General features: G+C 69.8%; 193 protein-coding genes and 2 pseudogenes (1 of these 195 running past the window's edge). 58 read left to right on the top strand and 137 right to left on the bottom strand.

Features of this window, described 5'->3' with window-relative positions; genetic code table 11:
* Nucleotides 1-143 precede the first annotated feature (143 nt).
* Complete coding sequence (locus tag AMS65_RS06565) at nucleotides 144-1334, bottom strand: fumarylacetoacetate hydrolase family protein (RefSeq protein ID WP_053383320.1); 1191 nt, start codon at nucleotides 1332-1334, stop codon at nucleotides 144-146.
* A gap of 192 nt (nucleotides 1335-1526) precedes the next feature.
* On the opposite strand from AMS65_RS06565, the gene AMS65_RS06560 reads away from it, so the two are divergent.
* The gene (locus AMS65_RS06560) at nucleotides 1527-2252 is read left to right on the top strand and encodes a FadR/GntR family transcriptional regulator (RefSeq protein WP_053383319.1); all 726 of its coding nucleotides are present in this window, start codon (nucleotides 1527-1529) and stop codon (nucleotides 2250-2252) included.
* A 72-nt stretch (nucleotides 2253-2324) separates the two neighbouring features.
* Here AMS65_RS06560 and AMS65_RS06555 read toward each other — a convergent pair whose 3' ends face one another.
* The 6 genes from AMS65_RS06555 to AMS65_RS06530 all read right to left on the bottom strand — a co-directional run bounded on the left by AMS65_RS06555 (nucleotide 2325) and on the right by AMS65_RS06530 (nucleotide 8873).
* Nucleotides 2325-3044: an SDR family oxidoreductase gene (locus AMS65_RS06555; protein ID WP_053383318.1), complete on the bottom strand. Its 720-nt coding sequence runs from the start codon at nucleotides 3042-3044 to the stop codon at nucleotides 2325-2327.
* Between the two features lie 11 nt (nucleotides 3045-3055).
* Entirely contained in the window at nucleotides 3056-4114 is a 1059-nt protein-coding gene (locus AMS65_RS06550) for an ABC transporter permease (protein WP_053383317.1), read from the bottom strand.
* Nucleotides 4111-5703 carry a sugar ABC transporter ATP-binding protein gene (locus AMS65_RS06545; protein WP_053383316.1) on the bottom strand — a complete coding sequence of 531 codons (1593 nt, stop codon included), beginning with the start codon at nucleotides 5701-5703 and terminating at the stop codon, nucleotides 4111-4113. The genes AMS65_RS06550 and AMS65_RS06545 overlap by 4 nt, the downstream gene beginning before the upstream one ends.
* Nucleotides 5704-5740: 37 nt before the next feature.
* Complete coding sequence (locus AMS65_RS06540; protein WP_053383315.1) at nucleotides 5741-6940, bottom strand: sugar ABC transporter substrate-binding protein; 1200 nt, start codon at nucleotides 6938-6940, stop codon at nucleotides 5741-5743.
* Nucleotides 6941-7065: 125 nt separating this feature from the next.
* Nucleotides 7066-7836: an SDR family NAD(P)-dependent oxidoreductase gene (locus AMS65_RS06535; protein ID WP_053383314.1), complete on the bottom strand. Its 771-nt coding sequence runs from the start codon at nucleotides 7834-7836 to the stop codon at nucleotides 7066-7068.
* Entirely contained in the window at nucleotides 7833-8873 is a 1041-nt protein-coding gene (locus tag AMS65_RS06530; RefSeq protein WP_053383313.1) for an NAD(P)-dependent alcohol dehydrogenase, read from the bottom strand. Before AMS65_RS06530 ends, AMS65_RS06535 begins: the two co-directional genes overlap by 4 nt.
* An 88-nt stretch (nucleotides 8874-8961) precedes the next feature.
* Between AMS65_RS06530 and AMS65_RS06525 the strand changes: the two genes are divergently transcribed.
* A complete protein-coding gene (locus AMS65_RS06525) occupies nucleotides 8962-10506 on the top strand; it encodes an aldehyde dehydrogenase (NADP(+)) (protein WP_053383312.1) in 1545 nt (514 codons plus the stop codon).
* Nucleotides 10507-10770: 264 nt separating this feature from the next.
* Here AMS65_RS06525 and AMS65_RS06520 read toward each other — a convergent pair whose 3' ends face one another.
* Together AMS65_RS06520 and AMS65_RS06515 are read right to left on the bottom strand one after the other, a co-directional pair.
* Entirely contained in the window at nucleotides 10771-11895 is a 1125-nt protein-coding gene (locus AMS65_RS06520; protein ID WP_053383311.1) for an ABC transporter permease, read from the bottom strand.
* Nucleotides 11892-12803 (bottom strand): ABC transporter ATP-binding protein, encoded by a 912-nt coding sequence (locus tag AMS65_RS06515; protein WP_053383310.1) that lies wholly within the window; start codon nucleotides 12801-12803, stop codon nucleotides 11892-11894. Before AMS65_RS06515 ends, AMS65_RS06520 begins: the two co-directional genes overlap by 4 nt.
* 265 nt (nucleotides 12804-13068) lie before the next feature.
* Here AMS65_RS06515 and AMS65_RS06510 point away from each other — a divergent pair, with 265 nt between their 5' ends.
* From AMS65_RS06510 to AMS65_RS06500, 3 genes are all read left to right on the top strand, one after another.
* Nucleotides 13069-14349: a sensor histidine kinase gene (locus tag AMS65_RS06510; protein WP_053383309.1), complete on the top strand. Its 1281-nt coding sequence runs from the start codon at nucleotides 13069-13071 to the stop codon at nucleotides 14347-14349.
* The gene (locus tag AMS65_RS20315; RefSeq protein ID WP_053383308.1) at nucleotides 14346-15200 is read left to right on the top strand and encodes a response regulator; all 855 of its coding nucleotides are present in this window, start codon (nucleotides 14346-14348) and stop codon (nucleotides 15198-15200) included. Before AMS65_RS06510 ends, AMS65_RS20315 begins: the two co-directional genes overlap by 4 nt.
* Before the next feature lie 133 nt (nucleotides 15201-15333).
* Entirely contained in the window at nucleotides 15334-19296 is a 3963-nt protein-coding gene (locus AMS65_RS06500) for a family 78 glycoside hydrolase catalytic domain (RefSeq protein ID WP_053383307.1), read from the top strand.
* A gap of 106 nt (nucleotides 19297-19402) precedes the next feature.
* On the opposite strand, the gene AMS65_RS06495 is transcribed toward AMS65_RS06500, so the two are convergent.
* Nucleotides 19403-20410 carry a LacI family DNA-binding transcriptional regulator gene (locus AMS65_RS06495; protein ID WP_053383306.1) on the bottom strand — a complete coding sequence of 336 codons (1008 nt, stop codon included), beginning with the start codon at nucleotides 20408-20410 and terminating at the stop codon, nucleotides 19403-19405.
* A gap of 232 nt (nucleotides 20411-20642) precedes the next feature.
* Between AMS65_RS06495 and AMS65_RS06490 the strand changes: the two genes are divergently transcribed.
* The 7 genes from AMS65_RS06490 to AMS65_RS06460 all read left to right on the top strand — a co-directional run bounded on the left by AMS65_RS06490 (nucleotide 20643) and on the right by AMS65_RS06460 (nucleotide 28581).
* On the top strand, nucleotides 20643-22172 hold the full coding sequence (locus AMS65_RS06490) for a sugar ABC transporter ATP-binding protein (RefSeq protein WP_053383305.1): 1530 nt from the start codon (nucleotides 20643-20645) through the stop codon (nucleotides 22170-22172).
* Complete coding sequence (locus AMS65_RS06485; protein ID WP_053383304.1) at nucleotides 22169-23212, top strand: ABC transporter permease; 1044 nt, start codon at nucleotides 22169-22171, stop codon at nucleotides 23210-23212. Before AMS65_RS06490 ends, AMS65_RS06485 begins: the two co-directional genes overlap by 4 nt.
* Nucleotides 23209-24276: an ABC transporter permease gene (locus AMS65_RS06480; protein WP_053383303.1), complete on the top strand. Its 1068-nt coding sequence runs from the start codon at nucleotides 23209-23211 to the stop codon at nucleotides 24274-24276. Before AMS65_RS06485 ends, AMS65_RS06480 begins: the two co-directional genes overlap by 4 nt.
* A 59-nt stretch (nucleotides 24277-24335) precedes the next feature.
* Complete coding sequence (gene rhaS / locus AMS65_RS06475; RefSeq protein ID WP_053383302.1) at nucleotides 24336-25379, top strand: rhamnose ABC transporter substrate-binding protein; 1044 nt, start codon at nucleotides 24336-24338, stop codon at nucleotides 25377-25379.
* A 153-nt stretch (nucleotides 25380-25532) separates the two neighbouring features.
* Nucleotides 25533-25886 carry an L-rhamnose mutarotase gene (locus AMS65_RS06470; RefSeq protein ID WP_053383301.1) on the top strand — a complete coding sequence of 118 codons (354 nt, stop codon included), beginning with the start codon at nucleotides 25533-25535 and terminating at the stop codon, nucleotides 25884-25886.
* 27 nt (nucleotides 25887-25913) lie between these two features.
* A complete protein-coding gene (gene rhaI, locus AMS65_RS06465) occupies nucleotides 25914-27083 on the top strand; it encodes an L-rhamnose isomerase (RefSeq protein ID WP_053383300.1) in 1170 nt (389 codons plus the stop codon).
* 52 nt (nucleotides 27084-27135) lie between these two features.
* Nucleotides 27136-28581 carry a rhamnulokinase gene (locus AMS65_RS06460; protein ID WP_053383299.1) on the top strand — a complete coding sequence of 482 codons (1446 nt, stop codon included), beginning with the start codon at nucleotides 27136-27138 and terminating at the stop codon, nucleotides 28579-28581.
* A 65-nt stretch (nucleotides 28582-28646) separates the two neighbouring features.
* Here the strand turns inward: AMS65_RS06460 and AMS65_RS06455 are convergent, their stop codons facing one another.
* From AMS65_RS06455 to AMS65_RS06430, 6 genes are all read right to left on the bottom strand, one after another.
* Entirely contained in the window at nucleotides 28647-30077 is a 1431-nt protein-coding gene (locus AMS65_RS06455; protein ID WP_053383298.1) for a xylulokinase, read from the bottom strand.
* A gap of 61 nt (nucleotides 30078-30138) precedes the next feature.
* Nucleotides 30139-31197 carry an NAD(P)-dependent oxidoreductase gene (locus tag AMS65_RS06450; protein WP_053383297.1) on the bottom strand — a complete coding sequence of 353 codons (1059 nt, stop codon included), beginning with the start codon at nucleotides 31195-31197 and terminating at the stop codon, nucleotides 30139-30141.
* A 121-nt stretch (nucleotides 31198-31318) separates the two neighbouring features.
* Complete coding sequence (locus AMS65_RS06445; RefSeq protein WP_053383296.1) at nucleotides 31319-32305, bottom strand: sugar ABC transporter substrate-binding protein; 987 nt, start codon at nucleotides 32303-32305, stop codon at nucleotides 31319-31321.
* Nucleotides 32306-32340: 35 nt separating this feature from the next.
* Nucleotides 32341-33360 carry an ABC transporter permease gene (locus tag AMS65_RS06440; RefSeq protein WP_075200869.1) on the bottom strand — a complete coding sequence of 340 codons (1020 nt, stop codon included), beginning with the start codon at nucleotides 33358-33360 and terminating at the stop codon, nucleotides 32341-32343.
* Nucleotides 33357-34889: a sugar ABC transporter ATP-binding protein gene (locus AMS65_RS06435; RefSeq protein ID WP_053383295.1), complete on the bottom strand. Its 1533-nt coding sequence runs from the start codon at nucleotides 34887-34889 to the stop codon at nucleotides 33357-33359. The genes AMS65_RS06440 and AMS65_RS06435 overlap by 4 nt, the downstream gene beginning before the upstream one ends.
* 285 nt (nucleotides 34890-35174) lie before the next feature.
* On the bottom strand, nucleotides 35175-35924 hold the full coding sequence (locus tag AMS65_RS06430) for a DeoR/GlpR family DNA-binding transcription regulator (protein ID WP_053383294.1): 750 nt from the start codon (nucleotides 35922-35924) through the stop codon (nucleotides 35175-35177).
* Nucleotides 35925-36027: 103 nt separating this feature from the next.
* Between AMS65_RS06430 and AMS65_RS06425 the strand changes: the two genes are divergently transcribed.
* The 3 genes from AMS65_RS06425 (at nucleotide 36028) to AMS65_RS06415 (ending at nucleotide 40288) form a co-directional block, all read left to right on the top strand.
* Nucleotides 36028-36789 (top strand): DeoR/GlpR family DNA-binding transcription regulator, encoded by a 762-nt coding sequence (locus AMS65_RS06425; protein ID WP_053383293.1) that lies wholly within the window; start codon nucleotides 36028-36030, stop codon nucleotides 36787-36789.
* A gap of 118 nt (nucleotides 36790-36907) precedes the next feature.
* On the top strand, nucleotides 36908-38968 hold the full coding sequence (locus AMS65_RS06420) for a bifunctional rhamnulose-1-phosphate aldolase/short-chain dehydrogenase (protein WP_053383292.1): 2061 nt from the start codon (nucleotides 36908-36910) through the stop codon (nucleotides 38966-38968).
* A 54-nt stretch (nucleotides 38969-39022) separates the two neighbouring features.
* Nucleotides 39023-40288 carry an alpha-hydroxy acid oxidase gene (locus AMS65_RS06415; RefSeq protein WP_053383291.1) on the top strand — a complete coding sequence of 422 codons (1266 nt, stop codon included), beginning with the start codon at nucleotides 39023-39025 and terminating at the stop codon, nucleotides 40286-40288.
* A gap of 139 nt (nucleotides 40289-40427) precedes the next feature.
* Here the strand turns inward: AMS65_RS06415 and AMS65_RS06410 are convergent, their stop codons facing one another.
* The 10 genes and pseudogenes from AMS65_RS06410 to AMS65_RS06365 all read right to left on the bottom strand — a co-directional run bounded on the left by AMS65_RS06410 (nucleotide 40428) and on the right by AMS65_RS06365 (nucleotide 51465).
* Nucleotides 40428-41048, bottom strand: a complete 621-nt coding sequence (locus AMS65_RS06410; RefSeq protein ID WP_053383290.1) for a GNAT family N-acetyltransferase — start codon at nucleotides 41046-41048, stop codon at nucleotides 40428-40430.
* Nucleotides 41049-41207: 159 nt separating this feature from the next.
* Nucleotides 41208-41555, bottom strand: a complete 348-nt coding sequence (locus tag AMS65_RS06405) for a YciI family protein (protein WP_157502115.1) — start codon at nucleotides 41553-41555, stop codon at nucleotides 41208-41210.
* Nucleotides 41556-41759: 204 nt separating this feature from the next.
* Complete coding sequence (locus AMS65_RS06400; protein WP_053383288.1) at nucleotides 41760-43751, bottom strand: FAD/NAD(P)-binding protein; 1992 nt, start codon at nucleotides 43749-43751, stop codon at nucleotides 41760-41762.
* Nucleotides 43752-43875: 124 nt separating this feature from the next.
* Nucleotides 43876-44892, bottom strand: a complete 1017-nt coding sequence (locus AMS65_RS06395) for a transporter substrate-binding domain-containing protein (protein WP_053383287.1) — start codon at nucleotides 44890-44892, stop codon at nucleotides 43876-43878.
* A gap of 117 nt (nucleotides 44893-45009) precedes the next feature.
* Nucleotides 45010-46047, bottom strand: coding sequence for an ABC transporter substrate-binding protein (locus AMS65_RS06390; protein ID WP_053383286.1), 1038 nt, complete (start codon nucleotides 46045-46047; stop codon nucleotides 45010-45012).
* A gap of 160 nt (nucleotides 46048-46207) precedes the next feature.
* Nucleotides 46208-46957, bottom strand: coding sequence for an amino acid ABC transporter ATP-binding protein (locus tag AMS65_RS06385; protein WP_053383384.1), 750 nt, complete (start codon nucleotides 46955-46957; stop codon nucleotides 46208-46210).
* Nucleotides 46958-47152: 195 nt separating this feature from the next.
* Nucleotides 47153-48169: an amino acid ABC transporter permease gene (locus tag AMS65_RS06380; protein ID WP_053383285.1), complete on the bottom strand. Its 1017-nt coding sequence runs from the start codon at nucleotides 48167-48169 to the stop codon at nucleotides 47153-47155.
* Nucleotides 48166-48753, bottom strand: a complete 588-nt coding sequence (locus AMS65_RS06375) for a GNAT family N-acetyltransferase (RefSeq protein ID WP_083451536.1) — start codon at nucleotides 48751-48753, stop codon at nucleotides 48166-48168. Before AMS65_RS06375 ends, AMS65_RS06380 begins: the two co-directional genes overlap by 4 nt.
* Nucleotides 48754-48910: 157 nt before the next feature.
* Nucleotides 48911-50155: pseudogene (locus AMS65_RS18690) on the bottom strand (NtaA/DmoA family FMN-dependent monooxygenase); the annotation flags it as partial.
* Nucleotides 50152-51465: an LLM class flavin-dependent oxidoreductase gene (locus AMS65_RS06365; RefSeq protein WP_053383283.1), complete on the bottom strand. Its 1314-nt coding sequence runs from the start codon at nucleotides 51463-51465 to the stop codon at nucleotides 50152-50154. The gene AMS65_RS06365 and the pseudogene AMS65_RS18690, both read right to left, overlap by 4 nt.
* 260 nt (nucleotides 51466-51725) lie before the next feature.
* On the opposite strand from AMS65_RS06365, the gene AMS65_RS06360 reads away from it, so the two are divergent.
* Nucleotides 51726-52247 (top strand): NADPH-dependent FMN reductase, encoded by a 522-nt coding sequence (locus AMS65_RS06360; RefSeq protein ID WP_053383282.1) that lies wholly within the window; start codon nucleotides 51726-51728, stop codon nucleotides 52245-52247.
* A complete protein-coding gene (locus tag AMS65_RS06355; protein ID WP_083451518.1) occupies nucleotides 52244-52807 on the top strand; it encodes a flavin reductase family protein in 564 nt (187 codons plus the stop codon). Before AMS65_RS06360 ends, AMS65_RS06355 begins: the two co-directional genes overlap by 4 nt.
* A gap of 47 nt (nucleotides 52808-52854) precedes the next feature.
* Here AMS65_RS06355 and AMS65_RS06350 read toward each other — a convergent pair whose 3' ends face one another.
* A complete protein-coding gene (locus AMS65_RS06350; RefSeq protein WP_241489357.1) occupies nucleotides 52855-53901 on the bottom strand; it encodes an alpha/beta hydrolase fold domain-containing protein in 1047 nt (348 codons plus the stop codon).
* A 39-nt stretch (nucleotides 53902-53940) separates the two neighbouring features.
* A complete protein-coding gene (locus tag AMS65_RS06345; RefSeq protein WP_053383381.1) occupies nucleotides 53941-54573 on the bottom strand; it encodes a TetR/AcrR family transcriptional regulator C-terminal domain-containing protein in 633 nt (210 codons plus the stop codon).
* Nucleotides 54574-54684: 111 nt separating this feature from the next.
* Between AMS65_RS06345 and AMS65_RS06340 the strand changes: the two genes are divergently transcribed.
* From AMS65_RS06340 to AMS65_RS06325, 4 genes are all read left to right on the top strand, one after another.
* Nucleotides 54685-55908: an MFS transporter gene (locus AMS65_RS06340; protein ID WP_241489356.1), complete on the top strand. Its 1224-nt coding sequence runs from the start codon at nucleotides 54685-54687 to the stop codon at nucleotides 55906-55908.
* Nucleotides 55909-55996: 88 nt separating this feature from the next.
* Nucleotides 55997-57676 (top strand): amidohydrolase, encoded by a 1680-nt coding sequence (locus AMS65_RS06335; RefSeq protein ID WP_053383280.1) that lies wholly within the window; start codon nucleotides 55997-55999, stop codon nucleotides 57674-57676.
* Nucleotides 57677-57767: 91 nt separating this feature from the next.
* Nucleotides 57768-58637: an alpha/beta fold hydrolase gene (locus AMS65_RS06330; RefSeq protein ID WP_053383279.1), complete on the top strand. Its 870-nt coding sequence runs from the start codon at nucleotides 57768-57770 to the stop codon at nucleotides 58635-58637.
* A 107-nt stretch (nucleotides 58638-58744) separates the two neighbouring features.
* Entirely contained in the window at nucleotides 58745-59794 is a 1050-nt protein-coding gene (locus AMS65_RS06325; protein ID WP_053383379.1) for a lipoyl protein ligase domain-containing protein, read from the top strand.
* Between the two features lie 39 nt (nucleotides 59795-59833).
* Here the strand turns inward: AMS65_RS06325 and AMS65_RS06320 are convergent, their stop codons facing one another.
* The 9 genes from AMS65_RS06320 to AMS65_RS06280 form a co-directional block, all read right to left on the bottom strand.
* Nucleotides 59834-60625 carry an inositol monophosphatase family protein gene (locus AMS65_RS06320; RefSeq protein ID WP_053383278.1) on the bottom strand — a complete coding sequence of 264 codons (792 nt, stop codon included), beginning with the start codon at nucleotides 60623-60625 and terminating at the stop codon, nucleotides 59834-59836.
* The gene (locus AMS65_RS06315; protein ID WP_053383277.1) at nucleotides 60622-62325 is read right to left on the bottom strand and encodes a dihydroxyacetone kinase family protein; all 1704 of its coding nucleotides are present in this window, start codon (nucleotides 62323-62325) and stop codon (nucleotides 60622-60624) included. The genes AMS65_RS06320 and AMS65_RS06315 overlap by 4 nt, the downstream gene beginning before the upstream one ends.
* A gap of 12 nt (nucleotides 62326-62337) precedes the next feature.
* A complete protein-coding gene (locus tag AMS65_RS06310) occupies nucleotides 62338-63405 on the bottom strand; it encodes an aminopeptidase (protein ID WP_162231756.1) in 1068 nt (355 codons plus the stop codon).
* Complete coding sequence (locus AMS65_RS06305; RefSeq protein ID WP_053383275.1) at nucleotides 63402-64913, bottom strand: FGGY-family carbohydrate kinase; 1512 nt, start codon at nucleotides 64911-64913, stop codon at nucleotides 63402-63404. The genes AMS65_RS06310 and AMS65_RS06305 overlap by 4 nt, the downstream gene beginning before the upstream one ends.
* Nucleotides 64914-64931: 18 nt before the next feature.
* Nucleotides 64932-66101: an ABC transporter permease gene (locus AMS65_RS06300; protein WP_075200868.1), complete on the bottom strand. Its 1170-nt coding sequence runs from the start codon at nucleotides 66099-66101 to the stop codon at nucleotides 64932-64934.
* Nucleotides 66091-67131 carry an ABC transporter permease gene (locus tag AMS65_RS06295; protein WP_053383274.1) on the bottom strand — a complete coding sequence of 347 codons (1041 nt, stop codon included), beginning with the start codon at nucleotides 67129-67131 and terminating at the stop codon, nucleotides 66091-66093. Before AMS65_RS06295 ends, AMS65_RS06300 begins: the two co-directional genes overlap by 11 nt.
* A complete protein-coding gene (locus AMS65_RS06290; protein ID WP_053383273.1) occupies nucleotides 67128-68642 on the bottom strand; it encodes a sugar ABC transporter ATP-binding protein in 1515 nt (504 codons plus the stop codon). Before AMS65_RS06290 ends, AMS65_RS06295 begins: the two co-directional genes overlap by 4 nt.
* A 115-nt stretch (nucleotides 68643-68757) precedes the next feature.
* Nucleotides 68758-69795 (bottom strand): autoinducer 2 ABC transporter substrate-binding protein, encoded by a 1038-nt coding sequence (locus tag AMS65_RS06285; protein WP_053383272.1) that lies wholly within the window; start codon nucleotides 69793-69795, stop codon nucleotides 68758-68760.
* 277 nt (nucleotides 69796-70072) lie between these two features.
* Nucleotides 70073-70846, bottom strand: a complete 774-nt coding sequence (locus AMS65_RS06280; RefSeq protein WP_053383271.1) for a DeoR/GlpR family DNA-binding transcription regulator — start codon at nucleotides 70844-70846, stop codon at nucleotides 70073-70075.
* Between the two features lie 123 nt (nucleotides 70847-70969).
* On the opposite strand from AMS65_RS06280, the gene AMS65_RS06275 reads away from it, so the two are divergent.
* Nucleotides 70970-71785 carry a BtpA/SgcQ family protein gene (locus AMS65_RS06275; protein ID WP_053383270.1) on the top strand — a complete coding sequence of 272 codons (816 nt, stop codon included), beginning with the start codon at nucleotides 70970-70972 and terminating at the stop codon, nucleotides 71783-71785.
* 43 nt (nucleotides 71786-71828) lie between these two features.
* Here AMS65_RS06275 and AMS65_RS06270 read toward each other — a convergent pair whose 3' ends face one another.
* From AMS65_RS06270 to AMS65_RS06245, 7 genes and pseudogenes are all read right to left on the bottom strand, one after another.
* Nucleotides 71829-72797 (bottom strand): quinone oxidoreductase family protein, encoded by a 969-nt coding sequence (locus AMS65_RS06270; RefSeq protein WP_394324718.1) that lies wholly within the window; start codon nucleotides 72795-72797, stop codon nucleotides 71829-71831.
* 135 nt (nucleotides 72798-72932) lie between these two features.
* The gene (locus tag AMS65_RS06265) at nucleotides 72933-73886 is read right to left on the bottom strand and encodes a sugar kinase (RefSeq protein WP_075200867.1); all 954 of its coding nucleotides are present in this window, start codon (nucleotides 73884-73886) and stop codon (nucleotides 72933-72935) included.
* Nucleotides 73883-74539, bottom strand: a complete 657-nt coding sequence (locus tag AMS65_RS06260) for a bifunctional 4-hydroxy-2-oxoglutarate aldolase/2-dehydro-3-deoxy-phosphogluconate aldolase (RefSeq protein WP_053383268.1) — start codon at nucleotides 74537-74539, stop codon at nucleotides 73883-73885. Before AMS65_RS06260 ends, AMS65_RS06265 begins: the two co-directional genes overlap by 4 nt.
* Nucleotides 74536-75282, bottom strand: coding sequence for an SDR family oxidoreductase (locus AMS65_RS06255; RefSeq protein WP_053383267.1), 747 nt, complete (start codon nucleotides 75280-75282; stop codon nucleotides 74536-74538). Before AMS65_RS06255 ends, AMS65_RS06260 begins: the two co-directional genes overlap by 4 nt.
* Nucleotides 75279-75980: an NAD(P)-dependent oxidoreductase gene (locus AMS65_RS06250; protein ID WP_277620059.1), complete on the bottom strand. Its 702-nt coding sequence runs from the start codon at nucleotides 75978-75980 to the stop codon at nucleotides 75279-75281. The genes AMS65_RS06255 and AMS65_RS06250 overlap by 4 nt, the downstream gene beginning before the upstream one ends.
* 67 nt (nucleotides 75981-76047) lie before the next feature.
* Nucleotides 76048-76149: pseudogene (locus tag AMS65_RS20630) on the bottom strand (hypothetical protein); the annotation flags it as partial.
* Between the two features lie 206 nt (nucleotides 76150-76355).
* On the bottom strand, nucleotides 76356-77174 hold the full coding sequence (locus AMS65_RS06245) for an IclR family transcriptional regulator (RefSeq protein WP_053383266.1): 819 nt from the start codon (nucleotides 77172-77174) through the stop codon (nucleotides 76356-76358).
* Nucleotides 77175-77367: 193 nt separating this feature from the next.
* On the opposite strand from AMS65_RS06245, the gene AMS65_RS06240 reads away from it, so the two are divergent.
* The 6 genes from AMS65_RS06240 to kduI all read left to right on the top strand — a co-directional run bounded on the left by AMS65_RS06240 (nucleotide 77368) and on the right by kduI (nucleotide 83688).
* Entirely contained in the window at nucleotides 77368-77733 is a 366-nt protein-coding gene (locus AMS65_RS06240) for a cupin domain-containing protein (protein ID WP_053383265.1), read from the top strand.
* Nucleotides 77734-77761: 28 nt separating this feature from the next.
* Complete coding sequence (locus tag AMS65_RS06235) at nucleotides 77762-79501, top strand: ABC transporter permease (protein ID WP_053383264.1); 1740 nt, start codon at nucleotides 77762-77764, stop codon at nucleotides 79499-79501.
* An 8-nt stretch (nucleotides 79502-79509) separates the two neighbouring features.
* On the top strand, nucleotides 79510-80619 hold the full coding sequence (locus AMS65_RS06230; RefSeq protein ID WP_053383263.1) for an ABC transporter ATP-binding protein: 1110 nt from the start codon (nucleotides 79510-79512) through the stop codon (nucleotides 80617-80619).
* Between the two features lie 46 nt (nucleotides 80620-80665).
* Nucleotides 80666-81772: an extracellular solute-binding protein gene (locus AMS65_RS06225; protein WP_053383262.1), complete on the top strand. Its 1107-nt coding sequence runs from the start codon at nucleotides 80666-80668 to the stop codon at nucleotides 81770-81772.
* Between the two features lie 88 nt (nucleotides 81773-81860).
* A complete protein-coding gene (locus tag AMS65_RS06220; RefSeq protein WP_206541970.1) occupies nucleotides 81861-82832 on the top strand; it encodes a 2-hydroxyacid dehydrogenase in 972 nt (323 codons plus the stop codon).
* A 28-nt stretch (nucleotides 82833-82860) separates the two neighbouring features.
* A complete protein-coding gene (gene kduI, locus AMS65_RS06215; protein ID WP_053383261.1) occupies nucleotides 82861-83688 on the top strand; it encodes a 5-dehydro-4-deoxy-D-glucuronate isomerase in 828 nt (275 codons plus the stop codon).
* 75 nt (nucleotides 83689-83763) lie between these two features.
* Here the strand turns inward: kduI and AMS65_RS06210 are convergent, their stop codons facing one another.
* From AMS65_RS06210 to AMS65_RS19030, 6 genes are all read right to left on the bottom strand, one after another.
* On the bottom strand, nucleotides 83764-84843 hold the full coding sequence (locus AMS65_RS06210) for an alcohol dehydrogenase catalytic domain-containing protein (RefSeq protein ID WP_241489355.1): 1080 nt from the start codon (nucleotides 84841-84843) through the stop codon (nucleotides 83764-83766).
* Between the two features lie 59 nt (nucleotides 84844-84902).
* Nucleotides 84903-86609, bottom strand: coding sequence for a PhnE/PtxC family ABC transporter permease (locus AMS65_RS06205; RefSeq protein WP_053383259.1), 1707 nt, complete (start codon nucleotides 86607-86609; stop codon nucleotides 84903-84905).
* Nucleotides 86606-87481 (bottom strand): phosphonate ABC transporter ATP-binding protein, encoded by an 876-nt coding sequence (gene phnC / locus AMS65_RS06200; protein ID WP_053383258.1) that lies wholly within the window; start codon nucleotides 87479-87481, stop codon nucleotides 86606-86608. Before phnC ends, AMS65_RS06205 begins: the two co-directional genes overlap by 4 nt.
* A gap of 46 nt (nucleotides 87482-87527) precedes the next feature.
* Nucleotides 87528-88457 (bottom strand): phosphate/phosphite/phosphonate ABC transporter substrate-binding protein, encoded by a 930-nt coding sequence (phnD, locus tag AMS65_RS06195; protein WP_053383257.1) that lies wholly within the window; start codon nucleotides 88455-88457, stop codon nucleotides 87528-87530.
* A 477-nt stretch (nucleotides 88458-88934) separates the two neighbouring features.
* Nucleotides 88935-91133 (bottom strand): YhgE/Pip domain-containing protein, encoded by a 2199-nt coding sequence (locus AMS65_RS06190; RefSeq protein ID WP_053383256.1) that lies wholly within the window; start codon nucleotides 91131-91133, stop codon nucleotides 88935-88937.
* The gene (locus AMS65_RS19030; protein ID WP_053383255.1) at nucleotides 91130-94087 is read right to left on the bottom strand and encodes an MMPL family transporter; all 2958 of its coding nucleotides are present in this window, start codon (nucleotides 94085-94087) and stop codon (nucleotides 91130-91132) included. Before AMS65_RS19030 ends, AMS65_RS06190 begins: the two co-directional genes overlap by 4 nt.
* A gap of 112 nt (nucleotides 94088-94199) precedes the next feature.
* Between AMS65_RS19030 and AMS65_RS06180 the strand changes: the two genes are divergently transcribed.
* Nucleotides 94200-94946 (top strand): TetR/AcrR family transcriptional regulator, encoded by a 747-nt coding sequence (locus AMS65_RS06180; protein WP_083451514.1) that lies wholly within the window; start codon nucleotides 94200-94202, stop codon nucleotides 94944-94946.
* 55 nt (nucleotides 94947-95001) lie between these two features.
* Here the strand turns inward: AMS65_RS06180 and AMS65_RS06175 are convergent, their stop codons facing one another.
* From AMS65_RS06175 to AMS65_RS06165, 3 genes are read right to left on the bottom strand one after another with little or no spacing between them, the layout of a single operon-like run.
* A complete protein-coding gene (locus tag AMS65_RS06175) occupies nucleotides 95002-95619 on the bottom strand; it encodes an FMN-dependent NADH-azoreductase (protein WP_053383254.1) in 618 nt (205 codons plus the stop codon).
* A 39-nt stretch (nucleotides 95620-95658) separates the two neighbouring features.
* Nucleotides 95659-97014: a pyruvate dehydrogenase complex dihydrolipoamide acetyltransferase gene (locus AMS65_RS06170; RefSeq protein WP_053383253.1), complete on the bottom strand. Its 1356-nt coding sequence runs from the start codon at nucleotides 97012-97014 to the stop codon at nucleotides 95659-95661.
* On the bottom strand, nucleotides 97014-99206 hold the full coding sequence (locus AMS65_RS06165) for an alpha-ketoacid dehydrogenase subunit alpha/beta (protein ID WP_053383252.1): 2193 nt from the start codon (nucleotides 99204-99206) through the stop codon (nucleotides 97014-97016). The genes AMS65_RS06170 and AMS65_RS06165 overlap by 1 nt, the downstream gene beginning before the upstream one ends.
* A 155-nt stretch (nucleotides 99207-99361) precedes the next feature.
* On the opposite strand from AMS65_RS06165, the gene AMS65_RS06160 reads away from it, so the two are divergent.
* Nucleotides 99362-99889, top strand: a complete 528-nt coding sequence (locus AMS65_RS06160; protein WP_053383251.1) for a VOC family protein — start codon at nucleotides 99362-99364, stop codon at nucleotides 99887-99889.
* A 38-nt stretch (nucleotides 99890-99927) separates the two neighbouring features.
* Nucleotides 99928-100620 carry a GntR family transcriptional regulator gene (locus tag AMS65_RS06155; protein ID WP_053383250.1) on the top strand — a complete coding sequence of 231 codons (693 nt, stop codon included), beginning with the start codon at nucleotides 99928-99930 and terminating at the stop codon, nucleotides 100618-100620.
* Here AMS65_RS06155 and AMS65_RS06150 read toward each other — a convergent pair.
* The 3 genes from AMS65_RS06150 to AMS65_RS06140 form a co-directional block, all read right to left on the bottom strand.
* Nucleotides 100617-101915 carry a M24 family metallopeptidase gene (locus AMS65_RS06150; RefSeq protein ID WP_053383249.1) on the bottom strand — a complete coding sequence of 433 codons (1299 nt, stop codon included), beginning with the start codon at nucleotides 101913-101915 and terminating at the stop codon, nucleotides 100617-100619. The genes AMS65_RS06155 and AMS65_RS06150 overlap by 4 nt on opposite strands.
* Before the next feature lie 72 nt (nucleotides 101916-101987).
* A complete protein-coding gene (locus AMS65_RS06145) occupies nucleotides 101988-102710 on the bottom strand; it encodes an SDR family NAD(P)-dependent oxidoreductase (protein WP_053383248.1) in 723 nt (240 codons plus the stop codon).
* Nucleotides 102711-102749: 39 nt separating this feature from the next.
* Nucleotides 102750-103724 (bottom strand): zinc-dependent alcohol dehydrogenase, encoded by a 975-nt coding sequence (locus AMS65_RS06140; RefSeq protein WP_053383247.1) that lies wholly within the window; start codon nucleotides 103722-103724, stop codon nucleotides 102750-102752.
* 195 nt (nucleotides 103725-103919) lie between these two features.
* Between AMS65_RS06140 and AMS65_RS06135 the strand changes: the two genes are divergently transcribed.
* Nucleotides 103920-104999 carry an SDR family oxidoreductase gene (locus tag AMS65_RS06135; protein WP_206541969.1) on the top strand — a complete coding sequence of 360 codons (1080 nt, stop codon included), beginning with the start codon at nucleotides 103920-103922 and terminating at the stop codon, nucleotides 104997-104999.
* A gap of 76 nt (nucleotides 105000-105075) precedes the next feature.
* On the opposite strand, the gene AMS65_RS06130 is transcribed toward AMS65_RS06135, so the two are convergent.
* From AMS65_RS06130 to AMS65_RS06115, 4 genes are all read right to left on the bottom strand, one after another.
* The gene (locus tag AMS65_RS06130) at nucleotides 105076-107580 is read right to left on the bottom strand and encodes an ATP-binding cassette domain-containing protein (protein WP_206541968.1); all 2505 of its coding nucleotides are present in this window, start codon (nucleotides 107578-107580) and stop codon (nucleotides 105076-105078) included.
* A gap of 76 nt (nucleotides 107581-107656) precedes the next feature.
* Nucleotides 107657-108766, bottom strand: coding sequence for a substrate-binding domain-containing protein (locus AMS65_RS06125; protein ID WP_053383245.1), 1110 nt, complete (start codon nucleotides 108764-108766; stop codon nucleotides 107657-107659).
* 55 nt (nucleotides 108767-108821) lie between these two features.
* Nucleotides 108822-109841 carry an ABC transporter permease gene (locus tag AMS65_RS06120; protein ID WP_053383244.1) on the bottom strand — a complete coding sequence of 340 codons (1020 nt, stop codon included), beginning with the start codon at nucleotides 109839-109841 and terminating at the stop codon, nucleotides 108822-108824.
* Between the two features lie 311 nt (nucleotides 109842-110152).
* Entirely contained in the window at nucleotides 110153-111217 is a 1065-nt protein-coding gene (locus AMS65_RS06115) for a 2,3-butanediol dehydrogenase (RefSeq protein ID WP_053383243.1), read from the bottom strand.
* A 283-nt stretch (nucleotides 111218-111500) separates the two neighbouring features.
* Between AMS65_RS06115 and AMS65_RS06110 the strand changes: the two genes are divergently transcribed.
* Nucleotides 111501-111950: a VOC family protein gene (locus AMS65_RS06110; protein WP_053383242.1), complete on the top strand. Its 450-nt coding sequence runs from the start codon at nucleotides 111501-111503 to the stop codon at nucleotides 111948-111950.
* 40 nt (nucleotides 111951-111990) lie between these two features.
* On the opposite strand, the gene AMS65_RS06105 is transcribed toward AMS65_RS06110, so the two are convergent.
* The 10 genes from AMS65_RS06105 to AMS65_RS06060 form a co-directional block, all read right to left on the bottom strand.
* Nucleotides 111991-112764: an SDR family NAD(P)-dependent oxidoreductase gene (locus AMS65_RS06105; RefSeq protein ID WP_053383241.1), complete on the bottom strand. Its 774-nt coding sequence runs from the start codon at nucleotides 112762-112764 to the stop codon at nucleotides 111991-111993.
* A 66-nt stretch (nucleotides 112765-112830) separates the two neighbouring features.
* The gene (locus AMS65_RS06100; RefSeq protein ID WP_075200865.1) at nucleotides 112831-113841 is read right to left on the bottom strand and encodes a Gfo/Idh/MocA family protein; all 1011 of its coding nucleotides are present in this window, start codon (nucleotides 113839-113841) and stop codon (nucleotides 112831-112833) included.
* Nucleotides 113842-113944: 103 nt separating this feature from the next.
* Nucleotides 113945-114985: a phosphotransferase family protein gene (locus AMS65_RS06095; RefSeq protein WP_053383239.1), complete on the bottom strand. Its 1041-nt coding sequence runs from the start codon at nucleotides 114983-114985 to the stop codon at nucleotides 113945-113947.
* Nucleotides 114978-116228: an acyl-CoA dehydrogenase family protein gene (locus AMS65_RS06090; protein WP_053383238.1), complete on the bottom strand. Its 1251-nt coding sequence runs from the start codon at nucleotides 116226-116228 to the stop codon at nucleotides 114978-114980. The genes AMS65_RS06095 and AMS65_RS06090 overlap by 8 nt, the downstream gene beginning before the upstream one ends.
* A gap of 14 nt (nucleotides 116229-116242) precedes the next feature.
* Entirely contained in the window at nucleotides 116243-117034 is a 792-nt protein-coding gene (locus AMS65_RS06085) for an SDR family oxidoreductase (RefSeq protein WP_053383237.1), read from the bottom strand.
* A gap of 29 nt (nucleotides 117035-117063) precedes the next feature.
* Nucleotides 117064-117990, bottom strand: a complete 927-nt coding sequence (locus tag AMS65_RS06080) for an alpha/beta hydrolase (RefSeq protein ID WP_053383236.1) — start codon at nucleotides 117988-117990, stop codon at nucleotides 117064-117066.
* 52 nt (nucleotides 117991-118042) lie between these two features.
* Nucleotides 118043-119680 carry an AMP-binding protein gene (locus tag AMS65_RS06075; protein WP_053383235.1) on the bottom strand — a complete coding sequence of 546 codons (1638 nt, stop codon included), beginning with the start codon at nucleotides 119678-119680 and terminating at the stop codon, nucleotides 118043-118045.
* A gap of 31 nt (nucleotides 119681-119711) precedes the next feature.
* Nucleotides 119712-121712 (bottom strand): alpha-ketoacid dehydrogenase subunit alpha/beta, encoded by a 2001-nt coding sequence (locus AMS65_RS06070; protein WP_206541967.1) that lies wholly within the window; start codon nucleotides 121710-121712, stop codon nucleotides 119712-119714.
* Nucleotides 121713-121840: 128 nt separating this feature from the next.
* A complete protein-coding gene (locus AMS65_RS06065) occupies nucleotides 121841-122623 on the bottom strand; it encodes an SDR family NAD(P)-dependent oxidoreductase (protein ID WP_075200864.1) in 783 nt (260 codons plus the stop codon).
* On the bottom strand, nucleotides 122620-123399 hold the full coding sequence (locus AMS65_RS06060; protein ID WP_053383233.1) for an SDR family NAD(P)-dependent oxidoreductase: 780 nt from the start codon (nucleotides 123397-123399) through the stop codon (nucleotides 122620-122622). Before AMS65_RS06060 ends, AMS65_RS06065 begins: the two co-directional genes overlap by 4 nt.
* Before the next feature lie 368 nt (nucleotides 123400-123767).
* Between AMS65_RS06060 and AMS65_RS06055 the strand changes: the two genes are divergently transcribed.
* Entirely contained in the window at nucleotides 123768-124382 is a 615-nt protein-coding gene (locus AMS65_RS06055) for a TetR/AcrR family transcriptional regulator (protein WP_053383232.1), read from the top strand.
* Here AMS65_RS06055 and AMS65_RS06050 read toward each other — a convergent pair.
* The 11 genes from AMS65_RS06050 to AMS65_RS06000 all read right to left on the bottom strand — a co-directional run bounded on the left by AMS65_RS06050 (nucleotide 124379) and on the right by AMS65_RS06000 (nucleotide 136399).
* On the bottom strand, nucleotides 124379-125530 hold the full coding sequence (locus AMS65_RS06050; protein ID WP_277620057.1) for an MFS transporter: 1152 nt from the start codon (nucleotides 125528-125530) through the stop codon (nucleotides 124379-124381). The genes AMS65_RS06055 and AMS65_RS06050 overlap by 4 nt on opposite strands.
* A 70-nt stretch (nucleotides 125531-125600) precedes the next feature.
* Nucleotides 125601-126560, bottom strand: a complete 960-nt coding sequence (locus AMS65_RS06045) for an aldo/keto reductase (RefSeq protein ID WP_053383231.1) — start codon at nucleotides 126558-126560, stop codon at nucleotides 125601-125603.
* Between the two features lie 27 nt (nucleotides 126561-126587).
* Nucleotides 126588-128117, bottom strand: a complete 1530-nt coding sequence (locus AMS65_RS06040) for a sugar ABC transporter ATP-binding protein (RefSeq protein ID WP_053383230.1) — start codon at nucleotides 128115-128117, stop codon at nucleotides 126588-126590.
* Between the two features lie 24 nt (nucleotides 128118-128141).
* Nucleotides 128142-129119 (bottom strand): ABC transporter permease, encoded by a 978-nt coding sequence (locus AMS65_RS06035; protein WP_053383229.1) that lies wholly within the window; start codon nucleotides 129117-129119, stop codon nucleotides 128142-128144.
* Between the two features lie 129 nt (nucleotides 129120-129248).
* Nucleotides 129249-130478, bottom strand: a complete 1230-nt coding sequence (locus AMS65_RS06030) for a sugar ABC transporter substrate-binding protein (protein ID WP_053383228.1) — start codon at nucleotides 130476-130478, stop codon at nucleotides 129249-129251.
* 168 nt (nucleotides 130479-130646) lie between these two features.
* Complete coding sequence (locus AMS65_RS06025; protein ID WP_053383227.1) at nucleotides 130647-131531, bottom strand: sugar phosphate isomerase/epimerase family protein; 885 nt, start codon at nucleotides 131529-131531, stop codon at nucleotides 130647-130649.
* Nucleotides 131532-131546: 15 nt separating this feature from the next.
* Nucleotides 131547-131972, bottom strand: coding sequence for a cupin domain-containing protein (locus AMS65_RS06020; RefSeq protein ID WP_053383226.1), 426 nt, complete (start codon nucleotides 131970-131972; stop codon nucleotides 131547-131549).
* A gap of 19 nt (nucleotides 131973-131991) precedes the next feature.
* Complete coding sequence (locus AMS65_RS06015; RefSeq protein WP_053383225.1) at nucleotides 131992-132798, bottom strand: SDR family NAD(P)-dependent oxidoreductase; 807 nt, start codon at nucleotides 132796-132798, stop codon at nucleotides 131992-131994.
* Nucleotides 132799-132867: 69 nt separating this feature from the next.
* Nucleotides 132868-133656, bottom strand: coding sequence for an SDR family NAD(P)-dependent oxidoreductase (locus AMS65_RS06010; RefSeq protein ID WP_053383224.1), 789 nt, complete (start codon nucleotides 133654-133656; stop codon nucleotides 132868-132870).
* 296 nt (nucleotides 133657-133952) lie between these two features.
* Nucleotides 133953-135008 carry a zinc-dependent alcohol dehydrogenase gene (locus tag AMS65_RS06005; RefSeq protein ID WP_053383223.1) on the bottom strand — a complete coding sequence of 352 codons (1056 nt, stop codon included), beginning with the start codon at nucleotides 135006-135008 and terminating at the stop codon, nucleotides 133953-133955.
* Between the two features lie 11 nt (nucleotides 135009-135019).
* Nucleotides 135020-136399 carry a M24 family metallopeptidase gene (locus AMS65_RS06000; protein WP_053383222.1) on the bottom strand — a complete coding sequence of 460 codons (1380 nt, stop codon included), beginning with the start codon at nucleotides 136397-136399 and terminating at the stop codon, nucleotides 135020-135022.
* A gap of 125 nt (nucleotides 136400-136524) precedes the next feature.
* Here AMS65_RS06000 and AMS65_RS05995 point away from each other — a divergent pair, with 125 nt between their 5' ends.
* Entirely contained in the window at nucleotides 136525-137409 is an 885-nt protein-coding gene (locus AMS65_RS05995) for an NAD(P)-dependent oxidoreductase (RefSeq protein ID WP_053383221.1), read from the top strand.
* 43 nt (nucleotides 137410-137452) lie between these two features.
* On the opposite strand, the gene AMS65_RS05990 is transcribed toward AMS65_RS05995, so the two are convergent.
* Nucleotides 137453-138562 (bottom strand): ketopantoate reductase family protein, encoded by a 1110-nt coding sequence (locus tag AMS65_RS05990; RefSeq protein WP_075200861.1) that lies wholly within the window; start codon nucleotides 138560-138562, stop codon nucleotides 137453-137455.
* 77 nt (nucleotides 138563-138639) lie between these two features.
* On the opposite strand from AMS65_RS05990, the gene AMS65_RS05985 reads away from it, so the two are divergent.
* The 5 genes from AMS65_RS05985 (at nucleotide 138640) to dcd (ending at nucleotide 142531) form a co-directional block, all read left to right on the top strand.
* Nucleotides 138640-139731 carry a ketopantoate reductase family protein gene (locus AMS65_RS05985; protein ID WP_053383220.1) on the top strand — a complete coding sequence of 364 codons (1092 nt, stop codon included), beginning with the start codon at nucleotides 138640-138642 and terminating at the stop codon, nucleotides 139729-139731.
* Nucleotides 139728-140054, top strand: a complete 327-nt coding sequence (locus tag AMS65_RS05980; protein WP_053383219.1) for a Dabb family protein — start codon at nucleotides 139728-139730, stop codon at nucleotides 140052-140054. Before AMS65_RS05985 ends, AMS65_RS05980 begins: the two co-directional genes overlap by 4 nt.
* Entirely contained in the window at nucleotides 140051-141061 is a 1011-nt protein-coding gene (locus AMS65_RS05975) for a ketopantoate reductase family protein (RefSeq protein WP_053383218.1), read from the top strand. Before AMS65_RS05980 ends, AMS65_RS05975 begins: the two co-directional genes overlap by 4 nt.
* A gap of 86 nt (nucleotides 141062-141147) precedes the next feature.
* Nucleotides 141148-141855: a helix-turn-helix domain-containing protein gene (locus tag AMS65_RS05970; RefSeq protein ID WP_053383217.1), complete on the top strand. Its 708-nt coding sequence runs from the start codon at nucleotides 141148-141150 to the stop codon at nucleotides 141853-141855.
* A 70-nt stretch (nucleotides 141856-141925) separates the two neighbouring features.
* On the top strand, nucleotides 141926-142531 hold the full coding sequence (gene dcd / locus AMS65_RS05965) for a dCTP deaminase (RefSeq protein WP_053383216.1): 606 nt from the start codon (nucleotides 141926-141928) through the stop codon (nucleotides 142529-142531).
* Between the two features lie 238 nt (nucleotides 142532-142769).
* Here dcd and AMS65_RS05960 read toward each other — a convergent pair whose 3' ends face one another.
* On the bottom strand, nucleotides 142770-144758 hold the full coding sequence (locus tag AMS65_RS05960; RefSeq protein ID WP_053383215.1) for a cytochrome c oxidase assembly protein: 1989 nt from the start codon (nucleotides 144756-144758) through the stop codon (nucleotides 142770-142772).
* Between the two features lie 159 nt (nucleotides 144759-144917).
* Nucleotides 144918-145196: an HU family DNA-binding protein gene (locus AMS65_RS05955; protein ID WP_053383214.1), complete on the bottom strand. Its 279-nt coding sequence runs from the start codon at nucleotides 145194-145196 to the stop codon at nucleotides 144918-144920.
* 295 nt (nucleotides 145197-145491) lie between these two features.
* On the opposite strand from AMS65_RS05955, the gene AMS65_RS05950 reads away from it, so the two are divergent.
* On the top strand, nucleotides 145492-146181 hold the full coding sequence (locus AMS65_RS05950; RefSeq protein WP_083451510.1) for a GntR family transcriptional regulator: 690 nt from the start codon (nucleotides 145492-145494) through the stop codon (nucleotides 146179-146181).
* 98 nt (nucleotides 146182-146279) lie between these two features.
* Here AMS65_RS05950 and AMS65_RS05945 read toward each other — a convergent pair whose 3' ends face one another.
* The 6 genes from AMS65_RS05945 to AMS65_RS05920 form a co-directional block, all read right to left on the bottom strand.
* Nucleotides 146280-147602 carry an aminotransferase class III-fold pyridoxal phosphate-dependent enzyme gene (locus tag AMS65_RS05945; protein ID WP_053383212.1) on the bottom strand — a complete coding sequence of 441 codons (1323 nt, stop codon included), beginning with the start codon at nucleotides 147600-147602 and terminating at the stop codon, nucleotides 146280-146282.
* 107 nt (nucleotides 147603-147709) lie between these two features.
* Complete coding sequence (locus AMS65_RS05940; protein ID WP_053383211.1) at nucleotides 147710-149191, bottom strand: NAD-dependent succinate-semialdehyde dehydrogenase; 1482 nt, start codon at nucleotides 149189-149191, stop codon at nucleotides 147710-147712.
* Nucleotides 149192-149552: 361 nt separating this feature from the next.
* On the bottom strand, nucleotides 149553-150305 hold the full coding sequence (locus AMS65_RS05935) for an SDR family NAD(P)-dependent oxidoreductase (protein WP_053383210.1): 753 nt from the start codon (nucleotides 150303-150305) through the stop codon (nucleotides 149553-149555).
* The gene (locus AMS65_RS05930) at nucleotides 150302-151603 is read right to left on the bottom strand and encodes a M20 family metallopeptidase (protein WP_075200860.1); all 1302 of its coding nucleotides are present in this window, start codon (nucleotides 151601-151603) and stop codon (nucleotides 150302-150304) included. Before AMS65_RS05930 ends, AMS65_RS05935 begins: the two co-directional genes overlap by 4 nt.
* Nucleotides 151600-152835 carry an aminotransferase-like domain-containing protein gene (locus tag AMS65_RS05925; protein ID WP_053383209.1) on the bottom strand — a complete coding sequence of 412 codons (1236 nt, stop codon included), beginning with the start codon at nucleotides 152833-152835 and terminating at the stop codon, nucleotides 151600-151602. The genes AMS65_RS05930 and AMS65_RS05925 overlap by 4 nt, the downstream gene beginning before the upstream one ends.
* A 2-nt stretch (nucleotides 152836-152837) precedes the next feature.
* A complete protein-coding gene (locus tag AMS65_RS05920) occupies nucleotides 152838-154058 on the bottom strand; it encodes a M24 family metallopeptidase (RefSeq protein ID WP_053383208.1) in 1221 nt (406 codons plus the stop codon).
* Between the two features lie 133 nt (nucleotides 154059-154191).
* Between AMS65_RS05920 and AMS65_RS05915 the strand changes: the two genes are divergently transcribed.
* Nucleotides 154192-155142, top strand: coding sequence for a LysR family transcriptional regulator (locus AMS65_RS05915; RefSeq protein WP_053383207.1), 951 nt, complete (start codon nucleotides 154192-154194; stop codon nucleotides 155140-155142).
* On the opposite strand, the gene AMS65_RS05910 is transcribed toward AMS65_RS05915, so the two are convergent.
* The 4 genes from AMS65_RS05910 to AMS65_RS05895 all read right to left on the bottom strand — a co-directional run bounded on the left by AMS65_RS05910 (nucleotide 155127) and on the right by AMS65_RS05895 (nucleotide 159875).
* Nucleotides 155127-156026, bottom strand: coding sequence for an SDR family NAD(P)-dependent oxidoreductase (locus tag AMS65_RS05910; RefSeq protein ID WP_053383206.1), 900 nt, complete (start codon nucleotides 156024-156026; stop codon nucleotides 155127-155129). The two genes, AMS65_RS05915 and AMS65_RS05910, sit on opposite strands and share 16 nt — an antisense overlap.
* The gene (locus AMS65_RS05905) at nucleotides 156023-157675 is read right to left on the bottom strand and encodes an amidohydrolase (RefSeq protein WP_053383205.1); all 1653 of its coding nucleotides are present in this window, start codon (nucleotides 157673-157675) and stop codon (nucleotides 156023-156025) included. Before AMS65_RS05905 ends, AMS65_RS05910 begins: the two co-directional genes overlap by 4 nt.
* 82 nt (nucleotides 157676-157757) lie before the next feature.
* A complete protein-coding gene (locus tag AMS65_RS05900) occupies nucleotides 157758-159122 on the bottom strand; it encodes an MFS transporter (RefSeq protein WP_053383204.1) in 1365 nt (454 codons plus the stop codon).
* A 30-nt stretch (nucleotides 159123-159152) separates the two neighbouring features.
* A complete protein-coding gene (locus AMS65_RS05895) occupies nucleotides 159153-159875 on the bottom strand; it encodes a maleate cis-trans isomerase family protein (protein ID WP_053383203.1) in 723 nt (240 codons plus the stop codon).
* Between the two features lie 165 nt (nucleotides 159876-160040).
* Here AMS65_RS05895 and AMS65_RS05890 point away from each other — a divergent pair, with 165 nt between their 5' ends.
* The gene (locus tag AMS65_RS05890) at nucleotides 160041-160538 is read left to right on the top strand and encodes a DUF3830 family protein (RefSeq protein ID WP_053383202.1); all 498 of its coding nucleotides are present in this window, start codon (nucleotides 160041-160043) and stop codon (nucleotides 160536-160538) included.
* A gap of 109 nt (nucleotides 160539-160647) precedes the next feature.
* Here the strand turns inward: AMS65_RS05890 and ehuA are convergent, their stop codons facing one another.
* From ehuA to AMS65_RS05860, 6 genes are all read right to left on the bottom strand, one after another.
* A complete protein-coding gene (ehuA, locus tag AMS65_RS05885) occupies nucleotides 160648-161463 on the bottom strand; it encodes an ectoine/hydroxyectoine ABC transporter ATP-binding protein EhuA (protein ID WP_083451509.1) in 816 nt (271 codons plus the stop codon).
* Entirely contained in the window at nucleotides 161447-162103 is a 657-nt protein-coding gene (gene ehuD, locus AMS65_RS05880) for an ectoine/hydroxyectoine ABC transporter permease subunit EhuD (RefSeq protein WP_053383200.1), read from the bottom strand. Before ehuD ends, ehuA begins: the two co-directional genes overlap by 17 nt.
* Complete coding sequence (ehuC, locus tag AMS65_RS05875; protein WP_053383199.1) at nucleotides 162100-162795, bottom strand: ectoine/hydroxyectoine ABC transporter permease subunit EhuC; 696 nt, start codon at nucleotides 162793-162795, stop codon at nucleotides 162100-162102. Before ehuC ends, ehuD begins: the two co-directional genes overlap by 4 nt.
* A 33-nt stretch (nucleotides 162796-162828) precedes the next feature.
* On the bottom strand, nucleotides 162829-163734 hold the full coding sequence (ehuB, locus tag AMS65_RS05870; protein ID WP_053383198.1) for an ectoine/hydroxyectoine ABC transporter substrate-binding protein EhuB: 906 nt from the start codon (nucleotides 163732-163734) through the stop codon (nucleotides 162829-162831).
* Nucleotides 163735-163882: 148 nt separating this feature from the next.
* Nucleotides 163883-165073, bottom strand: coding sequence for an MFS transporter (locus tag AMS65_RS05865; protein ID WP_053383197.1), 1191 nt, complete (start codon nucleotides 165071-165073; stop codon nucleotides 163883-163885).
* Nucleotides 165074-165101: 28 nt separating this feature from the next.
* Nucleotides 165102-165839, bottom strand: coding sequence for a maleate cis-trans isomerase family protein (locus tag AMS65_RS05860; RefSeq protein WP_053383373.1), 738 nt, complete (start codon nucleotides 165837-165839; stop codon nucleotides 165102-165104).
* An 82-nt stretch (nucleotides 165840-165921) separates the two neighbouring features.
* Between AMS65_RS05860 and AMS65_RS05855 the strand changes: the two genes are divergently transcribed.
* The gene (locus AMS65_RS05855) at nucleotides 165922-166404 is read left to right on the top strand and encodes a RidA family protein (RefSeq protein WP_206541966.1); all 483 of its coding nucleotides are present in this window, start codon (nucleotides 165922-165924) and stop codon (nucleotides 166402-166404) included.
* A 78-nt stretch (nucleotides 166405-166482) separates the two neighbouring features.
* On the opposite strand, the gene AMS65_RS05850 is transcribed toward AMS65_RS05855, so the two are convergent.
* The 5 genes from AMS65_RS05850 to rpmB form a co-directional block, all read right to left on the bottom strand.
* Nucleotides 166483-167175 (bottom strand): GntR family transcriptional regulator, encoded by a 693-nt coding sequence (locus AMS65_RS05850; RefSeq protein ID WP_241489353.1) that lies wholly within the window; start codon nucleotides 167173-167175, stop codon nucleotides 166483-166485.
* 120 nt (nucleotides 167176-167295) lie between these two features.
* Nucleotides 167296-167982, bottom strand: a complete 687-nt coding sequence (locus AMS65_RS05845; protein WP_053383195.1) for a GntR family transcriptional regulator — start codon at nucleotides 167980-167982, stop codon at nucleotides 167296-167298.
* A gap of 157 nt (nucleotides 167983-168139) precedes the next feature.
* Nucleotides 168140-168445, bottom strand: coding sequence for a 30S ribosomal protein S14 (gene rpsN, locus AMS65_RS05840; RefSeq protein WP_053383194.1), 306 nt, complete (start codon nucleotides 168443-168445; stop codon nucleotides 168140-168142).
* Nucleotides 168446-168447: 2 nt separating this feature from the next.
* A complete protein-coding gene (rpmG, locus tag AMS65_RS05835) occupies nucleotides 168448-168615 on the bottom strand; it encodes a 50S ribosomal protein L33 (RefSeq protein WP_017884003.1) in 168 nt (55 codons plus the stop codon).
* Nucleotides 168615-168851 (bottom strand): 50S ribosomal protein L28, encoded by a 237-nt coding sequence (gene rpmB / locus AMS65_RS05830; protein WP_053383193.1) that lies wholly within the window; start codon nucleotides 168849-168851, stop codon nucleotides 168615-168617. Before rpmB ends, rpmG begins: the two co-directional genes overlap by 1 nt.
* A 527-nt stretch (nucleotides 168852-169378) precedes the next feature.
* Here rpmB and AMS65_RS05825 point away from each other — a divergent pair.
* Complete coding sequence (locus tag AMS65_RS05825; RefSeq protein ID WP_053383371.1) at nucleotides 169379-170149, top strand: SGNH/GDSL hydrolase family protein; 771 nt, start codon at nucleotides 169379-169381, stop codon at nucleotides 170147-170149.
* Between the two features lie 123 nt (nucleotides 170150-170272).
* Nucleotides 170273-171286, top strand: a complete 1014-nt coding sequence (locus AMS65_RS05820) for an aldo/keto reductase family protein (RefSeq protein WP_053383192.1) — start codon at nucleotides 170273-170275, stop codon at nucleotides 171284-171286.
* A 261-nt stretch (nucleotides 171287-171547) separates the two neighbouring features.
* On the opposite strand, the gene AMS65_RS05815 is transcribed toward AMS65_RS05820, so the two are convergent.
* Nucleotides 171548-172237 carry a fasciclin domain-containing protein gene (locus tag AMS65_RS05815; protein WP_053383191.1) on the bottom strand — a complete coding sequence of 230 codons (690 nt, stop codon included), beginning with the start codon at nucleotides 172235-172237 and terminating at the stop codon, nucleotides 171548-171550.
* Nucleotides 172238-172430: 193 nt separating this feature from the next.
* Between AMS65_RS05815 and AMS65_RS05810 the strand changes: the two genes are divergently transcribed.
* From AMS65_RS05810 to AMS65_RS05800, 3 genes are all read left to right on the top strand, one after another.
* A complete protein-coding gene (locus AMS65_RS05810) occupies nucleotides 172431-174152 on the top strand; it encodes a cytochrome c biogenesis protein CcdA (protein WP_053383190.1) in 1722 nt (573 codons plus the stop codon).
* A gap of 69 nt (nucleotides 174153-174221) precedes the next feature.
* Nucleotides 174222-174821, top strand: a complete 600-nt coding sequence (gene sigK, locus AMS65_RS05805; protein WP_241489352.1) for an ECF RNA polymerase sigma factor SigK — start codon at nucleotides 174222-174224, stop codon at nucleotides 174819-174821.
* Nucleotides 174818-175636 carry an anti-sigma factor gene (locus tag AMS65_RS05800; RefSeq protein WP_053383189.1) on the top strand — a complete coding sequence of 273 codons (819 nt, stop codon included), beginning with the start codon at nucleotides 174818-174820 and terminating at the stop codon, nucleotides 175634-175636. The genes sigK and AMS65_RS05800 overlap by 4 nt, the downstream gene beginning before the upstream one ends.
* A 30-nt stretch (nucleotides 175637-175666) precedes the next feature.
* Here the strand turns inward: AMS65_RS05800 and AMS65_RS05795 are convergent, their stop codons facing one another.
* The 5 genes from AMS65_RS05795 to AMS65_RS05775 are packed head-to-tail and all read right to left on the bottom strand — an operon-like array spanning nucleotide 175667 to nucleotide 179948.
* Complete coding sequence (locus AMS65_RS05795) at nucleotides 175667-176071, bottom strand: Fur family transcriptional regulator (protein WP_053383188.1); 405 nt, start codon at nucleotides 176069-176071, stop codon at nucleotides 175667-175669.
* A 25-nt stretch (nucleotides 176072-176096) separates the two neighbouring features.
* Nucleotides 176097-176924 carry a metal ABC transporter permease gene (locus AMS65_RS05790; RefSeq protein ID WP_053383187.1) on the bottom strand — a complete coding sequence of 276 codons (828 nt, stop codon included), beginning with the start codon at nucleotides 176922-176924 and terminating at the stop codon, nucleotides 176097-176099.
* Nucleotides 176921-177979 (bottom strand): metal ABC transporter permease, encoded by a 1059-nt coding sequence (locus AMS65_RS05785; RefSeq protein ID WP_241489351.1) that lies wholly within the window; start codon nucleotides 177977-177979, stop codon nucleotides 176921-176923. Before AMS65_RS05785 ends, AMS65_RS05790 begins: the two co-directional genes overlap by 4 nt.
* Nucleotides 177979-178785, bottom strand: coding sequence for a metal ABC transporter ATP-binding protein (locus AMS65_RS05780; RefSeq protein WP_053383186.1), 807 nt, complete (start codon nucleotides 178783-178785; stop codon nucleotides 177979-177981). The genes AMS65_RS05785 and AMS65_RS05780 overlap by 1 nt, the downstream gene beginning before the upstream one ends.
* A complete protein-coding gene (locus tag AMS65_RS05775) occupies nucleotides 178782-179948 on the bottom strand; it encodes a metal ABC transporter solute-binding protein, Zn/Mn family (RefSeq protein WP_053383185.1) in 1167 nt (388 codons plus the stop codon). Before AMS65_RS05775 ends, AMS65_RS05780 begins: the two co-directional genes overlap by 4 nt.
* 92 nt (nucleotides 179949-180040) lie before the next feature.
* On the opposite strand from AMS65_RS05775, the gene AMS65_RS05770 reads away from it, so the two are divergent.
* Nucleotides 180041-180496, top strand: a complete 456-nt coding sequence (locus AMS65_RS05770; protein WP_053383184.1) for a hypothetical protein — start codon at nucleotides 180041-180043, stop codon at nucleotides 180494-180496.
* Between the two features lie 382 nt (nucleotides 180497-180878).
* Nucleotides 180879-182093 carry an amidase gene (locus AMS65_RS05765; protein ID WP_306455222.1) on the top strand — a complete coding sequence of 405 codons (1215 nt, stop codon included), beginning with the start codon at nucleotides 180879-180881 and terminating at the stop codon, nucleotides 182091-182093.
* A 72-nt stretch (nucleotides 182094-182165) separates the two neighbouring features.
* Here the strand turns inward: AMS65_RS05765 and AMS65_RS05760 are convergent, their stop codons facing one another.
* Nucleotides 182166-183044, bottom strand: coding sequence for an inositol monophosphatase family protein (locus AMS65_RS05760; RefSeq protein ID WP_053383183.1), 879 nt, complete (start codon nucleotides 183042-183044; stop codon nucleotides 182166-182168).
* A 329-nt stretch (nucleotides 183045-183373) separates the two neighbouring features.
* Here AMS65_RS05760 and AMS65_RS05755 point away from each other — a divergent pair, with 329 nt between their 5' ends.
* A complete protein-coding gene (locus AMS65_RS05755) occupies nucleotides 183374-184441 on the top strand; it encodes an inositol-3-phosphate synthase (protein ID WP_053383182.1) in 1068 nt (355 codons plus the stop codon).
* A 9-nt stretch (nucleotides 184442-184450) separates the two neighbouring features.
* Here the strand turns inward: AMS65_RS05755 and AMS65_RS05750 are convergent, their stop codons facing one another.
* From AMS65_RS05750 to AMS65_RS05705, 10 genes are all read right to left on the bottom strand, one after another.
* Entirely contained in the window at nucleotides 184451-185485 is a 1035-nt protein-coding gene (locus tag AMS65_RS05750) for a Gfo/Idh/MocA family protein (protein ID WP_053383181.1), read from the bottom strand.
* Nucleotides 185482-186480, bottom strand: a complete 999-nt coding sequence (locus tag AMS65_RS05745; protein ID WP_053383180.1) for a Gfo/Idh/MocA family protein — start codon at nucleotides 186478-186480, stop codon at nucleotides 185482-185484. The genes AMS65_RS05750 and AMS65_RS05745 overlap by 4 nt, the downstream gene beginning before the upstream one ends.
* 39 nt (nucleotides 186481-186519) lie before the next feature.
* The gene (locus AMS65_RS05740) at nucleotides 186520-187317 is read right to left on the bottom strand and encodes an SDR family oxidoreductase (RefSeq protein WP_053383179.1); all 798 of its coding nucleotides are present in this window, start codon (nucleotides 187315-187317) and stop codon (nucleotides 186520-186522) included.
* 183 nt (nucleotides 187318-187500) lie between these two features.
* Entirely contained in the window at nucleotides 187501-188517 is a 1017-nt protein-coding gene (locus AMS65_RS05735) for a Gfo/Idh/MocA family protein (RefSeq protein WP_053383178.1), read from the bottom strand.
* On the bottom strand, nucleotides 188514-189425 hold the full coding sequence (locus AMS65_RS05730; RefSeq protein WP_053383177.1) for a sugar phosphate isomerase/epimerase family protein: 912 nt from the start codon (nucleotides 189423-189425) through the stop codon (nucleotides 188514-188516). The genes AMS65_RS05735 and AMS65_RS05730 overlap by 4 nt, the downstream gene beginning before the upstream one ends.
* Nucleotides 189426-189563: 138 nt before the next feature.
* Entirely contained in the window at nucleotides 189564-190811 is a 1248-nt protein-coding gene (locus tag AMS65_RS05725; RefSeq protein ID WP_053383369.1) for a Gfo/Idh/MocA family protein, read from the bottom strand.
* A gap of 175 nt (nucleotides 190812-190986) precedes the next feature.
* Complete coding sequence (locus AMS65_RS05720; RefSeq protein WP_053383176.1) at nucleotides 190987-191802, bottom strand: SDR family NAD(P)-dependent oxidoreductase; 816 nt, start codon at nucleotides 191800-191802, stop codon at nucleotides 190987-190989.
* A gap of 166 nt (nucleotides 191803-191968) precedes the next feature.
* A complete protein-coding gene (locus tag AMS65_RS05715) occupies nucleotides 191969-192904 on the bottom strand; it encodes an ATP-binding cassette domain-containing protein (protein ID WP_053383175.1) in 936 nt (311 codons plus the stop codon).
* On the bottom strand, nucleotides 192901-193947 hold the full coding sequence (locus AMS65_RS05710; protein ID WP_053383174.1) for an ABC transporter permease: 1047 nt from the start codon (nucleotides 193945-193947) through the stop codon (nucleotides 192901-192903). Before AMS65_RS05710 ends, AMS65_RS05715 begins: the two co-directional genes overlap by 4 nt.
* A gap of 23 nt (nucleotides 193948-193970) precedes the next feature.
* Nucleotides 193971-194990 (bottom strand): substrate-binding domain-containing protein, encoded by a 1020-nt coding sequence (locus AMS65_RS05705; RefSeq protein WP_053383173.1) that lies wholly within the window; start codon nucleotides 194988-194990, stop codon nucleotides 193971-193973.
* A 293-nt stretch (nucleotides 194991-195283) separates the two neighbouring features.
* Between AMS65_RS05705 and AMS65_RS05700 the strand changes: the two genes are divergently transcribed.
* On the top strand, nucleotides 195284-196162 hold the full coding sequence (locus AMS65_RS05700) for a sugar phosphate isomerase/epimerase family protein (RefSeq protein ID WP_053383172.1): 879 nt from the start codon (nucleotides 195284-195286) through the stop codon (nucleotides 196160-196162).
* Nucleotides 196163-196197: 35 nt separating this feature from the next.
* Here the strand turns inward: AMS65_RS05700 and AMS65_RS05695 are convergent, their stop codons facing one another.
* Complete coding sequence (locus AMS65_RS05695; RefSeq protein WP_053383171.1) at nucleotides 196198-196644, bottom strand: MarR family winged helix-turn-helix transcriptional regulator; 447 nt, start codon at nucleotides 196642-196644, stop codon at nucleotides 196198-196200.
* A 52-nt stretch (nucleotides 196645-196696) separates the two neighbouring features.
* On the opposite strand from AMS65_RS05695, the gene AMS65_RS05690 reads away from it, so the two are divergent.
* On the top strand, nucleotides 196697-196954 hold the full coding sequence (locus AMS65_RS05690; protein ID WP_053383170.1) for a hypothetical protein: 258 nt from the start codon (nucleotides 196697-196699) through the stop codon (nucleotides 196952-196954).
* Nucleotides 196955-197061: 107 nt separating this feature from the next.
* Here AMS65_RS05690 and AMS65_RS05685 read toward each other — a convergent pair whose 3' ends face one another.
* From AMS65_RS05685 to AMS65_RS05645, 10 genes are all read right to left on the bottom strand, one after another.
* Nucleotides 197062-198096 (bottom strand): NAD(P)-dependent oxidoreductase, encoded by a 1035-nt coding sequence (locus tag AMS65_RS05685; RefSeq protein ID WP_083451507.1) that lies wholly within the window; start codon nucleotides 198094-198096, stop codon nucleotides 197062-197064.
* The gene (locus AMS65_RS05680) at nucleotides 198083-198844 is read right to left on the bottom strand and encodes an HpcH/HpaI aldolase family protein (protein WP_277620060.1); all 762 of its coding nucleotides are present in this window, start codon (nucleotides 198842-198844) and stop codon (nucleotides 198083-198085) included. The genes AMS65_RS05685 and AMS65_RS05680 overlap by 14 nt, the downstream gene beginning before the upstream one ends.
* Nucleotides 198845-198975: 131 nt before the next feature.
* Nucleotides 198976-200925 carry a 3D-(3,5/4)-trihydroxycyclohexane-1,2-dione acylhydrolase (decyclizing) gene (gene iolD / locus AMS65_RS05675; protein WP_053383169.1) on the bottom strand — a complete coding sequence of 650 codons (1950 nt, stop codon included), beginning with the start codon at nucleotides 200923-200925 and terminating at the stop codon, nucleotides 198976-198978.
* A gap of 349 nt (nucleotides 200926-201274) precedes the next feature.
* Nucleotides 201275-202729, bottom strand: coding sequence for an aldehyde dehydrogenase family protein (locus AMS65_RS05670; protein ID WP_053383168.1), 1455 nt, complete (start codon nucleotides 202727-202729; stop codon nucleotides 201275-201277).
* A 231-nt stretch (nucleotides 202730-202960) separates the two neighbouring features.
* Nucleotides 202961-204046 (bottom strand): LacI family DNA-binding transcriptional regulator, encoded by a 1086-nt coding sequence (locus AMS65_RS05665; protein ID WP_083451505.1) that lies wholly within the window; start codon nucleotides 204044-204046, stop codon nucleotides 202961-202963.
* A 26-nt stretch (nucleotides 204047-204072) separates the two neighbouring features.
* Nucleotides 204073-204249 (bottom strand): hypothetical protein, encoded by a 177-nt coding sequence (locus AMS65_RS19360; RefSeq protein ID WP_157502109.1) that lies wholly within the window; start codon nucleotides 204247-204249, stop codon nucleotides 204073-204075.
* Between the two features lie 20 nt (nucleotides 204250-204269).
* The gene (locus tag AMS65_RS05660) at nucleotides 204270-205046 is read right to left on the bottom strand and encodes a TIM barrel protein (protein WP_053383167.1); all 777 of its coding nucleotides are present in this window, start codon (nucleotides 205044-205046) and stop codon (nucleotides 204270-204272) included.
* 52 nt (nucleotides 205047-205098) lie between these two features.
* A complete protein-coding gene (iolG, locus tag AMS65_RS05655) occupies nucleotides 205099-206106 on the bottom strand; it encodes an inositol 2-dehydrogenase (RefSeq protein WP_053383166.1) in 1008 nt (335 codons plus the stop codon).
* Nucleotides 206107-206266: 160 nt separating this feature from the next.
* On the bottom strand, nucleotides 206267-206761 hold the full coding sequence (locus AMS65_RS05650) for an FBP domain-containing protein (RefSeq protein WP_053383165.1): 495 nt from the start codon (nucleotides 206759-206761) through the stop codon (nucleotides 206267-206269).
* Nucleotides 206762-207039: 278 nt separating this feature from the next.
* The gene (locus tag AMS65_RS05645) at nucleotides 207040-208107 is read right to left on the bottom strand and encodes a LacI family DNA-binding transcriptional regulator (RefSeq protein ID WP_053383164.1); all 1068 of its coding nucleotides are present in this window, start codon (nucleotides 208105-208107) and stop codon (nucleotides 207040-207042) included.
* 224 nt (nucleotides 208108-208331) lie between these two features.
* On the opposite strand from AMS65_RS05645, the gene AMS65_RS05640 reads away from it, so the two are divergent.
* The 3 genes from AMS65_RS05640 to AMS65_RS05630 all read left to right on the top strand — a co-directional run bounded on the left by AMS65_RS05640 (nucleotide 208332) and on the right by AMS65_RS05630 (nucleotide 211486).
* Entirely contained in the window at nucleotides 208332-209528 is a 1197-nt protein-coding gene (locus AMS65_RS05640; RefSeq protein WP_053383163.1) for a Gfo/Idh/MocA family protein, read from the top strand.
* A gap of 3 nt (nucleotides 209529-209531) precedes the next feature.
* Nucleotides 209532-210533 (top strand): sugar phosphate isomerase/epimerase family protein, encoded by a 1002-nt coding sequence (locus tag AMS65_RS05635; RefSeq protein WP_053383162.1) that lies wholly within the window; start codon nucleotides 209532-209534, stop codon nucleotides 210531-210533.
* 83 nt (nucleotides 210534-210616) lie between these two features.
* On the top strand, nucleotides 210617-211486 hold the full coding sequence (locus AMS65_RS05630) for a siderophore-interacting protein (protein WP_053383161.1): 870 nt from the start codon (nucleotides 210617-210619) through the stop codon (nucleotides 211484-211486).
* A 68-nt stretch (nucleotides 211487-211554) separates the two neighbouring features.
* On the opposite strand, the gene AMS65_RS05625 is transcribed toward AMS65_RS05630, so the two are convergent.
* The gene (locus AMS65_RS05625) at nucleotides 211555-212991 is read right to left on the bottom strand and encodes a sugar porter family MFS transporter (protein ID WP_053383160.1); all 1437 of its coding nucleotides are present in this window, start codon (nucleotides 212989-212991) and stop codon (nucleotides 211555-211557) included.
* 108 nt (nucleotides 212992-213099) lie between these two features.
* Here AMS65_RS05625 and AMS65_RS05620 point away from each other — a divergent pair, with 108 nt between their 5' ends.
* Complete coding sequence (locus tag AMS65_RS05620; protein ID WP_241489349.1) at nucleotides 213100-213855, top strand: sulfite exporter TauE/SafE family protein; 756 nt, start codon at nucleotides 213100-213102, stop codon at nucleotides 213853-213855.
* Nucleotides 213856-213917: 62 nt separating this feature from the next.
* Here AMS65_RS05620 and AMS65_RS05615 read toward each other — a convergent pair whose 3' ends face one another.
* The 3 genes from AMS65_RS05615 to AMS65_RS05605 form a co-directional block, all read right to left on the bottom strand.
* Entirely contained in the window at nucleotides 213918-214790 is an 873-nt protein-coding gene (locus AMS65_RS05615; protein ID WP_053383159.1) for a sugar phosphate isomerase/epimerase family protein, read from the bottom strand.
* Nucleotides 214791-214893: 103 nt separating this feature from the next.
* Nucleotides 214894-215910 carry a Gfo/Idh/MocA family protein gene (locus tag AMS65_RS05610; RefSeq protein WP_053383158.1) on the bottom strand — a complete coding sequence of 339 codons (1017 nt, stop codon included), beginning with the start codon at nucleotides 215908-215910 and terminating at the stop codon, nucleotides 214894-214896.
* Between the two features lie 158 nt (nucleotides 215911-216068).
* A protein-coding gene (locus AMS65_RS05605; RefSeq protein ID WP_053383157.1) for a sugar phosphate isomerase/epimerase family protein crosses the window boundary here: on the bottom strand, nucleotides 216069-216307 show its 3' portion. 688 nt of this gene lie beyond the right edge of the window; only the last 239 of its 927 coding nucleotides appear in the window; its start codon lies beyond the right edge, outside the window; its stop codon occupies nucleotides 216069-216071.

Raw genomic sequence — 216307 nt, 5'->3', positions numbered from 1 at the left:
TCGCGCACCGCCTCGATCGTCTCGCTCTCGGTGGTGCACTGCGCGGACCGGAACTCTGCTCCGATGCCCTCCGCAAAAGCCTCTTCCCGGTCGAGCCCCGCGAAGATGTGGTCGGTGACGACAACAACGGTCATGTGGGTCCCCTATCGACCGACGCGCTCGAGGAGACCTCGATCACGCAGATTGGCAATGAGTGCGCGTAGGCCGAAGGTCCAGGGCTCCGCCTGCTCGGACGTGTTGACGCGGTTGGCGAGAGTGCCGAGCTTCGGGCTCGAGATGCGCACCACGTCTCCCAGCGAGTGCGTGAAGCCCTTGCCCGCGGCGCCGCGATCCTTCGTGGGCGCGAAGAGCGTGCCCGTGTAGAGCACCAGTCCGTCCGGGTACTGGTGGCTGTCGCTCACGGTGTACCCGGCAAGGAACTCCACATCCCTGCTGATCTGATCCATGCTGCTGATCTCATCGAGCACGAAGCCGTCCTCACCCAGCACCTTGAGGTTGACCTCGGCGGCGCGAACGTCGTCGATGGTGAAGTGCTCATCGAACAGCCGCAGGAACGGACCGAGGGACGCCGAGGCGTTGTTGTCCTTCGCTTTGGGCAGCAGCAGAGCCGAACGCCCCTCGACGTCGCGCAGATTGACGTCGTTGCCGAGCGTAGCTCCGAGGAGGCGTCCGGTGGAACTCAGCAGGAGCACGACCTCGGGCTCGGGGTTGTTCCAGTCCGAGACCTCGGCGACGCCGATCTCCTGACCGAACCCCATGGCGGACAGCGGCTGGGCCTTGGTGAAGACCTCGGGATCGGGGCCGAGGCCGACCTCGAGGTACTGCGACCAGAGGCCCTGAGCCACCATGGTGCGCTTGAGCTCGGCGGCCTCGTCGCTCCCGGGGGTGATGTCGGCGAGATCGGCGCCCACGGTCTGCTCGAAGCTCGCCCGGATCTCGGCGGCCTTCTCGAAGTCGCCGCCCGCGCGCTCCTCGATGAGGCGCTCCACGAGCGAGGCCGCGAAGGTCACGCCGGCGGCCTTGACCGCCGCGAGATCGATCGGCGCGAGCAGGTGCACGGCATCGTGCCGCTGCTCGAGCGAGTTCTCCAGCACCTCGGACAGCGACCAGCTCGCGCCACCCTCGGCGGCGCGCACTGCAGCGAGAACGTCCTCCTGCTCGGTGAGATCCGTCACCGTGGGATAGGAGCCGCTGATGTCGACCAGCCGATCTCCGCGGACGGCGACCACCGCCGGCCCTCCGAACTCGGGGACGTAGACCCTGCCGACGAGGGTTGCCCGTTCGAGGTCCTCGGGAAGCGCGTCTTGTGTTGTCTCGATGAGAGATATGGACATCGGTGGGTCACTCCTTGACGGTCCTGCTGCACCCCGTCGGGCAGCTCCGATTGTTACGGCATCGATTCTCGATAATTACGATCATAATATGATCTTGATGATGACTACAAGCTACTCTGTATGAAAGGGCGTCGATATCTCGGGTCTCTCCCGAGAATCTCGCCCGCCATTCTCGAGGAATTGCAGGACACGATGTCATCGACCACCCCCGCGCACGAGGCCGCTCAGCGCCCGAAACGGCTCCCCGAGATCGTCGCGGACCAGCTCCAGGAGTACATCCTGAGCAACGGCCTCAAAGCCGGCGACCGTCTCCCCACCGAGCCCGCGCTCACCGAGATGTACGAGGTGAGCCGGCAGGTCGTCCGCGAGGCGGCCCGACTCCTCGAGCAGCGCGGCGTCGTCGAGATCAGAGCCGGTCGCGGCATGAGCGTCGCCGATGTCTCCGTGGACGGTGTCCACGACATCTACCGGCTCTTCCTGCGCTTCAAGCCCGAGAACTTCGAAGACCTGCTCGCCACGCGCCTCATCCTCGAGCCTGGCACGGCCGCGCTCGCGGCCACGCAGCGCAGCGACGAGGATCTCACGCGCATGCGGGAGACGCTCACGGCCAGCAAGAATCTGGCCGCGGACGCGTTCGCGGAGCACCTCGCACTCGATCTCGAATTCCACCGACACGTCACCGACGCCTGCAACAACCCGTTCCTCATCGCACTCTCGACTCCCATCAACGAATCCCTCCGGGAGGTCTACGCCGAGCCGATCGCATACCTCTCCTCGCTCCCGCAGACCCACACGGAGCACGAGACGATCCTGGAAGCCATCGCGGCCCGGGATCCCGAGGCGGCGCGCACGGCGACCCTCGCCCACCTCGGCCGAGTGCGAGACGAGGCGCAGAAGCTCATCCCCGACGCGGGGTGACGGACGATCGGCGAGGCCGGAGCACCGCTCCGGGCCGCACCGACCGTCCGACACCGCGACCATCCGCTGCGACTAGCGCAGCGAATACCCGCCGTCGACGAGCAGCTCGGATCCGCAGTAGTAGGTCGAGTCGTCACTCAGCAGGAAGGCCACCGTTCCCGCGATCTCCTCCGGCCGCGCGAAGCGCCCCGCGGGGGTGTATCCGAGCCACTCGTCGAACTGATGCTGCTTCTTCGAGAGCAGCGGGGTGTCGACGTAGCCCGGGGCCACGGCGTTCACTCGCACGCCGCGGCTCGCCCACTCCGAAGCCAGCGATCTGGCCAGAGCCGAGACGCCGGCCTTCGAGGCGTTGTAGGCGCACTGCTTCTGAGGAACGTTCACCACATGCGTGCCGCTCATCGATGAGATAAGCACGATGCTGCCTCCGCCGCGCGCCAGGAATTCGCGTCCGAAGGCCTGAGCCGAGAAGAAGAGCCCGCGCAGGTTCACTCCGAGGGTGAAGTCGAAGACCTCCGGGCTCATATCCTCGGCCGCGACGTCGTTCTCGACGACGCCCGCAGCGGCGACCAGCCCGTCGACCCGGCCTTCGCGGGCCGCGATCTCCGCGACCGCGGCGCGCGACGACTCGGGATCGGTGACGTCGACGGCGATCGCGTAGCGATCATGGTCGTCGACTCGCAGATCGAGAGCGTAGACGACGGCACCCTCCTCGCGCAGCCGCTCGCAAATCGCGAGCCCGATCCCGCCCGTTGCTCCGGTCACCGCGATGACCTGTCCGGTGATTCCGCGCATGATCGCCTTCCCTATGCCTCTGCGTGCTCTCTGGCCGCGCTGCGACGCCGCAGCACTCCTCGCCAGTAACTCAGGAACTTCTCCCGGTTGGCCTTCGTGGTGCCCAGCTTCGCGGCCAGCACCGCGCCGACCAGCACGACGCCGTTGAAGACCGGCTGCACCCAGGCGTCGGCGCCCAGCATGAAGAGACCGGTCGTGCCAGCTGCGACGAGGAACACTGCGACGAAGGTGCCCCATACGTTGTAGAAGCCCCGGCGGATCGAGGTCTCGCCCAGGAAGCACGCGGCGATGGCGGGCATCAGGAACTCCGAGCCGTTCGTGGGTGCGGCCGAACCCACCTGGGCGACCTGCACGACGCCGCCGAGGCCGGCGAGGATCGCCCCGAACACGAAGGAGCCGATGACGGTGCGCTCGACGCGGATGCCGGTGAGGCGCGCCGCCTCCTCGTTGCCGCCGATCGCGTAGAGGCGGCGCCCGACGGGCCTGAAGTACAGCACGAACCAGAGGATCAGGCCGATGACGAGGGCGTAGATGAAAGGCATGGGGATCCCACCGGGGCGGCTCTGCCCGAGCGCTTTGAAGTCGTCGGAGATCCCGTTGTAGATGACCTGACCCTTCGAATAGAGCAGGATCGCGCCAAACAGGATCGTCTGGGTGCCCAGCGTGACCACGAGTGATTGCAGTTTGAACAGCGCGACCAGCACGCCGTTGATCAGCCCGACCAGCGCGCTCGCCGCGATCACGATCAGCACGGCGAGCGACCAGTGCGACACGGTCCCGTTGGACATGAGGCCCGCCGCGAGCACCCCTCCGAACCCGGCCATGGTCGCGACACTCAGGTCGAAGTGGCCGGTGAGCAGAGGGAGCATCAGCCCGAAGGAGACGAGCACGATCGAGGAGTTCGCCTGCAGGATCGAGCCGAAGTTGCCGAGCGTCGGATAGGTCTCCGGACGGAGCGCAGTGAACAGCAGCACCACGATGATCAGCGCGATCACGATGCCGTACTTGCTGAGCTGCTGTCCGACCACGCGGAAACCCCGCGGTGAGGTAGCGATTTCTTGGGTGGTCATGATTCTCCGTGTGTCGCAGTGTTCTGGTCTGTGGCGTAGCTGGCCGCCGCGATGGCGTCGACGGTGATCTCCTCGCCGATGAGTTCGGAGACGAACCGGCCGCTGCGCATGATCAGCACGCGGTCGGCGTACTCCGAGATGAGGTCGATGTCCGAGTCAAGCAGCAGCACGGCGAGCCCGCTGTCCGCGATCCGATCGGTGATGGTGTGCATGATGCTGCGCCGGGCGCCGACATCGACGCCATAGGTGCACTCATCGAGGATGAGCACGTTCAGATCGAGCTCGAGCCATTTGCCGAGGATCACCTTCTGCTGGTTCCCTCCGGAGAGCTCGGCGATCTTTCGCGTCGCATCGGCCGGCCGGACGTCCAGCGCTCCGATGGCCGCATCGGTCGCGGTGCGCTGACTGCGCTTCGAGAGAGCGACCCCCCGCATGTGCTGCTCGAGCGTGGCGAGCGTCAGATTCTCAGTGAGATCGAATGCGCCGATCGCCGCCTGCTTGCGATCTTGCGGTACGTAGCCGATCCCGCGACGCACGCTCGCGTGCGGATTGATGCCGGAGATCGGCCTGCCCAGATACTCGATCGACCCCTCGCTCAGCGGTTGCGCCCCGAAGAGCAGGCGGCCGACCTCGCTGCGACCCGAGCCCGCAAGGCCCGTGATCGCCAGCACCTCGCCCGGGTAGAGGCGCAGGCTGGCGTCCTGCACCCGGGACCCTGAGATGCCGATGGCCTCGAGCACCGGAGGCACCGTGCGCAACTGGTGGGTCTTCGTGTCGTCGAACGCCGCCTCCGGGCGCCGAGCGGGCGCCGCGTCTTCTCCGCTCAGGCCGGTGATGACCGCGGTGAGCTCGTCCTCGTTCGTCTCCTCGATCGAGGCCGAGAGCACGAGGTTGCCGTCGCGGAGCACGGACACCGTATCGGCCATCGCGAAGACCTCGTCGAGCCGGTGCGAGACGTAGATCAGGGCCACGCCCCGATCCCGAAGCGCACGACAGCGGGTGAGCAGCTCGTCGACCTGGTCGTTGGGCAGTCGGGCGGTCGGCTCGTCGAGCACGAGGATCCCGCCGTTGCCGACGATGCCCTTGGTCGCGCGCGCGAGCGCCACCAGCGTCTGCTGGATCGGCCCCAGGTCGCGGACCATGGTGTCGGGATCGATGTCGTGGATGCCGACCGCGGCCAGATCCTCGCGCACCTGATCCCGGTGCTTCTTCCAGCTGATCCGCGAGCCGACCGTCACGTATCCGAGAGAGAGGCCGAAGTTGTCGGCGATCGAGAGATCGCCGACAAGCCCCAGATCCTGGTGCACGAAGCGCACACCGCGCTCCTGCACCAGGATCGGGGTGAGCTGCTGACCGACTTCTTCTCCGTGCAGGAGGATCTCCCCGGAGGTAAGCGGATGGTAGCCGGCCAGGATCTTGATCAGCGTGGACTTACCCGATCCGTTCGCGCCGAGAAGCGCGTGGATCGACCCCGGATAGAAATCCAAATTCACCTGATTCAGAACACGGTTCTCACCGAACTCCTTGACCAGATTCACGAACGACACCGCTGGAGCGCCCCCGTGATCGGGTAAGTCCACACTGTTCATCGTTGGTTCCTTACTTGCTTCCGCGTATCGGCCGCTGCTACTTCAGGCCCCAGAGCTCTTCGAACTTCGCACGGAAGTCGTAGTTGCCCTGCCAGCCGAGTTCCTCGAGTTCGGTCGCCTTGTCCTCGGGAAGCGAGTCGAGCGTGTCCTTGTCGAAGAGCGCCACCGGAATCGCCGGGGTGTAGTCGAACGCGTCATCACCGTTGGTCATGCGGTTCACGTTGTCGACGGTGGCGTAGGCGAGCCACTCGCGAGGATCGGCGAAGCAGACCTTCTGGCTGCCGCCAGCGCGGATGATGTCGATGTTCTCGGGGTTGCAGTCGAAGCCGGCACCCGAGACCTTGTCGGTGAGACCCGCGCGATCGATCGCCTGGCTCACCCGGAAGAGGCAGGAGTCGAAGCAGGAGACCCAGTTCAGCGACGGGTTGGCCTGCAGCGCCGCAACAGCCTGCGCAGCGGGGCCGGTGTTGGGGTCTTCGAAGTTGGCGAGGCTCCACTCCTTGGTCTCGATGGTGCAGCCGGGGCAGTTCTCCTCGTTCTCCAGGTACTCCTGACTGCCCTTGTACTGGCCCTCGACGGTGATGTAGAGGTCGGTGTTCTTCATCTGGAGCAGGCGGAGATCCCCCTCGCTCTTCCACACCATGTACTGCGCAAGGGCCTCGCCCGAGCGCACCCAGTCGAAGCTCACGTCGGGCACCGTCTCGGGGGTGTTCTTGAGCGATCCCAGAGTGATCACCGGAATGTCGGCCGCGATGGCGCGTTCGATGCCCGACTGCACGCGAGTCGTGTCGACGAAGATCAGGATGATGGCGTCGGCCTTCTCATCGACCGCGGTGTTCACCGCGCTCAGCTGCACATCGGGCTGTCCCTGACCATCGGAGATCTTGGCGTTCCAGCCGAGCTGGTCCCCGATCGCCTTGATCGCGTTAGCAGGACGGCTCGACCCGGTCGAGGCCATCTGCTCGGGGATCACCGTGACCTTGAGCCCTTCGATGGGCGTCGGGCTCGAGTCGGGCCCCGTCCACTCGTTCTCCTGGGTGGCGGCGGTGATGAGCTCCATCGCCCCCTCCTCAGCCCGGACGACCGCCGCTTCTCGAGCAGCGGCGTCGACCTCGGACGAACCGCCGTTGGACGCTCCCGCGCCTCCGGCGCAAGCCGTGAGCAGCAGACCCGCCGCCGCCATCGCCCCGATGGCAGCCAAGACGCGGCCGCGCAATTTGGCACTCCCGATTCTCATACTTCACTCCTTTGTGCGTGCTTCCAGATCAGGCATCTGAAACGCTCCGTTCATACGGGCGTCGCATCAGCGTATCATTTTTTCAGATTATCAGCAGACCATATGATGAATTTGTTATCAAGCGATCACCACAGCGTGTAGCCGCCGTCGACCGGCAGGACCGCTCCGGTGATGTAGCTCGAGGCGTCGGCGGCCAGGAACCGCACCGCGTGCGCGATCTCCTGAGGGGTGCCGGTGCGCTCCATCACCGTGTCCTCCACCCAGTAGCGGCGGATCTCCGGATCCTCCAGCGCCTGATCGAGCAGGTCGGTGGCGACATAACCCGGAGCCACGGCATTCACCCTGATTCCGTATCGGCTCCACTCCGCCGCGAGTGAACGGGTGAGATGGTGCACCGCGGCCTTCGAGGTGTTGTAGGCCGTCTGCCACTGCGGTCGATTCACGATGAGCCCCGACATGGAGCCGACGTTCACGATCGCACCGCACCCCCGCTCGCGCATGATGGGGGCCACGCCGACCGAGCAGCGCCAGACCCCGTCGAGGTTCACCGACATCACCCGTCGCCATGCGTCGGCACCCTCCGGTGAGAGCGTCTCGTCCCAAGAGGTGATGCCGGAGTTATTCACCAGCACGTCCAGCCCCTCCGCGAGACCGGCGAAGAACTCGGCGCAGCTCTCGTCGTCGGCAACGTCGAGAAACCGGTACTCGATGGCCAGCCCCTCGCCCTGCATCCGCGAGGCTTCCCGCGCGCCCTTCGCCCGATCGCGCGAGGCCACGATCACCTCCGCCCCCGCCAGCGCGCAGTCCACCGCGATCGCCTGCCCGATCCCGGTCAAGCCGCCGGTGACCACCACTCGCTTTCCGCGCAGCTCGAAGGGCTCCCGGGCCGCATTCACGATGCGCCTCCGTTCCGCTCGGGCACCACGACGACCTTGACCTGGTCCCGCGCGCCGACGCTCGCGAGAGCCTCCGCCACGTCCTCGAGGCCGAATCGGCTCGTCACGAGCCCAGCGAGATCGACCTGGCCCGCGAGCACCAGGGCCGTCGGCCAGGCGTTCGCGTATCTGAAGACGCCGCGCACCTCAAGCTCGCGCACCTGCACGATCGACAGCGGGATCTCAAGAGTGTCGGCCCCCATGCCGACGAGCAGCGCGCGACCGGCCGGCTTGAGCGACTCGAGACCGGCGCGCACCGCGGCCGGCACGCCGCTCGCGTCGATGAAGACCTCGTACGACTGCTGCGGGAAGGCGGTCTCTCTCGGATCGAACGTCGCGGTCGCACCGTATCCGAGCGCCCGCTCCCGCGCCTCGGGGAGCGGGTCGCTCACCGCGACCTCCACAGCACCCGCCAGGCGGGCGAGCTGCGCGATCAGCAGGCCGATCGGCCCGGCACCGGCGACGGCCACACGGTCCCCCAGCCCGACGCGGGCGTGACGCAGCGTCGCGACCGCGACCGCCAGCGGCTCGATCAGGGCGGCCTCCTCAGCGGTCATGCCCGTGGGAACCCGGAACGCGAGCGGCGATGGAATGGTGACGTACTCGCAGAAGGCTCCGTCGTAGGGCGGCGTCGCGAAGAACTCCACCTCGGGGTCGAGGTTGTACCGGCCCGTGCGGGACTGCTCGCTCCACGGATCCGTGCGCTGCGGTTCCAGGGACACGAGCTCACCGATCCTCGTCTCGCTGACGCCGGCGCCGACCTCGACGATATCTCCGCTCACCTCGTGCCCGAGCACCAGCGGGCCCTCGACGACGAAATCGCCGATCCGACCGTGCTCGAAGTAGTGCGCATCCGAGCCACACACACCGACCGCCCGCACCCGGACGAGCACTTCGCCCGGCCCCGGCCGCGGTATGGGCCGCCGCTCCTCCCGAATTGTCCTCGGCTCGACGAGCACGCTGACGCGCTGCTCACCCGGGCGATCCGCTTCAACCATTGCAGCTCCCTCGCTGTAGAAAATAGTGACAGAATCGATACGATCATATTACTATTTAAAATCTCGCGTTCATAGAAGAGAGGCAACGATGGTTCAGACTCCCCTGCTCACCGCCGACACCCCCGAGGATCTCGAGCCGGTCCTCGCGGCCGCAGCCGCAGCCGCAGCACCTCTCGCCGCGCTCGCCCCGACAGCGCGGGCTGCCGGCCTCTGCACCGTGGCCGACCGACTCGAAGCGAACGCAGACTCCCTCATCGCCATCGCGCAACGCGAGACAGGCCTGACCCAGGCGCGCCTCGCGGGGGAGCTGAAGCGCACCGCGGTGCAGCTCCGCCTGTTCGCCGAGACAACCACGGACGGGAGCCACCTCGACGCGCGGATCGACGAGGCCGATTCCGGGTTCGCGCTCGGGCCGCGTCCCGACCTGCGCCGCTCACTGCGCCCGGTGGGCCCGGTGGTGAACTTCTCGGCGAGCAACTTTCCCTTCGCCTTCTCGGTGGCGGGCGGAGACAGCGCCGCGATCCTCGCGGCCGGCTGCCCCCTCATCGTCAAGGGGCACTCCGGTCATGAGGAGCTCTCGATCGCCACCGCACGAGTCGTCGCCGAGGCCCTCGCGGACGCGGGTTACCCCGAGGGGTCGTTCTCCCACATCCTGGGCCAGCAGACCGGCGTCGAAGCGTTGAAGGATCCCCGAGTCAAGGCCGGATCCTTCACCGGCTCGATCCACGCCGGTCGCCTGCTCGCCGACATCGCCGCAGCCCGCCCGCAGCCGATCCCGTTCTTCGGGGAACTCGGCAGCGTCAACCCGGTTGTCGTCACCCCGGCGGCACTCGCCGAGCGCAGCGCTGAGATCGCGACGGGACTGGTGACGAGCGTCTCGGGCTCGGCAGGCCAGCTGTGCACCAAGCCCGGCTTCGTCTTCCTGCCCGCCGTTCACAAGCTCGACGGAGCAGTGATCGAGGCGCTCGCGGAGATCGCACCGCACCGCCTCCTGAATCCCAGAATCGCGAACTCCTACGAGGCGAGCCTCGCGGCCGCGCTCTCCCAACCGGGGGTCCGCATCGTCGCGCAGGGTTCGTTCGACTATCTCGACGACGGAAACGCGATGGTCACCCCGACCATCGCGGCTGTGTCCCTGGCAGAGTTCATCGCGGCCGACTCGACCCTGCATGAAGAGGTCTTCGGACCGTTCACCCTGCTCGTGGAGTACGACGAGCTCGGTGCGGTTCCTACCGCACTCGTCGCGAGCTTCGAGGGCAACCTCACCGGCACGCTGCACGTGAGCGACGCGGAGTACGCCGGCTCCGCCGACGAGGCCGAGCTGCAGGATCTGCGCGAGCTCACCGCGGTGCTCACCGGCATGGTGGGTCGCGTACTCTTCAACGGCTGGCCGACCGGCGTCGCCGTCACTCCGGCGCAGCAGCACGGCGGCCCCTGGCCCGCGACGACCAACGATTCCAGCACCTCGGTGGGGAGCGCCGCGATCCAGCGCTTCCTCCGCCCAGTCGCCTATCAGAACGCTCCGCAGCACCTGCTTCCGGTCGAGTTGCAGACCGCGAACCCGAGGGGCGTGCGCCAGAGCATCGACCCCGCCGGCTCCTCGTCGACGTGGGGGCGGAGCCTCACTGCCTGAACGACCAGCTGCACCTAGGATCCGCCCGACTTTCTCCGAGCTGCACGCAGCAGAACACGGAGAAAGGCGGGCGGATTCGATATGGATGGGGGTGCCGGGGAGGATGAATGCGGGCGCCTCCCGTTCCCCGCCGAAGATATGGGATCTGCAGAAGATATGCCCGATCCCTCGCAGAATCGCATATCTTCCGCAGATCCCATACCCAAGCCGGGGAGAAGCTCGCCGAACGCCGAGCCCCGAGCCCGGAACACCGAGCCCGGAACCCTACCCCTTGATCGCCTCGCCCAGCTTGACGCGCGTGCCCGTGCGCAGGATGGAGTTGCTGTAGATGCGGGCGCCGATCCAGAGCACCACGGCGATCGCGATCGCGAGCACGCCGAGCGACAGGAACGGCTCCCACCACTCCGCGGTCCCGAGATACATCCGCATCGGCATGCCGATGGGCGCGGAGAACGGGATGTAGCTCATGATCGCGAGCGCCTGGGGGTTGTCGTTGAAGAAGATGATGGCGATATAGGGCAGCATGACCAGCCACATGACCGGGCTCACCGCGGAGGCCACGTCCTCCTGCCGCGACACCAGCGTAGCCAGCGAGGCGTACATCGTCGCCAGGAGCACGAAGCCGAAGGCGAAGAGCACGCCGAACCAGATGAGCGAGGTGCCGAGTTCGCCGAGCAGCAGATCCTGCCCCGTCGCGAGCATGCCGACCGACGCGACCGCCACGATGGCCACCACCTGAGCGAGTGCCAGAATGCTGTTGCCGAGGATCTTGCCCGCGAGCATGGTGCGCGCCGAGACCGTGGCCAGCAGGATCTCGACGATGCGGGTCTGCTTCTCCTCCACGACGCTCTGGGCGATCGTGGTGCCGAAGGTGATCGCGCTCATCATGTAGAGCACGCCGAAGGCGATCGCGATGATGTAGGCGAGCGCGGGATTGTCGGTGGTGGGTGCGAGCAGTTCGACGGAGGGCATCGCCGAGAGCGCCTGCATCACATCGCTCGGCGGGCTGTCCTTCGCGAGCACCGTGAGGTCGACCGGGGTGTCGCCGCCCGGCACCACGGCCGCATCGACCTCGCCGTCGAGCACGAGCTGCTCGGCCGCGGCGCGGTCGGGCGCATCGGTCACCTCGAAGCCGAGGTTCGCGAGTCCCGGCGAGACCTGATCGACGGTGGCGACCTTCGTCGGCCCGCCGAAGCCCCCCGACTGCGCCAGGAAGCCGCTGAACAGCACGCCGGCGAGCACGAACAGCAGCAGCACACCGCTCGAGACGACGAACGCCTTGCTGCGCAGTTTGGTGGTGATCTCGCGCTCGGCGACGAGCCACGCGCCCTGCGGCCCGCTCATGGGCTGGGCGCCGGCGCTCCTGCGGGTGATGGATTGGGCGGTCATTTCACGACCTCCTTGAAGATCTGTGCCAGCGTGGGTGTGACCGGTCCGAACCTGCGCACGGCGGTTCCGGATCCGGGAGCCTGCGAGGAGCTCACCGCGCGGGCGAGCACCGCCTGGGCGGCCTCCTCGGAGGCGTCGAAGCGCGCGAAGCCGCCGTCGAGGTGCGTGACCTCGACGCCCGGCTGATCCCGCACCCATCCGGCATCGCCGGCCGGGCCGGCGAGCTCGATCTCGAATGCGCTGCCGGAGTGCTCGGCCCGCAGATTCTCGCGCGATCCCGAGGCGAGGATCCTGCCGCCGCCGATCACCACGACGTCGTCGCAGAGCCGTTCCACGATGTCGAGCTGGTGCGAGGAGAAGAGCACGGGCGCGCCCTGCGCCGCGTAGTCGCGCAGCACGCCGAGCACCACCTCGACGGCGATGGGATCGAGGCCGGAGAAGGGCTCGTCCAGAACGAGCGCGGTCGGCTCGTGCACGAGCGCTGCGGCGATCTGCGCGCGCTGCTGGTTGCCGAGCGAGAGGCTCTCGAGCGTATCGTTCGCCCGCTCGGCGAGACCGAGGCGCTCGACGAGACCGCTCGCGGAGGCCTTCGCCGCCGCCGTGCTCATGCCGTGCAGGCGCCCGAGGTAGACGAGCTGCTCGAGCACCTTCATCTTGGGGTAGAGCCCGCGCTCCTCCGGCATGTAGCCGAACCCCGCGCGATCGGCCGCCGTGAGCGGCCGGCCGTCGAGGCTCACGGTGCCGGCATCGGCCGAGAGCACCCCGAGGATGATGCGCATGGTCGTGGTCTTGCCCGCGCCGTTGCCCCCCACGAAGCCGGTCATGCGCCCGCTCTCGACCCGGAAGCCGACGTCGTCGAGCACTCTGCGATCCCCGAAGCTGCGGGAGATACCTGCGATGTCGATCATCTCGCTCCTTTCGTCTCCTCCAGACTGCCCGCCGCGCGGCCGGGGCACCTCCCCCGCGCGGCGGATTCTGGGGCGGCGGGTGGGGGCCCGGCGGCCCCCGCTCCAAGTAGGCGATTCACGCCCAGGCGGGCGAAACCTACGGATTTTGTCTTCCTGGGCGTCGATCTCCTACCTGGAGCGGTGGGGGAGGGGCGACGGGGAAAGGGGGCCGGACTCCCCCTCCCGACGGAGGCGCACCCGCCCGCCACGCCCTACGCTGGTCTGCATGATGGAGATCGCGGGCACGGGGTGGAGCAGGCAGGCCCCCGACGCCGGCGGACTGCGCGCCGATCTCGGCCTCGCGATCCTGCTCGCCTTCGCGGCCGCGCTCACCTCCCTGCTCTACGCGCGCGCGGGCCTCTTCGAGGAGCCGGCGGCGCCCTGGGTGTGGGTGCTCGGCCTCGGACTCTGCACCCTGCCGCTCGCGCTGCGTCGCCGCCACCCGGTGCCGGTCGCCCTGCTGGTCTCGGTCGGGTTCTTCATCTGCGGCGAGTTCGGCGTGCCCGAGGTGCTCATCATCAACATCTGCCTGTTCATCGCGCTGTACACGGTGGGGGCCTGGGAGTATCACCGCGTGCTCGCGTTCTGGAGCCGGTTCGGGATCGGCATCGGCATGATCGCGTGGCTGGTGCTCTCGCTCATCATCGCCTCGTCGGAGGAGGACTCCTTCCCGGGGTTCTCGCGCTCGGGCATCTTCTCGGCCTACGCCACCTTCGCGGTGATCCAGATCGTTACGAACCTGCTCTACTTCAGCGGGGCGTTCTACTTCGGCGAGCGCTCCTGGCGCGCCGCGCGCACCCAGGCACTGCTGGAGGCGCGGGGCCGTGAGCTGGATCTCGAGCGGCAGACGGGCGCCGCGCAGGCCGTGGCGCTGGATCGGCTCTCCATCGCACGCGAACTGCACGACGTGGTCGCGCACCACGTCTCGGTGATGGGCATCCAGGCGGCCGCGGCCCGGCGCAGCATCGCTACGGACCCCGAGCGGGCCGAGGCCTCGCTCGAGGTGGTCGAGGAGAGCGCCCGCACCGCCGTGGAGGAACTGCGGCAGCTCGTGCACACGCTGCGCACCCCGGAGGCCGAGGGAGCCGCGAGCACCGTCGGCATCGCCCAGCTGCCCGCCCTGATCGCGGAATCACAGGGCTCCGGCTCGCCGGCCACCCTCATCGTGGCCGGCGAGCCCCGCCCGCTGCCGCTGCTCATCGACGTGGCGCTCTACCGCGTGGTGCAGGAGGCGCTGACGAATGTGCGCAAGCACGCGGGGCGCGGGGCATCGGCGGAGGTGCGGCTGCGGTTCGGGATCGACGCCGTCGAGGTCGAGGTCAGCGACGACGGGGTGCGGCAGACCCTCGAGCGCAGCGGCATGCCGGGCAGCGGGCTCGGACTGCGTGGCATGCGCGAACGCGTCGGAGCCGTCGGCGGAGAGGTGAGCGCCGGGCGGCGGGAGCGCGGCGGGTTCATGGTGCGCGCCCGCGTGCCGTTCGATCAGCGAGAGGCGGTGCGCGCGTGATCCGGGTGGCACTCGTCGACGACCAGGAGCTGGTGCGCTCGGGCTTCCGCATCATCCTGGAGTCGGAGCCCGACATCGAGGTGGTCGGCGAGGCCGCGAACGGCGCCGAGGCCGTGGAGCTCGCGGCGCGTGCGCACCCCGATGTGATCTGCATGGACGTCGAGATGCCGACGATGGACGGGATCGAGGCGTCGCGACGGATCCTCGCCGGCCCGTCGTTCCGCACTCAGTCGCCGTCATTCCGCGGGCAGTCCCCGTCGTTCCGCACTCAGTCGCCGTCATTCCGCGGGCAGTCCCCGTCATTCTGCGCGCAGTCGCAGAATCTCACCGACACCGAGGCACACACCGACGCCGACAGCTCCGGCCGGACGCCGGCGATCCTCATCCTCACGACCTTCGGCCACGAGGCCTATCTCTTCGACGCACTCGCGGCAGGGGTGAGCGGCTTCCTGCTCAAGACCTCGCGCGCGGAGCAGCTGATCGATGCCGTGCGCTCGCTCGCGGCGGGCAACGCCCTGCTGGGACCCGACGTCACCCGGGCGGTGATCGAACGCGTCGCGGCCGTGAAGACGGACCCCGCCCCCGCGAGGGATGGCAGCGGAGAGCCCGGCGTCCGGAGCGATCCGGGGTCTCTCATCTCCTCGGAGGCCCTGGATCGCGCGGGCCTCACCGAGCGGGAGCGCGAGGTGCTCGCGCTGCTCGCCGAGGGCCGATCCAACGCGGAGATCGCCGCCGAACTGTTCCTGGGCGAGGCGACGGTGAAGACGCACGTCTCGAACGTGCTGCAGAAGTTGGGCGTGCGGGATCGCATCCAGGCCGTCGTCTGGGCCCACACCCGCGGCGGGGCGTAGTCGGGCGACGCCGACGCGCTCCTGACGGTGAGCGTCATCTCGCGAGGGGCTTGTCTTGATTGAAACGATTCATTACACTGACGTTTCACGCTTGTTCCGGCGCAAAGTCGCGCCCCGACGTAGAAAGGCAACGATGCCTGCACTCCATCGCACCCGAGCACCGCTCGGCGTCTTCATCGCGATCACCCTCTCCGCCCTGCTGGCGTTGAGTCTGGTCCTCGTTCCCAGCGGCTCCCCGGCGCGAGCCGATGCTCCCTCCCCCGACGGGCTGCGGGTCAACGGGCTCCAGCAACCGGCCGATCTCGAGGATCTCGAGTCTCCGAGCTTCTCCTGGTACGTCGCCTCCGAGCAGCAGACCGCCTCCCGCGTGATCGTCGCGTCGACCGCGGCGAACGCCGCCGCGGGCAACGGCGACGTCTGGGATTCGGGCAAGGTCGATTCAGCCCAGCAGACCGGCGTCGCCTACGGCGGCGAACCGCTCGCCCCGAGCCACCGGTACCACTGGACGGTGCAGACCTGGGACGAGAACGACACGGCCTCGGCGCTCGCGACTCCCACCTGGTTCGGCACCTCGCCCGGCGGCGAGTGGACCGGCAGCACACCGATCTGGGCCGACACCGCGCTCCCGGGCCATGAGGAGCAGGTCTGGGGCGACTACACGATCACCACGAGCTTCACGATCACCCAGACGGCCCTGGGCCTCCTCTTCCGCGCACCCGACGGCGACAACGCCTTCATGTACCAGTTCCGCGCGGACAACAATCGCATCGTGCCGCACACCCTGACCGGCGGCGCCTACGCGGCGCTCCCGCACATCGATCTCCCCGGCGGCACCCTCGCGCAGAACCAGCGGATCTTCCTCGAGCTGACCGTCTCGGGCAACACCGTCACGACGAAGCTCGGCCCCTCGGCCGACGCGCTCGTCGAGGTCGACTCGCGGGAGCTGACCCCTCAGCAGCTCCCGGCCACCGGCACCGTCGGCTTCCGCTCGGGGCGCACCGAGGCCGGCTACGTGCACGAGCTGGAGGTGCGCGCCGCAGACGACACCGAACTCTTCAACAACGACTTCTCGAACGACCACGGATTCCCCTGCGGCAGCGTCAGCAACGGCGCGTACAACGTCGGCAACAACCACGCCTGCGTCTACGGCGCCGGCGTCGTCAATGCCGACTGGGCCTTCCTGCGCACGGAGATCACGCCGGCCGACAAGGAGATCGTCGGAGCCACGCTCTCCGCCACCGCCGGAGACTTCCGCGCGCACAAGCAGTACACCTACAAGGCCTACGTGAACGGCGAGTTCGTCGGCCTCGGCCCGACCAACCGCATCCACTCCGAGAATCGTTTCGACGGCTTCGACGTGACCGGGCTGCTGCGCGCCGGGGAGCCCAACGCGATCGGCGTGGTCGCCTACACGACCGGCTCGGGCAACCAGCGCTTCATCGGCCAGCTCCGCGTCGACTACGCCGACGGCACTGCTGACACCTTCGGCTCGGGTGAGAGCTGGAAGGCGCTTCCCGGATCCCTCGCCTACCCGGCAGCGGGCAGCATCGGCACGGGCTTCTACAACGCCCCCAAGGAGAACCTCGACCTGCGCGAGTTCCCCAGCGGCTTCGACCAGCCCGGCTTCGACGACAGCGGGTGGGCCGGCGCCGTGACGAAGCCGGCGTTCGCAGACCTTCGGGCGACGCCGATGGCGAAGGTGCAGGAGCAGCTGCACGAGCCGGTGAGCATCGTCGACAAGGGCGACGGCACCTACTTCGTCGACTTCGGCCGCACGTGGATCGGCGGCGTGAAGTACACGGTCGCCGGCGGCACTGCGGGCGACCGGATCGACCTGCGCTTCGGCGAGGTCGAGACCGCCCCGGGGAGCCAGACGGTCAAGTACCAGCTGAACACCGGGAACACCTACCAGGACATCATCACGCTCCGCGACGGTGAGCAGACCGCCGAGACCTGGGGCATGCGCGTCTTCCGCTACCTGGAGATCGTCGGTGCGCCGGAACCGGTCACCGTCGACAACCTGCAGGCGCTGGCACTCGTCTACCCCTTCGACCAGGATGCCTCGTTCTTCACCTCCTCGAACGAGAACCTGAATCAGGTCTACCAGCTGTCGAAGAACAGCATCGAGTCGCTCAACGTGAACTTCTTCACCGACTCCTGGTCGCGCGAGCGCATCAACTACGAGGCCGACGGCTACCTGCAGCAGATGTCGTCGCTCTACCTCATGGAGGATCTCTCGCTGGCCCGCTATTCGATGAACTACTTCGAGGGCAATCGCACCTGGCCGACCGAGTGGCCCGTCTACGTGGTGCTCGCGGTGCACGATGCCTGGCGCCAGACGGGCGACCTCGAGCAGGTGGCGCAGTATTACGACAACCTCGCCGCCAAGGCGCCGACGCGGTGGATCGATCCCGGCACCGGTCTCGTGGGCAAGGCGAACGGCTCGAACGGCTGCAACAGCTCGACCGACTGCGACATCGTGGACTGGCCGACGAGCCAGCGCGACGGCTACCAGTTCCGCCACTACAACACCGTGCTGAACGCGCTCTCGTACCGTGCCCTGCGCGACATGGCCGCGATGGCGGAAGCGCTGGGCAAGGATGATGACGCGACGAGCTACACGGCTCAGGCCGACCGGCTGCGCTCAGCGATGAATGAGCTGTTGTACAACGAGGAGCTGGGCGCCTACGACGACGGAATGACCGCCACCGGGCAGACGACCGGCCACCACGCGCTGCATGCCAGCGCTTTCGCACTCGCATTCGGGGTGCCGGAGGACGGTCAGGTGCCGCGCGTCGCCGATTTCGTGGCGGACAAGGGCATGGCCTGCAGCGTCTACTGCGCAGGATTCTCGATCACGGGACTGATCGACGGCGGCCGTGCCGATGCCGCGATCGATCAGCTCTCCGCCGAGGGCACCTCCAGCTGGATGAACATGATCCGGCGCGGCGCGGGCGCCACCGCCGAGGCCTGGGACGAGTCGCAGAAGAGCAATCTGACCTACTCGCACCCCTGGGCGGCCTCTCCGGCCTTCCATGTCCCATCGGGCCTGTTCGGCATCCGCCCCATCGAAGCCGGCTACGCGACCTTCCAGGTGAAGCCGCAGCCCGGCAGCCTGGAGCACGCAGCGGTCGCGGTGCCCACGGTGAAGGGACGGATCGGCGTCGCGTTCGACCACGACGATGAGGATCGCATCCAGCTCGTGGCGAGCGTTCCCGGCAACACGAGCGCCGACATCTCGGTCCCGGTCCCCGCGGGTACCGAAACCGTGTATCTCGACGGAGTCGCTCGGGAAGTCTCGGAGGAGGGCGGATTCGCCACCCTCGAGTCGGTTCCCGCCGGCTGCCGCCTGGTGACCCTCGATGACGGAGCGAGCGCGGTCTCGAACCCCGTCCTCACCGCGGTGTGCACCCCTGCCCTCGACGACTCGGAGCCCGGCGGCGGCGATGACGACGATGACAACGGCACCGACCCCGACCCGAAGCCCGAGGTGTGCACGACCCCGCGCTCGAAGCCGGTGTTCGCGGACACACCGCGCTCGCACCAGTTCTACCGCGAGATCGACTGGCTGCACTGCGTGGGCTACACCACCGGCATCACGCGGGGCGACCGGATCGTGTACGCGCCGAAGGATCGGCTGTCGCGCGAGGCGATGGCGGCGTTCATCTACCGTATGGAGGCCCCGAAGGGATTCACCGCTCCGCGGGTGTCGCCGTTCGCCGACGTGAAGCCGACGGACAAGTTCTACCGGCAGATCACCTGGATGCACGCGGAGGGCCTGACCACCGGCGTGAAGAATCCGGCGGGCGGGAAGCCGCTGTTCCAGCCCAAGCGCGCCCTGACGCGCGAGGCGATGGCGGCGTTCATGTACCGGTTGGAGTCCCCGAAGGGCTACCGGGCTCCGGCGGTGTCGCCCGTGGCCGATGTGCGCCGCGGCGACAAGTTCTACACGGAGGTGTCGTGGATGGTGAGCGAGGGCCTGTCGACCGGGATCAAGGCGGGTAACGGCAAGCGCGAGTATCGCCCGAAGTCGACCTTGACGCGGGAGGCCACCGCCGCATTCATCTACCGGCTCGAGAACAGCTACCGCAAGTAGTCGTCTCCCTTCCGCTTGCGCCTTTTCGGGGCCTCCTGCGCGATGCAGGCCCGGAAAGGCGCAAGCGGTTCCGGGGATGCAGCGGCACTCCGCACCGCAGCAGACGTCACCCCGCAGTCGAGGCCCGCACCACCAGCCGAGGCTGGAACACGACCTGCTCGCGGTCGGCGTCGACTCCGGCCTCCGCCTCCTTCAGCAGCAGATCGACGGCGGTCTCGCCGATCTCGGTCGCGGGCTGCCGCACCGAGCTGATGGGCACCACAGCGGCGCTCGCGAAGTCGATGTCGTCGTAGCCGATGAGGGCGACGTCCTCGGGCACACGCAGCGAACCGGTCATCACCAGGGCCTGCAGCACGCCCATCGCGAGGAGGTCGTTCGCGGCGAAGACGGCGTCGGGGCGCCGATCCGCGTCCATCTGCGCCAGCTGCGCGCCGATGCGCCGGCCCTCGAGCACGCTGAGCGCCTCGGTGGGGAACATCTCGAGCGAGACTCCCGCGTGCTCGGCCACGACGGATCGCGCACCGGCCAATCGGTCGTCGACCTGCTCGAGCCCCTCCGGACCGCCCACGAAGGCGATGCGGCGGCGTCCCACCTCGATGAGGTGCCGGGCGGCGATGCGTCCGCCCTCGACATCGTCGACCGCCACCGAGGAGAAGGTGCGGTCGCTGGTGCCGCGGTCGACGAGCACGACCGGGATTCCGACGTCGCGCAGCTTGCGCAGCTGGGTGAGCTCAGTGAGCACCGGCGAGATGAGCACACCGGCGACGCGGTGCTCCTCGAACATGTCGAGCAGGCTCTGCTCGCGCTCCCGCGACTCGTCGCTGCCGCCCATGAGCACGGTGTACCCGTCGTCCAGGGCCCGGCGCTGGGCTCCGTGCGCCACGTCCATGAAGAACGGGTTTCGGGTGTCGAGCACCACGAGGCCGAGGCTGCGGCTGCGTCCCGCGCGCAGCTGCCTGGCGGCGTCGTTGCGCACGAAGCCGAGACTCTCGATCGTGGCGGTGACCCGCGAGACCGTGGCCGGTGCGACGATCTCCGGGCGGTTCAGCACGTTCGACACGGTGCCGACCGAGACGCCGGCCGCACGGGCGACGTCACGGATACTGATCGCCATCGCCGTTCCTCTCCCCGTCGCGTGATGACGGAGGCGCACCAGAATAATGCGGCAATTCTACTCGGGGCGGCAACCGTTATGAAACGCTTCAATAACGACGCGGCGAAATTCGGCAACCCCGACTTGACGTGCTCGAAACGCGTGTGGTTCAATGCTCATTGAAACGATTCATTTACGCCGCGGAAACACGCTCGACACCCGACATCCTCCGCGGCAGGAAGCCGTGAGTTCAATGAAGAGATCACCCGCCAACGCGCCGCTGCTCGAGCTGCGCGGCGTCACGAAGGCCTTCGGCCCCGTGATCGCGCTGCGAGACGGCAGGATCGCCCTCGAGCCCGGATCGATCCACGCGCTCGTGGGCGAGAACGGCGCAGGCAAGTCTACACTCGTGAAGATCATCGCCGGCCTCTACCGGCGCGACCAGGGCGACCTCACCCTCGCCGGAGAATCCGTCGACTTCACCACGACCGCCGAGGCCAAGAACGCCGGCATCGCAGTCATCTACCAGGAGCCCACGCTCTTCCCCGATCTCTCGGTCACCGAGAACATCTTCATGGGGCGCCAGCCCCGCGGCCGCTTCGGACGCATCGACCGAACCCGCATGCGCGCGGAGGTCGAGGCGCTGTTCACCCGCCTGGGTGTGACGATGGATCCGGATCGCACCGCCGATGGCCTCTCGATCGCCGACCAGCAGATGATCGAGATCGCCAAGGCCATCTCGCTCGACGCGCGCGTGCTCATCATGGACGAGCCGACGGCGGCGCTCTCCGGCGTCGAGGTGGAACGCCTCTTCCAGGTCGCCCGAGCGCTGCGCGACGAGGGCCGCGCGCTGGTGTTCATCTCGCACCGCTTCGACGAGGTCTTCGCGCTCTGCGACACCATCACCGTGATGCGCGACGGCAGTTACGTGTCGACGCGGCCGATCTCGGAGACCGACCCCGACAGCGTCGTCGCCGAGATGGTCGGCCGCGAGATCACCGAGCTGTTCCCGAAGCTCGAGACCGAGATCGGCGAACCGCTGCTCGAGGTCGAGGGCCTCACCAGCCCGGGTGTCTTCAACGACATCAGCTTCACGGTGCGCGCGGGTGAGATCGTGGGCCTGGCGGGACTCGTCGGGGCCGGCCGCAGCGAGGTGGCCCGCGCGGTGTTCGGCGTCGACGGCTACCGCAGCGGCAGCGTCAGGGTCGCGGGCCGAACGGTGCCCAAGGGACGGCCGACCGCCGCGATGCGGGCGGGTCTGGCACTGGTCCCCGAGGATCGACGCAAGCAGGGCCTCGTGCTCGAGGAGAGCGTCGCCCGCAACACGGCGGCGGTGATCCTCGATTCGATCGCGAAGCTCGGGATCGTGACGACCACGGCCGAGCACCGGGCCGCCCGGCCGTGGTCGGAGCAGCTCGAGGTCAAGGCGAACGCCATGAGCACTCTGGCCGGCACGCTGTCGGGCGGCAACCAGCAGAAGGTCGTGCTGGGCAAGTGGCTCGCCACCGATCCGCGCGTGCTGATCATCGACGAGCCGACCCGCGGGATCGATGTCGGCACCAAGTCGGAGGTGCACCGCCTGCTGTCGACGCTCGCCAGCCGCGGCATGGGCGTGCTCATGATCTCGAGCGAGCTGCCCGAGGTGCTCGGCATGGCCGACCGCGTCGTCGTGATGCGCGAGGGCCGGGTCACCGCGACGATCGCTCGGGAAGCGGCCACCCAGGAGAACGTGATGCGCGCTGCGACGCAGAGCGCGAGTGACGAGACGGAGTCCCAGGCATGAGCGCCACCACCGCCCCGAAGCCCACGGCTCCGAAGCCCAGCGCACTCGGAACGGCCTTCGGCAGGCTGACGCGGGCCCGCGAGGCGAGCATCGTGCTGGCCGTGATCCTCGTGATCGCCGCGGCCACGATCAAGAACCCCAACTTCCTCTTCTCCCCCGACGGCTACCGCGATCTCTGGCTCACGCCGTCACTGCTCATGCTCGTCGCCATCGGCCAGGCGGTCGTGCTGATCACGCGCAACGTCGACCTCTCGGTCGGCTCCGTGCTCGGCCTCAGCGCGTACCTCACCGGGCGCCTGTTCATCGACGTCCCCGGCATCCCGATGCTCGCGGTGATCCTCATCGCCATCGTCTTCGGCGGGCTGCTCGGCCTCATCAACGGAGCCCTCGTGGCCTTCGCGAAGGTGCCGGCCCTCGTCATCACGCTCGGCACGATGTACGCCTTCAGAGGGGTCAACGTGCTGTGGACGGGCTCCGACCGCATCAACGCCTCGGACATGCCGCGCGAGTTCCTGCGCCTCGGCACCGCGCAGGTGCTCAGCATTCCGGTGCTCACCATCGTCGCCGTGATCGTACTCATCGCCGTCGCCTGGTGGATGCGCAACACCCGCGCGGGCCGCGAGTGCTACGCGATCGGGTCGGATCCCGCAGCCGCGGACCTCTACGGTCTCCCCGTCACCCGCCGCGTGCTCACGGCCTTCGTGCTGTCGGGTGCTCTCGCAGGCTTCGCCGGTGTGCTCTACGCCGCTCGCTACGGCACCATCAACTCACAAGCCGGATCGGGCTGGGAGCTCGAGGCGGTCGGCGCCGCGGTGATCGGCGGCGTGGCCATCTTCGGCGGCGTGGGAACGGTCTGGGGGGCCGCGATCGGAGCCGTGCTGCTCATGACCATCAACCGGGCCCTGCCCGTGCTCGGGGTTCCCGACTTCTGGCAGCGCGCCGTCGTCGGCGCACTCATCATCGGCGCGATCGTGCTCGATCGGGTGATCGCCGTCAGACAACACCGCAAACTCATCGAGGGACGGGAGACGGGGCGATGAGCGCCACCACGACTGCACCGACCACCACGGCGGGCCTGCGGCCGATCGCCGAGTACGATCGCCCGCTCTGGCAGCGGCTGCTGCTGACGCGCGAGGCCACGATGATCGCACTGTTCGTGCTCGTCGTGCTCGCCGCCGCCGCCATCGTGCCGAACTTCGGCAGCAAGATCACCATGACCTACCTGCTGCTCGACATGTTCCCGATCCTCATCATCGCGCTGCCGATGACCGCGATCATCGTCACCGGGGAGATCGATCTCTCCGTGGCCAGCGTGGTCGGATTCTCGAGCGTGCTCACCGGTGTGCTCACCCAGGCCGGCGTGCCGTTCGGCCTCACGATCGTGCTCGCGATCATCGCCGGCGTGCTCTGCGGGGCGCTGAACGGCTTCCTCGTCACGGTCGTCGGGCTGCCGTCTCTCGCCGTCACGATCGGCACGCTCGCGCTCTACCGCGGCCTGGCAGTCGGCCTGCTGGGCACGACGGCCGTCACCGACTTCCCCGAGTTCTGGACCTCCCTCGCGAAGGAGAAGATCGGCAGCACCGGGGTTCCGGTCGTCGTGATCCTCTTCGCGCTGCTCGCCGTGGCATTCACCATCATGCTGCACTTCACCCGTTTCGGCCGGGGCGTCTTCGCGATCGGACTCTCGTCCGAGGCGGCCCGCTTCTCGGGCGTCGACGTGGGGCGCACCAAGCTGATCCTCTTCGTGCTCAGCGGTGCCGTGGCGGCACTCGCCGGCATCTACTACACACTGCGCTACGGCAGTGCCCGCGGCGACAACGCCACCGGCATGGAGATGCAGGTGATCGCCGCGGTGCTGCTGGGCGGCGTCTCGATCTTCGGGGGCCGCGGCGCACTGCACGGCGTCATCGCCGGCGTGCTGCTGATCGGGGTGCTCGCGAGCGCGCTGCGCCTCGCGAACGTCACCTCCGACGTGATCAACATCATCACCGGCGTGCTGCTCATCGCCGCCGTCGTCTCCTCGAGCGTGTTCGCTGCGATGCGCAACCGCGGCAGACCGGGCCGCAGACTGCGCCTGGCGGGAACCCCCGCGAGCGAGAAGTAACCCCGTACCCCTCCAACGAACACCCCACCGCCCCACCGGGCACGAAAGGAAAACGAACGATGTGGTTCCAGAAGAACAAGAAGGCCGGAGCGCTCATCGCGCTGGCCGCAAGCGCCGCACTGCTGCTCTCGGGCTGCTCGGGCGGCAGTGACGCCGGCGGATCCGATTCGGGATCCGGCGACGCCGGCGACGCCGTGAGCGTCACCTTCCTGCCGAAGAACCTCGGTAACCCCTACTTCGACACCTCGAGCAAGGGCGGCAAGGCCGCCGTCGAGGAGTTCGGCGGCACCTTCAACGAGGTCGGCCCCTCGGAGGCCACCCCGGACGCGCAGGTGAGCTTCATCAACACCGCCACCCAGCAGGGCGTCGACGCGCTCGCCGTCTCGGCCAACGACCCGCAGGCCATCTGCGATGCGCTGAACGAGGCTCGCGACAACGACATCAAGGTGGTCACCTTCGACTCCGACACCAACACCGATTGCCGCGACCTGTTCATCAACCAGGCCGACGCCGCCGGCATCGCCCAGGTGCAGGTCGACATGATCGCCGAGCAGATCGGCGGGTCCGGCCAGGTCGCCGTGCTCTCGGCCGCGGCCAACGCGACCAACCAGAACGCCTGGATCGACCTCATGAAGGAAGAGCTCGAGGCCAACCACCCCGACATCGAGCTCGTCGAGGTCGTGTACGGCGACGACGACGACCAGACCTCGTTCGACAAGACCGCGGCCCTGCTGCAGACCTACCCCGAGCTGAAGGGCATCGTCTCGCCCACCACGGTCGGCATCGCTGCCGCGGCGCGCTACCTGTCCACCTCCGATGCCAAGGGCAAGGTGTCGCTGACCGGTCTCGGCACGCCGAACCAGATGCGCGAGTACGTCGAGGACGGCACCGTCGCGGAGTTCGCCCTGTGGAACCCCGAGGATCTCGGCTACCTGACCGCTTTCGCGGCGCAGGCGCTCGTCTCCGGTGAGATCACCGGCGCCGAGGGCGACAGCTTCGAGGCCGGCAAGCTCGGCAGCTACACGGTCGGCGCCGACGGAGTCGTGCTGCTGGGCGACCCGTACCGCTTCAACGCGGACAACATCGGCGACTTCGACTTCTAGGAGCCGCCGGGCAGTCGAGCGAGCGTGGATCCTGCGACTCGCTCCGCTCGCGCAGGATGACCGGTTGCAGCCCGTCATCCTGCGCGAAGCGCCCTCCCATCAGCCTGCGCGCAGTCGCAGGATCCCACCCCGCCCCGACAGAAAGCCCCCACCATGCGAGTCTGCTTCCAGATGCAGGTCGATCCCGACCGCCTCTCCGAGTACGCCGAGCACCACGCGGCCGTCTGGCCCGACATGCTCGAGGCGATCGCGGACGCGGGGCGCCGCAACTACTCGCTCTTCCTCCGCGCCGACGGCCTGCTCATCGGCTACTACGAGACCGACGACGACGCGGCCTCGCAGCGCGCGCTCGAGGCTGACCCGCGCACCGCCGCGTGGGAGGCCGAGACGGCCGGCTACTTCATCGCGTCGGCCGGCCGGCCGGACCAGGAAGCCCCCCGGATTCCCGAGGTGTTCAACCTCGAGGACCAGCTCGCGCGCCACCGCGCGGATTCGAATCGCGCATAGCGCAGGACACAGGAGAAAGAGCAGATCATGAGCTCCCAGCTGACCCCGGACATCCTCTCAGCCCTCGAGCAGCAGGCCATCGAGGTCCCGTCCTGGGCGTACGGCAACTCGGGCACCCGTTTCAAGGTCTTCACGACCGCCGGCACCCCGCGCGATCCCTTCGAGAAGATCTCGGACGCGGCCCAGGTGCACCGGCACACCGGTCTGGCACCGGTCGTGGCGCTGCATATCCCGTGGGATCAGGTCGACGACTTCGACGCGCTGCGCGACTTCGCCACCGAACAGGGCGTCGCCATCGGCACCATCAACTCCAACACCTTCCAGGACGACGACTACAAGTTCGGCGCACTGACCCACGAGGACGAGCGGATCCGCCGCAAGGCGATCGACCACCACCTCGCCTGCATCGACGTCATGGATCGCACCGGATCGCGCGATCTGAAGATCTGGCTGGCAGAGGGATCGAACTACCCCGGTCAGGCCGACCTGCGCGCACGGCAGGATCGCCTGCAGGACTCGCTGCAGACGATCTACGCACGCCTCTCGGACGAGCAGCGCCTGGTGCTCGAGTACAAGTTCTTCGAGCCCGCTTTCTACCACACCGACGTGCCCGACTGGGGCACCTCGTACGCCCAGGTGGCCGCGCTCGGCGACCGCGCGATGGTCTGCCTCGACACCGGCCACCACGCGCCGGGAACCAACATCGAGTTCATCGTCATGCAGCTGCTGCGCCTCGGCAAGCTCGGCTCGTTCGACTTCAACTCCCGCTTCTACGCCGACGACGATCTCATCGTGGGGGCGGCCGACCCGTTCCAGCTGTTCCGCATCCTCGTCGAGGTGATCCGGGGCGGCGGCCTGAACCACCCCGACGTCACCTTCATGCTCGACCAGTGCCACAACATCGAGGCGAAGATCCCGGGCCAGATCCGCTCCGTGCTGAACGTGCAGGAGATGACCGCCCGTGCTCTGCTGCTCGACGGCGACGCACTCGCGGCCGCGCGAACGGCGAACGACGTGCTCGCGGCGAACGAGATCTTTATGGACGCCTTCTACACCGACGTGCGCCCCGCGCTCGCCGCGTGGCGCGAATCCCGCGGACTGCCGGCCGACCCCATGCGCGCCTACGCCGAGTCCGGCTATCAGCAGCGGATCGAGGCCGATCGCGTCGGTGGCACCCAGGCCAGCTGGGGGGCTTAGCCCACGCCCCCGGCTGAACTCCCCCGCCCGTCCCTTCTCCGAGGAGCTCCGCATGACCACCCGCAACGCACAGGCCGCATCCGCCGCGGTCGCCGCCGTCGATCTGGGCGCCACGAGCGGCCGCGTGATCCTCGGCCGCGTCGACGGGGGCGTGCTGCGCACGCAGCACGTGGCGCGCTTCGCGAACGATCCCGTGCGCACGCGGGACGGCCTGCACTGGAACCTGCTCGAGCTCTATCGCCAGGCGCTCGCCGGCCTCGCGCTCGCCGAGCGCGAGTCGCCCGGCGAGATCGCCTCCGTGGGCATCGACTCCTGGGCGGTGGACTACGGCCTGCTGCGCGGCGGGCGCCTGCTGGGCGTTCCCCACCACTACCGCGACGCGCGGTGCGAGACCGGCGTAGCTGCGGTACACGCGCGCGTGCCCGCCGAGCAGCTCTACGCCCGCAACGGTCTGCAGCACCTGCCCTTCAACACGATCTTCCAGTTCGCGGCGGAGGGCGAGCTGCTGGATCTCGCCGACCGCGTGCTGCTGATCCCCGATCTGCTGAACTACTGGCTCACCGGCGTCGAAGCGGCAGAGCTCAGCAACGCGTCGACCACCGGGCTGCTGGATCCGCGCAGTCGCGCGTGGGATCTCGAACTCGCCTCCGGGCTCGGGATCCCATCCCGGATCCTGCCGCCGCTCATCGAGGCCGGCAGCCGGCTGGGCTCGCTCGCGCCCGAGGCCGCGGCGGTCGTCGGACGCACGATCGACGTCGTGGCCGTCGCGTCGCACGACACGGCCTCCGCCGTCGCCGCGGTGCCTGCGGAGCGGCCCGACTTCGCCTACATCTCCTGCGGCACCTGGGGCCTGGTCGGCCTCGAGCTCGACGCGCCCGTGCTGAGCGACGAGGCCTACCTCGCCAACTTCACGAACGAGGGCGGGATCGGGGGCACCACCCGCTTCCTGCACAACGTCATGGGGCTGTGGCTGCTCTCGGAGTCGCTGCGCCACTGGGAGCCGGGCGCCACGGACGCGCAGCGATCCAGTCGCCTGAGCGAACTGCTCGACGAGGCCGCGCGGGTGGGATCCGCGTCTCCGATCTTCGACGTCAACGACCCCGTCTTCCTCCCCCCGGGCGATGTTCCCGACCGCATCCGGTCCTGGTTCGCGACGCGCGGGGAGCGCGCCCCGCAGACCCCGGCGGAGATCGTGCGGTCGATCGTCGAGAGCCTCGCGGCGGCCTTCGCCGAGGCGGTGCGCGAGGGCTCCCGCCTCGCCGATCGTGAGGTCTCCGTCATCCACATCGTCGGCGGCGGCTCGCAGAACACCCTGCTCTGCCAGGCTCTCGCCGACCGCTCCGGTCTGCCGGTGCTGGCCGGCCCCATCGAGGCGACCGCCATGGGCAACCTGCTCGTGCAGGCGCAGACCCTCGGTTTGATCGAGCCCGGACTCGAGTCGCTCCGCGCGGTGGTCGCCCGCTCGACGCGGGTCGTCGCCTACGCGCCCCGCGGGTAGCGCTGCGCCGAGCCGCGCGCCGCGGGGGCGGAGCAGCGCAGCGCGCCCGCCCGCCGCGGGGAGGATCAGCCCCGGCGGGTCTCGTTGAGCGCGCTCACCTGGGCGAACCGGTCGAGCCGATCGGCGTACGCCGCGGTGCGCTCGGCGTCGGGCGTGTAGCTCGCCCGGATCTCCCGGCCGAGCCCGCGGACCGTGTCGAGCGAATCGATCGCCCCGATCGCCATGCCGGCCAGCACGGCCGCTCCCTGGGCGGCCCCGTGGCCGCTCGCCGGTCGATCGACGGGCACGCCGAGCACGTCGGCCTTGATCTGGAGCCAGGCACGGGAGGACGAGCCGCCGCCGGTCGAGACGACGCGCTCGACCGGGAACCCCGCGGCCGCGATCGTCGCCACGTCGCGGGCGAGCGCCATCGCGTTGCCCTCCATCGCTGCGAGCATGAGGTCGTGCCCGTCCGTGGCCAGGTCGACGCCGTCGATCACGCCGCGCGCGTGCTGGTTCCAGGTGGGGGTGCGCTCGCCGGCCAGGCTCGTCACCATCGTCAGCCGCCCGGGGCGGGCGCGCCCCAGCAGCGTCTCGTCGTCGCGCAGATCTCGCTGCGCGTCGAGGCCGTTCACCCAGTCGATCGTGGCGCCGGCGGTGACCTGCGCGGTGAAGAGCAGGTCGACCCCGGGAGTGCAATGCCGCGAGTGCAGGAATCCGGGCACGCGGGTGCCGCGCGGCACCGGCAGGATCGTGACGCTCGAGAAGCCCGTCATGTCGACGAGCGGATCCCCGGGTTCGAGGATGCCGGCCTCGAGCGCGGATCCGATGGAGTCGATACCGCCCGCGACCACCAGCGCTCCGGCGGTGATCCCCGTCGCCTCCGCGGCCGCCGCGGTCACCGCGCCGACCACCTCGGTGGCCGGCACGATGCGCGGCAGATAGCGCAGCGAGGGTTCGGCCTCGACCAGGGCGGCGTCGAACGCATCGGCCTCGTCGTCGAACCCCTGCATCAGCGCCGCGGTGGTGTCGTCGAGCACACTCGATCCGCTGAGCCTGCGCACGATGAAGCCGTTGGCCGAGAGCACGTGCTGCGCGCGGGCCAGCGCCTCCGGGCGGTGCTTCACGAGCCAGGGCAGCTTCGCGGTACCGAAGAAGGAATCCGCGCCGTTGCGCGACTGCGGCACGATCTCGGCGATGCGCTTGGCCTCGTCGTCGGCCCGGCGGTCGAGCCAGGTGAGCGCCGCGTGCGTCGGATCCCCCGCCTCGTCGACCGGCACCAGCGTCGGAGCCTGCGAGGTCACGGCGACCGCGGCGACCTCCCGCCCGTTCACCACCCGGCGGGTGACCGCGCACACGGCCTCCCACCACGCGTTCGCGTCCTGCTCCGCAGCGACCCCCTCCGTAGCGGTCGGGTAGCGCTGCGAGGCGTCGGCCACCAGCGCGCCGCTGCGGTCGGTGGCGACCACTTTGACGGAGCTCGTACCGACATCGATGCCGAGGAGTAGCTTGGTCATATCTCTGCTCTGCCTGGAGGGAACGGGCCGACGGCCCCGGACGGATCGGAAGCGGCGCGGATCAGCGCGCGGCGCCCTGCGCGAATTCTACGAGAGGGTGCAGCAGCGGCTCGCCCGCGAGGTATCGGCGGATCTCCTCCGCGACGCCGTCGGCCGCGCGATCCGTCGTCTCACGGCTCGCGCCGGCGATGTGCGGGGTGAGCACGATGTCGTGACCGGCGGCGGCGAGCGCGAAGATCCGGTGGCCGAAGTCGACGGGCTCCTCCGGGTAGACGTCGAAGGCGGCTCCCGCGAGATGGCCGCTCTCGATCGCGTCGGCCACCGCATCGTAATCGACGAGCCCGCCGCGGGCGGCGTTCACGAGGCGGGAGCCCGGCCGCATCATGGCCAACCGCTCGGCATCGACCAGGTGCTCGGTCTCCGGTGTGAGCCGCGCGTGCACCGACACCAGATCGGCCGCGCGGAACACCTCCTCGACCGTGTCGACGCGGCGCACGACGCCGTCGAGCACGCCCGCGGGCAGATAGGGGTCGAAGACGACCACGTCGGCGCCCATGGCCGCGAAGACCCTGGCGACGTGGGCGCCCACCGCACCGGCGCCGAGCAGACCGATCGTGGACCCCGCGATCTCACCGCCGACCTCGCCGTAGCGGTAGAACTCGCCGCGCCACTCGTGCGACAGCAGCGTGTTGTGCGACAGCGGGATGCGGCGCAGCAGCGCGAGCGAGAGACCGACGGTCATCTCGGCGGTGGAGACGCCGTTGCGTCCGGGCACGTTGGCCACCATGACGCCGTGAGCCCGGGCGGCCTCCAGGTTGACATTGGTGGGGCCGCCGCGAGACACCGCGATCAGCCTGAGATCCGGGCTCTCGGCGAGCACGCGCTCGGTGAGCGGCGCCAACTGCGTCGCGATGGCGGTGACGCCCTGCAGCGCCTCGATGAGCTGATCCTCGGTGCCGGAGGCCTCGTCCACCTCGGCGACACGGCCGAACGGCGCGTCCGGCCAGGGGAACTCGAGTTCGCGGATCTCGACCGCGCGGCCGTCGAGCGCCTGCTCGAGCGAGCGGCGCAGGTGAGCGGCACGGATGAAGAGGTCTCCCGCGGCGAGAATGCGTGTCATCGGTGTATGCCTCGAATCTTGATGCGTCAGGGGGCGGATCCGCACTGCCAGGGCGGGCTCCGCACCGGGGTGATGGTGCGCGGTGCGGGCCGAGGAGCCCGCACCGCGTCGGTGTCGGCGATCAGCCGCCGAAGACCTCGTCGTAGTACTCCTGCGCGTTGGTCTTGTCGATGACGGTGACCGGCATGTACTGGTCCTTCTCCACGTCCTCGCCCGCGAGCAGGTCGGCGGTGATGTCGATGAGCGTGCGGCCGTGCGCCTTGCCGCCGCCCAGGCTGACGGAGGCCTTCTGCGGATCGCCCTTGAGGATGTTGTCGATCTCGATACTCGTCGCGTCGATGCCGAAGAGGCCGAACTTCTCGAAGTCGGTGACACCGCTGGCCTTCACGCCCTCGTTGCCGCCCTGCGCGCCTCCGCCGCCGATGGTGGCGATGACCTTCATGTTCGGGTTGGCCTGCAGGAAGTTCTCGGCGTTCTTCACGCCCTCCTCGGCCGTCAGCGCCGAGTTCGTCGCGACGAGTTCGGCGTTCGGGGCGAGCTCTTCGATCGCGTCCTTGATGCCGTTGGCGCGGTCGATGATCTCGGGGAAGGTCGGGAGATCCATGAGACCCCACTCGACGACGCTCTCGTCGCCGTAGTTCTCGTTGATCCACTCCGCGGCGGCTTCGCCGTTCGCGTAGCCCGTGTTGTAGGCGTCGACGAGGTACTGGGCGTCGTAGTTGTCGAGTACCTGGGTGTAGCCGACGACCTTGATCCCGGCGTCCTGCGCCTTCTTGGTCACGTCGATGAGGGACTTCGCGTCGACGGCGCAGATGATGATCGCGTCGACCCCCTGCTGGATGAAGTTCTCGACCTGGGTGACCTGCGTCGAGGCGTCGCTCTTGGCGTCGACGTAGTTGACCGACAGATCGTTCTCGGCGCCGTAGCTCTGCGCCTCCTGCACCAGCTCCGCCCACACCGGGTTGGAGAGGTCGGAGAAGGTGACGCCGACCGAGAACTCGTCGCCCGAGGCGTCCGATGCGCCGGCGGTGCTCCCGCTCGCGGACGAGCATGCGGACATGCCGAGCAGGAGCGCTCCTGCGGCGAGGACTGCGGTGATCTTCTTCATTGAGATTTCCTTTCGATCGTTTGGAGAATGCGTGGTCAGGAGAGCGGAACGGTGGTGGTCTTGGGGCCGTACTTCTTGCCGCCGAGGGTCATGCCGCCGATCTGCCTGGTGCGGCCCTTCGAGTTCTTCGACATCGCGTCGTAGATGACGGCGATGAGCAGGATCGCGCCCTTGATCACGAGCTGCACGTACTCGCTGACGTTCAGCAGTACGAGGCCGTTGTCGAGCACGCCGACGATGAGCACACCCACGAAGGCGCCGAACATAGTGCCGCGGCCGCCCATCACGCTCACGCCGCCGAGCACGCAGGCCGTCAGCACGCTGAACTCGAAGCCGGCACCGGTCGCCGATTGCGCCGAGTTGAGTCGCGAGAGCAGCAGCACCGCGCCGACCGCGGTGAACAGGCCGCAGATCGCGTAGACGAACAGCAGGGTGCGGCGGGTGTTCACACCGGACAGGCGCGCGGCCTCGACGTTGTTGCCGATGGCGTAGAAGTAGCGGCCGATGTAGGTCTTGTTGGCGATGAAGTAGCCGATCGCCCAGACGACCACCAGCACCATCACCGATACGGGGATGCCGATGAGCGCTCCCTGGCCGAGCACCGAGAAGTCGCTCGGGAAGCCCGAGATCGGGAGGCCCTTGGAGAGCAGGTAGCTGACGCCGTTGAGGATGGTCATCATGGAGAGGGTCACGATCAGCGGCGCGACGCCCGTGAGCGTGATGATGAGACCGTTGATCAGGCCGATGACCACACCGAGCACCAGCACCAGCAGAATGGCGAGCGGCCAGGGCACGTCGAACTGGGACATCATGATGCCGCAGACCACGACGTAGAGCGAGATCTGGTAGCCGACGGAGAGATCGATGCCGCCGGTGAGCAGCACGAACGCGAACCCGACTGCGACGATCCCGAGCGTCGTCACCTGTCGCAGGATGTTGAACAGGTTGTTCGCGTCCAGGAAGTTGGGCGAGAGGATGCTGAAGCCGATGATCAGCAGCACCAGCACGAGCACGATCCCGAGCCCCTGGACCCGCGGCATGAACTTCGAGGTCATGCGATGTCTCCTTCCGAAGCCAGGGTGAGAATGGCTTCTTGCGTAATGTCTTCCTTGCCGAGCAGACCCTGCTGCCGGCCCTCCTGCAGCACGACCACCCGATCGGACATGCCGATCAGCTCCTCCATGTCGGAGGAGATCATGAGGATCGTCTTGCCCTCCGCCGCGAGGCGGTTCATGATCGCGTAGATCTCGTGACGGGCGCCGATGTCGATGCCCCGGGTCGGCTCGTCGAAGATCAGCACCTCGGGGCCGGTCGCGAGCCACTTGGCGAGCACCACCTTCTGCTGGTTGCCCCCGCTCAGGTTGCCGACGATCTCCTTGCCGCTCGGCGCCTTCACGCGCAGCTCGCGCATGTAGCGATCCGACAGCTCGGCCTCGGCGGCTCCGGAGACCACCGGTCCGCGCGAGAGCTTCTTCAGGGTCGGGAGCGAGATGTTCTGCTCGATCGAGAACTCGAGTACGAGGCCGTGCCGCTTGCGGTCCTCGGGCACCAGCGCGATGCCGTTGCGGATCGCCTCGATCGGATTGGTGGAGAGCACGGAGTCGCCGTGCAGCTCGACCGTGCCGGCTTCGGGGCGCTTCGCGCCGAAGAGCAGCTCCATGAGCTCGGTGCGGCCCGCGCCGATCAAGCCGGCGAAGCCCAGGATCTCACCGCGATGGGCGACGAAACTGATGTCGTGCACGCCGTTGCCGCTGAGCCCCTCGACGGTGAGCGACGGCTCGCCGATGGGGTGCTCCCGCTCGGGGTAGCCCTCGCTGAGCTCGCGGCCCACCATGAGGGAGATCAGCTCGTTCTTGGTGGTCTCGGCGGTGGGCACCGTGGCGACGTAGCTGCCGTCCCGCAGCACGGTGACCCGATCGGACAGGCGGAAGATCTCATCCATGCGGTGCGAGATGTAGACGATGGTCATGCCCTCGCGCTTCAGCGTCTCGACGATCGCGAACATCGCGTCGACCTCGGAGGCGGTGAGCGGAGCCGACGGCTCATCCATGATGAGCAGCTTCGCGTCCTTCGAGAGCGCCTTGGCGATCTCGACGATCTGCTGGTAGCCGGTGGTCAGCGTCTCGACGAGCGCGTTCGGGGAGATGGAAACCCCGAGACGAGAGAACAGCGCCTTCGACTTCTCGGCCATCGCCTTCCGGTCGAGCACCGGCCCCCTCCCCTTGAGGATGAACTCCCCCAGGAAGACGTTCTCGGAGGCGCTCAGATTGGGGAAGAGTGTGAACTCCTGATAGATCACGGCGATCCCGAGTTCGCGGGCGAGCTGCGGCGTGAGCCGCTCGTAGGAGTCGCCGTTCACGGTGATCGTGCCGCTCGTCGGGGCGATCGCGCCGGCGAGGGTCTTGATCAGCGTCGACTTGCCCGCCCCGTTCTCGCCGATGATGGCGTGCACCTCGCCGGCTCGCAGGTCGAGGCTGACCCCGTCGAGGGCGCGGACGCCGGGGTACTCCTTGACCAGCGAGTCGACCTGCAGGGCAAGCCCGCTGCGCTCGCTCTCGTCGGTCGGCGTGCTCGGGAATGTCATCGCCGGAGTCTCCTCACTTCGTCGTGATGTCTATGCATCGCACTCATCATGTTCTTTTTTGTTAGATATTGTCAAATAATGTTAGGTATCGAAATGGTAACGAGGCCGAAACGCCCTGTTCACGCAGAACACCGCGGCACCGCGCGAGGCCGACGCGTCGATCCCGTGCCGCCGCACCGCCGCACCTCCGGGGCAGGCCTCGCACGGCGCAGGAGGCACGGCGCGGACTCCGCAGCCCGCGATCCGACAGCTCCGCGGCGGCAGTACGCCGCCGCCCAACGGCCGTCAGCGCAGTTCGGAGACGAGCCCCCGATAGGGCGCGAGATCGCGCATCTCGGGATTCAGCTCGGTCGCCAGCACGTCGATCTGCTCGAAGCCGACCGCTGCCGCGGTCGCCGTACTGCCGAGCTTCTCGGCGTGCACGCCGATGATCACGCGCCCGGACGCCCGGGCGAAGGCCCGCTTGATCTCGGCCTCTTCGAGCGTGTTCTCGTGGCACCCCTGCTCGTCGAGCGACGCCGCCGAGGCGAAGAAGGCCGACAGCCGCACCGTCGACAGGAATCCCGTCGCGACGGGGCCGATGAGCGAATCGCTGCGCCGATCCGCCGCACCCCCCGTGAGGATCGCGGTGAGTCCGGGGCGCTCCTGCAGCGCCTGGAACGTGAGCATGCCGTTGGTCACCACGCAGAGATCGCCGCCGCCGACGATGCGCTGGGCGAGCCGGTGCATGGTGGTGGACGAGTCGAAGCCGATCATGCCTCGATCCGGCACCAACGGCAGGAGCTTCTCCGCGATCCGGATCTTCTCCTCCGCATATGAACCCTCGCGGCCCTTGAAGCTCACCGGCCCCGTGTAGAGGGCCCCGCCGCGCACGCGGCGGATCCCTCCGCCGCCCTCGAGCTGATCGAGATCCCGGCGCACGGTCATCTCGCTGACGCCGAGCTCGCCCGCGGCCTCGGCCAGGGAGACCCGTTGCGTCTCGCGCAGCTTCTGCAGGAGCCACGCGCGGCGTTGTTCAGCGGCGAGTGAGGTCATGGTGGAATCTAGCGTAGCGCTGCGGGGACACCGCGCGCCTCGAATCGCGATCAGCCCCGGAGTCGGATGCCGGAACGCCGAGGAACAGCCTAGGCTCGTTGACATGGCGGTGTACGGCAGTATCGACGGCGAACGACGGCGCAAAGACCTGGCCGATCTCATCCAGCGCAGGGGGGAGATCTCGATCGAGGAGGCGCGGGATCGATTCGAGGTCTCGGCGATGACGATCCGGCGCGATCTCGAAGTGCTCGAGCTCGAAGGGGTGGTCAAACGGGTACGGGGTGGCGCGGTCGGCGCACCAGCTCCGCGAAGCTATGACGAGCGCCTCGCCACGCGCGCGGCGGCGAAGCGGGCCGTGGCGAAGAAGGCTCTGGCGCTGGTGCCGACCCGCGGCGCGGTGGCCCTCGACGCATCGACCACGGTGAACGCCCTGGCCGAGATGCTCGCGGATCGGCACGAGCTCCTCGTCTGCACGAACTCCGTCCAGACCTTCGAGATGCTGACCCGCGCAGGGGGCCCGCAGGCCCACCTCACTGGAGGGGCGCACGAGCCAGCGACGGGCAGCCTCGTCGGACCCATCGCGAATGCGGGAGCACGACTCATCCACACCCTGACGTTCTTCACGTCGGCCGATGCTTTCAGCCCGGCCCAAGGGACTTCGGAGGCCTCGCTCGCCGAGGCCGAGGTAAAGCGCCACCTCGCCGCAGCGGCCGAGCGTACGGTGCTCTGCCTCGACTCATCGAAACTCGGCAAACGCTCCATCGGTATGGCGCTCGAAACCGGCGACATCTCGACACTGGTCACGGAACTCGCACCCGAAGACCCCCGACTGGACCCCTATCGCGAGCATCTTGACGTGCTCTGAGCGCACTCGCCGGCACTCGCTCCGGCTCCAAGCCCCGCAGCGGATCGAGGCGCCTCCTTGTCCCTGATGTTATTTCGTGTTAAATTCACATCAAATAACATCTGCCACTGGAGGCACTATGAGTCACCCCGCTCACCCCACCGTCGACGCCCTCATCACCCGCTCGAATCGGCTGGGAGCCGAAAAGAAGAACACGAACTTCGCCGGAGGCAACACCTCCGCCAAGGGCATCGCTCAGGATCCGGTGACCGGCGACGACGTCGAACTCATGTGGGTGAAGGGCTCCGGCGGCGATCTCGGCACCCTGACCCCGGGCGGACTCTCCGCCCTGCGCATCGATCGCCTGCGCGCGCTGCAGGGCGTCTACCCCGGCATCGATCGCGAGGACGAGATGGTCGCCGCACTCGACTACTGCCTGCACGGCAAGGGGGGAGCCGCCCCCTCGATCGACACCGCCATGCACGGCCTCGTCGATGCGGCGCACGTGGATCACCTGCACCCGGACTCCGGCATCGCGATCGCCACCGCCGCCGACGGCGAGGAGCTCACCGCGAAGATCTTCGGCGACGGTGCCGGCAACCAGCGTGTCGTGTGGGTGCCCTGGCGCCGCCCCGGCTTCCAGCTCGGCCTCGACATCGCCGCCATCAAGGCGGCCAACCCGCAGGCGGTGGGCTGCATCCTCGGCGGGCACGGCATCACGGCCTGGGGCGACACGAGCGAGGAGAGCGAGCGCAACTCGCTCTGGATCATCGACACCGCCGCCGCCTACATCGCAGAGCACGGCGACGCCGAGCCCTTCGGCGCGGTGGTGCCCGGCTTCGAGCCGCTGCCCGAGGCGGAGCGCCGATCCCGGGCCGCCGCCCTCGCCCCCGCGATCCGCGGCATCGCCTCGCACGACAGCGTGATGGTGGGCCACTACTCCGACGCTCCCGAGGTGCTCGACTTCCTGTCGCGCGAGAAGCTCGCGCCTCTCGCGGCGCTCGGCACCAGCTGCCCCGACCACTTCCTGCGCACCAAGGTGAAGCCCCTCGTGCTCGACCTGCCCGCCACCGCGTCCCTCGACGAGCAACTGAGCCGTCTCGCCGAGCTGCACGAGGCCTACCGCGCCGACTACCGGACCTACTACGAGGCGCACGCCGACGAGGCGAGCCCCGCCATGCGCGGCGCCGATCCGCTCATCGTTCTCGTGCCGGGCGTCGGCATGTTCTCCTACGGCAAGAACAAGCAGACGGCCCGCGTGGCCGGCGAGTTCTATCTCAACGCGATCAACGTGATGCGCGGCGCCGAGGCGCTCTCGACCTACGCCCCCATCAGCGACGCCGAGAAGTTCCGCATCGAGTACTGGGCGCTCGAGGAGGCGAAGCTGCAGCGCTTGCCGAAGCCGAAGTCGCACCAGGGCCGCATCGCGTTCGTCACCGGCGCCGCCTCGGGCATCGGCAAGGCCATCGCCACCCGGCTCGCGGCCGAGGGGGCCTGCGTGGTCATCGCCGATCTCGATCTCGAGAAGGCACGGGCCGCGGCCGCGGAGCTGGGCGATACCGATGTCGCCGTCGGCATCGCCGCCAACGTCGCCGACGCCGCCGCGGTGCAGGCCGCGATCGACGAGGCCGTGCTCGCATTCGGCGGCGTCGATCTCGTGGTCAACAACGCCGGTCTGTCGCTCTCGAAGCCGCTGCTCGAGACCACCGAGGCCGACTGGGATCTGCAGCACGACGTCATGGCGAAGGGCTCGTTCCTCGTCTCGCAGGCCGCCGCGCGCGCCATGATCTCCCAGGGTCTCGGCGGCGACATCGTCTACATTTCCTCGAAGAACAGCGTCTTCGCCGGCCCCAACAACATCGCCTACTCGGCGACCAAGGCCGACCAGGCGCACCAGGTGCGCCTGCTCGCCGTGGAGCTCGGCGAGCACGGGATCCGCGTCAACGGCATCAATCCCGACGGCGTCGTGCGCGGATCCGGCATCTTCGCCTCGGGCTGGGGCGCGAACCGGGCCGCGACCTACGGCGTCAAGGAGGAGGATCTGGGCCAGTTCTACGCGAACCGCACGATCCTGAAGCGCGAGGTCGTGCCGGAGAACGTCGCCGACGCGGTGTACGTGCTCACCGGCCCCGAGCTCAGCCGCACCACGGGCCTGCACGTGCCCGTCGACTCCGGCGTCGCCGCCGCCTTCCTGCGCTGAACCGCGCGCCGCTCCCGCTCGCGTTCCCCCTCGACTCCCGTTAGGTTCGAAAACATGGTCAAGCGTCAGCTCCCCAACCCCGTGGAACTCCTCGAACTCATGCAGTTCAAGAAGCCCGATCTCAACGGCAAGCGGCGGCGTCTCGACTCCGCGCTCACCATCGCCGATCTGCAGCGCATCGCGAAGCGCCGCACCCCGAAGGCCGCCTTCGACTACACCGACGGCGCCGCCGAGGGCGAGCTGTCGCTCGACCGCGCCCGCCGCGCCTTCGAGGACATCGAGTTCCACCCCGACATCCTCAAGCCGGCCGCACACGTCGACACCTCGACCGAGATCCTCGGCGGCCGCTCCTCGATGCCCTTCGGCATCGCGCCCACCGGCTTCACCCGGCTGATGCAGACCGAGGGCGAGATCGCCGGAGCCGGCGCGGCGGGCGCGGCGGGGATCCCGTTCACGCTCTCGACCCTCGGCACCACCTCGATCGAGAACGTGCGGGCCGCGAACCCCGAGGGCCGCAACTGGTTCCAGCTCTACGTGATGCGCGAGCGCGAGATCTCCTACGCCCTCGTCGAGCGCGCGGCGGCCGCCGGCTTCGACACGCTCATGTTCACGGTGGACACCCCCATCGCGGGCGCCCGTCTGCGCGACAAGCGCAACGGCTTCTCGATCCCGCCGCAGCTGTCGCTGTCGACGGTGATCAATGCGATCCCGCGCCCGTGGTGGTGGGTCGACTTCCTCACCACGCCCAAGCTCGAGTTCGCGTCGCTGTCGGCGACCGGCGGCACCGTCGGCGACCTGCTCAACGCGGCGATGGATCCCACGATCTCATACGAGGATCTCGAGGTGATCCGGGAGCTGTGGCCCGGCAAGCTCGTGGTCAAGGGCGTGCAGAACGTACCCGATGCGGTGCAGCTGATCGACCGCGGCGTCGACGGCATCGTGCTCTCCAACCACGGCGGACGCCAGCTCGACCGCGCGCCCGTACCCTTCCACCTGCTGCCGCAGGTGGTGCGCGAAGTGGGCCGTGACGCCACCGTGATGATCGACACCGGCATCATGAACGGCGCCGACATCGTCGCATCGGCAGCCCTGGGCGCCAAGTTCACGCTCGTCGGGCGGGCCTACCTCTACGGGCTCATGGCCGGCGGCCGCGCCGGCGTGGACCGCATGATCGCGATCCTGCGCAGCGAGATCGAGCGCACGATGACGCTGCTCGGCGTCTCCTCGCTCGAGGAGCTGGAGCCCCGGCACGTGACGCAGCTGCGGCGCCTCGTGCCGGTCGAGTCGGAGGCGGCCCGGGACTCGGAGGGCTCGCGGTAGTCGACGGGCCCGGTCCCGGATCCCGAACCCCTGAATGCGGAGTCCCGAATGGCTGCTTCCCCGCCCACGAAGCAGCCATTCGGGACTCCGCATTCAGCGAACCCGGCTCTGCGCACCCGAGCTCAGCCGCGGCGCTGCCTCACCCCAGCCGGGGCGCCCCCGGCTCGATGAGGTGCCGCGAGATGCGGTGCTCGAGGCCGAAGCGCACGCCCGGCCACTCGGGCTGCGTGATCGAGAACACCACCGTGTCGCGCACGTACCCCGCGGCGGGCCGCAGATGCGCGCGCAGGATCCCATCCTGCTTCGCTCCGAGGCGGGCGATCGCGGCGCGCGACTGGTGATTGTGGAAGTCGGTGCGGAACTCGACGGCCGAGCAGTCCCACACGTCGAAGGCGTGGCCGAGCAGCAGCAGCTTCGACTCCGGGTTCGTGCCGGTGCCCTGGGCGCTCGCGGCGTTCCACGTGGAACCGATCTCGACGCGCGGGGTCGCGGCGTCAATGTTCATGAACGTGGTCATGCCGATGACGCGGTCGGTGTCGTTGCGGCGCGCGGTGAAGGGCAGCATGCTCCCCTGCTCCTGCAGCCCGAGCCTGCGCCGGATCTCGGTGTCCATGCCCTCGGGCGTCGGCACGCTCGTGTACCAGAGCCGCCACAGCTCGCCGTCGCGCGCAGCGGCGATGAGCTCGTCGTGGTGCTCCAGGGAAAGCTGTTCGAGGGTGACGAGGCGGCCGCGCAGGGTGCCGGGGTGATCGAGTGCCATGGAGCTATTCTGCATCACGGTGCGGGTGGGGACGGGGCGAAGCGCGACCCGAGTCCGCAGCGAGATCCCGATTCTGGTCGCTCTCCGGGAAGTGGAGCGACCAGAATCGGGATCTCGGCGGGGCTCGAAGCAAGAGCGGGGTCTGCGACCCGCAGGACGTTAGGGGCGCTGCGCCCCCGGCAGGCACTCGCGCACCTCGATGGGCATGCCGATCCCCTCGGCGAGCACGCCGGCGAGCTCCCAGGCCCGGGCCTGTTCCGGCACGCGCACCACCCACACGCGCGCCAGCGGGGCGTCGGCATTCGCCGTCCCCCGCCGCACCTCGCGGTCAAGGCCGACCACCTCGGCCTGCGTCTCGGCGTCGAGCACCTCGGTCCACTCGAGCTCCGAGCGTGCGGCGAGATCGTCCTCGAAGCGCACGAGAAACCCGAGCGCCTCCTCGAGCCGCTCCGCGTCGCGCTGATGGAACTCTGCGGCCTTGCCGTGGAGCAGAAGCATGTAACGCATGGCGCCCTCCGCGTCTCCGAGGCGCCGCGCGGGCTGCACGGCCCCGATGTCTCCATCGTGGCACGATCGCGCCCGGTGGTCGAGAGCGGACCCGGCCCACGCAAGTGGGAGTCGCGTTCTGCCGCTTCGTCTCCGGAGATGCGGCGTGTTGCGACTCCCATCCGCAGATGGCGGGGCGGTGCGGGGATGGTGCTGAGGCGGTGATCAGCGAAGGGCGGCCTGCAGCGCGGGTTCGGAGCCGGCGCCCTCACCCGCCGCGAATTCGAGGATCGCGCGGGCGCACCGGTCGTGGATCCGGAACGGCAGCGCGTCGATGCCGGGGCGCGTGAACGCCCCGCCGCTCGGCCCGGCGACGAAGGGACCGAGCGCGAACTCCCCCGGGCGCCCGGGCAGGCCGCCGTCGGGCGCCGCCTCGATCTGGCCCGTGGTCGCGGTGCCGTGCTCGTCGGACACCGTGAGCTCGCGCACGCGCCCCTCGTCGACGAGTCGCCGCAGCAGCGGGTTGTCGCTCCCCGCCGCCGATGCCTCCGGCAGCCAGGCGTCGATCAGCGTGCGGGCGGTCGCCTCCGAGCGCACCGTGCCGCCGTCGGTCCCGGCGGACCCCGAGGCGGCGAAGACGCCCGCCGCCTCGTCGGTCACGAGCTCGAGGTCCCCGCCGAGAAAGCACACCGTTCCGGCCTCGGCCAGCGCGAGCAGCTCTTCGAGCCGGTGCCCGGGCGGGCCGCTCGCCAGGTAGCTGAAGTAGCTGTGCCAGCGCCTCGGCAGCTCGTGCGTGCGTGCACGCGCGTTCCACCGCTCGGGCGGCACCTCGGCCAGCGAGAAGTAGACGTGCAGCGCGGTCATGAAGAGGGCGAGTGCAGCACTGTGGCGCTGCGACGTGCGGTGCCGCAGGTCGCGCACGATGTGCCGGCGCACCCGCTCATGAACCGTGCGCGGCCCGCCCTCGACTCCGTCCACCGGATGCGCGTCGAGCGCACCGGGCTCCTCGAAGACGAGCGGGCGGTCGAAGGCGTCGAGGTCGAAGCGGTCGTCCGGGTCGGGTACGTGCGCGCGCACCAGTTCGGCGAGCTCAGCCGAGGCGATCCCCCGCCCGCCGCGCAGAACGCTCCGCAGCCGGGGAGCGAAGTCCTCCCAGCCGCCGCCGACGCGCTCCGGGTGGCCCGTGAAGAGTTCGCGATAGTAGCCCGTGACGAGCTCCGCGGAGACCAGCGGCCAGACATCGCGCTCGAAGTCGAGGAGGTCGGACCGCTGCCCGAGCGCGGCGTGGAAGCCGGGCCCGAGATACTCCAGTTCGACGGGATCCCCCACCATCCGGCTCGTGATCTTCGAACGGTACGGCACGCCGCGCCGGGACCCGAGGTGCAGCACCGGCTCCCGGCCGCTCGGCTGATAGCGCAGAGCGCCCCGGCCGTCGCGCTCGAACCGCCCGCCGCGCCCCTCGGTGAGCAGCACCACCAGGTCGACGGCCGCCAGCCCCATGCCGCGCACGATCACGTCGGCGCCGGCAGGCACCCAGTCGAGGTCGATGTCGGCGGTGAAAGCGGGGGCGACGTAGTCGAGCCCGTGACGGTCGGCGAAACCGGCGAGCCGGATCGACTCGTTCGAGGGATGCGTGCCGTTGTGCCCCAGCGCGTACACGACGACGTCGGCCTCGAGCACGGCGCCGGAGCCGAGGATCACGCGAGTCGGATCCGCGCCCTCCACCGACACCGCGACGTCCTCGTGCCACTCGACGCGCACCGCGTCCCCGCCCCGCCGCCGAACCTCCTCCAGCGCCCAGCTCAGGTAGGCGTTGTTCAGGCGGCGCGTCGGGAAGTCGCGATCCGCGATCCCGTCGATCTCCCGGTCGAGCGCGGCGTCGCTCCACTCCGGCCGCGCGATCTCCCCGCCGCGCACCGCCCGCACCCACTCCGCGAGCGAGGGGCCGGGGTCGACCGGCCCCGCGATCCGGCACGACGCATCGGTGAAGAACGCGACGTCCTCGAGCATCGAGTTGAGCTTGAGCAGCGGCGACTGATCCCGGCGCCAGATGCGCCCGCCGCCCGGCCGGTGCGGGTCCACGAGGCGCACGTCGAGGCGGGTGTCCGGCGCCAGCTGCTCGCGATTCGCGACGATGCGCTCGAGGAGCATCACGGCGGCCGGGCCGGCGCCGACGCAGACGATGCGGACTGGGCGGGCGGGAGGAGTGCTCGGCATGGTGGGGGCTTTCCGGTTCGGTGATGGTGGATCCTGCGACTGCGCTCGCTGCGCTCACTCCGCGCAGGATGACGGGGTGGCCGCTCGCTGCGCGCAGGATGAACGCGCGGAGTGCCGCGCGCGGCTACGGCCGCGGCAGCCCCGGCGGGTTGACGAGCGACTCGCCCACGGCCTCGTCCTCCTGGCCCCAGCGCGCGAGCACCTCGTCGTAGACCCCGGTGGCGATCAGCTCGTTGATCACGATGGCCACCGGCTCGGCGAGGCCGCTGCCCGTGGCCGTGGCGGCGCCGACCTGCCCGGTGACCGGGAACGCACTGTTGAACTTGCCGACCACGCGGGTCTCGCCGAGCGTGGCCTCCTGGAACTTGGCGGCCGAGTAGGGCTGGATGCTCGCGTCGACCCGGCCGGACGTGAGCGCGAGCAGGCCCGCGGCGTTGTCGTCGTAGTAGACGGCCTCACCCGGAGGGATCCCCGCCTCCTCGTTCTGCGCGAACCAGTCGAGCAGGAACTTCTCCTGGTTGGTGCCGCTGCCCACGACCACCCTGAGGCCGGACACGTCCTCGGGCTTCGAGATCTCCTGCACGTCGCTGCCATCGGCCACGATGAAGCCCATCACGGCGTCGCGGTAGGTGGCGAAGTCGAAGAGATCCTTGCGCTCCTCGGTGACGCCGATGTTCGTGAGCGCCAGATCGTACTTGCCCGACTCGACGCCGAGCGGCCAGTCGGCCCAGGCCACGTTCTCGGGCGCGTACTCGAGACCGAGCCCCTCGGCGATGAGCGAGCCGAAGTCGGGGTCGCTGCCGATGATGGTCTGCGCGTCGTCCTCGGCGAAGAAGGAGGTGGGCGGGGCGCCCGCGCCGCCCAGCGCGATCGTGAGCCTGCCCTCCTGGATCGGCTCGAATCCGCTCGCCTCGAGCGCCGCGACCGCCTCGGGAATCGGATCGATGTGCGGGCGGGTCTCGAGGTTGGCCGTCGTGAGGTCGAAGGCCGCGGCGGTCGTCTCCGGCTTCGGTTCGACGGAGCCGGCCGCTTCCGAGCCCGACCGATCGGTGACGACGGCGGAGCATGCGGCGAGAGCGAGCGCCGCGAGGGCGGCCGCCGCGGTGAGCGCGGTGCGGGTGATGGGTGTGCTGCGTGACATGGGGATGCTTTCTGGGTCGGGAGTGAGCCGGGGTCGGAGATCCGGCGTCGGTCGGCCCGCTGAGCGGACCTCCCGACGTGACCCAGATCTCCGACCGGGGCCGCGGTGCCTGATCGGCTACGGGCGGGGCAGGCCGGGCGGGTTGACGAGCGACTCGCTCACCGCCTCGTCCTGCAGATCCCAGCGCTCGAGCGCCTCGTCGTACACGCCGGTCTCGATGAGCTCGTTCAGCACGATCCCGACCGCGTCGATCAGGCCGTTGCCCTTCGCGGTCGCGACGCCGATCTGGGCGTTCGCGGGGAAGCCGCCGTTGACCGTGCCGACGACCTTCGACTCGCCGGTGAGGGCGGCGGCGAAGGCGGCGGTGGGGTTCGGCCCGAAGATGGCGTCGACCCGGCCCGAGGCGAGCGCGAGCTGCGAGGCGGCGTTGTCCTCGTAGTAGACGGGCTCCCCGGGCGGGAGTCCGTTCTTCTCGTTCTCCTCGAACCAGCCCAGCAGGATCTTCTCCTGGTTGGTGCCGCTGCCGACGACCACCTTGAGGCCCGAGACGTCCTTCGCCTCGGTGATCGAGTCGATGTCGCTGTCGGCCTTCACCGCGAAGGCGACCACGTCGTCGCGGTGGGTGGCGAAGTCGAAGAGGTCCTTGCGCTCCTCGGTGACGGTGACGTTCGAGATGACCGCGTCGTACTTGCCCGACTCGACGCCGAGCGGCCAGTCGGCCCACGCGACGTTCTCGGGCGTGTACTCGAGGCCCAGGCCGTCTGCGACGAGCTGGGCGATGTCGGGCTCGATGCCCAGAAGGGTGCGGTTGTCGTCTTCGGCGAGGAAGCCGAGCGGCGGCTCGTAGGCGGAGTGCGCGATCGTGAGCTTGCCCTCCTGGATCGGCTCGAACCCGCTCGCCTCGAGCGCCGCGACCGCCTCGGGGATCGGGTCGATGCGCGGCCGGCCCTCGGCGTTGGCCGAGCTCAGGTCGAACGGGGACTCCGCGGTGGCGGAGTCGGAGGATGACCCGTCGGAGCCTCCGGGCACCGCGCTCGAGGACGCGGTGCTGCAGGCGGTCAGCCCGGCGAGCGCGATGGCGGCGAGCGACGCGAGCGCGATCTTGGCGGCGCTGCGGGTGCCCGCGGTGCGGGTCTGATTGGGTGGCGTATTCATGGGTGGGTGTTTCCTTCTCTGGGTGTGGTGGTGTTCGTGTCGGTGGGATGGTGTTCCGCCGGTCGAGCGACGAGCCTGCGAGGAGTCGCAGCCGCGGGCCTCTGGTTTCGACTCCGCTGCGCTCCGCTCAACCGGCGGCGGACTCGGCCGGCGGCAGGGTCTAGATAACCCAGTCGAGGAACTCCTGGGTGCGGGCCTGCTCGGGAGAGCGCAGTACCTTCTCGGGAGCGCCCTCCTCGACGACGCGGCCGCCGTCGAGGAACACGACGTGGTCGGCGACCTCGGCCGCGAAGCCGATCTCGTGGGTCACGATGATGAGGGTGGTGCCGCTGTGCGCGAGGTCGCGGATCACGCTGAGCACCTCGCCCACGAGCTCGGGGTCCAGCGCGCTCGTCGGCTCGTCGAACAGCAGCACGTCGGGGTCGAGCGCGAGCGCGCGGGCGATCGCCACGCGCTGCTGCTGCCCGCCGGAGAGCTGGCGCGGGTAGTGATCGGCGTGGTCGGCGAGGCCGACGCGCGCGAGCAGTTCGCGCGCCCGCTCGATCGCCTCGGCCCGCTTCGCGCGCTTCAGCCCGATCGGCGCCTCGATGATGTTCTCGAGCGCGGTGAGGTGCGGGAACAGGTTGAAGTTCTGGAAGACCATGCCCACGCGGGTGCGCCGCTGCAGCACCCGCTTCTCGGGCAGCTCGTGGAGCCGGTCGCCCCGGCGCTCGTAACCGATGAAGTCGCCGTCGATCGTGATCGAACCGCCGTCGATGGTCTCCAGGTGGTTGATGGCGCGCAGCAGGGTCGACTTGCCCGACCCCGAGGGGCCGAGCAGCGCGACGACCTGGCCGGGCTCGACCGTGAGCGTGATGTCGTGCAGCACCTCGCGGGTGCCGTACGACTTGTGCACGCCCGAGATCTCCACGAGCCCGGTCGGATCGGAGGCGACTCGCTCGGGAGTCGACCCGGTGGCGGGAGCCGGCTCGGCAGCGGACGCCGGTTCGGTCTCGGGGACCGTCTCGGCTCCGCCTGCGGGCGCCGACTGCCCGGCGGGCGCGGGATCGATCCCGGGGTCCCGGGTCGTCGTCTCTTCGATGGTGCGAATGGTCACGTCGGCCTCCTAGTGCTGACTCGAGTTGATCGCGGCGACGGATGCCGCCGGGAGCTGCTGCTGCGAGCCGCTGCGCACCCGCTCGACGGCCCCGCGGATCGCGCGGCGCGCCTTCTGGATCGGGGTCGGCGGCAGCTCGCGGGCCGTGCCGCGGGCGAAGCGGCGCTCGATGTAGTACTGCGCGACGCTCAGCACGGTCGTGAAGATCGTGTACCAGACGGCGGCGACGAGCAGCAGCGGGATCACCTGCTGGTTGCGGTTGTAGATGACCTGCACCGTGTAGAACAGCTCGGGCAGCGCCACGATGAAGACGACCGAGGTGCCCTTCAGCAGCCCGATCACCTCGTTGAAGGCGTTCGGCAGGATCGCACGCGCCGCCTGCGGCAGCACGATGCGGAAGAAGCGGCGGGAGCGCGGGATCCCGAGCGCCTTCGCGGCCTCGATCTGCCCCTGGTCGACCGACAGCAGCCCGCCGCGGATGATCTCGGCCGAGTACGCCGCCTGGTGCAGCGAGAGTCCGAGGATCGCCGCGACCGAGGACGAGAGCAGGCGAACGGTGTCGAACTCGACGATGAAGAAGTCGTAGGTGAAGGGCCAGCCGATCCCGAGCGTGGGGAACAGGTATCCGAGGTTGTACCAGATGACGAGCTGCACGATCAGCGGCACGGAGCGGAAGAACCAGATGAACCCCCAGGCGAAGGAGTTCAGCAGCGCCGAGCCGGAGAGACGTGCGAGCGCGAGCAGCGCACCCAGCACGAAGCCGATCACCGCGGACACCGCCGTCAGCCAGAGCGTGAGCCAGAGCCCTCGGAGCACGGCGTCGTTGAAGAAGTACTCGGCGAAGATGTGCCAGCGCCACTGCTCGTTGGAGAAGAACGTCCACACGAGCTGCGCGAGCAGGAACACGGCGACGGCGCTGAGCCCCCACCGCCACCAGTGCCGCAGTGGCACGACATCGAGGGAGACGGGCCGGGCGGAGGGGGTGCTCACCGCCTCGGACTTCGGAGGATCGAGGGTGAGGGTCATGGTCGTGATTCCTGTTCGGTTTCGGCGCCGGCGCTCGCGGCCGGCGGGAGGAGTTTCTCGAAGGGGTGGACGCCGATCTCTGCGGCGGGCCGCGCGGGGTCGAAGAGCGGGGTGTAGCCGTGCGATCGGTACAGGCCGACCGCCTCCGGCTGCCGCGGCCCGGTCGTCAGGTAGATGCGCCGGTAGCCGGCCGCCGCCGCGCGGCGCTCGAGCTCGGTGAGCACGAGCTTCGCGAGCCCCCTGCCGCGCAGGTCCGAGCGGGTCCAGACGCGCTTCACCTCGGCGGTGGTGTCGTCGTAGCGCATGTACGCGCCGCCCGAGATCGGTTCGCCGTCGCGCAGCAGCAGCAGGAACAGCCCGTGCGGCGGCGCGAAGGCCTCTGCGGGGTAGCGGTTGATCTCGACGATGGCCGGCTCGCCGAAGACCTCGACGCCGTAGCGCTCGTCGTACTCGCGCTCGAGGTCGGCGAGCAGCGGGGCGCCGAGCGGATCGGAGTAGGCCACCGCCGCGAAGGTGTCGCCCGGGGCGTTCTCGACGGCGGGCGAGCGAGCATCGACCCGCGATCCGGCGGTTGCGATGCTCATGCCGCGACCTCCTCGGCGTCCTCGGAGCGGCGGGACGGGGCGGTTGCGGCAGCCCGAGCGTGCGGCGCAGCGTGACGTTGGCCCCGGTCTCCGGATCGGTCTCGTACTCGGTGCGGAACACGCCGCGCTCCTGCAGCAGCGGCACGACCCGGTCGACGAACTCGTCGAGGCCACCCGGCGTGAGGTGCGGCACGAGCACGAAGCCGTCGGACGCGCGGTGCTGCACGTGGCGATCGAGTTCGGCGGCGACGGTCTCGGGCGATCCGACGAAGCTGTGCTGCGCGGTCTCCGCCGCCACCAGCTCGCGCAGGGTGAGCCCCTCGGCCTCGGCCCGTGCGCGCAGCTGGGCGGCGCGGGCGATCCGATCGTCGACGCGCGTGGAGACCTGCCCCAGGCGCTGCTCTCCCTCGCCCGGATCCTCGGCGGGCAGCGCGCCGTCGGGATCGAGCCCCGGGAGTTCGCGACCCCAGATGGCCTCGATCCACGCGACCGCGGTCTGCGGGCTCGTCTGCGCGAGCGCGATTTCGAGGGAGCGCTCGCGCGCCTCGGCATCGGTGTCTCCGAGCGCGAAGGTGGCGCCCGGCAGGATCAGCAGCGACTCCTCGCTGCGACCGGCCGCGGGCAGCCGGCCCTTGACGTCGCGGTAGAACGTGCGCCCCTCCTCGAAGCTCGTGTGACGCGAGAAGATGATCTCGGCGTTCGCGGCGGCGAAGTCGCGCCCGGCGGGCGAGTCTCCCGCCTGCACGATCACCGGATAGCCCTGCGGGCTGCGCGGCACCGTGCTCGTCGCGGCCACCTGGAACTGCTCGCCGCGATGCAGCACGCTGCGCACCCGATCGGGGTCGACGAACCGGCCGTCCTGCGGATCGGCGACGACCGCGTCGGGCTCCCAGGAGTCCCAGAGCGCCTTCGCGAGGGCGACGAACTCCTCGGCTCGCGTGTAGCGCTCCTCGTAGGGCAGGTAGCCGCCGCGTCGGAAGTTGCCGCCGTGGAAGGCATCCGGCGAGGTGACGACGTTCCAGCCGACGCGCCCGCCCGAGAGGTGGTCGATCGTGGCGAGCTGACGCGCGAGCTCGTAGGGCTCGTTGAAGGTGCTCGACAGCGTGCCGACCACGCCGATGCTGCGGGTGACCGAGGCCAGCGCCGCGAGGATCGCGAGGGTGGCGGGGCGGCCCGCCACGTCGAGGTCGTGGATCCTGCCGCCGTGCTCGCGCAGGCGCAGGCCCTCGGCGAGGAAGATGTAGTCGAAGAGGCCGCGCTCGGCGGTCTGGGCGAAGTGCCGGAACGACGCGAAGTCGATCTGGCTGCCCGATTCCGGATCGCTCCAGACCGTCGTGCTGTTGACACCGGGGAAGTGCGCGACGAGGTGCACCTGCCGCTTGCCGCTCGCGTGGCCGCTCATGCCGCTGCCTCCACGGTCTCGCCGGCCGTCTCGGCCGCGTAGCGATTGACCGCACGCGCGAGGCCGAAGCGCTCGCGCAGCGTTCTCGGATCGTCCGGTTCCGCCGCGAGGCCCCGCTCGCGCAGTCGCGGCAACAGGGCATCGGCGATGGCCTCCAGGTCGCTCGGCAGCGCCAGCGGGCGCAGCCGCACGCCGTCGATCCCGGCATCCCGCCAGTCGTCGATCAGCGCGGCGATCTCGTCGGCCGAACCGACGGCGAGCGCGGCGTCGCTCTCGAAGCCCGTCTCCGCGAGCGCGTCGAGACGGGCCAGACGATCCTCCGCCCGCTCCTCCGCCGTGTCGAGCGCCACCACCAGGTCCGCGACGATGCGCAGCGGCTGGAGCCCGAGCGCGTCGCGATCCGCCTCCTGCTCCGCGGCGCGCACCGCCGAGACGATCTCGGCGACGGAGGATCCGCGCGAGGCGCCGGAGCGTGCCGAGCGGCTCTCCGGCGTGACGAAGACGACGTCCGCGGCGCGGGCGGCGAGCTCGTAGACGGGGGTCGAGTGCGCCAGCAGCGTCACCGGCAGCTGCCCCTGCGGCGAGCGCGGCACGATCGAGGGGCCGACGACGGAGAATCGCTCACCGGCGAAGTCGATGTGGTGCACTCTGTCACGGTCGAGGAACTTGCCGGTGGCGACATCGCGGATCACGGCGTCGTCCTCCCAGCTGTCCCACAGGCGACGCGCCACCTCGGCCGCGTCCGCGGCCTCCCCGATCAGCTCGTCCAACCCGGCGTCGGACGCTCCCGTCACGACGCGCTCGAAGTCGATCGCCGGCGCCGGCTTGCGCCCGAAGGCGGCTGCCGCCGCGGGCTCTCCCGAGAAGCGCAGCTGCCAACCGGCGCGTCCCTCGGAGACGTGGTCGAGGGTCTGCAGCGCGGTCGCGACGTGGAAGGGCTCCGTGTGGGTGGTGGTCACGGTGGGGATGAGCCCGATGCCCCGCGTGCGCGGTGCGATCCAGCTCGCGATGAGCAGGGCGTCGAGGCGGCCCTCGACGATCGCGGGCTGCGGTCGCGGCGGCAGCGCGCCCACGGACCGGCGCCCGAACGGGTGCGCGCTCTGCAGACGGAGCGCATCCTCGATCGTGGCGTAGTCGATCCCGGCAGTGTCGGCCCGGTCGATGAGATCGTGCCAGTAGCCGGCCGAGAAGATCTCGGTCGCGCGAGCGGTCGGCTCCCGCCAGGCGGCAGGGTGCCAACCGGCACCGTCGAGCGCGACACCAACGGTGAAGGGAAGCTCAGGGGTGTTCCGTTTTGTTATGGGAGACATGCTGCGAGCTTATGTTTAGCCCTCCGGGTCCTCGCAACAACGTGACGGAAAATGACCGTTACGCTCTGTTGCGGCCCACCCCCGCAGTGAGGGAGCCCCACCGCCTACACTGACTTGCAACCCCGCAGGATGAGATCCCGCGGCGACTCCGCGACATCACACCGTGGATCACCCGCCGCCCGCCGGGCGACGCAGCGCGCCGTCCGGTGGACGACCACCGGCCGCGCCCGACTGCAGCGGCCGTCCTCGAAGGGAATGCCATGTCCACCATCTCCGTCATCGTCGGAAACCCCAAGCCGCACTCGCGCACCCGCCAGATCGGCGAGGAGCTCGCGCAGCGACTCGCCGCGCTCACGGGAGCCGAGATCCTGCCCACGGTCGACCTCATCGAGCACGCCGATGAGCTCTTCCGCTGGCCCTCGGCGACGCTCGACCCGCTGAACGAGCAGCTGCGCACATCGACCTACGCCGTCATCGCCACCCCCACGTACAAGGCCAGCTACACCGGCCTGCTCAAGGCGTTCCTCGACCGCTATCCGGCGCAGGGGCTCGAGGGGGTCACCGCGATCCCGGTCTTCACGATCGCCTCGGACGAGCACGCACTGGCCGTCGAGTTCACGCTGCGGCCGCTGCTCGTCGAGCTGGGCGCGAGCGTTCCCACTCGCGGGCTCGCGTTCCCCACCCCGCGCTTCGACCGGCGAGACGAACTGCTCGACGAGTGGGTGGCGGGCCAGGGCTCGCTGCTCCCCGGAGCGGCCGAGCGCGCGGAGGTCGGCGCATGAGCCCCGACACCTCCGCCATCACCCGCCCCGAGCAGCGGCTCGACGCCCCGGCTCCCGCGGAGCCGTCGGCGCCCGTGCTCTTCGACGAGCGCGAGTACCGCAACGCCATGGGGGCGTTCGCCTCCGGCATCACCGTGATCACGACGCAGGGAGCGACGGCCCCCGTCGGCTTCACCTGCCAGTCGTTCTACAGCGTCTCGATCGACCCGCCGCTCGTCTCCTTCTCGATCGCCCGCACCTCGCAGAGCCTCGCGGCCGTGCGGGAGCACCGGCAGGTCGTGGTCAACTTCCTGAGCGCCGCGCAGCAGCACCTGAGCGCGCAGTTCGCGCGCTCAGGCACCGACAAGTGGCAGGGCGTCTCGTGGCACCCCTCCGAGGCCAACGGAGCACCCACGCTCGACGGCGTCACCGGCTGGGTGGCCGGTGAGATCGAGCGGGAGATCGAGGCGGGGGACCACCTCATCTTCCTCGTGCGCGTGCTCGGCATCTCTACCGATCCGGATCGCGCCCCGCTGCTCTTCTACCGCGGCGCCTACCGCGAGCTCGAGTACATGATCTGAGGATCGCGCGGTCGCCTTCGGATCCTGCGTACTGCGACTCGCTCCGCTCAACCGGCGGTGGGGGCCAGGATCCCCCGCAGCTCCCGCACGAATCGGTCGATCGTCTCCTGCGCGTCGGCGCGGGCCTGATCCGACTCGTCGGGCCGGTTGAGGTAGCCGTGCACCGTTCCCGGCTGCACGGCCTCGACCACCGGCACGCCCGCTGCCCGCAGCTGCTCGGCGAACTCCTCGCCCGAGGCCCGCAGGTCGTCGGCGTCGGCGTTGACGATCACCGTCGGGGGCAGCAGCGCCAGCCGCTCGGTCGGCAGCTCGCCCACCACGACGGCTCCGGCCGCCGCCAGGCCTCCCGGCTCGCCCAGGTAGAACGCGTACATCTCGGCGATGCGGTCCGCATCGAACCGCCGCTGCTCGGGCAGCCGGGCCGTCGCCGCGGCGAGCGCGGGATCGGCGCGCTGCACCCGATGCAGCGTGGGGTATTCGAGGATCAGCGCATCGGCCGCGCGCGCCGCCCCCGAGACCGCGAGGTCGGCCTGCGCCAGCGCCGCCAGGGCGGCGAGGTGGGCTCCGGCGCTCGCCCCGCCCGCTACGAGCGGTCCGTCCTGCTCGGCCGCCCAGCCCAGCACCGCAGCCACGTCGTCGCTCGGAGCCGGCGCCTTGATCGTGTCGCTCGCCAGCGCGTAGTCGACCGAGTAGACCCGCATCCCGGCCTCTGCGAAGCGGCGCGACACCCAGTCGGCCTCAGGCCAGTCGAGCGTGCCGCGCACGAATGATCCGCCGTGGGCCCACACGAGGGTCGCCCACGGGGCCTCGACCGGCAGGTACAGGCGCACGGGAACCGAGGCCGAGCCCGCTCGCTCGGGCGCTCCGGCGTCCCGATCCCTCGGCGCTCCGGCGACCTCGATCGTGCTGATCCGCATGCTCGTCCCCTCCTCGATCGACGCGTAGACCGGCTCCGCCGCCGGCGCCCCGTCCCCGCCGGGAAGCGCCACGGCGATCAGCGCCGCGCCCCCGAGCGCACCCGCGCAGAGGGCGATGCTGATCCGGGAGAGCCCGCCCCGCCGCCGGGCCGGCCTCCGACGATGCGGGCGTGGCACAGGCACAGTGTACGTCAGCGCCCGGCGCGATGCTCGCGCTCAGGCATCGGCTCCGCCGCGGGTCTCGGTCTCCCGGACCCGCGCCTCGATGCCCGCGATGATGAGGTCGAGCCCGCGCGCGAACACGCGCCGGTTGCGCTCCGCGCCGGACGGGTGGCCCGGCAGGAGCCCCGCCAGCGTCCCCGTGGCGCGGGCCGGGTCGAGGATCGTGTCGGGCGAGAGCGCGTCGAGCGTCATGCCGAAGGTGAAGGCGTCGATGACCTCGATCGTCGTGAGGATCTCGCCCTGCGGCAGCCCCGCCTCGTCCAGCGCGTCGGCGAGCACGCTGTAGATGCGCAGCACGTCCGGCTCGTCGATGACCACGGTGAGCATGAGCTGCAGCACCCGCGGGTGGTCGGCGTACATGCGCCAGGTGAGCTCCACCTCCTGGCGGATCCGCTGCTGCCAGTCGCCCGCGGCGGGCAGCGGCCTGATGTACTGCGCCACGAGCACCTGGCGCATGGCCTGGATCACGCCGTCGCGCCCCGCCACGTGGTGGTAGAGGGAGGACACGCTCACGCCGAGACGGCGAGCGAGCGGCACCAGCTGCAGCTCGTTGCCGGCCTCGACGAAGTCGATGGCGGCCCGGCCGATGATCTCTCGGCTGAGACGCGCGGTTCGGGGTCTCGCCACGGAGCCTCCCTTCGGATCGTGCTTGACAGATCCTCCCACAGGAGGCACCATGAACACGATAACCGAAATGATTTCGGTTTTACCGTCAGAGCCGTCGGAGAAGAGAATCCCTTGAGCACCCCCTCGCCCAGCACCGACCCCCGCTTCCCGCTCACCATGCGCAACGGGAGCGCGACATTCCTCATCGCCCTCGCGAGCCTGATGATGGCGAACCTCGCGCCGTTCATCATGACCGCGCTCGGAGCCCTCGGCTTCGACATCGTCGCCAGCGGCAACGTGCTCACCTGGGCGCTGCTCGCCTCGGCCGTGGTGGGCCTCGCCACCGCACGTCTCGCCTCGGGGCGCGCCCGTCGCCCACTCGCCATGGCCGGCCTCGCCCTGGCCGTGGTCGCCTTCGGCGCCGCCGCCCTCGCGCCCGCACCGGCCGTGGCCGTCGCCGGCCTCATCGTCGGCGGCGCCGGCGTGGGAGCGGCGATCTCCACGTCGGGCGCGGCGATCGCGGCGCTGCGCAACCCCAACCGCGTCTCGGCCACCAGCGGCCTCGTCAATCGTGTGCTCATCACCGTGGTTCTGGCCGTGATCCCGCTCATCGGCATCTCGCAGGGCAGCGTGTTCGGCACGCTCGCCCTCATCTCGCTCGTGGGTCTGGCGCTCACCTCGTGGCTGCCCGACTCCCCCGAGCACGCCGAGCCCGTCGACGTCACCAGCAGCCTGCAGATCGCCGAGCCCCGGCGCATCACCCTCGCCGGTATCGCCGTGCTGCTCGTCTTCCCGTTCTGGGGCACGAGCGAGGACGCGATCTGGACGATGGCCCCCGTGCTCGGCGACGCGGTCGGACTCGGCGAGCAGGCGCTCGGATTCACGCTCAGCCTCGCGGCGGCCGGCGGCATCCTCGGCATGCTGGTCGTCACGGTCTTCGGCAACCGCATCGGCCGCGCGGTGCCGCTCACCGCGGCGCTCGTGGTCGGCGGAGCGCTCAAGATCTGGGTCGGCTTCACCGACGATCCCGCGCTGCTCGCGGCGCTCATCATCGGCGTCAGCACCGTGTACGCGTTCGCCTTCACCCTGTTCATCGCGACCGCCGCCGGGCTCGACGCCCGCGGCCGGTGGTCGGGCCCGCTGCTCGGCGCCTACCTCGTCGGCTCGAGCTTCGCCCCTCTCATCGGCGGCGCGTTCATCGAGTGGTTCGGCGTGCCGGTGTTCGCCCTGATCATGGGGCTCGTGAGCTTCGTCGTCATCGTCCCCACGATCCTGATCGCACGCGTCTCCGTGGGCGCCGAGCGAGCGCTCGCCCGGTCCCGCGCCGAAGAGCCCGTCGCGCCCATCGGCGCCTGAACGCGGCAGGCGCTCCCGGCCCGGACGTCGCCGGGAGCACCGCTACCATCGACATCATCCGCACACCCTCCGGCGAAAGCGAGTCTCCATGCCCTCCACCTCCACGACGATCTACCGCAACGCCGTCGTCTTCACCGGCGACGCCTCGGTCACGCCGCGGGAGAGCTTCGCCGTGCGCGACGGGCGGATCCTCGCGGCGGGCGATCTCGACGCGGTGCGTCTCGCGGCCGGCGCGGGGGACGCGGGATCCGGCCCCGGATCCGGTCCCGTTGAGGAGGTCGACCTCGGCGGATCGCTCGTCACCCCCGCGGTCTGGGAGGGCCACGCCCACATGCTGATGCTCGGCGAGGCGCTGTCGAAGGTGCAGCTGCGCGACGCGACCACGGTCGCCGAGGTGCAGGATCGCATCGCCGCAGCCCGCGCCGCGAACCCGGACGCGCCGCGCATCACCGGCGTGAGCTGGCGCTTCGACATCTTCGAGGCCGGGGAGCGCCCCACCGCCGCCATGCTCGACGCGGCCGTGTCCGACGTTCCCGTCTTCCTCGACGCGAACGACCTGCACACCATGTGGGTGAACTCCGCGGCGCTCGAGGCGATGGGCATCACCCGCGACACCCCCGACCCGGTGGGCGGTGAGATCGAACGAGATGAGAACGGCGACGCCACCGGCTTCCTGCTCGAGACCGCCGCCATGCAGTACGGCTGGGGCTACCTCGACACCGTGTCCACCGACGAGGATCGCGACCGCTGGCTCGCCGCCGCCTTCGACGCGTACCTCGAGACCGGCGTCACCGGAGCCTCGGAGATGTCGTTCGGGCACGCGGACCTCGCGACCTATCGCCGCATCCTCGACCGCGAGGGCCGCCTGCCCTTCCCCGTGAACGCCCACTGGATCCTCACGGCCTCGGGCGATCTCGAGACCGACCTCGCAGAGGTCGCCGAGGTAGCGCGGATCCGCGACGAGGTCGCCGCGCAGTACGGCGACGAGTGGTTGCGCATCGTGGGCGTGAAGTTCATCCTCGACGGCGTGATCGACGCCTGCACGGCCGCGATGCGGGCGCCCTACGCGAACGGGGCCCTGCCCGGCCCGATCTGGGAGCGCGAGTTCGCCCTGCCCGTGGCCGTGGCCGCCGACGCCGCCGGACTGCAGCTCGCCCTGCACGCGATCGGCGACGAGGCGAGCACGATCGCGCTCGACATGGTGCAGGAGTGCATCCGCGTCAACGGACCCCGCGCCGACCGCCGCGCCCGGGTCGAGCACCTCGAGTCGGTGGCCGACGACACGATCGCGCGCATGGCCGCGCTCGGCGTCACCGCCTCGATGCAGCCCGTGCACTGCGACCCCGCGGTGCTCGACAACTGGCAGGCCGTGCTGGGCGACGAGCGCGCGCACACCGGATTCCCGTGGCACAAGTTCCGCGAGGCGGGAGTGACGCTCGCGCTCGGCACCGACGCACCCACGGCGCCCCACGAGGCGCCCGACAACCTGTTCATCGCCCTCACCGCGAAGTCAGCCCTCGAGCAGAGCCGCGAGGCCTACCAGCCCGAGCGCGTGTTCACGCCGGCGCAGGCGCTCGAAGCCCTCACGCTGGGCACCGCCTACGCCACGAAGCGCGAGCACCAGCTCGGCCGCATCGCACCCGGCTACCGGGCGAACGCGGTGGTGTGGACCGCGAACCCGCTCGCCGACGCCCCGGAGGACCTGCTCGGCACCGCCGCGGCCCTCACGCTGGTCGACGGCGAGGTCGCGCACCGCCGGGCCGAGTAGCGCAGCGCACTGGCGGCGTGCAGCACCTCGTGCTGGCGGCGTGCAGCACCTCGTGCTGGCGGCGCCCAGGCGCGCCCACCAGAATAGGGGCATGAGCGATACCGACGCCTTCGAGCGCACCGAGTTCAGCTACGTCGACGCCCACGGGGTCGAGATCTTCGTCTACGAGTGGGCGTCCGAGGATCCGGTGGGCATCGTGCAGCTCTCGCACGGCATCGGCGACCACGCCAAGCGCTACGACGCGTTCGCGCGCCGTCTCGTCGCCTCCGGCTTCACGGTGTACGCCGATGACCATCGGGGGCACGGCGAGACGGGGCGCAAGCAGCACGAGGGGGATCTGTCCAGGCTGGGGCGCCTCGGCCCGGGCGGGCTGCAGGCCACCGAGGCCGCGATCCTGCAGCTCACCGGCATCGTACGCGAGCGGCACCCCGACCTGCCGGTCGTCATGTTCGCCCACTCGTGGGGATCGCTGATGGCGCAGCGGATCCTGAACGAGCACCCGCGGGCGTGGGACGCGCTGGTGCTCTCCGGCACGGCCTTCCGCACCTTCAAGCACATGGAGAGCGGAGAGCTCAACGCGAAGTGGAAGGCGGATGGTGCGAACGGCTTCGAGTGGCTGAGCCGCGACGCCTCCGTCGGCGAGTCGTTCATCGCCGATCCGCTGTGCTTCGCGGCCGACATCATCAAGCTCTTCGGCGTCGCCGACGGGCTGCGCCTCCTCGGCAAGCCGGGGCACGGGATCCCGCCCGAGCTGCCGATCCTCATCGTCTCGGGCGGCGAGGACCCGCTGAACCGCGGCGACGGCCTGCGCCTGCTGGCCGACGCCTACCGCAAGCGCGGGGTGCGGGACGTCACCGTGAAGCTGTACCCCGGCGCGCGCCACGAGACCCTCAACGAGACCAACCGGGAGGACGTCTTCGCGGACCTCTCGACCTGGATGCTGGAGCGCGTGGCGAACTGACGCCGCTCGTCGAGTTGTCGCGACGCCCCGACTCGCCGCCCTCACCCGGCGCAACGCCAGTGCACTCGCCCAATCGACGGGGAGAGGCGTACTCTAAAACCATGAGCATGCACGGCGAGTACAAGGTTCCGGGCGGCAAACTGGTCGTCGTCGACTTCGACGTGGCCGACGGTCTCATACGCGACTTCCGACTCTCGGGTGATTTCTTCCTCGAACCCGACGACGCGCTCGCCTGCATCGACTCCGCCGTGGAGGGGCTGAACCCCAACAGCACCATCGAGGAGGTGGGCGACGCCATCCGCAAGGCGCTGCCGAGCGAGGTGCACCTGCTCGGCTTCACCCCGGACTCCGTCGGCGTCGCGATCCGGCGCGCCGTGACCGGGGCAGCGCACTGGCGCGACTACGACTGGCAGATCCTGCACGAGCCGCCGATCGCCCCCGTGCTCAACGCCGCCCTCGACGAGGTGCTCACCGCCGCGGTCGGGGAGGGCCTGCGCGGCCCCACGCTGCGCATCTGGGAGTGGAACGCACCGGCCGTGATCATCGGCAGCTTCCAGTCGGTGAAGAACGAGGTCGACGAGGAGCAGGCCGCCGCGTACGGCGCTCAGCTCGTGCGGCGCATCTCGGGCGGCGGTGCGATGTACATGGAACCCGCCTCGTGCATCACCTACGCGCTCTACGTGCCCGGCGAGCTGGTGCGCGGCATGAGCTTCGCCGAGTCCTACGCCTACCTCGACGAGTGGGTGCTGGAGGCGCTGCAGGCGCTCGGGATCGACGCCCACTACAAGCCGCTCAACGACATCACGAGCCCCCACGGCAAGATCGGGGGCGCTGCGCAGAAGCGCCTCGGTTCGGGCGCGGTGCTGCACCACGTCACGATGGCCTACGACATGGATCCCGAGGCGATGACGCAGGTGCTGCGGATCGGGCGGGAGAAGCTCTCCGACAAGGGCACGGCCAGCGCGCAGAAGCGGGTGGATCCGCTGCGCAGCCAGACGGGGCTCGAGCGGGAGCAGATCATCGAGAAGATGGTCGCGGTCTTCAAGCGGCGCCACGGCGGCACCGAGGGCGAGGTCACCGAGGGCGAGTGGGACGCCGCCGAGCGCCTCGTCGAGAAGAAGTTCACCACCGACGCCTGGCTGCGCCGCGTGCCGTAGCCGGATCGTCTCCGGGCCGTTCCGCGTCGGCTTTCCCGCTCACGCTGCGAGGAACACCCGGAGCAGCCGATCGTCGGCGGTGGGCCGCAGCACGGTGAGCCCCGCCTGCTCGGCGATCACCGCGGCGCCCGCCCAGTCGTACTCCTCGAGGTCCTCTTCGATGTAGGCGTCGAGCGCCCCGTCGGCGACCGCGCAGATGTTGAGCGCGCCCGCGCCGAACGCACGCATGGTCGTGTAGCCGTCCATACGCTCCCGCAGCCGGTCGTACTGGTACTCGCGCGTCGCGGGATCGTAGGCGAGCCCCACACCGAGTACGCGGGCGGACGAGGCGCCGGAGGGGCCGGAGAGCCTGCGGCGTTCGCCGCCCTCCTGCAGCCAGGCGCCGAGATCGCGCGCGGCGGAGTAGACGCGGCGCAGCGCGGGCGCATGCACCACACCGACGAGCCACTCACCGGTCGCCGTATCCTGGGCGCCGAGCGAGGTCGCGAAGTACGGAATACGGCGGGTGTAGTTGGTGGTGCCGTCGAGCGGATCGATCGACCACCGCACTGCCGCGCCTTCCCGATCCGAATCGGGCAGCTCCTCCCCGGTCACCCGATCGCCGGGGCGCATCACCGCGAGCACTTCTCGCACCGCATGCTCCGCGGCGACATCGATCTCCGTCACGAGGTTGCCGGCCTCGGCCTTGCCGCTGATCCGCAGCGCGGCGCCGAGCCCAGCCTCGAGCACCTCCGCGCCCGCCCGAGCCGCGGCGAGCGCCGCATCCAGCAACTCGGAGATCTCGCGCTGCGTCAGCGCTCCGCCGTCGCGTGCGGCGGAGCCCCCGCTCATCGCGGCTCTGCTCTCCGCGGCTCGCCCTCGGCCACGAACTCTTCGATGAAGCGCAGCACCGCGACGGATCCGGGGTCCCGCTGCCCCCGCGAACGCTCCTGCTGCCAAGCCGCACGGCCGCGCCGGGACTGCCACGCCGCGGTCTCGGTCACGGCCCGCTCGGCGGTGTCTCGCAGTTCGGCTCCCGATGCGCCGCGGTGCAGGGCCTCGATCACGGGTCCGAGCACATCGAGCAGCGTCTTGTCCCCGCGTTCGGCCCGTCCGCGCTCGGCGATGCGGTCGTACAGCTCCTGCAGCACTCCCTCGACAGCGCCCGGTTCGAGGTGCGCACCGCGCTCGAGCGTGTCGGCAGCGCCGATCAGGCCACTGCCCACGAGAGCCGCGAACGTCGAGGGGTTGGCCGAGGAGAACGCGAGCCCCGCGGCTCGCAGAATGCTGCGCGCGTCGGCGTCATCCGGCAGCTCCCCGACGGCGACGGCCGCGGCGGTGCTGCCTGCGGAGACCGTGATACCCAGGTCGCCATCGCCGAGCGCCGCGTCGAGTTCGCGCAGTTCGTCGGCGTGCTGCACCATGCGCGGCAGCGCCGAGAGCATCGCGGCTCGCAGCGCACTGGGGCTGCCCGCGGAGGTCACATCGGCAGCGGCGGCGCCATCGACGAGGACGGCTCTCTCGCCCGCGAGCGCCGCGGGCACCGGGGCGGCGCCCTGCTGGAAGAACGGCGAGCCCGCCGGGTCGTGCAACAGCTCCTCGAGTTCATCGTCGAGCTGCATGATCGAGAGCGAGGCACCCGCCATCTCCAGGCTCGTCACGTACTCGCCGATGAGGTGGTAGGCGATTTCGACGCCCCGCGAGGCGAGTTCCCGGTGCACCCGGCGATACACGACGTAGAGCTCCTCGAGCGGTGTGGCGCCCAGGCCGTTGACGAGCACGGCGACGCGCTTGCCCTCGGTCAGCTCGAGCTCCTGCGCGAGCTCGGAGAGGAAGCGGTCGGTGATCTCATCGGCGCTCTCGAGCGCACCGCGGTGCGTGCCGCGCTCGCCGTGGATGCCGACGCCGATCTCCATCTCGCCCTCGTCGAGGGTGAAGGTCGCCTCGCCCGCGGCGGGAAGGATCGTCGGCGAGAGCCCCACGCCCATGGTGCGGGTGGCCTCGGAGGCCTTCTGCGCGACGCGGGTCACCTCGTCGAGAGACGCTCCTCGATCCGCCATCGCGCCGGCCGCCTTGTAGACGAGCACCAGGCCGGCGACACCGCGACGAGTGCTCATCTGCTCGGCGGGAGCGGACTGGATGTCGTCGGCGCCGAGCACGGTGCGCACCTCGATGCCCTGACCGCGGCACAGGTCCGCCGCGATGTCGAAGTTGTACACGTCACCGCCGTAGTTGCCGTACAGGTACAGCAGGCCGGCACCGCCGTCCACCGCGAGCGACGCCGCATGGATCTGCGCCGGACTCGGCGAGGAGAACACGTTGCCGACGGCGACGGCCGAGCACAGGCCCCGGCCCACATACCCGAGGAAGAACGGCAGGTGGCCGGATCCGCCCCCCGTGACGATGCCCACGCGCCCGGGGGCCGGAGCATCGGCGCGCACCACCGCGCGCCGATCGGCGGTCGCGGCCCGCAGCTGATCCGGGTGGGCGAGCAGGATGCCCTCGAGCACCTCGTCGACGAAGCCCTCGGCGCTGTTGATGATCTTCCGCATGTCCCGTCCTCCTCACTCGCCCGCGAGCAGCGGCGCGTACGTTCCTCGATCGATCAGCGGTTCGCCGTCGATCTCCAAGCGGCCGGACGGCCGCAGATCCTTCACGATGTCCCAGTGGATGGCCGATTCGTTCGTGCCCCCGCACTGCGGATAGGAACGGCCCAGAGCGATATGCACCGAACCGAGGATCTTCTCGTCGAGCAGCAGGTCGCCGGTCATGGTGCGCACATCGGGGTTGGTGCCGATGCCCAGCTCGCCGACCCGGCGAGCACCGGGAGCGGCGAGCACTCGATCCACGAACTCGGCGCCCTCGGCCGCCGCCGCGTGCACGACCTCACCCGCTTCGAACTCGAGCCTGAGGTCGGTGATGCGGGCCCCGCCGAACCAGAAGCTGCCCGGGAACGTGATGTGCCCCTCCACTCCGTCCTCCCGGGGAGCGGTCGCGACCTCGCCGTCGGGCAGGTTCGCCTCGCCCGCGAAGGGCACCCAGATGCGGCCCGAGCAGTCGAGCGTGAGATCGGTGTCCACGTCGAGGATGCGCACCTCCCGAGCCGAGTTCAGCGAGTCGCACAAGCGGTCGAGGCGGGCGCGATGGGCGTCCCAGTCGGCGAGCGTGCCGGCGAAGAACTCCCGCTCCAGCTGCTCGGGGGCGACGCCGATCAACTCGGCCCACTCGGGAGTCGGAATGCGCACCAGCGTCCACCTGGTGCCCTGCCACCGGGCGGTCGAGAGGATGCCCTTGCCCTCGCGCTGCAGGCTGAGCCGTGCACCGTCGATCTGGTCGGCCGGCGGCTCCATGCCGCGGAAGGACACGTGCACGTCGGCCCACTCCATCGAGGCCAGCTCGAGCGGGGCGGGCTCACGCAGCACCGCCTCGTCCGCGTGGGCGAGCGCGGAGCGGTCGTAGCGCTCCTCGGTGAGCATGACCTGCGGAACCCCGCCGAGCCGGTAGACCTCTTCGACGAACGCCGCCACGGCGTCGAGCACCGCGGGACTCGTCGCGAAGATGCCGACGCGGGTTCCCGCTGCGACCTCGTTCACCCGGGCGAGGTGGGCTGCCAATTCGGGCCAACGGCTCATCGCGGTTCTCCTTCTCCATGCTCGCGGGCGCTCCGCAGCGCCCAGTAGTTTCGCCGGTAGTCGTCGTGGGCGCGACGGATCGCGTCCGTCCCGTCGCCGTCCCCGGGCTGCACGGGATCGCCGAGCGCGGGCCATCCCGCGGCGTCGGCCTCGCTCAGCAGACCGATGCCGATGCCGGCGAGGATCGCGTCCCCGTAGGAGGCGCCGAGCGTCTCCGCGCGGGCCATGCCGTAGCCGGTGACATCGACGATGGTGCGGGCGATGATCTCGTTCTTGACCCCGCCGCCGACCGCGACGATGCGGGGGTCGCCCTGCGCCTGATCGACCAGGGTGCTCAGTGCGAGAGCGACCGAATGGCCCACCCCCTCCGACACCGCGCGCGCGAGTTCGGCGCGTCCGGAGGACAGCGATAGGCCGATGAACGCCCCGCGCGCGTCGGGATCGTGGAACGGTGTGCGCTCGCCCGCGAAGTGCGGCAGGTGCAGCACGCCGTTCGACCCCGCGGGTGCGGACCGCGCCAGTTCCATGAGACGGCCGAAGAGCGCCGCATCGCCGTCGCCGTGATCGAGTCCCAGCTGCTCGGCGATCCAGCGCGTCGCCGTACCGCCGGTCGAGGTGCCCGCCGCGAGCACGAAGCGTCCGGGCAGCACCCACGGGGCCGACCAGAGCACGTCGTTCGCGACGGGGCGATCGTTCACCTGGATCAGATACCCGGTCGAGCCCAGCTGCAGCATGAGGTCGCCCGGGGCCATGACCGACGAGCCGACCGCCTCCGCAGGCGAGTCGGTGGTGCCCACGACGACGGGAAGCCCCTCGGGCAGCCCGGTCTCGGCGGCGGCCTCGGCGGTGATGGTGCCCGCGATGTCCGACGACCAGGCCACATCGGGCAGCTTCTCGGGAGGCACCGTACCCTCGAGCCCGTCGACGTTGTAGCGCAGCTCTCCGAGTTCGTAGAAGGGATGGGCGTAGCCGGCCGTCGCGTGGTCGATCACGACACGGCCGGTGAGCTTCGCCACGAGGTAGCTCTGGCTGGTCAAGTACCACCGAGTGCGCGCGGCGACTTCGGGTTCGTTGCGCTCGACCCAGAGCATCTTCGGCCCCACCGACTGGCTCGTGAGCGCATTCCCCGAGCGGCGGAAGATCTCATCGCGGCCCAGGATCCGCTCCAGCTCGGCGATCTCGGCCGCCGCCCTGGTGTCGACGCCGTAGAGGATCGCGGGACGCAGGGGGCGCAGCTGCTCGTCCACCGGCAGCACGCACGGCCCGATCCCGCTGCAGCCGAGGCCGAGCAGTTCGTCCCCCTCGGCGAGGCTCCGCATCAGCTCGTTCGCAACGGTGACGAGGTCGCCCCACCAGACGGCATCGGCATCGTGCTCGACGTGACCGGGGCGAGGCGTGCTGATCCCGTGCCGCGCACGCGCCTCTGCGCGCACCTCGCCGCTCGTATCGACCAGCACCCCCTTCGTCTCGTAGGTGCCGATATCGATGCCGACCAGCAGCTGGGTCACGTCGCTCTCCCGATTCGCTTACTTCTTCGAGACCGCGGTCTCGTCCGCGGCGTCGCCGGTACCGCCGCCGACGACTCGATCCGTCATCGCATCCGACGGACCCTGACCTGGAACGGTGGCCACGATGGTGGTCTGGGTCGAGGGCACCGACTTGCGCCATCGTCTCAGACTGATCTGGTCGAAGACCATGACGCCGATCAGGATCACGCCCTGCGCGATCGCGTACTCGTACGCCGAGAGGCGCAGGGCGGTGAAGCCCGACTGCACGACCTGCAGCACGAGCGTTGCGAGCACCACACCCGTCACCGTCGCGTAGCCGCCCATCGGGTTGGTGCCGCCGAGCACCGCGATCACGATGACGAGCAGCACATACGAGCTGCCGTAGTCGGCGCTCGCCGTGGGGTTGCGGGCGAGGAAGATCAGCCCGGCGAAGCCGCCGAGAAGTCCGGTCAGCACGTAGGTGCCGTAGAGCACGCTCGCACTGCGGATCCCGGAGTAGTGCGCGGCGACGCCGTTGGCGCCCTGCAGCATCGTGCGACGGCCGAAGGGCGTGCGCGACAGGATCACCCCCACCAGGATCGCGAGCACGAGGAAGATGATGAACAGCACCGGCACGCCGCCCACGGTCGACTTGCCGATCGCGCCGAGCACCTCGGGAGCCCCGTACAGCGTCTTGCCGCCGGTCCACACGATCGCGAGCCCGTTGTAGATCTGCATCGTGGCGAGCGTCGCCAGGATCGGCGCGATGCCGATCGTCGAGATGAGGAAGGCGTTGATGAGGCCCCCCAGCAGCCCCACCCCCAACCCGAGCAGCACGATGAGCGGGGCCATCGCCTCCGCCTGAGCCGGATCGTTCGCCGCGATCGCCGTGTACACCGTGCTCACGGTGATCGCGGTGAAATTGGCGATCGAGACCAGGGAGAGATCGATCCCGCCCGTCATCATGGCGAAGGCCATCGCCACCGCGAGGATGCCGATCTCCGGCGAGGCCACCATGAGGTTCTGCAGGTTGATCGGGTTCAGGAAGATCGAGGGCTTGAGCAGTGCGAAGAACCCGAACGAGAGGATCAGCAGCACGATCATCCGCCCGATCCCGCGCTCCGCACGGATGCGCGAGAGCAATGCCTGGAACGAGCGGTCGACGTCGGCGTTCCACTTGGCGACTCCGTTACGAGGTTCAGCCGACATGAGCCACATCCTTATCCGTATCGAGCACGAAGGTGCGCTTCGCCGCGCGTCGCGCCATGACCGCCTGCACGCCCACGCCGAGCGCGAGCAGGATGCCGACGGCCGCGCGCTGCCAGGCGGTGGGGACGCCCATGAGCAGCAGGCTGTTGTTGATGATCTGCACGAGCAGCACGCCGAGCACGGTGCCGAGCACGGTGCCGCGGCCGCCGAAGATCGAGGCGCCGCCGAGCACGACCGCGGCGATGACGTCGAGCTCGGTGCCCACGAGATCCTGCGGGTTGGCGTTCTGGCCGAGTACCACGTGGATCAGGCCGCCGACCGCAGCGATGGCTCCCGCGAGCACGTAGAGCAGCACCTGGATCCGCATCACGGGGAAACCCGCACGACGAGCGCCCTCGATGTCGCCGCCGATCGCGAACAGGCCGCGTCCGAACATCGTCTTCCGCAGCAGCAGCGAGACCCCGATGACCAGCACGATCACCGGCACGATCATCACGGGCAGGTACGCGCGCGATCCCTCGATGGAGACGAGGTTCGCGGTCGAGAGGGAGGCCATGCTCTGCGGCAGGTCGGCGATGTAGCGCGAGCCGACGTAGGCGAGCAGCACTCCCTTGAAGATGCCCTGCGTGGCGAGCGTCACGATCAGCGTGGGCAATTTGAACCGTGCGATCACCGCGCCGTTGACCAGACCGAGCAGCGCTCCGAGCGCGACGGCGATGACGAGCACGCCGATCACCCCCGGGTCGAACGCCCCCTGCGCCGAGAGATGCACCGTCGTGTACGCGGCGAAGATCGCGATCGCCGGGAACGAGACGTCGATGCCGCCCGAGATGATGACGAGCAGCACCCCCAGGGCGAACACCATCGGCACGAGGGCGGAACGAAGGATCGAGAACAGCGTGTGCACGGTGAAGAAGGTCGGGTTCACGAGACTCATGCCGATCACCAGCACCAGGATGATGCCGACGAGCACCAGCTCGCTCGTGAAGCCGGACAGTCGCAGCGTGCCCTGACGAGACGACCCGCTCATGCCGCCATCACCTCCTGAATACGATGAGTGTCGATACTGTCGCCCTCGAAGTCGGCCACGATCTCGCCGCGGCGCACGATGAGCACGCGGTGGCAGATGGAGACGAGCTCGGGGACGTCGTCGGAGATCATGATGACGCCCATGCCCGCGGTCGCCGCCTCTCGGAGGATCTGCAGGATCTCCTCCTTCGACCCGACGTCGACACCGACGGTGGGGCCGTTCAGGATCAGCACGCGCGGGTTCGTCGCGAGCCATTTGGCGAGCACGACCCGCTGGGCGTTGCCGCCCGAGAGGGAGCGCACCGGCGCCGCGACGCTGGGCGCTTTGATGCGCAGGCGCTGGAACAGTCGCGAGATGGTCTCCGCGGTGCGCTGGGCGCTCAGGAAGAGCCGGCCTCTGGCGTGCTCGCCGAGCGAACTCGCGATGATGTTGTCCGAGATCGGCTTGTCGAGGAACAGGCCCTGCGTGAGGCGGTCCTCGGGGACGTACCCGAGTCCCGCCGCGATCGAGGCCTGGATGCTGCCCGGGGCGACGCGCCTGCCGGCGAGACGCACGCTGCCGGACTCGGCCTTGAGCACTCCGAAGAGCGCTTCGGCGATCTCGCCTCGCCCCGAGCCGAGCAGCCCGGTGAGTCCCAGCACCTCGCCGGGGCGCAGATCGAACGTGACGTCGGTGAACGCGCCGGTCAAGGTGAGCGAGTCGACCTCGAGCAGCGGTTCGGCCGCGGGATCGACGGCGACGACGACGCGCGAGTCGTCGACCTCGCGGCCGGTCATCGCTTCGGTCAGAGAGCGGACGTCGAACTCCTCGACGGCCCCGTGCGCGACGAGGCGGCCGCTGCGCAGAACGGTCACCTCCTGCGATACCGTCAGCACCTCTTCGAGCTTGTGGCTGACGAAGACGAGTGCGACGCCCCGCCCTTGCAGCCTGCGCACGAGGTCGAACAGGCGCTGCACCTCCGAGTGGGTGAGCGCGGTCGTCGGTTCGTCCATGAAGATCACACGCGCGTCCAGCACGAGAGCTCTGCAGATCGCCGTGAGCTGGCGGTCGGCGACCGAGAGCCGCCCGACCTCGGCATCGAGATCGAGGGCGAGACCGAGTTCCTGCACGATGCGCTCGGCCGAGGGCCGCAGTCGCTTCGCGCGGTACAGCCTGCTGCGCGCGGCGATGGCGGCGGGGAGCACGATGTTCTCGGCGACCGTCAGATTCGGGAACAGCGAGAAGTCCTGGTAGATCACCTGGATTCCGGCGCGGAGCGCCGTCATCGGCGTCATCCGCGACACCGGCTCCCCATCGATCAGGATCTCTCCCGCGTCGGCGGACTCCACGCCGCTGATGATCTTGATGAGTGTCGACTTGCCGCATCCGTTCTCACCGGCGAGGCAGTGGACGAATCCGGGGCGAAGCGCCATGCTCACTCCGTCGAGCGCCACCACGCCGCCGAAGGTCTTCCGGACACCCCGTACCTCGAGCACGGGCGGCGCCCCTGCTGGGCCTGGGTCAGTGGTCATCGGGTCTCCTCATATGGGGATCGGTAAACGGGGTGCCACCGGGTGGGCGGCCGACGCAGGGACTCCGCCCGCGTCACCCGCTCACCCGGTGATCATGCCGTACGGCTCGCTCGGCTCAGAAGTCGTACTCGTCCGCGTTCGTCGCGTCGACCACAACGGCAGCGTCACCGACGAAGACGTTGTCGAAACCCTCGAGCTTGGTCAGCGAGTTGTAGCCCTCGATGCCGAGATCGGTACCGTCCTCGATCGTCTCACCCTGCACGAGCAGCTCCGCGATCTTCAGCTGAGCCTTGCCCGCCATCGCCGGATCCCAGAAGAAGATCTTGTCGATCGAGCCGTCGCTCAGGTACTTCTTGGCGACCGAGGGGATGCTGGTCCCCATCACGCAGACCTGGTCGGCGAGTCCGGCCTCCTGGACCGCACGCGCCGCTCCCGCGACGTCGGTGCCGGCCGAGCCCTGGATGCCCTTGAGATCCGGGTACTTCGCGAGCAGCTCCTTAGTGCGCTGGTAGGCGACGTTCTCGTCCTCCTTGCTCTCCACCGGATCCTCGACGCGCTCCAGATCGGGGAACTCCGCCTGCTGCTGCTCGTAGGCGCCGCCGACCCAGTCCATGTGGGTCTTCGCGGTCAGGCCGCCGACGAACTGCACGTACTCGCCCTCGCCGGCCATGCACTCGCCGAGATTGTCCATGATCTGGGCACCGTAGGCCTTGTTGTCGAAGGCCTCGATGTCGACATCCGCGTTCGTGATGCCGGCGGCCTCGTGCGCGACGACCACGATCCCCTGTTCGCGTGCCTGAGCCAGTACTGTCTCAAGAGCCTCGGGCGAGTTCGGGACGACGGTGATCGCGTCGGGCGCCTGGGGGATCAGGTCCTGGATGATCTGGATCTGCTTCTCGGGGCTCGCGTCGTCCGCGCCCTCCTGGCGGGCGTCGTTCCCGCTCTCCTGCGCGTACTCGTCGACGCCGACCTCCATGCGGTCGAACCAGCCGACACCGGAGATCTTGACGACGGTCACCATCGTGAGCGGGCCTTCGGCCGAGCCGCCCTCTCCGGAGCCGCCGGTGCTCTCGCCTCCGACCTGACCGCAACCGGTCAGGGCGAGTGCTGCGATCGCTCCGATACTGAGTCCTGTTGCCAACCTGCGCCGCATCTGACACTCCTTTGTGTTAGTTTCCATCATTTTTCCCAAAAGTTGGGACGAAATTACATCGTCTGGGAAGAGTAAAACTATCGCCCTGCTGTTGTCAACACGCGGCCCGGCGGTTCCCAGACCCGCTCACGCGAGTTCCGGCGCCCCGAAGCGGCGCGACAGGGCGAACAGTCCGGACGGGGCGAGCACTCCGCCGCACCACGTCACGAGTCGCACGAATCGCGAGGCCAGGCGGCCGGCACGGCCGGCGGCGTGGAGCAATCAGGCCGGCCGCGCCTCAGAGCGCGGGCACGCACTCCACCGCCACACCGGCGGCGCGCAAGCCGACGAGCGCGGGGTGGTCCGCGGGGCCGTCCGTGATGAGCAGGTCGATCTCGCCGGGCTGCGCCACGTTCGTGAGATGCACCCGCCCGAGCTTGGAGGCATCGGCGACGACGATCACGCGCTCCGCCGCGCGCAGGGCCGCGCGCTTCACCGCCGCCTCCTCGGTGCTGTAGTCGGAGAGACCGCGCTTTCCGTCCACCCCCGAGACCCCCATGATGTAGACATCGCAGTTGTAGCGCTCGAAGGCCGCGACGGATTCGGCGCCGATCAGGCTGAGCTCCCCCGGACGCACGGTGCCGCCGGTGACGAGGACTGTGGTGTTCGGCTCATTGTGCAGCTCGGCCGCGACGAGGATGCTCGGCGTCACCACCGTGAGCGCCAGCCCGCGGCCGATGATCGTGCGCGCAACGGCGAGCGCGGTGCTGCCGCTGTCGAGCACGACCGTCTCGCCCGGGATCAAGTGCTCGACCGCCGCGATCGAGATGCCCACCTTCTCCCGCGCGCTGACGAGGGCACGGGCGTCGAAGCCGGGCTCGACCGCGGTGCCGTGCGCCGCGATCGCGCCGCCCATGATCCGACGCACGCTGCCCGATTGCTCGAGCAGCTCGAGATCGCGCCGCACCGTCATCTCGGAGACGCCGAACTCCTGCGAGAGGGTCTTGAACGACGCCTCCCCGTCGGAGAGGATCCGCCGCTCGATGAGCTCGCGTCGTTCCTGCGCTTCCATGCACGGCCTCCCAGCTTCCACGAACCAGGATAGGACACCCGATTGTGTTATTGGCTCACTTATGATTAGCTTCTCGTGAATTATTCACACAGATTTCACATCACCGATCTGGAACGAGGAACAATGGCCAACTGGCTCCCCGAGGTTTTCGGTACGCACAAGCCCGTCATCTCGATGCTGCACCTCTCAGCACTCCCCGGCGACCCGGGCTACGACTCCGCCGCGGGCCTCTCCGCGATCGTCGATCGCGCGAAGCGAGAACTCGGCAAGCTGCAGGAGGGCGGGGTCGACGGCGTCCTCATCTCCAACGAGTTCAGCCTCCCCTATCTCACCCGGACCGAGCCGATCACCGCGATCACGATGGCGCGCATCATCGGTGAGCTGCAGTCGGATCTCGAGGTGCCCTACGGCGTGAACGTGCTCTGGGACGGCCGCGCCTCGATCGACCTCGCGACCGCGACCGATGCGAAGTTCGTGCGCGAGATCTTCACGGGCGTCTACGCGAGCGACTTCGGCCTGTGGGACACGAATGTCGGCGAGGTGGCGCGCCACCGCCAGCGCATCGGGGCCGCGAGCGTCAAGCTCCTCTTCAACATCGTCCCGGAGTCCGCGAAGTACCTGGCCGACCGCGACCTCGCGTCGATCGCACGTTCCACGGTCTTCGCCTGCCAGCCCGACGCCCTCTGCGTCTCGGGCCTCACCGCGGGTGCGCCGACCGATACCCAGTCGCTCTCCATCGTCAAGGAGAACGCCGGCGACACACCCGTCTTCGTGAACACCGGCGTGCGAGCGAGCAACGTCGCCGAGCAGCTCGCCGTCGCCGACGGAGCCGTGATCGGCACCTACTTCAAGCGCGATGGCGTGTTCGAGAACGAGGCCGATCTGTCCCGTGTGCAGGAGCTCATGGGCGAGGCCCGCAGCTTCCGCGACTCGCTGTAGCTCGTGGCCCCGGGCGCATCGAAGCTCCCTCCGTCCCTCGAACTCAGGAGCCGGGCAGCAGCACGACCTTGCCGGTCGTCTCGCGGCCCTCGAGAGCGGTGTGCGCCGCCGCGGCTTCGGCGAGCGGGAAGCGCGCGCCGATCCTGATGTCGAGCGTGCCCGCCTCGATCTCGGCGAAGAGCTCGCCGTAGCGCCAGGCCCGCTCCTCCGGGGTGCGCAGGAAGTGACCGAGCGAGGGGCGGGTGACCGAGAGGGATCCGCCCGCGTTGAGGCGCTGCAGGTCGAACGGCGGCACGGGGCCGCTCGCCCCGCCGAAGAGCACGAGCTCGCCGCGCACGCGCAGCGCACGCAGAGAGTCGTCGAAGGTGTTCTTGCCCACGCCGTCGTAGACCACGGCCACGCCCTCACCGTCCGTCAGCTCGCGGGCGCGATCCGCGAAGCCGTCGTAGTCGAGCACCTCGGCCGCCCCGGCTGCCCGGCTCAATTCGTGCTTCTCGGGCGTCGACGCCGTGGTGAGCACCCGCACGCCGCGGGCGACGAGCAGCTGGGTGAGCAGCAGGCCGACGCCTCCGGCGCCCGCGTGCACGAGCACCGTGTCGCCCGGCTCGGGCCGTGCGGCCGAGGTGGCGAGGTAGTGCGCGGTGAGCCCCTGCAGGGGAAGTGCGGCCGCCGTCTCGGCGTCGATGGTCTCGGGCACCTTGACGGCCCGCTCCGCCTGCACGACGAATCGCTCGGCGTAGGTGGCCGCGGCTTCTGCAGTGGCGATGAGATCGCCCTCCGCGAAGCCCTCGACGCCGTCTCCGACCGCGAGCACCCGACCGGCGCCTTCCCCGCCCGGCGTGAACGGGAAGGGCACCGAGTAGAGGCCGGAGCGCTGGTAGGTCTCGATGAAGTTGACGCCGGTCGCAGCGGTCTGCACGAGCAGCTCGCCGGGGCCGGGTTCCGGATCCGCGACCTCGATGATCTCCAGCACTTCAGGGCCGCCGGTCTGCTTCGCCGCAATCGCACGCATCGTCATGCCTCGAGCCTACGCTCCGCTGCCCCGAGGCGCCTCAGGTCTTGCGCAGCATTACGCCCGCGACGAGACCGCCGTGGCGTCGCTCACCGTGAACGCAGCGATCCGAGGCTTCCGCCTGCGGCGTCCGAGCTAACGCTGCACCGGGTCGGTGCCGGTCAGCAGCGCGAAGTCCTCCCGCCGTGGCAGGCCTTCCCAGTCCCCGCTGGTCAGGCAGGCGAACGCACCGGCGGCGACCGCGGTCTCGAGGCGCCGGGCGAGCGAGGATCCCATCAGACGCTCAGCGAGATAGCCCGCGACGAACGCATCGCCTGCGCCCACCGTATCGACGACGTCCACCTGCACCGCCGGCACTTCGAGCCGCTCATCCCCGACCGAGGCGAAGCAGCCTCGGTCACCGAGCTTGATGATGGCCTCCTGCGGGCCGAGCGCGCGCAGGCCGGCTGCCAAGTCCGCCACGCCTCGCCACCCGAGCAGGATCGCCGCCTCGTCATCTCCCGCGAACACCACGTCCGCGAGTGCGACGAGTTCGGTCAGTCGCGCAGCGGCATCCACTCGGTTCCAGAGCGCGGATCTGTAGTTGAGGTCGATCGAGGTCGCCACACCGGAGTCGCGCGCGCGACGCAGCACCGACTCCACCGTGTCATCGGAGGACTGCGAGAGCGCGGGCGTAATCCCTGTGACGTGGACGAGCGCCGCGCCCTCGATCAGCGCGTCGGGCACGTCCGTGGGAGCGAGGCGCGATCCCGCGCTGCGACGGCGGTAGTACACCACTCGGGTGGTCCCCGCGGTCGGGCGTTCCTTGAGCATCAGGCCGGTCGGGGCTTCGGGATCGGCGATCACCCGGGCCTGCACGCCCTCGGCGCGCAGTTCTCGTTCGATCAGCTCCCCCACCCCGTCTACGCCGAGCCTGCCGCACCAGACGGCCTCGGCGCCGAGGCGGCTGAGACCGATCGCCACGTTCGACTCCGCCCCGCCGAAGCCGAACTCGAGCGAGCGCTGCGCGGCGAGCCGACCCGGGTTCGGCTGCCGCAGCAGTCCCATCGATTCGCCGATCGTGAGCACATAGGGCCGCAATCCGTTCACCGTTCCTCCTCCAGACGGGCGTCGCGAATGCGCGCCATGAGTTCGCCCGCCCGCCGCACGAGCTGCGCGGGGTCGCCGCCGCGGAAGGCATCCCGCAGCAACGGGCCGCCGAGACTGACGGCGCAGGCGCCGGCGCGCAGCCAGTCGATCGCGTCGTCGGCTGTCACTCCTCCCGACGGGATCACCTCGATGCCGGGGAATGGACCGCGCAGGTCGGCGAGGTATCCCGGTCCGAGCTGCGACGCCGGGAACACCTTGACGGCTGCTGCACCGCGGCTCCAACCGGAGTGCAGCTCCGTCGGAGTGAAGCCTCCCGGGAACACCGGGAGTCCGGCGCTGACCGCCGTATCGATGACGGCGGAGTCCGTCGTGGGCGTCACGAGGAAGTGCGCTCCGGCTTCGACCGCTCGTCTGGCCTGATCCGGGTCGGTCACCGTGCCGACCCCTATTCGGGCGTCGGCGCCGAATCTGGCCAGGAGCCCCGGAACGGCTTCGAGCGTTCCCGGAGTGCTGAGCGTGACCTCGACATGGCGTACGCCGCCGGTGAGCAGCGCCTCCACCACCGGTGCGTAGTCCTCCGCCGCCGCGGCACGCAGGACTGCGACGACCGGGGAGTCGCGCAGGGTGCTCGGCACCGCCTGACGCGCCCTCATCGGCCGAGCCATCCGCCGTCGACCGGCAACACGGTGCCGTGAATGTATGCGGCGTAGGGCGTGCAGAGGAACACCACGGCACTCGCGATATCCTCGGGAGTCGCCCAGCGGCCGGCGGGGATCCGCTCGCTCAGTTGGCGGAAGCGCTCGGGGTCGCCGAGCAGCGCCTCGTTCATCTCCGTCTCCACGTACCCCGGAGCGACGGCGTTGACGTTGACTCCTCGCCCCGCCCACTCGTTGCTGAGCGCTTTGACGATCTGCGCGACGGCGCCCTTCGAGGCCGCGTAGGCAGGCACGCGCAGACCTCCCTGAAACGACAGCAGCGAGGCGAGCGCCACGATCTTGCCGTGGCCTCGCTCGACCATGTGCGCGCCGAACCCCTGGCAGAGCTGGAAGACGGCGCTCGTGTTCACCTGCAGCACCCGGTTGAAATCTTCGAGCGGAAAATCCACCGAGTCGTGCCGGATCTGCGTGCCGGCGTTACTCACCAGAAGATCCACGGGGCCGATCATGGCGACGGCCTCACGAATCGAGACCTCCTCGGTGAAATCGACCGGCACATGCGCCAGGCTACGACCGTGCTGCGCCGCGGCGCGTCGCAGCGCCTCGGAAGGGGCGCCGCGCTGCAGCGTCGTGACATCTGCTCCGCTGCGCAGCAGTGCTGCAGCGATCGCCTCGCCGATTCCACGGGACGCGCCGGTGACGACCGCTGTCCGGCCCTCAAGGGTGCCGTCGAACATCATGCTCGAGCCCGGTTCGCCGAGAGGGCGGCAGCGTTGACCGTGTTCGCGACCGCTCGGCCCTCGCAGACGTCGAGGATGTTCTCCATCGCTCGCCGTTTGAGCTCGGCGAAGGACTCCTCGCTGTACCAGGCGGCGTGCGGACTGAGCTGCACCTGGTCGAAGCGCATGAGCGGGCTGTCGGTCGCGAGCGGCTCCTCTTCGAAGACGTCGAGACCGGCGGCGGCCACCGCACCGCTGTCGAGCGCACGCACGAGCGCGGCCGTGTCCATGACGCCGCCGCGGCAGGTGTTCACGATCTTCACCCCGCGCTTCATGCGGGCGAAGGCCGCGTCGTCCACAAGATGGCGCGTCTGCGGGATCAGCGGAAGATGCAGCGAGAGCAGATCCGATTGTGCGAGCAGCTCATCGGGCGATACGACCGCGGTGCCGTCGGCGGTGACGCTCCCCGGTTCGAAGCGCGGATCGGTGCCGACCACCCGGAACCCGAGGCCTCGGGCCTTGCGAGCGGTGGCCTCACCGATGAGCCCGAGGCCGTAGACGCCGAACGTCGAGGCCGAGAAGCGGTGCAGCGGACGCGCCGCGTCGAGCTGCGGCTCGCCGCGGCGCAGGGCGCGATCGAGCGCGGGGAGCCCTCGCATGAGCCCGACGGCGTGCGCGATGGCGTGATCGCTGACGTCCTCGGTGCCGTAGTCGGGCACGTTTGCACACCGCCACTCCGCACGCGGTGGCCGCGGCGACGTCGACCGTGTCGACCCCGACGCCGTATCTCCCGACCGCCACGAGTCCGGGCAAGCCGGCGAGCACCTGCTCGGTGACCGGCGCGTACTGGGTGAGGATCGCCGCGGCACCCTCGGCGGCCGCGATCACATCCGCCTCCGTGGTGCAGTCGGCCACCACCAGCTCATAGCCGTAGCGCTCGGCGACCCCGGCCTCGATATCCGTGCTTCCATGATCGCAATCGGCGATCACCACGCGTCGTGCTGCTTGATGCACTTGACCCTCCAACGAAACGAATTTGAAACATCATTTCATAAATGGAGACTTTCGCCAAGCGCAATACGACCGCGAAATCCTCAGGCGCCGAGCGGATCCGGCGCTCCCAGCACCTGGGAGACCCGCCGCGCAGCCCGGGTGACGAGCGCCCCGAGGCGCGCATCGTCCTCGGTATCGATGCGCGCGTTCGGTCCGGCGAGACTGAGTCCGGCGCACACCCCTCCGGAGAAGTCGAAGATGGGGGCCGCGTAGCCGCGGATGCCCTCGCGATTCTCCCCGTCGTCGATGGCGTAGCCGCGCTCCCTCGTGAGCGCGAGGTCGCGGTAGAGCGACTCGAAGGTGCTGAGCGTGCGCGGCGTGCGCTCGACCAGCGACTCCGGCAGATGAGCCTGACGCACGTCTCCCGGCAGATAGGCCAGAATCGCCTTGCCGATCGCCGTCGCATAGGCGGGAACCGAGTCCCCGACCTTGCTGAAGATCCGGATCGGCTGGGGGCTGTCGACGAGTTCGATGTACACCACGTCTCGGCCCGAGAGCACTCCGAGATGCGCGGTCTCCCCGGACTCGGCGACCATGTCGCGGAGCACCGGCAGGGCTGCCTTGCGCGTATCGAGCCGGCTCAGGTACTCGGCTCCGAGCTTGGCGGTGAGCATGCCGAGCGAATAGACCCCGAGCTCCTCATCGAAGTGGAGCAGGTTCCGCCGTGTGAGCGTGAGCAGCATCCGCTGCGTCGTCGCCTTGCTGAACCCCAGAATGCCCGTGCACTCCGCCAGGGTCACACCCGGGCGGGGCGCCGAGGCGATGTACTCGAGGATGTCGATCGCCTTCTCCAGGCTCTGCGTACCCGTCACCCGCTCCGACGACTTCAAACCGCCCGTCGATATCACGCGTTCAGCCATGGATTCTCCTGCTTCTCCTGGGTGGGATGCCGCCGCGTCATCGCGAGCCGGGCGCACCCCCTATATTACGAACCGACAATCATCGGCCCGATTCGTGTTGACAACATTTCATCACTTATGAGACAGTGTTTCAAATCTGTTCGACGCGAAGTGGCCCTCGGTCGCATCGCAGCACCGCCCGAAGGACCATCACATGACTGCACTTCGCTTCGCGCCGGTCGACCGGGACGACCTCGCAACGGCCGTGCTGGGCGACAGCCCGGATCCCGCACGGATCGTTTCCGGATCACCCCAGGCGTCGGAGCTGATCCTGCACCAGGACGAGCGCACCGAGATCGGCGTGTGGGAGATCACCCCGGGCGGGTTCCGCTCCAGCAAGATCGGCGTCTCCGAGTTCATGTACTTCCTCAGCGGCTCGGGGACCATCACCCGCGAGTCCGGCGAGGTCCTCACGATCGAAGCGGGCGCCTACGTCTCACTGCCCGACGGATCCGAGGTGGTCTGGAACGTGCACGAGACCACACGCAAGCTGTACATCATCACCCAGACCCAGGCCTGATCCAGGCCCGACGCCCCGAGGATCGACGATGACCCTGAGCACCACCGGGATACCGACCGTGCGACCGCCGAAGCGGTCGCCGTTCGACCTCGCCCGTCTCCCCAAGATCGCGCTCGCGCTGGCCGCAACCGGATTCTTCGTGATCTTCTTCTTCTGGCCCCTCCTGGATGTGGTGCTGCGCAGCATCAGCGTCGATGGCGTCATGGACTGGGGGAACCCGCAGTTCACCCTGGACAGCTACCTCGCGGTCTTCCAGGACGAGTACCTCCATCTCGTCGAGTGGCGCACGATCGTGCTCGCGGTCAACTCCACGATCCTCGCACTCCTCCTCGGCTTCCCCACCGCGTACTTCATCTCGCGACTCCCCGCCCGCCTCGCCGGCGTGGTACTGCTGCTCATCCTCATCCCGTTCCAGGTCTCCATCGTCGTGCGGCTGTTCGCCGTCACCTCGATCCTGAGCCCGAACGGATTGGTCAGTCAGGCCAGTCAGGCCCTCGGCGGGGAGCGGTTCTCGCTGCTCTACACGCAGGGCGGCACCCTCGTGGGCACCGTCATGTATCTCCTCCCGTACATGGTGCTGATCCTCTACTCCGGCATGACCGGCATCGACCACAACGTGCTCCTCGCGGCTCGCACGCTCGGCGCGTCGGGCATCCAGATCTTCGTCAAGGTCTTCCTCCCGCTCGTGCGCACGTCGATCCTGAGCGGTGCTCTGCTGTGCTTCATCCTCGCGCTGAGCTTCTTCATCGTCCCGGCGATTCTCGGAGGCCCGCAGGAGCAGACGGTCGCCGTCTATATCCAGCAGCAGATCGACCTCTTCCAGTGGGGCATCGCCTCCGCCCTCGGTGTGATCCTCCTGGTCGCGACCCTGATCCTCTACATCGCCGTGCTGCGCATCGGCGGCGGATTCCAGGCGCCGGGCGTAGGCGCCCAGGCGAAGGGCGTGAGCGCCGAGCAGCGATTCACCTGGTCGGCCGGCACGGTGTTCACCGGTGCGATCACGCTCGTGTCGCTCGCGGTGCTGCTGCTGCCGGTGCTCATCGTCTTCCCCCTCTCGGTCGGCGAGACCCAGACGGTGGTGTTCCCGCCGCGCGGATTCACACTGGACTGGTACGGACAGGTACTCACCACGACCACCTGGCTCGATCCGATCGTTCGAAGCGCCCTCGTCGCGACACTCACCGGACTGGCCTCCACCGCCCTCGCCCTGTATCTCGCGCGTGTGGTGCAGACAGCCAAGTCCGAGCGCACCAAGCTCCTGATCTCGGGGCTCGCGTTCGCCCCCATCATCACGCCGGCGATCCTTCTGGCGATCGGCATCTACGCCGTCGAGCTGCGGTTGAAGCTCGCCGGCACGATCCCGGGTCTGGTCTTCGCGCACACCCTCATCTCCTTCCCCCTCGCATTCGCGATTCTGAACACGTCGCTCGCCTCACGGGGCCTCGACCTCGAGACCGCGGCGTGGACGATGGGGGCCTCGCGCATCTCGGCCTTCTGGAAGGTGACCGTGCGCGGCATGATCCCGGCGATCCTCTCAGCGTTCGGGCTCGCATTCGTCACGTCATGGGACGAAGTCGTGCTCGCCCTCTTCCTGCAGACCGGCCCGGTGAAGACCCTGCCGGTCACCATCTACCAGTACCTGCAGAGCGGCATCGTGCCGACTGTCCCAGCGATCGCGGCGCTCCTCACCCTCGTGGTGATCGCCGTCATCGTCATCCAACGCATCACCCAGTCGCGGCGAGCCGCGGCGCAGGCAGACAAGAAATGAGGACCGGGATGTCTCCCACTCCAGCCGCCGCGGGCAGCAAGCGCGGCGAGGTCATCGTCGACCAGGTCAGCTGCGACTTCAGCGGCAATCGGGTGTTGCACGAGACCGACCTCGCCGTGCACGCCGGCGAGTTCTTCACGCTGCTCGGCCCCTCGGGCTCGGGGAAGACGACACTGCTCCGGATCATCGCGGGACTGATCGACTTCACCTCAGGCAGCGTAGCGATCGACGGGAGCGACGTCACCCGACTGCCGACCCAGCAGCGAGACATCGGCTTCGTCTTCCAGAACTACGCGCTCTTCCCCCACCTCACCGTTGCGCAGAACATCGCCTTCGGCTTGAAGATCCGCAAGGTCCGCGGCGCACAGCTCACGAAGCGGGTCGACGAGATCCTGGAGCTCACCGAGCTCGGCCAGCTGCGCGATCGCCAACCCGCCCAGCTCTCCGGGGGCCAGCAGCAGCGCGTCGCGCTCGGCCGCGCGCTCGCTCAGCGGCCCCGGGTCCTCCTGCTGGACGAGCCGCTGGGCGCCCTCGACCGCCGCCTGCGGCAGGATCTCGGATCCGAGATCCGCCGGATCCAGCAGGAGTCCGAGACCACCGCGATCTACGTCACCCATGATCAGGAAGAGGCCTACATCCTCTCCGATCGTATGGGTGTCATGGAGGCCGGCTACATCCGGCAGGTCGGAGCGCCTCGCGAGGTCTACAGCACGCCCAACAGCGGCTTCGTCGCGAGCTTCCTCGGCGAGACCAACAGCTTCAGCGCGGAGGTGCTCTCGCAGGAGGCCTCCGGTCCCGCCGTCCGAGTCGGGGAGTTCGTGCTCACCGCCGCCGCGGGCTCCGCGCTGCGCGCCGGCGCCGCCTGCACGCTGAGCGCACGACCCGAGCAGATCCGGCTGAGCCCGAACCTCGCCGCCGTGCCCGCCGGGTACGAGCCGGTCGCGAATGTCACGGTAACGGATGCGCGCTTCTTCGGCCAGACGATCCGCGTCCGCCTCGCCGACGCGAACGGAACGTACCTCGTCGATCTGGACAGCGCCGAACCCATCCCCGAGGCGGGCTCCCCCGCCGTCATGAGCATCCGCGCCCGCAGCGCCGTGCTCATCCCCACGTCTTGACCTCGCTCGACCCCACCCCAGCATGCATCCAAGGAAGGACACGCATATGAAGACAACCCTCACCCGCACCGCCTCGCTCGGTGCTCTCGCCCTCGCCGGCGCGCTCGCACTCACGAGCTGCGGCGGCGCGGATTCCGGTTCGGGATCCGGCTCCGCCGACGGCGGTGACATCTCCGGCGAGATCCTCTTCTACGACACCAGCGGCGGCGACGTCTGGGAGGGGCTGAACGACACCCTCTTCGCCGACTTCACAGAGGAGACCGGCGTCACCGTCACCGACGACTACAACGAGGCATCGACGAAGTTCTTCGCCGCAGCGCAGAACAGCGCGGTCAGCTGGAGCCTCGTCTTCCTGCCATCCGTGAGCGATGCGCAGGAGGCAGCCGACAAGGGGTACCTCGCGGAGATCGACACGGACATCGTGCCCGTCGATCAGCTCGTCGAGGGCACCTATTCCTCCACCGGCATCGAGGTCGGCACCTTCGGCATGGTGCTCGCCTGGAACTCGGAGAAGTGGCCCGAGGACGGCGAGCACCCCGCGACCTGGGAGGACCTCTACGACACCGCCAAGTTCGAGGGCCAGCGCTGCCTGTTCAACAACCCGCAGTACGGCTGGACCCTGGAATCGGCCCTGCTGGCCGACGGCGTCGCCCCCGACGAGCTGTACCCGCTCGACACGGAGCGCGCCTTCGCGAAGCTCGACACCATCAAGGACAGCGTCACCTGGTGGTCGAGCGGCGCGCAGTCGATCGAGAGCTTCGAGAACGGCTCCTGCGACCTCGGTATCGTATGGGCGAACCGCGCCTTCACGGCGAGCCAGAACGACTTCCCCATCTCCGTGGGCTGGGACCAGGCCGGCTACGCGAACAGCGTCTGGGCGATTCCCGCCGACGCGCCGAACCCCGAGGCCGCGCAGCATCTGCTGAAGAGCGTGGTCGAGAACACCGCGGGCCAGATCGCCTTCGCCTCCCGCGTGCCCACGCCCATCCCGGCGGCCAGCACCGGCGTCGCGGTGAGCGACTTTCCCGAGGACATCCAGCCCTTCCTGCCCGTCGGCGACAACGTGGCCAACGCGATCGCCCTCGACGCCGCCTACTACAAGGAGAACAACGCCGATCTGACCGACCAGTTCAACCGCTGGGTCGCGCAGTAGCCGCTCGCTTCTCACGAACCGCGGGGGCCGAGGCGACCGGCCCAGCGCCTCGGCCCCCGCACCCACCTCTCACGAAAGGGATCCACCCGTGAAGATCGTTTGCATCGACGGCGAATCGCAATACGCCGATATCGTGCGCCGGGACGTCATCGAACCGCTCCGCGCCGCCGGCCACCAGCTCGACTGGTTCGAGGAGCGCTTCTCCGACACCGAGGCGACCATCGCCCGGGCGCAGGGCTACGACGCCGTCTACATCATCGGCGACCAGGGCCCGCTTCCCGAGGCCTTCCTTTCCTCGGTGCCGGGCCTGCGGCTCGTCAGCTTCGTGGGCACGGGCGCGCACCGCTTCGTCGACGTCGCCGAGGCCGAGCGCCTCGGGATCACGGTCACCAACGTGCCCGACTTCGCGAGCCGCAGCGTCGCCGAGCACGCGATCGCATTGATCTTCGCCGTCGCCCGCCGTGTCACGGAGGGCGACGCCATCGTGCGCTCCGGCGAATGGGCGAAGCACCAGGGGATCAAACTGCGCGACCGGACCCTCGGAGTGGTCGGCACCGGCGCCATCGGTCGTGAGGTCATCCGCATCGGCCACGCCCTCGGCATGGACGTCGTCTACTGGAACCGGACCGTGCGCCCGGAGGTCGAGAGCGAACTGCCCGGCCGCCGTGTCGAACTCGATGAGCTCTTCAGCATCAGCGACGTCGTCTCACTGCACCTCACCCACACCCCCGAGACCGAGGGCATCGTGTCGGCCGAGCTGCTGGGCGCTCTGAAAACCTCGGCGATCGTCGTCAACACCGCGCGCGACGAGATCCTCGACCGCGACGCCCTGTTCGCCCTGCTGCGCGAGAACCGCATCTTCGGCGCCGGCCTCGATGTGTTCGAGAGCGAACCGCCGCAGCTGGAATCCTTGCCGCTCGAACATCCGAATCTCGTGCTGACTCCGCACATCGGCTTCCACACCGACGAGGCCGACGAGGTGTTCGCGATCGCCGGTCGCAACATCGTCGCATTCGCCGAGGGTGCTCCGAAGAACGTCGTCAGCAGCACCGACCACTGACCCTCCCCGAACGAAGTAGAAGGAATCCATGGACATCCGTCACGCCACCCATCCGCACGAGCTCGCGCACATGAGCGACGAGGAGCTGCGGGAGCGCTTTGTACTCGGCGACCTGTTCGAGCCCGGCAGGATCAACGTCGTGTACAGCCACGAGGATCGGATGGTACTCGGCGGCGCTCAGCCGGCACCGGGTACGGTGCTCGCACTCGAGAACTACGCCGCCCTGCGCGCCGACTACTTCTGCCAGAGGCGCGAACTCGCCGTCACCGGACTCAGCGGCAGCGGCACCGTGACGGTCGACGGCACCCGGTACCCCGTCGCACACCTCGACGCCCTCTACATCGGTCGCGGCGCACGGGAGATCTCCTTCGAGGCCGATACCGAGGAGACCCGGTTCTTCCTCTCCTCGGCGATCTCGCACGAGGATCATCCCACGACGCTCATCCCGGCCGCCGAGGCGCTCACCACCGAGACGGGCGAGCAGGAGCACGCCAATCGGCGCATCGTGCGCAAGCACATCCACGAAGACGGTGTGCGCAGCAGCCAGCTGGTGCTCGGCATCACCGCACCCGAGACCGGCAACGTGTGGAACAGCATGCCTCCGCACACGCACGACCGCCGCACCGAGGTCTACGTCTACTTCGATCTCGATGAGAACGAGCGGGTGTTCCACTTCATGGGTCTCCCCGGCCAGACGCGCCACGTCGTGCTGCGCAACGGGGACGTCGTGATCTCGCCCGCGTGGTCGGTGCACTTCGGCGCCGGCACGACGAACTACTCGTTCCTGTGGGTGATGGCCGGTGAGAACCAGTCCTTCGCCGACATGGACCAGATCACCGTGCCGCAGCTCGGCTGAGCGTATCGGCACGGATTCGCGAACGGCGGGCAGATCCTCCTGGCACGGCAGCGCCGGCGCGAGTCGGCGAAACCCTCAGCCCGCGTGCGGGACGATGCCGACACGCACCTCGAGGCGCCGGGCGGCGCGTTCGATCGCCCGGTCGAGCGCTTCCAGCGGCAGCGTTTCGCCGACGAGCTCCGGGAACGGGAACTCCCGCCAGTGCGCGTGCAGGAACCCGACCGCACCCTCGAGATCCGCGGGTGTGTAGTTGTGCACACCGGTCACGGTGACCAGCCCCCGAACGACGCGTTCGGGCACAACGGCGACCGGAGCCGTCGGGAAGACGCTTCCCACCCACACGGCGACCCCGCCGACGCCGAGCGCGTCGAGCCCCGCGGCAATCGCCGCCGGGGCGCCCGACGCGTCGATCACGGCGTCGAACTCGCGCCCGGGATCCTGCGCCGCGGGGGCACCCTCCGCGGGATCCACCGTCTCGGACGCGCCGAATCGGAGCGCCAAATCGCGGCGCCCCGCATCGGGATCCGAGAGGACGACGGTCGCCCCGCGCGCGGAGGCCATCGCCGACGCGGCGAGCCCGATGAGTCCACCGCCCGTGATGAGCACCGTCGCGGACCGCAGCGCCACTGCGAGCTCGGCGCCGGTGACCGCGGCCCAGGCCGTCGCGATCCCGCACCCCGCAGGAGCGAGCACCTCGGCCGGCACGTCCTCGCTCACCCGCACCAACGGGGTTCCCGCCAGCAGCTGCACGTGGCTCGCGAAGCCGCCGGCGAGCTCCCACCCGGGTTCGAGGCGCTCATGACCGTACTTGCGAAGCGACCGGCACTTCTGCGGGAGCCCGCGCGCGCAGCGGTCGCAGTCGCCGCAGTGCACCGCGACGGACCACACCACGCGATCCCCGACGGCGACGTCCTCGCCGTCGGTGTAGCGTGCTCCGCCGGCGCCCACCTCCACCACGTGCCCGACGGCCTCATGCCCCAGCACGAGCGGCGTCGGTTCGATGCGATGGCCGAGCACGGTGTGGACATCGGACCCGCACACCGTGGCGAGTTCGATCCGCACCAGCACCTCGCCGGAGCGCACCCGCACTCGCTCGACCACTCCGGGTTCGTGCGGCTCGCCGACTCCCGTGAAGAGCATCGAGGTTGCGACCACTGCTCGATTCCCCGGCGCCGATTCGGTGCGAGGCGGCGCGGGCGGGAGCGGAGCCCCGCTCATCGCAGCACGTTCCGCATCCACATGGCGAGCCCCTCGACGAGCAGCACCGTGATGAGGATCATGATCACGATCGAACCCACGAGCTGGTAGTTCGAACCCTGCCCGGCGTTCAGCAGGTAGTAGCCGACTCCGCCGCCTCCGACGATGCCGAGCAGCGTCGCCGCACGGATGTTCGTATCGAGCAGGTAGAAGGTGTGGCCGATGAGCGCGGGCGCACCCTGCGGCAGCGTGGCGCCCGCGAACTTCTGCATGCGGCTCGCGCCGGCTGCGGCGAGCGCTCGCTCGGGGCCGCGCGGCACCTCCTCGAGGGAGTCGGCGATGAGCTTGCCGAGCAGCCCGACACCGCCGACGGCGAGTGCGATGGTGCCGGCCTGGGCGCCGAGACCCGTGATGACGATGAGCACGATCGCGAGGATGAGCTCGGGGACGCCGCGGATCACGACGAGCAGGAAGCGGAAGCCGCCGCGCGTCGCCGGGTTCGGGGCGACGTTGCTCGCCGCGAGCGAACCGATCACGATCGACAGCACGAACGTGATGAGCGTCGCCGCCAGCGCGATCTCGATGGTCTCGATCATGGCGTTGAAGATCGTCTCGAAGCCGTAGTTGCCGAAGTTCGGCGGCCAGAACGAGGCCGCGACGGCCGGCACCTTCGCCCAGAAGGTGAAGAAGTCGCTCCAGGTGATGTTGCTCACGACCACCCCCGCGACGACGGCCGCGACCGCGATCCACGCGGCTCCGACGTTGCGCACCCGGGTCGGGGTCCACGGCCGATGCATCGCCGCCTCGATCGAAGCGAACACGGCCGCACCCGGAGGCGCGGACGCGATGCCGCGCGATCCTCGTCGGGAGAACAGCCGTACGAAGACGCCCTTGCCGGCCTGCTCCCCGAGCATGCTCACGCGGACCGCGCTCGAGATCATCTCCATCACGACGCACAGCGCGAAGATCACCAGCGCGATACCGAGACCGAGGCCGTAGTTGAGCGATTTGAATGCGTGCGACATCTCCAGGCCGAGGCCCGCGACCCCCACGTAACCGAGGATCACGGAGCCGCGGAGGTTGATGTCGTTGCGGTGCAGCACGGTCGCGACCCAGGAAGGGGCGACCTGCGGCAGGATCCCGACCGTGAATTCCTGCAGCCGTGTGCCGCCGGCCGCGCGGATCGCGAGCCGCGGACCCTCGTCGATCTGTTCGATCGCATCGGCGAACATCTTCGAGATCATGCCGATCGAGTGGATGCCGATCGCGAGGATGCCGGGGAGCGCGCCGAGCGAGAACAGGAGCACGAAGACCATGGCCAGCACGACATCGGGAAGTGCGCGGGTGAACACGCCGATGAACCGGGCGACACCGCGCCAGGCGGCGCTCGGCGATGTGTTGGCGGCGGCGAGGTAGGCGACCGGTACGGAGATCGCGGCCGCGAGCACCGTGCCGGTGAGCACCAGCCCGACTGTCAGCACGGTGAGCTGCAGCAGTTCGAGCGGTTCGGGGAACGAGAGTCCGCCGACCCGGGCGAAGAACCGCTGGGCGTTCCCACCGCTCTCGAACATGCCGGTGATCGAGATATCGATACGGGCGAGCGCGACCGCGGCGAGGATCGCGAGGATGCCGAGGGAGACGCCGGCCGCGATGCGTTGCGGATCGCGGGGGCGACGGGGCGCGCGCTCGCCGACGGAGGGCGCGGGGAGGGAAGTGAGCGTCACGACACGAGCTCCGCGACTCCTGCGTTCTGCGGATCGCGCAGCCCGGCGCCGGCCGGCGCGAGCCCGGCGCCGGGCGCGGCGAGCTCGTTCTCGACGGCCGAGAGCTCGGCGGTCGAGGTGGCGACGCGACCGTAGATCTCCATCACCTCGGCCTTGCTGAGACCCGATGCCGGCATGTCGAGCACGAGCTCGCCGTGGCGCAGGCCGACGATTCTGTCGGCCCACGAGATCGCGAGGTCGACTTGGTGCAGGCTGCAGACGACGGTCAGGCCGTCGTCCGCAGCGATCTCCCGGATGAGCGACATGACCTGGGTGCTCGATTCGGGGTCGAGAGAGGCCACGGGCTCATCGGCGAGGAGCACCTCAGGATCCTGCATCAGCGCGCGAGCGATCGCGACGCGCTGCTGCTGGCCTCCGGACAGGGTGTCGGCGCGCTGATAGGCGCGGTCGAGGAGGCCGACGCGATCGAGACGCTCGAGCGCGCGATGCTTGAGGTGACGCGGGTAGCTGAAGAGTCCGATGCGGGGTCCGCGCAGCGAACCCAGCGCCCCGCTCAGCACGTTCTCGAGCACCGTGAGCGGGCCGACCAGCTCGAACTGCTGAAAGATGAAGCCGACGCGGCTGCGCAGCGCGCGCAGCCCGCGTCCGTTCAGCTGCGGCACACCCCGGCCAAGCACCTCGACCGCACCCGCGGTCGGCGTCTCGAGGCCGTTGATGTGGCGCAGCAGGGTCGACTTTCCAGAACCCGAGAGGCCGAGCAGCACGACGATCTCGCCGCGGTCCACGCGCAGCGTGACATCGGAGAGCGCGGTCGTCTCGTCATAGCGCTTCGTGAGCCCGTCGACGCGGAGCACAGGAACGGTCTGAGTCATGGTGGTGGCCTCCCGGGTTCTGGTCAATCGTGCGTACGGCGAACCGCTACGCCTGGCACTGCTGGGCGTTGGTCTCCGCGCAGATGTCGCGGATGAGGTCGTAGTAAGCGTCATCGACCGGCTCGGTCGCGTAGAAGGTCGCGCGGAACGCGTCGCTATCGGCGCTCTCGACGCCCGATGCGATGATCTCGTCGATGGTCACCTGCTCCAGCGCGGCGACGAGGGTGTCCTGGATGTCCGCCGGCAGCGAGGTCGACATGACGATCGGAGCGCCCGGCACCATGGTCTGCTGGATGGACTTCACCTTGTCCGACTTGGCCACCTCGCTGTCCTCAGCGAACCCGGCCTCGCACTCGACCCCCTCGCCGACCTTCTGCACGCTCACGTCGTGCTTGCCCGCGAACACCGGGGTGACATCGGTCTCGGGATCGATGCCGACCTCGAGCAGGTTGTAGCTCGGGAAGAGGTACCCCGAGGTGGAGGAGGGATCGACGAAGCAGACCTTGAGGCCCGCGAAGCCCTCGATCGAGTCGATGCTGCTGTCGGCGGGAACGATCGCCTCCGAGAAGTAGCCCGGCTCCTGCCCCTCCTCGGTCACGATCGACGAGATCGGAGTAAGCTCCGCACCGTTGTTGGTCGCGGTGACGTACGTGAAGCCGGAGAACGACGCCACGTCGATCTTGCCCGCGATGGCGGCCTCGATGAGTGCAGCGTAGTCGGTCGACTCGTGGTACTCGACGGTCTTCCCCGTCTCCTGCGCGATGAAATCCATCAGCGGCTGGTAGTTGGTCTCGGTGTCGACGGAGTCGGGCACGACGCCGAACACCAGCGTCTCCGAATCGACGGCGAACCCGGTCGAGTCTGCCGACGCGGTCGAGTCATCGGCGGTGGCGCTGCTGGTGCAGGAGGCCAGGCCGAGTCCGAGGAGTGCGACGCCCGCGACAACCGCGGCCGTCTTGAGTGCACGAAGCTTCATGATTTCCCTCCGGAGATGTGGTGGTTCCAAACCGAAACAACGGTCTCATCTCGCGGAGCCGGAAAGGCGCCTATCCCGTGAGCGTTCAACCGCTATTCATCGGGAAGCCGCCAAGCTGAACAGCCGGTGCGCCGGGTTCCTCTTCGGTTCACGCCACCGGGGCCATCACGTGTGCGCTGCGGCGACGGCCGATGCCGTCTCGGCATCGGCCGTCGCCTGTCCGCATGCGAACGCGTCACGCGGGAACGGCGAGCGCGCCGGCGCCGGCGCGGAAGGCGGAAACGCCTGCGGCCGTAGCCGCAGGGTCCCGGGCGACGAAACGCTGGCGCGTTTCGTCCTCAGCCCGGAACCCGTTTTCTCTCAGCCTTCCCGGCGCGGTGGCGTCGGCGCGGAAGGCGGAAAACGCTTCGCGTTTTCCCTAAGCCTTCCCGACGCAGTAGCGTCGGCGCGGAAGGCGGAAAACGCTTCGCGTTTTCCCTAAGCCTTCCGCGCCCTCGCGACCGCGAACGCGGTGAGCACGAGTCCGCCGAGCCCCCACAGCACGAGCAGCACGGCGGCGACCCCCGCTCCGGACCCGCCCGTCGCGATGGCCTGGAACCCCGCGAGCGCCGAACCGAGCGGGCTCGCATCGCCCACGGCCGCGAGCGCCCCCGGCACCGTCGACACGATCCCCACCGCGAACGCGATCACCAGCAGCACGAAGGCGATGAAGCGCCCGAAGCCGCCGAGCAGCGCCGAGAGTCCCTGCACCACGAGCGCGAAGGCGATCCCGGCCAGCAGCGCCAGGCCGAAGAACGCGGCCCCCCGACCGAGGTCGTAGCCGAGCGCGATCGGCAGCACGACGCCGGCGATCGCACCCTGCGTCGCCCCGATCGCCACCGCCGGCACGGCGCTGCGCAGCGCGATCCATCCCACACCCCGCGCCGCCTCGCGCGTGCGGCGCCACAGCGGCGCGAGCACCAGGAATGAGGCGAGCGCGCCCGCCCACAGCGCGATGCCCGCGAACAGCGGCACACCGGAGGCGTTGAACAGCTCGTCGCTGCCGCCGCGGGCCTCGACCGGGGCCACGGCGGTCTCGGCGAGCTTCTCCCGCTCGGCCTCGCTGTAGTTCGGGATGCCGCTCACGGCTTCACCGAGGCCCGTGGCGAGTTCGCCCGTGCCCTCCGCCGACTGGCCGACGCCGTCGGCGAGCTGCGCGGCGCCCTCGGCGAGCTCAGGCGTACCGGCCGCGAGTTCGGCGGTGCCGGTGGCGAGCTGGGACGCCCCGTCTGCGAGCCCGGACGCACCGGTGGAGAGCGCGGCCGTTCCGCTCGCGAGCCCCGCAGAGCCGGAGGCGAGCTGCGAGGCGCCGCTCGAGAGGGCGGCGCCCTGCGCCGCGAACTCGTCGAGTCCGGTGCCGAAGTCGCCGGCTCCGGCAATGAGCTGGTCGAGCTGAGCGATCGGGTCTCCCCCCGACGGCTGCTGCCCGCTGCTGGCCGTCTCCTGGAACGTCTGCATGGCTGCCCCGAGACCCTCGATACCGGTGCCGGCGGTGGCGAGGCCGCCGCCGATCTCGGTAGCCCGCGTCTGCAGGGTGCCGAGCATGCCGTCGCAGAACTCCTGCGCGGCGCCCGACGCGAGGCACTGCACGTAGAGCGTGCCGATGTCTTCGCCGAGGGCCGCCGTTCCGGCTCCCGCCGCGGTCATACCGCTCTCGATCTGACCCTGCGGCTCCGCGCTGTCGAGCTGCAACTGGCCGAGCGCGCCGATGAGCGTCTTCAGCTGCGTCGCGGTGGCGATCGTGCCCTGCTCCAGCGTCGCGTACGACTGGGCGAGGGTCGAAGCGCCTCCGACGTACTGCGCCACACCATCGGCCAGGCCGCTCGCGCCGGCGGAGAGTTCGCCCGCGCCGGTCGAGAGTTCCGAGACGCCGGTCGCGAACTGCGAGGCGCCCGTCGACAGCTCACCCGCTCCGCTCGAGAGCTGCTGCGTGCCGTCCGAGAGCTGCTGCGTGCCGTCGGCCAGCTGGGTCGCTCCCTCGGCGAGCTGCTCCCCGCCGTCGGCGAGCTGCGAGGCGCCGTCCGCGGCGTCGCCGAGTCCGCTGTGGAGCTCGCTCATCCCGACGAACACGCCGCCCACGAACTGGGCGCCGAGCTGCTGGTTGAGCACCCCGGTCGCGGTCTGGGTGACGATGCTCGAGAGCGCGGTGTCGATGAGGCGCCCGCGATCGCTCTCGGCGATGTCGATGTGCGCGGTCTCGGCGCCGTCGGGGCCCCCGGAGAGCGAGGTCGCGGCGGCCGAGAAGTTCTCGGGGATCGTGACGACCGTGGCGTAGCGGCCGTCGTCGAGGCCCGCCTCCGCGTCATCCGCGTCCGTGAGCACCCAGGTGAAGTTGGTGTCGACGGTGCCGGATCCGGATCCGGACTCTTCGCCCGCTGCAGCGCCCCCGTCGTCGGATGAGCCCGACCCGATCAGCTCGCCCGCGAGTACACGCCCGAGCGGCACCAGCTGGCCGTCGACCTCGACCGGCTCGTCCTGGTTGACGACGGCCGCGGTGACGCTGTCGAGCCGCTCGGTCGGGTTCCAGAGCCCCCACAGCAGCACACCCGCCACCGTGAGCGGCACGAGGATCAGACCGAGAATCGTGGTCCAGTGCACGGGCTTGCTCCCCGTGCGTCGCGTCAGCGGCAGGCTCATCGGGTGGCTCCTTCCATGGTCTGCGCGGTGCCGGCGAGTACGGGGCGGGTGCCGGCCGGATCGGTGTCGGCCGGATCGGCATCCGTCACGACGAACACCGCGCCGTCGGGCAGCAGCCGTTCGGCGAGATCAGGCCCGCCGAGCACCACGATCGTCAGCGGCGGAGCCGATCCACGGCTCGTCTCGACGGTCGCGGCGGCGAGCGCCGAGCGCACGTCTTCGACGCGGTCGAGCGCCATCGGCCGCTCAGCAGCGGCCCGCAGGTCGAGCAGCAGCAGCGCGGGGCGATCCCGCAGCGCCTCCCGCAGCGATTCGGGGCCGGCCCAGGCCGAGCGCGCACGCAGCGAGGCGGACCGCTCCGGCAGCAGCAACCCGTCGACCTTCACGGTGCCGGCGACGATCGGGCCGCGGCCGGTGAGGGTCTCCGCGAGCGGCAGCGACGCGGGATCGCGCGGGTCGAGCAGCAGCACCTCGCCCGGGCCGACTCGCAGCTCGGGCACGCGCACGTGGTGCGGCAGCAGCAGGCGATCGGCCGCGATGACGGCGTCCGGACGGTCGGCGGGCCACTCGGCGTGCGCGATCTCGCGGGCGAGCCCCTCGCCCTCCACGTCGAAGGCGGGCAGCAGCTTCGCGAGCCACCGCGGCATCCACCAGGCGCGATCCCCGAGCAGCGCGAGCACTGCGGGAACGAGCGTCATGCGCACGATGAAGGCGTCGACGAACACGCCGACCGCGAGGCCCAGCGCGATCACCTTGATGCTGGGATCGCCCTCGGGCACGAAGGCTGCGAACACCGCGAACATGATGAGCGCGGCGGCGGTGACGACCTTCGCGCTGCCGACGAAACCGCGCCGGATCGCGTCGCTCGCCTTCGCGCCGTGCACGTACTCCTCGCGGATGCGCGAGACGAGGAACACCTCGTAATCCATGGCCAGGCCGAAGAGCACACCCATGAGGATGATCGGCATGAAGCTCAGCACGGGACCGGCGGAGCTCACGTGCAGCAGATCCGCGAACCAGCCCCACTGGAACACCGCGACGACCGCTCCGAACGCGACGCCCACCGAGAGCAGATAGCCGAGCGTGGCCTTGATGGGCACCCACACGGAGCGGAAGACCATGGCGAGCAGGATCAGCGAGAGCCCGACCACGAGGATGCCGAAGGGCAGCAGCGCCTGCATGAGCATCTCGGAGACGTCGATGCCGACCGCGGTGAAGCCCGTCACCGCGAGGCTCACCCCGTACTCCTGCTGCCACTCGTCGTGCATGTCGCGCAGGGTATGCACCAGTTCGGCGGTGCTCTCGGAGTGGGGGCCCTCCTCGGGCACCACCTGGATGATGCCGGTGTCGGCGCCCTGGTTCGGGGTCGCGAGGGGCACGTCGGCCACGCCGGGCACCTGGCGCACCTCGTCGGCGAGGTCCTCCATGAGCCCGAGCGGATCGTCGCTCGTGATGATCGACCCGGTGAGCAGCAGGGGGCCGTTGTGGCCCTCGCCGAAGTGCTCACCTGTCAGCTCGTAGGTGACGCGGGCCGGATCGTCGGCGGGCAGCGAGGTCGCGTTGGGGAGCGCGAGGCGCAGATCGAGCGCGGGAACGGCCGCGAGTCCCAGCGCGACGAGCACCGCCGCGATCGTGATGATCGGGCGCCGCGTGACCGCTCGCACCCACCCGGCGAAGAAGCGGTCGGCGCGGGAGGGGCGGTGTGCGGTTCCGCCCGTCGGGCGAGGCGCTTTCTCGCCGCCGCGCGAGCGGTCGGGCTCGCCCTCACCGCCGGTTGAGCGGAGCGAAGCGGAGTCGAAACCCTCGGCGTTTTCGATTTCGACTCGCTGCGCTCGCTCAATCGGCGGGGCGGGATCCACTCGCTCAATCGGCGAGGCGGGATCCACTCGCTCAATCGGCGGAACCGCCGCTGCAAGCGCCCGGCGCTGCTTCTTCGGCAGGATCCGATGCCCCGCCATCGCCATGATGGCGGGTGTGAGTGTGATCGCGATGAGCACCGCCACGGCGACTGCCGCCGCGGCCGCCACGCCGAGCGCCGTGAGGAACGGGATCCCGACGACGGCGAGACCGGCGAGGGCGATGATCACGGTGAGCCCGGCGAACACCACCGCGGACCCGCTGGTGGCCGTGGCGCGCGCGATGGACTCCTCGACGCCGAGACCCGCACGCAGCTGCTCCTGGTGCCGGCTCACGATGAAGAGCGTGTAGTCGATGCCCACGGCCAGGCCGAGCATGAGCGCGAGCATGGGGGTCGTGGAGGTGAGGTCGGCGAAGGCTGTCACGAAGAAGATGCCGGCGATCGAGACGCCGACGCCGAGGATCGCGATGAGCAGCGGCATGCCGGCGGCGATGAGCGAGCCGAGGGTGAGGATCAGCACCACGAACGCGACCAGCACGCCGACCGCCTCGGCCGGGCTGAGACCGGGAACCGACGCGGAGAACATCTCGCCGCCGTACGAGACCTGGGCGCCCTGCGGCAAGCCGTCCCGGATCTGCTCGGCGGCCTGCTCGATCCCCTCGATCGTGGCGTCGGGCACCGTCGTCATGTCGCCCTCGACCTGCACGGTGATGAGTGCGGCACTGCCGTCCTCGGCGAGCCCGCCGCTGGCCAGCTCGCTGAAGGGCGTCTGCACCGCGGCGACATCCCGCACGTCCTCGAGATCTGCCGCAGCATCGGAGATGACCTGCTCGTAGGCCGCGTCATCGACACGCTCACCGTCGGCCGCGACGACGATGATCGTCGCGCTGGTGCCGCTGACCTCGGGGAAGGTGCGCCCGAGTTCGGTGATCGCCTGCTGCGATTCGGTGCCCGGGATCGTGATGGGGGCGTTGGCGCCCTGCCCGAAGAGCCCGGCGCCGGCGCCGAGCAAGGCGAGCACCGCGATCCAGAGGATGAGGACGAGGGTCTTCGCGCGGATCGCCCACCGGCCGAGGGCGTAGAGCAGCGTGGACATGCAGGCCTTTCGGTCGCTGAGAGGGTCGCACTCGATACATTGATGCATCGGTTTCGATACACCAATGTATCCGCATCAACTTCGAACAGCCTGAACGTGCGATGATGGGGACATGTCGACTCCCAGTGCCAGACGCCAGGAGACCCGCACCCGACTGCTCGACGCTGCCATCGAGGTCTTCGCGGAGGAGGGTCTGCAGGGCGCCTCCGTCGAAGCCGTGTGCGCCCGGGCCGGGTTCACGCGCGGCGCCTTCTACTCGAACTTCTCGAGCAAGGAGCAGCTCTTCCTGGCGCTGCTGGAACGCGAGTTCGAGCACCGCGCCGCGGACCTCGCGGAGAAGGCCCGCGAACTGGAGCCCACCCTGCGCGAGCGCAGCGGCTGCATCTCACCCGCCGAGGCGGCGCGCTACATCGCGGAGTTCTTCGCCCCGGCACGCGACGCGACCGCCTGGTTCGTGCTCGAGGCCGAATTCCTACTGCTCGCCATGCGCGACCCCTCGATCGCGCCGGGCCACCACGAGTTCATGGATCGCTTCTACGCCAGCATCGCGGGGATCGTCGAGCAGGTGGTCGCGGCGGCCGGCCGCCGCTTCGTGATTCCGGTGGAGCGGGCGATGCCCGTGCTCAGCGGCGTCTACGAGCGCGCGCTGCGCGCGGCCGCGCTCGCCGGCCCGGAGGAGAACGGGGCCTTCGACGAGCTCGGCGATCGCCTCGCGGAGCTGTTCTTCGCACTCACCGAGGAGGCGAACCTCGACGGGGCCGGTTCGGAGAGCACCGGCACCGGCACCGAGGCCGCGCCCGGACCCGGAACTCCGCCCGGCACCGACTTCGTCCCCCCGACGGACCTGCGGCTCATCTGAGCACCTGCTACACCCAGCACCCGCTACACCCGGCACCCACTACACCCGGCACCCGCTACACCCGCGACCCCAGCTCTCGCGACGCCTCGATCGCCCGGATGAGCTCGTCCGCGGCCAGCTCAGCGTCGAGTTCGGGCAGCCGGTCCGCGAGCGTGCGGCTCGTCGTGACCGCGTGGACGTCCATTCCGAGCCCGCTCCCGAAGACGAGGGTCAGCTGGGCGATGAGGTGCGCGAACGCTCCGTCGTCGTCGGTGCCGCCGCGCGCACCGGCGATGACGAACGGCTTACCTGCGAGCGGCTGCGCCGGCACGTCGAACGGCGCGGTGAGGCCCGGAATGTGCACCAGATCGATCCAGACCTTCAATGAGGCGGGGAAGGCGTAGTTGTACATCGGAGCGCCGACCACCACCACGTCGGCCATGAGCAGTTCGTCGATGACGGCCGCCTGCAGCCGATCGAGCTCCGCATCGACCCCAGCCCCGCGCCGCAGGCGATCGGGCCAGTGCTGGTCCGTCGACTGCAGGTGCGGGAGCGGGTCGAGGTGCAGGTCGCGTGAGACCACCGTGTAGTCCTCGCCGCGCGCCCGCCAGGCACGGGCGAACTCCTCGGTGAGACGGCGGGTTCGGGATCGCATCCCGTCCGCGGACGAATCGATCTGGAGCAGCGTTGGCATATCGGTGACCTTACCGGTGCGGAGACGACGAGGGCGACGTCAGACGAGCAGACTCATCGGGGACTCGATGCGCTTCTTGAAGGCCGCGAGCCACTCGGCGGCGAGCGCGCCGTCGAGTACGCGGTGGTCGGCCGAGAGCGTGACCGTCATGACGGTTGCGACGCCGAGCGTGCCGTCCTCCTGCACCACCGGCCGTTTCTCCGCCGCACCCACGGCGAGAATACCTGCCTGCGGCGGGTTGAGGATCGCCGAGAACTCGCTCGTGCCGTACATGCCCAGGTTGGAGACGGAGAAGGAACCGCCCTCGAGCTCGTGCTGCTTCAGCCGGCCCGCACGCGCACGCTCGGCGTAGTCGCGGATCTCGCGGCTGAGCGCGCCGAGCGAGAGTTTCTCGACCCCGCGCACGACCGGGGTGAACAGTCCGTCGGGCACGGAGACCGCGACGGAGATGTCGACCGAGTCGAATCGGCGCGTGGCCTCGTCCGTCCAGATCGCGTTCGCGCCCGGCACGTCCTGCAACGCGACGGCGACCGCCTTCACCACGAAGTCGTTGACCGAGACCCGGGTCGCCTCCAGCGCATTGACCTGCGCACGCAGATCGAGCAGCGCGTCCATTCGGCAGTCGGCGACGAGGTAGAAGTGCGGCACCGTGCTCTTGCTCTCCGTGAGCCGGCGCGCGATCGCGCGCCGCATGCCGGTGTGCGGCACGTCGGTGTACGCTCCGGCCTCGGTCTGCGGGGCGGGAGCCGCCTGCGCGGCTGCCGCGACCCGAGGCGCGGAGGCCGCCGGTTCGGCGACGGCCTCCGGAGCAGCAGCGGTCTGCGCCGATGCGGCCTCGAGACCCTCGATGTCGCGGCGCACGATGCGCCCGTCGGGTCCGGTGCCCCGCACCCCGCTGAGGTCGAGGCCGCGCTCACGCGCGATCTTGCGCACGAGCGGGCTCACGAACCGGCGCTCGTCCGAGGAGGCCGCAGCGCTCGTGTCTGCGGGCGCCGCCCCTTCGGCGGGCTCCGGGAGCGGAACGGGCTCGCGATCCGGAGCAGACGCCGGGGACGGAACGGGCTCGGGATCCGGCTGCGCCGACCCGGAGTCATCAGCTCCAGGCCGCTCTCCCGCGGCCGCTCCGGCCTCGGCGAGCGCCTCCTCGGCCGACTGCCCCTCGGTGGCGAGCACGGCGATCGGGGTGCCGACCGCGACCGAGGTTCCGGCCTCGAGCAGCGTGCCCGCGAGCACTCCGGACCCCTCGGCCTCGTACTCGACCGTCGCCTTCTCGGTCTCGATCTCGACGATCGGCTGCCCGGCCGCGACCTCGTCGCCCACGGCCACGAGCCAGGTCGCGATTGCGGCCTCGGCGGAGCCCGTCACGAGCTCCGGCATGCGCACGATACTGGCCATCAGTTGCTCCCTCCGAGTGCGGTGCGCACCCGTTCGAGGCCGTCGACGACCTCTTCGGTGCGGGCGATCGCGGCCCGCTCGAGCACCTTCGAGATGCTCGGGCTCGCCTCGCCTCCGGTGACCCGCTCGACGGGCTGGTCGAGCCAGTCGAAGTATCGGCGCTGGATCTCATCGGCGAGCCACCCCCCGTACGAGGCGCCCCGGGCGCCCTGCTCGACGATCAGCACGGCGTTGGTCTTCCTGATGCTCTCGCCGACCGTGTCCCAGTCGAACGAGGCGCGGTCGAGCCAGCGCAGGTCGATCACCTCGGCGTCGACGCCCGTCTGCTCGACGGCCTCGAGCGCGTGATCGACCATCGTCAGGTACGTCAGCACCGTGACGTCCGAGCCCTCGCGCCGCACCGCGGCCGATCCGGGCGGAATGATGTAGTCCAGTTCGGTCTCCGGCACACGATCGGCCTTGCCGTAGAGGTCGACGTGCTCGATCACGAGCACCGGGTCCTCGAGCGCGAGTGCGGCGTTCATGAGGCCGACGTAGTCGGCCGCGTTGGAGGCGGCCACGATCCGCCACCCGGCCTGCGTGGCGAAGATCCCCGCCGGATCCATGAGGTGCTGCGAGCCGTAGCCCACCCCCATCGCCACCTTCGTGCGCAGCACGAGCGGCACATCGTTGTTGTCGCCGAACATGTGCCGAGCCTTGCCCGCCTGGTTGAACACCTGGTCCGCCGCGACCCACATGAAGTCGGGGTACATGAACTCGACGATGGGCCGGATGCGTCCGTCGAGGGCCGCACCGGTCGCGAAACCGAAGAAGGCGTTCTCGCTGATCGGCGTGCCGATCACGCGCTGCGGGCCGTACTTCTGAGCGAGTCCCTTCGTCGCCCCGTTCGTACCGCCGCCGAGCTTGTGCACGTCTTCCCCGAGCACGACGATGCGCTCGTCCTGCTCCATGCGACGATCCATCGCACCGGCGACCGCGTCCCCGAACTTCACATCGCGCCAGGCTCCGCCGATCTCGCTCGGCTCCTTCGCCTCCCAGGCGTCCAGTTCACGCGCATCGCTGCGGATGCCGGTGTCGACCACCGCGGGATCGGGCCACAGCTCGGGCTTGATCCTCCGCTTGCCCTCGCGCTCAGGATCGGCCTCGACGAGCGCGGCCACCGCCTCCGCCATCGCCTGCTTCGACTGCTCACGGACGGCTCCGACCTCGGCCTCCGACACGTGACCGAGCTCCAGCATCCGCGATGCGACCCGCTGCAGCGGATCCCGATCGCGCCAGGCCTTCTCCTCGTCCTTCGTGCGGTACCCGAACGCACTGCCGGGGAACGGGCCGTTCTGGTGGAAGAAGCGGTAGACCTCGGCCTCGATGATCGCCGGCCCCTCGCCCGCGCGCATGCGGCCGAGCGCCTCCTGGGTCGCGAGGTGCACGGCGAGCGGGTCCATGCCGTCCACCCGCCACGACGGGACCGAGAACCCCTGCCCCCTCACCGAGAACCGCGTATCGGCGCTCGCCTCGCTGGCGTGGGTGGACACGGCGTAGAGGTTGTTCTCGATGAAGAACATGACCGGGGTCTTCCACGCGGCGGCCAGATTCATCGATTCGAGCACCGAACCGATCTGACTGGAGCCGTCGCCGAAGTAGTTGATCGACACGTCGTCAGTTCCCGCGTACCGCTGCGCCCAGGCGTTGCCGCCGGCCAGCGGGGCCCCGCCCCCGACGATGGCGTTGGTGCCGAGCGCCCCTGCCTCGAGCCACTGCAGGTGCATCGATCCGCCGCGTCCTCCCGAGAAGCCCTGGGCGAGGCCGAGGATCTCGGCGAGCGTGCGCTGCAGCATCGCCTGCATGTCCGCGCCCACCAGGGCCCCGAGATCCAGCGCGCCGTTCGAGACGTGCGTGATGGCCTTGGCCAGGAACTGGTGGTGCCCGCGGTGCGAACCGTTCACTCCGTCGCTCGAGCGCAGCGTGAGGATGGAGCCGACCGCGCCGCCCTCCTGACCGATGCTCGAGTGGGCGGGGCCGTGCACGAGGCCCGCGCCGGCGAGCTCGAGCACCGACTCCTCGAAGGACCGGATCAGCTGGATCTGCCCGAGCATGTTCGCGAGCAGCTGCGGGTCGGCGTTCTTCCAGTCGGCGGCCGTGGTGCTGAGTTCGATCCAGGGCACTCCGGTTTCGAGCTTGCGGCGTCTCGGCATGTGAATCTCCGTTGAAACGAATCGTGAAATGTTAAGAGTGACTGTACGCGTAATTGGATTCAATCGCAACGCAGAATGCAGATTATGGGACGGAATCAGCCAATATAGAGCTAGATTGAATACAATCAACCCGCCTCGATCGCTTAGGAGCAGACATGCCACTGCCAGGACTGCGCGGCACCGACCACATCGGATTCACCGTTCCCGACCTCGATGAAGCCGACGACTTCTTCGTGCGGGTGCTCGGCTGCGAACGCGTCTACTCGCTCGGCCCGTTCCAGCACGACGAGGGCGACTGGATGACCCGGCAGCTCGGCGTCCACCCGCGCACGGTCATGCGCCGCCTCAACTTCTACCGCTGCGGCTTCGGATCGAACTTCGAGGTCTTCGAGTACACCCCGGCTGATGAGCAGCGGCCCCAGCCCCGCAACAGCGATCTCGGGGGGCATCATCTCGCGTTCTACGTCGACGAATTCGACGCCGCCCTCGAGTACCTGCGCATCGAGGGCGTCGAGATCATGGGCGATCCCGTTGCGAGCGCGAACGCGAGCCTGGGACAGCGCTGGGTCTACTTCCGTTCGCCCTGGGGCATGCAGTTCGAGCTCGTGAGCTATCCCGACGGCAAGGCGTACGAGCAGGATGCGAGTACGCTCCTGTGGCACCCGCTGCATCCGGAGCGGTGAATGACGGTGGGTGCGTGACGACCACTCGGAGGAGCATGATGGCAGCAACGACGGAATCACCCGGCCAGCGCGGCGGCGATGCCGGCGAGCGGATCGCAGAGCGTCTGCGCGAGGAGATCCTCCGCGGCGACCTCAACCCCGGGGCCCGGATCCGGCAGGAGGAACTCGCGGAACGCTTCGGCGCGAGCCGCGTTCCCGTTCGCGAGGCGATCCGCATCCTCGTGCACGAGGGCCTCGTGACGACCGTCGCGAACTCGGGTTCATGGGTCTCCCGGCTCACGCTCCCCGAGTGCGAGGAGGTCTATCTCATGCGCGAACGCCTCGAACCGCTGCTGCTGGGCTTCAGCGCCCCCCACCTCACGGAGGACGATTTCGCCCGCCTCGAGTCGCTCGCGACCCGGGTCTCCGAGGCCTCAGCCGCTGCGGACGTCGACGGATTCCTCCGCTTCGACCGCGAGTTCCACCTGACCACCTACGCGCACGCCAGCACCCAGCAGCTCGGCGACCTCATCTCCAAGCTGTGGAACACGACCGCACCCTACCGTCGCGCGTATGTCGCGACCTGGTCTCCCGAGCTGCGCCGCCTGGCCGATGACGAGCACAACATCCTGATCCAGACCCTGCGCGACGGGGATTTCCAGGAGGCCGAGCGCGTGCTGGCGGGGCACATCCGCCGTACGCGCCGGCAGCTTTCGAAGCATCCGGAGATCTTCGGGGCCGCGAGCGCCTAGTACTCGTTGGCGATGAACAGCTCCTGGGCCGGGAACTTCGTCAGCACCGTGGTCCCGGTCTCCGTGACGACCAGCTCCTCCTCGATGCGAGCGGCCGAGATCCCGTCCGCCGCGGGAAAATAGGTCTCCATCGCGAAGACCATGCCCGGACGGAGCTCCACCGGATCCTCGAACGAGTTGAGCCGCGAGATGATCGGCCGCTCGTGCAGTCCGAGCCCCAGGCCGTGCGCGAACTGCAGGCCGAACGCCGCCAGCTCGTTCTCGAACCCGAAGTCCTCCGCCTTGGGCAGAACCTTGGCCACATCGTCGCTCCCCACGCCCGGGCGGATCGAGTCGATGGCCGTGTCCATCCACTCGCGCGCCTGCTTGTAGGCATCCTTCTGGATCTGAGTCGCCGAACCGACGCTGAAGGTGCGGTAGTAGCACGTGCGGTACCCGTTGAACGAGTGGATGATGTCGAAGAACGCCTGGTCCCCCGGTCGGATGACCCGGTCGGTGAAGTTGTGCGGGTGCGGATTGCACCGCTCCCCCGAGATCGCGTTGACCGCCTCGACCTGCTCCGACCCCATCTCGTAGAGCCGCTGATTCGCGAGGGCGACGATGTCGTTCTCGCGGATGCCGGGCTTCAGAACGTCGACGATGTTCTGGTACACCCCGTCGACCATCGCTGCGGCCTGATTCAGCAGGGTGATCTCGTCGATCGACTTGATCACCCGCGCGTCCAGCATCGGCTGCTGCGCGTCCGCGATGCGCAGCCCCTGGTGCTCCATCTCGAACAGGAACGGCGGTTCGATGATGTCCACGCCGATCGGGGCGTCGGCGAGCCCCTCGGCCGCCAGGATCGACTTGATCTCCGCGACCGCGGTCCGCATGAGGCCCGCCCGCGGCGAGACCGCGCCGCGGAACCCGAGGAAGCCTGCCCGGTAGTGGTCTTCGGGCGTCCACTGCGAGTAGAGCTGGTGATGCTTCACCGCCGAGCCGAAGTCCCACAGGATCGGCTCCTGACCGGGCAGGAGCAGCGCGTACCGGATCATCTTGTCTCCCAGAGCGCCTCCGATCCAGGTCTGCGTCGTGTACCGGATGTTGTAGAAGTCGAAGAGGAGGAAGGCTCCGCAGCCCGAGGCCGCGAGGGCCTCATGGGCCCGGGCCAGCCGGTAGCGTCGCAGCCGGTCGAAGTCCACGCGCGACTCGTAGTCGACACCGGTATGCCCGGGGGCCGGGATCGGCCGCGACCAGTCGTAGTTCGGCGACAGCTCGGAACGCGCGTGTCTCGGGCTCGCATCGGGTACGGACATGTCTCTCCTGTCGAACGCGTGATTGGGGGCCGCGACCGGACGGCGCAGCACGGCGACCGGCCCTGGATCCGCCTACTGGGCCGTGTAGCCGCCGTCGAGCACGAGCTCGGCCGCGGTCATGTAGCTCGACTCGTCGCTCGCGAGGAACAGAGCCCCGTTGGCGATCTCGCGCGACGTCCCGAGGCGCCCGAGGGGCGTCTTCGCCAGCACGTCCGCCGTGATCCCGGCGTCCTGCGCGGCGATGAGCGGGGTGTCGATGAGGCCGGGGTGGAGGGAGTTGCACCGGATCCCGTCGCCGATGTACGACAGCGCGACGTTCTTGCTGAGCAGCCGCACGGCCCCCTTCGACGCCGTGTAGGCGGCGACCCCCGCCGCTCCCGCAATGCCCCAGATCGACGACGTGTTGATGATCGAGCCCCCGCCGGCGGCCTGCATGTGGGGGATCACGGTGCGGCACCCGAAGAACACCCCGTTGAGATTCACGTCGATGACGCTCCTCCAATCCTCGAGATCGATGGTCGCCACCGGCTCATAGGACTGCACCACCCCGGCGTTGTTGAAGAGCACATCGATGCGACCGTGCCGGGCGACGATCCCGCCGACGACCTCCGTCCACGCCTCCTCGGAGGTCACGTCGAGCTCCACCGCGGTGATCCGGTCGGAGTCGTAGGCACCGCCCGGCCGCAGGTCTGCGGCGTAGACGATCGCTCCCTCCTCGGCGAATCGCTCCGCGGTCGCGCGGCCGATCCCTCCGGCGGCCCCGGTGACGAGTGCGATCTTGTCGTTCAGCCTCATTGCTTCCTCCAGTGAATCGTGCGTGGCAGGTCGGACGGGTTACAGGGTCGCGTCGAGTTCGACGTGCACCTTGAGGTTGCGCGACGAGTCCCGGGACGCGGCGATAGCTTCGATCGCGCCGGCGATCGGGAACCGCTCCGTGACCAGCGGCGAGAGATCGATGCCGGTGCGCTCCAAGAAGCGGATCGCCTCCGGCCACACACCGGGCGAGCCGATGGTGCCGATGATGCTCAGTCCCTTCGACTGGATCAGCCCGAGCGGCGCGGATGCCTCGTTGCCGACGTTGATGCCGATGAACCCCAGCCGTGCGCCGTGCGCCGCGATCCGGATCGCGTTCGCCATGACGTTCGGGTTGCCGCTGGCTTCCATCACGACGCTCGGCCCCCGGCCGTCGGTCAGCGACGCGAGCAGCGCCTCGGACTCGGACGGATCGACGGCGTGGTCGGCACCGAGCTGGCGCGCGGCCTCGCGGCGCGCGGCGGACGGCTCGACGGTGACGACGACGGCGCCGAGGGCGTGCGCAGCCGCTGTGGTCATGAGCCCGACCGGCCCGGCACCGAGGACCGCGACGGTGTCGCTCGCGTTGATGTTCCCGACCGACATGAGTGCGTGGTAGGCGACGGTGAACGTCTCGATCAGCGCCGCGCTCGAGTAGTCGATGCTCTCGGGGATGCGGTGCAGCCACTCGGGGCGAGCCACGAAGAAGTCGGCGACCGCGCCGCTGATCGAGAAGCCGAAGTGGTCCTCGCCGATGACGCACTCCCCGACGACCCGGTCGCCGACGGAGAACTCGGTGACCCGGTCGCCGACGGCGACGATCTCCCCGGCCCACTCGTGGCCCGGGATGATCGGGTAGGTGAAGGGAATGATGTAGCGCCCCTCGAGCAGCTCGATGTCCGAGTGGCAGATCCCGACCGAGCGGGCCGCGACGAGGACCTCATCGGCTCCGATGTCGGGAACCGGAAGTTCGGAGATCTCCGGGGCGTTCTCCCCGAGGAACTGCAGCGCTTTCATCAGATAACTCCTTTGTCGACCCGGTGATCAGTGGATTCGCACCGCCTCGCTCCCCGGCGGTCTCGACCTCGAGGACACCGCATCGGAGCATGCGCACCGCGCCAATGATTCAGACACACTAAGCAAAACGTACAGTCTTAGCGTACACTGTTTCGCAGTCAGGACCTAGCTCGTACGTTCGAAGGGGAACTCTCCGTGTCAGTGAATCACAGCGCCCGGCGCGCGCTCGTCGTGGGTGCCAGCGGGATCTCGGGGCAGGCCGTCTGCCGAGAGCTCATCGCACAGGGATGGGAGGTCACCGGCCTCAATCGTTCGCCGCTTTCCCTGGACGGGGTGCTCCCGCTCCAGGCCGACCTGCTGCAGCCCGAGACCCTCGCGCCACTCGCCGATCTGGCCCCGCACGCCGTGTTCATCACGACGTGGATGCGCATGGAGACGGAGGCCGAGAACATCCGGGTGAACCGTCTCGCGATGGCCAATCTCCTCGCCGCCCTGGCGCCCGCGGGCTCGGTGTCCCACATCGCGCTCATGACCGGGCTCAAGCACTACCTCGGCCCCTTCGAGGCCTACGCGAGCGGCGCATCGGCCGACACCCCCTTCCACGAGGAGGAGCCGCGCATCGAGATCCCGAACTTCTACTACGCGCAGGAGGACGAGCTCTTCGCCGCCGCGGAGCGCTCGGGCTTCACATGGAGCACCCACCGCGCGCACACCGTCATCGGGTTCGCCACGGGCAACGCCATGAACATGGCCCTCACGCTGGGGGCCTATGCGGAGATCTGCAGGGCGACCGGCGAGCCCTTCATCTTCCCGGGCTCGGAGACGCAGTGGAACGGCGTCACCGACGTCACCGACGTCGACCTCCTCGCGGAGCAGATGGTCTGGGCTGCCACGACCCCCGCGGCCGCCGATACGGCGTTCAACATCACGAACGGCGATGTCTTCCGCTGGCGGTGGATGTGGCCGCGGATCGCCGAGCACTTCGGGGTCGCCTGGGAGGGCCACAACGGCACGGACCGGCCGCTCGAACCCCGGATGACCGGGGCGGAGGAATCGTGGGCCGGGATCGTCGCGGAGCACGGGCTCGTGGAGCCGGATCTCGCCCGCGTCGCCTCGTGGTGGCACTCGGACAGCGACCTGGGCCGGCCGATCGAGTGCTTCGCGGACATGCGGCGCAGCCGCGAACGGGGATTCGACAACACCCGGGTCTCGCTCCAGAGTTTTCTCGACGCGTTCAAGCGGTACCGCGAGGCGGGCATCCTCCCCGCGCGCTGACCTGTCGGGCGCCCGCGCAGCAGAGCCGCGGTCTGATGAACTCAGACCGCGGCTCTGCTGCGTGGGCGCCGCCGCTTCAGGACGCGGCGACCCGGTTCTTGACCCGCGCACGGACCACCGAGTACACGACGGCGGCGACCAGGATCATGAGTCCCTGCAGGTAGTACTGCCAGGACTGGTCCAGCTTCAGGAAGAACATCGCGTTGATCACCTGCGTCAGCAGGAGGGCGCCGAGCAGGCTGCCGACGAAGGTGCCGCGACCGCCGAAGAGGCTCGTGCCGCCGAGTACCACCGCCGTCACGCTCGTCAGGGTGTAGTTGACACCCTGGGAGGCGTCGCCGACTCCGAGCTGCGCCATCAGCATGACGGCGCCGCAGAAGGTCAGCAGCGACGCGAAGATATAGGCGCTGATGACCGTGCGGTTGATCTTCACGCCCACCCGGCGCGCGTTGGGCTCGTCGGAGCCGGTGGCACGGAGCCGCCATCCCCAGATGGACCGCTTGAGCGCGAACTCCAGGCCGGCGGTGCAGGCCAGGAGCACGAGGAAGGCGACCGGGATCATCCCGAAGACCTTGGACTGGATCACGTCGGCAACGGCCGTATCGATGTTGCCGCCCGGGGTGGGGCGGAGGATGAAGCTGAACCCCTGCAGGGCGAAGTACACCGCGAGCGTCGCCGCGATCGCGGTGAATTTCAGGTATCTGATCAGGACCCCGTTGACGAGCCCGGTCGCGATCGACACCAGGATCATCGCCGCGAGTCCGAGCAGCATCGAGCCGACGTGCGCGCCGCCGGAGAAGTAGAAGGAGGCGATGACCACGAGCATGCCCGCGAGGGGGCCCACCGACATGTCGATGCCCCCGAGCAGCAGCGCCATCGTCTGACCGAGCGCGATGAAGCCGAGCGCCGTGGTCAATGTCAGTACGGAGGTGACGTTGAAGGCGTTGAGGTACTTGTCGTTCAGGCCCAGGATGTAGCCGGCGAGGCCGATGATCACGATCCCGAGCAGCAGGACCGGTGCGTAATCGCCCTGAAGGAATCGCGACAGCCGGCTCGTGCCGACCGTCTTCGTGCCGACGGCGGTGAGGGTCTCGGTCCTGGAGCTCACCGCGGTGTGCACCATCCGGTCCTCCTGGATCTCGTCGCCCACGAGGTCCGCGACGACCTGGCCACGGGAGAGCACGATGACACGATCGCACAGCCCCTCCAGCTCTTTCGCGTCCGACGAGGCCACGATCACCGGGGTCCCCTGCGCGGAGATCTCCCGGATGATGCGGTAGAGCTCGGCCCGAGCCCCCACGTCGACGCCCTGAGTGGGCTCGTGGGCGAGCACGAGTTTGGGTCGTGCGAGCACGGTGCGCGCCATGACGACCTTCTGCTGATTGCCGCCGGAGAGCGCAGACACCTCGGCGTCGAGCGAGGGCGCTTTCACCGCGAGGGAGCGCAGCTGCTCGGTCACCAGGTCGAGCTCGGCCCGCCTGCTGAGTCCGGGGCCGCGCCGGAATCGCTTCAGGGCGGCGATCGCCGCGTTCTCGCGCACGGTGAGGCGCATGATCAGCCCCTCGTGGTGGCGATCCGCGGGCATGTACCCCGACGAGTCGAGCAGCTCCCGGGCGCTCAGCTCCTGTCCGTCGATCACCACCCGCCCCTGGTGGGAGGCCAGGCCCGCGAGCGCGCGCATCAGTTCTTCCTGCCCGTTGCCGACGACCCCGGCGATGCCGACGATCTCGCCGGGTTTCGCCGAGAACGACACGTCGTGCACGCCGTCGGCGCTGAGGTGCTCGATGACGAGGTTGGGTGCGAGGTCACCCGCCTGATGCTTGTCGGGGAAGGCGGAGGCCAGGCGACGACCGACGATCAGCGACAGCAGTTCGTCGTCGGTGACGTCGGCGATATCGGCATCGGATCGTGCGACGTGGCCGTCGCGCAGCACTGTCACCCGCTTGGCGAGTTGCCGCACCTCGGCCATGCGGTGCGTGATGTAGACGATGGCGGTGCCCGCAGCGGTCCACTCGGCGATGAGGTCGAAGAGCATCGTGACGGCCTCGCTGCCCAGCGGCGCGGTGGGTTCGTCGAGCACGAGCACCTTGGGATGCACGGCGAGGGCCTTCGCGATCTCGAGCAGGTGCTTCTGGGCGACGCTGAGGTTCTCCACACGATCGGAGAGGTGCACGCTGAGGCGGACCCGCGCCAGGAGCTCCCGGGCGACGTCCTTCGCAGGCCGACCGGCGAAGACGCCGGCCGGCAGCGCGACCCGGAGGTTCTCCAGGACGGTGAGGTCGGGGAGCACGGCGGGGTGCTGGTGCACGATGGCGATGCCGTGGGCGGCGGCCTGCGTCGGAGTCAGTGAGCCGAAGCTCTCGTCGCCGATGGCGATCGTGCCGTGATCGGGAACCAGCGACCCCGTGGCGACGTTCATCAGCGTCGACTTGCCGGCGCCGTTCTCGCCGAGGAGCGCGTGCACCTCGCCGGCGTGGATGGTGAGCGACACGTCGGTGAGCGCGGGCACACCCGAGAAGCTCTTGCCGATCCCGCGGAGAGACATGACCGGCCGTTGCGCAATGGCATCGCTCTGCTGCACGTTGTTTTCCTTCGCTACTGATTCCGGATCCGTTGGCGGAGGCCCGGGGACCTCCGCCAACCCACCGCTGACCTGGTTAGTTGCCGATGAGGGTGGCCTGCTCTTCGCCCGACAGCGCGGAGGAGGAGAGGTAGATGTCATCCGGCAGATCCGGCTCGCACTGCACCGGCGAGTCGTCCGTCGTGGAGTCCTCGAAGACGCCGCCGGCGTAGGCGGTCTCCGCGGGCACCTCGCCGCCGGTGGCGCGCGCGATGGCGTGCTGCACCGCGAGTGCGATGTTGTCGGTTCCGGTCTTGATGGTCATCATCTTGAAATCGGGGTTCGCCTCCTGGTGGTCGGTCCAGAAGCAGCCGAGGACGTTGCCGTCCGAGGCGGCGAGCGCCGGAATCGAACGGCCGGCCTTCTCGAACTCGGGCAGGGCGCCCACGAGCGACGGGCCGTAATCCGAGACAATGACGTCGATCTCCGGATACTTCGCGATTGCCGCGGTCAGCACCTGCTGCGTCTTCGACGGGTCCCAGTCGGTGATCTCGAAGGGCTGCTCGCCGATGAACTCGTACTTGTCGTCGCTCAGCACCTCATCCAGGCCGCTCTTCTCGTCGAGCCCCTGGGTCGTGCCCGCCGGGCCGCTCAGGAAGAGCACCTTCGCCCCGTCGGGGAACTGCTCCGTGATCCAGTTGCCGAAGGTGCGGCCGTCCTCGACGTAGTCGGAGCCGATCCAGATGTCGTAGTCCTCGCCCTCCTCGCCGCCGACACCGTCCCGGTAGGGCACGGTCACGACACCGGCGTCGTGCGCCGAGCGGAGCGCGGGCAGGATGGCCTCGCCGGACGCCGTGTGGACCACGATCGCATCGGATCCGATGGCGACCGCGCCGTTGATGTCGGAGATGGCCTTCTGGGTGTCGCCCTGGCCATCGATGATCTCGAAGGAGGTGACGCTCGGGCACTTCTCCGCTTCGAGCTTGCCGGTCTCCGCGGCGATCTTGCGCCAGCCGTTGACGATGTAGCCGTCGAGGAACGTGACGCTCGCCTCATCCGGGCCGCACCACGCGGGGGCATCGCCGCTGCCGCCTCCGGACCCGCCGCTCGCCTCCTCGGTCGAGCCGCCGCTGGAGCACGCCGTGAGGAGAAGCAGGCCGGCCGAGAGCGCCGCAGCTCCCGTCAGCAGTTTCTTGGAGATACTCATGCTGTTTCCTTTCGCTGAAAATCTGTTCGATGGGTGGGACATACTGGAGAACGGGTCAGGCCGAGGCTGGCTGGGCGGGGGATCCGCGCCGCGACACGAGCCAACGGCGCACCCGGCCCCAGTTGATCGTGTAGATCGCGACGCCGAGCACGAGCGCGGCCGCCTGCATGAGCGTGCGCGCGGCGTAGGGCACTCCGAGCGCGAGGGAGAACTGCTCCAGCTGCGTCAGGAAGAACGCGGCCACGATCGTCGCGATGGGGTAGCCGCGCCCGCCGAGCAGCGAGGTGCCGCCGAGGACAACGACGGCCACCGAGGGCAGCAGGTAGTTGTTCCCCAGGTACGCCGTCGGCTGGGCCACGACGCCGGCGAGGACGAGCCCCGCGAACGAGTAGAGCAGCTGGGCCCAGACGTAGGCGCTCACCTTGTGCGTGCGGACGCGCAGCCCCATCGCGCGAGTCGCCGCCGGGCTCGCGCCGATGCCCTCGAAGCGGCGCCCGGCGACGGTCTTCTTCAACAGGAGCGAGACCAGGAGGAGCGTCACGACGAGCATGAGGAGGGTGTTCGGGATCCCGAGGACGTTCCCGTTGGTGATGCTCGCGAGGAGTGAAGTGGTCGTGCGGGGGACACCGCCCGAGATGGCCAGGATCGCGCCGAACATGAGTCCGTTGCTGCCCAGGGTCGTGATGACGGCGTTGAGGCCCATGACCCCGACGAGGAATCCGTTGATGAGACCGCCGACCAGGGCGAACACCACGCAGAGCGCCACGGCGAGCCCGAGCCGGCTCGAGTCCCCGTTCGGCACGTGGGTCGCGAGCACGACGGCGATCGAGACGGCGCCGGGTACGGAGAGGTCGATCCCGGCCTGCTGCACCACGAGCATCTGGCCGAGGCCCACGATGGCGAGGATCGACGCGAAGGGGATCACACTCAGCAGCACCCCGGGTGCGAGACTCGACGGAGCGACGAGGAATCCCAGGACGAGGATCGCGACCAGGGCGATGACCATCGTGACCAGCCCCTGAGAGACCTGCCAGCGCGAGCCGGTGAGCGGGGTTCGCTGTGACTCCAGTGCCATTCTCTCTCCTTTGAAATCTCGCGTGGTGCGACGAAACGCGAGGACACGATGTGTTGAGTCAGACTTTACAATTAGGTGGCCAGCGTTTACAAACCCGAAACAGTAACAACTTGGTATCGACTTCGATTCGCGTCTCGAAGTCCGGCACTCCGGCGCTACGCATTGGCCCTTGCCTCACTGGGGGACCATCAGTGACGTTCGTCGGGGGCGCACATGATACGACGAAGCGCTCCCTGAGTGGCATGCTCACTGAACAGCGGGCACGGTCCGGGATCGGCGCGAGCTGCGCCCCCGGCCCCGACGGCGTACGCTCAGCTCGCCGTGGCCTGCACGAGCACCTTCACCTGGTCGCCGGCGGGATCCAGGAGCGCATCGAACCCCTGCTGGACGACGTCGTCGATGGAGATCTGCGCGCTGACGGCGCGCTCGACCGGGAGCCGCCCGCGTCCGATCAGATCGATGATCCGGGGCCAGTCGGTGACCGGGAAGCACCAGGTCCCGGCGAGGGTGATGTCCCGCTCCGAGAGGATCATCGGCTCGATGGCGGCCGGGCCGGTGTGCAGTCCCGTCTGCGAGATGTGGCCGGCGGCCCGGACGGCGGCGAGCGCGGTCTGCAGCGCCCGCTCGTTCCCCGAGCACTCGATGACCGCGTCGACACCAACACCCTCGGTGCGGTCGCGGAGCTCCCCGACGACATCGGCCTGCGAGGCGTCGAGCACCACTCCGACGTCGAGTCCCCGTGCGAGCTCGAGCCGCTTCGGGTTGACCTCGGAGATCGTCACGTTCGCGCCGAGCGACGCCGCGTAGAGGGCGGCGAGCACACCGATGGGGCCTGCCCCCGTGATGAGAACCTCGTCACCCGGACGCACGCCCGCCCGATCGACGCCGTACGCCGCGACGGCGGTGGGTTCGACGAGCGCCCCTTGCAGATCCGTCATGCTCTCGGCCAGCGGGGTGACCTGAGTGGCGGGGACAACGCACTGCTCCGCAATGCCGCCCCAGCGATAGCTGAGCCCGACGCACGCCATCGTGGCGCAGAGATGCCCCCGCCCCCGGCGGCACTGGTAGCACGTGCCGCAGAAGATGAGGGGCATCACCGAGACCTTCTGGCCCACCCGAACCTTCGTCACCGCGGACCCCACCTCGAGCACCTCGGCGGAGAACTCATGCCCCAGGATCTGCGGGGCGGCCGCGCCGGTCAAGGGGTGGGGGTGGCTCGGGATGACGATCGGCCCCTGCGCGTACTCGTGCAGATCGGTGCCGCAGATCCCGCACCAGATCGGCTTCAGCCGCACCTCGTGAGCGGCGACGTCGGTCGGCTCGGCGACCTCCTCGATCCGGATGTCCTTCGCCCCGTGGAAGACTGCTGCTTTCATGTCGTGCTCTCCTTTGAGTTCGCCGCGGCTTCGGGGCGGGCGTCCCACCCCGCGCGGCCCGTCGACCGGCACCAGCGGCGGCGGCCATCGTTCAATTGTTCACTATAACTAAACTCTACGCGTGTTGCATCAGTACGCCGCACACCCCGAACGCCTCATTTCGCGGCGAATTTTCCCGCGATTCCTGGAAATGGTGAGAATCTGGCGCGTTGACCTTGATCACTTTGAGTAAATGATGTGTAGTGTGAGTGTCTAGATTCTGGCGTCGAGCAAAGGAGCTCCCATGTCATTCACCGTCGAGGGCGTCCACCACATCGGTATCACCGTGCGGGACATGCGTCGCTCATTCGAGTGGTACACCCGGATGTTCGGCCTGGAGCCCGGGCCGGTGAACCACAATGAAGGGGCCGACCTGGAGGCGGGAGTCGAGGTACCCGGCGCCGTACTCGACTATTCGATGGTGCAGATCGGTGCAGTGCACCTCGAGTTCCTGGAGTACACGCAACCGGAGGGCGCGGAGTTCTCGCTCCGGAACTGCGATGTCGGCGCGACACACGTCTGCCTGCAGGTGGACGACATGGATGCCGCCTACCGCACGCTGCAGGAGCGGGGCGCCGTCTTCAACGCGCCCCCGGTCGCCCTGACCGAGGGCGCGTTGACAGGATCCCAGTGGGCGTACCTCCGGGATCCGGACGGCGTGCAACTGGAGCTCTGGCAGTACCCCCGCGACTGACCCGGACCACACACCCGCGACTGACCCGGACCGCGGACCGCTACTGCGCCGTATACCCGCCGTCGACCACGATCTCGGTACCGGTGACGAACTTGGATTCGTCGGAGGCGAGATAGAGCATGGCGTACGCCACGTCCTCAGGGTCCCCGATGACGCCGAGGGGGTGCTCGGCCCGCATCTTCTCGAGGTAGGCATCGACCCCGCCCGGCAGCAGTTTGCCTTTTTCCAGATTGAGCGGAGTCAGGATGGTCCCCGGCATCACCGAGTTCACGCGGATCCCCTCGGGCGCATAGGTGATGGCATCCGTCTTCGACATCATCCGGACCGCCCCCTTGGTCGTGTGGTAGATCGGCACATCGGCGTTCCCGATGAGTCCGTAGATCGACGAGGTGTTCACGATGCTCGTCATGCCGGGCGTGCGCCGCAGGTAGGGGATCGCGTGTTTGGTGCACAGGAAGGGCCCGCCGACGTTCACCGAGAAGACGGTCTTCCAGTCCTCCAGTTCGACGTCCTCGACCGCCTCGGTCGGTCCCGAGATCCCGGCGTTGTTGATCAGTACGTTGAGCGCGCCGAACCGTTCGAAGACCGCGGCGAACACTGCGGCGACCCCGAGCTCATCAGTCACGTTCATCTGCCAGAACTCGGCCGTGCCGCCGCTGTTCCGAATCTCCTCGGCCACCTCCTCCCCCCGCAAGGACATGTCCGTCAGCGCGACCGAGGCCCCCTCTGCCGCGAAGAGCCGGGAGATCGCCTCCCCCATGCCGTTGCCCGCCCCGGTGACGAGTGCCACCTTTCCTGCCAGCCGTCCGCTCATGATCAGTCTTTTCTCCTTGGATGATGGGTGTTCGATGTCTTCGGGGATGCGGTGCGCGACCCGGCCTCAGCCCGTGCCGGCGGAGATCCGCGGCGGAAGCCCCGCGAGGGCATAGGCCGCGTCGATCGTCCGCAGGTTCTCCACCGCCTCGGCCGCGGTCGTCGGATAGGGGCCGCCGTGGCGGATCGCGTCCCGGAACGCCCGCATCTGATACGTGAAGCTCCGAGTCAGGCCGAGGCGCTCCACCCGGGTCCCCGAAGCGGTCGTGATCGTGAGCCGGTCGTCCGTGTGCACGTAGCTCAGGTTGGACTGGTGGATCGAGCCGCGCGAACCGACCGCGGTGAGCGTGAAGCTGCGCGGGCCGATGAGGCTGAGCTCCGCGACGGCCTCCACGCCCCCGGGCAGCTCGAACACGAGCTCGGCCCAGGCGTCGATGCGCGGATCCGTGCCCTCCAGGCGCCCGGTCCGCGCGGAACGCAACGTCGCGGACCCGCCCAACTCCGCCGCGACGACGTCGATCGCGTTCACGCAGTAGCACCCCACGTCCATCAGCGCCCCGCCCGCGAGCGGCCAGGACCAGCGGATGTCGGTGAGGTCGGGCACATCGACGGTCATGACCACCCGCACCCGCTGCACCTCGCCGATCTCCCCGGCGCGGAGCAGCTCGAGGAACCGGAGGAACACCGGGTGATATCGGTAGTGGAACCCGTTGAACACCACGAGTTCCGGGCGCCGTGCGGCGGCCTCGCTGACGCGGATCGCCTCCGGCAGGTTGCTCGCGAACGGCTTCTCGGCGAGCAGGTGCTTCCCGGCCTCGATCGCGGCGAGGTTCCAGGGCGTGTGGAGGCCGTTGGGCAGCGGATTGTAGACCGCCTCGACCTCGGGGTCGCTCACGAGCGCGTCGTACCCCTCGACGACCCGCTCGATGCCGTGGGCGCGCGCGTAGTCCGCAGCCTTGCGCGGATCACGGGCGGCCACGGCCACGATCCGGGCCCCGATATCCTCGGCCGGGGAGAACAGCGAATCCTCGCTGATCCGGGCGGCTCCGAGCACGCCGATCCTCAACGGTTCCGTCACGCTACCACTCCTCACGCACCCGGCGCCGTTGCACGAGTGTCAACCATTACTCTACGCATTCACTCAGAGTAAACACAAGTGGCGCAGCGGAGATCGTGCCCGATCACCGGGAGACGAGTGCGTGCGCCTGCTCCAGCAGATCGAGCACGCCGGTCTCCAGCCGGGGTGCGAAGGTCGTGTCGCCGGGCCGCTCACCGGCCAGCCACCGCGAGTAGATCGCCTCGCAGAAGACGGCCGCCTTCCAGAGCGCCAGGACCTGGTACCAGTCGATCCCCGAGAGGTCGAGACCGGTGCGGGTCGCGTACCGCTCCGCGAGCTCGTGCCGTCGCAGATAGCCCGGCAGCGCGGTGACCGGGCTGAGCTGCATCACGGATCCCGGCCGCCCATGCTCCGCCGACGTCGCCATGAGATACCCGAGGTCGGCGAGCGGATCGCCGAGGGTGGCCATCTCCCAGTCGAGGACCAGCGTCACTCGCGGGTCGCCGAGCCCCGCGGGGCCGAACATCAGATTCCCCAGCCGGTAGTCGCCGTGCACGATCCCGGCCCGCTGCGGCGACGGAGTGCGCGCGGCGAGCCAGGCGCCGAGCTCGGCGACGAGCGGCACGTCGCGACGGCTGTTCACCTCCCACAGCGCCCCGAACCGACGGACCTGACGTTCGAGATATCCCTCCGGGCGTCCCAGTTCCGCGAGCGGGCCGCTCCCGACGGGGACCTCGTGCAGGCCGACGAGGGTGTCGACCACCTGCTCGCTCACCAGCCGGCGGACGGCGGGGAAGCGCCAGGGGAGCGGTTCGTCCTCGGTGAGGATCTCCCCCGCGGAGTACGGCATGACGTAGAACGGCACGCCGAGCACCGAGGGATCCTCGCAGACGGCGAGGACCTCGGGAACCGGGACCCCGCTCGGCGCGAGCGCCCGCAGAAGCCTCGCCTCTCGCACCATGTCGTGGGTCGACTTCGGCAGCGGTGGGCGCGGGCCACGTCTCAGCACGAGATCCCGACCCCCGCCCCGGACCCGGAACGTCACGTTGGACTGCCCGTCCCCGATCCGATCCGCATCGACCGGTCCGCGGCCGATCCCGTGCTCTTCCAGGAATGCCGCGACTCGGCTCCGGTGGAACAGCTCATCCGGCCCGCGTTCAGTCATCGTGCACCTCGAACTCGCGCAGCACGTCCCGCGCGGGCTCCCCCGCCGCCCGCTCCCGCGCACGCGATGCCGCGGCCCGTCGTGCGATCGCCCAGCGCTGGGTCTCGTTCGCGCCGTCGTAGATGCGGAACGGTCGCACCTCGTTGAAGAAGCTCGCGAGCGGGAGGTGCTCCGAGACGCCCTCCCCGCCGAGGAGCTGCATCGATCGATCGACGATCCGGACGATGGCCTCCGAGCAGTGGACCTTGGCGACCGACGACAGCGCGGTACCGGCGCGCGGGTCGGACGCGAGCCGCTCCGCGGTCCGCGCGATGATCGCATCGGAGGTCTCGATGTCGATCACGGAGTCCGCGAGCATGCCCTGCGCGATGCCGAGATCCCCGAGTCGCGCGCCGAACAGCTCCCGGCTCGCCGCGCGATCGAGTGCGGTGTCGTGCGCCCGACGGGCGAGCCCGAGCCAGCGCATGCAGTGCGTGAGCCGGGCCGGACCGAGACGGACCTGGGCGTACCGGAACCCCTGCCCGACCTCGCCCAGCACGGCCTCACCCGGCACCAGCACGTCGTCGAAGTGCACGTGGGGATGGCCTCCTATGATGGCCCGGTCGATGGTGTGCAGCGCCCCGCCGATCCGGACTCCGGGGGTGTCCATCGGCACCAGGAACATGGTCGCGCCCGACGTGCCGGCCTCGACCGTCTGCGCCATCACGATCGCGAAGCCGGCGCCGAACGCGCCGCTGCTGAATCGCTTCTCGCCGCTGATGCGCCAGGCGTCTCCGTCGCGGACGGCGACGGTGCGCAGAGCGGACGGATCGGATCCGGCACCGGGATGCGGCTCGGTCATCCCGAAGCACGACCGGGTGTCCCCGGCGGCGAGCGGGCGCAGGTACCGTTCCTGCTGCGCCGGCGTGGCGATCTCGCGCAGCATGTGCATGTTCCCCTCGTCCGGCGCCATGCAGTTCAGGGCGAGGGGACCGAGCGGCGAGTATCCCGCTTCCTGGAAGATCGGCGACCACTCCGCGATGGGCAGGCCCAGGCCGCCGAACTCGAGCGGGACCTGCGGGGCGAAGACCCCGGCGTCCCGCGCCTCGGCCTGCAGCAGCGCTCGCAGCTCCTCGTCGATGTGGACCCCGGGAGCGAGCTCTCGGGGGATCACCCGTTCGCGGATGAAGGCGCGGGTGCGGCGGCGGAGATCGTCCACCCGCTCGGGTGTCCAGTCCGCGGGTGTCGGTGCGGGGTTCGGCATCGGTTCGTCTCCTCCTAGGCGGTTCCACCGACGGCGGCCAGTCCGCCGTCGAGCGTGAGCACGTGCCCGCTGACCCAGTCCGCGTCGGAGGAGGCGAGGTAGGCGATGGCCGCGGCGATGTCCGCGGGCTCCCCGAGTCGACCGAGCGGGTACCGGGCCGTCACCTCGGCCTCGTTGTCGGCGTAGAGCGCCGCGGCGAACTGCGTTCGCACGACGGCCGGAGCCACGGCGTTCACCCGGATCTCGGGCGCGAGCTCCGCCGCCAAGGTGCGCGTCAGGTGACTCAGCGCGGCCTTCGCCACGCCGTAGAGACCGATCCCCGGTGATGGCGTCTCGGCGGTCGACGACGAGATGTTCACGACCCGGCCGCGCCGCGCCCGGAACCCGAGCCCGTCGTGCCGGACGGCCTCCTGCACCCAGGCGAGCGCCGCCAGCACGTTGACCTCGAGCGTCTTCCGGGCAGCCCCGTGATCGAGGTCCACGAGCGGGCCGTAGGCCGGGTTCGCCCCGGCGGCGTTCACGAGCACATCGAGCCGCCCGAATCGCGCTTGGACGGCCTCGAGCACCTCGGCCCGGTGCTCCGGGTCATCGGCCTTCCCCGAAACGGCGATCGCGCGTCCGTCGGGCAGCGCTGCGAGCGCGCGCTCCAGACCGGCCGCGCTCCTCGCGGTGATGCACACGGACGCGCCCTCCGCAGCCAGCCGCGCCGCGGTCGCGAGCCCGATGCCCCGGCTCGCTCCGGTCACCACCGCGACCTGTCCGTCGAACCGGCGGCACTCCGCTCGCCGTTCCCCTGCGTGTTCCATGCGTTCCTCTCCCGATCCCGACGGCGGCCTCACGCGGACTGGTCGAGCGGCATCAACCGCTCGAGGAACCAGTCGGTGGCCGCAGCAGCGCACTGCAGGAGCAGCGTCTGCTTGCTGTACAGCGCCAAGTGATCCGACTTGTCGATGACCACGAGCTTCTTCTTGGCGGTCGGGATCGCGTTGTAGGCGGCGATCTCTTCCTCCCAGAGCGTGATGTCGTCCTGCTCGGCGACGATCACGAGCGTCGGGGTGTTCACGATGCGGGGCAGGAACGGCTTCACGTTGTACGACATGAGGAGATCGACCGACTCGAGCGTGGCCTCGTACTGGTAGTTCGGCGCCACGGTCTTCTGGAACGTGCCGAACACCTCGTATCCCTCGGGGAACGGCCACGCGGAGATCTCACGCTCGGTGTCGAGCGTGAAGTGGGGCACCATGGTGTCCTCACCGGTGGCGAAGCGGAGCCGCCGGGCCTCGAGAATCGCCCGTTCGAGCCGACGGAAGTTCACCGTGCCGTTGTTCAGGCGCATATTGAGGTAGCCGTCCACGACCGGGATCTGGGAGACCGCGCACTTCACTCGCGAGTCGATCGCGGCGAGCACGAGCGAGTGCCCACCACTGTAGGAGAGCCCCCACACTCCGATGCGGTCGGCGTCGACCTCTTCGAGCGTCTCGGCGTAGCTGATCGCGTTGCGGTAGTCCTCGATCTGCATGTCCGGGTCGATGTGCTGGCGCCGCTGCCCGTCGCTGTCGCCGAAGTTCCGATAGTCGAACAGCACCGCGGCGAACCCGTTCTCGGCGAACATCTGGGCGTAGTGCGGCTGCACGATCTCCTTCACATAGCACCACCCGCCCGCCATGATGATGGTCGGGAACGGCCCCTCGCCGGTGTCCGGGGTGTAGAGCCACCCGCGCACGGTGTCCCCGTTGCTCTGGAATTCGATCTCCTGTCGCATTCGCGACTCCTCTCTCTCACTCATCTGCCGTCGGCCGATTCCGGCCGACGGGTCACTCGTTCGTCACGTCCGGGTGTCGGTCCGGGAACGTCGTCTGCGGCGGGATCCGCGTCTCGACCGCGCCGCTCCAGAGCTCCGCGCGCACCCGGGCGCGCACCTCGAACTTCGGCACCTTCCCGGAGGCGGTGCGCGGCAGTTCGTCGACCAGCAGCAGTGCCTCGGGGATCTTCTGCATCGCGATGCCGAGCTCCGTCAGCCCACGCAGCACCCGCGCGAGGCGGAGGTCCGGATCACTGCTCACGACCACGGCGCAGACCCGTTCGCCCATGACCTCGTCCGGGTATCCCACGACGGCCACGTCGCGCACCTCCGCGAACTGGAGCAGCAGATCCTCGACCTCCTTGGCGCTGATGTTCTCCCCGCCGCGGATGATCAGGTCCTTGACCCGGCCCACGATGGTCACCGAGCCGTCAGCCCCGAGACTCGCGAGGTCGCCGGTGCGGAACCAGCCGTCGGCCGTGAACGCGTCCTCGTTGTCGGTCGCGTCGAGGTAGCCGGCGAACATCTCCGGTCCGGCGACCTCGAGCTCGCCCGTGCCGACCGCGGCTCCGCCCGCGATCCGAGCCCGGGCCGCCCCGATGACGGTGCCGTCCGTGCGGTGCCGGATCTCCGGAGCCGCGCCCGGGTGCACCGTGCACAGGGTGGGGAACTCGGTGGACCCGTAGGTTCTCGACACCTCGGTTCCCATGGCCCGTTCCGCCTCCGCGATCAACGCCGCGGGGATCTCAGCCCCGCCGCAGAGGAAGTGCCGCAGCGCCGAGGGCGTCCCGGCCTCGCGATAGGCATCGGCGAGTCCCCGGAGGAACGGCGTGGCCGCGACGGTGATCGCGCAGCGGTCGGCCTCGATCAGCCGACGTGCGGTCTCCGGTACCCAGCGGTCGAGGAGCACCACTCCACCCGCGGTCAGCACCGGCATGATCATGCCGTACAGCAGCCCGGTCACGTGGGTGACCGGCGACGGCATGAAGACGCGTTCGCCGGAGAGGGAGAACACCTCGGCGATGGACTGCGCCTCCACGAGCAAGGAGCGGTGGGTGTGCAGGACGCCTTTGGGCCGGCCGGTCGTCCCCGAGGTGTACATCAGCAGGCACACGTCATCGGGGCTGCCCGCCGCGACCCGGTAGTCCGCCGCCGAGGCGGGGCCGGGGTCCCGGGGCTCGGCCTCGCCGGATCGCACCGCCAGCACCACGGCCTCGATCGAGCTGCGCCGCAGCACTCCGGCGATCATCGCCGCGTGATCGGTGCCGCGATGCTCGGCGGGCGCGACGACCGCGTCCGGCGGCTGCATCTCGAACAGCACCTGCAGATCCCGGTCGCGGTAGATCGGTGTGAGGAGGTTGACGGTCGCCCCGATCCCCCAGGCTGCATAGGTGACCGCGAGAGTCTCCCACCAGTTCGGGAGCTGGATCGAAACGAGGCTTCCGATCCCGATCCCTCGAGCGGAGAGCCTCTCCTGCCACCGGGCCGCTTCCACGGCCAGTCCGGCCAGCGTCAGCCGGTGGGTGCCGTCGATCACGAACTCCCGGTCGGGGTCGCTCTCGACCGCCTCGCGGAACCTCTGGGGGATGGTGCTGCCCCGCGCATCGGCGACGCGCGACGCGTGCGGCCCGTGCCACGTCGCCTCGATCATCGTTCACCGTCCTCGAACTGCGCGTCGGCCATCAGATACTCACCGTTCTCCGGATCGCCGCGGCGATGTCGTCGTGGCCGGGCAGCCACTCCTGCTCCAGGACCGGTGCGTACGGAGCCGGCTGGAACCGGGCGCCCACCCGTTCGATCGGGGCATCGAGGAACCAGAACCCGTCCTTCGCCACCGTCGCCGCGATCTCCGCGCCCACCCCGAAGTCGATGACCGCCTCGTGCACGATGACGAGCCGGCTGGTCCGCCGCACCGAATCGAGCACCGCGTCGCGATCCCAGGGCGACACCGTTCTCAGATCGACGACCTCGACGCTGATGCCCTCCTCGGCGAGCCGCTCGGCGACCTCGAGGCACTCGAGCACCACGCGCGAGTACGAGACGACGGTCACCTGAGTGCCCGGCCGCGCGATCCGGGCCACCCCGATCGGGACGAGCGCACCGGGCGCGGGCGCGGGCGAGCGACGACCGTAGAGCATGCGGTTCTCGATGAAGACCACCGGGTTCGGGTCCTGCATGGCACTGCGCAGCAGGCCGTATGCGTCGGCCGAGGTCGACGGCATGACCACGGTGAGTCCGGGGATGTGCGCGAGCAGCGCCTCGAGGCTCTGCGAATGCTGGCTGCCGGCTGAGCGCCCGGCACCGAACTGGGTCCGGATCGTGAGCCCCATCTGCGCACGGCCGGCGGTCATGAAGTGCAGCTTCGCCGCCTGGTTCAGGATCTGATCGAATGCGACGCCGATGAAGTCGAGGTACATGATCTCCACGAGCGGATTCAGACCGGCCATCGCACCGCCGATCCCGACCCCCAGGATCGCCGACTCCGAGATCGGCGTATCGAGCACCCGATCCGGGAAGGACTCCGCCAGCCCGCGCGAGACGGCGAAGACGCCGCCGCCCGCCGCCACATCGATGCCCGCGAAGACGGCGCTGGGGTCCGCGCTGAGCTCGTCGCGGATCGCGAGCCGGATGGCAGCCAGGTACTTCATCGGTTCGCCCGTCGGCTCGACCTCCTCGGAGACCTGCGTGCGGCGCGGCACGATGACATAGTCTCCGACGGTCTCGGGTGCGGGATCCGCCAGCGCGTGAGCCCGCTCCGCGGCCTCGGCAACGGCCCGCTGCTCGCCGACTTCGATCTCCTCGATCGCACTCGGCTCGACACCGAGTTCCGTCAGCTGCCGCCTGGTGATCTCCAGGCAGTCCACGTCGAGGCCCGCACGGAGGTGTCCGGGTTCGCGGTACTTCTGCTGGTCGCCCTCGTAGTGCCCGTGCCAGCGCACCGTCTGCGCCTCCACGATGACCGGCCCGCCGACACGAGCGTGGCCGGTCGCGATCTCCATGGTTGCGATCACGGCCGCGACATCGCCTCCGTCGACGCCGAGATAGGGGACGCGATACCCAGCGGCGCGCTGCTCGAGCGTGGCGGGGTGCCCGTCCTCCGCGGCGGTGAACTCCGCGTAGCCGTTGTTCTCGCAGAAGAAGACGACCGGGAGCGACCACAGCGACGCGAGGTTCACGGCTTCGTGGAACAGGCCCTGGGAGACGGCGCCGTCCCCGAAGAACGACACGACGACCCGGCCGTCGCCGAGCTGCTGCGCGGCGAGGCCCGCACCCGCCGCGATCGGCAGACCGGCGGCGACGATCCCGTTCGCGCCCAGGATGCCGAGCTCGGGATCCGCGATGTGCATCGACCCGCCCCGTCCGCCGACGGTGCCCTCGGCGCGACCGTAGAGCTCGGCGAACATCCCGAGGGGATCGAGGCCCTTGGCGAGGCAATGCCCGTGTCCCCGGTGGTTCGACGTGATCATGTCGTCCCGGTCGAGCCGGAGGCACGCCCCGACCGCGGTCGCCTCCTGCCCGAGAGAGACGTGCACGAACCCGGGAATCCTGCCTGCGGCGTACTCCCGGGAGACGATCGTCTCGAACGCGCGGATCCGCACCATGCCGCGAAAGGCTTCGAGCAGTTCCTCGGAGCTGGTCTCCGCGGCTGCCACGGCCAGCGAGGCCATCTCGTTCTTCGCCATCTTGCGGATCCTCTCTGATCCCTTCTCAGCCAACCGGCCACCCGGTCGGTTTTCTTCACCGCGCGATGCCTCGCCGATGTCTCGCCCCGAGGGGAGATCCGGGGGCGTCCCGCCCCCGGACTCCGCCGTCAGTGGAACAGCACGCCCCCGTTGACGTCGATCGACGCACCCGTGATGTAGCTCGCCTTCTCCGAGGTCAGGAACTCGACCGCGTCTGCGATCGATCCGGGGGGCCCGGCGATTCCCAGCGGGATCTTGGACCACTCGATGTCCTTCATCTCCTCGAAGGTGATCCCGCGCTCCCGAGCCTCGGCGGCGAGCGCGTCACGGTGCATCTGCGTGTCGATGTTGCCCGGGCAGACGGTGTTCACCCGGATCCCGTCCTCCGCCAACTCGTCGGCCAGGCTCTGGGTCAGGCTGATGACACCGGCCTTCGACGCGCAGTAGGCGGCGAAGTAGCCGTGCCCGGAGTGCCCGTACCACGAGGCGATCGTCGCGATGCTCGATCCCCCTCCGGTCGGCATCAGCGGCACCAGGTACTTGGCCATCAGGAACACGCCGCGGACGTTCACGTTGTTCACGCGATCCCACTCGTCGATGTCGATCTCGGTGACCTTGTTGGCCCGCTGCAGCACACCGGCGAGGAGCGCGAGCACGTCGACGCGACCCGCCCACTCCCGCACGCGCTCCGCGACCTGCCGCACCGACTCCGGGCGCGAGACATCGGCGGGCAGGAGGAGCAGGTCGGCCTCGGGCCACTCGGACCGCAGTGCCTCGGCAGCGCGGTCGAGCCCCTCCTGGGCGAGATCCACGAGCACCAGGCGGTCGCCCAGCGCCGCATAGCGGGCCGCGACCTCGCGCCCCATACCCCCGCCGGCCCCGGTAACCAGCACCACTCTCGAGCCGCTCATACGAGGATCATCCCGCCCTCGATCGGAACGATCTGACCGGTGATGTAGTCGGAGTCGGGAGCCGCGAGGAAGATCGCGGTCGGAACGATATCCGCGGGCTGCGCCGGGCGCCCGAGCAGGATGTCCCCGGCCATCGAGTCGAAGCCGGCGTCCCCCTCGCCGATGCGCTCGAGGTCCTGATCCAGCTTCTCCCAGAGCGGCGTCGCCACGACGCCCGGAGCGAACCCGTTCACGGTGATGCCGTGCTCCGCGAGTGCGCGCGCGCCCGCCTGCGTCAGCGAGATGACGGCCGCCTTGGCCGCCGAGTAGGGCGCGAAGCTCGGGAATCCGGTGCGGCCGGCGATCGACGCGGTATTGACGATCTTGCCGCCGCCGCCCTGGGCGATGAACTGCTTGGCCGCCTCCTGCGCCCCGATCAGGGTTCCGAGCGCGTTCACCTCGAGGATCTTCGAGAAGTTCGCCTCGGTCACGTCGAGGTACTTCATGGGGACGTTCATCCCCGCGTTGTTGAAGTAGGCGTCGAGCCGTCCGAAGCGTTCGACCGCTGCGGCGATGCCCGCGCGGACCTGCTCCCGGTCGGTGATGTCGACCTGCACCGCGAGCGCCGACCCGCCGGAGTCGCTGATCGACTCGGCAACGGCATTCGCCGCCTCCGCGTTGAGGTCGGCGATCACCACGTGAGCCCCCTCGTCGGCGAAGCCGCGCGCGATCGCCTCACCGATGCCGGATGCGCCGCCGGTGATGATCACGGTTCTGCCTGAAAGTCTTGACGTCATTGTCCGCATGCTCCTTCGTGGGCCACAAGTTTCCCGATCGATGAAGATCAAGCGCCCGCCACGTCGCAGCACACCCTCGACCGCACCGACATCGGCAGTCACTGAGGCTAAACGCCTCGTTCAACACTCTACACATAATTCAGCCCTTGTCCAGCACTTTTCTTCGCAGTATGGTTCTCTCATCAGGCCTTCTAAGGAGCCCAGCACCACAGAACGAGACACTCAAGCGTCAAGCCCATAGTTCATTAGAACTTTACGTTTATGAGAATCTCCGTGATGATCAGGGAAAAACAATGGACACAACCGGCCAGCCGGTCGGGAGCACGGGAAGGCCCTCTAGAATCGAGTCACCCCGAGTTAGGACCGTGATGCACCGGCGCGACAGCGATCTCACCCCCGGCGGCCAGCAGCGCCGCGCGGCCATCATCGATGCGGCAGCGCAGTTGTTCACCGAGCACGGCTACCACAACACCTCGACGGCCCAGATCGCGGACCGGGTCGGTTGCGCGAAGGCCACGGTTTACCATTACTTCCGGAAGAAGCCGGAGATCCTCTTCGAGATCCACGACCAGTGGATCGAGGAGCTGCTCGCGCGCGCGGCCGAGTCTCCTGCCGACCTCCCCCTCCCCGAGTTCCTGCGCCAGGTGTTCCGCGACATCCTCCGGCTGATGGAGACGAAGTCCGACCACGTGCGCGTCTTCTTCGAGTACTACCACGAGCTCCCGGACGACCTCCGAACGGTGGCCACCTCGAAGCGCGACACCTACGAGCGGCTCGTCGAATCGCGCATCCGCAGCGGCATCGACGCCGGCGTGCTCCGCCCCCAGCACCCGCGCATCGCGGCCTTCGCGCTGTTCGGCATGTGCAACTGGACGTATCAGTGGTACCGGCCCGGACACGAGCTGACCGACGCTGAGGTCGCCGACGAACTCTTCGAGATCTACTACGCGGGAGTACGGTCGGCGCCGGTCGCGGAGCGCTAGCCCTCCTGCGGCACCCGCGCGCCCTGCATGCGGAGCAGCTGCAGAAGCGTCGCCGCGCCGATGCACACGGCGGCGATCGCACCGACCGCCGCCGGACCGGCCGTCGCGAGCCCGGCCCCGCCGACGACAGCCCCGAGGAAGCTGCCCAGATTGATGGTGCCGGGAGCGAGCGAGGCGGCGAGGCGAGAGCCCTCTCGCGCGGTGCGCACGTAGAGCACTTGAGCCCCCGGGGTCAGCAGGCCGAGGGAGAGACCGACCGCGCACACGCCTGCGCTCACCGTGAGGCCCGAGCCCGACGGGATCACCACGGCGATCGACCCGACGATCCCGACCACGCCGCTCAGCAGCAGCGTCCCGTTCGCGGAGCGGTCGGCCGTCCAGCCACCGCCGAAGTTCCCCAGGTTCATGCCGGCGCCGAAGAGAAGCATGAGGAGCGAGATCGGTACCGGGCCGCCCGGACCCTGCGACAGGTCGGAGATCGGGGCGACGAAGGTCGTCACGGCGAAGCACCCGCTCGCCAGGACGGTGACGACGGCGATGAGACTCCAGAGTCGCCGCGACCCGATCCCGCCGCCATCCGCCGCCCGGGCCGGCACCGCCGCCGCGGGGAACGCCTGGCACCGGAGCGCCACGACCGGCACCGCGAAGAGCGCGGCGCACACCCCCAGCACCGCACGCCAGCTGCCATCAGAGCCGAGCGCGGTCAGCACGGGCACCCCGAGGAGGTTCGCGACCGACAGCCCGCCGACGACGATCGCGGCGCCCCGCCCCTGGTGGGAGCTGCCGAGCAGGCGTCCGACGAGCGCGGAGGCGATCCCGACGTACGAGGCGTGCGTCAGCGCGGAGAGGAAGCGGAGGACCACGGCGACAGCGAGGTTCGGGCTCGCCGCAGTCAGCGCAGTGCCGATCAGCATGACCGCCGCGCAGAGCAGGAGGATCCGATGCTCCGACAGCCGGCGCAGGATGAGCGGGGTCACGACCATCCCGACGACCACTCCCAGGGCGTAGCCCGAGACCAACCCGCCGGTGAGCGCCAGCGCCGCATCCGGTGACGCCGCCGTCAGCCCCGGTTCGAGGTCGACAGCGATCTGCGGCAGCAACCCCATCACCACGAACTCGCTCACCCCGATCCCGAAGGCGCCGCACACGAGCGCGGAGATCAGGAGAGTCTGACGCCGACGGTTCCAGACCGGGCGGCTCCCTCCCCCGGTCAGGACCTCACGCCGTTTCTCCGTCGCGCCAGTCCCACACGTTGTTCTCCGGGAGGCCGACGTCCCACTGCTGCGCATCGACTGGGAGCCGGGATTCCAGCAGCTCGGCGAGGAGCTCCTCGTCGATCGGAGTCGTGAGCGCCGACACGGCTGCGGTCAGGTGGTCGATGCTGGTCGAGCCGATCACGGTCGTGTCGCTCTGCACCCGCTGCAACGCGTACTGATTCGCGACGAACGCGATGTCCGCACCGTGCCGCTCGGCGGTTCGGGCCATCGATTGCGCCGCGTGCAGGGAGATGTCGGAGGCGATGTTGTGCTGCTCCATCCGCAGCACTCCAGGGGTCAGGATCCCGAGCGACACCGCCGCCGCGTTGATCAGACCGGTACCCCGTTCCCGCGCGATGGGCGCCAGCTCGTCCGACAACGAGTTGTCGAGCAGGGTGCCGTGCGAGTAGTTCAGCACGACGTCGACGTCGGTCTCGAGCAGCACCCGACGAGTCGTGGGGAGCGAGTAGCCGGTCATCCCGATGAATCGGCATTTTCCCTCCTCGCGCAGCTGCAGGAGTTCCGCGTAGGCGTCGTGCAGCACCGGTCCGAGCGGTACGAAATCGATGTCGTGCAGCTGGAAGATGTCGACGTAGTCTCGGCCCAGCCGGGCCAGGCTCGCTTCGAGGCCGGCCCGGATACCGGCGGGCGAGAAATCGAAGGTGTCCCACCCCAGGCGGCCGCCCTTGGTCGCGATGAGCACGTCGTCGGGCAGGTCCCCTATGATCCGGCCGAGACGATCCTCCGCGTCGCCGTAGTACGACGACGTGTCCACGAGGTTCATGCCGAGGTCGACCGCGGCGAAGACCGCGTCGCGCGCGCGCTCGAACGGCACCGGCCCGAACAGTTGCCCGAGCGGGGCGGTGCCGAACGAGATCGCGGAGACCTCGAGGCCGGTGTCACCCAGGGGACGGTATTCCATGTCGACTCCTTCGTCGGTTCGCGGTGGTCACACCATGTCGGCGACGAGGTCCACCTCGGTGGGCGGGACGTCGGATGCGACATCGTGCTCGGAGCGGATCTTCCCGTCCTTCATGACGAGGATCCGATCGCTCATGGTGATGAGCTCGGGCAGGTCATCGCTGATCAGGATCACGGAGATGCCTCGGGCGGTGATGTCGTCCAGGATCGAGTAGATCTCGCCCTTCGCGCCCACATCCACGCCGTTGGTGGGATTGTCGAGCACCAGGATCTTCGACTCGAGGGTGAGCCAGCGCGCGAGGATGACCTTCTGCTGGTTACCGCCGCTCAGGTTGCGGATCAGGGTGTTCGGACCGGGAGTCTTGATGCTCAGCTGCTCGATCGCGGTCACCGTCTCGCGCCGCTCGCGCGCGCCGTCGATGACCGGCGAGGCGGCGATGGCGGCCCCCACATAGGGCAGCGACAGGTTCTGGGCGACGGTCATGCCGAGCACGAGTCCCTCCCGGTGACGCTCGGTCGGGACGTAGCCGACCGACTCCCGGATCCCGAACCGGGGACCCGTGCGGGCCGGAGCGCTTCCGCGCACGGTGATCGTGCCGCTGCAGCCGGCCCCGAGCTCGAAGATGGCCCGTCCGAGATGGGATTTGCCCGATCCGACGACCCCGGCGATACCCACGATCTCCCCGGGGGCGACCCGCAAGGAGACGTCGCTGAAGGTCGAGCTCGAAAACCCATCGAGCACGAGCACCGGCTCGACCGAGGCGCGGACCTCGTCCGTGATCGTCCGCTGCCGACTGTGCATGGCGATACTCCGGCCGACCATCATCGAGTGGATCTCGCTCTCGCTCAGCTCGCGGGGCCGGTCGTTCTCCGCGACCTTCTCACCGTCCTTGAGGACGACGAGCCGGTCGCAGAGCGCCACGATCTCCTCGAGCCGGTGCGACACGAACACCTGAGCCGCCTGATCCTTGATGCGGTTCACGAAGTCGAAGAAGAAGTCGATCTGGCCGCGTGTCAGCGCGCTCGTCGGCTCGTCGAGCAAGATCACCGGGTGCGCGATCCCCAGGAGCCGGGCCTGCGCCAGGCAGCGCACGATCTCCACGACCTGGCGTTCCGCGAAGCTCAGCCGGCTGAGCTGGGCGCTCGGCTCGAGCGTGACGCCGAGGTCGTCGAAGATCTCCTGGGTGCTCCGTTCCATCGCCCGCTTGTTGAGCACGCCGAACCGAGTGAACTCCGTCTCCTGCGCCAGGTAGATGTTCTCCGCCACCGTGACGTTCGGCACGAGCGCCTGGTGCTGGTACACGCGGAATACGCCCCTGCGTGTCGCCTGGTGGTAAGTGGTGAACTTCACCGCCTCGCCGTTGAGCTCGAGGGTTCCCTCATCGGCCGCGAGCGTGCCGCTGAGCATCGAAAGCAGCGTCGACTTCCCGGCTCCGTTCTCGCCCACCAGCCCGAGGACCTCTCCGACCCGCACATCGAGGTCGACGGCCTTGTTCGCGTGCACCGGGCCGAAGCGCTTGTCCAGCCCGCGCGCGACCAGAATGGGTGTCTCGTTCATGACTGCCTCTCCAACCCCTGGGAGCTACTTGATCACGGTGAGCTTGGCGCGATCGAGCGTGAGCGCGACCGCCGCGACGACGACGAGACCCTGGATGATCGCCTGCATGTAGGGCTGCACGCCCATGGAGTTCAGCCCGACGCTGAGGATCGTGATGACCAGCACGCCGAGGACGGTGCGCTGGACTCCGCCGACGCCGCCCGTGATGGCGGTGCCGCCCATGACGACGGCTGCGATGGCGTCGAGGGTCAGGCGGTCGCCCATGCCCGGAGTGGCCGCACCGATGCGCGACGTCAGCAGAATGCCGGCCACCGCGGCGCACAGCCCGGCGATGGTGAGGGCCCACAGCTTCACGCGGCGGTTCGGGATGCCCGCGAGCGAGCTCACGGCTTCAGCGCCGCCGATGGCGAACGCATAGCGCCCGAAGCGGGTCTTCATGCCGACGAAGGAGAAGATCAGCCAGACCACGAGCGCCCAGATCACCAGCGTCGGGATTCCGAGCAGGAGCTGCGACTGCGAGATCCAGCGCAGACCGCCGTCGGACACCTGCACCGGGCGGCCGTTGACCAGCCAGGTGCCGATGCCGCCGACGACCATGGACATCCCCAGGGTCACGAGGAAGCTGGGCACCTTCCCGTAGGCGAAGATGAGGCCGTTGATGAGTCCCACGACGAGTCCGACGGCAAGCGCCGCGATCACCGCGACGAACGCGTTGCTCTCCTTCGTCACCGACGCCGCCACCAGCCCCGCGAGCGAGACCGTCGCGCCGACCGACAGGTCGATGCTGCCCTGGATGATCACCAGGGTCATGCCGACCGCGACGACCAACAGCACGGACGACTCGCGGAGGATCGTCACGAACGTGCTGGCCTGCAGGAAGGTGGGACTCAGGATCGAGAACAGCACGAGCAGGAATGCAATGGCGACGATCGGAAGGCCGACCGACTTGATCGTCTCTTTCCGCTCCGCACGCCCGATGGAGATGGCTTGGGTGAGTGTCATGGGAGTTCGGCTCCTTCAGCTGGGTAGTCGTGAGATCGGGAGTGACTGCGGCGATCGGCCGCACGGAGACGTGCGGCCGATCACCACAGCGGGAGGGGTGCGTGCGTCTAGGCCGCAGTCCGCTCGGAGCTAGTCACGACGGAGCAGCTTCCAGTGCTCGTCCCACTCAGCGTTGGTCGCGTCGAGGTCGGGCAGGGCCGCGGAGTACTCCTCGGGCAGCTCGTATCCGGACGGCTGCGGCTCCCAGGACCACATCTCCTCCATGTTGAGCGCCTCGACCTTGTTCTGCGGATCCCAGTCGTCCGGGTGCGCCACGCGGCTCATCTGCACCCAGTCGTACGGGTCGTTGTCGCCGACGTAGGTGTCGATGTACTCCTGCACGTTGTCGGCCGTGACGAAGATGCCGCCCGACCAGAGCTGACGGTTCAGCGGCGCGGGGGTCTCCCCGCTGGCGCAGGCGTCCATGGCCTGGACGAAGGAGAAGCCGGCGGACCACTGGGGCAGCGACGAGTAGGCGCCGAATATCTCACCGGACTGGATCAGCTCCATGGTGCCCTCGTTACCGTCCATGCCGGTGATCGGGACGCCCTCGACGCCGGCTTCGGTCAGCGCGTTCAGCGCGCCGATCGCCACGTCGTCGTTCTGCCCGAAGACGCCGTCGATGTCCTTGCCGCTCCGGGAGATGATGCCCGCCATCGCGTTGCGCGAGTCGTCGCGGTTCCACTCGCCCGGCTGACGATCGACGAGGGTGATGTCCGGGTACTCCTTCAGCGCGTCGTCGACGGCGAGGGTGCGCTGCGTGTCCGGGGTGGAACCGGGGTGCCCGGTGAGGTGCACGAAGTTCCCCTTGCCCCCCATCTCGTCGAAGAGCGCCGTGACGGTGTCATAGGCGGCCTGGTACGAGTGGTTGGTCCCGTAGGTGACGTACTTGTCTCCGAAGTCGAAGGGCGACTCCCACGGCACCGATTCCCAGGTGTTCGCGAAGCAGACGTCGTTCTCGTTGGCGATGCGCGCCATCTCGCCGACGCTCGAGGGATCCGGCGCCGTCACGAAGATGATCTTCACTCCGGCATCGACCTGCTGCTGGAACTGCGAGATCTGAGTGGCGGGATCGCCCTCGTTCGTCATCGCAACATACTCGCCGTTGAAGGCTTCAACCGCACGACGCGCTCCCTGGTCCCAGCTGGAGTAGTAGTCGTTGTTCAGGCTGGTGAACAGCGAGGCGACGGTCTGACCCTTGAGGTCGACGGACTCCGGCAGATCGGAAGCCGCTCCGCCGCCGTCTCCCGACGAACCAGTTCCGCTGCAGGCGCTCAACACCAGCATTCCCGCGGCCATGACGCCGACGGTTGCCGTCAAGCGTGAATATTTGTTACGCATGAATCCACTTCCTTGTGTAGGTAACGAGGCCTGTTCACTATCGCGCAAGCCTGTTCAGTAATAATACACACTCGGCTAAAATGGTGAGTGCTATTTCGTAACAGCTCGGTAAACTTTCCGAAATGTGTGCTGTTCGTTAACGAGCGTCTAGTTCTTGGTGACACGGGCAAGCCCGGCACGGATGCTCTCCTCCGCGGCTCGGGCCGATCGCTCGAGCCCGACAGACACGGGGAGGTTCCGGAGCTCCTCTGAGATGATCTCCACGCCCCAGGGGCCCGTGAACCCCGTCGCGGCGATCCAGCGGACGAACTCCGCGGTGTCCGCGTCCCCCTGCCCGGGGAGCCGTCGGTTGTCCACCGTGTCCGCCCACAGCGAGCCCACGGGCTGCGCGGCGCAGTCGTTGATCTCCACGACCGCGACGAGTTCGCTCGGGACGATCTCCGGGATGCGCTCGTACGGGGTGCCCGCGCGGAAGACGTGCCACGTGTCGATCGTGAGCCCCGCGGCAGCGTGCCCGACATCCTCGAGGAGCCGGACCCCCTCGTCCAGGGTCGCCACGTTCGACGAGAACGGCATGGGCTCGAGGGCGAGCACCACCCCGGCGTCCGCAGCCCGGCGGCTGAGTTCGCGCAGTTCGCGCACGAACACATCACGCGGGGGCGCGGACTCGTCCAGGCAGGCCATGACCTTGATGCGCTGCGCCCCGAGCTCCGCGGCGGCCTCGAAGAGGTCGTCGCGGAGGCGATCCGCACGCTCGCGCCGCTCACCGTCGGTCCACCAGTCCGCAATGATCTCCACCTCGCGGAAACGGAGCCCGGCCTGGTCGATGGCCTCCCGCAACGCCGGCAGGCCCATCTCCCGTTTCGCATACTGCAGATCCGCGTTGACGAGGCCGATGCCGCTCCACCCGGCGCGGACGAGATCTCCGATGCGTTCCACGATGGGGACGGGACTCACCTCGTCACCCCGCTGCGGCGCGGCGTCACCCGCGCTCGTCCAGGAGGTGGCGAGGAGGTCGATCCGGTCGGGCATCAGCACTCCGACCCCTCAGTCCCAGTAGTGGGTCGAGACGAAGTGCGGCTCCCGGCCATCGGTCGGGTGCGCCGTGTACCCGACCTTGTCCTCGGGCATGTAGCTCACGGCGAAGGCGATGGCCCGGATGTCCGACCCCTGATCGGCGCTGATCGAGTGCACCAGATTCGGTCGGATGCGCACGAGCTCTCCCGCGCCGAGCAGATCGCTCTCATCGCCGACGGTCATCGTTCCCTGCCCGTCCAGGATGTAGTAGAACTCGTCGGAGTCATGGGAGTGCGGCTCCAGCGCGCCCCCCGCGGCCAGGGTGAACTCGTCGATGAATTCGAGGTACCCGCCCTGCGTCTCATTGCGCAGCTCCTCCATTTTGTAGAAGAACAGGCTCTGGATGGTACCGCCGTGCTCGGAGATGAGCTCGGTATCGCGTCGTCGAATATCCATGTTGCGTCTCCCTCGATCCTTAGAACAGTGCGCGAATGCTGCCGCCGTCGACGCCGAGCGTCGCGCCGGTCGTGAAGCCGGAGACCTCCGAGGCCAGGAATGCCACTGCAGCACCGACCTCCTCCGGGGTGCCCATGCGGGCCATCGGAATGCCGCGATCCTCGATCAGCGCGTCGAGCGCGGCGGTGCCCTCCTTGCCGTACGCCCCCTCCACGGTCTTCTGCCAGCCGTACTTCTCATCCGACCAGAACGGCGTGTAGATCGGGCCGGGCGCGACGCAGTTCACGCGGATCGTGGGTGCGTAGAGCCGCGCCAGCGACTTGGCCACCGACGCGACTGCGGCCTTCGAAGCGGCATAGTCCGTGATGGAGTCTTCGGGCTGCCGCGACAGGTCGGAGGTGACGGAGACGACCGCGCCGCCGCCGGCATCCTGCATCGCCGGCAGGAAGGCCTTGCAGATACGCACCATCGCGAACAGGTTGAGCTCGAGCGTCCGGTGGAAGTCCTCATCGCTCGTTTCGATGAGGGTCCGGAGGCTGCCCGAACCGACATTGTTCACGATGACGTCGGGAGCGGACCCGAAGATCCCCGCACCCTCGGCGACCACACGCTCGACACCCTCCTGGGTGGAGAGGTCCGCGACGATGTAGGCGGACTCCGCACCCCGCTCCGCGAGCGCGGCGTGCTGCCGTTCGAGTCCGGCGGCGTTGATGTCGACCGATACCGGGACGGCGCCCTCCTCGGCGAAGGTGCGCACGATCGCGTCGCCGATGCCCGAGGCACCGCCCGTGACCAGGACGCGCTTTCCGTTGAGCTTGAGGTCCATCGTTCTGTTCTCCTTTGACACACGTGGTTGCAGCTGAGGTGGGCCCGCGGCGCGGTACCCGGGATCGCTCTACGTCATGACGACGCCGCCGTTGACGTCGAGCGTTGCACCGGTGATGTAGGAGGCCTGGTCGCTCGCGAGGAAGAAGATCGCGTCCGAGATCACGTGCGGCTCTCCCGCGTACTTCATCGGGATCGTCGACCAGTGCGTATCCCGCATCTCCTCGAAGCTGATCCCCCGCTCCTCCGCCTCATCGCGCAGGTGCTTCTGATGCATTTCAGTGTTGGTGTTGCCGGGCGCGACCCCGTTGACGCGGATGCGGTCCTCGGCGAGTTCGTTCGCGAGCACCTGGATGAGGCTGATGACGCCCGCCTTGGACGTGCAGTACGCGGCGTACAGACCGTGCGCTTCGCGGCCCCAGTACGAGGCGACCATCACGATCGAGCCGGTACCGTCCGTCGGGATGATCGGCAGGAAGAACTTCGCGAGGATGAACGGCCCCTTGAGGTTCACCGCGTGCACGCGCTCGAACTCCTCGACGGCGAGCCGCGTGACCGGCACCCCCTCCGACTGCAGTACGCCCGCGACGATCGCCAGGGTGTTGAGTCGACCGCTCCAGGCCTTCACCGCTTCGACGGCGGCCTGCACGGAGGCGACCGAGGACTGGTCCAGCTCCAGCGGCAGCAGATCAGCGCCGGGGAACTCCGCGCGGAGCTCGTCTGCAAACGCGTCGACGGCCTCCTGGCGGATATCGGCCAGCGCGACTCGGCTGCCCTCCCGCACGAAGCGGCGCACGGTCTCGCGTCCGATGCCACCGGTCGCTCCGGTGATCAGAACCGAAGGTGCTGTCTTGGTCATGTTGCTCCTTTGCATCAGCGACTCCAACAGTGAACACTAGCGTTCACTGTGATTTAACTCTTTCAATCTATTCGGCCCGTGTCAAGTGTCCTTCCGGGCCCCTCAGGCGCCTGTGCCCCCGCCACCTGATCCCTCGATATCGCCAGGGGAATCCGGCGTTCTCGCCCGCCGCCGGGCCGACCTTCCACCAGCCAGAGCGCCCAGTCCACGGCCTGCCCGCGGTGTGCACTGTCACTTGCTCCGCTGCCGCCGTACCTCCCGCCCCCGCAGGGCACGGGAGCATGCGGGCGCACGGCTCATCGTCGAGGATCGAACAGCACCTTGCCCTCGATCCGTCCCGACGCGAGCCGATCGAGCTGCGCGGGAAGCTCTTCCAGCGCCCGCACCGAATCGAGCATCTCGCGGGCGAGACCGGTCGATCCGAGAATGGTGAGGGCGTCCGGCATATCGTCCGTGCAGACGTGCGCGAGAGTGGTCCGGATCGTGATCTCCCGGAAGACCAGCTGATGGATGTCCACCTCCTGCAGCCCGGTGGGGAGCCCGACCTGCAGCACCGTGCCGCCGTCACGGGTGAGGCCGATCGCCCGGTTCAGCTGCCCGCGTGCGCCGCTCGCCTCGACCACGACGTCCAGCGTGCCGCGCAGCGCCTCCATCTCGGCTTCGAACGCGTCCCCGTCGACGGCGATGATGCGCGACGCCCCGAGGCGGAGCGCACGGTCCAGCCGACTGCCCGAGAAGTCGACGACCGTCACGTCCACGTCCGCGAGGTGGGTGAGCCCGGCGAGCACGAACGTGCCGATGGCGCCGGCTCCGATCAGGACCACCCGGTCGCCCGCCCGGGCCCCGGCCCGGCGGGCTGCGTGGAGCCCCACCGCGAGGGGCTGCGCAAGGCCGGCGGTGTCGTCATCGATCTGGTCCGGGATGCGCACCAGGGTGTCGGCGGGAACGGCGACGTACTCCGCCATACCCCCCTCGACGTTGAGGCCGTGCGTCCGGTACCGCTCGCACAGATTCGTCCGCCCCTCCCGGCACCGCGGGCAATCGCCGCACGACACACCGGCGCCGGACGCCACTCGGGCCCCGATCTCGAACCGGGCATCCCGGCTCTCGACGACTTCTCCGATGAATTCGTGGCCCAGGATCAGGGGTCCGTGGTGGCCGCTGTGCGGGTGGGTGCGCTCGACCGGGAAGATCGTCGGACCGGACTTCCACTCGGAGGCGTCCGTCCCGCACACCCCGCTTCGGGTGACTCGGATCAGCACCTCACCGTCCCGCGGCGAGGGAACGGCGACCGATTCCATCCGGACGTCGCCGGCGCCGTGGTAGACCGCGGCCTTCATCTGTGATGCCATGATGCAGAAGCCTATTCCTCGCCCCGACCCCAGGTCGTGTTCAGGTGCGACTGCGAGTCGCGCATCGTCGGAAGATCGAAGCCCACCGCGTGATACTTCGGGCCCGCTACGAGCAGCTCTTCCGCCGGGAACTTCGTGATGACCTCACAGCCGTCGGCAGTCACGACGACTTCCTCCTCGATGCGAGCCGCGCCGATCCCGTCGGCCGACGGCCAGTAGGTCTCCAGCGCGAAGACCATCCCCTCCTTCAGCTCCTCCGGGTGATCGAAGGACACGAGGCGCGAGAAGATCGGCTTCTCCCAGATCGAGAGCCCGACGCCGTGACCGTACTGCAACGCGAAGGCCGCCTCCTCGTTCGGGAATCCGAACTCCTCGGCCTTGGGCCAGACCGCCACGATGTCTGCGGTCGTGGCCCCCGGCCGCACGAGCGCGATGGCACGATCCATGTACTCGCGCGCCCGCTTGTACGCGTCGGCCTGGGCGCGGCTCGCGGAGCCCACGGCGAAGGTCCGGTAGTAGCAGGTGCGGTACCCCTGGTGGCTGTGCAGAATGTCGAAGAACGCGGGATCGCCCGGCCGGATCAGACGGTCGGAGAACACGTGCGGATGGGGCGAGCAGCGCTCTCCGGAGATCGCGTTGACGCCCTCGACGTACTCCGAACCGAGGTCGTAGAGCACCTTCGACACGAGCCCGACGGTCTCGTTCTCACGCACTCCGGGCTTCAGGAACCGGTAGAGCTCGTCATACGCGGCGTCGACCATCGAGGCGGCCTGGGTGAGGAGCTGAATCTCCTCCTTCATCTTCACCGCACGCGCGTTGAGGAACACCTGCTGGCCGTCCACGACCGAGACCCCCGCTCTCTGCAGGGCGAACAGGATGGGCAGCTCGACGATGTCGATCCCCAGCGGCTCCCCCAGCAGACCGAACTTCTCCAGCTCGCGTCGCACCTTCCGGGCGACCTCGTCGGCGATGCCCGCGTCGGGGTGGAAGGCACCGCGCAGCGTCGAGATCCCGGCGCGCGCGCCGGACTCGGCACGCGGCTTCACCGCGCCGTGGTGCGGCTGGTGCGGGTCGGCGTCCATCTCCGCCGCCGTCGTGTGCAGCCAGGGGTTGAACAGGTCGTGGTGCTTCGCCGCCGAGCCGAAGTCCCACACGATCGGATCGCTGTGGCGCGTCACGAGGGCGAATCGGATCGCCTTGTCCATCGCCCAGGTGCCGATGTGCGTTGCGGACATGTACCGGATGTTCGAGAAGTCGAAGGCGAGCAGCGCCCCCAGATCGGAACGCTCGAGTTCCGCCCGCAGTTTTGCGAGCCGGCCCTCGCGAAGCACGTCACGGTCGATGCGCTTCTCCCAGTCGACGTCATTCGTACCGAAAGTAGGAATTGCCATGACCCACCGAATCCTTCGCTCATGTTCACCGTGACGGCATTCTCCGAGTGCGCCTCTGCACTCTCTGTACAGGTAGACTAAACTTATTGGGAACACATCTGCAAGTCTCGAGAGCGAGGAACCCCATGACCACACGCGTCGGATTCATTGGCCTGGGCACGATGGGATCAGCGATGGCGCTGCGTCTCGCCAACGCGGGGTTCGACCTGCACGTCTGGAATAGAAGTCCTGGTAAGGCTGAGGAACTGATCGCCGCGGGTGCCCGCGAATGCGGGTCGGTCGCCGAGGTCTTCGCGAACTCGGACATCGTGTGCTCCATGCTCGCGAACGACGTCGCGGCCGACGCCGCGTTCAGCGCCGCGGCACTCGCCGACGCTTCAGGCAGACTGCACGTCAACCTGTCGACGGTGAGCCTGGAGATGAGCCGCGAGCTCGAGCGTCGCCACGAGACCGCCGGTGTCGGGTACATCGCAGCACCGGTGCTCGGGCGTCCGAACGTCGCAGCCTCCGGGCAGTTGAACATCGTCGCGGCTGGATCATCCGCGCTGATCGATCGCGCCGCGCCGGTACTCGACCATCTCGGCAAGCAGATCTGGCGCGTCGGCGAGGATCCCGCACAGGCCAACCTCGTCAAGATCGGCGTGAACTACAACCTCATCCACGCCCTGCAGGCGCTCGGCGAATCGCTGTCGCTCGTGGAGCACGGCGGAGTCGACTCCCAGACCTTCGTCGACATCCTCACAGACGCCGCGTTCACCGGCTCGGCCTACGTGGGCTACGGGGGCCTCATCGCCCAGCGCGACTACCGCCCGGCGGCTTTCTCCGTCGAGCTCGGGCTCAAGGACCTGACACTCGCCGAGCAGGCCGCCGCCGAGCTCGGGGCCGAGCTTCCCACTTCACCCGCGATCCGCGCCATGTTCACCGAGGCGCTCGCCGATCGGACTCTCGCCGACGGCGACTGGTCGATCATCGCAGAGGTGATCCGCCGGGGCCCCGCACCCGCAGCCTGACCGCGGGCCCCGGGGCCGCGGGGCCCGCGGGACCCCCGAGGTCTCATAGCAGCGTGCGTCTGTGCTGCGCCGGGCGCTCGGCGGTGCGGGCCGGCACGAGGACCGGCTCGCGGAGCGCCTCTCTCATGAGCGCGACGTTCGCGGGACTGGCCACGAGCGCTCCGCTCTCGACCTTGAGCCCGAGTTCCCACACCCGCTCGTTCACCGGCGCGGCGATCCCGTGCTGCGCCGCGAGGCGGACGACCTCGCCGTGCAGTTCGGAGACCTCGCTGCGCCGGTGCTTCATCCAGTCCTGCAGGACCGTCGCGCGCGAGTCGGGCTGAATGTAGTTGGCGACGAGGTTGTCCAGAATCTCCGCGACGAAGGTGTCCGGTGACGCCGCGGCGTCGCCCTCCATGCCGAAGATCGGCCGGATCCGATAGCCGTGGGCCTGCGCAACGGCGACGGCCTCGTTCCCCGCCGCGAGCATGACCTCTCGCATACCCGGGTGACGAGCGCAGTCCGAGATGGACAGGTCGAGAACCGCGGATGTCACGAGTTCGGCCACGTTGAGGATGAGCTTCATCCACTTCGCCGACTGGATGTCGTCGCTCTCCTCCACCACGCCGATGTGGCGCAGCAGCTCGGCCACGACGGGTACGTGGCGCTCCGCCGACGCATCGAGCGCCCCCACCGCGAACCAGCAGCGATCGTAGGCGGAGTGCCGTTCCGAGAGCCCCGGCGTGTACATCGCGGAGGTCACCTCGATCACGGCGGCGAGCGTCCGGTCCACGCCGACGATCTCCGCGATCACGTCACCCGTCATGCCGTTCTGCACGCCGACCACCACCGAGTCCTCGTGCAGCAGCGGGGTGATGAGCTCCGCGGCCCAGCGCGTGTCGTACGCCTTCACGAGGAGGAACACGATGTCGAACGGCTCCCGCAGTTCGGCGACCTCGCAGAGGTGATGGACCGGCACCCGGGTCGTGCGGATCGTTCCTTCGAGCTGCACACGGATCCCGTGCTCCCGGATCGCCTCGACATGGGCGGGCCACTGGTCGATGAAGGTGACGTCCACGCCCGCTTCGGCGAGGTCCGCACCGATGATCGACCCGTTGGCCCCCGTGCCCAAGACCGCGACGCGCAGGCCGTCGGGATGCCGGTTCTCACTCATAACGCTCCTCTTTGAACAGTGTTGGTGTATGGTTTTGTTAATCATAGCTGCACAAGTTACTTGGGGGTAGGCGCGGTATGGTCCAGCAGAAGATCGCGGTGCTCGGCGCCGGAGCCAACGGAGCGTCCATCGGCGCCGACCTCGTGCGGGCCGGGCTCGACATCACCTTCATCGACCAGTGGCCCGCCCATGTCGAGGCGATGCGCGCCCACGGCCTCACCGTCGAGATGCCGGATCGGACGGAGGTGACCGAGGTCACCGCTCTCCACCTGTGTCAGGTCGCCGAACTGCGCGAACCGTTCGACATCGTCTTCCTCTCGACGAAGACGTACGACACCCGCTGGTCAGTGCAGCTCATCGAGCCGCTCCTGCACCAGCGCTCCGTCGTCGTGGGCCTGCAGAACGGGATGACGATCGACGCCGTTGCCGATATCGTCGGACCGGATCGCAGCATCGGCGCCGTGCTCGGGATCGCCGCGAACGTATTCGAGCCCGGCCATGTCGTGCGCCAGGTTCCGCCGGAGGGCACCTGGTTCACCGTCGGCACCCTCGACGGATCGCGCACACCGGAACTCGAGGCCGTGGCCGCCGCGCTGAGCCACGCGGGAACGACGGAGATCTCGGACGACATCCGCTCCTCGAAGTGGATGAAGCTCATCGCCAACATCCCGGAGATGCTGCCCTCCGCGATCCTCGGGGTGCCGCTCCTCACCGCCGTGCAGGAGCGGGACATGCGCGCGGTCATGGATGCCGCCTCGCGGGAGGCCTACCAGCTCGCGATCGAGGCCGGCGTGACGATGCTGCCCATCTTCGGCAAGACCGAGGCCGACGTCCCGGACTCCGATCAGTACGCCCTCGACCTGCTCGACGCCGTCCTGGAGTCGTTCTCCCTCCCCGACACCCGGGTCGCCGTGCTGCAGGACTGGCAGAAGGGCCGACGCGCGGAGCTCGACGGCTTCAACGGCTACATCGTCGAGCTGCGGAAACGACTGGGCGGCGAAGCACCCGTCAACGAGGCGATCCTGCACATCGGCGAGCGGATCGAACGCGGTGAGCTCGTGCCGAGCCTCGCCAACGCCGAGCTCATGCGGGCGATCATCCGGGAGCCGATGCTGGTCCCCGCGCGCACGGCGACCCGCCCCGCCCTCAAGAGAATGGACCGCCCGTGATCCGCCACATCGTCACCTTCACGTTCAAAGCCTCCGACGCCGAGGGGCGGGCCGCCGCAGGGGCGCAGCTCCGGGCCGCGCTCGAGCCGCTCGGCGCGAGCATTCCGGGTGTCCGGTCCCTCGAGGTCGGGATCGACGACGGGAGCGTTGCCGGGCACTGGGACGCCGCGCTGCTCTCCGTCCACGACTCTGCCGAGGCCCTCGCCGCGTACCAGGTCCATCCCGACCACGTCGCCGCACTCGCCGTCGTCGCGGCACTCGTGGAGTCGAAGTCTGTCGTCGACTACCCCGTGGCCGACCCGGCGGGCGAGCCGGCACCGTGACCGGTCCGCGGATCGCCGTCTTCGGCGCCGGTGCGAACGGCGGGGCGATTGCAGCCTCGCTCGCCGAGGCCGGGGCCGACGTGGTCGCGATCGATCCCTGGCCCGCCCACGTCGAGGCCGTGCGTGACCGCGGCCTCACGGTCGTCACCTCCGAGACCGAGCGCACGAGTCGGGTGCCGGCGCTTCACCTGTGCCAGCTGGCGGAGAACCGGCGGATGTTCGACGTCATCGTGCTCGGGGTAAAGGCGTACGACACCCGCTGGGCGTGCCGGTTGCTCTCGCCCTATCTCGCCGAGGACGGCACCGTCATCGCCGTGCAGAACGGGGTCACCCTCGACACCGTGGCCGAGATCTTCGGCGCGGACCGCAGCGTCGGCGCCGTGATCGAGGTCGCGGCGAACCTGTTCACCCCCGCTCGTATCGTGCAGGAGGCGCCCATGTGGCTCGCACTCGGGGGTGAGACCGGTGCGGCGCAGGATCGCGCCCACCGGGCCGCCGCGCTCCTCGCTCCGGCGGCCACCACCGTCGTCGTGGAGGACATCCGATCGGCCAAGTGGATGAAGCTCGTGGCGAATGCCTGCGAGCTCGTGCCGTCCGCGATCCTCGACCTCCCGCTCGCCGAGGCGATCGCCGAACCCGGCATGCACGCGTTCATGCTGGAGTGCGGCCAGGAGGCGCTCGACGCAGCGCTCACCCAGGGGCAGCGCATCGTACCCATCTTCGGTTCGGACGGCGACGGCACCGAGTTGACGCGCGAGCGGTACGTGGGGCATCTCCTCGACATCGTGCTGAACGACTACACGTTCCCCAGTACCTTGACGACCGTGCTGCAGGACTGGCGCAAGGGCCGGCGTGCGGAGATCGACGAGCTCAACGGCCTCGTCGTCGTCGCGGCCGGTGGTCCGGAGCACGCGCCGCTGAATCATCGTGTTCACCGGCTCGCGCGCGAAATCGAATCGGGCTCACGGCCCGCCGAGCGTATGAATGCTCAGTTACTCCTCGGGTAACGCCCGAGGAACACCCGCCCACTGTAAGCTTTAACTAAACACCGACGTTGGAAATTTCACCGTGTCGGTTGACTGAAGGAGAGCCAATGTCAGACTCTATCGGTGCGAGGCTTCGCGAAGCGCGTGAAGGCAAGGGCATGAGCCTCCGCGCGCTGGCCTCGTCCATCGGCGTCTCTCCGAGCCTCCTCTCGCAGGTCGAGACGGGCAAGACCAAACCGTCGGTCAGCACGCTCTACGCCCTCGTCTCGCAGCTCGACATCTCGACCGACATGCTGCTCGGCCGTGAGGCGCACACACAGGCTCCCGCGCCCGCCGCGGCCGTCCCCTCGGTGCCGCAGCAGCTCGCGACCTCGTTCCACTATCAGGCCTCCGATGACAACCCCACGCTCGAGATGGACAACGGGGTGAAATGGGAGCGCCTCTCCGTCATCGAGGGCACCGATGTCGAAGCCCTGCGGGTGACCTATCAGCCCGGCGCTTCCAGCTCGATCGAGGGGCGCCTCATGCGTCACTTCGGGATCGAGCACGTGTACCTCATCAGCGGCGAGCTGACGCTCCGGTTGGACTTCGACGCGCACGTCATCCGCGCTGGCGACTCGATGGTGTTCGACTCGCAGCGTCCCCACCTCTTCGTGAATCGAGCCGACGTGCCCGCCATCGGGGTCTGGTACATCACGGGCCGCGCGGCTGCGGCCCGACAGGGTTCCTCGCCCGACGAGGGTTTGGTGCCCCACACCGCAGAAGGCGAGACCCTGAACTCCGCCGTCGACGTGCTGCGCTCCTTCCGGGGCTGAGCCGGCTATCGAGCCCGCACCGCCGGATCCCGGTCCCGTCTCGGGATTCCCCGCCCGATAGAATCGTCACGTGCTGCTCTCAGATCGCGATATCAACGCCGAGCTCGGTTCCGGGCGCATCAGTCTCTCCCCGAGCGACCCGTCGATGGTGCAGCCGTCGAGCGTCGACGTGCGGCTCGACCGCTACTTCCGGCTCTTCGACAACCACAAGTACCCGGTCATCGATCCGGCCGAGGAGCAGCCGGAGCTCACCCGCCTCATCGAGGTCGACCCCGGCGAGGGTTTCATCCTCCACCCGGGAGAGTTCGTGCTCGGCTCGACCTTCGAGCAGGTCGGCCTGCCCGACGACATCGCGGCCCGCCTCGAGGGCAAGAGCTCGCTCGGTCGGCTCGGCCTGCTCACCCACTCCACCGCGGGCTTCATCGACCCCGGCTTCGAGGGGCACGTCACCCTCGAGCTCTCGAACGTCGCCACCCTGCCGATCCGCCTCTGGCCCGGCATGAAGATCGGCCAGCTCTGCTTCTTCAGGCTCTCCTCGCCGGCCGAGCGGCCCTACGGATCCGGTGCGACCTTCTCGCGCTACCTCGGGCAGCGCGGCCCCACCGCCTCGCGCTCGCACCTCAACTTCCACCGCGCCGACGTGACGGTCACCGACGAGGGCGCTCCCGGGGCGTAGCCGCCGCGCGGGCTTCGACTCCGCGGGCTCGAATCCGCGGGTTTCGACTCCGCGGGTTTCGACTCCGCGCTGCGCGCTCCGCTCAACCGGCTGCGCGCCCCGCTCAACCGGCAGCGCGCCCCGCAGCAACCATAGATCTGCGATCTGCCGTAGATATGGAGTTTGCGCGCAAAACGGGCATATCCTCTGCAGATCTCAGATCTTCCGCCGCGCGGCGTGGCGCCAGCGCGTCGGGCAGTCAATCGCGATGCGATTGACTGCCCGCCCGACGCGCCAGCATCGCGTTGTAGGCCTCGAGCTCGGCCTCGCCCGAGCGATCCGCGGCCCGGTCCTTGCGCTTCTGCTCCTTGACGTCGCTGCGCGACCACTGCACGGCCACGATGAGCGCCAGCGCGAGCGTCGGCAGCTCGCCGATCCCCCAGGCGATCCCGCCGCCGGTCGCCTGATCCTCGAGCGGCGTCGCACCCCAGGTGCGCCCCATCGCGCCGTACCAGTCGGCGAGCATCAGCCCGTCACCCGTCATGAGCGTCACCCCGAAGAACGCGTGCGAGGCCATGGTGGCGAAGAGCGTGACGAGCCGCAGCGGGTACGGGAAGCGGTAGGGCACCGGATCGATCCCGATCATCGACAGGCTGAACAGGTAGCCCGAGATGAGGAAGTGGATGATCATCCACTGATGGCCGAGGTGCTCGGACGCCGCCCAGCGCGCGATCGGGGTGAAGTAGAACACCCACAGGGAGCCGGCGAACACGACCGCCGCGACCGCCGGGTGCGTGATGACCTTGGAGTACGGCGTCTGCACGGCCCACAGGATCCACTCGCGGCCGCCCCACGAGCCGTCGTCGCGCTTCTCGGTCGCCCGCAGCGCGAGGGTGATGGGGGCGCCCAGCACCAGCACGAGCGGGATCAGCATGGTGAGCATCATGTGCGCCAGCATGTGCACGCTGAAGAGGTACTGCTCGTAGGCGTTGAGCGCGCCGTTGGTCGTGTAGAAGAGCAGCAGCATGCCGAGCGTCCACGCGATCGTGCGGCCCACGGGCCAGCGGTCGCCGCGGCGGGCGAGGCGGATCACGCCGGCGAGGTACAGGCCGATGCCGAAGGCGCAGACGAGCGTCCAGGCGAGGTCGAATTTCCACTCGGTGAGGTAGCTCGCGGGTGTGAGCTCGGGCGGCAGCGGATCGCCCGTGAGCCACTCGGCCGGGCCGATCCGGTCTCCCTGGTCCCGCGCCGGCTCCAGCGCGACGGGCGTCGCCGTGCGGCCGAGCGCACCCGCGATCCCGCTCGCGATCCCCATGACGGCGAGCTCCGCGAGCACGAACCACATGAAGGCCCGATCCCCGCGCGTCGCGTCGGCGATGCGCGGGATCAGCCGAGCCCGCTGCACCGCGCCGAATCCGCCGAGCACCACGAGCGCGGCGGTCTTGAGCAGCACGAGCTGCCCGTACCCCGTGCCGAACAGCGCGTCGACGGATCCCACGCGCAGCCAGGCGCTCACCACACCCGAGGCGGCGACGCCGATGAACGCGAAGAGGGCGAGCGTGGAGTACCGGGCGGTGAGCACCGAGAGCCGCCGTCGGTCAGTCGCCCTCGCCACGAAGACGAGCGTCAGCAGGCCGCCCAGCCACACCGCCGCGCCGATGAGGTGCACGAGCAGCGAGTTGACGGCCTGGCCGTGGCCCGAGGCACCGGCTGCGTGCCCCTGCTGGGCGAGCGGCAGGGCCGTCGCCATCGCGGCGACGAGCACGAGCAGGGTGAGCCGGCGCTCGCGGATCGCGAAGGCCAGCACCGTGGTGACAGCCGCGAGCAGCAGCTGGATCAGCCACAGCTGCCCCAGCTCGACCTCCGTCACGAACTGGGCGAGGGCGGCGCCGAAGCTCGCCTCGCCGGAGAAGGCGAGACCCGAGACGTCCACGAAGGTGAGGATCAGCGTCGCCGCGCTCGCAACGGTGAGCACCGCCGCGGATCCCGCAGCCAGGTCCATCGCCACGCGGGCCTCGCGCCGCTCGCTCGAGAGCGCCCACACCGTCATCACGACGGCGCCGATGAGGCCGGCCATGGAGAGGTTCACGAGCGTGCGCGCCATCGGCATGCCGAATCGCACCAGCGCGCCCGGGTCGGCCAGGGTGCGCTCGGCGGCGGCGCCCCCGATCCCGAGCCCCACCAGGAGCGCTGCGAAGGCCGCCGCGATCAGCAGGGCGGGAGCGAGAACGCGCAGGTATCGTGGCACCCCTCAAGCCTACGCGCCGCCGGGTGGGAGGGTGCTCGGGGCCGCCTCGGCGCGCACCCGCTCCCGCGGCCCCCGCACCCCGGAACACGCAAAACCCCCGAACACGCAGAAACCCCCGGCCGGTGACGAGCACCGGCCGGGGGTTTCCGAAGAAGCGTGTTACTTCACGGCAGCCTTGAGCTTCGAGCCGACCGACACCTTCACGCGCTTGCCGGCGGGGATGTCGATGGTCTCGCCGGTGCGCGGGTTGCGGCCCGTGCGAGCAGCGGTGGTCGCGGTCTCGAAGGAGATCCAGCCGGGGATCGAAACCTTGTCGCCACCGGCGACGGTCTCGGAGACGGCGGCGAAGAAGCCGTCGACGACGCTGGAAACAGCGGCCTGGCTCTGGCCGGTCTCGGCAGCGATCTTCGCGACAAGCTCAGTCTTGTTGAGTGCCATGTTGTGTCCTTCCAGGGCGAAGACGCTATGCCCCCCAGCCCCTGATCGTGTTCAGGTATCCCTTCCGGGTTGGAAGGGTCCGATCGGTTGATCGCTACGAATCTACCCCAATTCGGCAGAATTCTGCGGATTTTCCAGCATGATTCCTCCTCCGCGTGTCGAAATTCGCGCCGGAGCCGTGCGAGACGCCGCGGCGCAGCGGATTCGAGCGTCCTTCCCGGGGCCGCCCGCAGCCGGGCGGAGCCCGCGGATCCGGCGCTCCAGAGCCGCATGCGGCTGATAAAGTTGTCGGACGATGTCAGAGATCTCCGCTATTTCTCTCCACCGGGTGAGCACCGCCGAGGCCGTGGCAGACGCCCTGGTGGGCCTCATCGTGTCCGGCACGCTGCAAGCCGGCGAACCGCTCCGCGAGAGCAGCCTCGCCGCGAAGCTCGGCGTCTCCCGCAACTCGCTCCGCGAGGCGATCCGCCTCCTCGAGCTCAGCCGCCTCGTGAAGTACGAGATCCACCGCGGCGCGATCGTGAGCACGCCCACGCTCGAGGATCTCGACGACCTCTACCGCACGCGTCGTCAGCTCGAACTCGCGGGCGTGCTGCGAACGCCGACCGAGGAGCAGATCCGGCACCTCACCGCCGCGTTCGAGACGCTGCGGCGATCCTCCGAGCAGAACGTCGCCGAACCCATCGTCGCCGCGGACCTCGCCCTGCACCAGGCCATCGTCGACCTGCTCGGAAGCGAACGCATGAGCAGCTTCTACCGCCGGATCGGCAAGGAACTGGTCTTCTACTTCACGGTCCTCTCCTACACCGACGAGGAGTACGTGAACCCCAAGGAGTCGATCATCAGCCGGCACCAGGGCATCTACGACGCGATCATCGCCGGCGAGCGCGAACTCGCCCACAGCCTGCTCGAGGGCCACATCGACGAGAACTACGAACGGCTCAAGGAGATCCTGACCGCGCGTCTCGCGGCCGCGGACCAGTAGCACCGCAGCCGCGAACCAGCACCGCAGCCGCGAACCAGCCGCACCGCGGCGGCGCACCCGCGCGGGGTGCGACGCCGCGAGCCGCGCGGCGAGTGCGCTCAGAGCGTCGCGAAGGCCTCGTCGAGAATGTGCAGCGCCTCGTCGATGAGCTCATCGGAGATGTTCACCTGCGGCAGCAGCCGCAGCACGTGCCCGTCGCTGCCGCCGGCCATCGTGAGAAGCCCCCGGGCAGCCGCCTCGCGGTGCACCTGCTTGAACGCCGCCGCGTTCGGCGCGCCCTGCTCATCGACGAGCTCGACTCCGTGCAGCGCACCCAGTCCGCGCACATCGCCGATCACCGAGTGGCGCGCCTGCAGCGCGCGCAGCCCCGCCTGGATGCGCTCGCCGATCTCGATCGTGCGCTCGAGGAAGCCGGGCTCGCGCAGCTGACGGATCACCTCGACTGCGGCCGCGCACCCCACGGGGTTGCCGCTGAAGGTGCCGCTCAGACCGCCGGCCGGGATCGCGTCCATGATCTCGGCACGACCGGTGACGGCCGACACGGGGATGCCGGCGGCGATCGCCTTCGCGGTGACGACGAGGTCGGGCACGAACCCGAAGTGCTCGCTCGCGTAGAGCTTGCCGGTGCGGCCGAGCCCGGTCTGGATCTCGTCGGCGATGATCACGATCCCGTGCTCGTCGCACCAGGCCTGCAGGGTCTCGAGATACCCCGGCGCCGGCAGCACGATGCCGCCCTCGCCCTGGATCGGCTCGATCACGAGGCACGCGAGATTCTCGGCGCCGGAGATCTTCTCGAGCGTCTTGATGCCGCGGTGAGCGGCCTCGGCGCCGTCGAGACCGTCCTGGAACGGGTAGGAGTTCGGGATCCGGTAGATCTCGCCCGGGCGCGGACCGACGTGCGCGGAGTAGGGCTGCGCCTTGTAGTTCATGCCGAGCGTGAGATTGGTGCGACCGTGGTACCCGTGCTCGACGACGGCGATCCCGTTGCGGCGGGTGTGCGCACGCGCGATCTTCACCGCGTTCTCGATCGCCTCGGCCCCCGTCGAGGACAGCACCGATTTCTTGGCGAAGTCGCCGGGCGTGATCTCGGTCAGGAGCCGCGACACCTCGACGTACAGCTCGTAGGGGGTGATGGTGAAGAGCGTGTGGGTGAACCGCTTGCTCTGGGCGAGGATCGCCGAGAGTGCGGCCTCGTTGCCGTGGCCGAGCGAGGTCACGCCGATGCCGCAGCCGAAGTCGACGAACTCGTTGCCGTCGACATCGGTGAGGATCGAGCCCTCAGCCCGGTCGATGTAGACGGGCAGGAGCGGCGCGACGGAGGCCGAGACGAACTGCTCGCGCTGCGCGTTCAGCTCCCGGGAGCGGGGGCCGGGCACCTCGGTGCGCACGCGCTGGGGGTATTCGGTGGTGGTGGTGGTCATCGGTCACTCCTCTGATGGGATCGGTTGTTCGTTTCGGGTGCTGGATCGCCTGCGGTCACGTGGCCGGGCCGTCGTCGGCCGCTCGGCTCCGGCGGTCTCAGGCCGGCTCAGGCGGTCTCGCGCCGCGAGATGTTGTAGAAGCGGATCTCCTGGTACTCCTCGAGGCCCTCGCCGGATCCCTCGCGCCCGAGACCGGACTGCTTCACTCCCCCGAACGGCGCGGCCGGGGTGGTCGGCACGCCGTTGTTGATGCCGACGAGGCCGGTCTCGAGGGCGTCGGCGACGTTGAGCGCGCGGTCGAGGTTCTCGGTGAAGACGTAGCCCGCGAGGCCGAACGGGGTGTCGTTGGCGGCCTCGAGCACCTCCGCCTGCGTGGTGAACCTGCTGATCGAGGCGATCGGCCCGAAGATCTCGGTGTTCGCGATGTCGGCCTCGGCCGGCACGCGGTCGAGCACGGTGGCCTCGAAGAAGTAGCCGGCGCCGTCGACGGCGCTGCCGCCCGCGCGGAGCTCGGCGCCGCGGCCCACGGCGTCGTCGACGAGTCGCGTGAAGTTCTGCACCGCGCGGTCATCGATCATGGGTCCGAGGCCGGCGCCCTCGGCGATGGAGTGGCCGAGCTTCACCTGCGCCATGCGCTCGCTGAACGCCTCGACGAAGGCATCGGCGATGCCGTCCTGCACGTAGATGCGGTTGGCCGCGACGCACGACTGGCCTCCGTTGCGAAGCTTCGCCGCGAGCGCTCCCTCGACCGCGCGCTCGAGATCGGCGTCGTCGAAGACGATCAGCGGCGCGTTGCCGCCGAGTTCCATGGAGCTCTTCACGATGTTCCTGGCGGCGATGCCCATGAGCTCCGAGCCCACCCCGGTCGAACCGGTGAACGAGACCTTGCGCACGCGCGGATCGGAGAGCACGGCTTCGCTGAACGCCCCGGAGTTCTTCGTGGTGACCACGCGCATGAGCTCGCGCGGAACCCCGGCCTCCGCCATGAGCTCGACCGTGAGCAGGGTCGTGAGCGGGGTGAGGCTCGCCGGCTTGATCACCGCGCCGCACCCGGCGGCGAGCGCGGGCGCGATCTTGCGGGTGATCATCGCCATCGGGAAGTTCCAGGGAGCGATGAGCAGTGCGAGGCCCACGGGTGCCCGCCGGATGAGGATGGTGGATCCGCCCGCCGGGTTCTCGCGGAACCCGCCCGCGGGGCGCAGCAGCTCGTCCGCGTACCACCGCACGTAGTCGGCGGCGTACTGCACCTCCCCGTTCGCCTCGGCGAGGGTCTTGCCCATCTCCCGGCTGATGACGTATGCGAGCCGCTCCCGGTTGGCGATGAGCACCTCGTACACGCGGTGCAGGACGTCGGAGCGGAATCGCGGCGTGGTCTTCGCCCAGGCCCTGCCGGCCGCGTCGGCGATGCCGACCTGCTCGAGCGCGAAGTCGACCGACTGGCTCGGCAGCGTCGCGATGCGCTGCTCGGTCGAGGGATCGAGTACCGCGAACTCATCGACGCCGGGCTCATGGTTCGAGAACCCGGGCAGGCTCGCGAGCGCGCTATCCGACGCGGCGAGCCGCTCGGCCGAAGGCAGCAGTACAGACATCGATGTCCCCTCTCGATAAAGCTTGGTTCGTTCGATTGTAGCGTTGTCCTACAATTTTATCCACCATCATCGCCCCCTCCCGCGCGGCACGATACGTGCGACTCGCACAGTGCCGCTTCCCCTCGACGGGAAGCGGCACTAAGAGGCTCCGCCAAGAGGCAGCCGGTTGAGCGAACGAAGTGAGTCGAAACCCTTGATTTCGACTCGCCTACGGCTCGCTCAATCGGCGGACACGAAGGCCTATTGGCGGAACCTCTCAGCGACTCGCACTTCGCACCGGGGCGAGACGAGCAGCGGCGATCGCGTGGCGGGCGCGGAGGCCGCCGGCAGGGCGGATCCGCCTCAGCCGATCCGCCACCGCCTACTTCGCGAGATACCCGCCCTCGACCGGGACCGACACCCCGGTGAGATACGCCGCCTCGTCGGAGGCCAGGAACTTCACGACGGCCGCGACGTCCTCCGGCTCGGCGATCCGCCCCATCGGGATCGCCGCGGCGACGCGCTCGGCCTCGCCTTCCGGATCGGGCAGCCCCTCGAGCCACTCCTGGTAGAGCGGCGTGCGCGTCATGCCCGGCGCCACCGCGTTCACGCGGATGTTGAACGGAGCCAGATCGATCGCCGCCGCCTTGGTGAACGCGAGGATCGCGCCCTTCGAGGCGCTGTAGATGCCCATCGTCGGCACCCCGATGCTCGCGAGGCGCGAGGTGATGTTGATGATCGCGCCCCCATCGCCGTGCTCGCGCATTCGCCGAGCCGCGGCGATGAGCAGATTCATGGTGCCGAAGGTATTGGTCTCGAACGTCGTGCGGATCTCCTCCTCGCCCACCTCGAGCAGATCGTTCGTGTGGTCGATCGCCGCGTTGTTCACCAGCACATCGATGCGGCCCATCTCGGCGACGACCCGCTCGGTCAGCTCGGCGCTCGCGCCTGGAGCGCTGAGATCCGCCGCGAAGAACCTGGCCTGCGCGCCGAGATCGGCCACGACCGCAGCACCCCGCTCCGCGGAGCGGCCGACCACGGCCACCGCGAAGCCGCTGTCGACCAGCTGCTGCGCGATCACCACGCCGATGCCCGAGGTCGCTCCGGTGACGACGGCCACCCTCTGATTCGTCATACCTGCTCCTTCTCCGTATCCGCGTCGGCAACCGCCTCTGCGATCGCACCCGGGCCGCCGCTCTCATCGCCCGCACCGCCCGCGAGCCTGAGCGCGATGAGCGCGTAGGCGCGCGCGGCGAGCACCAGGTGATCGATGCGCACGCTCTCGTCGGGCTGGTGCGCCTGATAGTTGATGTCGCCCGGGCCGAGGATGATCGTCGGTGCGCCGTGGAATGCGGCGATGAAGCCGCCCTCGCACGCCGCGGTCCACCCCGTGACGCGCCCTTCGCCGCCGAGCTCGGCGACGGCCGCGGCCGCCACGGTCACGAGCGCCGACTCCGGATCCGTGCGGAAGCCCGGCATCTCCATGTCGACCTCGCCGCGCACCTCGATGCGCTCGGCGCCCGGGATCCCGCAGCCCGCGATGTCCGCGCGCACCCGCCCGAGCAGGCCGGCGAGCACCACCCGCGGATCCTCTCCGGGCATCGTGCGACGGTCGACGGTGAGGACGGTCTGGCGCGGCACCATCGAGGTGCCGCTGCCGCCGGCGATGGTGCCGACGTTCCACGTGGGTCCGCCGAGCAGCGGGTCGCGCTCGCCCGCCGCGTCGGCGAGGTGCTCACGGCGCACGAGCTCGATGACGCGGCTCGCCGCGTAGATCGAGCTCGCGCCGTCCTCGGGGCGGCCGGCGTGCGCCGAGGCCCCGAGGCACTCGATGAGGAAGTTGCTCGCGCCGCGGCAGCCGACCACCGTGTCGAGGTCGGTGGGCTCCGCGACGACGCACGCGAGATACTCGCGCGGAGACCCCGCACGGTCGAGAGCCTCGGCTGCGCCGAGCGCCGCGAGCACGCCCTGAGCCCGGTCCTCCTCGTCGCCGGTGCACAGCAGCTCGAGTCGCAGCTCGGGCGCCACGAGGTGCACCGCGCGCATCGCCGCGAGCACGGCCGCGAGACCGCCCTTCATGTCCGTCGCGCCGCGGCCCACGATGCATCCGTCGGCGATGCGCGGCTCGAAGGGGTCGGCGGTCCACCCCTCGCCCGCGGGCACGACGTCGCTGTGACCGAGGAAGAGGATCGCGGGGCCGTCCTCCGGCCCGAGCACGGCCCGGAGGTTCTCGCGTCCGGGCTCGAACTCCTGGGTGACGACGGTCGCGCCGATCCGCTCGCACATGCCGCGCAGCCGGCGCACCGTCTCGGCCTCCGTCTCACCGGGGTTCTCACCGCGCCCCCGGATGAGTTCGCAGGTGTCGTCGACGATGCGCTGCTCGTCGATGCGCGCGAGCGCCTCCTGCTCGAGGGCCGCGCCGGCGGCGGTCATCGCGCGCCTCCCCGGGCGCGATGGCCGGGGCGGGTGCGCTGGATCGCCCGCGCGAGCCTCGCCACGCCCTCTTCGATGCGCTCGGGGCTCGACGTGGCGAAGCACAGGCGCAGCGCGTTGCGCATCGATCCGTCGACGGTGAACGCCGGGCCCGGGATGTAGGCGACGCCCTCTGCCAGCGCTTCGGGGAAGAGATCCTCGGTGTCGATCTCCGCCAGCTCGCCGGTGAAGGTCACCCAGAGGAAGAAGCCCCCCTCGGGGTCGGTCGAGACCGCGGTGTCGCCGAAGTGGCGCGCGAGCGACGCCCGCATCGCCTCCTTCCGCTCCCGGTAGATGGGCAGCATGCGGTCGATGTGGCGTTCGAGATGCCCTGCCTCGAGGAAGCTCGCCGCCGCGCGCTGCACGGGCACGCTGCTGCAGGTGTCCATGGCCTGCTTCGCGTTGATCGCGAGCTCGCGCACCGCCGGGTCGACGTCGATCCAGCCGGTGCGCAGGCCCGGTGCGATGGTCTTCGAGAAGGTGCGCACCTGGAACACCAGTGGGTGCCGCGGGGCGATCTCGGCGAATCCGGGCACGGCGTCGCCGCCGAAGCGGAGCATCCCGTAGGGATCGTCATCGATGACCACTGCGCCCCAGCGCTCGGCCAGCTCGAGCAGCAGCTCGCGTCGCTCCCGGCTGAGCGTGACCCCCGTCGGGTTCTGGAAGTTCGGGATCGTGTAGATCGCGCGCGGCGTCCGGCCCGCGGCGGCGACGAGATCGGGCAGCGCCTCGACCACCATGCCGTCGTCGTCCATCGGCACCGGCAGCATCTCGGCGCCGTAGCTCAGCGCGGTGGCGTTGCCGTTGCTGTACGTCGGCGCCTCGGCCACGACGAGATCGCCGGGATCGACGAACAGCTTGAAGGCGATGTCGAGGCCCTGCATGCCGCCGTTGGTGACGAGGATGCGCTCGTCGTCGGTCGGCACGCCGAGACGCTCGCCGAGCCGGAGGATCTGCTCGCGCAGCACCGGCTCGCCCTGGGTCTCGCCGTAGTCGTAGCGCCCCTCGGCAGCGCGCGAGAACGCCTCGTCGATCTCGGCCATCGGCATGAGGTCCTCGCTCGGCGCCCCCATCGCGAAGCGCACGATGTCGTGCTCCTGCTCGGCGAGCAGCGCCGTCGACGCGTCGATGACCGAGCCGATGAGCAGATCCGCCCGATCGGCGAACTGCGGCGCGAGTGTCTTCGCAGCCATGATCAGACCTCCTTCACGATGAGGCGGCGCGGCGCGCTCGTGAAGACGTCGGCGCCGCCGGGTGCGACGCGCGCCGACTCCGACGCCTCGAAGCCGTACCCCGTCATCCACATGCCGGCGATGAGATGGAACGTCATGTTCTCCTGCAGCTCGGTGCGGTCGTCGGCACGCAGACTCACCGTGCGCTCGCCCCAGTCGGGCGGAAACCCCACCCCGATCGAGTAGCCGAGACGCGACTTCTTCTCGAGGTCGTACCGGCGCAGCACCCGATCGAAGGCGGCGTGCACATCGGCCGAGGTGTTCCCCGGCCGGAGCGCGTCGAGCGCGGCGTTCAGGCCCTCGACGGTCGCTCCCGCGAGGCGCTCGAGCTCGGGTGTCGGCCTGCCGAGAGAGACCGTGCGCGCGAGCGGCGCGTGGTAGCGATGGTGCACCCCGGTGAGCTCGATCGAAACGGCCTCGTTCGCGGCCATGCGCTCCGCGGTCCAGGTGAGGTGCGGAGTATCGGCGCCCTCGCCGTACATGAACATCGGCACGATGGCGGGGTAGTCGCCGTCGACGGCGTCGGCGCCGTCGACCGCGGCCGCGCCGCGGGCCTGCGCGGCCATGACCTCCGCTGCGAGTTCGTTGAGCGGCCGGCCCTCGGCGATCGCGGCGACCGCGCGATCCATCGCCTCGCTCGCCACGCGGCCGGCCTTGCGCATCTGCGCGATCTCGAAGTCGGACTTCACGAGACGCACCCAGTTCACGAGCTCGCCGCTCTCGACCAGATCCCACTCCGGCAGACCGTCGCGCAGCGCGAGATACGAGCGCACGGCGAAGAAGTGCGCGTCTCCCTCGAAACCGATGCGCAGCGAAGCGCCCGCCGCTCCGCGCCCGCCGGCGTAGCCGCGCTCGCGCAGCTGCTCGGCGACCCACTTCATCGGGTGCGTGTCGGGACGGTGCACGAGCGCCTCGGGGTACCCGAGCACGTCGTCGCCGTAGCGGATCGCGGTGCGGTGGGCGCCGAGCGCGTCCATCTCGCGCATCGCGAGCACCGGGGCCCCCTCGAGCGGCACGTAGAAGACCTGCGGGGTGTAGAACGACCAGGCGTTGTACCCCGTGAGATAGAAGATGTTCGCGGGATCGGCGACCACCAGGCCGTCAAAGCCCCTCTCGCGCATCGCGTCCCGAACCGCGACGAGTCGCCGATCCAATTCGGCGACCTGCAGCACCTCTGCCGTCATCTGTCCCTCCCCGTCTCGTTGCCGTATCCACCGGGCGCGTCTCGGGCGCCCGCACCTGCCTATCTCCACCGTAGGGCACCGCAATCATTCATTCCGAGCCACCGGTATCATCAATACCGTTCATCATTCATTAATGTTCGGGGGCCGCATGCTCGACACCAACAAGCTCGTGCTGCTGCGCGAGGTCGCGCTCCGCGGCAGCCTCACCGCGGCCGCGGCCTCGCTCGAGGTGAGCCCCTCGAACATCTCCCAGCGCCTGAGCCGGCTCGAGCGCGAGTGCGGTGTGCCGCTGCTCGAGAGCGAGGGGCGCGGCGTGCGCCTCACCGCGGCGGCCGAACGCCTCGTCGCCCGCACCGAGGAGATCCTCGCGGTGCTCGAACGCGCCGAGGGCGAGCTGGCATCTCCCCGCGAGGCGCTGAGCGGCACGGTGCGCCTCGTCGCGTTCCACACCTTCGCCATCGGCATGCTCGCCGCGGTCACGCGCCACCTCCGCACCATCGCGCCGGCGTTGACGTTCGAGTTCGTGCAGCTCGACCCCGAGGCCGCCATCGACCGTCTGCTCGCGCGCCGCGCCGACATCGCCGTCGCGGACGAGTACCCGGGATACCCGCTCCCGCCCGCTCCCGGCCTGCGGCTCTCGCCCCTCGGGAGCGAGCCGATCCGGGCCTACCTGCCCGCGGGTGCCACCGATCCGGCCGAGACGCCCTGGGCGATGGAACCCCGCGCGTCCGACTCCTTCCGCTGGAGTCTCGGCATGTGCCGCGCCGCCGGGTTCGAGCCGCGGGTGCGCTTCGAGTCGCCCGACCCCTACGTGCACCGCCGCCTGCTCGAGCAGGGGGTCGCAGCGGCCTTCCTCCCGGCCAGCACCGCCGAGGGACTCGCCGGCACCATCTCGCCGGTGCCGGTCTTCCCGGCGGACATGCACCGCAAGCACATCACGCTGATCAGGCGCGGCACCGAACGCTCCCCCGCCATCTCCGCGTGCCTCAGCGCGCTCGAGGCGGCGTGGGCGCAGACGAGTCGTGCGCCCCGCGCCGGCGGCATCGAGCATCGGGGAGCGGCGGCGGATCACCCGATCGTGTAGCCGCCGTCGACGGGGAGCACGGCGCCGGTGATGTAGCTCGACTCCGGCGAGGCGAGGAACACGACCGCGCCCGCCACGTCGTCCGGTGCCGCGAGCCGCGCGAGCGGGATCCGCCCGGTCACCTCCGCCTCCGCGGCGACGGCGTCGGGCTGCTCGCCCAGCCACGCGTCGATGAGCGGGGTCCTCGTCATGCCCGGCGCGACGGCGTTCACGCGGATTCCGAGCGGCGCGAGCTCGACCGCGGCGGCCACCGTGAACGAGTTCAGCGCGCCCTTCGTCGCCGCGTATCCGCTCACCCCCGGCATGCCGACGCGCGCCAGCCGCGAGCTGATGTTCACGACGGCGCCGCCTCCGTTCCCCGCGCCGGCCGTACCTGCCCCACCGCCCGCGCCGGCCCCACCTGCGAACAGCGGCACGAGCCGCTGGGTGAGCAGCATGTGCGAGACGACGTTGAGCGACATCGTCTCGAGCAGGGTGTCGCGATCGAGGTCGCCGATGAGGTCGTTGTGCCGGCGCCCCACGCTGTTCACGAGCGCGGTGAGCGGGCCGAACCGCGCGTCGAGCTGCTCCGCGAGGCGGTCCTCGGCCCCGGGAAGCGCGTGATCCACCTCGACGCACCTGATGTGCTCGGGGAGCGGATCGTCCGGCGCCCGCCTCGCCGTCACCACGACGCCGAAGCCGCGTTCCACGAGGCCGCGGGCGATCGCGAGGCCGATCCCGGACGTGCCGCCCGTGACGACCGCGGTGCCGAGCGGCCGCGCGGCCGAGCCGCTGCCGGCCCCCGATCCAGCACCGGCACCCGATCCGGCACCGGTCTCGACTCCAGCACCGGTCTCGGCTCCGGCACGCCGCCCAGCGCCGGCACCCGATTCGTTCGCGCTCATCCGTCCTCCGATCCGCCGTCCAGCATCCCGCTCGGGTCGTGGGTCGCCTCGCCGCCGAGCACGGTGGCGAGCACTGCGACGTCCCCGATCCGCGAGGCGTCGACCCGGGTCGGGTCGTCGCCGAGCAGCACGAGATCGGCCAGATACCCCGGCGCCAACCGCCCCTTCTCGGCGCCCCAGCCGGTCACGGCGGCCGAGCCGGCCGTGTACGCGTGCAGCGCCTGCTCGGCCGTGAGCCGCTCGTCGGGCCCGTAGACCCAGTCGTGGGCGGTGAGGCGCTCCACAGCAGCCTGCATCACCGCGAGGGGCCTGCCCTCGGCGACCGGACGGTCCGAGCTCCCGGCGACCGGGAGGCCGTGCCGCAGCAGGCTGCCCAGGCGGAAGGACTGCTCCGCACGCGCGTCGCCGATGTAGTCCCGGAACCCGTCCCCGTACACGCGCATGAAGTAGGGCTGCGCGACGATCGAGGTGCCGAGCGCCGAGAGCGCCGAGAGCTGCGCGTCGGTCACGACGCCGCCGTGCTCGATGCGGTGCGGCAGCGGCGGCCGCACCCCCTCGGCGCGCAGCTGCTCGAGCACGTCGATCGCGAGCCCCACCGCCTCGTCGCCCACCGCGTGCATCGCGAGCGCCCAGCCGGCCCGGCCCGCGTCGAGCGCGCGCCGGCGCATCTCGTCGACGTCGCCCTGGAAGTACCCGTGATTCGCCGGGCAGTTGTGATAGCCCTGCGACATGCGCGCGGTATTGCCGAGGATCGAGCCATCGAGGAATATCTTCACCGGGCCGAGCTGCAGTCGCGCGTCGCCGAGGCCGCTGCGCAACCCTCCGGGCAGGCCGCGGAAGCGGCGACCGTCCGCGCTGAGCGGTACATCGCCGAGCACATCCGAGACCAGCATCGGCTGCATCCTCGTGCGCAGCGCACCCGCCTCGAGCGCCGCCTGATACGCGCCGAACTCCTGCGCGCTGTGCCCGATCCACCCGCCGCCGATGCCCGCGTCGGTGACGCTCGTCAGCCCTTCGGCGGCGTAGCGCGCGGTCGCGGCCTCCAGGGCCGCCACGATCTGCTGCTGCGGCGCCGGCAGCATGCGCTCCTGCACGAGCGCCATGGCGGTCTCCTCGAGAAGACCCGTGGGCCGCCCGGTCTCGTCGCACACCACGGAGCCGCCGTCGAAGCGCTCGGTACCGGTGATGCCGAGCGACTCGACGGCGCGTCTGCTCAGGAAGCAGGAGTGCCCCGAGGTGTGCTTGATCCACACCGGCCGTCCGCCCGCCGCGGCGTCGAGGCGGTCGGCATCCGGGTAGGCTCCGCCGGTGTCCATCTGGTTGTAGCCGGAGGCGACGAGCCACTCTCCGGCGGGGAGGCCGACGGCCGCTCGCTCGACGCGAAGATAGAGGTCGTCGAGTCCCGCGCAGGAGGCGAGATCCACCTCGAGCAGCGTGTGCCCGAACCACACCGAGTGCGCGTGCGCGTCGTTGAAGCCGGGTGCCACGATCGCGCCATCGACGTCGATGCGTCGCGCCGCGCTCAGGCCGGCGCAGTCGTCACCGACCGCGACGATGCGCCCGCCCAGCGCGGCGAGTGCGGAGGCCCTCGGCATCCGCTCGTCCTGAGTGAGCACGCGAGCGTTCTCGAGGAGCAGATCGACGATCATGAGGTCCCTCCGTTCACTGCGACAAGCGCGCGGCGGGCGCGGGCCGAGCCCGCGTCCGCCGCGTCGCCGTGTTCACGCGTCGTTACTCGCCGGGAGCCTTGATGCGCTCGCCGGCAGCGACGATCGAGACGGGCTGCGTGCGGATCGACACGCCGCTCGTCTCCTTCATCATCAGCGCCGCGATGAGACCGATCGCGCACGCCACGATCATGTAGACGGCCGGCATGAGCCGGAAGCCCGTCGACTCGATGAGCGCCTCGTTCGCCATCGGCGCGGTGCCGCCGAAGAGGGCGGTCGCGACGTTGTAGGTGATCGCGAAGCCCGCGTAGCGCACGTGCGTCGGGAAGAACGCCGGGAACGTGGCCGAGATCGTGGCGAGCTGCGGAATGTACAGGAGGCCGAGTACGACGAATGCCACGATCGCCCAGCCGAAGCCCTGCCCCATGAGCATGTACAGCGGGATCACGAGGACCATCAGGCTCACGAGCGAGAAGATCCACAGCGGTTTGCGCCCGACCCGATCCGAAAGCGAGCCGAAGAACGGCACCAGGCACATCATGCCGAGGTATCCGATCAGCACCACCATGAGCGAGGTCTCGGGCGAGAGGTTGATGGAGTGCTCGAGATAGGTCGGCATGTAGCTGAGCAGCGTGTAGTTGACCACGTTCAGGGCGATGACGAGGCCCGCCATGATGAGCATCGCCTTGCGGTAGTGGGTGAACAGCTCGCGCCAGACGCCGCGCTTGTTCTCCTTCTCGGCCTTGGCGGCGGCCTCCTCCTGCTCCTGGAACACCGGGGTGTCCTCGATCTTGCTGCGGAGGTAGAGGCCGATCAGGCCCATCGGGCCGGCGATGAGGAACGGGATCCGCCAGCCCCACTCGGCCATGGTCTCCTGGCCGAGGCCGAGCGTCGCCGCGAGCACGATCAGCGCCCCGAGCGCGAACCCGCCGAGCGTTCCGAACTCGAGGAAGCTGCCGTAGAAGCCGCGCTTCTTGTCGGGCGCGTACTCGGCCATGAAGGTCGCCGCGCCGCCGTACTCGCCGCCGGTGGAGAAGCCCTGCACCATGCGCAGGAGGATCAGCAGCGCCGGCGCGAGGACGCCGATCTGATCGAAGGTGGGGAGGATCCCGACCGCGAAGGTGGCACCCGCCATCAGGAGGATCGTGAGCGCGAGCACCTTCTTGCGGCCGAACTTATCGCCCAGCGGGCCCCAGAACATGCCGCCCAGCGGGCGCACGAGGAAGGACAGCGCGAATGTGGCGAGCGCCCACACGGTACCGGTGCCGGTCTCGGAGGGGAAGAAGTTGATCGTGATGTAGGTGACCGCGACGGCGTAGACGCCGTAGTCGAACCACTCGGTCGCGTTGCCGATGGCCGAGGCGGCGATCGCCTTGCGAAGCGTCGCCTTGTCGGGCTCGCGTCTCAGGGCCTGGGTTGTCGTACTCATAGTTCGATGCTCCTTTGCATTTCGATGAGCTTATCCGTGTCGCGTTTCGAAGAGGGCGCCCATCCCGGCGATGGGCGCGAGTGCTCCGGCGAGCCGAAGACCCTGCCAGAGCGTGACCTGGTTCGCGGTCAGCACCGGCTTGCCGAGCGTCGCCTCGAGCCTGGGGATGAGACGGGCGGTGTGCATCGCGGTATCGGGCAGCAGCACCGCTTCGGCGTCGTCGGGGTTGTTGCTGCGGGCGAGTTCCACCACTCCGTCGTCGTCGAGCTCGCCGGCGAGCGCCGCCGTCTCGATGTCGTGGCTCACGAGCGAGAGCACGGTGATCCCCGCGTTCTCGAGCAGTCCGCGGAAGTGCACCGAGACGTCCTCGGGGTAGGTCGCCGCGATCGCGACGCGCGTGATGCCGAGGTGGCGGATCGCGTCGACGAATGCGAGGGAGGTGGATGAGGCGGGAATGCCGAGCGCCGCTCCGACCTCGTCGGCCTGACGCTTCGCCCCGTCGAGCCCGAACACGAAGCTGCCGGAGGTGCAGGCCCAGATGATCGAGTCGGGCGACTTCGCACGCAGCGCCTCGGCGCCCTCGAGCAGCCGCTCGCTGCGGCCGAGATCGAGCAGCGCATCGACCTCGTGAGCATCGACTCCCACCGAGGTGTGCACGAGCTCGAGCGATACCGGATCGGGTACGAGCGTCTGCATATACGGGTAGTCGTCCTCCGCGCCGTATCCGGGGTAGAGGAAACCGATCGTGGCCATTCGCGTCCTTCCGCACATCGTCGTCGGTGATGGTGTCGGGCTTCTCGGCTCGAGAACGAGCCTCGTGGGTGAAGTCACAGTCAGCCTATCCCACATTCGGATTGTTGACAATCCTCTTGAGCGGGGCATACTGATGAGACCGACCGATCACGAAGGAGTGCCCTCATGACCCGCTACATCACCATCACTCTCGTCAAGCGAGGCGTGTCCTGCCGCGCCCGCCTGCTCGACGACGAGGCCCCCCGCACCGCCGCCGCGGTCTGGGACGCGCTGCCTCAGGAGGGCCAGGTCTACCACGGCAAGTACGCCCGCAACGAGATCTACAACCTCGTGCCGGCCTTCGCTCCGGCCGAGCCCGGACCCGAGAACACCACAATCACGCCGATCCCCCGCGACGTCTGCTACTTCAGCTTCTCCGAGACGGAGCTCGGCAACCCCGGGTACGGGTACCGCGAGGGCGAGGGGGGCGACACGGGCAAGAGCATCGTCGACCTCGCCGTCTTCTACGGCCGCAACAACCTGCTCATCAACGGCGACAAGGGCTGGGTGCCCGGCAACGTCTTCGCCGAGATCGAGGAGGGCTTCGCTGAGTTCGCCGCGGCCTGCCAGGACCTCTGGATGAACGGGGTCGCCGGCGAGACGCTGCGGTACGAGCGCGCGTAGAGCGCGCGCCGCGCGACGCCGATCAGGCGGGCGGGCAGAGCGAAGCGGGGGCGGATCGGCACTGCGCCGATCCGCCCCCGCTTGCCGCGCCCGTATCGACGCGGAGCGGTCAGTGCCCGATCACCGCGTCGAGGAACTGGCGCGTGCGCTCCGATTCCGGGTTCTCGAAGATCTGCGAGGGCGGCCCCTGCTCGACCACCTGGCCCTTGTCGAACATCACCACACGATCCGAGATCTCACGCGCGAAGCGCATCTCGTGCGTGACCATGAGCATGGTCATGTTGGTGGTGGTCGCGAGACGGCGGATCACGTTCTGCACCTCGCCGATGAGCTCCGGATCGAGCGCGCTCGTCGGCTCGTCGAGCAGCATCACCTCGGGCTGCATCGCGAGCGCGCGGGCGATCGCGGCCCGCTGCTGCTGGCCTCCCGAGAGCTGGGGCGGAATGTGCCCCATGTGGTTCTGCAGACCCACGAGCTCGAGCAGCTCGGTCGCCCGCTCGACCGCCTCGGGCTTCTTCATGCCGCGCACGTGGATCGGCGCCTCGATGACGTTCTCGAGCACCGTCATGTGCGGGAACAGGTTGAACTGCTGGAAGACCATGCCGATCTTCTTGCGCGTCTCGATCGTCTGCTTCGTCTCCCGGGGCTTATCGCCCTTGCGCACGTTCCAGAGCACGTCGCCGCCGACGGTGACGAGGCCGACATCGGGCGTCTCGAGCGTCATGAGCACCCGCAGGATCGTGGTCTTGCCCGATCCCGAGGGGCCGATGATCGACACCTTCTCCCCCGGCTTCACCTCGAAGTCGAGACTGCGCAGCACGTGGTTCTCACCCCACGACTTCGTCACGTTCTCGAAGGAGATGGCGACGTCCACATCGTCGTCCGGGTTGTTGAGGGTTTTGAGTATGTCAGTGTGAGGGGACAAGGCGGTGCTCCAGACGTCGGATGAGCATTGAACAGGAGAAGCTGACCACGAGGTACAGCAGCCCGGCGATCGTGATCGGCTCGAGATAGCGGTAGTAGTTGCTGCCGATCTGCATCGCGGTGCCCATGAGCTCGAGGAGGGTGATCGACGAGAGGATCGCCGAGTCCTTGAACATCATGATGAGGTAGTTGCCGAGTACGGGGATGATCGGGCGGATCGCCTGCGGCACGACGATGCGCAGCCACATGCGACCGCGCGGCAGCCCGAGCGCCTTGCCGGCCTCCCACTGCCCCCGCGGCAGCTGCTCGATGCCCGAGCGGTAGACCTCGGCCGTGTAGGCGCTGTAGTTGAGCCCGAGCACCACGATGCCGGTGGGCAGCGGATCGAACGCGAGACCGGCGTACGGCAGCACGAAGTAGGCGATGTAGGCCTGCACGAGCAGCGGCGTACCGCGCACGAACGACACGTAGAAGCTCGCGAGGTGCGAGATCACCGGGATGCGGAGATACCGCAGGATCGCGACGAGCAGCCCCACCGCCAGGCTGATGAGGAACCCGAAGAAGGTGATCTGGATCGTGAGCCAGAAGCCGCGCAGGAGCTGCGGCATGATGGAGACGACAAAGTCGTTGTCCCAGATCATCGCGCACCCACCCCCATCCGGGCCTCGCGCCTGGCCCGCAGCTTCGCCTTGCGGTCGAGCGCGAAGCGGTTCTCGAGCATCCGGGTGATCCTTCCGATGATGAGGGAGAGGATGTAGTACGCCACCAGGATCGTGAGGAAGATCTCGACCGTCGCTCCGGTGACGGTGCGCGCGTTGAAGGCGCGCCACGTGAGATCGCCGACGGTGACGAGCGACACCAGGGAGGTGTTCTTCAGCAGATCCACCATCACGTTGCCGAACGACGGGAGCATGGCGGGCACCGACTGCGGGATGAGGATCCGCCACAGGCGCTGCGTGCGACTCATGCCGAGCGCGATCGCGGCCTCGGTCTGGCCCTTCGGGCGCGACCGGATGGTACCGCGCACGACCTCGGCCGCGTAGGCGCCCTCGTTGAGTCCCAGCGCCAGCACACCCGCGAGCACGGGGTGCAGCTGAATGCCGAGGAACGGCAGCGCGAAGAAGAACCAGAACATCTGCACGAGCAGGCCCGATCCTCGGATGAACTCGACGAACACGAAGGAGGGCCAGCGGAGGAACCAGTGCCGGGAGAGCCCCGCCAACCCGGCGGCGAACGCCACCGCGATGGTCAGGGCTGCTCCGAGCACGGTCACCATCACGGTGACCCCGAGACCCTCCAGAAGGAGTCCCGAGTACTCGATGACTGAATCCATTGGATTACTCCGAAGTCGCGGACGAGCCGCGCATCAGCCCTCGTTCTGGCAGAGCTCTTCGGCGGTGACGCCCTCCACGGCCTCGGGATCGAAGCCCCACTCGGTCAGGATCTCGGAGAACTCGTCGGTCTGCTTGAACTCGGCGAGCGCCTCGTTGTAGGCCGCGAGCAGCTCGGTGTCCGACTTGCGGAACGCGGCGCCGGATCCGGTCCGCGGTGCGTCCTCGATCGGCTCCGTGACCTCGAGGTTGGGGTCGTTCTCATCGATGAGGTCGCGCAGCGACAGCGTCGGGAGCAGGAACGCGTCGGCGCGGTTCGCCCCGATCGCCTCGATGCCGCTGCGGGCGTCCTTGACGAGCACCTGCTGCGCGTCGGGCACACCGGCGGTCTTCAGGATGCCCTCCTCGAAGCCGCCGGTGAGCACGGCGATCTTGAGATCGGGGTTGTCGAGCACGTCCTGGATCGTGTTGATGCCGTCCGGGTTGCCGGCCGGCACGCCGAACGACTCGGTCGACACGATGACCGGCTCGGAGTAGGCGACGGCCGCGCAGCGCGACTCCTTCATGAACAGGCCGGCCGCGACGACGTCCCAGCGGTTCGCGTCGAGGCCGGGGATCATCGACTCGTACGGGGTGGTGACACCCTCGATCTCCTCGATGCCCATGCTCTGCAGCACGGCGCGCAGCACGTCCGGCTCGGCGCCCGTGACCGTGCCGTCGGCGTTCACCTGGGTGTAGGGCGGCTCGTTCGCGATCGCCACGCGCAGGTAGCCGTCGCTGAGCGCCCTCGCCAGCGTGTCCTCGCCCGCGGCGGAGCCGCCGGTGTTCGGGCCCTCGCCCGGCGTGGTCGCGGTGCAGGAGGCCAGCAGAGCCGCGGCGAAGACGCCGCCGATCACCGCGGTGGCCATTCGTCGGGTGCGCGTGAAGTGCTTGGGGGTCATATCTCGACTCCAATCGGATGTCTCGTCGTTGGGACAGGAGGAGGATCGCCGCTTCCACCGATTATTGATGAACTGTAGGACAATCCCACCCGAGGACAATATGACAGGAATGCTCGCGGGCGTCAAGAGCCTCGCCGCGGTCGTAACGTCACCGTGACGAGCCTCGAGCAGCACCGAAGGCGAGCACCGCTGCGAGCGCCAGAACAGCGACGGAGGCGCCGACCACCGCACCTCCGACGAAGCCGTAGGTGAGGGCCAGGCCCCACAGCACACCGCCGACCCAGAGCCCGCCGTCCACCGCGAGATTCCACACCACGGAGGCGCGGCCGGCCTCCACCCGACGCAGCACCGCGTGCAGCGTCACCGTCTGCACCGCGCCGGCCCCCACCCCGAGCAGCAGCGCCCAGAGCAGCCCCGCGGCGAATTCCGGCAGCAGCATGCCGAGCACGCCCCCGATCCCGGCCGGCGCCGCCGCCACGGCCCACACGCCGCCCGGTGGAATCCACCGCCCCAGATCGCCGCCGATCCCGCGCCCCGCCGCGCAGCCCAACTGCACGCAGAAGATCACCGCCGCAGCGCTGCCGAAGCTCGACGCGAGCACGGGAAGGCTCGTCAGACCGTGCGAGAGCACGAGCACGCCCACCAGCAGGAGGCAGAGCACGAGCCAGGGCACTCCGGCCAGAAGGGATCGGAGTCCGCCCGAGGCCCCGCCCGCGATCGACCGCCCGGCACGATCGGCCCCGGGCGATCCGCCCGTGCGCCCCACTGCCGCGGGAAGCCCGATCGCCAGAACCGCCGCCCCGGCGCAGGCGACGACGGCGCAGATGCCGAAGACCGCGGGCGACCGCACGAGGGCGATCTGCACCCCGAGCGGCGACCCGAAGGCCGAGGCGCTCATCGTCACGAGACCGTACACCCCGAGCGCGCGCCCGAGGCCCGACTGCGGCACCAGCAGCGCCACACCGTGCGTGCCGACGACCACCAGCACCCCGAACCCGGAGCCGCTCAGAAGCGCACCGAGCAGCAGGGACGCCGCACCCGTCGCCAGCCCCGTCACGAGGGCTCCCGCTCCGAGCAGCAGCAGCGACCCCATGAGCACGTACCGCAGCGAGAAGCGCCTCACCAGCAGCGGCGCGAAGACCTGCACACCCATGACGCAGGCCATCAGCGCGCCGACGAAGAGGCTGCCGAGTTCGGGCGACTCCGATCGCGTCACCGGCAGCAGCGAGTACAGGGAGAAGAAGACCGCGATCGCAACGGACACCGTCGCCGTGAGCAGGGCGAACGCGCGGCCCGCACCGCCGGCGCCGCGGTCTTCGCCCGACGCCGTCGACGACATGGCCATCAGCGGATGCCCGGCCGTCCGACTACGCTCCGATCAGGTGCTGGCCGGGGCCCACCGCGGCGAGGCCGAGCTCGCGCAGCACCGCCCACATGGTCGCCTGATTCGCCGAGACGATCGGCTTGCCGAGCTCGCGCTCGAGCGGGGCGATGAGATCGTAACTCGGCAGGTTCGTGCAGCTCACGACGATGGCCTCGGCGTCCGGGTGATCCACCGCCCGGATGAGCTCGGCCGTGCGCGCGTAGTCGACCTCCCATATCTCGTGATCCAGGCCGAGCGCGTCGTGCCGCAGCACCTCGACCCCGTGCTCGCCCAGGAACCCGTCGAGATACGCCGAGAGCTCGGGCAGATACGGGGTGGCCACCGAGACTCGCCTCGCGCCCAATGCGCCGAGCGCCTCGACGATCGCCCCGGATGTCGTGAGAGCCGCTCGGGCGCCCGCCCGCAGCATCGCATCGCGAAGGGCCGCCTCGCCCGCGCGTCCGCGCACGAAGCTCGCCGAGGTGCAGGCGTACACGACCGTGTCGGCGCGGCCCGCGATGACGCTGCGCACCCCGGACTGCAGATCGGCCTCATCGGAGATCTCGAGCGCGAACTCCACCGTCACCGCGTCGTCCACGTAGGGGGTTCGCGTCATCAGCAGATCCACGCCATCGGGCAGCCAGCGCCACAGCTCGGCATCGAGCTCCAGGTCGAAGGGTGCCACGACACCGACCGCGAGCCGGCGCTTCGGCCCCTCCGGTATCCCTGCGCTCGATTTCACGTCGTCCCCCTCCACCCGGCACTGCACTGTTATTGTTGGATTGTCGACATTCTAAACCTTTATGTTCTCAGGAGGAAGCACCGTGCCCCTCACCGACCAGCAGATCGAACGGATCACCGCCCTCCTGCCGCCTCCGCCGCCGCCCGCGGCGAACTACACACCGGTGCGCGAGACCACCGGCTTCCTCCACGTCGCGGGCCAGACCCCGCACGTCGGCGGGGAGCTGCGCCTGCGCGGTCGAGTCGGGAACGCCGTGCACGACGTCCGGCCCGAAGACGCCCGTGGCCTCGCGCGCGAGGCCGCGCTCAACGCGGTTTCGGCGCTCGCCCACCACCTCGGCGACCTGCGGCGACTCTCGCACATCGTCTCGGTCACGGTGTTCATCGCCTCGGACCCCGCGTTCACGCGGCACCCCTGGGTCGCGGACGGCGCATCGGACGCCCTCATCGAGCTCTTCGGCGAGGCCGGCCGGCACGCGCGCGCCGCCGTCGGCGTCGCCTCGCTGCCCGACGGCGCTCCCGTCGAGATCAGCGTGATCGCCTACACCGAGCCGGAGTCCGCGTAGCCGGAGCCGGCAGCGCCTGGCGGTGAGCCGACAGCCGCTGGCGGGCAGCGCCTGGCCGGCAGCGGATCCCGCGGCCGACTACTCGTCGAGCTCCTCCGCGAAGCGGTGCAGGATCATCTCGACCGCGTGGTCCATGTGCTCCGCGAGCAGCCGGTGCAGCAGGGGCACGTCGCGATCCCGGATCGCCTGCGCGATCGCCCGGTGCTCGACGATCCGGTCCGCCACCGGATAGGCCCGGCTCTCGAAGGCCGACAGGCACATGCGGGATTCGGTCGCGAGGGTGTCGTACATGCGGTTGAGCCGCGGGCTGTGCGCCTCGGCCACCATGCGCTCGTGGAATTCGATGTCGAGCCGCACCACCTCATCGACGTCGGATCCCGAGGCCGCGCGCTCCTCGAGCACGTCGCTGAGCCGATCGAGCGCGTCCGCCATCACGTCGGTGCGGTGGGTGACGTCGATCACCTTCAGGCACGCCGCCCGCTCGATGGCCAGTCGCGCCGTGTAGATGTCGAAGATCTCCTCGCGCCCGAGCTCCGCGACGAAGACGCCCCGGTTCGGCCGCCCCACCAGCAGGCCCTCCTGCGTCAGACGCTGCATCGCCTCGCGCAGCACCCCGCGACTCACCTGCAGCCGCTTCGAGAGCTCCGCCTCGATCAGCTGCTGTCCCTGCTTGAAGTGGCCCCGCGCGATGGCCTCGCGCAGGCGCCTGGCGATCAGGCTCGCCGTCGACTCCGCGCGGATCGGGTCGATCTCCTCAGACGCATCTCCCACGCGCATACTCCCTCATCCGTCGGCGTGTGTGCAGTCTACCGTCGCGGCGGTGCGCCTTCCGCGGCCCGGCTCGCGAGGGTGATGCACCGCCCATCGGCCCGCCGCACCGCCCGCTCGCACTCAGGCCGACGCATCCGGACCCGCGGTCAGGATGTCCCGCAATCGTGATTCGTTCTCATCGATGTGCCGCAGCACGAGCACCTCCGCTTCGGCCGTGCGACGCGCCACGATGGCGTCGACGATCTCGCGGTGGCGGGCGACGATCGGCTCCTGGGGATGCAGATACTCCTCGTCCGCGTGGGACAGCACCGCGAAGTAGAAGATGAGCTCCTTGCAGAGGGAATCGTAGAAGGCGGAGAGCCGCTCCGACTCGAGCAGGCCCACGATCGCCTGGTGCAGCGCGAGGTCGGCGGCGATGATCTGGTCCTGCGCCAGCTCCGCCGCGGACTCCTCGAGCCGGTCCCAGGCCTCGGCGAGGGCGGCGAGCTGCCTATCGCTCGCCACGACGCGCACCGCGGCGAGCTCGATGTGCCGCCGCGCCTGGAACACATCCGTGAGATCCTCGACGGACGGCGTGCTCACCACGGCGCCGCGGTGCAGCTCGTACTTCACGAGCCGGCTCTGCTCCAGCAGCCTGATGCCCTCTCGCAGCGAGTTGCGCGAGATCGCGAGGCGCTTGGCGAGCTGCGTCTCGCGCAGGGGCTCGCCGGCGGCCAGGGCTCCCGTGACGATGAGCTTGCGCAGGCGGTCTGCGACGAGCTCGGCAGCGCTGGTCATCTGAATCGGCTCCACGCTGTATTCCGTCATAGTCACAGGTTAGAGCACCGTCCGATCGTTGACAATCCGATGGCCCCACGGTCATCGGCACCGGCCCGGCGGCCGCACGGGCGCCCGGATCCTCCGGAAACGCAGAACGGGCGCGGATCCCGAAGGATCCGCGCCCGTTTGCAATCGCTGCTGGCGCTTACCAGGACGACTTCGTGATGCCGGGCAGCTCGCCGCGGTGCGCCATGTCGCGGAAACGCACACGCGAGACGCCGTACTTCGACAGCACACCGCGGGGGCGGCCGTCGATGACGTCGCGGCTGCGCACGCGCACCGGCGATGCGTTGCGGGGCAGCTTCTGCAGGCCCACGCGGGCGGCCTCGCGGCTCTCGTCGGTCCCGTTGGGGTCCACGAGGGCCTTCTTCAGCTCCAGGCGCTTCTCCGCGTAGCGGGCAACGATCGCCTGACGCTGCTTGTTCTTCGCAATCATGCTCTTCTTCGCCATGATTAACGCTCCTCTCGGAACTCGACGTGCTTGCGGATCACCGGATCGTACTTCTTGAGCACGAGGCGGTCAGGGGTGTTGCGACGGTTCTTCTTCGTCACGTAGGTGAACCCGGTGCCTGCCGTCGAGCGGAGCTTGATGATCGGACGTACGTCCTTGTCCTTCGCCATTAGAACTTCACCCCACGCTTCTGCAGATCAGCCACGACGGAGTCGATGCCGCGGGCATCGATCACCTTGATGCCCTTGGCCGACAGGGTGAGGGTCACCTTGCGGCCGAGCGACGGCACGTAGTAGGTCTTCTTCTGGATGTTCGGATCGAACCGACGCTTGGTGCGACGGTGCGAGTGCGAGATGTTGTGACCGAAGCCGGGAACGGCGCCGGTCACCTGGCACACTGCTGCCATGGTGTTTCCTCTCATACCGTGAGACCGGACGGCCTCACCCAAGATTTCTTGTCTGCAGGAACCCCGGCCTGACGAGTCATTCCGGTCTCGAGCCGAGCGGCTCCCGCGGTCTGTGCACTGGGACGGCGCACAGCCAAAGATCAACTTTACGTCAGGACTCGCGTCTGCGCAAGCCGGGCGTGTCGGGCGGGATCGCCGACACGGATCCCGAGCCGCCGTCGCACCGAGCCGCCGTCCGCTCTCCTGCCCGCCCCCGGCCCCCAGCCCCCAGCCCAGCTCCCAGTCCCGAAGTGGGAGTCGTGTTCCGCCGCATGCGGGCGCGCGAAGCGGCAGAACGCGACTCCCCTTCGGGAAGATGCCGGTGATCTCAGCGGTTGCAGCAGCGGGCGTAGGCTGGGCGGGTGAACGATGGGCAGGGCGAGCAGCGGGATCAAACGGCGGATCAGGCAGCGCATCAGACAGCGCAGGATCGGACGGTACGGGATCCGGCCGAGTGGCGGGCGCCGGATCAGGATCAACGCGCGCGGATCCGCTACGTCGCGATCGGCGACAGCTTCACGGAGGGCGTGGGCGACGAGCAGCCCGACGGCTCGGTGCGCGGCTGGGCCGATCTCGTCGCGCAGGGGATCGCCGAGGCGACGGGCGAGCCCGTGCAGTACGCGAACCTCGCCATCCGGGGCCGGCTGCTCGCCCCGATCATCGCGGAGCAGCTGGAGCCGGCACTCGCGCTCGGCCCGACGCTCATCAGTTTCAACGGCGGCGGCAACGACATGCTGCGCCCCGGCACCGATCTCGCCTGGATCAGCGCCGAGACGGAGCGGGCGCTGATCCGGATTCGCGACGCGGGTGCCGAGCCGCTGCTGCTCGCCGGCGCCAACCCCACCGCGGGGCTCCCAGGCGGCGCCCGCGTGCGGGTCAAGGGCGACGAGCTGGTGCGGCTGGCGAGCGGCATCGCCGAGCGGCTCGGGATCCGCTTCGCCGACAACTGGAGCGACCCCGAACTCGCGGGTCTGCAGTACTGGTCGCGCGATCGGCTGCACCTCGCCCCGGTGGGGCATCGCCGCGTGGCGGCGAACGTGCTGCGCGCGCTGGATCTCGCCGTGCCCGCCGATTGGGCGATCGAGGCCGCGCCGATCCCGCGACCCTCTCGCCGAGAGCAGCTGAACTACACCCGCGAGCACGTGGTGCCGTGGGTGAAGCGGCGCCTCACCGGGCGTTCGAGCGGCGACGGCCGCACGGCCAAGTTCGCGGAGTGGACGTGGATCGCGCCGACGGAGTCGCGCAGCGATTCCAGGTGATCCGCACGGCTTCCGGCTCGACGACGGGAGCGGACGGCACGGAATCCCCGGGGTTCAGCGCCGCCCTGCGCCGCTCGCGCGACACCCTGGCCACGGTCACCGCCCGCCGCTAGTGTAAACAGCATGGTCGCATACAGGTATCTCGGCAACAGCGGATTCAAGGTCTCGGAGATCACGTACGGCAACTGGATCACCCACGGCTCGCAGATCGACGACGACGCGGCGAGCGCCACCGTGCACGCCGCCCTCGACGCGGGCATCACCACCTTCGACACGGCCGACGCGTACGCCAATCTGCAGGCCGAGGAGGTGCTCGGTCGCGCGCTGAGCGGGCAGCGCCGCGAGAGCCTCGAGATCTTCACGAAGGTGTACTTCCCCACCGGCCCCAAGGGCCCGAACGACACCGGCCTCAGCCGCAAGCACATCATGGACTCCATCAACGGGTCGCTCCGCCGCCTCGGCACCGACTACGTCGACCTCTACCAGGCGCACCGCTTCGACTCCCAGACCCCGCTGGAGGAGACCTTCCGGGCCTTCGCCGACATCGTGCGCCAGGGCAAGGCCCTCTACATCGGCGTCTCGGAGTGGACGGCCGAGCAGCTGCGCGAGGGGCACGCCCTGGCGAAGGATCTCGGCGTGCAGCTCATCTCGAACCAGCCCCAGTACTCGATGCTGTGGCGCGTCATCGAGGGCAGGGTCGTTCCCGCATCGCAGGAGCTCGGGATCTCGCAGATCGTGTGGTCGCCCATGGCGCAGGGCGTGCTGTCGGGCAAGTACAACCCGGGCGGGGCGGCTCCCGCGGGGTCCCGCGCCACCGATGCGCAGGGCGGCGCCAAGTTCATCGAGTCCTTCATGCGCGACGAGGTGCTCCAGGCCGTGCAGCGGCTGCGGCCCATCGCCGAGGAGGCGGGCCTCACGATGCCGCAGCTCGCGATCGCCTGGGTGCTGCAGAATCCGAACGTGGCCTCGGCGCTCGTCGGCGCCTCGCGCCCCGAGCAGCTCGCCGAGACCGTCAAGGCCTCAGGGGTGCGGCTCGACGCCGACACGCTCGCGGCGATCGACGCCGCGCTCGGGGACGTCGTGTTCGACGATCCCGAGCACACCTCCACGATGGCGCCGAAGTCCCGGCTCAGCTGACGGCGCCGGGGCCTGCACCCCAGAGGCCCTGAGCCGGCGAGGATCACGACCGTCGTCTCATTCGGACGGATCGCCCCTCGTCGATCAGACGCCCGGCCGGGGCCGGGGCCGCGGCCACGAGTCCCGCGAGTCTCAGCAGGTGCCGGATCGCGGTGCCGGACAGGCGCACACGGCCGCTGTGCCCGTCGCTCCTGTACGAGCGACGGGCACAGCGGCCGTGCAGACCGCCGGTGCGTCGCGAGGCGCACCGGCGCGGGGTGATTACTCGGCCGGGGGCATCAGCACGCCATCGACCAGGTAGACGGTCGCGTTCGCCGTCTGCACGCCGCCGCAGATGACCTTGGCGTCGTTGACCATGAGAGCGTCGCCCGAGCCCGTCACCTCGAGGTCACGGCCCTCGACGGTGGTGTGAGTCCCGTCGATGTCAGCCGGCTCGATCTGCCCGGGGATCACGTGGTAGGTCAGGATCTCGGTGAGCAGGTCGCTATCGCTCTTCAGCGTGTCGATGGTGGCGGCGTCGATCTTGCCGAACGCATCGTCGACCGGGGCGAAGACGGTGAATTCATCGCCGTTCAGCGTGTCGACCAGGTTCACGTCGGGGTTCAGCTGACCGCTGACCGCGGCGACGAGCGTGGTGAGCATCGGGTTGTTCGAGGCCGCGACCGCGACCGGATCCTGCGACATGCCCTGAATCGAGCCGTCGCCCTCGGGCACGGCCTCGGCGTACGCCGCACACCCCGGTCCGACGAGGTTCGCTGCGGGATCAGCGGACTCCATCGACGAGTCCGACGAACCCGAGTCCTTGCCGGGTGCGCTCTCCTGGGACTGATCCGCGGTCTGGTCGCCGGCGGCGTCGTCAGTGGATGCCCCCATCGCGCAGCCGGTCAGCATCGCGCCTCCGGCCAACGTCAGCGCGAAGGCGGCGGCGAGAGTCTTCCTCTTCGTGAACATGATTCCTCCTCTGATGATGATCCGCAGATTCCCGCGGCTTGTGACTGTCTTCGGAGCCGCCGCGAGATCGGATGGGATATTCGTCGAGAAAGTTCCAAGGCCCTCTCCGGCGCCGGATCGCGCCGGCGCGATCCGGCCCTCCCATCCGATCCGCGCTCCGCTCCGAATGACTCGGCAAACAGGAGGGTCGCTCATGGATATCGTGCTCATAGGTCTGCTCGGCGGACTGATCACCGGCATCTCGCCGTGCATTCTGCCGGTGCTGCCGGTCATCTTCTTGACCGCGGGAGCACAACCGGCCGCGCCCGGCAAGGTGCCCGAAGTGATCCCGGCGAAGCGCAGCCGGCCGTACTGGATCATCGCCGGACTCGTGCTGAGCTTCTCGGTGGTGACGCTGCTCGGCTCGGTGCTGCTGGGGCTGCTGGGCATCCCCCCGAGCGCGATCCGCTGGGCGGGGGTCGCGGTGCTGCTGATCATCGGCGTCGGCATGCTGTTCCCCTGGTTCGAGCAGCTGCTCGAGAAGCCCTTCCAGCGCCTGCCCCGCCGCAAGGTCGGCGAGGGCGGCAACGGCTTCGGTATGGGCCTCGCGCTCGGTACCGTGTTCGTGCCCTGCGCCGGCCCGGTGCTCGCCGCGATCATCGTCGCGGGCGCCACGGGTCGGATCGGCCCGGAGACCGTGCTGCTCACGCTCTCCTTCGCCATCGGCGTGGCGATCCCGCTGCTCGTCTTCGCACTCGCCGGCCGCGGCGTCGCCCAGCGCATCCGCGGCTTCCGCAAGCGCGAGCGCACCATCCGCATCGTCGGCGGGGTCGCGCTCGTGGCGCTCGCCGTCGGCCTCGCCTTCAACGTGCCGCAGGCGCTGCAGCGCCTGCTCCCCGACTACACCTCGGGCATCCAGAAGGATCTGGCCGAGAGCGACGCGGGCAAGAGCGCCCTCGACCTCGGCGGTCTCGTCACCGACGAGAACCGAGATCTCGACCGGTGCGCGAACGGCGCCGAGGAGCTCGCCTCGTGCGGCAAGGCCCCCTCGATCAGGGGGATCGAGACGTGGCTGAACACCGAGAACGGCGAAGCGCTCGATCTCGACCAGCTCGAGGGGCAGGTCGTGCTCATCGACTTCTGGGCGTACTCCTGCATCAACTGCCAGCGGTCGATCCCGCACGTCGTCGCCTGGGATCAGGCCTACGGCGACCACGGACTCACCGTGATCGGCGTGCACTCGCCCGAGTACGCGTTCGAGAAGGAGCGGTCGAACGTCGAGTCCGGCATCGAGGACTTCGGGATCGAGTACCCGGTGGCGATGGACAACAGCCTTTCGACCTGGACCAACTACCGCAATCGGTACTGGCCCGCGCACTATCTCATCGACGCGGAGGGCACCGTGCGCCACATCTCTTTCGGAGAGGGGAACTACGCGACCACCGAGAAGCTCATGCGCGAGCTGCTCGAGGCGGCGAATCCCGGCGAGCAGCTGCCGACGGAGACCGACGTCATCGACGCGACGCCCGAACTCGGCAGCACGACGCCCGAGACCTTCCTCGGTTCCTCGAAGGATCGCAACTTCGCCGGCCCCGGCGAGTACCGGGCGGGCGACGGCGACTTCAGGTTCCCCGAAGGCCTGCAGCCCGACACCTTCGCGCTCGACGGCGCGTGGACCGTCGAGACGCAGTACGCGACCCCGCGGAACGACGTCGGAGGCGACATCCGCCTGCGGTACCGCGGGCAGGAGGTCCGGGCGGTGATCGCGGGGAGCGGCGCGCTCGAGGTCGCCGTCGACGGCGGCGGCACCCGCACCGTCGAGATCGACGGCACCCCGCGCTCGTACCGCCTGGTCGAGGACGACGACCCCTCCTCCGGCACCCTCGACGTGCAGGTGCCGAAGGGCGTACAGGTGTACTCATTCACCTTCGGGTAGACGCGGAGAGCAGCCGCGATGCAGAGACTCGCACGCACGAGACGGAGGCGGAACGGAGGTGGATGGGGCATGCTTGACACGATGGTCATCGATGGAGTCGAGATAGCGGATGACGGCTCGAGCGCCGATCCCGCGGACGAAGCGCTCGCGCTGTCGGCGCACGGCGACCAGCGCGCCTTCGCCGCGCTCTACGATCTGCTGTCCGCTCGGGTGTTCGGTCTGATCCTCCGCGTGCTGGTCGATCGCGCCCAGAGTGAGGAGGTCCTGCAGGAGGTCTTCCTCGAGGCCTGGCAGTCCGCGGCCTCGTTCGACCCGGATCGCGGCAGCGCCCGTACGTGGCTCCTCACGATCGCGCATCGCCGGGCCGTCGACCGGGTCCGCGCTTCTCAGGCCTCACGACGTCGGGATCTCACCGCCGGAGTGAGAGATCTGGCCCGCGCGCAGCCCGGTATCGACGACGAGGTGGAGCTCATGATCGACGGGAGTCGCGCGGTGCGCGGGCTCGATGAGCTCCCCGAGGCCCAGCGCAACGCCATCGTGCTGGCGTATTTCGGGGGCTACAGCCAGAGCGAGATCTCGGTGCTCCTCGGAGCCCCGCTCGGCACCGTCAAGACACGGATTCGAGACGGACTGACCAGACTCAGGACTGCATTGGAGGCGACGCGATGAACGAGCAGGAATTCCGCGAGCTCTCCGCCGCGCGCGCGCTGCACGCGCTCTCCCCCGAGCAGGAGCAGGCGTTCTCGACGGCGCTGGCGGATCATCCCGAGTGGCAGTCGGTGGTCGACGAGGATCGTGAGACCGCCGCAGACCTCGGAGCCGCGACCGAGGAGGCGGCGCCCCCCGCGGCGGCACGCGCCGCGATCCTCGACCTGATCTCGCGCACCCCCCAGTTCGGCGCGTCGGAGCGCGCAGCGCCGCCCGCGCCCGCTGGTCCGGAGCCGGAGGGCTCCTCATCCCCGTCCGAGCCGCAGCCGCTCGAACACGCCGAGCGTGCCGAGCGTGCCGAAGCCCCCGTCACCCGCTCGTATCGCCGTGCGGGATGGTTCGCGCTCGCCGCCTCGGCCGCCCTGGTGCTCGGCGTGGCGCTCGCGCTGCCGCTGCGCGGCATCCTCGAACCGCAGGACCCGGTGTCCGTCGCACTGCAGCAGGTGGAGTCGGCCCGCGATGCGCGCACGGCGACGGTCGCGCTCGAGGGCGGCGGCGAGGCGACGCTGCACTGGTCGGACTCGGCGCAGCAGGCGGTCCTCGTCGCCGAGGGCATGCAGGCCGCTCCCGCCGATCGCGACTACGAGCTGTGGATCGTGCGCGGCGACCGGCCCATCTCGCTCGGCGTCATGCGCACGGGCGACGACGGCGGCACCGCGGTGCTCGCGCAGGGCTTCGAGCCGGGCGACGCGCTCGCGGTCACGGTCGAGGATCGCGGCGGCTCGCCCACGGGGCTGCCGACGACCGATCCGATCGCGGTCATCGCGACGGCCTAGCTTCGCGGCGCGCGAGCGCCGCGCGGCGGCCTATGCCTTCGCAGCGGCGGTGCGGCAGCGCTCGCAGAGGCCGAACAGATCGACCACGTGCTCGATCTCGGTGAAGCCGTGCTCGGCGCCCACCTTCTTCGTCCACTCCTCGACGACGGCGGCCGAGAGCTCCCGGGTGTCGCCGCAGCTGCGGCAGATGAGGTGGTGGTGATGGCCGGGGGAGATGCAGGACCGGAACAGGTTCTCACCCTCGGGCGACTGCAGCGAATCGGCCTCACCCGACTCGGCGAGCCCGGCCAGAGCCCGGTAGACCGTCGCCAACCCGATGGTCGACCCGCCCTCGCGCAGCGCCTGGTGCAGCTGCTGCGCGCTCACGAATCCCCGGTGCTCGGCCAGTGCAGCCCGCACCGCCTCACGCTGCCATGTGTTCCGCTTTGGCTGCATCACGCACCTCCCGCGTCGCCGATCCTCACTCCACCGTAGCGAAGTTCCGCGCCGACGAGCGCCGGGTTCGCTGCAGGCATGCCCTCGCTGCGAGCGCGAGCAGGAACATCCCGGTGATCACGAGTCCCACCGAGCCACCCGCGGCGACGCCGAATTCGCGCGAGATCCACAACCCCGCAAGCCCTCCGGCGATCCCGAGTCCGGCCGAGAGCGGCGGGATCCACTCGAGCCGCGACACGAGTACACGCGCCGTCGCCGCCGGCCCGATGAGCACCGCCACGCCGAGGATCGCGCCGACCGCCGGCATCGACACCACGACGGCCGCAGCGACGACCGCGGTGACCACGAGCTCGACGGGCCACACCCGGAACCCCGCCGCGGCGTAGCCGACCGGGTCGAAGCTGTGGAACAGGATCCTGCGCCACGACAGCGCGAGAACGCCGAACGCGACGACCAGCACACCGGCCGTCGCGGAGACATCGCCGACGGTCACGCCGAGCGGCGACCCGACGAGCAGCGCCTCGACCGGCACGCCGAGCCCCGGGTTGAGGCTCGCGAGCAGGGTGCCGAGCGCGAAGCCGAACGACAGCACCACGCCGCTCGTCACCTGCCGTCCCTGCCCGGGGATGCGCGCCAGCAGCGTCATCATGAGCACGAGCAGCAGGGCGAAGAGCGCCTGGCCGAGCAGCAGGTTCCAGCCGGCGATCGCGAACACGACACCGCCGGGGAAGGTGGCGTGGCTGAGCGCGACCGCGAAGAACGAGCGACGGCGCAGCACGATCAGCGTGCCCGCCAGCCCGGAGAGCAGGCCGAGCAGGGTCAGTTCGAGCGCGGCGAGCGCGAAGTAGCTCATGCGCACGCCCCCGGGGTGCCGCGTTCCTCGGACCCGGCTGCGGTGCGGGATCCCCGTGCCGTGTCTCGGCTCTCACCGGTGTCTCGGATCGCAGCCCCCGGAATCGTCCGAGATGCGGGTGAGAGCCGAAGAACCGTCACGCGGACCAGCGCCGCCAGCACGTAGAAGCCCACGAGCAGCAGCACGACCACGGCGCCGGGCGAGACGGTCGCCCCCGCACCCACCGACCACTCGAACGAGAGCCACAGGCCGAGCACGCCGGCGAGGAGCGGCAGCAGGATCGCGATCGGGATCAGCAGCGCGAAGCCGCGGGTGAGCAGCCGCGCCGCGGCCATGGGCACGGTGAGCAGCGCGATGACCATGAGCACCCCGAGCGCCTGCACCCCCGCGACGACGAGCAGCGCCACCGCGATGCCGAGCGCGAGATCGGCGGCGAGAGGGCGGAAGCCCGCGGCCTCGGCGCCGGCTGCGTCGAAGGCGCGGAAGAGCTGGGCGCGCCAGGTGAGCGCGACGACGAGGATCGCGGCGATCGCGACGACGAGGATCTGCCACAGCTGCGCCTCGGTGACCGTGAGCAGCCGCCCGAAGAGCAGCTCCTGCAGCTGCGAGACGTATCCCTCCTGGCGCGAGACGAGCACCACGCCCAGGCTGAAGAGGCCCGTCAGCACGACGGCGATCGCCGCGTCGGCGCCGATCCCGCCCCGTCGCTCGATCACCGTGAACAGCACGGCGGCCAGCACCGCCGCGACCGCGGCCCCGGGCAGCACGGCCGCGGTGCCGCCGATCGCCGCGCCCACGACGAGCCCGGGGAACACGGCGTGCACGAGGCCGTCGCTCACGAACTCGAGCTCGCGGAAGCTGATGAAGAGGCCCACCACTCCCGCGGCGAGCGCGAGGATCGCCACGGTGAGCAGCGCTCGCGACATGAAGGGCAGCGCGAAGACCTCGAGCGGGCCGAAGGCGGCGGCGAGAGGTCCGGATCCCGCCGCGGCGGCCCCGGCGGCAGCGGATCCGGCTATGGCATCGAGCGCGGCGAGGCCGAGCCCGCCGGCCACTACTCCGTCTCCCGCGTGGTGGTCACCGTGTGCTGGTCGAGCTCGACGGTCGTGTCCTGGAACGCGTGCTGCACCGCGTCGAGGGTGAGCGCCTCGTCGAGCGGCCCGAAGGCCGCCGGATGCCCGGGCTCTCCCAGGTGGTGCCCCGAGGAGAGCAGCAGCACGTGGGTGCAGGCCTGCTGCGCGATCTCGAGGTCGTGCGTCGAGACGATCACCGTGCGGCCCTCATCGCGCAGCTCGCGCACCAGGCGCAGCAGCGTCTCGCGGTTCTCGCGATCGAGCCCGTTGAAGGGCTCGTCGAGCAGCAGCAGCCTGGGATCGGAGACGAGGGCCCGCGCCAGGATCCCGCGCTGCTGCTGGCCGCCCGACAGCTCGCCGAAGCGGCGCGCAGCGAACCCGGAGAGTCCCACGCGCTCGAGCGCCTGCGCGACGGCAGCGCGACCCTCGCGCCCGATCGGGCGCAGCGCGCCGCGGGAGCGGTACAGCCCCATGGTGACGACCTGCCGCAGCGTCACCGGGAGGGAGACGTCGCGCGTGTCGGCCTGCGGCAGCGAGCCGACGCTGCGCCTGGCGCGATCCGGCGAGGTGCCGAGCACCCGCACCGTCCCCGCGGTGAGTTCGGCGAGTCCCAGGATGCCGCGCAGCAGCGTCGACTTGCCCGAGCCGTTGGGTCCGATCAGCGCGACCGCGGAGCCCTCGGGCACCTCGAGATCGAGCGACCGCACGCGGGTCGCCCCGGAGTAGCCGAACGCGGCACCGCTCAGCGAGAGGGCGGTGCCGCGGCGGTCGGATGGTGCGAGCGTCATCCCTGCAGATTAGCGGGTAGCTGGTCGATCTCAGCGCCCCAGGCCTCGAGGATCACCCGAGTGTTGTGCTCGGTCGCCCCGAGGTAGGTGTCGCCGTCGCTGCCGGGGGCGCCGAGCGAGTCGGCGTAGAGCGACTCGGCATCGACCACCTGCACGCCCGCCTCCTTGGCGATGGTCTGCGCCAGCTTCGGGCTCATCGACGACTCCACGAAGACGGCCTTCACGCCGTGCTCCCGGATCGAGGCGACGAGGGCGTCGATGTCGGCGGCGCTCGGCTCGGCGTTGTCCTCGAAGCTCGGCAGGATGGATCCCGCGAACTCGATGCCGTAGTCGTGCAGGTAGTAGCGCAGGGAGTCGTGGCCGCTCACGAGGACGCGCTCCTCCGCGGGGACGCGCTCGAACTGGGCCGAGATCCACGCGTCGAGCTCGTCGAGCTGGGCGACGTACGCGTCGGCGCGCTCGGTGTAGGCGTCCGCGTGCGCGGGATCGATGCGGGAGAGATCGCCCGAGATCAGGGAGACCATGCCCGCGGCGTTGCGCGGCGAGGTCCAGATGTGGGGGTTGACGCTGCCGTGGTCGTGGTCGTGGTCGTGGTCGTCCTCGGCGGCGTGCTCCTCCTCGGCATGATCGTGATCCTCTTCGGCGGCGTGCTCGTCCTCGGCGTGATCGTGATCCTCTTCCGCGTGATCATGCTCATCGGCATGCTCGGCCTCGGCCTCGTGATCATGATCGTGCGCCTCGCCGCCCTCGGCCGTGATCGCCTCGGCCTCCTCGAGGTCGATGCCCTCGCTCGCGGTGATGATCTCGCCGTCGAAGCCCGATGCCTCGACCGCCGAGTCGATGAAGGTCTCGAGCCCCGCGCCGTTCACGATGAGCACGTCGGCCTCGCCGAGCGCCAGCAGGTCGGCGGGGGTGGGATCGAAGTGGTGGGCCGATCCGCCCGGCGCCAGCAACCCCGTGAGATCGATGTCGTCGCCGCCCACCTGCTGCGCGAAATCGGTGAGCTGCGTGGTGGTCGCGACCACCTTCAGGCGGTCGGATCCCGCGTCTGCGGCGCCGGATCCGCCTCCGCTGCACGAGCTCAGCACGAGCACCGCGGCGAGCGCGGCACCCCCGAGCGCGGCGAGTCGGAGCGGGTGGCGGGTGGGTGAGGTGCGTGACATACCGAACTTTCTAAATGAGAACCGATATCACTATAGCGAGTGATGAGAACCATTCGCAACACGGGCCCGAGCGCATCCTCTACGCTTCTCCCATGGACAGCCCCCCTCACCGCATCGGGCCGGCCCTCGCGATGGTGGCCGCGATCCTCGCAGCGGCGCTTCTCGCCTCGCTCGCCCCGTTCCACATGAGCGGCGACTGGAACCGGCCGACGGATGCCTGGCAGCGCACGTCCGAGCAGCTCCTCGAATTCCCGGCCGCGGCCGGTCAGCCCGGCGACGCGATCGACGCCGACACGCTCGTCGTGCTGGAGGCGCTGCCCGGCGACGAGTACGCCTTCGCGGCCAACACCGTCGCGGGCGGGCTCGCGATCGGCGTCGCCTCGCCGCTGGGCTACACCATGGCCAACTCGATCGGGCAGGCCGAGGAACTCGCGGGCGAGTTCGGGAGCGACGAGGAGGGCACCCTGCACACGCTCTGGGTCATGCGCGCGCCCGGCACCGAGGCGGAGTTCCGTTACCGCTTGCACACCACCCGCGGGGCATACTGACGGACACCCCCTTCGCGCGTCAGGAGTTGCGGCCATTCCTCGCGTTTGGTGACATCTACTGACGCGCGAAGAGGGGGTAGTCGAGTTCACGGCTCGGCCGCCGGCACAGGCTCGATGCGGCACAGGCTCGATGCGGCATAGGCTCGATGCATGAGCCGATCCGAGACCGCCTCCCCCGGGAGCGACCTCCCCGCAAGCGCCGCGCCCGCAAGCAACTTCCCCGTAGGCGCCGTCGAACTGCGCGACGCCCTGCGAGCGGGGGAGGTCTCGGCGCGCGAGGCGGCCGAGCACTTCCTGGCGCGGATCGCCGAGCGCGCGGACCTCGGCGCCTTCGTCGCGGTGACGGCCGAGCAGGCGCTCCGCCGACGCCCGCTTCGCGGCGCTGAGCGAGGACGAGCGCGCCGGTCTGCCGCCCCTGCACGGCCTGCCGATCGCGCACAAGGATCTCGTGGACGTGACCGGCGTGCCCACGACCCTGGGCAGCGCCGCACTGCCGCACCCGGTCGCCGAGCGGGATCACCCCGGAGTCGCGGTGCTGCGCGCGGCCGGCGCCATCTCGCTCGGCAAGACGCAGGTGCCCGAGCTCGGGCTCAACGCCTACTCGGAGAACCTCATCGCTCCGCCGGCCCGCAATCCGCTCGATCCCGAGCGCACCGCGGGCGGGTCCTCGGGCGGCAGCGCGGCGGCCGTCGCCGCGGGCCTCCTGCCGGTCGCGCCGGGCAGCGACGGCGGCGGGTCGATCCGGATCCCGAGCCTCGCCTGCGGGCTCATCGGCCTGAAGCCCGGTCTCGGCACCGTGCCCACCGATCTGGAGCACGGCCCCGTCGACGACTTCGGCGCCCCGCGGCTGCCGGTGTCCGGCCCCATCGCCCGCACCGCCGAGGACGCGGCCTTGCTCTTCGACGCCATGGCGGGGACTCCGGGGAGCGCACTCGGCGCCGTGCGCGACGCCGATGCGCTGCAGGGCCTGCGGATCGGGATCAGCAGCGCCTCGCCGTTCGAGGTCGCCCACCCGGTGCCGCTCTCGCCCGAGGCCCGGCTCGCCTGGGAGACCGCGGCCGAGCGGCTCGCGGCGGCGGGGCACCGGGTCGAGGAGGCGCGGCTGCGCTACGACCCCCGATACCCCGAGACCTTCGGCAGCTGCTGGATGGCGGGTCTCTCGCTGCTGGAGCTGGCAGAGGGGGACGAGGATCGGCTGATCCCGTACACCCGGGTGTTCCGCGAGCGGGCGCTGGCTCGCCCGCGGGCCGCGCACCTCGAGGCGGCCGCGACTCTGCAGGAGATCGCGGCGGATCTGCGCAGGCAGTGGGGAGCCTACGACGCCGTGCTCACGCCGGGCCTCACGATGCTGCCGCCGCGCGTCGGCGCGTTCCTCGAGCTCGCGCCCGATGACGACTACCGGCTGCAGTGCGAGTGGGCGGCCTACACGTCGATGGTCAACGTCTCGGGTCTGCCCGCCATCGCGGTTCCGATCATCGCGGTGCCGAACCCCGCGGGATCCGGATCACTCTCGATGGGCGCGCAGCTGATCGGACGGCCGGGATCGGAGGCGCAGCTGCTGCAGCTCGCCGCGCAGCTGACCCGGGCGACCCGCTGAGAGCGCACCACCGCCGGGAGCGACGGCGGCGCCGGACCAGGGTGGTGCCACCGCCCTGACCCTGTGCCCCTCCTACCCCAGCGGCCGCCGGCTCTGCGTGCGCATGATCTCGAGCAGGATCCCGAACTCGCCGCCCGCGACCGCCGCGTAGTAGTGGGGACCGAGGTAGTCGCGCGCCTCGGGCACCACCTCCCCGTCGCGGTAGCTCAGATAGCGTCCGCCGGCCTGGCGCACGATGAAGGATCCGGCCGCGACGTCCCAGGGATTGGTCTCGAAGGAGATCGTGGCGTCGATCCATCCCGCCGCCACCCAGCACAGGGCGATGCAGGTGCTGCCGAGCCCGCGCACCTGCGCGAATCGCCGCGTGACCTCCACGAACTGCTCGAGCGCGAGTTCGGGGAGGTGCACCAGGTCGCGCGGCAGCGGGAAGTTGAGCGCGACGGTCGCCCGGCTCGGCTCGACGAATCCCCGACTGCGCAGCGGCTCGTCGCCGAGGAACGCTCCGCGATCGTCGGCCCAGAACAGGTGGTCGCTCACCGGATCGTAGACGACCCCCGACACGAGCTCTCCGTCGCGCGCCACACCGATGCTCACCGCCCACATCGCGATCCCGCGCGCGAAGTTGGCGGTTCCGTCGATCGGGTCGATGTACCAGGTGAGCGGGCCGGAGCCGGGGCTGGCCCCCTCCTCCTCCCCCACGATCGTCGAGTCCGGGTAGGCCGTCAGGATCAGGTCGCGGATGCGCCGCTCGCAGGCGCCGTCGTACTCGGTCACGAGGTCATGGATGTCGGTCTTCACGTCGACCCGGAGGTCGGGGGCGCGGAAGCCGCGCAGGGCGGTCGCCCCCGCCTCGCGCGCCGCGCGGATCGCGAGGCGGGTGATGCGATGCGTCTCGGCGGAGTCGGGTGTGTCTCGCTCGTCGCTGGCCACGGGATCCTCGCTCTCGTCCATCGCCGATACGCTCGGCGCGCACCTCCTAGGTTACAAAGGTCGAGCCATGTAAGGTCGTAGAGGCTGCGTCGATCGTTCCGCCGGTCGAACGAGCGAGGCGAGTCGAAACCCGTGCAGACATGCGATTTCGACTCGGCTCCGCCTCGCTCAATCGGCGGGACGGCACTGGCCCGCTCGATCGGCGAGACGGCCTCGCCTCGCTCAATCGGCGGGACGGGTCCGCCTCGCCCGATCGGCGGGGCCGGGGCCGATCGGCGCGATCTCCCAGGCGGAGGATCCGCAGCAGAATGGGCCCGAGCAGGGCCGAATACCGAGGAAAGTGTGGTGCGATGACAGTCAAGGTGGCCCTCGCGGGCGTCGGGAATTGCGTGAGCTCGCTCGTGCAGGGCGTCGAGTATTATCGCGACGCGGCTGACGACGAGCAGGTGCCCGGTCTCATGCACGTGCGGCTCGGCGGCTACCACGTGTCCGACCTCGAGTTCGTCGCGGCATTCGAGGTCGACGCCGACAAGGTCGGCAAGGACCTGAGCGAGGCGATCTGGGCCGGCCCCAACAACACCATCAAGTTCTCGGACGTGCCCGAACTCGGCGTCACCGTGCAGCGCGGCCCCACGCTCGACGGCCTCGGCGAGTACTACCGCGACGAGGTGGAGGAGTCGACGGCCGAACCGGTCGACATCGTGCAGGCCCTGCGCGACTCGGGCGCAGAAGTGCTCGCATGCTACCTGCCCGTCGGCAGCGAGCAGGCCGCGAAGTTCTACGCGCAGGCCGCGCTCGAGGCGGGTGTCGCCTTCGTCAACGCGATCCCCGTGTTCATCGCGAGCGATCCCGAGTGGGCGGCGAAGTTCGTGGATGCGGGCCTGCCGATCGTCGGCGACGACATCAAGAGCCAGGTCGGCGCCACCATCACCCATCGTGTGCTCGCGCACCTCATGGAGAGCCGCGGCATCGCCCTCGACCACACCTACCAGCTCAACGTCGGCGGCAACATGGACTTCAAGAACATGCTGGAGCGCAGCCGCCTGAAGTCGAAGAAGATCTCGAAGACCCAGGCCGTGACCTCCAACATCGAGGTCGACCTGCCCGAGGAGGACGTGCACGTCGGTCCGAGCGACCACGTGCCGTGGCTGACCGACCGCAAGTTCGCGTTCGTGCGCCTCGAGGGCCGCGGTTTCGGCGACGTGCCCATGAGCCTCGAGTACAAGCTCGAGGTCTGGGACTCGCCCAACTCGGCCGGCACCATGATCGATGCGATCCGCTGCGCGAAGGTGGCGAAGGATCTCGGCCACGCCGGCCCCGTCGAAGCGGCCTCGGCCTACTTCATGAAGTCGCCCGCGGTGCAGAAGGCCGATCACATCGCCCGCGAGGAGCTCGAGGAGTTCCTCGCGACCGCGTAGGGCCGCGGCTTACGGCAGCGGATCCCCCATCAGTTCGCGGGCCTGACCCATGAGCGAGACGCAGGCGAGCGTCTGATCGAGGGGGCGCAGCGGCGACTCGGTGAGGCCCGCCTCGATGCAGCGGGCCGCCTCGAGGGCCTCCCAGAAGAGCTGGGTGTGCGCGAGCGCGGGCTCCTCGTAGCTCAGCTCCTCGCCGTCGTGAAAGCGCACCACGACCGGCCCGGGCTGGTAGAACGGCGCGTCGAGCCGCAGAGTGGCCTCGGTGCCCGCCACATACGCCGTGGTGGGCGTATCCGCGAGCATGGAGGCGCTCACGGTGGCCTGGCGGCCCGCCCCGTCGCCCAGCAGCGCATGGAACTGTCCGATCGAGCCGTGATCCCGATGCCGCTGACCGTGCGCCGCGAGCACCTCGAGACCCGGCAGCATTTCGTTCGCGAACATCATGACGTAGGTGCCGATGTCGTTCATCGCACCTCCGCCCTGCGCGGGGTCCATGGCACGGTGGTGATCCACCAGCCGCTCCCCGAGGTTCGCGCTGACCTCGACGACCTCACCCAGCAGGCCCTGCTCCAGCACCTGCCGCACGACCGAGTAGCGCGGCAGGGCGAGCGACCAGACGGCCTCCATCGCGAAGAGCCCCTTGGCGCGGGCCAGATCGACGAGCGCCCGGGCCTCCGCGAGACCGGGCGTCATCGGCTTCTCGATGAGCACGGGTTTGCCCGCCTCGAGCGCGAGCGTCGCGTGCGCGAAGTGGTCGAGGTGTCCGGTGGCCACGTAGACCACGTCGACGTCGGCCGCCACGAGATCCTCGTAGGAGCCGTACGCCCGCTCGATCCCGTGCTGCGCCGCGAACTCCTCGGCGCGGGCGACGGTGCGCGATCCCACGGCGACGACGCGCTGGTTCGTCGAGGCCTGCAGCGCCTCGACGAAACGAGCGGCGATCCATCCGGTGCCGAGGATCGCCCAGCGCAGCGACGGCCCCGCCATCGGGTCGGGCACGTTCGGCGCGGGCAGGATCCGGCCGCCGTTCATCGCACTGCTCATCGGGCGTCCTCCACTCGCACGAACGCGCCGCCCGCTCGCATCGACGCCACCGCGGCAGCGGCGACCCGGGTCGCCGTCGCACCGTCCTCGACCGTGGCGAGCGTCGGCGCGCGGCCCTCGTTCAACGCGGTCACCCACTCCTGCAGCTCGAGCCGGTAAGCCTCGGCGAAGCGCGGGCGGAAGTCCTCGGGGACACCGGTGCTCGTGGCGAGCGCGGCGGAGACGGCGACGCGGTGCGGCTCGGCGATGGCCACCGCACCCGTCTCGCAGACGACCTCGCAGCGCATATCGTAGCCGTAGCGGGCGTTGAGGAAGACCTCGACGGTCGAGAGCGCCCCGTCGGCGGTGCGGAGCAGCAGGAGGAAGGGATCCCGCAGCCCGCCGGCCGTGCTGCTCGGCGTCGCCGGCGAGTGCCAGCTCACCTCGGTGACGGGCGCGTCGAGCAGCCAGGGCACGAGGTCGAGATCGTGGATCGCCGAGTTGAAGACGACCGACTCGTCGGTGGCGCCGGGCCCCGAGGACACCCCACGGCCGATCGAGTGCACCATGACGGGCCGCCCGTGCGCGCCCGAGGCGACGACGCGCTTCTGCTCGACGTAGCCGGGATCGAAGCGGCGCATGAAGCCCTGATGCACGAGCGGGATCCCTGCTCCCACCGCGGCACGGTGCGCGGCGATGACCCGTTCCGCCTCGTCGACGGAGTACGACAGCGGCTTCTCGCACAGCGTCGGCTTGCCCGCGGCGATGCAGGCGAGCGTCTGCTCGGCGTGCAGGAAGTCGGGCGAGGCGATGAGCACGGCGTCGACCTCGGGGTGCTCGATGAGCCGCCCGGCGTCGGCGAGCGCGACGGCGCCCGGGATCCCCGCGACGACGGCCTCGGCGCGCTCGATGGCGGGGTCGGCGACGGCCGAGACGGTCGCGCCCGACACCTGCTCGTGCAGCAGCCGCGCGTGGAAGGCGCCCATGACGCCGGTGCCGATGATGCCGATTCTCATGTGCGATGCTCCTGATTCGTGGGTGGAAGAGGCGGCCGACTACTGGTCGTAGGCCCCGGGCACGTTCTGATCCCAGTCGATGATCGATCCGGTGACGACGCCACTGCGATCGCTCAGCAGGAAGACCACGGCATCGGCGATCTCATCGGGCTGCCCGAGCTTGCCCATCGGCTGCGCTGCGGCGGCCTGCTCGAGCCAGTCGTCTGCGGCATCGTGGAAGGTGCGCTGAGTGGCGGCCTCGCCGGGCGTCGCGGTCCAGCCGATGTTGAGGCCGTTGATGCGGACCCGGTCGAAGCGGTGGGCGAAGGCGACGTTGCGCGTGAGGCCCGCGAGGCCGGCCTTCGAGGCCGTGTAGGGGGCGAGATAGGGCTGGCCGCCGTGCATGGCCATCGAGACGATGTTGACGACCGTGCCGGGCGCGCCCCGGCGTCGCATGTCGGCGACGGCGGCCTGCATCGTCATGAAGGGCGCGACGAGGTTCACCGCGAGGTGCGCGTCGAGCAGCTCGCGCGTGGTGTCGAGCAGGGTGCCGCGGCTCGTCGCTCCCGCAGCGTTGACGAGGCTGTCGATGCGGCCGAAGCGCGCGATCGTCTCGGCCACCGCGCGCTCGGCCTCGCCCGGCGCTGCCAGGTCGGCGATGATCGCCAGCGCCTCTGCGCCGTGAGCCGCGCCACGCTCCCGGATCGCCGCCGCCGCTCGCTCGGCCTTCTCGGGATCACGCCCGACGATCGCGATGCCCGTCGCGCCCTCGCGCGCCGCGGCCTCGGCGATCGCGAGCCCCAGGCCCTGCGTTCCGCCGGTCACGAGCAGGATCCTGCCCTCCATCAACTGCTGCATGTCGCGTCCTTTCAGTAGTGGTCGTCATTCCGCCTGAGCCTGCGAGTCGCGGGTCTCCGGTGCTGGATCCTGCGACTCGCTGCGCTCGCGCAGGATGACGGGGGGGGTGGGGCTCGGCTCGCTGCACGGGTGCCGAGCGAGCGAAGCGAGTCGAAGTGCGCTCGATCAGCGGGGGCTCCTCGCTCAGCCGGCGAGGCGCCCGGGCCGCACGGGCAGACCGCCCGCCGCGTACACCTCGTCGATCAGCGCCATCGTGCGGCGGGATCGTGCCAGCCCCTCCGCTGAGCGCTCACCGCCGCGCACCGCGTCCCGAAGGCGCCGCAGTTGGTAGGCGTACGACGAGACGGTCCCGGCCCGCTCCTCGCGATCCTCGACGCCCGCACCCGTGGTCGTGCGCACAATCAGCCGGTCGTCCTCCTGCGGCTTCACGAAGTTCGGCAGGCGCACCTCGCCGAGGCTGCCGACGACCCGCAGACCGAAGTTCCAGTCGGGGCTCACCATGCTGGTGTGCATCGTGACCGGGGCGCTCCCGAGGGCCAGTCGGGCACGCACCGTCGCGTCGACGCGGGCATCGCCCTCGTACGGATCGACTTCGGCCGAGACCAGTTCGATCGGCGCTCCGACGGCGTCGCCGAGCAGCAGCAGGCCGTTGAGCGCGTAGCAGCCCAGGTCCATCATGGTGCCGCCGGCGAGATCGAAGTTCCAGCGCGGATCGCTCGCCGACGGCGACGGCATGTCCATGTGCACGTCGACCTCGCGGATCTCGCCGATCTCGCCGGAGCGCACGAGATCGATGAGCCGGTGCACCGCGGGATGATCGGCGTAGTGGAAGGCCTCCCAGGCCCACCCCCGGGCCGATTCGAGGCGTGCGGCGACCTGGTCGAACTCCGCGAGATTCGCGGCGAACGGCTTCTCCACGAGCACCGAGCGGCCGGCGTCGAGCGCGCGCACCGTCCACTCGGCGTGCAGGCCGTTGGGCAGGCCGATGTAGATCAGGTCGAGGGAGCCGTCGGCGACGAGCGCCTCGTAGCTCTCGCGGATCCCCTCGTAGCCGTGCTCGCGGGCGTAGGCGCGGGCGCGTTCGGGATCCCGCGCCGCGACGGCGGCCCGGATGTCGCCGGTCTCCCCGCTCGCCTCCGTGATCGCGAGCTCGGCGATCCTCGACGCCCCCAGCAGCCCGATGCGCAGCGGGGCGCTCATACCGCGACCGCCTTGCTCCCGGCACCGGCCCCGACGGCCGCCCTGATGAAGGCCACGCTGCGCCGCGCGTTGTCGAGCGCTCGCGCCGCGTCCTCTTCGTTCTCCACGACCGTGTCCTGCTCCAGCACGTACCAGCCGTCGTACCCGGCCTCGCGCAGCGCCTCGACGATCTCCCCGATGCGGGCGTCGCCGGCGCCGAGCGCCTGGTACATGCCGCGGCGCACGCCCTCGCGGTAGTCGATCTCGCCCGCGCGCACGCGGGCCGCGACGTCGAGGCTCACGTCCTTGAGGTGGGCGTGCACGATGCGACCGGCGTGCTGCCGCACGAAGGCGACCGAATCGCCGCCGCCGAGCGTGTAGTGGCCGGTGTCGAGGCAGAGGCCGATGCGGGATCCCGCGACCACGCGCGCCACGGCCTCGGGGGTCTCCACCACGGTGCCGAGGTGCGGGTGCAGCGTCGCGACGACGCCCACCCGAGCGGCGGCGTCGAGCGCGCGGTCGAGGTTCTCGAGCAGCGCCCGCCACTCCGCCTCGCTCAGCTCCGCCGCGCCGTCGTAGCCGTCCTCGCCCGTCACCGCGGAGAGCACCATGGTGCCCGCGCCGGCCGCCACGTACGCTTCGAGCTCGCGCTCGATCGCGGGCAGCGGATCCTCGTCGCTGCCGGGCTCGGCGGATCGGTGCAGCACCACCGGGAAGAAGCCGCCGACGGCGCGCAGGCCCGCCTCGGCGAGCGCCTCGGCCCGCTCGGCCGGGGCGTCGGGCAGGAACCCCTCGGGCCCGAACTCGGTCGCCTCGATGCCGAGGCCGACCATCTCCGAGAGCACCCGCTCACGGTCGAGCTGCAGGCCCCAGTCGGGGACCTCGATGACCCCCCAGCTGATGGGGGCGGATGCGATACGGGCGTTCATGGGGACTCCTTCGTCGGTGTTCGTCGATGTTCGTCGATGTTCGTCGGTGTGGTGCATCCCCGCCGGTTGAGCGGAGCGCCAGCGGCGTCGCAACCCGGTACGCGGGATCCGGGTTTCGACTCCTCGCAAGCTCATCGTTCAACCGGCGAGGGTTGGGCCGCGCTCAGCCCGGACGGCGGCGGTCGTTCCTGCGACGGGCGCGCTGGATTCCCAGCTGCGGGCCTTGGCCGAGCGCTCGGCGGCGGTGACCACCTGGGCCGCCGAGACCGCGTCCTGGATGTTCGAGTTGAGGTGCTCGCGACCGAGCACGGCCTGGAGGAACTTCCTCGCCTCGATCACCTTGAGGTCGTCGTAGCCCATCGAGGTGCCGGCGCCGGGCTGGAAGCGGCCGAAGTCGCCCATGCCCGGGTGCGCCATGACGCGGGTGTAGCCCTGGTTCTCCGTGCCGAGGCCGCCCGAGAGGTGCAGCTCGTTCATGCGCTCGAAGTCCCAGTACGCGGATCCCCCGGTGCCGTAGACCTCGATGCCGTAGCTGGCCCGCGGGCCCACCGCGACGCGCGAGGCCTCGAGCGTGCCGACCGCGTCGGCGGCCACCGCATCGCCGGAGAGGCGCACGAGCATGGCGGCGTAGTCCTCGTTCTCGACGGGCTTCATCTCGCCGTCCTCGATCACGGCGAAGTGCGTGCCGGTGCCCATCGGCAGCTCGGGGCGCTCGGTGTAGACGGTCGAGGTCAGCGCGCTGACCTCGGCGATGGGGCCGAGCGTGTACTGCACGAGGTCGACCAGGTGGCCCATGAGGTCGCCCAGCACGCCGTTGCCCGCGAGACCGCGCACGAAGCGCCACGACAGCGCGCCACGCGGGTCGGAGGAGTAGTCGGCGAACATCTGCCCGCGCACGTTGGTGATGCGGCCGAGCTCGCCCTCGGCGATGAGCTTGCGCAGATGCTCGACCGCGGGCGCGTGGCGGTAGTTGAAGCCGATCGAGGTGACGACGCCGGCCTCGGCGGCCGCGTCGGCGACGGCGCGGGTCTCGTGCTCGCCGCGGCCCACGGGCTTCTCGATCCAGAAGTGCTTGCCGGCCTTCGCGGCGGCGATGCCGATCTCGGCGTGCAGGAAGTTGGGTGCGCAGATGGAGACGACGTCGACCTCGGGGTCGTTCAGCACCTCCCGGTAGTCGGCGGAGGCGCGCTCGTAGCCGAGCACCTCGACGGCCTCCTCGGCGCGGGCCGGCGCGGGATCGGCGGCGTGCACCAGCCGGGGCTTGATCTTGAGGTCCGGGTAGACGTACCGCAGGTTCGCGTAGGCGCGGCTGTGCAGCTGCCCCATCCAGCCCACGCTGATGAGGCCCACGCCGATCGTGGTGGTGCCGTCTTCGTTCGTCTGCATGATGATATTTCTCTCAGTCGAGGTGCTGCGCACCGTGCTTCATCGCGGGCCCGGACTCAATATGGACCGGTCCAAATTGTAAGGACAAGGCATCGTGGATGTCAATACGCGCACGGGCGAGGCGGGCACGGGCGAGGCGGGCACGGGCGAGGCGCGCCGGCGCGAACCCCGCGGCTCAGATCCCCTTCTCGTCCTGAATGGCGTTGCCGCCGTCGACCACGAGCACCTGCCCGGTGACATAGGAGGCACCCGGCGAGGCGAGGAACTCGATCACGGCGGCCACCTCGTCGGGCGTGCCGGAGCGCCCCATCGGGGTCGCATCGCCCATCCGGTTCTCGTGCTCGGTCGCCGAACCGGTCCTGATCCAGCCCGGGGCGACGGCGTTGGCCGTGGTGCCCTTCGCGGCCAGGTCGACGGCGAGGGACCGCGTGAGCCCGACGAGCCCGGCCTTCGCCGCGTGGTAGGCGACGTCGCCGCGGTAGGCGAGCAGCGGACCCGACACCGACGAGACGGTGACGATGCGCCCGTGCTCCGCCGCCGTGAGGTGGGGCAGGGCGCATCGGGAGACCAGGTAGGCCGTCGTCAGATTGCGAGCGATCGCGTGGTCCCAGCCCGCCCGGTCGAGGTCGGAGGCGGGGGCGGGATCCTGCGGATCCGAGACCGAGGTCATGCCCGCGTTGTTCACGAGCACGTCGAGCCGCCCGAAGCCGCCGATCGCCGCGCCCACCAGGCGCTCGGCTCCCGCCTCCTCGGTGAGATCGGCGATGACCGGGATCGCCCGGGGCGCGCTGTCCCCGGCACGCGATCCCACTGCGCGCGATCCGGCCGCTGCGCGCTCCAGCTCTTCCGCACGGGCGAGGATCCGGTCGCTCGTGGCCCCCACGACGACACGATACCCCGCACGCACGAGCCGCATCGCCGTGGCGAACCCGATTCCGTCGGGAGCACCCGCGCCCGAGATTACCGCCACCCGCTCCGCCACTGCCGTCATACCTTCAGCCTAGAGGGGCCCGCCGCAGATGATCAGCCGGAGCCGATCAGCCGAACGGGACCCGAGTCCTACTGCCGGGAATCGGAGACCGAACATGAGACCGATTATGAGCAGGGGTGCCGCACCCCGACGGTGCGGCACCCCTGCTCATGCCGACGCCTGCCGACTACTTGTCGTCCGGCTCCGGGAGATCGCGGATGTTGACGGCCTCGGTGACCGGCACGTGGCCGACGCCCGCGGCGGCATCCCCCTCGATCTCATCCCGAATGACGCGCACCGTGTCGGTGCTGGTGCCCGCGTCCCGCAGCTCGTGCACCAGCTGCTCCAGCTCGGCGCCGCCCGCCATGAGACCGGTCAGCTCCTCGAGGGTGATCTCGCCCTTCTCGTGGTAACCGATGTTCTGGCCGCGTCGCAGCAGCAGGAACCGGTTCCCCACGGGGTAGGCGTGGTGCGGGTTGTGGGTGATGAAGATCACGCCGAGGCCGCGATCGCGCGCCTGGATGATGTACTTCAGCACGACACCCGACTGCTTCACGCCGAGAGCGGCGGTCGGCTCGTCGAGGATCAGCACCTTCGCGCCGAAGTACACGGCACGGGCGATGGCCACGCACTGGCGCTCACCGCCCGAGAGCGTGCCGATCGGCTGATCCACATCGCGCAGATCGATGCCCATGTCGAGCAGCTCCTTCTTCGCCGTCTTCCGCATGAAATCGACGTCGAGCTGCTTGAACGGGCCCCACCCCTTCGTCACCTCGGATCCGAGGAAGAAGTTGCGCCACACCGGCATGAGCGGGGCGACCGCGAGATCCTGGTACACCGTCGCGATGCCGCGGTTGAGCGCCTCGCGCGGCGAGGAGAGCTTCACCGGCTCCCCCTCGATCTCGAAGACGCCGTCGTCGTGCTGGTGCAGACCCGCGATGATCTTGATCAGGGTCGACTTGCCCGCGCCGTTGTCGCCGAGCACGCACATGACCTCGCCCGCGCCGACCTTCAGGCTCACATCGCGCAGCGCGATGATGTTGCCGTAGCGCTTGCCTGCCTCGCGGAGTTCGATCAGGGGCTTCAGCCCGGTCGCCTGCGACTTCTCAGCTGTGGCGTTCATTTCCTGCCTCCCTTGGCGGCTCGGCGCTGCAGCCAGAAGTTCAGCACGGTCGCGCCGAGGAGCATCGCACCGAGGAAGAAGCGCAGCCAGTCCGGGTTCCACTCGGCGTACACGACGCCCTTCAGCGCCATGCCGTAGATGAGCGCGCCGATCGCACCGCCGATGGCGCTGCCGTATCCGCCCGTCAGCAGGCAGCCGCCGACCACCGCGGCGATGATGTAGAGGAACTCGTTGCCGATGCCCTCGCCCGACTGCACGGTCTTGAAGGCGAACAGGTTGTGCATGCCGAGCAGCCACGCGCAGAAGCCCACGCCCATGTACAGGCCGATCTTGGTGCGCGCCACCGGAACGCCGACCGCGCGGGCCGCATCCGGAGCACCGCCCGAGGCGTAGATCCAGTTGCCGACCTTGGTGCGGCGCAGGATCCACGTCGCGACGATGACCAGCAGGATCCAGTACAGCACCGTGATCTTGATCCGCACCCCGAAGATCGGGATGTCGGAGGCGAAGACCGCGGCGGCCGATTCGAAGCCGGGCCACTGCGCGATCGAGGGGCTCGCGACGCCGCCGGTGATCATGCGGGTCACACCCAGGTTCAAGCCGGTCAGCATGAAGAACGTCGCCAGCGTCACGATGAAGCTCGCGAGCTTCGTCTTGATCAGCAGCCACCCGTTGATGAAGCCCACTGCGAGCGAGAAGATCAGGCCGACGATGACGCCGACCCATACGTTCGTACCGAACCAGTACACGAACAGCGAGGCGGCGAGCGCGCTGGAGATCACACCGACGCCGGTGGAGAGGTCGAACTCTCCGCCGATCATGAGCAGCGAGACGCCCAGTGCCATGATCCCGACCGTCGACGCGCCGTAGAGCGTCGTCGCGAGCGAACTCGGCTGGGTGAACTGCGGTGCGACGACCGCGAACATGACGAAGAGGACGAGTGCGGCAGCCGTGGCCCCGGCTTCTGGTTTCGTGAAGAACTTCGTGAACCAGTTGCCGGAGGCCAGCCGCTCGTCAGCCTTCGGGGCTGTTGTAGTAGACATGAAAAGCCTTCCCAGGAGGGACGTTACTCGCTGTCGTCAGCGCTGCCGCCCGCGAACTGCGCGGAGACGCTCTCGATGTTGTCTGCGTTGACGACCGCCGGCCCGGTCAGCACGGCCTGCCCGCCGCCGAGCACGTAGCCGCCCTGGTGGAAGAGGCGCACGGCCTCGACGCTGGCGAAGCCCTGCAGGTAGGGCTGCTGGTCGATGCCGAAGAGGATCGAGCCGTCCTGGATCGAGCTGAAGACATCGGAGTTCAGGTCGGTGGTCGCCAGGACCGCGTCGCTGCCGGCATCGGTGATGGAGTCCTTGGCGGTCATCGCGAAGGGCGCACCGAGCGTCAGCACACCGTCGATGTCGGTGTTGGTCTGCAGCTTCGAGGTGATGGTCGAGGCGACGTTGGTCATGTCGGTGCCCTGCACGTACAGCACCTCAGACTGCCCGGTGAAGGTGTCGGCGAGCCCCTCGCAGCGGCTCTCGAGGCCGACGTGGCCCTGCTCCTGGATCACGCAGACGACCCGCTGCAGACCCGCGTCGTTGAACTGCTCGCCGGCGGCCTGCCCGGCGATGAACTCGTTCTGACCGAAGTGGGCCAGCACGCCCAGCTCCTTGTACTGATCCTCGCCCGCATTGATGCTGAACACCGGGATGCCGGCGGCGACCGCGCTCGCGACCGCACCCGACATGGCGTCGGCCTTGGCCAGGGTGACGACGATGCCGTCCACACCCTGGTCGACGGCCTGCTCCACCAGCTGCGCCTGGCGGGCGCCATCGGGATCGGAGGTGTACAGCAGCTCGACGTTGTTCCGCTCGGCGCCGTCCTCGGCCCCCGAACGGATCGTGTCCCAGAACGTATCGCCCGGGGCGGCGTGGGTGACGAGGGCGACCTTCAGCGGGTCGAGATCCGAACCGCCGCCGGCGGCTCCGCCTCCGGCGCCCCCTCCGGCTCCCGCGGGAGAACCGCACGCGGCGAGCAGCAAAGCGCCCGTGGCGGCGACACCGGCAAGACCGAGCTTGCCCCAACGACCCTTACGTGACTTCAACATCGTTTCACTCCATCGTGTAATTGAACTAATGTCGTTACAAAGCTTGCGCTCGGTTTTACAGTACCGTAACTTTCGCCCCGAGGCGACACCTACGGTAAAGGTTCGATAACGACCTCGCCGAAACGGTCCTGGCATCCCGCGAAACATCCCGGTAAACTTGGACCGGTCCAAATCATCACACGGGCACCTTGCTTCTGTCAAGGACGCCCGCTCCTGTGCGGGACGCGGCAGCACCGCTGAGGACGCGGCGCTCCGGCAGCAACCGCACCGCCCGCCGACCCCGAAGGAGCCCCGTGACCGCCGAACCTCGACTGCTGGCCACCTGCTGGACCACCGCGGGAACCGCCAAACCCGGGGGCGAGTCCCCGCGCAGCCCCCTCACCGTCGCCGAGCGCATCGCCGCGGCCGCTGCGGACGGCTGGGAGGGCTTCGGGCTCCTGCACGCGGACCTCATGGAGTTCCAGCGCACCCGCCCGCTCGCCGAGCTGCGCCGCCTGCTCGACGACCACGGCATCGCGCAGCTCGAACTCGAACTCATCGAGAACTGGTGGGCCGACGACGAGCGGCGCCCCGCCTCGGACGGGGTGCGCCGCGACCTCTTCGAGGCCGCCGAGGCGCTGGGCGCGAGGACCGTGAAGGTGGCGCCCGAGACCTCCGACCACCCGGTCGACCCCGCGCGCTTCGCCGAGCGCTTCGACGCACTGGCCACCGAGGCCCGCGAGCACGGCACGCGGGTGGCCCTCGAGTTCCTGCCGTTCGCGACCCACATCGACACGCTCGAGGCCGGCATCGAGCTCGTCACCCAGGTGGGCAATCCCGCCGGCGGGCTCTGCGTCGACATCTGGCACGTCGCCCGGCCGGGCACCGACTACGCGGTGCTCGCCGATGCGCTGCCGGCCGACTATCTCTTCGCCGTCGAGCTGAACGACGCCGCCGCCGAACCGATCGGCACGCTCTTCGAGGACACGGTGCACCGCCGGCTGCTGCCGGGCGAGGGATCCTTCGACGTGCCGGCCTTCATCAATGCGGTGCGCGCCACGGGGTTCGCCGGCGCGTGGGGTGTGGAGATCCTCTCCGACCGCCACCGCTCGCTCCCGCTTCCGCAGGCGCTCGCCGAGGCGCGCGAGGCCACCCGCGCCTGCTTCGCCGAGGCGGACCGCCGCCGCGGCTGAGATCTCGTCGCGCGGAACGCTCGGCGATACGCCTCTCAGGCGGAGCGATCGACGGCCGCGATCACCGTCGCGAGCTCGTCCCGCAGCGCCATGAGACGCTCGACGGGCAGGCCGAGTCGCTCGACCACGGCGGGCGGCACGGAGAGCGCCTGCTCCCGCAGAGCGCGCCCGGCCTCGGTCGGCACGATGCAGAAGGTGCGCTCGTCACCCTCCGCCGGGGTGCGCTCGACGAGGCCGGAGTGCTCGAGCCTCTTGATGATCGGCGAGAGCGTCGCGGGATCGAGGCGCAGCATGTCGGCGATCTCGCCGAAGCGCAGCGGAGCGTCGCCCCAGAGGGCGAGCATGACGAGGTACTGGGGGTGGGTCAGGCCGAGCGGCTCCAGGATCGGCCGGTAGATGCCGATCACGCTCCGGCTGGCGACGGCGAGCGCGAAGCACACCTGTCGATCGAGTTCGAGGGCGTCTTCCGGGAGCTGCTCCATACTCTCGATTCTATCTCGTTTGTGCACGAACGAGTGTGTTAGCATTTCGTTTGTGCGCAAACGAAAACGGCGGCTCTGGCACGAGAGCCCCTACGACGGCCGACCCGGGTTCTACGCCGCCATGCAGCGGTTCTTCTACCAGTTCGAGGGGACCTCGCAGCTCGGAGACCCGAACGAGCCGCCCTACGTGCCTCCGGCCGATCCGCGCTGCCCGGTGTGCGGAGCACTGATGGCGGAGCATCGGATCGACCGCGGCGGGCCGGGGAAGGCGACCCATCTCAACTGCCCGCCGCCCGCGCCGCGGGCCTGAGCGCCGAGCCGCTCGGGTTTCGATACTTCGACTCGGCTTCGCCTCGCTCAGCACGGCGCTCGTCGCGCAACCGGCGGGAACGCCCTGCGCCGCCGATCGGGCGGAGGTCAGACGGTCGCGACGTGGGCCGGCGAGCGGCCCGCCAGCACCTCGGCGACCGCCTCGGCCGCCATGCGGAAGGTGGCCGCCAGCGCACCCTCGGAGAGCCCGGTCGTGTGCGGGCTCAGCAGCACGCGCGGATCCCCGGCGAGCGGATGATCCGCCACCGGCTCCTGCGCGAAGACGTCGAGCCCGACACCGCCGAGCACCCCCTCGTCGAGCGCGGTGCGCAGCGTCTCGACGCGCACCAGGTCGGCGCGGGCGCAGTTGACCAGCACCAGGCCGGGCGCAGCGGTGCGCAGCAGCTCGATCGGCAGCAGCTCTCCGCCGCCGCCCGGCAGGTGCAGCGTGATCGCATCCGCGCGGCGCACCGCCTCCTCCAGGCTCACGTTCTCGTACGCCTCGGCCTGCACGAACGGGTCGTGCACGATCACCCGCATCCCGAAGGCCTCGCCGAAGCCGGCGATGATACGCCCGATGCGGCCGAACCCGAGCACCGCGAAGGTCTTGCCGTGCAGATCGCCGGGCACCGGCACCGCAGCGGTTCCCCATCTGCCGGAGGCGACGAAGGCGTGCGATTCGCCCACTCGCTTCACCAGGGAGCAGATCATCGCGAACGCGCCCTCGGCGACGGCGCGGCTGTTGCTGCCCGGGGTCACCGCGACCGCAACGCCGCGCTCGGTCGCGGCAGCGACGTCGACGCGCTCGACGCCCACGCCGGTGCGGGCGATGACCCGAAGCCGCGGCATGCGCGCGAGCAGAGCCCGGTCCACATCGAAGGCCGCGCGCACGATCGCCCCCTCGGCCTCCGCGAGATCCCCCGCCGAGGGATCGGCGACGAAGATCGTGCCCTCCGGGAGATGGGGCCGCACGAGCCCGGGATCGACCGGGCCGAGGCCGACGACCACGGAGGCGGATCCCGCTGCTTGAGCGACGAAGGAGTCGAAACCCGGGGAGCCCGGCTCGGGCGGCAGTGCGGCGTCAGCGGTTTCGACTCCCGTCGGTCGCTCAACCGGCGGACGCTCCCCCTCAACCGGCGGCATGGTCCACCCCCAGCCCGTCGGGAATCGAGGCGCTCACCGCTGAAGCGAGCAGCGTCGCGTCCGATCCGATGGCGAGGAAGCCGAAGCCGCGATCGCGGTAGCGCTCGATGGCCGCGCGATCGTTCGCCAGGATGCCGGCGACCTTGCCGTGCCGACGGCACGCCTCGACCACCCGGTCGAGCACGTCTTGAAAGCCGGGATCGTCGAACTGCCGCGGCACGCCGAGCGCGTAGCTGAGGTCCTGCGGCCCCACGAAGAGCACGTCGGCCCCGGGGGTCGCGGCGATCGCCTCGAGATCGTCGACCGCACCACGGGTCTCGATCTGCACGATCCCGATCGTCTGCTCGTTCGCGCGGTCGAGGGCGGCGGTGTCGAGCGTCCAGCGCGCAGCGCGGTTGTAGCTGGCCACGCCGCGGTCGCCCTGCGGCGGGTACAGCTGGTGGCGGCGCGCCTCGGCGGCCTCGGCGGCGCTCGAGATGCGCGGGAACATCACTCCGGCCGCGCCGGCGTCGAGCGCGCGCCCGATGCGGATCCGCTCCGGCTGCTCCACGCGCACCAGCGTCGCGGTGCCGTACGCGCCGGCGGCCGCGACGATCGCACCCACCTGGTCCTCGTCCCCGCCGCCGTGCTCGAGGTCGACGAGCACCCAGTCGAGACCGGCCGCGGCGCACGCCTCGGCCGCCGTCACCGAGCCGAGTCCCAGGAAAGTGCCGACCGTGGGCTCGCCCGAGAGGAACCGCTCCCGCAGCGCGCGGCCGGGAGCGAGAGGGCCGGCCGCAGGTTGAGCGGAGTCGAAACCCAGCGGAGTCGAAACCGCCTCTCCCGCCCCTTGATTTCGACTTCGCTCAATCAGCGGGTCACCGGCCGCAGACCCCGCGCTCATCCGTGCCACCGCTGCAGCGCGAGGCCCTCGCCGTATTCGACGAGCTTCTCCGAGGTGTCCACGTGCTCCCAGACCTCGGCTGGCGAGACGTCCCACCACACCTCCGACGACGGCAGGTCGGCGTGCGGGATCGTAGGCACCACGATCACCACGGGGCCGCGCACGTCGCGGGTCTCGTCGAGCGCCGCGCGCACCTCGTCGGCGGTGGTGGGCTTGCGCACCTCCGCCCCGAGACCGGCCGCGATCTGCACCAGGTCGATCTTGAGGTAGCCGCCCTCGAGGCGCCCCGCATCGGCTCCGGCCAGGGATCCCCCGCCCTCGCGGTAGCGGAACTCGTTGCCGAAGTGCTCGCCCGTGCGCCACATCTGCAGGCGGCGGATCACCTGGTAGCCGTGGTTCTCGGAGATGACGACCGTGAAGGGGATGCCCTCCTGCGCCGCGGTGACGATCTCGGTCGGCATCATCACGAAGGTGCCGTCGCCGATGAACGCCGTGACGCGGTGCGAGGGATCGGGGTCGGCCACGCGCACGCCCATCGCGGCGGGCAGCTCGTACCCCATGCACGAGAAGCCGAACTCGAGGTGCGCGTGACGGCCGTCCGTCGCGTCCCATACCTTCTGGATGTCGCCGGGAGGGCCGCCGGCAGCCGCGACGATCGTGTCGCCCGGACGCGCGTGCTGCTGCATGAGGCCGATGAGCTGGCCCTGGGTGAGCACGGCGTCGGTCTGCGGCAGCTCGGGGTGCTGCTCCTTGGGGAAGCGGGTGTCGGGATCGAGCGCGGCGTCGCGCACCGGGACCCAGGCGGCCCGGGCCGCCTCGACATCGGCCGCCCACGCGGCGGGGATCCGGTAGTCGCCGAGCTCGGCGGTGAGCGCCTCGAGCGCGAGCTTCGCGTCGGCGAGCACCGCGGAGGCGCCCTGCTTCACGGCGTCGTGTTCCACCACGTTGATCGAGGCGAAGCGCACGTCGGGGTTCGCGAAGAGCGACTGAGAGGCCGTGGCGAAGTCGGTGAGGCGGGTGCCGATGTGCACGATGAGGTCGGCGCGCTCGGCGAGACGGTTGGTGGTCGGCGAGCCCTCGAGCCCGATGCCGAAGACGCTCCACGGGCCGTCCTCGGTGATCGCCCCCTTGCCGCCGAAGGTCTCGCTGACGGGCAGCAGGGTCTGCTTGCCGAGCGCGGTGAGCTCTGCCTGCGCGTCGGAGTAGATGACGCCTCCGCCCGCGATCACGAGCGGGCGCTCCGCGGCGCGGATCAGCTCGGCCACCCGCGCCACCTCGGCGGCGTCGGGCACGCGCCGACGGATCACCCAGTCGCGCTCCTCGAAGAACTCGACGGGGAAGTCGAAGGCGTGCGACTGCACGTCCTGCGGCAGCGAGACCACGACCGCACCGGTCTCCTCGGCGTTCGCGAGCACGCGGAACGCCTGCGGCAGCGCGGTGAGCAGCTGCTCGGGGCGGGTGATGCGGTCGAAGAAGCGCGACACCGGGCGGAAGGTGTCGTTCGCGGTGACGTCGGGGGTGCCGGGCAGGTCGAGCTGCTGCAGCACCGGGCCCTGACGGCGCGTCGCGTAGGTGTCTCCGGGGAAGAGCAGCAGCGGGATCCGGTTCACGGTGGCCAGCGCCGCCGCCGTCACGAGGTTCGTTGCTCCCGGGCCGATCGACGCCGTCACCGCGAGGGTCTGACAGCGCTTCGACGCCTTGGCGAAGCCGGTGGCCATGTGGCCGAGCGCCTGCTCGTTGCGGCCCTGCACGAAGGGCAGCCGATCCGCGTGCTCGGCGAGCGCCTGGCCCAGACCGGCGACGTTGCCGTGTCCGAAGATGCCGAGCGCCGCCGGCACGAAACGGCGCCGCTCGCCGTCGGCGACCGAGTACTGAGCGGCGACGTAGCGCACGATCGCCTGCGCCACGGTGAGACGCACGGTACGCCCCGATGTTCCCTGAACCATGTCAGATGCTCCCTTGCTTCCTTGTATTCTTCCGGTCATCCTGCGGCCGCGGAGCGGATCGCAGGATCTTGTTCGTTCGAGTGAGAGATTCCCGCCGGTTGAGCGAGGAGCTTGCGACGAGTCGAAACCAGAGCATGCACCCGGCGATCCCTCGATTTCGACTCGCTTCGCTCGCTCAATCAGCGGGGCGCCAGGGCCGAGCGCGGATGGATGAGCTTCGCGCGAGAAATCCCAGCGGTCGCGATCCCCGGATCCTGCGACTCGCTGGCCCAGTGGGGCCACCGTGAAATGCGAGAAACGCTGACGCGTTTCTCTCTGAGCATTTCACGCGCGCAGGATGACGGAGGGATCACCCGTGCATGATCACGGTCTTCACCTCACTCATCTCCTCGATCGTGGAGCGCACGCCCTCCTTGCCGTAGCCGCTGGCCTTGAAGCCGCCGTACGGCATGAGGTCGGCGCGCCACAGCGGCGTCCACCCGAGGTGCACGCTGCCGGCGTCGATCTCGCGCATCGCGCGGATCCCCTCGGAGAGCGTGCCGCCGAAGACACCGGCCGCGAGACCGTAGGGGGTGCCGTTGGCCGCGTCGATCGCCTCATCGAAGCCGCTGACGGTGGTGACCGCGACGGCCGGCCCGAAGAGCTCCTCCTGCGCGAACGCCTGGCGGGTGTCGACGCCGGTCACGATGGCCGGCGAGATGAAACCGCCGTCCCGCTCGCCGCCGGTGAGCAGCGTCGAGCCGTCGGCCACCGCCTGCGCGATGCTCTGCTCGACGCGCTCGGCCTCGCGCTGGGCGATGAGCGGGCCGAGCGTGACACCCTCGGCGAAGGGATCGCCCGTGCGGATCGCCCGCACCTTCGGCAGCAGCGCGTCGAGGAAGTCGGCTTCGACGTCGCGGTGCACGATGACGCGCTGCACCGAGATGCACACCTGGCCGGCGTTCACGTAACCGCCCGCTGCGACCGCGGACGACGCCTTCTCGATGTCGGCGCCGGGCAGGATGAGCGTCGGCGACGAGGCGCCGAGCTCGAGCGAGAGCTTCTTGACGCCCGCGATCGCGGCGATGCGCTCACCCACACCAGTCGAGCCGGTGAACGAGATCTTGCGCACCCGCGGATCGCTGACGAGCGCGTCGCCGAGCACGCCGCCCGATCCGGTCACCACTGAGATGACGCCCTGCGGCACCCCGGCCTCGACGAAGAGCTGAGCGAGGGCCAGAGCGGTGAGCGGGGTCGCTGCGGCGGGTTTGAGGATGACCGCGTTGCCGGCGGCCAGGGCCGGGCCAACCTTGTGCAGCACCAGCAACGCGGGGTAGTTGAACGGGGTGATGGCGACGACGATCCCGACAGGCTGGCGCAGCGTGAAGCCCACCTTGTCCTGCCCCGTACCCGGGTTCGCGTCGAGGGGCAGGCTGTCGCCGTACAGCTGGCTGCCCTCGTAGGCCGAGAGGCGGATGATCGATCCGGATCGGTGCGCCTCGCCGGTCGCCTCGGCGAGCGGCTTGCCGTTCTCGGCAGAGATGGTCGCGGCGAGCTGCTCGGTGCGGGCGTCGGCGAGGTCCGCCGCGCGGTTCAGGATCGCGGCGCGCTCGTGAGCGGGAGTGCGGCGCCACACGGCGGCTCCCCGCTCAGCCGCGGCGATGGCGGCGTCGACGTCGGAGGCCGTCGCCACCGCGACCTCCCCGACGGCGCGGCCGTCGTAGGGCGAGCGCACTTCGGCGCGCGCTCCGTCCGCCGCCTCGCGCCACTCGCCGCCGATCAGCAGCCCGTAGCTGCCGTACTCACGCGTTCCCTGCTCGCTCATCGCCGCCCTTTCATCCTCGAACTTGGACCGGTCCAAATTGTACGCGCAAGATTGCCGCCCGTCAACCTCGGCGCCTGCCGCCTTCCACAAGTGGGAGTCGCGTTCTGCCGGTATCGCCCGAGGCGAAGCAGCACAACGCGACTCCCACTTCCCGCTTGTGCGTGCGAGGCGATGGGGCCCGCAGAGATCCCGCACCGCCCGCTTCCGCGGACGACCCGGGCCGCCGCACGGTCAGGCCCCGGACGACTCCCGCACCACGAGACTCGGCGGGATCAGCACCTCGCGCCCGCGCTGAACGGACTCCGAGGCCGAGAGGAGCGCCTCGGCCGCCTCGCGCCCGATGCGTCGGTTGTGCGGGTCGACGCTGGTGAGCGAGATGCGCGGGATCGACGCGAGGGTCGAATCGTCGTAGCCGGTCACGCGGCAGTCATCCGGCACCCGCACCCCTGCCTCTTCGAGCGCGGCGATCACGCCGAGCGCGGTGAGATCGTTCACCGCGACGACGGCCTCGGGCGGCGCGCCCGCCGCCAGCATCCGCTCCACCGCGCGACGCGCGCCCGCCTCGGTGAAGTTGGCGCGCTCCACCACGAAGAAGTCCTCCAGCCCGTGACGCGCGACGGCCGCCCGGAAAGCGCGTTCGCGCGAGGCCGACACCGTGCCCCCGGCGCCTCCGACGAACACGATGCGCGAGACCCCCCGATCGACGAGGTGATCGACGACCAGGTCGATGCCCGCGACGTCGTCGGTGCGCACCGTGGCGACCGTGTCGTCGGTCGCGTCGATCGCACTCGCCACGACGGTCGGAATCGTCGCCGTGAGGTCGGAGAGCTCCGAGAACTCGGGGATCGTGCCGACGGTGATGAGACCCGCCGGGCGCAGATCCCGGAGCACCGCGAGGTTGTCGCGATCGAGCACGGGCTCCCCGCTGCCGTCGTCGACCTGCGCGGTGACGATCATGGTCCGCTGCCCGGCCTCGCTCAGACGCGCCTTCGCGGCGCCCACGATGTCGGCGAAGATCGGGTTCGAGAGGTTGGAGACGAGGATCCCGACGAGATCCCGCCGCCCCGCCGACAGCGACTGGGCGACGAGGTTGGGGCGGTACCCCAGCGTCTCGGCCGCGAGCAGCACACGCCGCCGCCGCTCCTCGCTGACGTTCTCGCCCCCGTTGAAGACGAGCGAGACGAGCGATTTCGAGACCCCGGCCTCGCGGGCCACATCGCGGATCGTCGGGGGGCGGACATGCGCCGCCTGATCCCGCGTCTGCTCCGTCATCGCCGCCTCCGTCACCCTGCCGTGCGCCGCCTGCCGCCGCGCCACCTCTCACATCCTAGAGCTCGGTGCGTTCACTCCGCGGGCGTCGGCGTCGGCTCGCCCGCCGGGTCGGAGAAGAACCGGAAGATCCCGCCGTCTCCGAGCTCGCCGCCGCCCAGGGTGAGGTACCAGAGGAAGCCGAGCGCTCCGAGGACCAGGATCACCGCCACGATCACCCGGTAGACGTTGCGCTCCCGATCCTCGCCCATCGCTGCCCGCCCTGCCGGCCCTACGCGGAGAACGCCGCCGCGAACGCGTCGAGGGCGGCGTCGGGGTCCCCGCTCGCCCAGGCCTCCATGCCGATCACACCCTCGTACCCCAGCTCGCGCAGCGCGGCGGCGACCGCCTCGTAGCGGATCTCGCCCGTGCCGGGCTCGCAACGACCGGGGACGTCGGCGACCTGGATCTCGCCGATCCACGGCAGCGCCTCGGCGACCAGCGCGACGAGGTTCCCCTCGCCGATCTGCGCGTGGTACAGGTCGAGGTTCAGTCGCATGCCGGGGCGATCGACGGCGCGCACGAGGGCGAGGGTGTCGGCGGCGCGCGCGAACGGCGTGCCCGGGTGGTCGACGGCGAGATTGAGGTTCTCGAGCACGAAGGTGCGGCCGGCCTCCTCGCCGAGCGCGGCCAGCTCGCGCAGCGTGTCGGCGGCGCGGATCCAGTCCTCGCCGCTCACGCTCTCGCGCGGCACGACGGGCAGGCCGCCCTCGCCGAGACCGGTGCCGTGCAGGTTGAGGCGCGGCGAATCGATGATCTCGGCGGCGCGCAGCGACTCCTTCGCGGTGGCGATCAGCTCGGCGCGGCCCTCGTCGGTGGTGAGGTCGCCGCGCAGGTATCCGGTCATCGAGGAGAATTCGGCGCCCGTCGCGGCGAGCGCGGCGAGGTCCTTCGCGCTCCAGTCCCAGATCTCGACGAGGAAGCCGCGGTCGTGGATGCGGCGCACGCGCTCCTCGAACGGCAGCTCGAGGAAGAGCATCTCCGCGCAGGCGGCGAGGCGGTAGGTCATGGCTGGTGTGCTCCTGTGCTCAGCGGGGTGCGGCGGGCGGGACGCCTGGCGGTCACGCCTCGACGGACACCGCGACGCCCTCGGCGGCGGAGCGCTGTGCGGCGTCGGCGAGGATCAGCGCGGCGCGACCGTCCTCGAAGGTGGGGCTGGTCGAGGCCTCGCCGCGCACGAGCTTCACGAACTCGCGCAGCTCGTCGGCGTAGGCCTGGGCGTAGCGCTCGAGGAAGAACGCGCCGAAGGCCGGCTTCGCGTCGACCGCGTCGGCGGTGGAGGCGCTGACGAGGCTGGTGGGCGCGTTCGCCACCTGCAGCATGCCCTTCGCCCCGAAGGCCTCGAGGCGCTGGTCGTATCCGATGGCACTGTGGCGCGAGTTGACGATGGTGACGACCGCCCCCGATGCCGTGCGCAGCGTCGTGACGGCGGTGTCGAAGTCGCCGTGCTCGCGCGCGCCCGGGTCGAAGGCCTGCGTGCCGGTGGCGCTGACCGAGACGATGTCGGGCAGGAAGAAGCGCGCCATGTCGAAGTCGTGGATGGTCATGTCGCGGAAGATGCCGCCCGAGACCCGCACGTAGTCGGCGGGCGGGGCGGCCGGGTCGCGGCTGATGATGATGAGCTGCTCGAGTGCGCCGATCTCGCCCGCGGCCACGCGATCCCGCACCGCCGCGAAGTCGCGGTCGAAGCGGCGGTTGAATCCGAGCGCGACGGGCACGCCGCTCGACTGCACGAGCGGGCGCAGCGCGTCGACCCGGGCGATGTCGAGGTCGATCGGCTTCTCGCACAGCACCGGCAGGCCGGCGCGCACCGAGGCCTCGATGAGGTCGACGTGGGTGGGCGTGGGGGATGCGATGAGCACCGCGTCGATCTCGCCCGAGGCGATGAGCTCCTCGGCGGAGTCGGTGGCGGTGCCGCCGAAGCGCTCCGCCACACCGCGGGCCCCGTCGACGAAGGGGTCGGCGACCCAGGCGAGGGCGGCCTCGGGGGCGGCCGCGATACTCGCGGCGTGCACCTGACCGATACGGCCGGTGCCGATGAGTCCGAAGCGTACGGGAGTCTGCGTCATTGCGGTGTCCTCTGGGTCGGTGTCGGAGTCAGGGCCGGGATCGGGCGCCGCGCCCCAAGGACCCCTGTTTGATAAGACAATATGTCTTGAACAGTATACGGCTTGGACCGGTCCGAAGCGAGGGGTCGCGGCAGGGACGTCCGGCGCTGCACCGCAGACGCTACCGGCCCGTGATCAGCATGTCGGCGAAGCCGGCGGCCTTCCTCCGCAGCGTCTCCACGCGGCGCTCCCGAGCAGCGGCCACGTCGAAGCCCTCGTACGCGGGCGGCGGATCGTTGCGCACGTTGCGCGAGCACTGGAAGTCCCGGCAGAGCAGAATGCCCACGGTCGAGCTCCGGCGTCCGGCCCCGCCGCCCCGACCGGCCGCGTAGAAGACGACGTCGTTCGGCAGGCGCACGTCACGGCACCAGTCGCACATGGCGCGGGATCGAGGCGACGCCTCGGCCTGCCGGAACACCACGCCGGCGAACTCGCCGTCGGGCAGCGGCAGGATCGCGTACGCCCGCCGGGCGAACTTCGGGTCGCGCCAGCCCAGGTAGTCGAGCGACTCCCAGTCGCGCGACTCCAGATCGTCGGGCAGCACGGCCTCCTTCACCTCCCTGCGCGAGGCGTTGATGAAGGACGAGCGGATGATGGTCTCGGTCAGAGGAAGCATGGTGAACCGTGTCTCGGTCGGGTCCCGGGCGGGTGCGCACGCGCGAACGGCCCTGGGAGGGGGTGTGTGCTGGCAGGCTTCGGCCGCCGCACTCGCTCGAGGAGCGCGGCGGGGGCGGGATCATCGCTCACCGGCGACCGCGCCGCCGGGAACCTCCCAACGCCCGAGAGGGGCGGAGCACCGTGCAATCACGCGGCCAGCCTAACACTTGCGCACGCCGGCGCAAGGCGGGCACGGAGCCGCGGCCCCGGCCGTTCCGACACGACCCGAACCCCGGCTCAGGCCCGGGGCGCTGCCACGGATCCGCGCACCGACAGCCGCGGGGTGAACAGGCTCGCGGGCCCGGGATCCGGATCGGCGTCGCCCTCGAGCAGCGCCACGAGGGCCCGGCCCGCCGCCTCGCCCAGCTCGCGCGGATCGCCGCTCACCGAGGTGAGCGAGATGAACTCGTACGCCGCCAGCGGCGAGTCGTCGTACCCGACGACCGACAAGCCGCGGGGCACCTCGAGGCCGTGATCCCGTGCCGCGCCGATCACACCGACGGCCATCGGGTCGTTCACCGCGAACACCGCCGTGGGTACGGGATCGGTTCCGGGCGACGGGGAAGCAGCCGCTCGGGATCCATCGGACGCCGCGACGGCAGCACCGGGTCCCTCCGCCGCAAACAGCCCCGCCGCGACCTCGCGCGCCGCCGCCTCGGTCGTCTGCGCCGCGCGCACCACCCGCGGCGCGAGGCCGCGATCCCGCATCTCGGCGAGATACCCCGCCTCGCGCGCCGCCGCGCTTGCACCCGGGCCCGTGACGCACGCGATCTCGCGGTGCCCGAGTTCGGCGAGGTGCGCCGTGGCGAGCCGCCCGCCGGCGAGCTCATCGCTCGCGATCAGCGGGGCGTTCGGGAGCTCGAGCGCTCGCGTGCCGAGCACGACCGCGGGCACGGTCAGCCGCTTCGCCGCCGCCTCGGGCGCCTCGCCGGCCAGTACCACCCCGTCGACCCGCAGCGAACGGAACACCTCGAGCGGATCGAGCCCCAGGTGCGCGTTCAGCGACGCATCGGCGACGCTCAGGCTGTACCCGCCCGCACCGAGCGCGGTCCGCAGCCCGGCGAGCGCCGGGGCGAACCAGAGGTTCTCGAACTCGTCGATCACCACGCCGATGCTGCGGGTGCGCGTTCCGGCGAGGCCCGCGGCCAGCCGGCTGGGCGTGTAGTCGAGCTCGGCGACCGCGGCGAGCACTGCGTCGCGCTTCTCGTCGCTCACGCGAGGGGATCCGCGCAGCACGAGGGAGACGAGCGACTTCGACACGCCGGCGCGCTCGGCGACGTCATAGATGGTAGGCGACTTGCGCATGCGCGGCTCCTCTCGTGCGCACCGCCGATGCTCCGGCGGGATCCGGGTCCGGAATGCTCTCCGGTGTTTCGCATTGACAGCGCGGCCCCATCAAGGTTAGCGTGAACTCTGTTGGAGCGCTCCAACGCAGTATTCGAGCGGAATCGCGCGCGCGATCCGGCGCTCCTCCCGACCTCGTATCCTCACGCTCCGGCCACCCGGCGCGCATCTCGAAAGGACCTCCCATGACCGCCTCACTCGGCGTCGCCGTCATCGGCGCAGGCATGGCCGGCAAGGCGCACGCGGCCGCCTACCGCGCGGCATCGACGCTCTACAAGCCGACGCTCCCCGAAATCCGCCTCGTCTCGATCGCCGACATCAACGTCGAACTCGGCGGCGAGGCCGCGGCGCGCTACGGCTTCGACCGGCACGACGCCGACTGGCGCACCGTCGTCGACGACCCCTCGATCGATGTGGTCAGCGTGGTCGTCGCGAACTTCCTGCACCGCGAGATCGTCGAGGCGCTGCTCGCCGCCGGCAAGCATGTGCTCTGCGAGAAGCCCCTCAGCGACACGATCGAAGACGCGCGAGCGATGGCCGATGCGGCCCGCGCCGCCGACGCGAAGGGCACGCTCGCGCGCATCGGCTACAGCTACCTCCGCGCCCCGGGCATCGCCTTCATCCGCAAGCTCATCGACGACGGCCGCCTCGGCGAGGTGCTGCACTTCTCGGGCCGCTACTGGACCGACTACGGCTGCCGCCCCGACGCCCCCATGAGCTGGCGCTACCAGGGCCCCGCGGGATCCGGCGCCCTCGGCGACGTGGGCAGCCATCTCTCGTACATCGCCGAGCACCTCTGCGGCGACGTGCAGGAGGTCTCCGGCGGCCGCTTCCACACCTCGATCACCGAGCGCCCCAAGCCGCTCGGCGCCGTGGTGGGTCATACCCGCGGCAACGTCAGCGACGAGCTCGCGCCCGTCGAGAACGACGACTACGCGACCTTCAACGCCCGCTTCGCGCGTTGCGTCGGCACGCTCGAGGTGTCGCGCGTCGCCGCGGGCCACCCGAACGACCTCGTCCTCGAGGTCTTCGGCTCGAAGGGCGCGGCGCGCTGGTCGCAGACGAACCCCGGCCGGGTCGAGGTGATGCTGCACGACGAGCAGGGCGATCTCGCCGGCTATCGCACCGTGCCGCTCGGCCCCGCCCACCCCCACTACGCGGGCGGCTGGGCCATGGACGCCCCGGGCGTCGGCATCGGTCAGAACGACCTGTTCGTGCACCAGGCCCGCGCGTTCCTCGAGGAGGTCGCCGGGATCCCCGAGGCCGAGTCGCTCCCCCGGTGCAAGAGCTTCGACGACGGCGTGCACAACATGGAGTTCCTCGCCGCCGTCGCCGAGTCCGCCGCGCAGCGCGGCGCAACCGTCACCGTGAAGGAGAACTGACCCATGAAACTCGGCGTCTACAACGCGATCCTGCACGACCGCAGCCTCCCCGAGGCCATCGAGGTCGTGCGCGGCCTCGGCCTCACCGGCATCGAACTCAACACCGGGGGCTTCCTGCCGCCGATCCACATCCCGAACCGCGACGACGTCCTCGCCTCCGACGCCGCCCGCGACGAGTTCCTCGGCCAGTTCGAGGGCACCGGCGTCTCGATCGCCGGCCTCAACTGCAACGGCAACCCGCTGCACCCGAAGCCGCTCATCGGCGACGCCCACGCGGCCGATGTGCGCCGCTCGATCGAGCTCGCGGCCCGCCTCGGGCAGGATCGCGTCGTCACCATGTCGGGTCTGCCCGGCGGCGAGCCCGGCGCGACCGTCGTCAACTGGGTCGTCAACGCCTGGAACTCGGCTGCGCTCGACGTGCTCGACTACCAGTGGGATACGACCGCGAAGTTCTGGCGCGAGATCGACCGCTTCGCCGCCGACCACGGCGTCAAGGTGGCGCTCGAGCTGCACCCGCAGAACGTCGTGTTCAACTCGGCCGACGTGCACAAGCTCATCGAGCTCACGGGCGCCACCCACGTGGGCGTCGAGCTCGACGCCTCGCACCTGTTCTGGCAGCAGATGGATCCCGTGGCCGTGGTGCGCCACCTCGGCGAGCTGGTCTTCCACGCCGCCGCCAAGGACGTGCGCGTCAACCCCGAGTTCGCGCGGCTCAACGGCGTGCTCGACAACTCCTTCCGCCGCCTCTCCGCCGACGAGCCCCGCACCAACCTGGGCGGCGACGAGTGGGCCAACGAGTGGCCGAAGCAGTCGGCGTGGGACTTCGTGGCGCTCGGCAAGGGCCACGACACCGCGTTCTGGACCGAGTTCCTGCGCGCCCTGCGCGAGGTCGACCCGGAGATGTGGGTCAACATCGAGCACGAGGACGTCTCGCTCGGCCGCATCGAGGGGCTCGAGGTCGCCGCGCGGGTACTGCGCGACGCCGACGCTGCGCTCGACGCGTAGGTCGCTCGGGGGCGTCGGCACCATTCGGCTTCATCATCAGATGAAGCTGGAATCCGCGGCTCGATACGGAGTACGGTGAGGAGATGAGCGAAACCACCACCCCCGCGCGTCGTCGCGGCGGCCCCCAGCGCGTCTTCACCGTCGACCGCACCGAGCAGGTGAGTCCGCACCTCGTGCGCGTGCACCTCGGCGGGGAGGACTTCGCCGCGTTCATCGGCGAAGCCGATCCGGATCGGATCGCGAAGACCGACAAGTACGTGAAGATGCTCTTCGCGAAGCCCGAGCTCGGGCTCACCCCGCCGTACGACCTCGAGGCGCTGCGCGAGATCCTCCCGCTCGAGGACCTGCCGGTGCGACGCACCTACACGGTCCGCTCGATCGACGAGGCCGCGGGCACGATGGCCATCGACTTCGTCGTGCACGGCGACGAGGGCATCGCCGGCCCCTGGGCCGCACGCGCGCAGCCGGGGGATCGCGTCTCGCTCTCCGGGCCGGGCGGGCAGTACGAGCCCTCCGCGGATCCCGCGGTGCCGAGGCTGCTGCTCGGCGACGACTCGGCGCTCCCGGCCATCGCCGCCGCGCTCGAGGCCATGCCCGCGGAGTCGAAGGGCCTCGCGCTCATCGAGGTCGGCGATGCGGACGACGAGATCGAACTGGCCCGCCCCGCGGGTGTCGAGGTGCGCTGGCTGCACCGGCGCACCGCTGCAGGCGAGGCGGTCCACGGGACCGTGCTCGTCGAGGCCGCGCGTGCCCTGCCGCGACCGGATGTGCTGCCCGAGGTCTTCGCCCACGGCGAGCGCGAATCGATCAAGGGGCTGCGCGCGCTGCTGCACGACGATTGGGGCATCGACCGCCGCGCGCTCTCGCTCTCGGCCTACTGGGCGCTCGGCCGCGCCGAGGACGGCTTCCAGGCCGAGAAGCGCGAGGCGGTCGGGCAGATCTTCCCGGAGTAGCCCCGCTCTCGCGGCGGGACGGAGCGATTCGCGTCCCCGTGCGCGGGACGAGCGAGGCGAGCGGCGGCCTACTTCTGCAGGTAGATCGCGCCGGTTGTCACGTCCTCCTCGAGCTCCTCGAGGGTGCGTCCGCGCGTCTCGGGTACGAACCTCCAGACGAAGAGCAGCGCCACCAGGCCCACGGCCGCGAAGAGGTAGAAGGTGCCGGTGATCCCCACGGCGTCGACGAGCGACAGGAAGTACAGCGACAGGAAGCCGTTCGTCACCCACAGCATGAAGACCGAGAAGCCCATGCCGAAACCGCGCATGTGCAGGGGGAAGATCTCGGACAGGTATACCCACACGGCCACGTTCAGGAAGGTCTGCATCGACCCCACGAACAGCACCACGAGGAAGAGGATCACCCAGGGGCGCAGCGGGTGACCCACCGGCAGCGCCATCGAGGCGAGGCCGATGAGCAGGTGGCTGCTCGTGGTGAGCGTCAGGCCGGTGATGAACGTCTTGCGGCGATCGAAGCGGTCCATCATGGCGAGCGCGATGACGGCGCCGATCACGGCGATCACACCGGGGGCGATGTTGGCCACGAGGGCCGCGCGCTCGTCGAAGCCCGATTCCACGAGCACGGTCTGCCCGAAGTACATGATCGAGTTGATGCCGGTGAGCTGCTGGGCGATGCCCACGCCCACGCCGATGAGCAGGATCTTCAGCAGGTTGCGATTCGAGAAGATCGCGCGCCAGCCGAGCCGGGTCTCGCCGGCCTCCTCCGCGGCGATGCGCTCGAGATCGCGCATCTCGGCGACGGCCCGATCCTCGGAGCGCACGGACCGCAGCACCGCGAGAGCCTCGGCCTCGCGCCCCTTCTCCATGAGCCAGCGCGGCGACTCGGGCACTCGCATCATGCCGAAGAACAGCGCGATGGCCGGCAGCGCGCAGATGGCGAACATGATGCGCCACACGCCGTCGAGATGCCCGAGCGCGTTGCCGATGATCGCGTTGACGACGAATGCTGCGAGCTGGCCGACCACGATCATGAGCTCGTTGCGGCCCGCGAGCGAGCCGCGGATCTCATACGGGGCCATCTCGGCGAGGAACACGGGCACCACGGTCGAGGCGCCGCCCACGGCGAGGCCGAGCAGGATGCGGCCGATCACGAGCACGGTGAGCCCCGGAGCGGCGACGACGAAGAGGGTGCCGACGAAGAACAGCACGGCGAGCAGGATGATCGTCTTGCGGCGCCCCCAGCCGTCGGCGAGGCGCCCGCAGAACATGGCGCCGATTGCGGCGGCGAAGATCAGGGAGCTCGTGACGACACCCTCGGTGAAGGGGTTGAGCCCCAGCTCGGCGGCCATGGGGCGCAGTGCGCCGTTGATGACGCCCGTGTCGTACCCGAACAGCAGCCCTCCGAAGGTCGCGATCAGCGCGACGAGACCGAGCCGTTTGCGATGCGGCCCGTCGGTGAGCGAGGGCAGCGTCGATGTACTCGGATCGATCGTTCCTGAGGCCAATGGGACTCCTTCGTCAGTCGGGCGTTCCGCGCAAGAAACAGAACGCACACTGCAGCTTAACAATGTCGTTACATAACAACAAACTCTCCTTTCGGGTATGGTTGGCCCGTGACGTCGCTGCTCCCGGAACTCGCTCCCGTCGCGTGGATGCTGCTGGCGCTCGCGGCGATGCTCGTCGGCGTCTCGAAGACCGCGCTCCCCGGCATCAACACGCTCTCCATCGCCGTGTTCGCCGCGATCCTGCCCGCCAAGGCCTCGACCGGGGCCCTGCTGCTGCTGCTCATCGTCGGCGACGTCTTCGCGCTGCTCAGCTACCGCCGCCACGCCGACTGGGGGACGCTCGTCAAGCTCATCCCCGCCGTGGTCGCCGGCGTCGTGGCCGGCGCCCTCTTCCTCGCCCTCGCCGATGACGGGTGGGTACGGCGGGTCATCGGCGTGATCCTGCTGCTGATCATCGCGTTCACGCTGTGGCAGCGGCGGCGCACCGTCTCGGCCGGGGGTCCGGGATCGGGCCGTGCCGCGCGCATCGGCTACGGCTCGCTCGGCGGCTTCACCACCATGGTGGCGAACGCCGGCGGCCCCGTGATGTCGATGTACTTCATCGCCGCCCGCTTCCCCGTGAAGGCGTTCCTCGGCACCGCGGCGTGGTTCTTCGCGGTGATCAACCTCGCGAAGGTGCCCGTCTCGGTGGGCCTCGGGCTCATCACCCCGAGCACGCTGCTGCTCGACCTGGTGCTCGTGCCCGGCGTGATCGCAGGGGCCTTCGTGGGGCGCTGGATCGCCCTGCGCATCGAGCAGCGCACCTTCGAGTGGGCGGTCGTGGTCTGCACGGTCCTCGGCGCGGTCTACCTGCTGGTGGGCTGAGGCGGCACCCGGGGGGCCGCGCACCGGGTTCGCCGTCGGCCGGGGACCGGATCGCGGCGGGATCAGGCCGCGGCGATCAGCTCCCTGATCTTCGCGAGCTGGAACCGCGAGATCTCGTCGGCGCGCTCGTCCTCGGCGAAGACGTTCGAGACGATGAGCGCGTCCTCGCGGTCGAGGTAGCCCGTCTGCTTCAGCACGCCGAAGAGCTCCGTCCAGTCCACGTCGCCGTCGCCGATCGCCAGGTGCTGGTGCACGCGCACGGCGTTGCCGGGCGGGTTGGTGATGTACCGCAGCCCGTTCGACCGGTTGTGGTCGAAGGTGTCGGCCGTGTACACGGCGCCCAGGCGGTCGCCGATCTCGGGCAGCAGCGTGGTCGCGCGGTCGCCGTAGTGGAAGGTGTGCGATCCCACGTACACGAAGCCGACGCGGTCGGTGTTGAGGCCGCGGATGATGCGCCACGCCTCGAGCCCGTCCTCGACGAAGTCGTCGGGGTGAGGGTCGAAGTTGAGTGTGACGCCCTCGCGCTCGAGCACCGGGATCAGGGCGTCCATCGCCCGGTAGAAGCAGTTCTCCGACTCCTCCTCGCGCTCGGGCCGGCCCGAGAACTCGGTGTTCACGATCGGCGCCTCGAGCTCGGCCGCGATCTCGATGTACCGGGTCGTGTTGCGGATCGCGGCCTGGAGCTGGTGCTCCTCGGGTCCGCCGAAGCGCTGCACCGGCAGCACGGAGGTGATCGTCACCCCGGCGTCGCGCGCGCGCTTCTTCAGCTTCGCGATCATGTCGCTGTCGACCTTCGGGTGGTGGAAGTGCCGCCCGAAATCGGGGCTCGGGGTGAGCTGCAGGTACTCGTAGCCGAGCCGGGCGACCAGGTCGGGGAAGTCGAGCAGATGCACCGAGTCGTTGTAGGGCGTGGGATCGAGGGCGATGCGGACCATGGGGGGCTCCTTTGCTGTGCTGTCATCCTGCGCGAAGTCGCAGGATCTCGGTGCTGGATTCTGCGACTGCGCGCAGAATGACGGGAGGATCCGCCGGGTGCGGTCAGGCGTAGAAGGCGGGGCGCTCGGGCGCCTCGACGGGCACGATGCCGCCGCCGTGCAGCGCCTGGACGCCGGCCTCGCACGAGAGGGCGACGAGGTAGCCGTCCCACGCGTTGGGGCCGTCGATGAGGTCGCCGCGGCGCACCGCGTCGACCCAGCGCTGGATCTGCGCGTCGTAGGCGGCGGCGAAGCGGGTGACGAAGCTCTCGTGATCCTTCACCCGGAAGAAGCCGCTGTCCCAGCGCTGCAGTCCGGCGGGCTGGCCGATACGGGCGATCCCCTCCTCGAAGACGGCCTCCGTGGCGACCTGGTAGCCGAACTGCACGCTCACGTTCATCTCGACGTCGACGAGCACGCCGTTCTCGAGCTCCATGATGACGAGGATCGGCTCGCTCAGGCGCTCGGGGGCGAGCGAGTTGCGACGCGGGTGTTTCACCTCGACGCTCACCACGCGGGATCCCGCGAGCCACGGCACCACGTCGAACTCGTGCACCACCGAGTCGGTGATGAGCATGTCGTTCGTGTAGCTCTCGGGCACGGACGGGTTGCGGTGCAGGGCGCGCACCATGAGCAGCTCGCCGCTCTCGCCCGAGACGACGAGCTCGCGCAGCGCCTGGTACTCGGCGTCGAAGCGCCGCATGAAGCCGAGCTGGATGTGCGGCCGGTCGAGCTGCTGCTCGAGCTCGAGGATCTCGAGCGACGACGCCGAATCCTGGGTGAGGGGCTTCTCGCACAGGATCGGCAGCCGGGCGTCGAGCGCGGGCTTCAGCACCGGGGCGTGGAACTGCCCCGGCGTGGCGATGAGCACGGCGTCCATCGCGTCGGCGGCGATCGCCTCCTCGATGCTCGTGAACGCGGCGGATCCCGGAGCGTTCTGCGCGGCCGCCTCGGCGCGGCCGGCGTCGGGTTCGACGATCGCGGAGACGCAGGCGCCCGCGATGCGGTGGGTGATGCGCTTGATGTGGTCGGCGCCCATCATGCCGGCGCCGACGACAGCGATGCGGAGATCCTCGGTCATGGGTGTTCCTCGTTTTCGGTTTCGTCATCCTGCGCGAACGGAGTGAGTCGCAGGATCTCGTCGTATGGTGTCTGGATCCTGCGATCCGCTTCGCGGCCGCAGGATGACGGGTAGGTGTTCGCGCGGGATACGGGTGGGGCGTTCGCGCGGGCGGGGCGCTACGCGATCCGCGCCATGTGCGTGCAGCCGAAGATGTGCTCGCGGGTGCGCCGGGCGATGGGGAACGGACGGTCGACGTCGCAGCCGTACATGTCCTGCTCGACGATCGCGAAGATCTCGGGATCGATCCTGGCGACGGCCTCGATGATCGGCGCCAGGTCGGGAACGCCGTGCGGCGGCTCGATCATGATGCCCTCGGTGACGGCCTCGGCGAACGGCACGTCGTTCTTCAGCACGT

Source organism: Leucobacter celer subsp. astrifaciens (assembly GCF_001273835.1).
In the GTDB taxonomy this organism is placed as follows: domain Bacteria; phylum Actinomycetota; class Actinomycetes; order Actinomycetales; family Microbacteriaceae; genus Leucobacter; species Leucobacter celer.
The sequence above is the reverse complement of the archived record's forward strand: the minus strand, read 5'-3'. Positions and strand labels throughout refer to the sequence as shown.

Bases quoted from the DNA above. Each gene is read 5' to 3' on its own strand.
- AMS65_RS06420 (WP_053383292.1), top strand. From the start codon at position 36,908: ATGAGTCACCCCGCTCACCCCACCGTCGACGCCCTCATCACCCGCTCG.
- AMS65_RS06070 (WP_206541967.1), bottom strand. From the start codon at position 121,712: ATGGCGAAGAACGAGATGGCCTCGCTGGCCGTGGCAGCCGCGGAGACC.
- AMS65_RS06375 (WP_083451536.1), bottom strand. From the start codon at position 48,753: ATGAGCATCGCAACCGCCGGATCGCGGGTCGATGCTCGCTCGCCCGCC.
- AMS65_RS06020 (WP_053383226.1), bottom strand. From the start codon at position 131,972: ATGGATATTCGACGACGCGATACCGAGCTCATCTCCGAGCACGGCGGT.
- AMS65_RS05720 (WP_053383176.1), bottom strand. From the start codon at position 191,802: ATGACGGCAGTGGCGGAGCGGGTGGCGGTAATCTCGGGCGCGGGTGCT.
- AMS65_RS05775 (WP_053383185.1), bottom strand. From the start codon at position 179,948: ATGTCACGCACCTCACCCACCCGCCACCCGCTCCGACTCGCCGCGCTC.
- AMS65_RS05810 (WP_053383190.1), top strand. From the start codon at position 172,431: ATGGATATCGTGCTCATAGGTCTGCTCGGCGGACTGATCACCGGCATC.
- AMS65_RS06165 (WP_053383252.1), bottom strand. From the start codon at position 99,206: ATGCCGAGACGCCGCAAGCTCGAAACCGGAGTGCCCTGGATCGAACTC.
- AMS65_RS06015 (WP_053383225.1), bottom strand. From the start codon at position 132,798: ATGGACCTCAAGCTCAACGGAAAGCGCGTCCTGGTCACGGGCGGTGCC.
- AMS65_RS05865 (WP_053383197.1), bottom strand. From the start codon at position 165,073: ATGTCGTCGACGGCGTCGGGCGAAGACCGCGGCGCCGGCGGTGCGGGC.
- sigK (WP_241489352.1), top strand. From the start codon at position 174,222: ATGCTTGACACGATGGTCATCGATGGAGTCGAGATAGCGGATGACGGC.
- AMS65_RS06060 (WP_053383233.1), bottom strand. From the start codon at position 123,399: ATGACGTCAAGACTTTCAGGCAGAACCGTGATCATCACCGGCGGCGCA.
- AMS65_RS06040 (WP_053383230.1), bottom strand. From the start codon at position 128,117: ATGAACGAGACACCCATTCTGGTCGCGCGCGGGCTGGACAAGCGCTTC.
- AMS65_RS06080 (WP_053383236.1), bottom strand. From the start codon at position 117,990: ATGCGACAGGAGATCGAATTCCAGAGCAACGGGGACACCGTGCGCGGG.
- AMS65_RS06510 (WP_053383309.1), top strand. From the start codon at position 13,069: ATGATGGAGATCGCGGGCACGGGGTGGAGCAGGCAGGCCCCCGACGCC.
- AMS65_RS06395 (WP_053383287.1), bottom strand. From the start codon at position 44,892: ATGTCACGCAGCACACCCATCACCCGCACCGCGCTCACCGCGGCGGCC.
- AMS65_RS06455 (WP_053383298.1), bottom strand. From the start codon at position 30,077: ATGACCAAGCTACTCCTCGGCATCGATGTCGGTACGAGCTCCGTCAAA.
- rpsN (WP_053383194.1), bottom strand. From the start codon at position 168,445: ATGGCGAAGAAGAGCATGATTGCGAAGAACAAGCAGCGTCAGGCGATC.
- AMS65_RS06365 (WP_053383283.1), bottom strand. From the start codon at position 51,465: ATGTCTCCCATAACAAAACGGAACACCCCTGAGCTTCCCTTCACCGTT.
- AMS65_RS06485 (WP_053383304.1), top strand. From the start codon at position 22,169: ATGAGCGCCACCACCGCCCCGAAGCCCACGGCTCCGAAGCCCAGCGCA.
- AMS65_RS06310 (WP_162231756.1), bottom strand. From the start codon at position 63,405: ATGAGCCGTTGGCCCGAATTGGCAGCCCACCTCGCCCGGGTGAACGAG.
- AMS65_RS05780 (WP_053383186.1), bottom strand. From the start codon at position 178,785: ATGACGCTCGCACCATCCGACCGCCGCGGCACCGCCCTCTCGCTGAGC.
- AMS65_RS06285 (WP_053383272.1), bottom strand. From the start codon at position 69,795: ATGCGGCGCAGGTTGGCAACAGGACTCAGTATCGGAGCGATCGCAGCA.
- AMS65_RS06245 (WP_053383266.1), bottom strand. From the start codon at position 77,174: ATGGCTGAACGCGTGATATCGACGGGCGGTTTGAAGTCGTCGGAGCGG.
- AMS65_RS06325 (WP_053383379.1), top strand. From the start codon at position 58,745: ATGCACGGCGAGTACAAGGTTCCGGGCGGCAAACTGGTCGTCGTCGAC.
- AMS65_RS06225 (WP_053383262.1), top strand. From the start codon at position 80,666: ATGAAGACAACCCTCACCCGCACCGCCTCGCTCGGTGCTCTCGCCCTC.
- AMS65_RS05995 (WP_053383221.1), top strand. From the start codon at position 136,525: ATGACCACACGCGTCGGATTCATTGGCCTGGGCACGATGGGATCAGCG.
- iolD (WP_053383169.1), bottom strand. From the start codon at position 200,925: ATGGTTCAGGGAACATCGGGGCGTACCGTGCGTCTCACCGTGGCGCAG.
- phnC (WP_053383258.1), bottom strand. From the start codon at position 87,481: ATGACTCAGACCGTTCCTGTGCTCCGCGTCGACGGGCTCACGAAGCGC.
- AMS65_RS06280 (WP_053383271.1), bottom strand. From the start codon at position 70,846: ATGGAAGCGCAGGAACGACGCGAGCTCATCGAGCGGCGGATCCTCTCC.
- AMS65_RS06240 (WP_053383265.1), top strand. From the start codon at position 77,368: ATGACTGCACTTCGCTTCGCGCCGGTCGACCGGGACGACCTCGCAACG.
- ehuD (WP_053383200.1), bottom strand. From the start codon at position 162,103: ATGATCTGGGACAACGACTTTGTCGTCTCCATCATGCCGCAGCTCCTG.
- AMS65_RS06085 (WP_053383237.1), bottom strand. From the start codon at position 117,034: ATGGAACACGCAGGGGAACGGCGAGCGGAGTGCCGCCGGTTCGACGGA.
- AMS65_RS06295 (WP_053383274.1), bottom strand. From the start codon at position 67,131: ATGAGCGGGTCGTCTCGTCAGGGCACGCTGCGACTGTCCGGCTTCACG.
- AMS65_RS05645 (WP_053383164.1), bottom strand. From the start codon at position 208,107: ATGCGCAAGTCGCCTACCATCTATGACGTCGCCGAGCGCGCCGGCGTG.
- AMS65_RS05725 (WP_053383369.1), bottom strand. From the start codon at position 190,811: ATGCAGACGAACGAAGACGGCACCACCACGATCGGCGTGGGCCTCATC.
- AMS65_RS05815 (WP_053383191.1), bottom strand. From the start codon at position 172,237: ATGTTCACGAAGAGGAAGACTCTCGCCGCCGCCTTCGCGCTGACGTTG.
- AMS65_RS05890 (WP_053383202.1), top strand. From the start codon at position 160,041: ATGACCCGCTACATCACCATCACTCTCGTCAAGCGAGGCGTGTCCTGC.
- AMS65_RS06230 (WP_053383263.1), top strand. From the start codon at position 79,510: ATGTCTCCCACTCCAGCCGCCGCGGGCAGCAAGCGCGGCGAGGTCATC.
- AMS65_RS06330 (WP_053383279.1), top strand. From the start codon at position 57,768: ATGAGCGATACCGACGCCTTCGAGCGCACCGAGTTCAGCTACGTCGAC.
- rpmB (WP_053383193.1), bottom strand. From the start codon at position 168,851: ATGGCAGCAGTGTGCCAGGTGACCGGCGCCGTTCCCGGCTTCGGTCAC.
- AMS65_RS06105 (WP_053383241.1), bottom strand. From the start codon at position 112,764: ATGAGCGGACGGCTGGCAGGAAAGGTGGCACTCGTCACCGGGGCGGGC.
- AMS65_RS05695 (WP_053383171.1), bottom strand. From the start codon at position 196,644: ATGGAGCAGCTCCCGGAAGACGCCCTCGAACTCGATCGACAGGTGTGC.
- AMS65_RS06090 (WP_053383238.1), bottom strand. From the start codon at position 116,228: ATGCCGAACCCCGCACCGACACCCGCGGACTGGACACCCGAGCGGGTG.
- AMS65_RS05635 (WP_053383162.1), top strand. From the start codon at position 209,532: ATGAAACTCGGCGTCTACAACGCGATCCTGCACGACCGCAGCCTCCCC.
- AMS65_RS05935 (WP_053383210.1), bottom strand. From the start codon at position 150,305: ATGACGAATCAGAGGGTGGCCGTCGTCACCGGAGCGACCTCGGGCATC.
- AMS65_RS06565 (WP_053383320.1), bottom strand. From the start codon at position 1,334: ATGTCCATATCTCTCATCGAGACAACACAAGACGCGCTTCCCGAGGAC.
- AMS65_RS05755 (WP_053383182.1), top strand. From the start codon at position 183,374: ATGACAGTCAAGGTGGCCCTCGCGGGCGTCGGGAATTGCGTGAGCTCG.
- AMS65_RS06275 (WP_053383270.1), top strand. From the start codon at position 70,970: ATGGCCAACTGGCTCCCCGAGGTTTTCGGTACGCACAAGCCCGTCATC.
- AMS65_RS06235 (WP_053383264.1), top strand. From the start codon at position 77,762: ATGACCCTGAGCACCACCGGGATACCGACCGTGCGACCGCCGAAGCGG.
- AMS65_RS06065 (WP_075200864.1), bottom strand. From the start codon at position 122,623: ATGAGCGGCTCGAGAGTGGTGCTGGTTACCGGGGCCGGCGGGGGTATG.
- AMS65_RS06315 (WP_053383277.1), bottom strand. From the start codon at position 62,325: ATGCGGAAGATCATCAACAGCGCCGAGGGCTTCGTCGACGAGGTGCTC.
- ehuC (WP_053383199.1), bottom strand. From the start codon at position 162,795: ATGGATTCAGTCATCGAGTACTCGGGACTCCTTCTGGAGGGTCTCGGG.
- AMS65_RS06380 (WP_053383285.1), bottom strand. From the start codon at position 48,169: ATGACCCTCACCCTCGATCCTCCGAAGTCCGAGGCGGTGAGCACCCCC.
- AMS65_RS06450 (WP_053383297.1), bottom strand. From the start codon at position 31,197: ATGACACGCATTCTCGCCGCGGGAGACCTCTTCATCCGTGCCGCTCAC.
- AMS65_RS06550 (WP_053383317.1), bottom strand. From the start codon at position 4,114: ATGACCACCCAAGAAATCGCTACCTCACCGCGGGGTTTCCGCGTGGTC.
- AMS65_RS06025 (WP_053383227.1), bottom strand. From the start codon at position 131,531: ATGCCCGACCGGATCGACCTCCTCGCCACCTCCTGGACGAGCGCGGGT.
- AMS65_RS06180 (WP_083451514.1), top strand. From the start codon at position 94,200: ATGTCGACTCCCAGTGCCAGACGCCAGGAGACCCGCACCCGACTGCTC.
- AMS65_RS05745 (WP_053383180.1), bottom strand. From the start codon at position 186,480: ATGAGAATCGGCATCATCGGCACCGGCGTCATGGGCGCCTTCCACGCG.
- rhaI (WP_053383300.1), top strand. From the start codon at position 25,914: ATGAGCTCCCAGCTGACCCCGGACATCCTCTCAGCCCTCGAGCAGCAG.
- AMS65_RS05660 (WP_053383167.1), bottom strand. From the start codon at position 205,046: ATGACCTACCGCCTCGCCGCCTGCGCGGAGATGCTCTTCCTCGAGCTG.
- AMS65_RS05735 (WP_053383178.1), bottom strand. From the start codon at position 188,517: ATGAGCGCCCCGCTGCGCATCGGGCTGCTGGGGGCGTCGAGGATCGCC.
- iolG (WP_053383166.1), bottom strand. From the start codon at position 206,106: ATGACGCAGACTCCCGTACGCTTCGGACTCATCGGCACCGGCCGTATC.
- AMS65_RS06520 (WP_053383311.1), bottom strand. From the start codon at position 11,895: ATGACCGCCCAATCCATCACCCGCAGGAGCGCCGGCGCCCAGCCCATG.
- AMS65_RS05790 (WP_053383187.1), bottom strand. From the start codon at position 176,924: ATGAGCTACTTCGCGCTCGCCGCGCTCGAACTGACCCTGCTCGGCCTG.
- AMS65_RS05940 (WP_053383211.1), bottom strand. From the start codon at position 149,191: ATGTCTGTACTGCTGCCTTCGGCCGAGCGGCTCGCCGCGTCGGATAGC.
- AMS65_RS05705 (WP_053383173.1), bottom strand. From the start codon at position 194,990: ATGTTGAAGTCACGTAAGGGTCGTTGGGGCAAGCTCGGTCTTGCCGGT.
- AMS65_RS06320 (WP_053383278.1), bottom strand. From the start codon at position 60,625: ATGAGCGGGGGCTCCGCCGCACGCGACGGCGGAGCGCTGACGCAGCGC.
- AMS65_RS06095 (WP_053383239.1), bottom strand. From the start codon at position 114,985: ATGACTGAACGCGGGCCGGATGAGCTGTTCCACCGGAGCCGAGTCGCG.
- AMS65_RS06430 (WP_053383294.1), bottom strand. From the start codon at position 35,924: ATGACCTCACTCGCCGCTGAACAACGCCGCGCGTGGCTCCTGCAGAAG.
- AMS65_RS05950 (WP_083451510.1), top strand. From the start codon at position 145,492: ATGTCAGAGATCTCCGCTATTTCTCTCCACCGGGTGAGCACCGCCGAG.
- AMS65_RS05985 (WP_053383220.1), top strand. From the start codon at position 138,640: ATGGTCCAGCAGAAGATCGCGGTGCTCGGCGCCGGAGCCAACGGAGCG.
- AMS65_RS06400 (WP_053383288.1), bottom strand. From the start codon at position 43,751: ATGCCGAGCACTCCTCCCGCCCGCCCAGTCCGCATCGTCTGCGTCGGC.
- AMS65_RS06075 (WP_053383235.1), bottom strand. From the start codon at position 119,680: ATGATCGAGGCGACGTGGCACGGGCCGCACGCGTCGCGCGTCGCCGAT.
- AMS65_RS06445 (WP_053383296.1), bottom strand. From the start codon at position 32,305: ATGAAGAAGATCACCGCAGTCCTCGCCGCAGGAGCGCTCCTGCTCGGC.
- AMS65_RS05640 (WP_053383163.1), top strand. From the start codon at position 208,332: ATGACCGCCTCACTCGGCGTCGCCGTCATCGGCGCAGGCATGGCCGGC.
- AMS65_RS05610 (WP_053383158.1), bottom strand. From the start codon at position 215,910: ATGACCGAGGATCTCCGCATCGCTGTCGTCGGCGCCGGCATGATGGGC.
- AMS65_RS06360 (WP_053383282.1), top strand. From the start codon at position 51,726: ATGTCCACCATCTCCGTCATCGTCGGAAACCCCAAGCCGCACTCGCGC.
- AMS65_RS06010 (WP_053383224.1), bottom strand. From the start codon at position 133,656: ATGACCAAGACAGCACCTTCGGTTCTGATCACCGGAGCGACCGGTGGC.
- AMS65_RS06140 (WP_053383247.1), bottom strand. From the start codon at position 103,724: ATGAAAGCGCTGCAGTTCCTCGGGGAGAACGCCCCGGAGATCTCCGAA.
- AMS65_RS05925 (WP_053383209.1), bottom strand. From the start codon at position 152,835: ATGGCTGCGAAGACACTCGCGCCGCAGTTCGCCGATCGGGCGGATCTG.
- AMS65_RS06150 (WP_053383249.1), bottom strand. From the start codon at position 101,915: ATGTCCGTACCCGATGCGAGCCCGAGACACGCGCGTTCCGAGCTGTCG.
- AMS65_RS05770 (WP_053383184.1), top strand. From the start codon at position 180,041: ATGGACAGCCCCCCTCACCGCATCGGGCCGGCCCTCGCGATGGTGGCC.
- AMS65_RS05895 (WP_053383203.1), bottom strand. From the start codon at position 159,875: ATGGCCACGATCGGTTTCCTCTACCCCGGATACGGCGCGGAGGACGAC.
- AMS65_RS06255 (WP_053383267.1), bottom strand. From the start codon at position 75,282: ATGATGTTCGACGGCACCCTTGAGGGCCGGACAGCGGTCGTCACCGGC.
- AMS65_RS05670 (WP_053383168.1), bottom strand. From the start codon at position 202,729: ATGAGCGAGCAGGGAACGCGTGAGTACGGCAGCTACGGGCTGCTGATC.
- AMS65_RS06390 (WP_053383286.1), bottom strand. From the start codon at position 46,047: ATGAATACGCCACCCAATCAGACCCGCACCGCGGGCACCCGCAGCGCC.
- AMS65_RS05915 (WP_053383207.1), top strand. From the start codon at position 154,192: ATGTTCGGGGGCCGCATGCTCGACACCAACAAGCTCGTGCTGCTGCGC.
- AMS65_RS05750 (WP_053383181.1), bottom strand. From the start codon at position 185,485: ATGAGCAGTGCGATGAACGGCGGCCGGATCCTGCCCGCGCCGAACGTG.
- AMS65_RS05920 (WP_053383208.1), bottom strand. From the start codon at position 154,058: ATGACGGCAGAGGTGCTGCAGGTCGCCGAATTGGATCGGCGACTCGTC.
- AMS65_RS06125 (WP_053383245.1), bottom strand. From the start codon at position 108,766: ATGAGTATCTCCAAGAAACTGCTGACGGGAGCTGCGGCGCTCTCGGCC.
- AMS65_RS05740 (WP_053383179.1), bottom strand. From the start codon at position 187,317: ATGCAGCAGTTGATGGAGGGCAGGATCCTGCTCGTGACCGGCGGAACG.
- AMS65_RS05760 (WP_053383183.1), bottom strand. From the start codon at position 183,044: ATGGACGAGAGCGAGGATCCCGTGGCCAGCGACGAGCGAGACACACCC.
- AMS65_RS06425 (WP_053383293.1), top strand. From the start codon at position 36,028: ATGGCGGTGTACGGCAGTATCGACGGCGAACGACGGCGCAAAGACCTG.
- AMS65_RS06435 (WP_053383295.1), bottom strand. From the start codon at position 34,889: ATGACATTCCCGAGCACGCCGACCGACGAGAGCGAGCGCAGCGGGCTT.
- AMS65_RS06035 (WP_053383229.1), bottom strand. From the start codon at position 129,119: ATGACACTCACCCAAGCCATCTCCATCGGGCGTGCGGAGCGGAAAGAG.
- AMS65_RS06545 (WP_053383316.1), bottom strand. From the start codon at position 5,703: ATGAACAGTGTGGACTTACCCGATCACGGGGGCGCTCCAGCGGTGTCG.
- AMS65_RS06460 (WP_053383299.1), top strand. From the start codon at position 27,136: ATGACCACCCGCAACGCACAGGCCGCATCCGCCGCGGTCGCCGCCGTC.
- rpmG (WP_017884003.1), bottom strand. From the start codon at position 168,615: ATGGCGAAGGACAAGGACGTACGTCCGATCATCAAGCTCCGCTCGACG.
- AMS65_RS05710 (WP_053383174.1), bottom strand. From the start codon at position 193,947: ATGTCTACTACAACAGCCCCGAAGGCTGACGAGCGGCTGGCCTCCGGC.
- AMS65_RS06495 (WP_053383306.1), bottom strand. From the start codon at position 20,410: ATGGCGATCAGTATCCGTGACGTCGCCCGTGCGGCCGGCGTCTCGGTC.
- AMS65_RS06290 (WP_053383273.1), bottom strand. From the start codon at position 68,642: ATGACCACTGACCCAGGCCCAGCAGGGGCGCCGCCCGTGCTCGAGGTA.
- AMS65_RS06515 (WP_053383310.1), bottom strand. From the start codon at position 12,803: ATGATCGACATCGCAGGTATCTCCCGCAGCTTCGGGGATCGCAGAGTG.
- AMS65_RS06115 (WP_053383243.1), bottom strand. From the start codon at position 111,217: ATGAAAGCAGCAGTCTTCCACGGGGCGAAGGACATCCGGATCGAGGAG.
- AMS65_RS06190 (WP_053383256.1), bottom strand. From the start codon at position 91,133: ATGAGCCTGCCGCTGACGCGACGCACGGGGAGCAAGCCCGTGCACTGG.
- AMS65_RS06480 (WP_053383303.1), top strand. From the start codon at position 23,209: ATGAGCGCCACCACGACTGCACCGACCACCACGGCGGGCCTGCGGCCG.
- kduI (WP_053383261.1), top strand. From the start codon at position 82,861: ATGGACATCCGTCACGCCACCCATCCGCACGAGCTCGCGCACATGAGC.
- AMS65_RS05820 (WP_053383192.1), top strand. From the start codon at position 170,273: ATGGTCGCATACAGGTATCTCGGCAACAGCGGATTCAAGGTCTCGGAG.
- AMS65_RS06490 (WP_053383305.1), top strand. From the start codon at position 20,643: ATGAAGAGATCACCCGCCAACGCGCCGCTGCTCGAGCTGCGCGGCGTC.
- AMS65_RS06110 (WP_053383242.1), top strand. From the start codon at position 111,501: ATGTCATTCACCGTCGAGGGCGTCCACCACATCGGTATCACCGTGCGG.
- AMS65_RS05685 (WP_083451507.1), bottom strand. From the start codon at position 198,096: ATGCCGCCGGTTGAGGGGGAGCGTCCGCCGGTTGAGCGACCGACGGGA.
- AMS65_RS05930 (WP_075200860.1), bottom strand. From the start codon at position 151,603: ATGACCGCCGCCGGCGCGGCCCTCGAGCAGGAGGCGCTCGCGCGCATC.
- AMS65_RS05615 (WP_053383159.1), bottom strand. From the start codon at position 214,790: ATGGTCCGCATCGCCCTCGATCCCACGCCCTACAACGACTCGGTGCAT.
- AMS65_RS05905 (WP_053383205.1), bottom strand. From the start codon at position 157,675: ATGATCGTCGATCTGCTCCTCGAGAACGCTCGCGTGCTCACTCAGGAC.
- AMS65_RS06470 (WP_053383301.1), top strand. From the start codon at position 25,533: ATGCGAGTCTGCTTCCAGATGCAGGTCGATCCCGACCGCCTCTCCGAG.
- AMS65_RS06005 (WP_053383223.1), bottom strand. From the start codon at position 135,008: ATGGCATCACAGATGAAGGCCGCGGTCTACCACGGCGCCGGCGACGTC.
- AMS65_RS05650 (WP_053383165.1), bottom strand. From the start codon at position 206,761: ATGCTTCCTCTGACCGAGACCATCATCCGCTCGTCCTTCATCAACGCC.
- ehuB (WP_053383198.1), bottom strand. From the start codon at position 163,734: ATGACCCCCAAGCACTTCACGCGCACCCGACGAATGGCCACCGCGGTG.
- AMS65_RS06260 (WP_053383268.1), bottom strand. From the start codon at position 74,539: ATGAGGGCGCGTCAGGCGGTGCCGAGCACCCTGCGCGACTCCCCGGTC.
- AMS65_RS06155 (WP_053383250.1), top strand. From the start codon at position 99,928: ATGGCAGCAACGACGGAATCACCCGGCCAGCGCGGCGGCGATGCCGGC.
- AMS65_RS05730 (WP_053383177.1), bottom strand. From the start codon at position 189,425: ATGAACGCCCGTATCGCATCCGCCCCCATCAGCTGGGGGGTCATCGAG.
- AMS65_RS06160 (WP_053383251.1), top strand. From the start codon at position 99,362: ATGCCACTGCCAGGACTGCGCGGCACCGACCACATCGGATTCACCGTT.
- AMS65_RS05715 (WP_053383175.1), bottom strand. From the start codon at position 192,904: ATGAACGCCACAGCTGAGAAGTCGCAGGCGACCGGGCTGAAGCCCCTG.
- AMS65_RS19360 (WP_157502109.1), bottom strand. From the start codon at position 204,249: ATGGGCGAGGATCGGGAGCGCAACGTCTACCGGGTGATCGTGGCGGTG.
- AMS65_RS06355 (WP_083451518.1), top strand. From the start codon at position 52,244: ATGAGCCCCGACACCTCCGCCATCACCCGCCCCGAGCAGCGGCTCGAC.
- AMS65_RS06555 (WP_053383318.1), bottom strand. From the start codon at position 3,044: ATGCGCGGAATCACCGGACAGGTCATCGCGGTGACCGGAGCAACGGGC.
- AMS65_RS06410 (WP_053383290.1), bottom strand. From the start codon at position 41,048: ATGGCACTCGATCACCCCGGCACCCTGCGCGGCCGCCTCGTCACCCTC.
- AMS65_RS06000 (WP_053383222.1), bottom strand. From the start codon at position 136,399: ATGGCAATTCCTACTTTCGGTACGAATGACGTCGACTGGGAGAAGCGC.
- AMS65_RS06120 (WP_053383244.1), bottom strand. From the start codon at position 109,841: ATGGCACTGGAGTCACAGCGAACCCCGCTCACCGGCTCGCGCTGGCAG.
- phnD (WP_053383257.1), bottom strand. From the start codon at position 88,457: ATGAAGCTTCGTGCACTCAAGACGGCCGCGGTTGTCGCGGGCGTCGCA.
- AMS65_RS05800 (WP_053383189.1), top strand. From the start codon at position 174,818: ATGAACGAGCAGGAATTCCGCGAGCTCTCCGCCGCGCGCGCGCTGCAC.
- AMS65_RS05990 (WP_075200861.1), bottom strand. From the start codon at position 138,562: ATGAGTGAGAACCGGCATCCCGACGGCCTGCGCGTCGCGGTCTTGGGC.
- AMS65_RS06560 (WP_053383319.1), top strand. From the start codon at position 1,527: ATGTCATCGACCACCCCCGCGCACGAGGCCGCTCAGCGCCCGAAACGG.
- AMS65_RS06405 (WP_157502115.1), bottom strand. From the start codon at position 41,555: ATGCGTTACATGCTTCTGCTCCACGGCAAGGCCGCAGAGTTCCATCAG.
- rhaS (WP_053383302.1), top strand. From the start codon at position 24,336: ATGTGGTTCCAGAAGAACAAGAAGGCCGGAGCGCTCATCGCGCTGGCC.
- AMS65_RS06500 (WP_053383307.1), top strand. From the start codon at position 15,334: ATGCCTGCACTCCATCGCACCCGAGCACCGCTCGGCGTCTTCATCGCG.
- AMS65_RS06540 (WP_053383315.1), bottom strand. From the start codon at position 6,940: ATGAGAATCGGGAGTGCCAAATTGCGCGGCCGCGTCTTGGCTGCCATC.
- AMS65_RS05900 (WP_053383204.1), bottom strand. From the start codon at position 159,122: ATGAGTACGACAACCCAGGCCCTGAGACGCGAGCCCGACAAGGCGACG.
- AMS65_RS06145 (WP_053383248.1), bottom strand. From the start codon at position 102,710: ATGAGGCTGAACGACAAGATCGCACTCGTCACCGGGGCCGCCGGAGGG.
- AMS65_RS06300 (WP_075200868.1), bottom strand. From the start codon at position 66,101: ATGTCGGCTGAACCTCGTAACGGAGTCGCCAAGTGGAACGCCGACGTC.
- AMS65_RS05955 (WP_053383214.1), bottom strand. From the start codon at position 145,196: ATGGCACTCAACAAGACTGAGCTTGTCGCGAAGATCGCTGCCGAGACC.
- AMS65_RS06270 (WP_394324718.1), bottom strand. From the start codon at position 72,797: ATGCGTGCGATTGCGGCGAAGCAGACCGGCGGCCCTGAAGTGCTGGAG.
- AMS65_RS05845 (WP_053383195.1), bottom strand. From the start codon at position 167,982: ATGACGGAATACAGCGTGGAGCCGATTCAGATGACCAGCGCTGCCGAG.
- AMS65_RS06530 (WP_053383313.1), bottom strand. From the start codon at position 8,873: ATGGTTGAAGCGGATCGCCCGGGTGAGCAGCGCGTCAGCGTGCTCGTC.
- AMS65_RS06440 (WP_075200869.1), bottom strand. From the start codon at position 33,360: ATGACCTCGAAGTTCATGCCGCGGGTCCAGGGGCTCGGGATCGTGCTC.
- AMS65_RS05970 (WP_053383217.1), top strand. From the start codon at position 141,148: ATGTCAGACTCTATCGGTGCGAGGCTTCGCGAAGCGCGTGAAGGCAAG.
- AMS65_RS05910 (WP_053383206.1), bottom strand. From the start codon at position 156,026: ATGAGCGCGAACGAATCGGGTGCCGGCGCTGGGCGGCGTGCCGGAGCC.
- AMS65_RS06045 (WP_053383231.1), bottom strand. From the start codon at position 126,560: ATGGAATACCGTCCCCTGGGTGACACCGGCCTCGAGGTCTCCGCGATC.
- AMS65_RS06525 (WP_053383312.1), top strand. From the start codon at position 8,962: ATGGTTCAGACTCCCCTGCTCACCGCCGACACCCCCGAGGATCTCGAG.
- AMS65_RS06175 (WP_053383254.1), bottom strand. From the start codon at position 95,619: ATGCCAACGCTGCTCCAGATCGATTCGTCCGCGGACGGGATGCGATCC.
- AMS65_RS05945 (WP_053383212.1), bottom strand. From the start codon at position 147,602: ATGACCACCACCACCACCGAATACCCCCAGCGCGTGCGCACCGAGGTG.
- AMS65_RS06415 (WP_053383291.1), top strand. From the start codon at position 39,023: ATGGTCAAGCGTCAGCTCCCCAACCCCGTGGAACTCCTCGAACTCATG.
- AMS65_RS19030 (WP_053383255.1), bottom strand. From the start codon at position 94,087: ATGTCCACGCTGCTCTACGCCCTCGGCCGGTGGGCGATCCGCGCGAAG.
- AMS65_RS06170 (WP_053383253.1), bottom strand. From the start codon at position 97,014: ATGGCCAGTATCGTGCGCATGCCGGAGCTCGTGACGGGCTCCGCCGAG.
- AMS65_RS06055 (WP_053383232.1), top strand. From the start codon at position 123,768: ATGCACCGGCGCGACAGCGATCTCACCCCCGGCGGCCAGCAGCGCCGC.
- AMS65_RS05630 (WP_053383161.1), top strand. From the start codon at position 210,617: ATGAGCGAAACCACCACCCCCGCGCGTCGTCGCGGCGGCCCCCAGCGC.
- AMS65_RS05795 (WP_053383188.1), bottom strand. From the start codon at position 176,071: ATGCAGCCAAAGCGGAACACATGGCAGCGTGAGGCGGTGCGGGCTGCA.
- AMS65_RS06335 (WP_053383280.1), top strand. From the start codon at position 55,997: ATGCCCTCCACCTCCACGACGATCTACCGCAACGCCGTCGTCTTCACC.